Here is a 228,419-nt window from a genome sequence, read left to right on the forward strand (position 1 = left end):
AAGATCAAGATCAAGATCAAGATCAAGATCAAGATCAAGATCAAGATCAAGATCAAGATCAAGATCAAGATCAAGATCAAGATCAAGATCAAGATCAAGATCAAGATCAAGATCAAGATCAAGATCAAGATCAATATCAAGATCAAGATCAAGATCAAGATCAAGATCAAGATCAAGATCAAGATCAAGATCAAGATCAAGATCAAGATCAAGATCAAGATCAAGATCAAGATCAAGATCAAGATCAAGATCAAGATCAAGATCAAGATCAAGATCAAGATCAAGATCAAGATCAAGATCAAAAGATCGCAGGCTTCGCCAGCTCCTACAGAACCCAGCGGGAGCAAGCTCCCTCGCCACAGGTGCTTTATTAACCCAGGTCCCCCGTCCAGCAGGGGACCTTGTTTATCCCGATGTAGGAACGTTCGGGTTCGGGCTACGTTGTCTTGCGCCGTTACCTACAACTACGCCAGAATCCGCCGGCTTGTGCGCCTGGAGGTCGGGCTCTATCGTTTCCCCGTCGCTGATAAATCAGCGATCGGGTTTAGCGATCCGACTCAACACAGACGCAACAATGCCCAGTCTCGATTGCAGTCTTTACGTCTGCAACTCGCTTTATGGTGGCTGTGCGTGGGAGACCTTCTGGTCTACCCGGGGTTTCTGTGACCCGGATCGCTAACCTGCGTACAGCCGCCACCTTTACTTGTTTAGCGATAGGTCGTGGTGGCTCAACCAATCACGGAGATTCACCATGTTCAAAGTAACGCCGAACCCACCGGACACCGATCCATCCAATTCAAAAGCGTTCGACAAAGCCGCCGACCGCATCCTCGATTCCTACCTCAAGCCCAAACCCAGCAAACCCGAAGCCGATCCCGGCCAGCTGTTCACCGTTGCCCCTGGCATCGACACCGAAACCCTGCTTGCAAACTTCAGCGAAAACCTCGCCTCGGCCAATGCCATGGTCAGTGACCTGGCCTACGACCTGAAAGGCTCAAGACGCCACATTGCCCTGGGTATCCAGCAATTGATCGAACTGAGCGCAATGCTGGCGAACCGCGCGCTGGATAACGTCGAAGCACGCCCGTCGACATAGCGCATCCCCCTTGCCCCACTGAACCGTGCCTGTTGGAGCTGTGTAGGAGCTGTGTAGGAGCTGTCGAGTGCAACGAGGCTGCGATCTTGTCCCAGACAATTGAGTCGAAGAACGAAAGATCAAGATCAAAAGATCGCAGCCTTCGGCAGCTCCTACAGAACCCAGCGGGAGCAAGCTCCCTCGCCACAGGGGTTTGCCTGGCAATCGCTTAATAAATCCCCGCCTATACTTCTCTGCCAATCCCCCACGGGGCCTGCACTTCCAACAATAAAAAGCAGAGGTGGAACATGGTCTGGCAACAAGTCTACGATCCCTTCGGTAATGTGGTGCTGTCGACGCTCCTGGCGGCGGTTCCGGTGGTGGTGATGCTGGCGTCCCTGGCGTTCTTTCATGTCAAGGCGCACCTCGCGGCGTTGTACGCCCTGGCCTCGGCGTTGCTGATCGCGATTTTCGCCTTCGGCATGCCCGCCGACATGGCCGGTTCCGCAGCGTTGTATGGCGCGGCCAACGGGTTGCTGCCCATTGGCTGGATTGTCCTCAACATCATTTTCCTGCATCGGCTGACCACCGAGAACGGTTCGTTCAAGGTCCTGCAGGACTCCCTCGCGCGCATCACTGACGACCGCCGCTTGCAGTTGCTGTTGATCGCCTTTTGCTTCGGCGCGTTCTTCGAGGGCGCGGCGGGCTTCGGCACGCCGGTGGCGGTGACCGGGGCGATCCTGATCGGGCTGGGCTTTTCACCTCTGGCCGCCTCGGGCCTGGCACTGATCGCCAACACCGCACCCGTGGCCTTCGGCGCCCTTGGCACGCCCATCATCACCCTGGCCAAAGTCACCGGGCTGGACGAAATGGAGCTGTCGATGATGGTCGGTCGGCAGTTGCCGTTTTTCTCGGTGCTGGTGCCGTTCTGGTTGATCTGGGCCTTCGCCGGCTGGCGCAAGATGCTGGAGGTCTGGCCAGCGATCCTGGTGGCCGGCGTCAGCTTCGCCATCCCGCAGTTCCTGGTGTCCAACTACCACGGGCCGATGCTGGTGGATGTCATCGCTGCACTGATTTCCATGGCCTGCCTCACCGGTTTCCTGAAAGTCTGGAAACCGGCCACGGTGCATACGTCGGCGGCGTTGACGGGTCGGCACGATGACTCGAAGATCGAGGCGAGCGAGCAACAGCAACCCGTCACCACCGGCGCTTTCGGCAGCGACAACCGCCCCGCCGTGCTGCGTGCCTGGATGCCGTGGATCATCCTCACGGTATTCGTCTTCGCCTGGGGCACCCAAGGCTTCAAGAATCTGTTCGACACCCGTCCGGCACTGGACCCGCAAACCCAATCGGCCAGGCTCGACCCCCAAGGCAAGCCGATGCGCGAGGCCAACCCGATCTTCTCGCCACTGGTGACCTTCGGCACCATTCACCAGCAGATCGAAAAAGTCCCGCCCGTGGTGCCGCAGCCTAAAACCGAGGAAGCGGTCTACAAGTTCAACTGGTTCACTGCCACGGGCAGCGGCATCTTCCTGGCGGCGATTCTCGGCGGTTTGCTGATGGGCTATTCCATCCCGCAACTGGTGCGCCACTACTTGCGAACGCTGTGGGTGGTGCGCTACTCGCTGATCACCATCGTGGCGATGCTGGCATTGGGGTTCCTCACGCGCTATTCAGGCCTGGACGCGACCATGGGCCTGGCCTTCGCCGCCACGGGGATCTTCTATCCCATGTTCGGCACCCTGCTGGGCTGGCTCGGCGTGGCGCTGACCGGTTCGGACACGGCGTCCAACGTGTTGTTCGGCGGTTTGCAACGGGTGACGGCGGAGCAGTTGGGCATCAGCCCGGTGTTGATGGCCGCGGCCAACAGTTCTGGCGGGGTGATGGGCAAGATGGTCGACGCCCAGTCGATCGTGGTCGCCTCCACCGCAACCCGTTGGTACGGCCACGAAGGCGAAATCCTTCGCTACGTGTTTTTCCACTCGGTGGTGCTGGCGATTCTGGTGGGCGGGCTGGTGACGTTGCAGGCGTATGTGGCGCCGTTCACGCATATGGTCGTCGGCGGACATTGATAGATAGGGACGTGAGCACGTGCTTTTGTGGCGAGGGAGCTTGCTCCCGCTGGGGCGCGCAGCGGCCCCGTTTTTTGCGTCGCTGCGCAACCGAGCGGGAGCAAGCTCCCTCGCCACAGGTGAACGCCTTCAAAACAGATTGGCGCACCTACCTTGAAAGCACGTTTACTGAACGCTTTTCAGCTTGACCACATCACCGGACACCGAGGTGGTGTAGCCGGTCAGGACCCAGGCCCAGAACCAGTTTTCCTGGACTTGGGTGTTGATCATGGCGTCGCCGCCCTTGGCCTTGATCGCGGCGTCCTGGGCGCGCACGAAACGGTTGTTCTGGCGGATCGGGATCAGGCCGAACAGCAGCAGGCCGGTGGCCTTGGCTTCACTGTGGCCGACCACGGTGTATTGGCTGCTGTCGTATTGCTGGGTTTTCATCGGGGTGCCGGTGCAACCCGCCAGGGCCAGGCCGAACAGTGTGCAGGCGACAACTTTGCTGATGTGATTCATTTGACGCTCCATGGGAAGACGCCCGGGATCCGTCTCTCGGGCGGCGCGTACTCTACCCCAAGCAACAAATTGATACACCAAAATCCGCCCAATTCAGTGCCTGAGAGGCTTATCGCAGAGCCATCCGTCAGGTGCGCCTCCAGCGAAACAGACCCTCGTCGATAACATGAAAACTACGCCACGGAAGGCAATTTATTGCCATAACGGCCGATAGGTAACGGCCGGTCCCGTTGGAGGGTTTTATCATGATTGACGTAACTGTCTGGAGCATTACCCTGCCGGTGCAAACGCCGGCGCAGGTCGTGGCGACCAAAGCCATGCCGACCTTGAAGAACAAATATTTCGACAATAACGGCCAGAGGATCATCTTCTGGGCGCCCGTCACCGGTTCCCACACTGGCAATAGCGATTACCCGCGCTCCGAACTTCGCGAAACCAGCAGGGACGGGAAACACCGCAACTGGCGCTACAACAGCGGCACTAACACCCTCAAGGGCGAGCTGTCGGTGAACCAGGTGCCTTCCGAAGGCCGTGTGGTGGTGGCGCAGATTCACGCCAAGGAAGCGCCGACCCCCTTGTTGAAATTGGTGTACCGCTACGAAAAGGGCACCGGCAATATCGACGTGGAATACCGGGTCAAGCCCAAGGACAAGAGCAGTCCGGTAATCTACACGGTGCCCAAGGTTCCGCTGAACAAATCCTTCTCGTACACGCTGCAAATGAACAAGCAAGGCGAGCTCTCGGTGCTGATCGGCACCGGTGGCAAACAGGTGAAGCTGGACAAGTCCTGGCAAGGCTACGACTTCTACTTCAAGGCTGGCGTCTACACCTTGGACAACAAGGGCTATTCCAACGAAGGCGGGAAAGTGACCTACACCAAGCTGAGCGTCAGTCACAAATGACTGGCGCCCAGCCTTGTTTCAAGCCTTTGACGGCGCGACAAGCGCCTGCTGGCTGCGGAAGGTAAACAGGAAGCAGACCAACACCAGCAGCGCGAAACCGGCCGGGAACAGCCAGATGCTCTGCCAGTCATGCCCACCGGCCACGATAAAGTGATCGGTCACCTGCCCCGCCACCCAGAAGCCGATCAGCATCCCCACCCCATAGGTCGCCAGGGTAATCAGGCCCTGGGCCGAACTGCGAAAGCGCTCCGGTGCCTTCGCGTCGGTGTAGATCTGCCCCGAGACAAAAAAGAAGTCGTAGCAGATGCCGTGCAGGGCAATGCCGGTGAACAGCATGAACGCCAGGTCGCCGTTATTGCCGTAGGCGAACAACGCATAACGCAGTGCCCACGCCAACATCCCCACCAACAGCGCCAGCTTGATGCCGAAGCGTTGGATGAACAGCGGCAACAGCAGCATGAACAACACTTCCGAGACCTGCCCGATGGCCATTTTCGCCGTGGGGTTGGTCATGCCGGTTTCAGCCAGGAACGGGTTGGCATTCTGGTAATAGAACGCCAAGGGAATGCAGATCAGGATCGAGGCGATGAAGAACACCAGGTAGCTGCGGTCCTTCAACAGCCTCAACGCATCCAGCCCCAGCAGTTGCTTGACGCCGCCAGCGCTGGCCTCCTTGAGCGGTGCCGTGGCTGGCAGCGTGAAGCTGTAGAGCCCGAGGACCAGGGACGCGATGGCGGCCATCAGGAACGTATTGCGCAAGCCGCCGGCCGCGATCGCTTCGCGCGAATCCCAGGCGAACACGAAGCTGATCACCACGCCGGCGACGATCCAGCCAAGGGTGCCCCACACCCGGATGCGGGAGAACTCCAGCGCCGGGTCGCGCATCTGCCGGAACGCCACGGAATTGACCAGGGCCAGCGTTGGCATGTAGACCACCATGTACACCAGCACATACGGGTAGAACACGCTGAAATCCGCCGCCGAATACAGCTGATACAGCAGCACCGCGCCGAGCAGGTGCAGCACCGCCAGGATCCGTTCGGCGTTGAAGAAACGGTCGGCGATCAGGCCGATGACGAACGGCGCGATGATCGCCCCCCACGATTGTGTGGAGAACGCCATGCCGATCTGCCCACCGCTGGCGCCCAGGGTGCTGGAGAGAAAAGTCCCCAGGGTGACGAACCAGCCGCCCCAGATAAAGAATTGCAGGAACATCATCACGCTCAGGCGTGCATTCATCGTGGTCATGACCGTCACCGTTTTATTGTTGTTCTTGTAAAAATGAAAAACTTTGCGCCGCTTTTGTGACCTGCCTGCTTTTGTGGCGAGGGAGCTTGCTCCCGCTCGGCTGCGCCTGTAGGAGCTGTCGAGCGGAGCGAGGCTGCGATCTTTCCACTGACAATTCGGTCAAAAGCGAAAGATCAAGATCAAAAGATCGCAGGCTTCGCCAGCTCCTACAGAGCCCAGCGGGAGCAAGCTCCCTCGCCACAAGGGTTACGCTTTTGGTCTCGGGGGCAAACCCAACAACCGCCGATTGGAATCCTCATCCGCCGTGACGCTGGCGAAATCATCGAACGCCTTGCCGGTCTTGCTGATCATGTGCCGCTGGATGAACGCCGCACCTTCCTCGGCGCCCTGTTGCGAATCCTTCAGACAACATTCCCACTCCAGGACCGCCCAACCGCTGAAATCGTATTGGGTCAGCTTGCTGAAGATCGATTTGAAATCGATCTGGCCGTCACCCAATGAACGGAACCGCCCAGGGCGATCGACCCAACCCTGGTAGCCGCCATACACCCCGGAACGGGCATCGGGGCGGAACTCGGCGTCCTTGACGTGGAACATGCGGATGCGTGCGTGGTAGCGGTCGATGAAGCCCAGGTAGTCCATCTGTTGCAGCAGCAGATGGCTGGGGTCGTAGAGAATCGCCGCCCGTGGGTGATAATCCACCGCCTCCAGGAAGCGCTCGAACGAGGCCCCGTCGTGGAGGTCTTCGCCGGGGTGGATTTCGTAGCATAGGTCCACACCGGCCGCGTCGAAGCAATCGAGAATCGGCAACCAGCGCCGGGCCAGTTCGGCAAAACCCTGTTCCACCAAACCCGCCGGGCGTTGCGGCCACGGATAGACATACGGCCATAGCAGCGCGCCGGAAAACGTCGCATGAGCCTTCAGCCCGAGACGCTGGCTGGCGCGGGCGGCCAGCTTGAGTTGCTCGATCGCCCACTCGGTCCGCGCCTGGGGCTGGCCGCGCACATGGGCCGGGGCGAAGTCGTCGAACAGCGCGTCGAACGCCGGGTGCACCGCCACCAATTGGCCTTGCAGGTGCGTCGATAACTCGCTGATCTCGACACCGGCCTGGGCACAGGTGGCCTTGAGCTCGTCGCAATAGGCCTGGCTTTCGGCGGCCCGGGCCAGATCGATGTATTGCGTGCCCAAGGTCGGCAGTTGAATCGCCTTGTAGCCTTGTGAAGCGGCCCACTGGGCAATATTGGCCAGGGTGTCGAACGGGGCTTCGGCGGACATGAATTGCGCCAGGAAAATGCCTGGGCCGCGCAGGCCGCTCGGTGTTTGGTCGGGGGTATTCACAACAAGGATGCTCCAGTTTGCACGGCGGTCCATTTCGCCTCGCCACGGTGGTTGAGGATGGCGGCCTCGATGAACGCCATGCCCCGCAAGCCGGTCTCGATGCCGGGTACGCCGGGGGCGTCAGGGCCTTCGGCATGGCTGCGAATGGCCTGGGCGAAATCGCCGTAGAGGTTGGCCATGGCCTCCAGGTAGCCTTCCGGATGCCCGGCCGGCAGACGCATGCGCCGCGTGGCCGCCTCGCACAGCCACGGCTGGCCAACGCCGCTGCGCAGGGTGCGCAGGGGTTGGTCGAAGGCGCGATGGATCAGGCTCGCCGGTTCTTCCTGGCGCCACTCCAAGGCGCCCTTGTCACCGTAGACACGAATCTTCAGCGGGTTCTCTTCACCGGTGCAGACCTGGCTGGCGATCAACGCGCCGCTGGCACCGCCGGCCATCTTGAACAGCATCGCCGCGTCGTCATCCAATTGCCGGCCCGGGACATGGGTGCCCAACGCGGCGCACAGTTGCTCAATGGGTTGGTCAGCAACGAACTCGGCCAGGGAAAACGCATGGGTGCCAATGTCGCCGATGCAACCGCCCAACCCGGACTGGCCGGGATCGTCGCGCCACTCGGCCTGTTTGTTGCCTTGGGCGGCGACATCCTGGCTGAGCCAACCTTGTGGGTATTCGACCAGCACTTTGCGCACCGCGCCGATCACGCCCGAGCGCACCATATCCCGGGCCTGCCACACCATGGGATAGCCCAGGTAGGTGTGGGCCAGGCCGTAGAGGCAACGGCTGCCTTGCAGCACTTCCTTGAGGGCCAGCAACTCCTTGAGGTCCAGGGCGGCGGGCTTCTCGCTGAACACATGAAAACCGGCTTTCAAGGCCTGGCTGGCAATGGGTGCGTGAAGGTGATTGGGGGTGACGATCACCAGCAACTCCATGCGCTGATCGAGTGGCAGCAGCGCTTCGGTGTCGAGCATCTGCTGCCAGTCGTGATAGCACCGCGACGCCGTCAGGCCCAGGGCCGCACCGGTCTGCCGGGTGTTGTGAGGGTCGCGGCTGAACGCGCCGCACACCAGTTCGAAACCGCCATCCAGGCCCGCGGCCTGACGGTGGGCCTGGCCGATGAACGCGCCCTCTCCTCCGCCGACGAAGCCCATTCTTATTTTCGGTGCTACAGGATTCATCGCGATTCTCTTCTGGTCAGGATGATGATGTAACCGGTTACATCATGACGGAAATCTAGGCTCAGTTTTCCTCCGTGTCAAACCCAAAGGGTTCACGCCTGAACATTTGTCAGGCGCCCAACCTGCGGTAAGCTCCCTCACCGTACCCCCTTTTCCCCGAGGTGATTTTGTCCAACATTCGTGAAGTGGCCCGGCTGGCGGGTGTTTCGGTGGCCACGGTGTCCAGAACGCTGAAATCGCCCGAGCGGGTGCTTCCCGAGACCCGGGACAAGGTCAACGCGGCAGTGGAACAGGCCGGCTACCGGCCCAACCTGATGGCGGTGCAATTTCGCTCCCGCCGCACCGGCAACCTGGTGATCCTGGTGCCGGCCATCGCCAACACGTTTTTCGCCCGGGTCATCAGCGGCGCACAGCAGGCCGCGCAGGCGGCGGGTTACCGATTGCTGCTGTGCGACACCCAGGGCCGGGGGGAAATCGAGCGGGAATTCGCCGCCCTGGTCTACGCCCACCAGGCTGACGGGGTGATCCAATTGCGCGCCAGCGATCCTTTCGAATCGATACCCACAGGCGCCGACAGCCTGCCGCTGGTCAACGCCTGCGAAGTGGTCAAGCACGCCTCCTACCCGACCATCAGCCTCGACAACCGCGCCGCTGCCCAAGCCATGACCGAGCACCTGATCGGCCTCGGCCATCGCCGCATCGGCATCATCAAGGGCCCCCGCAGCAGCCCCCTGACCCTGGACCGCGTGGCCGGCTACCAGGACGCCCTGCGCCAGGCCGGCATCGCCGTCGACCCCAGCCTGATCTGCCATGGCGACTTCACCTTGAAGGCCGGTGACGACGGCGCCGGCGCGATGCTGGCGTTGGCCGACCGCCCCAGCGCACTGTTCTGTGAAAACGACGAGATGGCCATCGGCGCGCTCCGGCGCATCAAGCACATGGGTTTGCGGGTGCCGGAGGATATTTCCCTGGTGGGTTTTGACGACATTCCGTTCGCCGCCTACTGCGACCCACCCCTGACCACCATTTCCCAGCCTGCCGAAGCGTTTGGTCAAAAAGCGGTGGAGATGCTGATCGCCTTGATCGAGAAAAAGCCGATTGCCGAACGGCATGTGGTGTTGCCGTTTGAGTTGACGGTGCGTGGCAGTACGGCCCCTCTGGCATAACCAGGAACCTGTGGCGAGGGAGCTTGCTCCCGCTGGGGCGCGCCCTGTAGGAGCTGTGTAGGAGCTGACGAGTGCAACGAGGCTGCGATCTTTCCCAAGACACTTGAGTCTCAAGCGAAAGATCAACATCAAAAGATCGCAGGCTTCGCCAGCTCCTACAGAGCCCAGCGGGAGCAAGCTCCCTCGCCACAAAAAAGGCCTTTACGGTGTCTCGACTCGCCTGCGCCCCCGTTTGAACTACAGTGGAAGAACTCTGCATAAAGCCATAACAAGACGGAGAGGTCCCCATGCAAGTCAACAAGCGCTTCACCCTCCTGGCCGCCGCGGCAGCCTTGGCGGTCACGACCGCGGCCCAGGCAGCCCCGGTGTACATCAACATCCTGACGGGGGGCACCAGCGGTGTTTATTACCCGATCGGGGTCGGGCTTTCACAGATCTACAGCAACGGCATTCAGGACGCCAAGACCTCGGTGCAGGCCACCAAGGCCTCGGTGGAAAACCTGAACCTGCTGCAAGCCGGGCGCGGGGAGCTGGCCCTGGCTTTGGGCGATTCGGTGGCGGACGCCAAGAACGGCGTGGAAGACGCTGGTTTCAAGGCGCCGTTGACCAAGCTGCGCGCCATCGCCGGCGCCTACCCCAATTACATCCAGATCGTCGCCAGCCAGGAGTCCGGCATCAAGACCCTGGCCGACCTCAAGGGCAAGACCGTTTCCGTTGGCGCGGCGAAGTCCGGCACTGAACTCAATGCCCGGGCCATCTTCAAGGCTGCGGGGCTGACCTACCAGGACATGAAGGTCCAATACCTGCCGTTCGCCGAATCGGTGGACTTGATCAAGAACCGTCAACTGGACGCCACGCTTCAATCCTCGGGCCTGGGCATGGCAGCCATTCGCGACCTGGCCTCGACCATGGCGTTGAGCTACGTATCGGTGCCCACCGACGTGGTGGAGAAAATCGGCAACCCGGCGTACCAGAGCGCAATGATCCCGGCCAATACCTACGATGGCCAGACCGATGCCGTACCGACCGTGGCCATCACCAACATCCTGGTCACCCGTGAAGATGTCCCGGATGAGGTGGCCTACCAGATGACCAAGCTGCTGTTCGAAAACCTCACCCGCCTGGGCACCTCCCATTCAGCGGCCAAGGACATCAACCTGAAGAACGCCGCGAAGAACCTGCCCATCGCGCTCCACCCCGGTGCCGAGCGCTACTACAAGGAAGTGGGCGCGCTGTAGCCCGATACGGTCAACGGCGCTCGCCGTCGTTGACCGGCGTGTTTTCACCCCTTGGATGTGAACAGAAGGCAGGCACCTCATGAGTGAAGACCAGCACGGCATCGCCACGGACCCGCGGGACTGGCCCAAGACCCTGTTCTACGTGGCCTTGCTGTTTTCAATATTTCAGATCGTCACCGCGGCGTTTTCGCCGGTCTCCAGCATCGTGCTGCGGGCCGTGCATGTCGGCTTCCTGCTGTGGGTGGTGTTCCTCAGCTACCCGGCCTATGGCAAGCAGCGTCCCTGGCAACCCTTGGCCTGGGTCCTGGGCCTGGGGGGCATGGCGACAGCTGTCTATCAGTGGGTGTTCGAGGCCGACCTGATCCAGCGTTCTGGCGACCTGACCACCGCCGACATGGTTATCGGCGTGATCCTGATCGTGCTGGTCTTCGAAGCCGCGCGGCGGGTAATGGGCATCGCGTTGCCGATCATTTGCGGCGTGTTCCTGGCCTATGGCCTGTTCGGCGAATATCTGCCGGGCGACCTGGCCCATCGCGGCTATGGCGTCGATCAAATCATCAACCAATTGTCGTTCGGCACCGAAGGGCTCTACGGCACGCCCACCTACGTGTCGGCCACGTATATCTTCCTGTTCATCCTGTTCGGCGCCTTCCTGGAAAAGGCCGGCATGATCAAGCTGTTCACCGATTTCGCCATGGGCCTGTTCGGCCATAAACTCGGCGGCCCGGCGAAAGTGGCCGTGGTGTCATCGGCACTGATGGGCACCATCACCGGCTCGGGCATCGCCAACGTGGTCACCACTGGGCAATTCACCATCCCGCTGATGAAGCGCTTCGGCTACAGGGCCGCGTTTGCCGGCGGTGTGGAAGCCACCTCCAGCATGGGCAGCCAGATTATGCCGCCAGTGATGGGCGCGGTGGCGTTCATCATGGCCGAAACCATCAACGTGCCGTTCGTTGAAATCGCCAAGGCCGCATTGATACCCGCCTGCTTGTACTTCGGCTCGGTGTTCTGGATGGTTCACCTGGAGGCCAAGCGCTCCGACCTCAAGGGCCTGCCCAAGGACCAATGCCCCAGCGCATGGGGCGCAGTCAAGGAAAGCTGGTACCTGCTGATCCCGCTCGGGGTGTTGGTCTACCTGTTGTTTTCCGGACGCACGCCGCTGTTTTCCGGCATGGTCGGCCTGGCGCTGACGGCCATCGTGATTCTCGGCTCGGCGATCATTCTCAAGGTCTCGAACTACGCGTTGCGCTGTGCCTTCTGGATCGCGTTGGGGCTGCTCTGCGTGGGCTTTTTCCGGCTGGGCATCGGCGTCGTCTTTGCGGTGATCGGCGTGCTGGTGGTGGCCTGCTGGTTCATGCAAGGCACACGGGAAACCCTGGTCATCTGCCTGCATGCCCTGGTGGATGGTGCGCGTCATGCCGTGCCGGTGGGGATCGCCTGCGCCCTGGTGGGTAGCATCATCGCGGTGGTCTCGCTGACCGGCGTGGCGTCCACCTTTGCCGGCTATATTCTCGCCATCGGCCGGGACAACCTGTTGCTGTCGCTGATCCTCACTATGCTCACCTGCCTGGTGCTGGGCATGGGCATCCCGACCATTCCCAACTACATCATCACCAGTTCCATCGCCGCGCCCGCCCTGCTGGAACTGGGCGTGCCGCTGATCGTGTCGCACATGTTCGTGTTCTATTTCGGCATCCTCGCCGACCTGACACCCCCGGTGGCACTGGCGTGTTTCGCCGCCGCGCCCATTGCCCGGGAAAGTGGCCTGAAGATCAGCTTCTGGGCGGTGCGCATCGCCCTCGCCGGCTTCGTCATTCCGTTCATGACGGTCTATAACCCGGCCTTGATGCTCCAGGGCGACAACCTGTGGATGACCGCGTACATGCTGGTCAAGACGTTGCTGGCCGTCGGGCTCTGGGGGATGGCATCCACCGGTTACCTGCAACAGAAAATGCCGGTTTGGGAACGCCTGCTGTGCTTTGCCGCTGGCGCGTTGTTGGTGGTTGCCCTGCCCCTGACCGACGAGATTGGCTTCATGCTGGGTGGGCTGCTGATCTTCCAACACGTCTGGCGAGCGCGACGTCGCGGGCGGGCCTTGGCGTGATCGGCCTGTGCCTGGGCCTGTCCGGGGTGGTCTGGGCCCAGCTTGCCGTGGCCGATTTCACCTTGGCCTGGAACCACACCATCGAGAAGGTCCGCTGGGAGGAAGATTATCGAGTCAGCGAACAGGGCCTGGTCCTGGGCGAAGCCAGGGTCAAAGGCAATGGCGCGGGCATGGAGATCCCCGACCATGCCCGGCTGGAAAATGGCAGTTGGCACTATCAGCGCCAGGTGCCGCCCCTGCAACCGCTGAAACTGGCGCGCACGCCCCAGGCTGGCGACTATCAATTGTGTTTCGATGGCCGTTGTCGGGCGATGAGCTATTGGTTGGGGCCGCCTACGGCACGTCAACCGACGGTGGAGCTGTGGAGTTGCGGACTGTCCTGAGGCCATCAAAAAATACCGCAGACACAGTGAACATCTGTGGCGAGGGAGCTTGCTCCCGCTGGGCTGCGCCTGTAGGAGCTGTCGAGCGGAGCGAGGCTGCGATCTTTCCACTGACAATTAAATCAAAAGCGAAAGATCAAGATCAAAAGATCGCAGGCTTCGCCAGCTCCTACAGGGTCCAGCGGGAGCAAGCTCCCTCGCCACAAAAGCTATCCGTTACACCCGCATCAGGCAAACGTCGCCCCTCGGGTATTCACGAACAGCGAATACAACGAGTGGCTGCCGGCCATGAACAACCGATTGCCTTCCCGGCCGCCGAAGCAGACGTTGGGGCAGCGCTCCGGCAGGGAGATGTGCCCGATGGCCTTGCCTTCGGGATTGAACACCCGCACGCCATCGAGCTTTTCCAGGTCGGCCTTGGGGTCGCCATTGCCGCCCCAACCGCACCAGAGGTTGCCGCTCTCATCGCACTTGATGCCATCGATCGCCGCGTAATCCAGGCCTTCGATGTGCTTGCGCCGCTCGCCCAGAGTGCCGTCGTCCTTGACCGCGATGGCCCAGATCAGGCGGTTGGGCTTGGCCCGGCCTTCGACCACGTAGAGGGTTTTCTCGTCCGGGGAAAAACACAACCCGTTCGGCCCCGCCAGGTCGTCGATCACCCGGGTGACCTTGCCGGTTTCGCCGTCGATGCGGTACACCGCGTGGGGTTGGACGGGCGTGACTTTGTGCCCTTCGTAGTTGTTGCCGGTCTGGAAAGGTGGGTCGGTGAACCAGACGGAACCGTCCCGCTTGCAGACGATGTCGTTGGGCGAGTTGAAAGGCTTGCCCTCGAAACTGTCCGCCAGCACGGTGAGCGTGCCGTTGTGCTCGGTGCGGGTGATGCGCCGGCCTTCGCTGGCGGTGGTGGAGCCTTCGCACACCAACAGCCGACCCTGGCGATCGCGGCACATGCCGTTGGAGAAATTCGAGTTCTCGCGATACACCGACAGGCCGCCGGTGATTTCATCCCAGCGCACGATGCGGTTGTTGGGAATGTCACTGACCAGCAAGTAGCGCCCGTCCCCCACCCACACCGGCCCTTCCGCCCAGCGCAGGCCGCTGGCGAGCTTCTCCACGCTGGCGTTGAAGATGCGCAGGTCCATGAAACTGGGATCAAGGATGTTGACCAGCGGGTCCGGGTAACGCTGGCTCAAGGGCTCGGCCTGGGCGAGCCTTGGCAGGTTGCCGAGGGTGGCGGCGGCGGCCGAGACCACCAGGGATTTTTTCAGGAAGACCCGGCGGCCCTGATCGGCGGCGGTTGCAGCTTGCGAAGCATCCATCGTGCGTCTCCGTTAATTATTATTGGACGGGACGACAGTTTTACTCTGTGATAAGACATCGTACAAGCATGTGGGGCGGCTCATCCGGATAATCATCAGTCCGGGTGCAGCGGTATGCGAACGGTGAAGGTCGTGCCGACTCGCGCCTTCGAATGCACCTCGATGGTGCCCTGATGAGCCGATACGATTGCCGAGGCGATGTGCAGGCCCAGCCCGAGCCCGGCCGTGGAACCGTATTGCGCTTCACCGCTGCGCAGATTTCGGACCATCGGGTTGAAGATGTTGGCGATGGCCTCTTTCTCGATGGGCTTGCCCTGGTTGTTGATCGCGATCACTGCCATATCTCCTTCAGCGCTCAACGAAACGGTAATCGGCGTGCCCTCGGCGCCATGCTGGACGGCGTTGCCGATCAGGTTGGCGAAGACCTGCTCCATGCGGGCCGGATCAAACAGCCCCTCCAGGGGACCGGTCGTCTCAAAGAGGATTTGGCTTTCCGGGTGATAGGCCCGCGCCTCCTCCACCATGCCTTCGCAGGCGGCCACCAGATCGCCGTTGAAGCGCTGCACCGGAATGCCCGAGCCGAGTTGGGTACGGGTGAAATCCAGCAGATCGCCGACAATCTTGTTGGCCCGCTTGACGCTGGTGTAGATGCGCGACGTGATCTTGGTGGCTTTGGCGGGCAGGTCCCCGGCCCGTAGCAGCACTTCGGAGCTCAGCAGGATCGCGCCCAAGGGGCTGCGCAGGTCATGCCCGAGAATCCCCAGAAAGATGTTGCGCGACGCATCCACCGCCCCCGAATAACTGACGACGGACTCGGCCAAGGCTTGGTCCACGGCTTCGTTGAATCGAATCAGATCGTCCATGACCTGCTTGTGATCCAACTGCGTGTGCGGCATCCAGAGCATGAGCACGCTGGTTCGCAGGGCTCGGTATTCGGAGACCATCTGCTCCACGGTGAAACCCGAGGACTGGCGGATGACCGCATGGGTTTCGGCGGCGGTTTCGGCATCGGCCGGCGGGGCCTCACCGTGGGATTTGGCAATCGCCTCCCTGCGCGTTTGCGAGGTACGCAGGTCTGCGGCGATGGTACGCAGCATCTGCTCGGCATGATCGCGCAGGGCCGCGGAATCCATGCCAATGGACGCGGGGGTGATGGTTTTGGCGAAGTCTTCCCACGCCTGAAGAATCGGCTCGATGTTGTCGAGGATGAAATCAGCCAGGCGCATGAGGGGTTCCGCTTGAAGGGTAAGGCTGTGAACGACACAGGGGTCAGATTGTTGTACAGCAAAGCATTGGGCAATGTGCGGAATGCTGTTCACTTAAGTCGTTGCCGGGGATTTTGATATTCGTTCTGAAGTGTATTTTTTGTGGGGTGTATATCCGTTTCTTCGGTAACGGCTGCTGGCGGTTCCGCCCTTACGGCGGTCACTTTTGGAAGAGCCGGGAGCCGGACCAGCCAAAAGTAACCAAAAACGCTTTGCCCCACCACTCGGTGCCTCGCCTAGGCTCGGCATGCCCGAACGAAGGCATTGCTCCGTGGGCCCGCCGCGAAGGGCCATCCATGGCCCAGCGCGGCTATCCCGGCATCCGTGCGGGGATGCCCACTGCGCAATGCCTGCGTTCGGCCATCGTGGTTAACGGGGCGTCCAGATCAAGATCCAAAGCAAGAGCAAGAGCAGGACACATGCCGACATTTATTTAGCTGAACCACCGCTATCGCGAGCAAGCTCGCTCCCACAGGGGAAATGCGGTCTGCAACAGAGCGTACAGGCCTGCAGACCTTATCCCTTGCAACCCATGAGGCAGAAACCTTAAAGTTGTACGACAACCTATAACTAAAAATAGCTGATCCGGGGCCTTTTGCCTTGGCGGCCGCCTTTGAGACATCTGCCATGACCCGCTCCATTGCCACACCTGCTACCCCCGCGCCCTTACCCCGCCATCTTGCAGTGCTCGTCCTGCTGTGCATGGGTTGTGCCTTCGCCGGCAACCACGTCGCCGCCCGCGCAGCCTTTGACGACGGTGCCGGGGTGCTGCTGGCGATCCTGTTGCGTTCGGGCGGAACGCTGCTGGTGCTGGCGGCAATGGTGCTCTGGCAGCGCCAGAGCCTGCGCCTGCCACCCGGTGCGTGGCGTTGGCAATTGACCCTGGGGCTGCTGATCGGCGCCCAGAGCTTGTGCCTGTACTCCGCCGTGGCGCGAGTGCCGGTGGCGTTGGCGCTGTTGGTGGGCAACGTGTTTCCGATCCTGCTGGCCTTGCTCACCTGGGCCCTGGGCGGCCCCCGCCCGACGGCGCGCACCGCCGTATTGATGGGGATGATCCTGGTGGGGCTGGTGTTCGTGCTGGAAGTGCCGGCGCGGTTGTCGTCCGGGCAGGACGTCGGCCCGCAATGGCTGCTCGGGGTGGGCCTGGCCTTTTGCGCCGCGTGTGTGTTCGCCTGTGCGCTGTGGATCACCGACCACAAGTTGTCCCAGGTGCGCGGCTCGGTCCGCAGCCTGCTGACGATTTTCATCGTGTTCAGCAGCGTCAACCTCGCCGGCCTGACCGGTGCCCTGCCCGGCGGTTTCGACCTGCCAGCCAGCAGCACCGGCTGGTTCGCCCTGGCGACCCTGGTGGTGCTCTACGGCACCGGCTTCATCGTGCTGTTCATCTCCGTGCCCCGCCTGGACATGCCGCGCAACGCCCCGGTGATGAACATCGAACCGCTGGCGACGCTGCTGATCGGCTGGCTGGTGCTGGACCAGATGCTCAACCCGGGCCAGATATTGGGCGGTGCGATTGTGGTGACGGGCATCGTGTTGCTGACTTATCGCAAGGTTGAGCGGGTCAAGGTGCCTGTCGCTGGAACAGCTAATTGAACTGACTGAACACTCTTTTGTGGCGAGGGAGCTTGCTCCCGCTCGGCCGGGCTGGCGTTCCAGCGCGAAGCGGTCGCCAATGCCTTGGGCCTGCTTCGCAGGCCAGCGGGAGCAAGCTCCCTCGCCACAATGGTGTTCAGTCAGCGCTACAGCGTATGCCCGTCATGGGACCAGACAGCCCCACACGGACCTGAAGATTAAGTCTTCACCGTCCTGAAACTTGTTCCCAAACCCACAGTCCTACCCCAGCCGTGAAAACCTTGCCTACCTCCAGCACAGGTTTTCCAGCTGATCGGCGCCACGCCTGGCGCTAAAGCAACTCCCCCTTCTTGAGCCGTTCGCCCCATGCGCCACCCTGTTCGCTCTTGCCGTTTCGTTTCGCTGTGCCTGCTTGCCCTGTTTCCCTTATTCACCAGCCCCGCCCATGCCCGCGGCGAAAGGCAACTGGTGGAGGCCATCAACGACTTCCGTAGCCTGTCGCGCCGCTGTGAATGGCGCACCGTGCGGGCTACGCCGCCGCTGGTGCTGCGTTCGAGCCTGGGCTTGCCGATCGGCTTTCGCGGTGGCCTGCGGGATACCTTGAAAGACGCCGGCTATCAAGCCCAGGCCGTGCGCAGCATCCGCCTGACTGACGCGCGGGATGCCGAAGAGGCCTTCGAGATGCTGGCCGACGAACATTGCGCAGCGCTGCTGGACAACCAGTACGCCGACATCGGCGTCAATCGGGTCGGCGACGAATGGCGCGTGGTGCTGGCGCAGCCCATGGGCGGCACGCGGATGAGCGATGTGGGCTCGTCGGACAAGACGCTGCTGGCCCAGGTCAATGCCGCCAGGGCCAAGCCCCGGATGTGCGGGCGCCAGCGCTTCGCGGCGACTCGGCCGCTGAGCTGGAATGCCGCGCTGGGCACCGCCGCCCAAGGCCACAGCCGGTCGATGGCCAGGGAAAATTATTTCGCCCATCGCGACCCGGACGGACGCTCCACCTCAGACCGGGCCAAGAGCGCCGGCTTTCGCGGACGTAAATTGGGCGAGAACATCGCCGCCGGACAACGCTCACCGAGCCAGGCCCTGCACGACTGGCTCGCCAGCCCTGGGCACTGCGCCAACCTGATGAACCCGATGTTCACCCAGATGGGTGCAGCGTCCGCCAGCGATTCAAGCAGCGATGCGGGGGTGTACTGGACGATGGTGCTTGGCGCGCCGTGAAATACCATTCCCGGCGCTGAGTCACCCGCTGTCGTGGCGAGGGAGCTTGCTCCCGCTCGACCGGGCTGGCGCTCCAGCGCGAAGCGGTCGCCAATACCTGGGCCTGCTTCGCAGTCCAGCGGGAGCAAGCTCCCTCGCCACAAGGGCTACGGCGAATCTGCCAGCACTCACACCGGTCGACGCACCGCCCTCACCTTGCCACTGCCACCGCCGCCACAGAAGAACCGGTCGGCCCCGTCGGACTCCAACCCCGACACACCGATCCCAGGTGGCATCGTCACGCTTTCCAGCACTTGCGCCGTTTGCGGATCGATACGCCGCAAATCGCTCTCATCATTTTCCCAGGTGCCATGCCACAGCTCGCCATCGACCCAGGTCACGCCCGTGACGAAGCGGTTGGACTCGATGGTGCGCAGGACCCTGCCGTCGGCGGGGTCGATCTGCAGGATCTTGCGCGCTTTGTACTGACCGACCCAGAGCGAGCCTTCGGCCCACGCCAGGCCCGAATCGTCCCCGCTGTTGGGCGCCGGAATCGTTGCCAGGACCTGGCCGGTGCGCGGATCGATCTTGCGGATGCTGTCACCGGCGATCTGGAACAGATGCTCGCCGTCGAACGCCGTGCCCGCATTCGCCGGGACATCGAGCGCATGCACGGTCTGGCCGCTGGCGGGATCGAGGGCGTGCAGTTTGTCGCCCGAAGCGAACCAGACGCGCTCGCCGTCATGGCTGACGCCGTGCACGCAGTCGACGCCCGGGAATGGGCCGTATTCACGCAGGATCTGTGCTTCTGAACGTTTCATCTCACTCGCCTCATCGGTGGGGTGTGACGGCAGCCTAACCCTCGGATGGCAGCGCCGTGAGTAACAATACCGTCGCGAATCCGGGCATCGGCGGCGCCGTCCAGCGCCGGGCCCTGGCGCGCCCGAACGACTGCGCCTTGCCGGCGGCGGCCAGTATTTCCAAGGCTCGCTGCACGCTGCGCTGACTGGTGCCCAAGACCAACGCCAAGGCCGAACTGGACCAGGCTTCGCCGTCGGCCAGCAACGCCAGCACCGCCCCGTGAGGTTCCTCGACGGGGCGCGCGAGCAGCACGACCTCGTCGGCCTGCCGCGGCACCAGGGTAAAACCGCGCGAGGTGGCCTTCACCTCCGCCAACGGGCGAAGCATCGCTCGCAACCGACCCATCTCGACCCGCAGCCGGGCGCGATGGGACTCATCCGTCAGCTTCAAGCCAAAGGCCTCGCTCATGAGCGCTGCCCTCGACACATCGCCGGGCCAGGCTTGCGCCAACCCGCGCACCAGGGCAAACAACACCGGGCGTCGGGCCAGGTTGACCTGAATGCCAGCGCCACTGACCCCATAGCGGCACGCGTCCACCACCAATGCTGTCCCGGCCAACAGGGCTTGCACGTCTTCCAGCACGAGCAGCCGCGCTTCGCCTCGGGCGATCAGCCGCGCGGCGGGCCTGCGCAGCAGTTGCCAGGCGCTTTCGATTTCGGCACTCAGTGCACCGATTCCCGCTTGCCGTGCGGCGTGCCCGGCCCGTTCGAGGGCGGCGCGGGCGCTCTGTATTTGCAGGCGCCGCATGGCGATCCCCGCGGCCACTAACTCGCAGGCCGCACGTGATGCTGAGGGCAGACTGGAAAGGTCCAGCCCGACGAGTTTAAGCTCGGCCTCGTCGAGCCGACCGATCAACAGCAGGCGGCGGATGTCGATCGTGTCGGCATGTGCCACGTTCGCTCGATCGCCGTGGATTTCGAGCACCGCGCGCGCGGCGTCGAGGCGTTTCATCGGCCACGCCAGGTCACGGGACGCCAAGGCGATCTCACCTTCGGCGATCACACAGCGCGCCCGTGCCACGGCCTCCTCGGGCCCGAAGGCCGCGCCGGCCCGACGCATCAGGGCGCAGGCCTTGGCCAGATCGCCCAGTTGCGCCATGGCGATACCACGAAGCGCGAGGGCCGGGGCATCGTTGCGCAAGGCGACGCGATTGAGCGCGGCCACGGGATCCCCCGCTGCCAGCGCCTGCGCCGCTGTGGTGATCTCATAATCCATGAACGATGACCTTTGTGGCGAGGGAGCTTGCTCCCGCTGGGCTGCGCAGCGGCCCCAAGGCCAGGCGCCACGGTGTGTCAGGTTGATGTGGGCAGCGTCATGGGGGGGCGCTTCGCGACCCAGCGGGAGCAAGCTCCCTCGCCACAAATGCGTGCCTCACCCCAAACCTGCCGCAGCCCAAGCAATGAGTATCGGCTACAGACGGATGTCAGCAGCCGCCACCACATCGATCCGCGACACCGCACTGCTCAACCGCCCCAGCCGGTTGTTGTGATTGGCGATGATCTGCTCGGCCGTCATGCTGCCGTTGTCCACGGTTGAGTGGGCGTCGGCCGCCAGGACCACGTCATACCCCAGGGCATGGGCCTGGCGCACGGTGGCGTTGACGCAATAGTCGGTTTGCAGCCCGCAGATCACCAGGCGGTCGATGCCCCGAGCCTGCAACAACGGTTGCAGGTCGGTCTGGTAGAAAGCATCGGGCGTGGTCTTGCGTACCCTCAGGTCGTCCGCCGCGGTCAACAGATCGTCAGTCAATTGCCAGCCGGCGGCGCCATAGGTCAACGCTCCTTCCAGCTCTTCATGCTGGATCAGGATCACTGTCCGGCCGACAGCCCTGGTCCTGGCACCGAGGTCGTTGATGGTCTGGAGGATGCGCTGACGGTCGAAGCACGCTTCTTCGCCGCTGCACAGCGCCTCCTGGACATCGATGATCAGCAATGCGGTGTTCATATTGTCCTCTTCAAACGGTGTTGGAGTCGTGCAGCCCCTCAATAACCCAGCGACAACCCGGTGTTGCGACGAGGGTCGTTGGCGCCATAGAAACGGTTCTTGCCCACGGGCTTGCCGCCCAATGATGGCGCGCCGACCAGGATCGCCGCAATGTGGTTGGGGTCCTGCGGGCCGGCGAACTTGTGCCCCCAGCTCTCCAGCAGCTTCTGGGTATCCGGGCTGGCTGCAAAGGTCTCCAGGTTGGTTTCCTCCGGCATCCATTGTTGATGGAAACGCGGCGCATCGACCGCCTCCTGGAGGTTCATGCCGTAGTCGATCACGTTGAGGATCGTCAGCAACGTCGCGGTAATGATGCGGCTGCCACCCGGGGTGCCCACCACCATGACCGTCTTGCCATCCTTGGTGACGATGGTCGGGCTCATGGAGGACAACGGCGCCTTGCCCGGCGCGATGGCGTTCGCCTCGCCCTGCACCAGGCCGTACATGTTGGGAACACCGACCTTGGCGGTGAAGTCGTCCATCTCATCGTTGAGGATCACCCCGGTCTTGCTGGCCATGACACCGGCGCCGAACCAGTCGTTCAAAGTGTAGGTGACCGAAACGGCGTTGCCCCACTGATCGACGATGGAGTAATGGGTGGTGTTGCTGCCCTCATGGGGCGCTACGCCGGGCTTGATCTTCTGCGAGTCGCCGGCCTTTTGCGGCTCGATCGCGGCCCGCAGCTTGGCGGCGTAGTTTTTGTCCAGCAGATGGTCGATGGGGTTCTTCACAAAGTCCGGGTCACCCAGGTAACTGTTGCGGTCCACGTAGGCGTGGCGCATGGCTTCGATCTGGTAGTGCATGCCCTGGGCCGAATGGAACCCCAGTTCCTTCATCGGATAGCCGTCGAGGATGTTCATGATCTGGCACAACACCACCCCACCGGAACTGGGCGGCGGCGCCGAGATGATGTGGTAGCCGCGGTAGTCGCATTCCACCGGGGCCAACTCGCGGGTCTTGTATTTGTCCAGGTCGGCCTGGGTGATGATGCCTTTGTTGGCCTGGCTGGAGGTGACCAGGGCGTCGGCGACCCAGCCTTTGTAGAAGCCGTCGGCACCCTTGGCGGAGATTTCCCGCAGGGTCTTGGCGAGGTCTTTTTGCACCAGCTTCTGGCCGACCTGCATGGGCTCGCCGTTGTGCAGGAAAATCGCACCGGAGTCACGCATGTCTTTCTTGAATACATCGGTGGCGGTTTCCAGCAGATCGACATCGCCCTGCTCCAGGGTGAAGCCTTCCTCGGCGAACTTGATGGCCGGGGCGATCAGTTCCGCGCGGGGCTTGCTGCCGTACTTGCTCAACGCCAGTTCCATGCCGGACACGGTGCCGGGCACACCCACAGCGAGGTGGCCGCGGGTGCTGAGTTCGGGCACGACGTTGCCGTCCTTGTCCAGGTACATGTTGGCGGTGGCGGCCAAGGGGGCTTTTTCGCGGAAATCCAGGAACGTCTTGCGGCCATCGGCCAGTTGCAGGGTCATGAACCCACCCCCGCCCAGGTTGCCCGCCGCCGGATACACCACCGCGAGGGCATAGCCCACCGCCACCGCCGCATCCACGGCATTGCCGCCGTTCTTGAGCACATCGACGCCCACGTGGGTCGCCAGGTGCTGGGCGGTGACCACCATGCCGTTTTCGGCGGCCACTGGCGCCTGGGAGGCGGCCTGGGCATACAGGCAACTGAAGGTCAGTGTGGTGGCAACGAGGATCCGGGCAAAGGATTCGAACTTCATGAGTCGGCCTCTTCTTGTTTTAAAAAGTCGGGGATCGCATCAAGCAGCTAGCTAGTATGGCTTGGTTTGCGTAATGCGCCTGTTTCCAAGTCGACCCGTGACGTCAAGGCAGCCTTTGGGATAGGCTCCTGCGGTTCATCTTGACTGCATAAGGACATCGCCGATGACGCTACGAATCGAACGCACGGATACCCCTACCGACGAGGAACGCCAGGCCATCCTCGCTCCGCTGCGCGGCTATAACACGGCCCAGACCGGTGGAAGTGCACCTGAACTGGTGGCCTGGCTGGTGCGGGATGAACAGGGGGAAATTGTCGGAGGGCTGTATGGCCGAGTGTTTTTTCGCTGGCTGTACATCGAGCTGCTGGTGGTGCCGGAACAGGCCCGGGGCCAAGGCACCGGTTCGACCTTGATGCAGATGGCCGAAGAACTGGCCCGAGAGAAGAACTGCGTGGGCATCTGGCTGGACACCTTCGACTTCCAGGCGCCGGCGTTCTACCGCAAACACGGCTTCACGGAAATCGGCCAGATCGACGACTACCCACCGGGCCATCAGCGCTTCTTTTTCCAGAAGCGCCTGACCGCCGCTGACTGAAACCCAGCCCCTGTGGGGTTGCGGTAGATGGCAATCTTTCGGCCACCCCCGGACCAGTGTGGGAGCGAGCCTGCTCGCGATGGCAGGCACCTCGGTCTATCGGCTCAAAGACAAGTCGCCAACGCCGCCAACCGGCGCTTGGCCACGAAATCGTCTTGCTTGGCGTAATAACTCAACTCGGTGCCCGTCGCACCGGCGTGCAAATCGACAAACGATTCGGCGGAGCGAGTGTAGACCGTCGAGCCGCCCTTCTTGCCCGGTTGCAGATAGGCGCCGGCGTCGACACCGAATACCGCCTCGTCCTGCCAGGAAAACTGCACGCACTGGGCCACAACCTGTTCGGGTTTGTCCGAGGTCAGGGTCTTGTAAGGGGCCTGGGTCCGGGCCTCGTTCATCGCCGAACCCGCGCAGCCGGCCAGCAAGGTTGCGGCCAGGGCCACGGTCAACATTCGCATTGCGTTCACTCATCGAGAAAAAAACGGACTGTAGCACTGCGGCCTGCGCCTTCGTGCTGCTTTACTGAAATTTACACGGGACATCGGCCTGCGATTCGCGCACGCTGTCGCGCCATTGCCACCAGCCACGCGGACACCCCATGACCCCCAACGCCGAATTCTACAAACCCACCACCGAATACGCCGACAAACTGATCAGCCAGATCGGCCAGACACCGTCCTGGATCGCCAAGCGCATCGGCGTCACCGACAAACGAATTCGCTACATCCTCGACGGCGAACGTACCGTCAAGGGCGAAACCACGCCGATCCAGATGACCTACACCGAACAATTCGCCCTCGAATGCCTGGCGGCTGCGGCCAAGGCCAGCAAGAAGCAATCCTCATCCCCCAAGGAGTGACCATGGCGGCAACCGAACAGCAACACGAACGGGCCTTGGAACGGTTTCTCGATGAGCGCCCCGAACTGCGCCTCGAACTGGACAACCTCAACCCGCTGCTGGCCCAGGCCAAGGGCGAGACCGCCGCGCAGTACCGCGCCGAGCGCTTGCATGAAGCGTTCGAAGCCGAGGCCGAGCGCCTGGGCCTGTTTGCCTGGGAACTGACCTTGCAACTGACCGCCGCCTCGCCCGAGGACTACCAGGCCCAGCGCCTGGAGGTGCATAAGGAAGTGGCGGAGATGGCGGGAATGGAATGGGCGGAGTATTGCGAGTTGAATGGCCTAAAGGCCAAGCACTGACCCCCTGTGGCGAGGGAGCTTGCTCCCGCTGGCCTCTGTAGGAGCTGCCGAGCGAAGCGAGGCTGCGATCTTTTGATCTTTCGCTTGAGACTCAATTGAAGTCGGAAAGATCGCAGCCTCGCTTCGCTCGACAGCTCCTACAACGCAATCGAGCAGGAGCAATCTTTAAATGCCCTGGTCCAAACAGGTCTCGCCCTTTCCTGGCAATCGCCCCACCGCCCATAAAGCTTTATCATGGCCGCAGTTTTGCTGATCGGGTCTGTCATGAAGTTCGCCATCGCGCTGTTTTCCGCCGCCCATGCGCCCTCCTCGCGCCGTGCCTTGCTGTTTGCCCAGGCGGCGCTGGCAGGTGGGCATGAGATCGTGCGGCTGTTTTTCTATCAGGACGGCGTCTATAACGCCTGCGCCAGTGTCGTCACGCCCCAGGACGAACAGGACCTGCCCCAGCAATGGCGCGCCTTTGTCAGCGACAACCGGCTCGACGGCGTGGTCTGCATCGCCGCGGCGTTGCGTCGTGGCGTATTGAACGAAGAAGAGGCCCAGCGTTACCAGCGCTCGGCGGCCAGTGTCGAAGCGCCTTGGGCCTTGTCCGGGTTGGGCCAGTTGCACGATGCGATCCAGGACGCCGACCGCTTGATCTGTTTTGGAGGCGCGTGATGGCCAAGTCTTTATTGCTCATCAGCCGCCAGGCCCCCTGGTCCGGCCCCGCTGCCCGTGAAGCGCTGGACATCGTCCTCGCCGGGGGGGCGTTCGACCTGCCCATCGGCCTGCTGTTTCTCGATGACGGCGTGTTCCAGCTCAGCGCCGGCCAAAACGCCAAGGCAGTCCAGCAAAAGGACCTGAGCGCCAACCTACAGGCATTGCCGATGTTCGGCGTCGAAGAGCTGTACCTCTGCGCCGACAGCGCCGCCGAACGCGGCGTGGCCACCGATGCCCTGGCGCTGGGCGAGGTGAACGTACTGAGCGCGCCGGACATCGCCGCGCTCATCGACCGCTACGATCAGGTGATTACCCTCTGATGTCGACTTTGCATGTATTGTCTCAATCGCCCTTCGGCGATAACCGCCTCGCCAGTTGCCTGCGGGTACTGGGCAATCAGGATGCGCTGCTGCTGTGCGGCGACGCGACGTACGCGTTGCAGCCGGGCAGCCCACCGTTTGAAGTGCTGCAGGCCGCCGGCGTGAACCTGTTCGTGCTCGCCGAAGACCTCCAGGCCCGCGCCCTGGATACGCCAGACTGGGCCGAAGCCATCGACTACTCAGGTTTCGTCGAGCTGTCGATCGAGCACGACAAGGTCAACACCTGGCTATGAACACGCTGAACCTGGGCGACCGCGCCATCGCGCTGGACAAGGACGGCTACCTGGCCGACCTGGACGACTGGTCAGCCGAAGTCGCCACGGCCCTGGCCACCGCCGAAGGCATCGAGTTGAGCCCCGAACACTGGGAAATCCTCGAATTGCTGCGCGGTTTCTACGACGAATTCCAACTCTCCCCCGCGACCCGGCCGCTGATCAAGTACACGGCGCTGAAACTGGGGGCAGAGAAAGGCAACAGCCTGCACCTGAACCGATTGTTCAAAGGCACTCCCGCCAAACTCGCCGCCAAGCTGGCGGGCCTGCCCAAACCGACGAATTGCTTATGACCGACCTTCCAGCGTTGACCCTTGAAACTCCGGCCGAACACCCGTTCGCCCAATTCGTGCGCATCCTTGGCAAAGGCAAGCGCGGCGCCCGCAACCTGACCCGCGAAGAAGCCCGCGAAGCCATGGGCATGGTCCTCGACGAAAAAGTCGAGGACACCCAACTGGGCGCCTTCCTCATGCTGTTGCGGCACAAGGAAGAAAGCGCCGAGGAAATGGCCGGCTTCACCGAAGCCCTGCGTGAACGCCTGGTGGTGCCGGCGTTGACGGTGGACCTCGACTGGCCGACATACGCCGGCAAGAAGCGCCATTTGCCGTGGTACCTGCTGGCGGCCAAGTGCCTGGGGCAGAACGGTGTGCGGATTTTCATGCACGGCGGCGGCGCTCACACGGCCGGGCGGCTCTACAGCGAACAATTGCTGGGCGGGCTGCAGATCCCGCTGTGCCGGGATTGGCAACAGGTCGGCAGCGCGCTGGACAACGGCGGCCTGGCCTTCATGCCGCTGGTGGACTGGGCGCCGCAGATGCAGCGGATGATCGATCTGCGCAACACCCTGGGCCTGCGCTCGCCGATCCATTCCCTGGCGCGGATCCTCAACCCGCTGGCCGCCCGTTGCGGCTTGCAAAGCATCTTCCACCCGGGCTACCAGGCCGTGCATCGCGATGCCAGCAGCTTGCTCGGTGACACCGCCATCGTGATCAAGGGCGACGGCGGCGAGATCGAGATCAACCCGGACGCCGACAGTCACCTGTACGGCACCACCGGTGGCGCCAGTTGGGACGAAGAATGGCCGCGACTGGCCGAGCAGCGCCACGTCAAACCGGAGAGTCTCGACCCCGAGCACTTGAAGGCGATCTGGCGTGGTGACGTCGAGGACAGCTACCCGCAACTGGCGCTGATTGCGACCATGGCGTTGGCCCTGCGTGGCCTGGGCATGACTCGCGAAGCAGCGTTCGAAAAAGCCCAGCAATATTGGGATGCCCGGGACCGTTCGATTTAACCGATCATTAACGCCCAACCTTTGCGCTTTTACTTCGAACCTATCGGAATAGACTCGGCTCCAATATTTATGGGCCGAGGAGATTGAGATGGGTTTGTTGGTCGAGGGCCGCTGGCAGGACCAGTGGTATGAAAGCAAGGATGGCAGTTTCCAGCGCGAACAGGCGCAACGTCGTCACTGGGTCACCGCCGACGGCAGCGCCGGCCCTTCGGGCGAGAGCGGCTTTGCCGCCGAGGCCGGACGCTACCATTTGTATGTCTCCCTGGCCTGCCCTTGGGCTCACCGCACGCTGATCTTTCGCAAGCTCAAGGGCCTGGAAGAGCTGATCGACGTCTCGGTGGTCAGCTACTTGATGCTGGAAAACGGCTTGACCTTCGACAAGGCCCACGGCTCCACAGGCGACAAGCTCGACAACCTGAGCTTCCTGCACCAGCGCTACACCGCCGACACACCGGACTACACTGGTCGCGTCACTGTGCCGGCGCTGTGGGACAAACGCCAACAACGCATCGTCAACAACGAATCGGCGGAAATCATCCGCATGTTCAACAGCGCCTTCGACGACTTGACCGGCAACGACCTGGATCTGTACCCCGAACACCTGCGCCGCGAGATCGACGCATTGAACGAGCGCATCTACCCGGCGGTGAACAACGGCGTCTACCGCGCCGGATTCGCCACGACCCAAGCGGCGTACGAAGAAGCCTTCGACCGATTATTTGCCGAGTTGGATTGGCTGGAAACATTGCTGGCAAATCGTCGTTACCTGGCTGGCGAATACCTGACCGAAGCGGATATCCGTTTGTTCACGACGATGATCCGCTTCGACGCGGTGTACTTCGGCCATTTCAAATGCAACCTGCGGCGCATCGCCGATTACCCGAACCTGTCGAACTGGCTGCGGGAGCTGTACCAGTGGCCGGGGATTGCCGAAACCGTGGACTTCCCCCACATCCAGGGCCATTACTACGGCAGCCACAAGACCATCAACCCCAATGGGATCGTGCCCAAGGGGCCGCAGCAGGACTTTACCGTCGCCCATGATCGGGGAAGGTTGAGTGGGAAAGGGATTTGGCGGGGGGCTGGGAGCTGATCATGGATCTTTATTGCCTCTGAAGGCCAATCGCGAGCAGGCTCGCTCCCACATTTGATCGTTGTTCAACCATGGATCTGCGGTTGTACACGGTCCATTGTGGGAGCGAGCCTGCTCGCGATTGGGGTCGACGCGGTCTTCAGACCTGCCCCTGAGCCCCTTCAAACCACGCCAGCTTCTCGCGCAGTTGCACCACTTCCCCAACGATCACCAACGTCGGCGCATGCACCTCATGCTCGGCCACCAGCCGCGGCAAATCCGCCAAGGTGCCAGTAAAGACCCGCTGGTTGGACGTCGTGCCCTGCTGGATCAACGCCGCCGGCGTATCCGCCGCACGCCCGTGCTTGATCAGCTCGTTGCAGATCATCGGCAGGCCGACCAGGCCCATGTAGAACACCAGGGTCTGCGCCGGTGACACCAGGTCGGCCCACGGCAAGTCACTGGTGCCGTCCTTGAGATGGCCGGTGATGAACCGCACCGACTGGGCGTAGTCGCGATGGGTCAGCGGGATCCCGGCGTAGGCCGCGCAACCACTGGCGGCGGTGATGCCCGGAACGACCTGGAACGGAATGCCATGGGCCGCCAGCTCTTCGATTTCCTCGCCACCACGGCCGAAGATGAACGGATCGCCGCCCTTCAACCGCACCACACGCTTGCCCTGGCGGGCCAGATCGACCAATTGCTGGTTGATCTGGTCCTGGGGCACGGCATGGTCGGCGCGGCGCTTGCCGACATAGATGCGCTCGGCGTCGCGCCGGCACAGTTCCAGGATCGCCGGGGCCACCAAGCGGTCGTACAACACCACGTCCGCCTGCTGCATCAGGCGCAAGGCGCGGAACGTCAGCAGGTCCGGATCACCCGGCCCGGCCCCCACCAGGTAGACTTCCCCCGGCGCGTTCGGCGCCTGGCCGTCAATCTTTTCCCGCAGCAGACGCTCGGCTTCGCCGCCCTGCCCGGCCAACTGACGATCGGCGATGGGGCCTTGGAACACTTCTTCCCAGAACGCCCGGCGCTGTTGGACATCGGGGAACAAACCTTTGACCTGATTGCGGAAACGCGCCGCCAGACCCGCCAGTTGCCCGTAGGTCGACGGAATCCAGGTTTCCAGCTTGGCCCGGATCAGCCGCGCCAGCACCGGCGCATCGCCGCCACTGGACACTGCGATCACCAGGGGCGAACGGTCGACGATAGCCGGGAAAATCACGCTGCACAGGGCCGGCGCGTCCACCACGTTGACCGGCACGCAACGCTTGTGGGCATCGGCCGAGACCTGGGCATTGAGCGGTTCGTCGTCGGTGGCGGCAATGATCAACCCGCAACCGTCCAGATCCGTCTCCAGGTAACCGCGCTGGACGCACTCCCCGCCGCTGCCACTGACCAGCTCCCGCAACTGCGGTTCGATGTCGGGTGCGACCACCCGCAACAACGCGCCGGCATCGGCCAGCAGGCGGGACTTGCGCAAGGCAATCTCCCCGCCGCCAACCACCAGCACGCGGCTGCCGCGCAGGTTATGGAACAGTGGCAAATAGTCCATTTAGCCGATGACCTCGATGCCGCCCATGTAAGGCTTCAACACCTCAGGCACACGGATCGAACCGTCGGCCTGCTGGTAGTTTTCCAGCACTGCCACCAAGGTACGACCCACCGCCAGGCCGGAGCCATTGAGGGTGTGGACCAGTTCCGGCTTGCCGGTTTCCGGGTTGCGGAAGCGCGCCTGCATGCGGCGGGCCTGGAAGTCGCCGCAGTTGGAGCACGACGAAATCTCGCGGTACTTGTCCTGGCTCGGGATCCAGACTTCCAGGTCGTAGGTCTTGACCGCGCTGAAGCCCATGTCGCCGGTGCACAGCGCCAGGGTGCGATACGGCAGTTCCAGCAATTGCAGGACCTTCTCGGCGTTAGCAGTCAGGCTTTCCAGGGCCTCCATGGACTTCGACGGCTCGACGACCTGGACCATCTCGACCTTGTCGAACTGGTGCTGGCGGATCATGCCGCGGGTATCACGGCCCGACGCCCCGGCTTCACTGCGGAAGCATGGCGTATGGGCAACGAACTTGATCGGCAGTTGCTTGGCGTCGACGATCTCGCCGGCCACGATGTTGGTCAACGACACTTCGGCGGTCGGGATCAGGTACAGGTCGGCCTCGCCGTCGCGGCTGATCTTGAACAGGTCTTCCTCGAACTTCGGCAACTGGCCGGTGCCTTGCAGCGCCGGGGCCTGGACCAGGTACGGCGTGTAGGCTTCTTCGTAGCCGTGCTCGGTGACGTGCAGGTTGATCATGAACTGCGCCAGGGCCCGATGCAGGCGGGCAATTGGCCCACGTAGCAGGGCGAAACGAGCTCCCGACAGCTTGGCGGCGGTTTCGAAGTCGAGCCAGCCGAATTTCTCGCCCAGGGCCACGTGGTCCTGAACCGGGAAATCGAAGGTGGTCGGCGTGCCCCAACGGCGCACTTCGACGTTGCCGTCTTCGTCTTCACCGACCGGCACCGATTCGTGAGGCAGGTTTGGAATGCTCAGTAGGATCGAATCCAGCTCGGTCTGGATCGCGTCCAGCTCGACCTTGCCCGCGCTCAACTCGCCCGCCATGCGCTCGACATCGGCCATCAGCGGCGCGATGTCTTCGCCACGCTGCTTGGCCTGGCCGATGGACTTGGAGCGCGCGTTACGTTCAGCCTGCAGGGCTTCGGTGCGGGTCTGGACGGTCTTGCGCTGTTCTTCCAGCGCTTCGATGCGCGCGACGTCCAGGGCAAAGCCACGGGAAGCCAGGCGGTCCGCTACGTCCTGGAGGTTGCTACGTAACAGTTTGGAATCGAGCATGTCGGTCTCTCGTTATCAAAGTTTGGTCAGGGACAGGCCGGCCCACGTGGCGAGCAGCCCGCCGAATACGCTGATGGCCGCATAGCCCAGGGCCAGCGGCACCTGCCCGCTTTCCAGCAGGCGCACCGTATCCAGTGAAAAGGATGAAAAAGTCGTCAGGCCGCCGAGAAAGCCAACCATCAGCCCGGCCCGCACCTCGATGGGCACTTCCGGGCGAATCAAAAACAGACCGTATAGAACGCCGATCAGCAGACAGCCCACGATATTAACGGCCAGCGTCGCGGTATAGAAGTGCCGGGGCCAATTTGCGTTGATCCAGTTGCCCGTGGCGAAACGCAGCAAGGTGCCGGCGACGCCGCCGACGGAAACGGCAAGTATCAAAGGAATCAAGGTTTTCTCCGCTGCCGTGGACTCAAGCGGTCCAGTTGCGCCAAGTGGTTGAGCTTCTCGCCGATCTTCAGCTCAAGGCCCCGAGGCACCGGCTGGTAGAAGCGCTGGGGTTCGAGTTCATCGGGAAAATAGTCTTCGCCGGCGGCATAGGCGTCCGGCTCATCGTGGGCGTAACGGTATTCTTCGCCGTAGCCCAGCTGCTTCATGAGCTTGGTCGGCGCGTTGCGCAGGTGCAGCGGCACCTCGAGGGAGCCATGCTCGGTAGCGCTGCGCATCGCCGCCTTGAAGCCCATGTACACGGCGTTGCTTTTCGGCGCACAAGCCAGGTAGGTGATCGCCTGGGCCACGGCAAGCTCGCCTTCCGGGCTGCCGAGGCGCTCCTGCACGTCCCAGGCCGCCAGGCACAGGCTCAGCGCCCGTGGGTCGGCATTGCCGATGTCTTCGCTGGCCATGCGCACCACCCGCCGCGCCAGGTACAGCGGATCGCAGCCGCCGTCGATCATGCGCGCAAACCAGTACAAGGCCGCGTCGGGGTTGGAACCGCGGATGGATTTGTGCAGCGCAGAAATCTGGTCGTAGAACGCCTCGCCACCCTTGTCGAAGCGCCGCCGGGTATCGCCCAGCAGGCTTTGCAGCAGCTCGACGCCAATCTCGCTGTCGTCTTCGGCCAGGTCCGAGGCGTTTTCCAGCAGGTTCAGCAAGCGCCGGCCATCCCCATCGGCGGCTGAACACAGGATCTGGAAGCCTTCATCGCTGAGGCTCAAATGCCGCTTGCCCAGGCCACGTTCTTCGGTCAGTGCCCGCTGCACCAGCTTTCGCATCGCCGTTTCGTCGAGGCTCTTGAGCACGTAGACGCGAGCCCGGGACAGCAAGGCGTTGTTGAGTTCGAACGAAGGGTTTTCGGTGGTCGCGCCGATGAAAATCAGCGTGCCGTCTTCGACGTAGGGCAGGAACGCATCCTGCTGGGATTTGTTGAAGCGGTGCACTTCGTCGACGAACAGGATCGTGCGCTTGCCGTATTGCCCGGCCTGCTGCTTGGCGACTTCCACCGCCTGGCGGATTTCCTTGACCCCAGCCAGCACCGCCGACACCGTTTCGAAATGCGCGTCCGAGACCTCCGCCAGCAGCCGCGCCAGGGTGGTCTTGCCCACGCCCGGCGGGCCCCAGAAAATCATCGAGTGCAACGCACCCTGCTCCAAGGCCTCGCGCAGAGGCTTGCCGCGGGCGAGCACATGTTCCTGGCCGACGTACTCATCCAGGTTGGTCGCGCGCAAGCGGGCGGCCAATGGCTGGGCAATCGGGGCGCTTCGAAACAGGTCCATGATTACGACAAACCCTCCGCTGGGTCCTGTTGCCGATCCATTAATTGATTGAACACCACAATCCATTGTGGGAGCGAGCCTGCTCGCGAAAGCGGTGTGCCAGCCACGACAAATCCAACTGATCCGCCGCCTTCGCGAGCAGGCTCGCTCCCACAGGAGTTATCTCGGGTTATTCCTGGATCACATCCGCACCCTTGGGGATGTCGAACTTGAACTTGGATGCCGGGATCACCTCATTGGCCTTGACCCCGGTGAACAGAATATTGGTGCGCTGGCCGACACTGTCGATCAACTGCATGTCGTTGACCAGGCCATTGCGGAACGACAGGCGCAGGCTGTCGAACAGGCTGTCCTTGGTCTTGGGCTTGAGGGTGAAGTCAATCACGCCCCCGGCCTCCTTGGAGGTGATGTCGAAGCTCTGGCTGATCTCGGAAATGTCACCGGAGAGCAGCAGTGCCGGTGTCTGGGTCAGGCGCTGGTCGAGGGTCTTGATGGTCACCTGTTCCAGGTCCGGGTCCCACAGGGAGACTTTCTTGCCGTCGGAGACCATCAGTTGTTCAGCCGGCGCATCGGTGTGCCAGTAGAACAGGCCCGGACGCTGCAGGGCCATGTCGCCGGCGGTTTCCTGCAATTGGGTGCCGCTGCCGTCGAGGGTCAACTGGGAGAAACGTGCCGTCAGGGTCTTGGAGCCACCCAGCAACTGGGTCAGGCGAGCCACGTCCTTTTCGCCGGCGTGGGCCGAAAAAGTAGACAAGGCCAGTACGGGCAACAGCAACATGCGAATCAGGCGCATGGGAGTCCTCATGAAGTCGTGGGGGTTCGGACGGTGCTTCAGCAGGCCGCCCGGGTCATTAGTCGCGCATCGGGCCCGGCGCCAGTACTTCGCGCGAGCCGTTGGTGTTCATCGCCGTCACCACCCCGGCCATTTCCATGGCTTCGATCATGCGGGCGGCGCGGTTGTAGCCGATCTTCAGCTTGCGCTGTACGGCGGAAATCGAGGCCCGGCGGCTCTCCAGGACGAACTGCACCGCTTCGTCATAGAGCGCATCGGTTTCAGCATCGTCGTCACCGCCACCACTGCTGCCCTCGAAACCGCTGCCGGCTTCTTCGACACCGTTGAGGATGTCGTCGTTGTATTCAGGGGCGCCACGCAACTTCCAGGCTTCCACCACGCGGTGCACTTCGTCGTCGGAGACGAACGCGCCGTGCACCCGAATCGGCAGGCTGGTGCCCGGCGGCATGTAGAGCATGTCACCGTGGCCAAGCAGTTGCTCGGCGCCGCCCTGGTCGATGATGGTCCGCGAGTCGATCTTGCTCGACACCTGGAACGCCATGCGGGTCGGGATGTTGGCCTTGATCAGGCCGGTGATCACGTCCACCGACGGCCGCTGTGTGGCGAGGATCAGGTGGATACCGGCCGCACGGGCCTTCTGGGCGATACGGGCGATCAGCTCTTCGACCTTCTTGCCGACGATCATCATCATGTCGGCGAATTCGTCCACCACCACCACGATGGTCGGCAGCTTGTGCAGCAGCGGCGCTTCGTCGTGGATGCTTTCGCGGTGATACAACGGGTCGGTCAACGGTGTGCCGGCCTCTTCCGCTTCCTTGACCTTGGCGTTGAAGCCCGACAGGTTGCGCACGCCCATCTTCGCCATCAGCTTGTAGCGACGCTCCATCTCGGCGACGCTCCAGCGCAAGGCGTTGGCGGCGTCCTTCATGTCGGTGACCACCGGGCACAACAAGTGCGGAATGCCTTCGTAGATCGACAACTCGAGCATTTTCGGGTCGATCATGATCAGCTTGGCGTCTTCCGGGCCGGACTTGAACAGGATCGACAGGATCATCGCGTTCACGCCCACCGACTTACCGGAACCGGTGGTACCGGCCACCAGCAAGTGGGGCATCTTCGCCAGGTCGGTGATGACCGGCTTGCCGCCGATGTCGTGACCCAGGGCCAGGGTGACCGGCGACTTGTGGTTGTCGTACTCAGGCGTCGACAGTACTTCGGAGAAGCGCACGATCTGCCGGTCTTCGTTGGGAATCTCGATGCCCACGGTGGTCTTGCCGGGAATCACTTCCACTACCCGCACGCTGGTCACGGCCAGGGAACGCGCCAGGTCCTTCGCGAGGTTGGCGATGCGGCTGACCTTCACGCCAGCAGCCGGCTGGATTTCATAACGGGTAATCACCGGGCCCGGGTGGATCGAATCCACCGAGACCTCGACCCCGAATTCCTTGAGCTTGATCTCCAGCAAGTGGCCAACGGCCGCCAGGGATTCAGGGGAATAATTGAGCTGTTTCTTCTCGGCCGGGTCCAGGATCGAGATCGGCGGCAAGGTGCCTTCCACCGCGCTGTCGACGAACAGCGGCGCCTGCTTCTCTTTCTGCACGCGCTTGCTCTGCTCCGGCGGCTTGGCCGGGGCCATGGTGATGACCGGCGGCACCTGTTTCTCGCGCTCGGACATGTGCTTGCTCAATGCCTGCTCACGCTCGATCAGGCGCTCCTTGACCTTGGCCTGCTCGCGTTTGTCCGGTGTGCTCGGGGCCACCACGTCGTGGACGCGGTCGTCGACTTCACGCAGTTGCGCCACCAGTTGCTTGCGCTCGGTGCGCGCCGCCCACCAGCGGTTGACGGCGCCCTGGATCAGTTCGATCAGGTCGAGGGTGATCTTGCCGGTGACGTCCATGACCTTGAACCAGGACAGGTCGGTGAACACCGTCAGGCCGAACAGGAACAGGGCGATGAACAATAAGGTGCTGCCCTGGATGTTCAGGGCGTTCCTGGCCAGGTCGCCGAGGCTTTCCCCCAGCGCACCGCCGGCACCGGCCGGCAAGCCGGTGGGTGCATGGAAATGGATATGGGCCAGCGCGGCCCCCGACAACACCAGGAACACCAGGCCGATCAGGCGCCAGGAGAACAGCCAGCCGCTCCACTGCCAAGGCTCGTGGCGCTGGCGGAAGATCTGGTAGGCCTTGATCGCCAGCAGCAGCGGGAAGATATAGGCGAAATAGCCCAGCACCATGAACAGGATGTCGGCGCTGTAGGAACCGGCCGGACCGCCGAAATTCTGCACGTCGTCGATCTTGCTGTTATGGCTCCAGCCCGGATCGTCCTTGCCGTAGGTCAGCAGGGCCATCATCAGGAACAGGCACAGGGCACCGATGGCGATCAACGCACCTTCCTTGAGCCGGTAGTGCAATTGCTGGCGCCAGAGCGGAACGACTGGTTTGGGTGCTGCGGTGGATTTCTTCAAAACGCTTCTTTTCCTGCGCCAACGGCGCGTCCATCTGTTGAATGACTATAAAAAACTGCCCATGACGAGCAGGTAAAAAAGTGAATGTGCACAACCGGTACTACTTTTACCACTGTGAGGTGCATCCGGAAAACTGCCGGTGCGGCGGAAAATTTTGATCTTTAGGCCATCCTGCGTTCAAAACCCGTGCATTGTACGGGTTTGTCGACGCCAAGGCATTGGCCGCTCGCTGCGTAACAGCATAGCCGGATTCAAGGTGCACACGCGTCAATTGGACCATGCATTCTCTTTTGTGACAAAGGCTTATGAGGTGTTTTTTATGAGCGAAGTGAAGCATTCACGCCTGATCATTCTCGGTTCCGGCCCTGCGGGGTACAGCGCGGCAGTCTATGCCGCCCGCGCCAACCTCAAACCCGTAGTCATTACCGGGATACAGGCCGGTGGCCAGCTCACCACTACCGTGGAAGTCGATAACTGGCCCGGCGATGTCGAAGGCCTGACCGGTCCGGTATTGATGGAGCGCATGCAACGGCACGCCGAGCGCTTCGACACGCAGATCGTCTACGACCATGTCCACACCGCCAAGTTGCAGCAGCGCCCGTTCGAATTGATCGGCGACAGCGGCACCTACACCTGTGATGCGCTGATTATCGCCACGGGCGCCTCGGCCCAGTACCTGGGGCTGCCCTCGGAAGAAAGCTTCGCTGGCAAAGGGGTTTCCGCCTGTGCGACCTGCGATGGCTTTTTCTATCGCAACCAGGTAGTGGCGGTGGTTGGCGGCGGTAATACCGCGGTCGAGGAAGCCCTGTACCTGTCGAACATCGCCCGGGAAGTGCACCTGATCCACCGCCGCGACAAGCTGCGCGCCGAGAAAATCCTCCAGGACAAACTCTTCGAAAAGGCCAGCAGCGGCAATATCACCCTGCACTGGAACCAGAACCTGGATGAAGTCCTGGGCGACGCCAGCGGCGTGACCGGCGCACGCCTGCGGCACAGCGAGAGCGGCGAAACCAGCACCTTGTCCCTGGCCGGGGTGTTCATTGCCATCGGCCACAAACCCAACACCGACCTGTTCCAGGGCCAGTTGACGATGCACGACGGCTACCTGCTCGTGCGCGGCGGCAGTGAAGGCAACGCCACCGCGACCGATATCGAAGGCGTATTCGCCGCCGGCGACGTAGCCGACCACGTCTATCGCCAGGCGATTACCTCCGCCGGTGCCGGTTGCATGGCCGCACTCGATGCGGAGAAGTATCTCGATGACATCCCGGCCGTTTGACGGTTAACCTTCCAGGCGGGTGCTCGCTGACAGGCGAGACCCGCCACCTGCCGCCCTCCCCTTCTACAAGCCGGACACCCATGCTGACCTGGTTACAACGCAACAGCCTCGAATTTCCGCCTCTGGCAAAAGCCATGCGCGATCCCAACGGGTTATTGGCCGCCGGTGGCGATCTTTCCGCCGACCGGCTGATCCAGGCCTATCGCCACGGCTGTTTCCCCTGGTTTTCCGAGGGACAACCGATCCTGTGGTGGTCGCCGGACCCACGCACGGTGTTGTTTCCCGACGAACTGCACGTGTCCCGCAGCCTGGGCAAGCTGTTGCGCAAGCAGCGCTATACAGTGACGTTCGATCAGGATTTTGCCGCGGTCATCCAGGCCTGCGCCGCGCCGCGGGACTATGCCGAGGGCACCTGGATCACCGACGCCATGCAAACCGCTTATCTGCAACTGCACCGGCGCGGTTTTGCCCATTCGGTGGAAGTCTGGGACCAGGGCGTGCTGGTGGGCGGCCTGTATGGCTTGGCCATGGGCCAACTGTTCTTTGGTGAATCGATGTTCAGCCGGGCCGACAATGCGTCGAAATTCGGCTTCGCCATGCTGGTCCAACATCTCAAGGCCGCCGGTTTCGTGCTGATCGACTGTCAGATGCCCACCGAGCATCTGCACAGCCTGGGCGCTCGCTCGATCCCGCGCACGCGGTTCGCCGAGTATCTCGAGGCACACCTGGACCAACCCAACCACGCGACCTGGGTTTGCTGAGCGACATCCGCGCTCCTGGCTTACAATTAGATTTAAAGCTCATCCGAGGGTTGATTCATGACCGAGTTGGCGCGTTTGAAGTTCTATGCCACTCAGCCCCACTCTTGCAGTTACCTGCCGGAGGAGCAGGCCACGACGCTGTTCCTCGACCCTAGCCAGCCCATGGATGTGCATGTCTACGCAGACCTGTCGGAAATGGGCTTTCGTCGTAGCGGCGATCACCTCTACCGGCCGCATTGCCAGCATTGCAACGCCTGCGTCCCGGCGCGCATCCCCGTGGCGCAATTCTTGCCCAATCGCCAGCAGAAACGCATTTTCAAGCGCAACGCCGACCTTCAGGTCCGCCCGGCCAAGCCGCAATTCACCGAAGAATATTTCGACCTGTACCAACGCTACATCGAACAACGCCATGCCGATGGCGACATGTACCCGCCCAGCCGGGATCAGTTCTCGACCTTCCTGGTGCGTGACCTGCCGTTTTCCCGCTTCTATGAGTTCCGGCTGGAGGGGCGACTGGTCGCCATCGCCGTCACGGACCTGCTGCCCAACGGCCTTTCAGCGGTGTACACCTTCTATGAGCCGGAAGAAGAACGGCGCAGCCTCGGGCGCTTTGCCATCCTCTGGCAAATCAACGAAGCCCGGCGCCTGGGACTCGAAGCGGTGTACCTGGGCTACTGGATCAAGAACTGCAAGAAAATGAACTACAAGACCCAATATCGGCCTATCGAATTGCTGATTAACCAGCGGTGGGTTGTCCTGAGTTAGCACCCTTCGGCTTAAAAGCTAGAACCCCTTGGCTTGAACCCCCTTTTTCGGGCACAATGCACGCCGCTTTTGCCTGGCGCAGTTGCACCGGGCCATTCACTGGATACCGAGGGCTTTACTGCATGTCGAAAGAAGACAGCTTCGAAATGGAAGGCACTGTCGTCGACACCCTGCCCAACACCATGTTTCGTGTGGAGTTGGAAAATGGGCACGTCGTAACCGCGCATATCTCCGGCAAGATGCGCAAGAACTACATTCGTATTCTTACCGGTGACAAAGTGCGCGTCGAGCTGACGCCCTATGACTTGAGCAAAGGGCGCATCACTTACCGCGCTCGCTAACAAGTCAATACAAGACGCCCGGCTGATGCCGGGCGTTTTTGTTTGCCTGGAATTTGCCCCAATCTTCAGAAACACATAGCTCCCACAGGGATTGGCAGTGAAACCCAGTCTTGTGCCTTGCCCACAACAGGGCATGATGCGGGACTGGAACAGCAAAAAGGCGCCTTTCGGCGCCTTTTGCTTTATTGCAGCTAACGGTCAGGCCATTTCAGCCGTGGTTTCGAAGTCGAAGGTCAGCTCGCCGTCCTTGATGTCGATGTGAACCACACCGCCATGCTCGGCCAGCTCGCCAAAGAGGATCTCCTCCGCCAGCGGACGCTTGATCTTGTCCTGGATCAAGCGAGCCATCGGCCGCGCACCCATCGTCACATCATAACCACCTTCGGCCAGCCAACTGCGGGCCGCGTCGGTGACTTCCAGCAACACACGCTTGTCTTCGAGCTGGGCCTGAAGTTCGGTAAGGAACTTGTCCACCACGCTCTTGATGACTTCATGGCTGAGGCGACCGAACTGGATAATGGTGTCCAGGCGGTTGCGGAACTCAGGCGTGAAGCTCTTCTTGATCACTTCCATCGCATCGGACGAGTGGTCCTGATGGGTGAAACCGATCGACGCGCGCGCTGCGGTTTCGGCACCGGCGTTCGTGGTCATGATGACGATCACGTTGCGGAAGTCTGCCTTGCGCCCGTTGTTATCGGTCAGCGTGCCGTGGTCCATGACCTGCAGGAGCAGGTTGAAGACTTCCGGATGCGCCTTCTCGATCTCGTCGAGCAGCAATACGCAGTGCGGTTGCTTGGTGATGGCTTCGGTCAACAGGCCACCCTGGTCGAAACCGACATAGCCCGGAGGCGCACCGATCAGACGCGATACGGTATGACGCTCCATGTACTCGGACATGTCGAAGCGCACCAGCTCGATGCCCATCGCCTTGGCCAGTTGCCGCGCCGCCTCGGTCTTGCCGACACCGGTAGGACCGGCGAACAGGAACGAACCGACCGGCTTGTCCGGCGACTTGAGACCGGCGCGGGACAGCTTGATGGCGGTCGACAGCGAGTCGATGGCCGCATCCTGGCCGAACACCGTCAGCTTCAGGTCACGCTCCAGGTTACGCAGCAGTTCCTTGTCGGAACTGGTAACGTGCTTGGGCGGAATACGCGCGATTTTCGCGACGATGTCCTCGACCTGAGGCACTTCGATGCGCTTGACGCGTTTCTCCAAGGGTTGCAGGCGCTGGTAGGCACCCGCTTCGTCGATGACGTCGATGGCCTTGTCCGGCATGTGCCGGTCGTTGATGTAGCGCGAGGCCAGTTCAGCCGCCGCGCGCAGGGCTTCATCGCTGTATTCGATGTTATGGTGCAGCTCGAAACGCCCCTTCAGGCCGCGCAGGATGCCAATGGTGTCTTCCACCGAAGGCTCCGACACATCGACCTTCTGGAAACGCCGGGCCAGGGCGCGGTCTTTCTCGAAGATCCCGCGAAACTCCTGGAACGTGGTCGAGCCGATGCAACGGATATCACCCGAGGACAGCAGCGGCTTGAGCAGGTTCGACGCATCCATGACCCCGCCCGACGCCGCCCCGGCACCGATGATGGTGTGGATTTCGTCGATGAACAGGATCGCCTGCGGACGCTTTTTCAGTTCGCCGAGCAACGCCTTGAAGCGCTTCTCGAAATCACCGCGGTACTTGGTACCGGCCAGCAAGGCACCCAGGTCGAGGGAATACACCACGCTGTTGGCCAGCAGGTCCGGCACCTGGTTGTCGACGATGCGCTTGGCCAGGCCTTCGGCAATCGCGGTCTTGCCCACGCCCGCCTCGCCCACCAGCAAGGGGTTGTTCTTGCGGCGCCGGGCCAGGATCTGGGCCACGCGCTCGACTTCCGCCTCACGCCCGACCAGCGGATCGATACGGCCCTGGCGCGCCAGTTCGTTCAGGTTGCTGGCATAGGCGTCCAATGGGTTGCCTGAAGAAGAAGACTCACCGCCCTCGTCGTCCTGCATATCCTGTTCACCCTCGGAATGATCGCCATGCCCCGGTACCTTGGAGATACCATGGGCGATGTAGTTGACGACATCGATACGCGCGACGCTCTGCTGCTTGAGCAGGAACACCGCCTGGCTTTCCTGCTCGCTGAAGATCGCAACCAGCACGTTGGCGCCGGTGACTTCACGCTTGCCCGAGCTCTGTACATGAAAGACAGCACGTTGCAGGACACGCTGGAAGCCCAGGGTTGGCTGGGTTTCGCGATCCTCGTCATGCACGGGGATCAGTGGCGTGGTGGAGTCGATGAACTCCTGCAGATCATGCTTGAGTTTATCGAGGTTCGCGCCGCAGGCACGCAAAACGGTGGCGGCAGCCTCGTTATCCAATAGGGCCAACAGCAGGTGCTCGACGGTCATGAATTCATGACGCTTCGAACGAGCCTCCTTGAAGGCAAGATTGAGGGTGACTTCGAGCTCGCGGTTTAACATAGCTTCACCTCATACCCAAGTGGTCGGCGTTAACCGTCCTTCTCGATTTCACAGAGTAGCGGATGCTGGCTTTCCCGGGCGTACTGGTTGACCTGCATGGCCTTAGTCTCGGCGATGTCGCGGGTAAACACTCCACATACTGCCCGTCCCTCTGTATGGACGGCCAGCATGACCTTGGTCGCCAGCTCCCGATTCAGGTTAAAAAACACCTCGAGCACTTCGACGACGAAATCCATCGGTGTGTAGTCATCGTTGAACAAAACCACCTTGTACATCGGTGGCGCCTGTAATGCGGGCTTTGCTTCCTGAACAGCAATGCCTGCGGAATCGTCGTCGTGTAGATCCGGGCGATCCTGATTGAATGTTAGTCGAATCTGGCTGACTGCATGCATGGAAAGAAAGGTTCGTTTAGTTGGCGAATACAGTGATGGGGGCGCTTGTGGGCGATTTCAACCACGACCACCGGAGCCACCTTGACTATCGGGAAATCAGTGTTACAACCAATAGAGCCCATCGTGGGTTAAAAAGGTCCGTGGAATCTATCCTGCAAACAAGATTAGCCTGCGGATGGACTGGATGATACTCCAGTGATGGAGTGCGTTGCAGAGGGAAATGGGTTATGTCGGTCGTCAAGAAGAAGGGCAAGGTGAAATGGTTCAATAATGCCAAGGGTTACGGTTTCATTCTTGCGGACGGCGAGGATATCGGAGACCTGTTCGCCCATTATTCGGCCATCGAGATGGACGGCTACAAGACCCTGAAAGCCGGGCAACCTGTGATATTCAACGTTATCCAGGGCCCCAAGGGCCTACATGCCGTCAGCATCCAGCCAGCCCCTGTCGAAGACGCGCCCGCCCCTGTCAAGGTCAGGGTCACCGAGACGCACTGACCGGCAGTCACCTCCCCACCTGAATGAAAATGCCCGGTTCGATCACTCGAGCCGGGCATTCACGTTGAGCGCCGATTCGCTTACATGTGCGAGATCAGGGCATCACCGAAGCCCGAGGACGACACCAGCTTGGCGCCCTCCATCAGGCGCTCGAAGTCATAGGTCACGGTCTTGGCCGAAATCGCGCCGTTGGTGCCCTTGATGATCAGGTCGGCCGCTTCGGTCCACCCCATGTGGCGCAGCATCATTTCCGCCGACAGGATCAGCGAACCCGGGTTGACCTGGTCCTTGCCGGCATACTTCGGCGCGGTACCGTGGGTGGCTTCGAACATCGCCACGGTGTCGGACAGGTTGGCGCCCGGCGCAATGCCAATGCCGCCCACTTCCGCCGCCAGGGCATCGGAGAGGTAGTCACCGTTCAGGTTCAGGGTGGCGATCACGTCATATTCAGCCGGACGCAACAGGATCTGCTGCAGCATCGCGTCGGCGATGGCGTCCTTGACGATGACATTCTTGCCGGTGCGTGGGTTCTTGAACTGCATCCACGGCCCGCCGTCGAGCAGGGTCGCACCGAATTCCTCGGCCGCCACTTCATAGGCCCATTCCTTGAAGGCACCTTCGGTGAACTTCATGATGTTGCCTTTGTGCACGATGGTCAGCGAATCACGATCGTTGTCGACCACATATTGCAGGGCCTTGCGAGCCAGGCGCTTGGTGCCCTGCTTGGAAACCGGCTTGACGCCGATGCCGCAATCCTCGTCAAAGCGGATCTTGGTCACGCCCATTTCTTCTTTCAGGAACTTGATGACCTTGGTGGCCTCGGCCGAACCGGCCTTCCACTCGATGCCCGCATAGATGTCCTCGGAGTTCTCGCGGAAGATCGTCATGTCCACGTCGCCAGGCTTCTTGACCGGGCTTGGCACGCCTTCGAACCAACGCACCGGGCGCAGGCAGACATACAGGTCGAGCTGCTGGCGCAGCGCTACGTTCAACGAACGGATACCGCCACCGACCGGCGTGGTCAGCGGGCCCTTGATGGACACCACGTAGTCCTTGACTGCATCCAGGGTTTCCTGGGGCAACCAGGTGTCCTGGTCGTAGACCTGGGTCGCTTTCTCACCGGCATAGACTTCCATCCAGGAAATCTTGCGTTTGCCGCCATAGGCCTTCTGAACCGCAGCGTCCACAACCTTGATCATGACCGGACTGATATCGACGCCAATGCCGTCGCCTTCGATGAAGGGGATGATCGGGTTGTCGGGAACATTAAGAGAATGGTCTGCATTGACGGTGATTTTGTCACCGACGGCTGGAACCTGAATCTTTTGATACCCCATGCTGAACTCCATTGCTTGGATTGAACATCTGGCTGCGTTCGAGCGTACCCCAGTTGAATCGGCACGCAAACCCTACGTTAGGCCCATCCGCGGCAAAGCCTTGCACTTCGCCGTGTACAAGCCTGAAAACCAAGGGAAAAGCGCCAAACATGAGCATAGTCCGCCCCAGGGGTACTGCGACGTTTAGACCAATGGACGTGTACGGAAGTCTATGAACCATCGGCAGATCGCCAGCTACCTATGTATAATGCCGCCGCTGACCACAGGGTCACGACGGCTGACGGCTCTATTACGAGACTTTCCGCCATTTTGAAAGCCGGGCCGTTACCGCGGCCCGACCGCTTGACGCTCGACTGATGCACCCAACATCACCGCGAAGAAACCTCGACATTCGGCTCACGGATGACTTTGAACGAACGCGCTTACCCGGCGCCCCTCGAGTTTCTGCGCATGCTTTAGCAAAGAAGAGAGTTAATCCGAATATGCCCACCCGCTCGAAGATCATCTATACCTTCACCGACGAAGCGCCTGCCCTCGCCACCTATTCGCTGCTGCCGATCGTCGAAGCCTTTACCGCTTCGGCCGATATCGCCGTGGAAACCCGCGATATCTCCCTCGCAGGGCGCATCCTGGCCAGCTTCCCCGAGCAACTGGGTGACAAAGCCGTAGCCGACCACCTCGCCGAACTGGGCGACCTGGCCGTTACGCCTGAAGCCAACATCATCAAGCTGCCGAACATCAGCGCCTCGGTGCCGCAACTGCAGGCCGCGATCAAGGAATTGCAGGCCCAGGGCTACGCACTGCCGGACTACCCGGAAACCGTGACCAGCGACGCCGAGAAAGACGCGCGCGCCCGTTACGACAAGATCAAGGGCAGCGCCGTGAACCCGGTCCTGCGCGAAGGCAACTCCGACCGTCGCGCGCCGCTGTCGGTCAAGAACTACGCTCGCAAGCACCCGCACAAGATGGGCGCCTGGGCTGCGGACTCCAAGTCCCACGTTGCCCACATGAGCACCGGCGATTTCTACGGCAGCGAAAAAGCCGCCCTGATCGACGCCGCCGGCAGCGTGAAGATCGAGCTGATCGCGCAGGACGGCACTGCCACTGTCCTGAAGGAAAAAACCACCGTACAAGCCGGTGAGATCCTCGACTGCGCCGTGATGAGCAAAAACGCCCTGCGCGAATTCATCGCCGCGGAAATCGAAGACGCCAAGCAAAAAGGCGTGCTGCTGTCGGTTCACCTCAAGGCCACCATGATGAAGGTCTCCGACCCGATCATGTTCGGCCAGATCGTTGCCGAGTTCTATAAAGACGCCCTGGCCAAGCACGCTCAAGTGCTGGAGCAGATCGGCTTCAACCTGAACAACGGCATCGGCGACCTGTACGCCCGCATCAAGGCCCTGCCGGCCGAGCAGCAGGCGCAGATCGAAGCCGACATCCAGGCGGTCTACGCGGCACGCCCATCCCTGGCGATGGTCAACTCCGACAAAGGCATCACCAACCTGCACGTGCCGAGCGACGTGATCGTCGACGCCTCGATGCCGGCCATGATCCGTGACTCCGGCAAGATGTGGGGCACCGATGGCCAGTTGCACGACACCAAGGCCGTGATCCCGGATCGCTGCTACGCCACCATCTACCAGGCGGTGATCGAAGACTGCAAGCAACACGGCGCCTTCGACCCAACCACCATGGGCAGCGTGCCGAACGTCGGCCTGATGGCCAAGAAAGCCGAAGAGTACGGCTCCCACGACAAGACCTTCCAGATCAAGGCCAACGGCGTGGTGCGTGTTTCCGACAACAACGGTCGCACCCTGCTGGAGCAGAAGGTCGAGGCTGGCGATATCTTCCGCATGTGCCAGACCAAGGACGCGCCGATCCAGGACTGGGTCAAACTGGCCGTCAACCGTGCCCGCGCCAGCAGCACCCCGGCAATCTTCTGGTTGGACCCGATGCGCGCCCACGACGGCGTAGTCATCGAGAAAGTCCAGGCCTACCTGAAGGAACACGACACCAACGGCCTGGACATCCGCATCATGTCGCCTGTCGACGCGATGAAGTTCACCTTGGGCCGTACCCGCGAAGGCAAGGACACCATCTCGGTGACCGGCAACGTGCTGCGTGACTACCTGACCGACCTGTTCCCGATCATGGAACTGGGCACCAGCGCCAAGATGCTGTCGATCGTGCCGCTGATGAACGGCGGTGGCCTGTTCGAAACCGGCGCTGGCGGTTCGGCACCCAAGCACGTCCAGCAACTGCTGGAAGAAAACTTCCTGCGCTGGGATTCCCTGGGCGAGTTTCTGGCCCTGGCCGCGTCCCTGGAACATCTGGGTGTGACCTACAACAACCCGAAAGCCCTGGTGCTGGCCAAGACCCTGGACCAGGCTACCGGTGAGTTCCTGGACCGCAACAAATCGCCTTCGCGCAAGGTCGGCGGCATCGACAACCGCGGCAGCCACTTCTACCTGACCCTGTTCTGGGCCCAGGCACTGGCCGCCCAGGACGACGACGCAGCCCTCAAGGCCCAGTTCGCGACCCTGGCCAAGACATTGACCGACAACGAAGAAAAAATCGTTGCCGAACTCAATGCCGTGCAAGGCAAGCCCGTGGACATCGGCGGTTACTACTTCGCCAACCCGGAGCTGACCAGCAAGGCCATGCGCCCGAGCAACACCTTCAACGCGGCGATTGCTGCGCTGGTGTAAGGTTGTAGGCAGTACCACAAACCCCGGCCTTGTGCCGGGGTTTGTGTTTCTGGCATTTAGAACCCACCCCTGTGGGAGCGAGCTTGCTCGCGATTGCAATTCATCATTCAATTCAAATATTGACTGACCCACCGCCATCGCGAGCAAGCTCGCTCCCACAGTTGGATTGGAGTACAGCCACCAGAGACAGGTCGGCTGCCAGGCCGCCTTCGCGAGCAGGCTCGCTCCCACAGGAGAAACGCGACCTCACCAAGAACCAGGCCGGCTATCAAGCCGCCTCGCTTTTGATCTTGATCTTGATCTTGATCTGGGGCGCCCCGTTAACCACGATGGCCGAACGCAGGCATTGCGCAGTGGGCAACCCGGCATGGATGCCGGGTTAGCCGCGCTGGGCCATGGATGGCCCTTCGCGGCGGCCCACGGAGCAATGCCGGAGTGAGGGCATGCCGAGCCTAAGCGAGGCACCGAGTGGTGGGGCAGGAGCGCTTTGGTTACTTTCGCGCTTTTCGAAAGTGACCCGCCGTCAGGGCGGAACCCTAAGCGGCCGTTACCGCAAAAATGGATATGTACCCAGTCAACAAAACCTAGCCGTCTGCAAGCTCCATAATGGCCCATATTCGAATCTGAGCAATAAAGGAACCTTATGAACTGGCACCCCCACATCACCGTCGCCACCATCGTCGAAGACAACGGCCGCTTCCTGATGGTGGAAGAATCCAAAGGCGGACGCGCTGTACTCAACCAGCCCGCCGGCCACCTGGACCCCAACGAAACCCTGATCGAAGCCGCCGTGCGCGAAACCCTTGAAGAAACCGGCTGGGACGTCGAACCCACCAGCGTAACCGGCATCTATCTCTACACAGCCCCCAGCAACGGCGTGACCTACCAACGGGTCTGCTTCGCCGCCAAGGCCTTGAAACACCACCCGGAATATCAACTGGACGACGGCATCCTCGGCGCCAAATGGCTCACCCGCGACGAACTGCTCGCGCAACGCGAACACTGGCGCAGCGAGCTGATCATCCGCTGCATCGACGATTATCTGGCCGGCCATTGCCACAGCCTGGCGCTGATCCGTCCTTCTCTTTAGCCTTGCGCGCCCGGGCCTGATAGAATCGCGTCCTTTTTCAAGACACTCATTGAATTCCTATGCGTGATCCAGCCCCTTCTGACACATCCAAGCAGCGCGTCATTGTCGGCATGTCCGGCGGCGTGGACTCTTCCGTTTCCGCCCTTCTGCTGATCGAGCAGGGTTACGAGGTGGAAGGCCTGTTCATGAAGAACTGGGAAGAAGACGACGGAACCGAATACTGCACCGCCATGGATGACCTGGCGGACGCCCAGGCCGTGTGCGACAAGATCGGCATCAAGCTGCACACCGCCAACTTCGCCGCCGAGTACTGGGACAACGTGTTCGAGCACTTCCTGGCCGAATACAAGGCCGGTCGCACGCCGAACCCGGACATCCTCTGCAACCGCGAAATCAAGTTCAAGGCGTTCCTCGACTACGCCATGATGCTCGGCGCCGACCTGATCGCCACCGGCCATTACGTGCGCCGCCGCGACATCGACGGCCACACCGAACTGCTCAAGGGCCTGGACCCGAACAAGGACCAGAGCTATTTCCTGCATGCCGTCGGCGGCGAGCAGATCGCCAAGACCCTGTTCCCGGTCGGCGAACTGGAAAAGCCCGAAGTGCGCGCGATTGCAGAAAAACATGACCTGGCCACCGCCAAGAAGAAGGATTCCACCGGAATCTGCTTCATCGGCGAGCGCCGTTTCAGCGATTTCCTCAAGCAATACCTGCCGGCCCAGCCGGGCGAGATCAAGACGACCGAAGGCGACGTCATCGGTCGTCACCATGGCCTGATGTACCACACCATCGGCCAGCGCCAAGGCCTGGGCATCGGCGGGCTGAAAGACGCCGGCGAAGAGCCGTGGTACGTGCTGGTCAAGGACCTGGAGCACAACGAGCTGATCGTCGGCCAGGGCAACGACCACCCATGGCTGTTCTCCCGCGCCCTGCTCGCCTCCGACATCTATTGGGTCAACCCGATCGACCTCAGCGAGCCACGCCGCCTGACGGCCAAGGTTCGCTACCGCCAGAGCGACCAGCCTTGCACCCTGGAAAAAACCGCCACGGGCTACCGCGCCACCTTCGATGACCCGCAGCGGGCGGTCACACCCGGCCAATCCGTGGTGTTCTACGATGGCGACATCTGCCTGGGCGGCGGCGTGATCGAAGTCGCGGAACCCTGGAGCAGCCAGGCATGACCCCTATCCAGGAACAACTGACGGCATTGGGCGGCGTGTTTCTCGCCGCCGTGCTGGTGGACCGGATCGCCAAGACCGGCCAGGCCTCCGAAGCGGGCGTGGCCTGCATGCTGGGCAGCCTGCTGGTTCGCGACCCCAAGGACACCCTGGAGGTCTACGGTGGCGACGACCTGAACCTGCGTGAAGGTTACCGTGCGCTGATTGGCGCCCTGGAACGCGACCCCAGCGCCCTGCAACGCGAACCGCTGCGCTATGCCCTATCGATGCTGGGCCTCGAGCGCCAGTTGGCCAAGCGTGACGACCTGCTGGAAACCATCGGCAAACGCTTGCCGCAGATCCAGTCCCAGGTCGAGCACTTCGGCCCGGCTCACGAAAACGTCGTCGCGGCCTGCGGTTCGCTGTATCAGGACACCCTGAGTACGTTGCGCCAGCGTATCCAGGTGCATGGCGACATGCGCAACCTGCAGCAACCGAGCAATGCCTCGAAGATCCGTGCCCTGCTCCTGGCCGGTATCCGCTCGGCACGGCTGTGGCGGCAGTTGGGCGGCCATCGCTGGCAACTGGTGATCAGCCGACGCAAATTGCTGAAAGAGCTTTACCCGTTGATGCGCAACGAATAAGTCGCCTCGACCGTTTTTTTGTAGCAAGGGAGCTTGCCCCCTCTGAACCGCAGAAGTTGTGTAGGAGCTGTGTAGGAGCTGTGTAGGAGCTGTCGAGTGCAACGAGGCTGCGATCTTTCCCCAGACGCTTGAATCTCAAGCGAAAGATCAAAAGATCAAAAGATCAAAAGATCAAAAGATCAAAAGATCAAAAGATCGCAGCCTCGTTGCACTCGACAGCTCCTACAGGCCCAGCGGGAGCAAGCTCCCTCACCACAGGTAATAAAACAGCTTTATCTCGTTACGCGTAACACGCCGGTCAGTTGGCAACGGACCGGTGCTGGTTTTCATGTATGATACGCGCCCCATTTCGTTGCCCGACTGTCCGAGAACACCCCATGCAGCTCTCTTCGCTCACTGCGGTTTCCCCTGTTGACGGCCGCTACGCCGGCAAAACCCAGGCCCTGCGCCCGATTTTCAGCGAGTACGGCCTGATCCGTGCCCGCGTTCTGGTTGAAGTGCGCTGGCTCCAGCGCCTGGCCGCCCACCCTGCCATCGGCGAAGTCCCGGCGTTTTCCGCCGAAGCCAACGCGGTGTTGAACGCTCTGGCGGAAAACTTTGTGCTGGAGCACGCCGAGCGCGTCAAAGAGATCGAGCGCACCACCAACCACGACGTCAAGGCCATCGAATACCTGCTCAAGGAGCAGGCGGCCAAGCTGCCGGAGCTGGCCAATGTCAGCGAGTTCATCCACTTTGCCTGCACCAGCGAGGACATCAACAACCTGTCCCACGCCCTGATGCTGCGCGAAGGCCGTGATGAGGTGATGCTGCCCCTGATGCGCCAGACCGCCCAGGCCATCCGCGAGTTGGCGATCCGCTTCGCCGACGTGCCGATGCTGTCACGCACCCACGGTCAACCGGCTTCGCCGACCACCCTGGGCAAGGAACTGGCGAACGTGGTCTACCGCCTGGAGCGCCAGATCGCCCAGGTGGCCGCCGTGCCGCTGCTGGGCAAGATCAACGGCGCCGTGGGCAACTACAACGCCCACCTGTCGGCCTACCCGGACATCGACTGGGAAGCCAACGCCCGCGCCTTCATCGAAGACGAGCTGGGCCTGAGCTTCAACCCGTACACCACCCAGATCGAACCGCACGACTACATCGCCGAGCTGTTCGATGCGATTGCGCGCTTCAACACCATCCTGATCGACTTCGACCGTGACATCTGGGGCTACATCTCCCTGGGCTATTTCAAGCAGCGCACCATCGCTGGCGAAATCGGCTCCTCGACCATGCCACACAAGGTCAACCCGATCGACTTCGAAAACTCCGAAGGCAACCTGGGCATCGCCAACGCGCTGTTCCAGCACCTGGCGAGCAAACTGCCGATCTCCCGCTGGCAGCGCGACCTGACCGACTCCACCGTGCTGCGCAACCTGGGCGTGGGCTTTGCCCACAGCGTCATTGCCTATGAAGCCAGCCTCAAGGGCATCAGCAAGCTGGAACTGAACGAGCAGAAGATCGCCGCCGACCTCGACGCTTGCTGGGAAGTCCTCGCCGAGCCGATCCAGACCGTAATGCGTCGCTACAACATCGAAAACCCGTATGAAAAGCTGAAAGAACTGACCCGTGGCAAGGGCATCAGCCCTGAAGCACTGCAGACTTTCATCGATGGCCTGGACATGCCTGCCGAGGCCAAGGCCGAGCTGAAGAAGCTCACGCCGGCCAGCTACATCGGCAACGCGGCGGCACAAGCCAAGCGCATCTGATCCACGGCTTTACCTTTGAGACGCCCGGCCGCGCCGGGCGTTTTTATTCGCGTCTGAAAAGTATATTTTTTCAATAGGTTACACATGAATCCTGACATTCCACTGCAACTCCTGGGCGGCATCACGGCACGGGAGTTCCTGCGCGACTACTGGCAGAAAAAACCCCTGCTGATCCGTCAGGCGATTCCTGACTTCCAAAGCCCGATCGATGCCGACGAACTGGCCGGCCTGGCCCTGGAAGAAGAAGTCGAATCGCGCCTGGTGATCGAACACGGCGAGCGCCCTTGGGAACTGCGTCGCGGCCCGTTCGCCGAAGACGAATTCAGCAAGCTGCCGGAGCGCGAGTGGACCCTGCTGGTGCAGGCGGTGGATCAGTTCGTACCGGAAGTCAGCGAACTGCTGGAGAACTTCCGCTTCCTGCCGAGCTGGCGCATCGACGACGTGATGATCAGCTTCGCCGCCCCGGGTGGCAGCGTGGGTCCGCATTTCGATAACTATGATGTGTTCCTGTTGCAGGGCCATGGCCAGCGCAACTGGAAAATCGGCCAGATGTGCGACTCCGAAAGCCCGCTGCTGCAGCACGCCGACCTGCGCATCCTCGCCGACTTCGAAGCTACCGACGAGTGGATCCTGGAACCGGGCGACATGCTCTACCTGCCGCCGCGCCTGGCCCACTGCGGCGTGGCCGTGGACGACTGCATGACCTACTCGGTGGGTTTCCGCGCGCCGAGCGCCGCTGAAGTGCTGACCCACTTCACCGATTTCTTGAGCCAGTTCCTCCCGGACGAAGAACGCTACACCGACGCCGACGCACGCCCGGTGGCCGATCCGCACCAGATCCAGCACGACGCCCTCGACCGCCTCAAGGGCCTGCTGGCCGAGCACATGAGCGACGAGCGCCTGCTGCTGACCTGGTTCGGCCAGTTCATGACCGAGCCGCGCTACCCGGAACTGGTGGTGGGCCCGGAACTGGAAGAAGACGACCTGCTGGCCAGCCTGGAACAAGGCGCCGTGATCATCCGCAACCCAAGCGCGCGCCTGGCCTGGTCGGAAGTCGACGATGACCTGCTGCTGTTCGCCAGCGGCCAGAGTCGTTACCTGCCGGGCAAGCTGCGCGAACTGCTGAAGATGATCTGCGCCGCCGACGCCCTGCACATCGAAAACCTCGGCCCGTGGCTGGCCGACGAAGACGGTCGTGGCCTGGTCTGCGAGCTGGTCAAGCAAGGCAGCCTGGGGTTCGCCGATGAATAAAATCCACGTTCGTGTCGCAGACTGGCAAAAGGATAACGCCGAGATCCGGCGCATTCGTGAGACCGTGTTCATTGCCGAACAGTCCGTCCCGCCCGAACTGGAGTGGGACTCGGATGACCAGGACGCGGTGCATTTCCTCGCATTTGAAGGCGACTTCCCCATCGGCACCGCTCGCCTGCTGACCGATGGTCATATCGGCCGGGTCTCGGTCCTCAAGGACTGGCGCGGCCTGAAGGTGGGCGATGCATTGATGCACGCTGTGATTGCCGAAGCCGAGAAACGCGGGCTCAAGCAACAGATACTCAGCGCCCAGGTGCACGCCACGCCGTTCTATGAGCGGTTGGGGTTTGCAGTGGTCAGCGAGGAGTTCCTTGAAGCCGGGATTCCTCACGTAGACATGGTCCGGCGCTCGGCCTGAATACCGCTGGAAGCAGCAACACACCCTGTGGCGAGGGAGCTTGCTCCCGCTGGGTCGCGCAGCGGCCCCAAAAAAACGAGGGCCGCTGCGCAGCCCAGCGGGAGCAAGCTCCCTCGCCACAAAAGCATCATGCAACAACACCCTGCAACGCTCAAAACGCCCCGCCATCCACCGATGCCGGGGCGTTTTGCCGTCTACCATTCAACTTGCCCCACCCAAGGCCGACAAACTGGCAATATCAAGCCTTTGTCTCACGGAGAAATGGACATGCTTCTACGTACCCTGCTGACCCTTCTGCTGCTGGGTGGCAGCCTGTCAGTCATGGCCGACACGCAAGTCGTGCCGCTGAACTACCGCACCAGCGCCGACCTGTTGCCAGTCGCACAGAATTTCATCGGCAAGGACGGCCAGGTCAGCGCCTACGGCAACCAACTGATCGTCAACGCCGAGCCCGGCAAGATCGAAGAGCTCCGGCAATTCCTCGCCCAGCTGGACACCGCCCCCAAGCGCCTGCTGATCACGGTCGACACCAACGAAAACAACCTGCAGGGCGACCAGGGCTATTCGATCAACGGCGCCGCGCCCAGCCAGACTCGCATCATCAACCGCAGCACCGCCAGCCGTGACGGTGGCGTGCAACAGGTGCAAGCCAGCGAAGGCCAGCCGGCGCTGATCCAGGTAGGCCAGAGCGTGCCGTTCACCAGCAGCCAGAGCGACAACTACGGCCGCCTGCAAAGCCAGACCGAATACCGCAACGTCACCCAGGGTTTCTATGTCACCGCCAGCGTCACCGGCGATACCGTTCACCTGAGCATCAGCACCAACCGTGACCGCATGAGCCAGGAACGTCCCGATGTAGTGAACGTCCAGAGTACCGACACAACTGTCAGCGGACGCCTGGGCGAATGGATCACCCTGGCCGGGGTGAATCGCCAGACCCAGGCCGACAAACAAGGCCTGACCCGCAGCTACTCGACTCAGGGCCGCGATGACATGATTCTGCGGGTCAAGGTCGACACCCTGAACTGAAGCACCAAAAACTGACTGATGAGTCGTATTAGACCAAAGATGTAGTGCTACAAAAAAAGCACTACAAAACGTTTGACGAGCCAAAAAACCGAAGGCATGATGGCCTCGCTCCCGCTAATCAGGGGCCCTGGCAAGGGCCTTCGGGTCGACGCTTGCAACTACCCTGCGAGCCGATTCGTGTCTGTACCGCCCACAAGGTGTGTTTGACGAGGTTGCGACTGGAACGAAGTTGTCCCGAGGGACGGAAGCGTAACTAGGTAACCCGGCATCACTCTGAGTTCGTATGAAAGGCCCACGACGCCCGAATGCGCCCGCAGTTCGCCCCTACCTGCTCACTTTCCCCTCGAGCCCATCGTTCATCCCGTCGCCGCCCCGCCTGAACCGACTTGTACGCCAGCCCCCTGGTCGGCAGGAGCAGGAATTTTCCACCAAGACCTATGCGACGAGGTTTATCTCCATGGCACTGACACGCGAACAGCAAATTGCAGCCCTTGAAAAAGACTGGGCTGAAAACCCGCGCTGGAAAGGCGTGAAGCGCAATTATTCCGCTGCTGACGTCGTCCGTCTGCGTGGCTCGGTTCAACCTGAGCACACCTTTGCGAAACTGGGCGCCGAGAAGCTCTGGAACCTGGTGACCCAGGGCGCCAAGCCAGCCTTCCGTCCCGAGAAAGATTTCGTCAACTGCATGGGTGCCCTGACCGGCGGCCAGGCTGTGCAGCAAGTCAAGGCCGGCATCCAGGCGATCTACCTGTCGGGCTGGCAAGTGGCCGCGGACAACAACTCCGCCGAGTCGATGTACCCCGACCAGTCGCTGTACCCGGTGGATTCGGTTCCAACCGTGGTCAAGCGCATCAACAACTCGTTCCGTCGCGCCGACCAGATCCAGTGGAAAGCCGGCAAGAACCCGGGCGACGAAGGCTACATCGACTACTTCGCGCCGATCGTGGCTGACGCTGAAGCCGGTTTCGGCGGCGTCCTGAACGCCTACGAGCTGATGAAGAGCATGATCGAGGCAGGCGCCGCCGGCGTTCACTTCGAAGACCAACTGGCTTCGGTGAAGAAGTGCGGCCACATGGGTGGCAAGGTCCTGGTGCCAACCCAGGAAGCCGTGCAAAAGCTGACCGCTGCCCGCCTGGCGGCCGACGTTGCCGGTGTACCGACCATCATCCTGGCCCGTACCGACGCCAACGCCGCTGACCTGCTGACCTCCGACTGCGACCCTTACGACCAGCCGTTCGTGACCGGTACCCGCACCCAGGAAGGCTTCTACAAGGTACGCGCCGGCCTCGACCAGGCCATCGCCCGCGGCCTGGCCTACGCCCCGTACGCCGACCTGATCTGGTGCGAAACCGCCAAGCCGGACCTGGACGAAGCCCGTCGTTTCGCCGAAGCGATCAAGAAGGAATACCCGGACCAACTGCTGTCGTACAACTGCTCGCCTTCCTTCAACTGGAAGAAAAACCTGGACGACGCGACCATCGCCAAGTTCCAGCGCGAACTGTCCGCCATGGGCTACAAGCACCAGTTCATCACCCTGGCCGGCATTCACAACATGTGGCACAGCATGTTCAACCTGGCGCACGACTACGCCCGCAACGACATGACCGCCTACGTGAAGCTGCAAGAGCAGGAATTCGCCGACGCCGCCAAGGGCTACACCTTCGTGGCTCACCAGCAGGAAGTGGGCACCGGCTACTTCGACGACATGACCACCGTGATCCAGGGTGGCACGTCGTCGGTGACCGCACTGACCGGGTCCACCGAAGAAGAACAGTTCCACTGATCCTTGTGGTAAACGGCCCTTGCGGACCGAATAAAAGCTAACCGCAAAGCCGACGATCTGAAGCCCCGACTGGTTCGGGGCTTTTTTTTGCCTATGCTTTAGCAGCAATGCCGTCACATGAAATGATTCTGTGGCGAGGGAGCTTGCTCCCGCTGGGCTGTGGTAGGAGCTGCCGAAGGCTGCGATCTTTTGATCTTGATCTTGATCTTTCGCTTTCGACTCAATTGGCTGGGACAAGATCGCAGCCTCGTTGCACTCGTCAGCTCCTACAACGCAGCACGGCGGGAGCAAGCTCCCTCGCCACAAAGATTCAGATAAGCCTTAAGGAAGCGCTCCCACAGGAAAACGTGTGAACTGATGAAAAAATTGATCGAACGCAGTATCAGGCAGTCAGAAAAAGAGTAAAACGGCCGGCGCTGACAACTGCAGTTAACGAGCATGTAAGAAAAGTTCTCAGCCACTGCGCCGCACTATTGATCAAATGCCAGGCCAAACAATAATAATTATCATTTAGCTGGAGCTTTCCTTGTTACAACCTGCACGAAATATTATTGCTGAATAAACGGTCAATGCCCGCCCGGCCGGGGCTGCGGGGTCATGGGGGCGCGCTATGTCCTTATTCCAATAAATAATTTCGCTATAGGAATTTTACTTGCCCGGTGTTTAGCCATAAAATCACCGCGATTGATTGCTGCGACATATCGTCACTGCGTTATTTCATTCAAGCTCAGAGACCTTTGCTCTCTGTTAAGGATTTCCAGCATGTCCGAAGCGACAGGACTCATGGCCCACAACTGGGGCTTTGCCATTTTCCTTCTGGGCGTTGTTGGCCTGTGTGCTTTCATGCTCGGCGTGTCGAGCCTGCTTGGGTCAAAAGCCTGGGGCCGCAGCAAAAATGAACCGTTCGAGTCCGGCATGCTGCCTACCGGTGGCGCCCGCTTGCGGCTCTCAGCCAAATTCTATCTGGTCGCGATGCTGTTCGTGATCTTCGATATCGAAGCCCTCTTTCTCTTTGCATGGTCTGTGTCCGTCCGCGAAAGCGGCTGGACCGGATTCGTCGAAGCACTCGTTTTCATAGCAATTCTGTTGGCAGGTCTTGTCTACCTTTACCGGGTGGGGGCACTTGATTGGGCTCCGGAAGCTCGGCGTAAGCGGCAGGCGAAGCTGAAACAATGAGGCTTTGGCAATGCAATACAATCTCACCAGGATCGACCCCGATGCTCCTAACGAGCAGTATCCGATTGGCAAACGGGAAACCGTCGCCGATCCGTTAGAAGATCAAGTCCACAAGAACATCTTCATGGGCAAGCTCGAAGACGTGCTGAACAGCACGGTCAACTGGGGTCGCAAGAACTCCCTGTGGCCGTACAACTTCGGCCTTTCGTGCTGCTACGTGGAAATGACCACCGCCTTCACGGCGCCCCACGACATCGCGCGCTTTGGCGCCGAGGTGATCCGGGCATCGCCGCGCCAGGCGGATTTCATGGTTATCGCCGGTACCTGCTTCATCAAGATGGCGCCGATCATCCAGCGTCTCTACGAGCAAATGCTCGAACCCAAGTGGGTCATCTCCATGGGTTCGTGCGCCAACTCCGGTGGCATGTACGACATCTACTCCGTCGTTCAAGGGGTGGACAAGTTCCTGCCCGTGGACGTCTACGTGCCTGGCTGCCCACCTCGCCCTGAAGCGTTCCTGCAAGGCTTGATGCTGTTGCAGGAGTCGATTGGCCAGGAGCGTCGCCCACTGTCCTGGGTCGTTGGTGATCAAGGCGTCTATCGCGCCGAGATGCCGTCGCAAAAGGAACAGCGCCGCGAACAGCGTATCGCAGTCACCAACCTGCGCAGCCCCGACGAAGTCTGATCCAGCTCTGTTCCTCTACAAGAAACGAGAACCTGGCTTCATTCTTTACGTTGACCGAAAGCGATAAATAACCATGACTACAGGCAGTGCTCTGTACATCCCGCCTTACAAGGCAGACGACCAGGATGTGGTCGTCGAACTGAACAACCGTTTTGGCCCCGAGGCGTTCACCGCCCAGCCGACCCGCACCGGCATGCCGGTGCTTTGGGTTGCCCGCGCCAAACTCGTCGAAGTCCTGACCTTCCTGCGCAACCTGCCCAAGCCGTACGTCATGCTCTATGACCTGCACGGCGTGGACGAGCGCCTGCGCACCAAACGTCAAGGGCTGCCCGACGGCGTCGACTTCACCGTGTTCTATCACCTGATGTCGATCGAGCGTAATAGTGACGTAATGATCAAGGTCGCCTTGTCCGAGAGCGACCTCAGCGTGCCGACCGTGACCGGCATCTGGCCGAACGCCAACTGGTACGAGCGTGAAGTATGGGACATGTTCGGAATCGACTTCCCCGGCCACCCGCACCTGACCCGCATCATGATGCCGCCGACCTGGGAAGGTCACCCGCTGCGCAAGGACTTCCCGGCCCGCGCCACCGAGTTCGACCCGTTCAGCCTCTCCCTGGCCAAGCAACAGCTCGAGGAAGAAGCCGCGCGCTTCAAGCCTGAAGACTGGGGCATGAAGCGTTCGGGCGCCAACGAGGACTACATGTTCCTCAACCTGGGCCCGAACCACCCTTCGGCCCACGGTGCGTTCCGCATCATCCTGCAGCTGGACGGCGAAGAGATCGTCGACTGCGTGCCGGACATCGGCTACCACCACCGTGGCGCCGAGAAGATGGGCGAGCGCCAGTCCTGGCACAGCTACATTCCCTACACCGACCGCATCGATTACCTCGGTGGGGTGATGAACAACCTGCCGTACGTGCTGTCGGTCGAGAAACTGGCCGGGATCAAGGTCCCGGAGAAGGTCGACGTCATCCGCATCATGATGGCCGAGTTCTTCCGCATCACCAGCCACCTGCTGTTCCTGGGTACCTACATCCAGGACGTCGGCGCGATGACCCCGGTGTTCTTCACCTTCACCGACCGCCAGAAGGCCTATACGGTGATCGAAGCCATCACCGGTTTCCGCCTGCACCCGGCCTGGTACCGCATCGGTGGCGTGGCCCACGACCTGCCGCGCGGTTGGGAAAAGCTGGTCAAGGACTTCGTCGAGTGGATGCCCAAGCGCCTGGACGAATACACCAAGGCCGCCCTGCAAAACAGCATCCTCAAGGGTCGTACCATCGGCGTCGCTGCCTACAACACCAAGGAAGCCCTGGAATGGGGCGTCACCGGTGCCGGCCTGCGTTCCACCGGTTGCGACTTCGACCTGCGCAAGGCGCGTCCGTACTCCGGCTACGAGAACTTCGAGTTCGAAGTCCCGCTGGCGGCCAACGGTGACGCCTACGACCGCTGCATGGTTCGCGTCGAGGAAATGCGCCAGAGCATCAAGATCATCGACCAGTGCCTGCGCAACATGCCGGAAGGCCCGTACAAGGCGGATCACCCGCTGACCACGCCGCCGCCCAAGGAGCGCACCCTGCAGCACATCGAGACCCTGATCACGCACTTCCTGCAGGTTTCGTGGGGCCCGGTCATGCCGGCCAACGAATCCTTCCAGATGATCGAAGCGACCAAGGGCATCAACAGTTATTACCTGACGAGCGATGGCGGCACCATGAGCTACCGCACCCGGATTCGCACCCCAAGCTTCCCACATCTGCAGCAGATCCCTTCGGTGATCAAAGGCAGCATGGTCGCGGACATGATTGCGTACCTGGGTAGTATCGATTTCGTTATGGCCGACGTGGACCGCTAAGCATGAACAGCACGCTTATCCAGACTGACCGTTTCGCCCTGAGCGAAACCGAGCGCTCGGCCATCGAGCACGAGCTGCATCACTACGAAGACCCGCGCGCGGCGTCGATCGAAGCCCTGAAGATCGTCCAGAAGGAACGTGGCTGGGTGCCCGATGGCGCGCTCTACGCCATCGGCGAGATCCTCGGCATCCCGGCCAGCGACGTCGAAGGCGTGGCCACCTTCTATAGCCAGATTTTCCGCCAGCCAGTGGGCCGTCACATCATTCGTGTCTGCGACAGCATGGTCTGCTACATCGGCGGCCACGAATCGGTGGTCGGCGAACTCCAGAGCAAGCTGGGCATCGGCCTGGGCCAGACCACCGCCGACGGCCGCTTCACGCTGCTGCCGGTGTGCTGCCTGGGCAACTGCGACAAGGCACCGGCGCTGATGATCGATGACGACACCTTCGGTGACGTCCAGCCTGACGGCGTCGCCAAACTGCTGGAGGGCTACGTATGACCCTGACTTCCTTCGGGCCCGCCAACCGCATCCAGCGTTCGGCCGAAACCCATCCCCTGACCTGGCGTCTGCGTGACGACGGCGAAGCGGTGTGGCTGGACGAATACCAGGCCAAGAACGGCTATGCCGCCGCGCGCAAGGCATTCGCCGACATGGCCGGCGACGACATCGTCCAGACCGTGAAAGACGCCGGCCTCAAGGGCCGTGGCGGCGCGGGCTTCCCCACGGGGGTGAAGTGGGGCCTGATGCCCAAGGACGAATCCATCAACATCCGCTACCTGCTGTGCAACGCGGATGAAATGGAACCCAACACCTGGAAGGACCGCATGCTGATGGAGCAACTGCCCCATCTGCTGATCGAAGGCATGCTGATCAGCGCCCGTGCGCTGAAGACCTACCGTGGCTACATCTTCCTGCGCGGCGAGTACACCACCGCCGCCAAGCACCTGAACCGTGCCGTGGAAGAAGCCAAGGCCGCGGGCCTCCTGGGCAAGAACATCCTGGGCAGCGGCTTCGACTTCGAGCTGTTCGTCCACACCGGTGCCGGACGCTACATCTGCGGTGAAGAAACCGCGCTGATCAACTCCCTCGAAGGCCGCCGCGCCAACCCACGCTCCAAGCCGCCCTTCCCTGCCGCCGTCGGCGTGTGGGGCAAGCCGACCTGCGTGAACAACGTCGAGACGCTGTGCAACGTGCCGGCGATCATCGCCGACGGCGTGGACTGGTACAAATCCCTGGCCCGCGACGGCAGCGAAGACATGGGCACCAAGCTCATGGGCTTCTCCGGCAAGGTCAAGAACCCTGGCCTGTGGGAATTGCCGTTCGGCGTCACCGGTCGCGAGCTGTTCGAAGACTACGCCGGCGGCATGCGCGACGGCTACACGCTCAAGTGCTGGCAGCCTGGCGGCGCCGGCACCGGGTTCCTGTTGCCGGAACACCTGGACGCGCAAATGTACGCCGGCGGCATCGCCAAGGTCGGCACCCGGATGGGTACTGGCCTGGCCATGGCGGTGGACGACAGCGTCAACATGGTCTCGCTGCTGCGCAACATGGAGCAGTTCTTCGCTCGCGAATCCTGCGGTTTCTGCACCCCTTGCCGCGATGGCCTGCCCTGGAGCGTCAAGCTGCTGATGGCCATCGAGAACGGCGAAGGCCAGCCCGGCGACATCGAGACCCTGCTGGGTCTGGTGGGTTTCCTCGGCCCAGGCAAGACCTTCTGTGCTCACGCACCGGGTGCCGTGGAGCCGTTGGGCAGCGCGATCAAATACTTCCGCCCTGAATTCGAGGCCGGCATCGCGCCAACCCGCGCGGGCGACCTCAATCAGGTGGTCACGCCGACCATGGTCGGCGCGTAACGACGCTTTAACAGGCGCAGGGTCCGTGCCCTGCGCCTTTCGTCCGATGACGCCTTTTACCCAGGCTGTTTGGATTCGGACGAATGACAAGATTCCATTAGCCACGCCCGCTGACACCGGGCCAACGAAGAACTTTGAACCATGGCCACTATCCACGTAGACGGCAAAGAGCTCGAAGTCGATGGCGCAGACAACCTGTTACAGGCATGTCTGTCGCTGGGCCTCGACATTCCTTATTTCTGCTGGCACCCCGCCCTTGGCAGCGTTGGCGCTTGTCGCCAGTGCGCGGTCAAGCAGTACACCGATGAAAACGACAAGCGTGGTCGGATCGTCATGTCCTGCATGACCCCCGCCACCGACGGCAGCTGGATCTCCATCGACGACGAAGAAGCGAAAGTGTTTCGCGCCAGCGTCGTCGAATGGCTGATGACCAACCACCCTCACGACTGCCCGGTCTGTGAGGAAGGCGGCCACTGCCACCTGCAAGACATGACCGTGATGACCGGCCACAACGAGCGCCGTTATCGCTTCACCAAGCGCACCCACCAGAACCAGCAACTGGGCCCGTTCATCTCCCACGAGATGAACCGCTGCATCGCCTGCTACCGCTGCGTGCGCTTCTACAAGGACTACGCCGGCGGCACCGACCTGGGCGTGTTCGGCGCCCACGACAACGTGTACTTCGGTCGCGTTGAAGACGGCACCCTGGAAAGCGAGTTCTCCGGCAACCTCACCGAGGTCTGCCCGACCGGTGTGTTCACCGACAAGACGCACTCCGAGCGCTACAACCGCAAGTGGGACATGCAGTTCTCGCCGAGCATCTGCCATGGCTGCTCCAGCGGCTGCAACATTTCCCCGGGCGAGCGCTACGGCGAGCTGCGTCGCATCGAAAACCGCTTCAACGGTTCGGTCAACCAGTATTTCCTGTGTGACCGGGGCCGTTTCGGCTATGGCTACGTCAACCGCAAGGACCGCCCACGCCAGCCGCTGCTGGCAGGCGGCGCCACGCTGAGCCTGGACGAAGCGCTGGACAAGGCCGCCGAGCTGCTGCGCGGACGCAACATTGTCGGCATCGGCTCGCCACGGGCCAGCCTGGAAAGCAACTACGCCCTGCGTGAGCTGGTCGGCGCCGAACACTTCTACAGTGGCATCGAAGCCGGTGAGCTGGAACGCATCCGCCTGGTGCTGCAAGTGCTCAAGGACAGCCCGCTGCCCGTGCCGACGATGCGCGACATCGAAGACCACGACGCGGTGTTCGTCCTTGGCGAAGACCTGACCCAGACCGCCGCCCGCATGGCCCTGGCCCTGCGCCAATCGGTCAAGGGCAAGGCCGAGGACATGGCCGACGCCATGCGCGTGCAGCCATGGCTCGACGCCGCCGTGAAGAACATCGGCCAGGACGCGCTGAACCCGCTGTTCATCGCCAGCCTCGCTGAAACCAAGCTCGACGACGTGGCCGAAGAATGCGTCCACGCCGCCCCGGACGACCTGGCCCGCATCGGCTTCGCCGTGGCGCACGCCCTGGACGCCAGCGCCCCGGCCGTCGACGGCCTGGACAGCGAAGCCGCCGCCCTGGCCCAACGCATCGCCGACGCCCTGCTGGCGGCCAAGCGCCCCTTGATCATTGCCGGCACCTCCCTGGGTTCCAAGGCCTTGATCGAAGCCGCCGCCAACATCGCCAAGGCCTTGAAGCTGCGCGAGAAGAACGGTTCCATCAGCCTGATCGTGCCGGAAGCCAACAGCCTCGGCCTGGCCATGCTCGGTGGCGAATCGGTCGATGCAGCCCTGCAAGCCGTGATCGACGGCAACGCCGACGCCATCGTGGTGCTGGAGAACGATCTGTTCACCCGCACTGACAAGGCCAAGGTCGATGCTGCGTTGAACGCCGCCAAGGTGGTGATCGTCGCCGACCATCAGAAAACTGCCACCACCGACCGCGCCCACCTGGTGCTGCCGGCAGCGAGCTTCGCCGAAGGCGACGGTACGCTGGTCAGCCAGGAAGGTCGCGCCCAGCGCTTCTTCCAGGTGTTCGACCCGACTTACCTGGACGCCAGCATCCTGGTCCACGAAGGCTGGCGCTGGCTGCATGCCCTGCGCGCCACCCTGCTGGACCAACCGATCGACTGGACGCAACTGGACCACGTCACCGCCGCCGTCGCTTCGAGCAGCCCGCAACTGGCTCGCATCGTCGATGCCGCGCCATCGGCCGCGTTCCGCATCAAGGGCCTGAAGCTGGCCCGCGAACCGCTGCGCTACTCCGGTCGCACCGCGATGCGCGCCAACATCAGCGTCCACGAACCCCGGACCTCCCAGGACAAGGACACCGCGTTCTCGTTCTCCATGGAAGGTTACTCGGGCTCCGCCGAACCGCGCTCGCAAGTGCCGTTCGCCTGGTCGCCGGGCTGGAACTCGCCGCAAGCCTGGAACAAGTTCCAGGACGAAGTCGGTGGTCACCTGCGTGCCGGTGACCCGGGCACCCGCCTGATCGAAAGCCAGGGCGATGGCCTGGGCTGGTTCGCCAGCGTTCCGCGCGCCTTCAACCCGGCGCCGGGCACTTGGCAGGTCGTGCCGTTCCATCACCTGTTCGGCAGCGAAGAGAACTCTTCCAAGGCCGCACCGGTGCAGGAACGCATCCCGGCCGCCTACGTGTCGCTGGCCAAGTCCGAAGCCGACCGCCTGGGCGTCAACGACGGTGCCCTGCTGAGCCTGAACGTCGCCGGCCAGACCTTGCGTCTGCCGCTGCGCATCAATGAAGAACTGGGCGCCGGCCTGGTGGCCCTGCCGGCTGGCCTGGCGGGTATTCCACCGGCGATTTTCGGCAAGACTGTCGACGGTCTGCAGGAGGCAGCGCAATGAGCTGGTTCACCCCTGAAGTGATCGCTGTGATCCTGACGGTCCTCAAGGCCATCGTGATCCTGCTGGCCGTGGTGGTCTGCGGCGCGTTGCTGAGCTTCGTCGAACGTCGCCTGCTGGGCTGGTGGCAGGACCGCTACGGTCCGAACCGCGTCGGTCCGTTCGGCATGTTCCAGATCGCCGCCGACATGATCAAGATGTTCTTCAAGGAAGACTGGACACCACCGTTTGCCGACAAGGTGATCTTCACCCTGGCACCGATCGTGGCCATGAGCGCCTTGCTGATTGCCTTCGCGATCATCCCGATCACCCCGACCTGGGGCGTGGCGGACCTGAACATCGGCCTGCTGTTCTTCTTCGCCATGGCCGGCCTGTCGGTGTACGCGGTGCTGTTCGCCGGTTGGTCGAGCAACAACAAGTTCGCCCTGCTGGGCAGCCTGCGGGCCTCGGCCCAGACCGTGTCCTACGAAGTGTTCATGGGCCTGGCGCTCATGGGCATCGTGATCCAGGCCGGCTCGTTCAACATGCGCGACATCGTCGAGTACCAGGCCCAGAACCTGTGGTTCATCATTCCGCAGTTCTTCGGTTTCTGTACCTTCTTCATCGCTGGCGTGGCCGTGACTCACCGTCACCCCTTCGACCAGCCGGAAGCGGAGCAGGAACTGGCCGACGGTTACCACATTGAATATGCCGGCATGAAATGGGGCATGTTCTTCGTCGGTGAATACATCGGCATCATCCTGATCTCGGCGCTGCTGGTAACGCTGTTCTTCGGTGGCTGGCACGGTCCGTTCGGCATCCTGCCGCAACTGTCCTTCGTCTGGTTCGCGCTGAAGACCGCGTTCTTCATCATGCTGTTCGTCCTGCTGCGCGCCTCGATCCCGCGCCCACGCTACGACCAGGTGATGGACTTCAGCTGGAAATTCTGCCTGCCGCTGACCCTGATCAACATGCTGGTGACCGCTGCGATCGTTTTGATGAACGCGCCTGCGGCCGCGGTTCAGTGAGGATTTGACCCATGTTCAAATATATTGGCGACATCGTTAAGGGTACCGGTACCCAACTGCGAAGCCTGGTCATGATCTTCGGCCATGGCTTTCGCAAGCGCGACACCCTGCAATACCCGGAAGAGCCGGTCTACCTGGCGCCACGCTACCGTGGTCGCATCGTCCTGACCCGCGACCCCGACGGCGAGGAACGCTGCGTGGCCTGCAACCTGTGCGCCGTGGCGTGCCCGGTGGGTTGCATCTCGCTGCAGAAAGCTGAAACCGAAGACGGTCGCTGGTACCCGGACTTCTTCCGCATCAACTTCTCGCGCTGCATTTTCTGCGGCCTCTGCGAGGAAGCCTGCCCGACCACCGCGATCCAGCTCACGCCGGATTTCGAAATGGCCGAGTTCAAACGTCAGGACCTGGTGTACGAGAAAGAAGATCTGCTGATTTCCGGTCCCGGTAAAAACCCTGATTACAACTTCTATCGTGTTGCAGGTATGGCCATTGCCGGTAAGCCAAAAGGCGCCGCGCAGAACGAAGCCGAACCGATCAACGTGAAGAGCTTGCTGCCTTAAGGAAGAAAGATGGAATTCGCTTTCTATTTCGCATCGGGTATCGCGGTGGTGTCCACGCTTCGTGTGGTCACCAACACCAACCCCGTGCACGCCCTGCTCTACCTGATCATTTCGCTGATCGCCGTGGCCATGACCTTCTTCGCCCTCGGCGCGCCGTTCGCCGGTGCCCTGGAAGTGATCGCCTACGCTGGCGCCATCATGGTGCTGTTCGTGTTCGTGGTGATGATGCTCAACCTCGGCCCCGCCGCGGTCCAGCAGGAACGCACCTGGCTCAAGCCTGGCATCTGGGCTGGACCGGTGATCCTGTCCGCCCTGCTGCTGGGTGAACTGCTGTATGTGCTGTTCGCTCACCAGAGCGGCCAGGCCATCGGCCACACCACCGTAGACGCCAAGGCCGTGGGCATCAGCCTGTTCGGTCCGTACCTGTTGGTGGTCGAACTCGCCTCGATGCTGCTGCTTGCCGCAGCCGTCACGGCGTTCCATTTGGGCCGTAACGAGGCGAAGGAGTAATCACATGCCTGCTATCCCTCTCGAGCATGGTCTGGCGGTTGCCGGCATCCTGTTCTGCCTCGGTCTGGTCGGCCTGATGGTCCGCCGCAACATCCTGTTCGTGCTGATGAGCCTGGAGGTCATGATGAATGCCTCCGCCCTGGCCTTCATCGTCGCGGGCGCTCGCTGGGCGCAACCGGATGGACAGATCATGTTCATCCTGGTGATCAGCCTGGCAGCCGCCGAGGCCAGTATCGGCCTGGCGATCCTGTTGCAGCTGTATCGCCGCTTCCACACTCTCGATATTGACGCTGCCAGCGAGATGCGCGGATGAACCTTCTCTTCCTGACTTTCATATTTCCTCTTGTCGGTTTCCTGCTGCTGTCGTTCTCCCGTGGACGCTGGTCGGAAAACCTGTCGGCGCTGGTGGGCGTGGGTTCCATTGGCCTGTCTGCCATCGTCACCGCCTACGTGATCTGGCAATTCAACGTCGCCCCGCCGGAAGGTGGCCGATACGTGCAGGTGCTGTGGCAGTGGATGGCGGTGGAAGGCTTCACGCCGAACTTCGCCCTCTACCTGGACGGCCTGTCGGTGACCATGCTCGGCGTGGTGGTCGGCGTGGGTTTCCTGATCCACTTGTTCGCCTCCTGGTACATGCGCGGTGAAGCCGGTTACTCGCGCTTCTTCGCCTACACCAACCTGTTCATCGCCAGCATGCTGTTCCTGGTGCTCGGCGATAACCTGTTGTTCCTGTACTTCGGCTGGGAAGGCGTGGGCCTGTGCTCGTACCTGTTGATCGGTTTCTACTACAGCAACCGCAACAACGGGAACGCCGCACTCAAGGCGTTCATCGTGACCCGGATCGGCGACGTGTTCATGGCCATCGGCCTGTTCATCCTGTTCCAGCAACTGGGCACGCTGAATATCCAGGAACTGCTGGTCAAGGCACCCGAGCACTTCAAGGTCGGTGACTTCTGGATCGTCCTGGCGACCCTGATGCTGCTGGGCGGCGCCGTCGGTAAATCCGCGCAACTGCCGCTGCAAACCTGGTTGGCGGACGCGATGGCCGGCCCGACCCCGGTCTCGGCACTGATCCACGCCGCGACCATGGTGACCGCCGGTGTCTACCTGATCGCCCGTACCCACGGCCTGTTCGCCCTGGCGCCGGACATCCTGCACCTGGTCGGCATCGTTGGTGGCGTGACCCTGGTCCTGGCCGGTTTTGCCGCCCTGGTCCAGACCGACATCAAGCGCATCCTCGCCTACTCGACCATGAGCCAGATCGGCTACATGTTCCTGGCCCTGGGCGTCGGTGCCTGGGAAGGCGCGATCTTCCACCTGATGACCCACGCCTTCTTCAAGGCGCTGCTGTTCCTCGCGTCCGGTGCGGTGATCGTGGCCTGCCACCACGAGCAGAACATCTTCAAGATGGGCGGCCTGTGGAAGAAACTGCCACTGGCCTACGCCAGCTTCATCGTCGGCGGCGCGGCCCTGGCGGCCCTGCCTCTGGTGACCGCCGGTTTCTACTCCAAGGACGAAATCCTCTGGGAAGCGTTCGCCAGCGGTAACCAGGCACTGCTTTATGCCGGCCTGGTGGGTGCGTTCATGACTTCGCTGTACACCTTCCGCCTGATCTTCATCGCGTTCCACGGTGAAGCCAAGACCGAAGCCCACGCCGGCCACGGCATCGCCCACTGGCTGCCCCTGTCGGTGCTGATCGTGCTGTCGACCTTCGTCGGCGCCCTGATCACTCCACCGCTGGCCGATGTGCTGCCGCAAAGCGTCGGCCATGCCGGCGGCGAAGCCAAGCACAGCCTGGAAATCGCCTCGGGCGCCATCGCCCTGGCGGGCATCCTGCTGGCCGCCCTGCTGTTCCTCGGCAAGCGCCGCTTTGTCACGGCAGTCGCCAACAGCGGCATCGGGCGCTTCCTTTCGGCCTGGTGGTTCGCTGCCTGGGGCTTCGATTGGATCTACGACAAACTGTTCGTCAAGCCATACCTTGCGATCAGCCACATTCTGCGCAAAGACCCGCTCGACCAGACCATTGGCCTGATCCCGCGCATGGCCAAGGGCGGCCACACTGCCCTGAGCCGTACCGAGACCGGTCAACTGCGTTGGTATGCGGCTTCCATGGCGGCTGGCGCCGTGCTGGTTATCGGCGCCATCGTGCTGGTAGCGGTCTGATATGAACCTTGCGAACTTGCGAAAGGAAACGAGCCCGTCATGATTCTGCCCTGGCTAATCCTGATCCCCTTCATCGGCGGCCTGCTGTGCTGGATCGCGGAGCGCTCCAGCTCCACGCTCCCGCGCTGGATTGCGCTGCTGACCATGTCCCTGGAACTCGCGCTCGGCCTCTGGCTGTGGGCGACCGGCGACTATTCATTTGCACCGGCCCCTGGCGCAGATCCGACCTGGGCGCTTGAGTTCAAGCACGCCTGGATCGCGCGCTTCGGCATCAGCGTGCACCTGGCCCTCGACGGCCTGTCGCTGTTGATGATCCTGCTGACCGGCCTGCTGGGTATCCTCTCGGTACTCTGCTCCTGGAAAGAGATCCAGCGTCACGTCGGTTTCTTCCACCTGAACCTGATGTGGATCCTGGGCGGTGTCGTCGGCGTGTTCCTGGCGCTGGACCTGTTCATGTTCTTCTTCTTCTGGGAAATGATGCTGGTGCCGATGTACTTCCTCATCGCGCTCTGGGGTCACAGTTCTTCGGACGGCAAGAAAACCCGGATCTACGCGGCGACCAAGTTCTTCATCTTCACCCAGGCTTCCGGCCTGATCATGTTGGTGGCGATCCTTGGCCTGGTGCTGGTCAACTTCAACAACACCGGCGTGATCACCTTCAACTACGCCGACCTGTTGAAAGTGCAGATGTCCAAGACCACCGAGTACGTGCTGATGCTCGGCTTCTTCATCGCCTTCGCGGTGAAGCTGCCGGTGGTGCCGTTCCACTCCTGGCTGCCGGACGCCCACGCCCAGGCGCCGACCGCCGGTTCCGTGGACCTGGCGGGTATCTTGCTCAAGACCGCGGCCTACGGCCTGTTGCGCTTCGCCCTGCCGCTGTTCCCCAATGCCTCGGCCGAGTTCGCGCCGATTGCCATGACCCTGGGCCTGATCGGGATTTTCTACGGTGCGTTCCTGGCGTTCGCCCAGACCGACATCAAGCGCCTGATCGCCTTCTCCAGCGTTTCGCACATGGGCTTCGTGCTGATCGGGATCTACTCCGGCAGCCAACTGGCCCTGCAAGGCGCGGTGATCCAGATGCTCGCCCACGGCCTGTCGGCTGCGGCGCTGTTTATCCTCAGCGGTCAGCTGTACGAGCGCCTGCATACCCGGGACATGCGTGAAATGGGCGGCATCTGGTCGCGCATCGCCTACCTGCCGGCCATCAGCCTGTTCTTCGCAGCCGCTTCCCTGGGCTTGCCGGGCACCGGCAACTTCGTCGGCGAGTTCCTGATCCTGATCGGCTCGTTCGTCAGCGCGCCATGGATCACCGCGATCGCCACGTCCGGCCTGGTGTTCGGTTCGGTCTACTCGCTGATCATGATCCACCGTGCCTACTTCGGTCCGGCCAAGTCGGATGAAGTGTTGCGTGGCATGGACGGTCGCGAACTGATCATGGTGCTCGGCCTTGCGGTGCTGCTGGTTTACCTCGGCGTCTACCCGCAACCGTTCCTCGACACCTCTGCCGCCACGATGCATGGCGTGCAGCAGTGGCTCGGCACCGCCTTCTCTCAACTCGCTTCGGCCCGGTAAGAGCGCTATGGAATTCACGATTCAACACTTTATCGCGCTTGCGCCGCTGTTGATCACCAGCGCCACGATCATCGTGGTGATGCTGGCGATCGCCTGGCGGCGCAATCACTCACAGACCTTCCTGCTGTCGGTGGCGGGGCTGAATCTGGCCTTGCTGTCGATCTTGCCGGCCCTGAAAGTCGCGCCACTGGCGGTCACGCCGCTGATCCAGATCGACAGCTTCGCTTGCCTCTACATGGCGTTGATCCTGGTCGCCACCCTGGCCTGCGTCACCCTCGCCCACGCCTACCTCGGCGATGGCGGTTCGGGTTACCCGGGCAACCGCGAAGAACTGTACCTGCTGATCCTGATGGCTGCCGCCGGTGGCCTGGTGCTGGTCAGCTCGCAGCACCTGGCCAGCCTGTTCATCGGCCTGGAACTGCTGTCGGTGCCGGTCTACGGCCTGGTGGCCTACGCCTTCTTCAACAAGCGCTCCCTGGAAGCCGGCATCAAGTACATGGTGCTGTCGGCGGCCGGTTCCGCGTTCCTGTTGTTCGGCATGGCCCTGCTCTACGCCGAAGCCGGCACCCTGAGCTTCGTCGGCATCGGCCAGGCCCTGGCGGCCACCGGCCTGCCTAGCCCGATCGCGCAACTGGGCCTGGGCATGATGCTGATCGGCCTGGCGTTCAAACTGTCGCTGGTCCCGTTCCACCTCTGGACCCCGGACGTCTACGAAGGCGCCCCGGCGCCGGTGGCGGCGTTCCTGGCCACGGCTTCGAAAGTGGCGGTGTTCGCGGTCATGGTGCGGCTGTTCCAGATCTCGCCAGTGGCCAGCAGCGGCGTGCTGAGCAACGTGCTGACCATCATCGCCATCGCGTCGATCCTGTTCGGTAACCTGCTGGCACTGACCCAGAGCAACCTCAAGCGTCTGCTGGGTTACTCGTCCATCGCCCACTTCGGCTACCTGCTGATCGCCCTGATCGCCAGCAAGGGCCTGGCCGTGGAAGCCATTGGCGTGTACCTGGTCACCTACGTGATCACCAGCCTCGGCGCGTTCGGCGTGATCACCCTGATGTCCTCGCCGTACAACGGCCGCGACGCCGACGCCCTGTACGAATACCGCGGCCTGTTCTGGCGCCGTCCGTACCTGACCGCCGTGCTGACCGTGATGATGCTGTCCCTGGCCGGCATCCCGCTGACCGCCGGCTTCATCGGCAAGTTCTACATCATCGCCACCGGCGTCGAGGCCCACCAATGGTGGCTGGTCGGCTCCCTGGTGCTGGGCAGTGCCATCGGCGTGTTCTACTACCTGCGCGTCATGGTCACCCTGTATTTGATGGAACCGAACCTGCGTCGCCACGATGCCGAGTTGCACTGGGAACAGAAAGCAGGCGGCGTGATGCTGCTGGCCATCGCTGTGTTGGCGTTCTTCCTGGGCGTGTACCCGCAGCCATTGCTGACGTTGGTTCAGCAGGCTGGGTTGACGGGTTGATTGCCTGAGCGTCACCGAACAAAAATGCCCGTTTCGTGAGATGCGGGCATTTTTTTGAGCAGGATTCGAGTGATCAAAAACCGTGGCGAGGGAGCTTGCTCCCGCTAGGCTGCGCAGCAGCCTCGATCAGCTCAACACGGACCATCGGGTAAACGAACGTTACGACTGCTACGCAGCCGAGCGGGAGCAAGCTCCCTCGCCACGGGTTTGGTGTTTTTTCTGAAAGTGAGACGGTTTCTTATTACATCTGATAGTTTGCCGCAGCGAATATCGACAACAATCATCTACGATCATCCTTCAGAAGCGACTGCCTCAGAAAACAGGGCGTGTACCGCCAACTGCAATGGAGAAATCCGCCATGACAGCCACCACGAAAACCCGGTCGGTTACAGCTCACGTCCCGGTGCACCTGGCCGAAAAAGTCGACTTGATGGCCGAACGCCTCGGGCGCTCCAAGGATTGGATCGTTAAACAAGCGCTATCTGCCTGGATAAACCAGGAAGAGGAACGCAGTCTCCTGACTCATGAGGCCTTGGCCGATGTTGACACTGGCCGAGTGATTGACCACCAGGCAGTCCAGGCTTGGGCCGATAGTCTCAACGGGGATCGATAACTTCGGCTCGACCAACCTGACTGCCAAAGCGCAGTGGCCTTTCCATTTGGTGATCGGCTGAGATGCATGTCGATTCGAACGCGCCGTGGCAGGCCATCAGCGCAAACTGCAACGCGTTTTTTCCCCGGCTCATGCAGCTTGCACGACGCTGAAAATCAAGAACACTTCAACCCATTGTTTTTAAAGCGTTTTAAAACCCGTCTCGGCTGGCACAGCTCATGCAATTCAACGCTTACGCGGCGTCGGCGCTCGAAGCCTGCCCGCATCCGTGAATTGCCGAGGAGCTCCCCCATGAATGCCATCGATCTGTTGAAAGCCGACCATGAGCGCGTCAAAGCCATCTTGACTCAACTGAGCGAGTCGACCGAGCGCGCTGTGAAAAAACGCACCGACCTGTTGGCGAAACTGGAAATGGAAATTTCCATCCACACACGTCTGGAAGAAGAAATTCTTTATCCGGCGTTCAAGCAAGCCGGTGGCAAGGACGAGGCTGAAATGTATTACGAAGCCAAGGAAGAACACCGCACCGTCGACTCGTTGGTGCTGCCGGACCTGAAAACCACCGATCCAACTCAGCCGGAATTCGCCGGTCGGGTGAAAGTGGTCAAGGAACTGCTTGAGCACCACATCGAAGAAGAAGAAAAGGAAATGTTCCCCCACGCGAAAAAACTGCTGGGTAAGGCCAAGCTGGACGCCTTGGGCGCGGAAATGGAAACTATGAAAGCGCAGTACAAAAAAGAACTGAGCAGCGCCAACCTCGCCGCCTGATCAAAGCGCCAGATGCTTCAGCCGTCATGTGGCGGCTGAATGCGTTGCGCCGCTTTATTGCATTTGTTCGCGCAAGAATTCCACCAACGCCTGCACTGGGCGTGCACTTTGTCGATGCTGGGGATACACCGCCGATAGCGCCAATGGTTCGGTCTCGAAGCCTTCCAGGACCCTGATCAGCCGACCCTCCTTCAAGGCATCGCCGAGGATGAAAGCGGGCAGATAGGTGATGCCCATGCCGGCAATGGCCGCGTCCCTGAGCAAATCACCGTTATTGGCGCGCATGCGCCCCGTGACCTCCAGCGTCAACGGTTTGCCCGCCCCCGCGAAACGCCACTGCACCTGACGGCTGTGACCATAGGGCAGGCAGTCATGGTTGCGCAGGTCCTCAGGCCGCGCGGGTGTGCCTTTTTGCGTCAGGTAGGTGGGGCTGGCGCAATACACCCGCTCGATGGTCGCGATGCGCCGGGCAATCAGGGTCGAATCCTCCAGCACGCCGATGCGCAGCGCCAGGTCATAGCCCTCCCCCAGCAGATCCACCGAACGGTCGCTCAGGTCCACCTCGACGCTGACGCCCGGATAGCGTTGCAGGAACAGCGGCAACAGGCTGCCCAAGTGCGCCACGGCGAAGGACAGCGGTGCGCTGAGCCGAATCGTGCCACGGGGCTCGCTGGTCTGGCCGCTGATGCCCTGCTCCACCTGTTCGACGTCATTGAGCAGGCGCAACGCCGCTTCGTAATAGCGCTGGCCCAACGGGGTGACGTCCAGCCGGCGGGTCGAGCGATTGAGCAGGCGCACGCCCAGACGCTGCTCCAGTGCCATGAGCTTGCGGCTGACGAATTGCTTGGACAGCCCGAGCTTGTCCGCGGCGGCGGTGAAACTGCCTGACTCCATGACCTGGGCAAAGATGCGCATTTCTTCGAAGGGGTTCATTGTCATTTCGCAGGTGGACAGTCAGTAGATTCAGTGGGGCATTGTGGTCGTGGCAAGACAAATTGCATAGCGTCGATGCCGGCAACTTAGATTAATGACTGGACACAAAAACGCCCGCTCAGGGGGTAATGCTGTCCACTTAAGAGAAACGATGAACCTGTGGCGAGGGAGCTTGCTCCCGCTCGACTGCGCAGCAGTCGTGAACCGGCGGGTGCGGTGTGTCTGATGCTCCGCATTCGGCTGGTTTGGGGCCGCTTCGCGGCCCAGCGGGAGCAAGCTCCCTCGCCACGGGATTGTCGTTTGCCTTAAGTGAACAGCATTACCCACAAGGCGGGCGTCTTCCAGTAAAGACCGCTTACTTGGCCGTCAGCGCCGAGTAGCTGTTCATCAGGTTGCGGTAGTTCGGAATGCGCTGGGACAGCAGGTTGCCCAGTCCTTCGATGTCGTTGCGCCAGTCGCGGTGCAGCTCACAGGCCACCGAGAACCAGTTCATCATCTGCGCGCCAGCAGCGGTCATGCGCACCCAGGCGGCTTGTTGCACGGTTTCGTTGAAGGTACCCGAAGCGTCGGTGACGACGAACACGTCGAAGCCTTCAGCCAGCGCCGACAAGGTCGGGAATGCCACGCAGACGTCGGTGACCACGCCGGCGATGATCAGTTGCTTGCGGCCGGTGGCCTTGATTGCCTTGACGAAGTCTTCGTTGTCCCAGGCATTGATCTGGCCTGGACGTGGGATGTACGGCGCGTCCGGGAACATTTCCTTGAGTTCCGGCACGATCGGGCCGTTGGGGCCTTGTTCGAAGCTGGTGGTCAGGATGGTCGGCAGTTCAAAGAACTTCGCCAGGTCGGCCAAGGCCAACACGTTGTTCTTGAACTCGTTGGGCGAGAAGTCCTGGACCAGGGAAATCAGACCGGTCTGGTGATCGACCAGCAGGACGACCGCGTCGTCTTTGTTCAGACGGTTGTAGGCGGGAACGTTGCTCATGGGATGACTCCTTTGGGATGGATTGTGACAAAACCTTGTGGGAGCGGGCTTGCTCGCGATAGCGGAGCATCAGGCGGCGGCGATGTTGAATGTTCCGTCGCCATCGCGAGCAAGCTCGCTCCCACAGGGGATAGGTGTTTGTGCTCAGTCAAAAGGCAAAGCAGGAACAGCCAAACGCGCCCCAGAAGCCCTGGAAATCGCTGACCGGGACGTTTGACAGTCGCGCCCGTTCGTGGCTGTGGGAATGCACCGTGCACGGGCCGCTGCACTGGTGGACTTGCGCCTGCAATGGAGAGCTCGGGCGCCAGTGGCCCGGGACCTTCACCACTGGCGACCAGTCCGGCAGCACCGGGACGCTGGCCGGGCCGAGTTTTTCGAAATCGCCAGCGGCGTAGACCACCTTGCCGTCCACCACGGTCAGCACCGACTCGATCCACTTGATGGCTTCTTCCTCGACGCTGAAGAAGTCCGCGCTCAGGGCCGCCAGGTCCGCCAGTTGGCCGACCTTGATCTGGCCTTTCTTGCCCTGTTCCGACGAGAACCAGGCGCTGCCATGGGTAAACAGCTCCAACGCGGTCAAGCGCGGCAGGCCTTCTTCGTGCAACGACAGGCCACCGACGGTGCGGCCGCTGACCATCCAATACAACGAAGTCCACGGGTTGTAGCTCGACACGCGAGTGGCGTCGGTGCCAGCGCCCACCGGCACGCCTTCGGCGAGCATGCGCTTGATCGGCGGCGTGGCTTCGGCCGCCTTGGCACCGTAGCGGTCGACGAAGTATTCGCCCTGGAAAGCCATGCGGTCCTGGATTGCAATGCCGCCGCCCAGCGCCCGCACCCGTTCGATGTTCTTCGGGGTGATGGTTTCGGCGTGGTCGAAGAACCACGGCAGGCCGTTGAATGGAATGTCGCGGTTGACCTTCTCGAACACGTCGAGCATGCGGCTGATGGACTCGTCATAGGTGGCGTGCAGGCGGAATGGCCAGCGCTGCTCCACCAAGTGCCGGACCACCGGTTCCAGGTCCTGTTCCATGCCCGGCGGCAGGTCCGGACGCGGCTCCAGGAAGTCCTCGAAGTCCGCCGCCGAGAACACCAGCATTTCGCCGGCGCCGTTGTGCCGCAGGAAGTCGTCGCCCTGGTGCAGCTTGACGCTGCCGGTCCAGTTCTTGAAGTCGGTGAGTTCTTCCTTGGGCTTCTGGGTGAACAGGTTGTAGGCGATGCGCACCGTCAGCTGCTGCTCGCGGGCCAACTGCTCGATGACCTCGTAGTCGTCCGGGTAGTTCTGGTAGCCGCCGCCGGCGTCGATGGCGCTGGTCAGGCCCAGGCGATTGAGTTCGCGCATGAACTGGCGGGTGGAGTTGACTTGGTATTCCAGCGGCAACTTCGGCCCTTTCGCCAGCGTCGAGTACAGGATCATCGCGTTGGGCCGCGCCACCAGCATGCCGGTGGGCTCGCCCTTGCTGTCGCGTACGATCTCGCCACCCGGCGGGTTCGGCGTGTCGCGGGTGTAGCCGGCGACACGCAGCGCGGCGCGGTTAAGCAAGGCGCGGTCATACAGGTGCAACACGAACACGGGCGTATCGGGGGCGGCCTGGTTGAGCTCTTCCAGGGTCGGCATGCGCTTTTCGGCGAACTGGAATTCGTTCCAGCCACCCACCACGCGAACCCATTGCGGCGTTGGCGTGCGGTCGGCCTGGTCCTTGAGCATGCGCAAGGCATCGGCCAACGACGGCACGCCTTCCCAGCGCAGTTCCAGGTTGTAGTTCAAGCCACCCCGAATCAAGTGCAGGTGCGAGTCGTTGAGGCCGGGAATGACGGTGCGGCCCTTGAGGTCGATGACCTGGGTGCCGCTGCCGCGCAAGGCCATGGCCTCGGCGTCGGTGCCTACGGCGACGAAGCGGCCCTGGCTGATGGCGACCGCGCTGGCGCGAGGTTTCTCGCGGTCGACGGTGTGGAATTGGCCATTGAACAGAATCAGATCGGCGTTCATCGGTTTTTCCTTCAACAATGGATGTGCGGACTAATCCGTGGCGAGGGAGCTTGCTCCCGCTGGGCTGCGAAGCGGCTCCAAAAGAGCGGACGCTACGCGTCCAACGGGAGCAAGCTCCCTCGCCACAACAGTGCTTGTCACAAAAGTTCGGCGCTGGTTAAGGCTCCAAATGTTCGTGGGTTGAGGACGCTTCCAGCCACGGCGCGAACAGCCGGGTCGCCAGCGGCATGCACACGTACACCACCGAAAGCACGATGGTCACGGTGATCAGGAACGTGGCGACCACGTAGTTGGACAGAAAGGCGTTGAGTTGCAGCAACGGGCCCCAGAGCAACGGCACCAGCAAGGTGTGCGGCAGGATAACCAGCAGCGTCACCACCGATTGTTTCCAGCGCGGCGGTGGCATGGCGGCATCGGCCAACGGGGCGAACCAGAATTCCTTGTGCGAGGCGACTTCAGTCTGGTCGCCGTCGGCCAGCAGCGGCGTGGCCTCCTCCACCAGCTCGCGACGCTCGGGCGAATCCAGCCAGCGTTGCATGGCCTCGGTGGAGCAGAACCGCAGCACACAGGTGAACAGCGACAAACCGCCCTGCTTGCCCCGCACCACATCCACCCCCAGATGCCCCGGCCACTGGCCGGCCACACTGACGATGCGCCGCAACCAGGTTTCATAGGCACCGTCCTGGCCGGCTTTGATCCGGTGCTTGACCACCAGGGTGACGATTTCGTCGAAGCCGGGTTTCGCCGGACTCGCGGTTGATTCGAGGGTTTGGGACTCAGGCATGACGCAGCACTCCAGCAAAACGCGCGTTCAGCGCCAGGCGCCCAGGCCCGGCAATGAACACGCTGGTAAATACAATCAGCAGCAACCAACCGAACTGGCCTTCTTCCAGGCTCCATTGCGGGTGCACCACCAGCAGCGCCACCGCCAGCAAAAACAGGATCGGCAGGCACGCCAGGCGCACCAGCACACCGGCCATGATCAGTAGCGGACACAGCACCTCGGCGAAAATCGCCAGGATCAGGGTCGGTGCCGCGCCGAGGTGGAACGGGTCTTCGATGCGGGTCAGCTCGGCGCTGTAGTTCAACAGCTTCGGCAAGCCATGGACCCACAGCAGGAACAGCCCGCCGCTCAGGCGCAGGAACAACAAGCCCAGGTCCTGCCATGGGCGCTCATCCGTCATGTTCATCGGTGCGCTCCGTCCGCCGCGGCCGCGGCCGGCAGGGGTTGAGACATGTGGGTGGCGATGCGCGAGCGCAGCCAGCGCTCGGCGGGGTCGTTGTCATGCACGCCGCTCCAGACCATCGACAGCTCGGCGGCATTGATCTCGAACGGCGGGTCTTCGGCGCGCAACGCGCAGCCTTCCACCAGCGCGCAAGCGGCGTAGTCGGGCACGGTGGCGATCAGCTCGGTGCCCGCCAGCAAGGCCCGCAGGCCGCTGAATTGCGGCACCGCCAGCACCACTTTACGGGCCCGACCGATGCGCGCCAGATCCAGGTCGATGTTGCCGCTCAGGTCACCCGAGAACGAAACCATGGCATGGGGCCGCGAGCAGTACTCGTCCAGGGTCAGCGGTCCCGGGCGCTTGTCGCCACGCAAGACTTTGCAGGGGATATCCCGCAGTTTCTTGCGCTTGGCATTGGCCGGCAGATCGGTGGTGTAGCTGACGCCGACGCTGATCTCGCCGCTGGCCAGCAGCGAGGACATCAGCAGGAAATTGGCCCGGCGCACCACCACGATGATCCCCGGCGCTTCTTCGCGCAGTTGGCTCAACAGCGGCGGGAACAGGCCGAACTCGGCATCGTCGGACAGACCGATGCGAAACACGTCGCAACTGGTGGATGGATCGAATGCCTTGGCCCGGCTGACCGCGCCAGAAATCGTGTCCATGGCTGGCTGCAGTTCCTGCAGGATCGCCAGGGCTCGAGGCGTGGGCTCCATGCCTCGGCCATGGCGGATCAGCAACGGATCATCGAACAGATCCCGCAACCGCCCCAGCGCCGCGCTCACCGCCGGCTGGCCCATGAACAGCTTTTCGGCGACGCGGGTCAGGTTTTTCTCGAACATCAGCGCCTCGAAGATCACCAGCAGGTTCATGTCGAGACGGCGTAAATCGTTGCGGTTCATGGGGTGAGGTCCTGTTTAACTGTGGGAGCGAGCCTGCTCGCGATAGCGGTGGGTCAGCTTGCATTCATATCTACTGTCCTGACGCCTTCGCGAGCAGGCTCGCTCCCACAGGTCTTAGCTTGCTTGCGTCAGCCCTGGATGAACGCCAGCAGGTCCGCATTCAAGCGGTCCTTGTGGGTATCGGTCAGGCCATGGGGCGCGCCCGGGTAGACCAGCAACTGCGCGTGCTTGAGCAACTTGGCGGCGGCAATGCCGGCCGCTTCGATGGGGACCATCTGGTCGTCATCGCCATGCACCACCAGGGTCGGCACGTCGATGTTGCGCAGGTCGTCGGAAAGATCGGTCTCCGAAAACGCCTTGATGCAGTCGTAGGTGTTCTTGTGGCCGGCGAGCATGCCCTGCATCCAGAACCAGTCGATCATGCCTTGGGAGACTTTGGCGCCCGGACGGTTGGCGCCGAAAAACGCGCTGGCCACATCTTTGTATAGCTGAGAGCGGTCGACCAGGGAGGCCTGGCGGAAACCGTCGAAGACCTCGATGGGCAAGCCGCCGGGGTTGGCCGCGGTCCTGAGCATCAGCGGCGTGACGGCCGAGATCAGGCCGAGCTTGGCGACACGGGCAGCGCCATGGCGACCGATGTAGCGCGCCACTTCCCCACCGCCGGTGGAGAAACCGATCAGCACGGCGTCTTTCAAGTCCAGGCGCTCGATCAGCTCGGCCAGGTCATCGGCGTAGGTGTCCATGTCGTTGCCGTCCCAGGGCTGGCTGGAGCGCCCGTGCCCACGGCGGTCATGGGCGATCACCCGGTAGCCGTTGGACGCCAGGAACATCATCTGCCCCTCCCAACTGTCCGAGTTCAGCGGCCAGCCGTGGCTCAGGACCACCGGTTGACCACTGCCCCAGTCCTTGTAGTAAATCTCGGTGCCGTCGCGGGTGATGAAGGTGCTCATGACAGGTTCCTTGAGGTGGGTGGATCGCTTCATGGTCCGGTCAGAGGAGGCGTTTACGTGAGTTAAACGTTGTTAATTTTTTCGGAACGGCGGTGTTAAAAACCGCTTTTGTGGCGAGGGAGCTTGCTCCCGCTGGGCTGCGCAGCAGCCCCAGGACTGTCACCTCGGTGTGCCAGATTGATTGGGGATAGGGCCTTTGGGGCCGCTTCGCGACCCAGCGGGAGCAAGCTCCCTCGCCACAGGGTCCGACAGTTGGAAGGCTGAGGGTAGAAGCCTGCGCCGTTGCGCTTGACGCCAAACCTGAGGAATATGCTCGGGTAATGCCCAGGCACCAGGACCAGAACATTGAGAGCACCATGAGCCAATACCTCAGCCTGCCCGTCGAACAAACGGTGCATTTCGGCCCTTACCGGGTCCATCCGCGCCAGCGCCTGGTGCTGGAGGGTGGGCAGCCGTTGCGCCTGGGACGGCGGGCCGTGGAGATTTTGCTGGTGTTGCTCGAACACGCTGGCGAGGTGGTGAGCAAGCAGCAATTGATCGCCCGTGTCTGGCCCAAAAGCGTGGTGGAAGACACCAACCTGCGGGTGCACGTCGCGGCCCTGCGCAAGGCCCTTGGGGATGGCCAGGTCGGGCAGCGCTACATCGTCACTGTGGCACAGCGCGGCTACAGCTTTGTCGCGCCGCTGTCGTTCGAACCCCTCGCCCCGTTGGCGCGCATCCCCCATCCCTCCCTGGCGCGCAACCTGCCGCTGCAGCGCACGCGCCTGATCGGCCGCCAGGCCCTGGTGGAAAGCCTGGTGGCCCAGTTGCCACGAAAACGCTTCATTACCCTGGTCGGCACCGGTGGCATTGGCAAGACCACCGTTGCCCTGCGGGTCGCCGAACGGCTGATCGGCCACTACCGTGACGGCACCCACCTGCTGGACCTGGCGTCGCTCAATGACGCGACCATGATCGCCCCCAACCTCTGCGCATTGCTCGATCTGCCGCTGCAGGACGGCGACCCGCAAGACGCCATCGCCCGGCAGCTCAAAGAACGGCATCTGTTGCTGGTGATCGATAACTGCGAGCACTTGATCGACGCCATCGCCCAGCTCAGCGAAACCTTGCTGCGCGGCGCCCCCCACCTGCACATCCTGGCCACCAGCCGCGAAGGCCTGCGCGCCGAAGGCGAACACGTGCAGCGCCTGGACGCCCTGGCGTTCCCGCCCCGGGAAATGCCCATCGAAGGTTATCCCGCCCTGGAGTACCCGGCGCTGCAACTGTTTGCCGAGCGTGCAATGGCCAGCCGCGACGACTTCGAACTGACCGACCGCGAGGTGCCGTTGGTGATCGATATCTGCCAGCGGCTGGACGGCATTCCCCTGGCCATCGAGTTGGCCGCCGGGCAACTCGGCCGCTTCACCCTGGAAGCGCTTCACCGACAACTGCAAGACAGCGTCGCCCTGCTCCACAACGACATCGGCGCCGCACCGCGCCAGCAGACCCTGCGCGCCACGCTGGATTGGAGCTTCGCGCTGCTCACGGCCTGCGAGCAAACCTGCCTGCGGCGGCTGGCTGTGTTCATGGGCAGTTTCAACCTGGCCTCGGCCGCCGCGGTGATCGTCGGCCAGCACGTCGCGCCCGAACAGGTGCTGGTGTCGGTCAGCCAATTGGTCGCCAAATCGTTGCTCAACGTCGAGATCGGCGATGAAGAAGTGCGCTATCGCCTGCTAGACACCACTCGCCGCCATGCCTTGGAAAAACTGGCCGAAGCCGGGGAACTGGCCGCCAGCCAGGAACGCCACGCCGAGCGCTGCCTGGCGCTCATGGGGCAAGCGGAAAACGATTGGGAAAACACCCCCACCCGACTGTGGATCGCCCGCTACGCCGACTATCGCGACGACATCCGCGCGGCGCTCGACCGAGGCCTGGGTCCGCAGGGTTCACACGCCGTGGCGATCCGCCTGACCGCCCGCACCCTGCCCCTCTGGCAGGAACTGTCGCTGCTCAAGGAACACGGCCTCTACGTCAACAAGGCGCTGCAGTTGCTGCGAACCAGCCCCGCGCCCTGCCCGCGCTTGACCCTGGCCCTGGAGCTGGCCCACGCCAGTTTCAACTACCACACCGAGGGTGGCACGCCGACCACGGTCCAAGCCTTCGCCACCGCCCGGCACCTGGCCCGGCACTGCCAGGACCTGGCCGGAGAGCTGCGGGCCGTGTCCGGGCAGATGACCGTCGACCTCAGCTGCGGCAATTACCAACAGGCTTTGGAACACAGCCTGGATTTCGACCGGTTGGGTTTGCAGGGCGACCCGACCCTGTCCTTGAGCACCCAACGCCTGCGGGTGCTGGCGCTGCATTTCACTGGCGACCAGGGTGGGGCGCGGCGTGAGGCCGAGCAGGTGATCCAGCGCCTGGCCCAGAGCGGTCACCTCAGCCGCTTCAGCCACGGCTTCGGCGTGCAATACGACCAGAGCGTGGCCGCGCTGACCATTCTGGCGCGTATCCTCTGGCTGCAAGGTTTTGCCGAGAAAGCCCGGCGCACCGCCAACCTGGCGTTGCAGATCGCGCTCCAGATCAACCACGGCATTTCGATCTGCTACACCCTGGCGCTGACCGGTTGCGTGATCGCCCATTACAACGGTGATCATCCGACGGCCCGGGAAAGGCTCGAGCTGTTGAAGCAGCAGGCCAAGAAACATTCGGTGATGCTGTTCCATGACTGGGCCTGCCATTACGCCTGCGCATTCGATGGCCTGTCCCTGGAGACGAACCCGACAGACGGGCTGATCGAGGACATCGCCGTCACCCTGCGGGCTGACTTTGTCAGCCCGGCGCAACTTGAAAGGGCGCGCAGTGGTGCCGCGGGTTGGTGCTCGGCGGAAATCCTGCGGGCCGGCGCCGAAACCTTGCTGGCGCGCAATGACCCCTCCTTGGAGGAAGCCGCCGAAGCGCAACTGCTGGCCGCCCTGAACGTCGCCCGTCGTCACAACGCCCCGGCCTGGGAACTGCGCAGCGCCACGTCCCTGGCCCGCTTGTGGCAACGCCGGGGGCAGGCGCAGGCCGCGCAGGAACTGCTGGGGTCGGTCTATCGACGCTTTACCGAAGGGTTCGACACCCCCGACCTATTGGAAGCCGGCGCGTTGCTCCAGACGCTGGCTCGACGGTTGGGGCCTTGACAGCCGCGCGTCCCAAGCGTCTTGCAGCACGTAACGCCGATAAAACACCGGCCACTGCCCCCTGCGCCGCAATTTATCCATCGCATAGGCCCGAGTCGTCTGGAGCAGGCGCCAACGCTCGCCCTCGGCAAGCGGCTCGACCACCAGCAATGACACGCTCGCCAGCCGCGCCAGCAGCCCGGGCAATTGCCCGACGCTCAGTTCAGCACAACTGATCACGGCCAGCGCCGCCCTGAGGGTAAACGGGCCATCGAACACCGCCAGACGCAAGAACGTGGTTTGTTCGTCAGCGCTCAAACGTTCGAAACTCGAATCCAGCACAGCCTCCAGGCTTCGATGCCGGGGCACCGCCGTACGTCGCCCGTGGCTCAGGAGTGACAAACCGTAATCCAATTGTTCCAAGACGCCGGCCAGCCCCAAGACGTCGACTTGGGCCGCCGCCAGTTCCAGCGCCAGCGGCAAGCCGTCCAGGCGCTGGCAGATCTGCGCCAGGATCAGCCAGTCGCGGCCAACGGGCTGGAACCCCTGCAGCCGGGCGCTCACCCGCTCGGTCAGCAATTGCACCGCCGGGCACGCCACGACCTGGTGCTCGGGCTCCAGAGGCGATGCCACGGCCAGGCCCGGCAGCGGTACGATTTTTTCGTCCGGCAGCGCCAGAGGTTCGCGGCTGCTGCACAACAGTGCCACCCCCGGCGCCGCCGCAGTCAAGGCCTGGGCCAGGTCCCGACAGGCGTCGAGCTGGTGCTCGCAACCGTCGAGCACCAGCAACATGCGGCAAGACTCAAGACGCCGGCCCAACGCACCGTGCGGCAGGCCCAACGTGTCGGCCACCTGCGCCATCACCTGCGAGGGATCGCTAATGGTCGCCAGGTCAACGAACCAGGCCCCGTCGTCAAAGTGCTCGAGCAGCAGCTCCGCCACCCGCACCACCACGGTGGTCTTGCCGACCCCGCCCGGGCCGGTCACGGTGGTCAGCGCTTGTCGAGGCACTTGCGCCAACAACCGTCCCAGGACTTTGTCGCGACCGATCACCGGGCTCAAGCGCGTGGGCAGGTTGTGCCGCTCGGCCCTGGGACTGAAAGGCGATTCAACGCCGTCTTGCACCGGCAGGGACACCGCCAGGCAATAGCCTTGTCGCGGGTGGTTGAGGATGTAGCGAACGCCGTCTCGCCCGTCGCCAAAGGCCCGCCGCAGCGCCGCGATGTGCACCCGCAGGTTGATGGCCTCCACGACGCTGTCAGGCCAGACGTGGGCAATGAGGGTCTGCTTGCTGACGTAATGGCCGGCGTGCTCCACCAGCACCTGCAGAACATCCAGGGCCCGGCCACCCAGCGCGAGGGGCTGGCCGTCACGGGTGACCAGCCGCTGCTGCCGGTAGAAGGCAAACGGACCGAAGCCCACCGCCGGCTCGCTGTCGGGTTTGACGAAACTGTTCATGGGCGATCCAGCGCCGGAAAACCGGGGCGGGCGTCAGCGTGCGGATCACCGAACACGTCTGCCCTGGGCTCCTGCGCATCCTTTCCAAGGGGTTCGCCGTTATCTTGGCAGGCGCAGGCCTCAGGACAATGCTGGCACAGGGAGCACCACGGACATCACGGTGCCCTGGACGGACACCGACGGCTCAACTGAACTGCTGGCGATATTGCACCGGGGTCAGGCCAAGCTTTTCACCGAATAAAAAGCGCATGTGCCGCACACTGCCGAAGCCGCTGCGAAACGCCACGGTCTTGAGCGGCAGGTCGGTGGTTTCCAGCAAATGACGCGCCCGGTCGATGCGCGCACCCTGCAGGAATTCCATGGGCGTCATCTTCACTTCACGGGCGAAGACCCGGGCGAAATGCCGCGCGCTCATGACGGCCAAGGCGGCCATGCGTTCGATGGTGAAAGGTTCTTCCAGGTGCTCCATCACATGATTCTGCACCCGGGTAATGGCCGACTCCTGCGTCGACACCGCCGCCACCGAGGGGCTGAACTGTGCCTGCCCGCCCTGGCGCTTCATCACCACCAGCAACACCTTGGCCACGTCCAGCGCGACTTTGCGGCCATGGTCCTGGGCAACGATGGACAGGGCCAGGTCGATCCCGGCGGTGACGCCGCCCGAGGTGATCAGGCGGCGGTCCTGCAGGAAGATCTTGTCGGTTTCCACCAGGGCCTTGGGGAAACGTTGGATCAGCCGTTCGGTGTAATGCCAGTGGGTGGTGACGCGATAACCGTCGAGCAAACCCGCCTCACCGAGCACAAAGGCACCGGTGCAGATCGAGCCGTAGCGCGTCGCCCGTTGCGCCGCGGCCCGCAGCCAGGTGTGCAGCCCCGGATGGCGGTCGTTATAGGCCCCCGGCCCGCCCGGTACCAGCAACACGTCGTAGGCCGCCCATGCCTGGTCGATATGGATATCGGCCTGCACCATCACGCCGTTGGACGCTCGCAACGGCCCGCGCTCGGTCCCCAGGGTCAGCAGTTGATAACGCTGGTCCGTTTCGAGGTAACGATTGGCGATGGAAAACACCTCGAGCGGCCCGGCCATGTCGAGCAGCAAGAAATCCGGGAACAGCACCATTGCAACGGTCTTCATCAAGAGGGACGCCAAAATCCAGAACTTGTAAGTGAATGCCCCTGTGGGAGCGAGCCTGCTCGCGATAGCGGTATATCAGTGACATTGATGCTGGCTGATCCAACGCTATCGCGAGCAGGCTCGCTCCCACAGGTTTTTATGTGGCATCAGAACTCAGCATTATGTCGAAGCGAAGCACCTGCCGGTAGGCATTCTCGATTGTCCACTCAAAGCGGACAGTCTTTCGTTTTCCACCTGCTTATTGAATATCCTGGCAACCATTAACCTTCTTCTGAACCCGGCGAGCGGCCCCAGCCGCCGCCCACAGACATCAGGAGAATTGATCATGCTGACCCTTCGCAAAGCTTCGGACCGCGGCATTGCCCGCCACGGTTGGCTGACCTCGTTCCACACGTTCTCGTTCGCCAGCTACCGTGACCTCAATCAACAGGGCTTCTCCGACCTGCTGGTGATCAACGACGACCGGGTCGCCGCCGCCAAGGGTTTCGGCCAGCATCCCCACCGGGACATGGAGATCTTTTCCTATGTGCTCGAAGGGGCGCTGGAACACAAGGACACCCTGGGCACCGGCTCGGTCATTCGCCCCGGTGACGTGCAGTTGATGAGCGCCGGCAGCGGCGTGGCCCACAGCGAGTTCAACCACAGTGCCGAAGAGCCGGTGCACTTCCTGCAGATCTGGATCGTGCCCGACGTCAGCGGTGCCACGCCCCGCTACCAACAGGAGCACTTCAACCGCGAGCAGAAACAGGGACGCCTGCAATTGATCATCTCCCCGGACGGTGCCGACGGCTCGCTCCAGGTGCGCCAGGATGCGCGGGTCTACGCCGGGCTGTTCGATGGCGAGCAAAGCGCCACGCTGACCCTGGAAGCGAATCGCTATGCCTACGTGCACGTGGCCCGAGGCACTGTCGAGCTTAACGGTGTGCACTTACAGGAAGGTGATGGCGTGCGGGTGCGCGAGGAGCAAGTCCTGACCTTGAGCAATGGCCAGGACGCCGAGGTGCTGGTGTTCGATCTGCGGCCGCAGGAATTGCCACAGATGCCATGAAACACCCTTTACCCCTGTGGGAGCGAGCTTGCTCGCGATAGCGGAGTGTCAGCCCTATGAGAGCTGGCTGACCTGACGCCATCGCGAGCAAGCTCGCTCCCACACTGGATGGGTGGCGGATTCATTCATTCTCCAGCGCAAACACCTCGACAATCTCGTCGATCACCGCCCGCACCCGCGCGGTATGGCGCAGGTCCGCGTGGGTGACCAGCCAGACTTCGTAGGGCTGCGGGCGCGTGCGCTCCGGCCAGAGCCTCAGCAACCCGTCACGCTCCCCCATGTACAGCGGAATTTCCCCGACACCGATGCCTGCGGCGATCGACCGGCGTACCAACAGGCTCGAACTCAGGCTGGCGACGATCCGTCCGCGATTGATCGGCTCCGAAACCAGCGTGAAATCCTTGCTGCCCTGCAAGTACGGTTGATAAACCACCAGATCATGTCCTTCGAACTCACTGCCGGGCACCGGTACGCCATAGGCGTCGACATAGGCTTGGGACGCAAACAAGCCTACCGGCCAACGGGCGATCCGCCGGGCGATCAGGTCTGGATTGTCGGGCCGGGTGTTGCGCACGGCGATGTCCGTTTCGCGCTTGACCAGGCTGAGAATCTGCGTGGATGCGTCCAGTTGCACCCGCACGTCAGGGTGGCGCCCGTGCAGGCGGGCGATGGCCGGAATCAGGAAGTCGATCGCCAATGAGTCAGTGGTGGCAACCCGGACATTGCCGATCAGGCGGTCATCCAGGCCCTGTATCCGACGCTCCAGCTCCAACGCCGAATGTTCCATCTTCTCCACCGCCTTGAGCGCCGCCTCGCCGACGGCCGTCAGTGCGTAACCGTCGGAGGTACGCAAGAACAACGCGGCATCGAGGGACTTCTCCAGCGCCGTGACACGCCGCCCCACCGTCGCCTGATCCACCCCCAATGTCCGCGCGGCACCACGCAAGGTCGATGCCCGGCAGACCGCCAGGAACATCCGCGCATCATCCCAATTCATCCAGCCTCCAATGATGCATATCTGCATCGCAGTGTCGCTAAATCGCTGCACAAACGCAGCAACAATAGCCGATATGCTGGACGCCATAAACCTTTCACAGGATCTCCGTCATGACCCCTTCATCCACGGCGTTCGATTCACCCCCCACGGGTATCTGGCTGCCCATCTTCGCCGGCCTCTGTGCCAGCCTCGTCAGCATCGGCCTGGCGCGTTTCGCCTATACGCCACTGATCCCGGCATTGATCGAGGCCCGTTGGTTTTCTGCCAACGACGTGGTCTACCTGGGAGCGGCGAACCTGGTCGGTTACCTGATCGGCGCCCTGCTCGGCCGCCCCATGGCCCACCGACTGACCAACAGGAACGCGTTGCGGCTGATGATGCTGCTCGTGACCGGCGCGTTTTTCGCCTGTGCGTTCCCGGTGTCGGTCACCTGGTACTTCGCCTGGCGGTTGCTGTCGGGGATCGCCGGCGGTGCGATCATGGTGCTGGTGGCGGCGACCGTACTGCCCCATGTACCAGCGGCGCGCAAAGGCTTGGCCAGCGGTGCGATTTTCCTCGGCATCGGCCTTGGCATCGCCGGTTCCGGAACGATTGTGCCGCCGCTGCTGGGCCTGGGCCTGCCGGCCACCTGGCTGGGGCTTGGTGCGCTGTCGTTGGTACTGACCGGGCTGAGCTGGTTTGGCTGGCCCCGGGATACCGCGCATGTAACCATCAGTGCGACGCCCGACGAGCCAATGCCCCCGGCGGTGTTCCAACTGTTCGCCCAGTATGCGTTCATGGCCGCCGGGCTCGTGCCGGCGATGGTCTTTCTGGTGGACTACGTGGCACGCGGTCTCGGTGCCGGGGCACAGGTGGGGGCAGTGGTCTGGGTGATGTATGGCCTCGGGGCGATTATCGGGCCGGTGAGCTATGGTTTTCTCGCCGATCACCTCGGCGCACGCAGGAGTATTCGGCTGGTATTGGCCGTGCAAGCGATTGCCCTCGGCATGCTCGCGATGTCACACACCTTCATCGCACTGGCGCTGCTGGCCGTGGTCATCGGTTCGTTTCCGCCGGGCATCGTGCCCTTGGCCCTGGCCCGGGTGCATGAACTGGTGCCCGATCATCATCGCCAACAACTGGCCTGGAGCCGTGCCACTGTTTCGTTCGCCACCTTCCAAGCGGTGGCCGGGTTTGCCTACTCGGCGCTGTTCAATGCCAGCGGTGGCCGCCATGCGTTGCTTTTCCTGATTTCCGCAGGGGCAGTTCTTTTTGCGCTACTGCTTGATTTCCTAAAACCCGGTTCGACCAGATGCACGGGCTAATCATCGACGGCTCAGAAGTCGACGAAGCGAGCAAGCCGCTCTGCAAGGAACCTATCCCTGATCAGGCAGCGGCTTTATCGCAAGGTTTGCTTGCGCTCCGATTTCGAACGGTAGCTGCCAGGCGGCACACCGAAGAAATCCCGAAAACGACGCTGGAAGTGCGGCGAACTGACGAAGCCTGTCGCCACGGCGATTTCGGTCACCGACCGATTGGTTTGCTGGATCAGTTGGCGCGCACGCGTCAGGCGCAGTTCCAGGTAATAACGTGTGGGGGTCGCGCCGAGAAAACTGCAGAACCGCCGCTCCAACTGGCGCTTGGAAATCTTCACGCACGCCGCCAGCTCATCGATGGTCAAGGGCTCCTCGACGTTCTGCCACATCAGCTCCAACGCCAACTTGAGGCTTTCCGGCAGCGTCGGGTCGGTCTCGACAAAAACCGGTGGCAAGTCCGTCGCATCCTCGCCTGACTCATCACAACGCAGAATTTCCTCGATGGCCCCCACCAGTGCCGCGCCGCCCGTCTGGCGAATCAACTGGAGCATCATGCGCAGCGAACTGTTGGCACCCGCGCAACTGACTCGCTCCCGATCAACCACATAGGCCCGGTTGGACACCTTCACGCGGGGGAACACCTCCGCCATCATGGCGCGGCTTTCCGGGTGGACAGCGCATTCGAAACCATCCAGCAGATTGGCATCAGCCACAAAGAAGGCGCCGTTCCACAGCCCACCCAGGATCGCTCCGGACGCCGCATTGGCGCGCAGCTTGCGTCGCAGCGCCGGGTGGCCTTGCAATTTCACGCGAAAGCCCCCGGCGACGATCAGCACATCCTGGTTTTCCGGTATCTGCGCCAGTTCGATGTCCGTCGAGATGACAATGCCCAGGTCGCTCGTCACCTGCGCACCTGATACCCCCACCGTCAGTACTTCGTAGAGGGGCATGTCGCTCATCAGGTTGGCGGTTACCAGCGCGTCCACCGCACCGGTGAAGGACATCATCGAGAAGTTATCCATCAATACAAACGCGACGCGGATCGGCGCCTGGCTGGCGGGCGCCGATCCGAGTGGCCGATAAGCCATGTTCTTGTTCTTGAGTACGCTCTCGAATGCGCTTGGCATAGGGCCTCGTTAATACATTGAAGACGATGAGGATTGGCTGCACGTGGGTGCCCTGAGCCGCGGGGCGAAGACGCAGGGCACGCCACGCTATCTTCCAGACTAGTCAAGCCGGCTGCATTCGCGCCTGCGCCGTCTACCGGTCGGCCCGCGCCAAAAAGGCAAGCCTCAAGTGCCTACGACTTTGGTCGATACACTGGCAGTAGGCATGGGTGCTTTTCCCTTCCAGAGACTCGCAACGCCAACCACTGCTGTTTCCGCCGTTCCAACACTTAAAATATTCCGCGGGAGAAGTCATGAATATCAAACAGAAGCTGACATGGGCGTTCGCGACCATCGCCTGCCTTCCCGTTATCCTGGTGGCGGTGCTTGTCGTGCTGAACCTGCGCGACGCCGCGAAGGCTAACTTCCTGGACAGTAGCGGCCGGGAAATCCGCCAGATCGACAACGGCATGAAGCAGTTCTTCGACGGCATCAGCCAGAACGTCGAATTCTTCGCCAAGGATCCGCGGGTCATCGCGGCCAAAGGGCTGAAAAGCTACGCCGGTGCCGACGCCGCACAACGGCCCTTCCCTGAGATCAACCAGCAGCTTCTGGACATCTTCGAAAGATTCGCCAAGAGCCATCCCACCACCGCCTACCTTTCCGTGGGCATGGAGGACGGCGGCTACGCCAGTTGGCCGGACGATCCCAAAATGACCAACTACGACCCACGCGTGCGTCCATGGTACAAGGCCGCGATGGCCGCACCGGGCACCAACGTGCGCACGGACGCCTATTACTGGGCGCCGGACGACGTGTCGCTGATCGGCACCGTACACACCGTCAGCGACGCCAGTGGCAAACCCATCGGCGTGGTCGGCCTGGACGTGTCGCTCAAGCAACTGACCGAACTGGTCAAGAACATCAAGCTGGGTGAGAGCGGCTACCTGATGCTGGTGGAAGCCAACGGCAACGTCCTGGTGGACCCTGCCGATGCCAAGCACAACTTCAAGCCGCTGGCCGACCTGGGCCCCAACTATGCCGAGCTGGCCAAGAGCAGCGATGGCGTGACCCAGATCGAAATCGACGGCGTGCCCTACATGGCCAACGTGGTCAGTTCCAAAGGGCTGGGCTGGCGCTTTATCGGCCTGATCAAACGCGATGAAGTGATGGCCGAGGCGTCGAGCCTGACTTGGCTGATCGCCGCCATTGCCGCCGTGCTGGCCGTGGTCTTCGCCGTGGTGGGCGCCAGTTTCGCCAGCGTGATCGTGCGGCCGATTCGCGGTGTTGCCAATGGCCTGCAGGAAATCGCCGAAGGTGAAGGCGACCTCACCCGCAAGCTCTCGGTGCAAGGCAAGGACGAAACGGCCACCCTGGCGGGCTGGTTCAACCAGTTCCTGGGCATGATCGCGCAATTGATGCAGCGCATCGGCAGCGCATCGTCCGACCTGCAAACCGCCGCAGCCGATACCAGCCACGTGGCCCAGAACATGAACGATGCTGCCGGGCGCCAGCGCCAGGCCGTGGAATTGGTGAGCACCGCGTTCAACGAGATGGTCGCCACCGCCAACGAAGTGGCCCGCTCGTGCAGCCAGGCCGCCTCCAGTGCGGACGAAGGCTATCGCGATGTACACGATGGCCAGCACCACATCGGCGAAGCCACGGGCAGCGTGCTGAAACTGAGCGAGGACCTGCAACAGTCGACCCAGACCATGCAGGCGCTGGAACAGGACAGCAAAAACATCAACACCATCCTCGACACCATTCGCTCCATCGCCGAGCAGACCAACCTGCTGGCCCTCAACGCCGCCATCGAGGCCGCCCGCGCCGGTGATCAGGGTCGCGGCTTTGCCGTGGTCGCCGATGAGGTACGAGCCCTGGCTCGCCGCACCGCCGACTCCACCGGCGAGATCGACAGCTTGCTGGGCAACCTTGCGCGGCGCACCCAGGAAGTGACCCAGCAGATGCAAAGCAGCCTGCAGGTGTCGCACACCAGCGTCGAGCGCATCCAGCAGGCCCGCGACAGCTTCGACAAGATCCGCAATTCGGTGGACTCGATTCGCGACCAGAACACGCAGATCGCCACGGCGGCAGAGGAACAGCACCAGGTCGCCGAAGACATCAACCGACACATCGCGCAGATCCATGCCGATGCCCAGTTGGTCGAAGAATTCGCTCACTCGGCGCAGACCGGCTCGGGGCGCTTGACCGATATTTCCGGACAGCTCAAGGGGTTGGTGGGACGCTTCAAATTCTAACTGGGCCTATGTCCCGCTGAAGACCCAATGTGGGAGCGAGCCTGCTCGCGAATGCGGTGTCACAGCCAAGTAGGATGCTGACTGTGCCGGCCTCTTCGCGAGCAGGCTCGCTCCCACAAGGGGCCTGCGGTTACCTGAGTTTTGTGTTCGCTGAAGATCAAAAATGTGGGGCTTGCTCGCGAAGGCGATGTCACAGCCACTGGGTGTTTGCCCGGCCACTACCCTTTCGCCTTGATCGCATACATCCCACCGGCAATCACCAGACACGCCCCCACCACCGTCCAGGTGTCGGGTAGCTCGCCGAATACCAACAGGCCAATCAGCGTGGCAAACACCAGCAGCGTGTAGTTGAACGGCTGGAGCGTGGCCGCCGTTGCATACTTCAGCGCCTGGAGGAATAACAGCTGGGCCACCACGCCTGTCGTGGACAGCACCGCAATCAGGCCCCATTGCATCGGGCTCGGCGCCACCCATCCGGGAAGGCCCAGCAACGTAACGGTGATCGCGCCGAAAAAGCCCATGTACAGCATGTTCGTGGCGAACGAATCATGCTGGCTGATCCGACGTGTGAGCACGCTGAAGATCGCGAACCCCAAGGCAGACGCCAGCGGAATCAGCGCTACAAGCTCGAACACACCGCTGCCAGGCCGAAGGATGACCAGCGTTCCCGCGAAACCTACGGCGGCGGCAACCCATCGACGCACGCCGATGAATTCACCCAGGAACACCCCAGCCAACGCCAGTGTCATCAAGGGAAACACCGCGTACAGGGCGTGCATTTCCGCCAGCCCCAGATAGCGCAGCCCCCATCCAAACAGCACGATTTCACCGACCCCGATCAATGCACGGATGATCTGCTGGTAAGGATGGCGGCTTCGGCACGCGGTCCGCAGGCTGCCCTGATAGACGCTATAACCGACAGCAAAAGCCAGGAATACCCAATAGCGCACCATCACCAACTGTGCGACGGGGAGGTCTTTGACCAGCACCTTGGTGATCCCGTCCTGGCTGGCAAACACCAGCATGGAGAGCAGGCACAGGAGAATGCCGAACTGGGGCCTGGGAACATCATAAGCTCGTGCAGCGCTGTCCAACTGATTGCTCATAGATCATTCCATTTGGAGGGGACTTGCTGCTGCGTGACGACAGGCATCATTCACGCCCGGCACACCATTCGCGTCATCGTAAGTCTGGGCCCCAGCGTCAGGCGAGGTCAGACTCGAGCGCGATCAAAGGCTCAAGGGCAACTTCAAGCGCGTCGACTTTACCGGCGGACAAACGCGCCAGGGGCCGACGTGGACTCCCCGCCCCATAGCCGGTGATCTCGGCACCGGCATAGACCGACTGCACATAATCACCCTGCCAGATCAACGACATCGCCGGCTCGATCGACCGCCAGATCTCCCGGGCACGGGCCCAGTCCTGTTTCATGGCGGCCTCCACCACGGCAACGCACGCGCGCGGGGCCATGTTCGCCCCGCCCCAGATCAGGCCCGCGGCACCGGCGAAGAGTGCGTAAGGCACCAGCGCGTCGGCGCCATTCATCGTCGGCAGGCCCGTACGGATCAGCGAGGCTTGGGCAGCAAGATCACCACTGCTGTCCTTGACCGACACGAAGTGGGGAACCTCGCTCAACCGGCGGAACAGCGCCGGGGTCACTTCTACGCCCACCGCCTGAGGCACGTTGTAGCCAATGATCGGCAACCCGGCTTCGGACACTGTGGAATAGAAATCGACGATGCCCTGGTCGTCGGTTGGGCCTTCGAAAAACGGTGGCAGCACCATGACGCCATCGGCACCACATTCAGCGGCATGACGGGTGCGCTGCAGCACTTCGTCCGCCAACAAGGCAGAGGTTTGCACGATGACGCGAGCACGCCCCTTGATGACCTTGGCGCCAAAGGCCACCAGTTGCCTGGACTCTTCCTGGCTCAGGTAGACATGCATGCCGGTCCCTGAGCTCAAGACAAAACCCTGTACGCCAGCAGCCAGATAGCGCTCGAGCAACGTTTCGAAGCGCGGATAGTCGATCTTGCCTTGGGCATCGAACGGCGTGATCACGGCCAGGTTGAGGCCGGAAAAAGCGAATGCGGACATTGAATCGAGCCCCTTCTTGTTCTTCTTGAGCCGACGTGCCAACAGCCCTTCCCGGGCTGTTGGCACGCACTGACAATCGAGCCCCTCGATGGCCAACGCAGAAAACGCCGGCCAGCGTTGCGGGGAAATCAATCCACCGATTTAAGTGGAATCTGGGCCTGGAGGCGCGTCAGCATGGTTTCGCAGTACCAGTCATCAAACTGGCATACACCATTTTCCGCAATGTCCGAAAAGGGTCCCGGCTCGTAAGTCGGCGAGGTCACACCGGCCTGCGTACCTTCTACCAAACGACGGTCTTGATCGTTGGTGGCAAGCCAGACCTTGGTCAGCCGGTCAATCTCATAGTCCACACCTTCAACGGCGGTATTGGGCACCAGCCATTTGGTCGTCACCAGCGTTTCGCCAGGTCCGATCGGGAGTACCCGGAAGCTCAATGCGTGATCGCCGAGAAAGTGGTTCCAGGTAGACGGGTAGTTGAAGTAGAGCAAGGCGCCAATATCCGGCTCGCCACTTTTATCCAGGCGTCCCGCCACCGCAGGTTTACCATCCATTGTGTAACTCACGGCGCCTGCGGAAAGTGGAATGCGCGTCATGCGAAAACGGCCATTCGGATCCATCACCAGCTTGCTTGGCATACCCGCGGTTTCGCAGCGATTCCAGTGTGCGGTCAGTTCGGGATCATCTTCGCCACCCACCCCGGCCACAGAAAGGTTCTCGACAAAAGAGTTCATCAACTCGGGATGCGTACCGTCACAGTGGAAACACTCGCGGTTGTTCTCGAACACGAGCTTCCAGTTACCCTTTTCCACGAGGTTGGACTCGAAAGCCACCTTGCAGTTATCGAGGAAATGGGGGGCGATGAAAGGACTTACAGAGTGCCTGAAACTTTCGAATTCCGGCGCCTGGTCAGCAACGCAGACATAAATGTAGGTATGAACAATTTCACAATGAACAGGTTTCAGGTTGTATTGAGACCTGTCGAAATCGGCCCCCATATTACCGGCAAACAAAAGACTGCCATCCAGTTCGAACGTCCACTTATGATAAGGACAAACCAGTTTCGCGACTTTGCCCTGGGCGTGCTCGCAAACTTTAGAACCACGATGGCGACAAGCATTGTGAAAAGCCCGGACCTGGCCACTTTTATCCCTGACGATCAAGACGGGATAGTCGCCGATCTGCATCGTCAAGTATTGCCCGGGTTTTTCAATCTCAAAAGTATGCCCGGCAAAAATCCAATCCTTGTGCCAGATCTGCTCAAGATCCTGACGGAAAACCTCAGGTTCAATATACAGTTCGCGGGGAAGCGCGTGGCGCGCCTTACGCTTTTTAATAAGGTCGATCACGGATGCCTTGATATTCATTATTATCCTCTACACATCAACCTGACGGTTAATGGCAAGTACGCCCAGAAAACGGTGTCATGGCCAACGGATCCTGCGCACTGAATCGTCCAACGCAGCCGCTGAATAAATATTTTCTAGCCATGTTTAACACGAAGGGTACGGTAGCCTGCCCAGTCGGCAAAACTACATTTTCGTCGTTCAACTGATAACTTAGCGTTATGACCCAGCGAATCCAGACAATACCCTCGCTACCGACCGAGAAGACTTCAAGGAAGCGGGGAATTTATACGCTCCACCTGGAAAATTTCGAAAGGATCCAGTCGCGCACTCTCCGACAGGCATCTTCGTATTCAGTCCTTTCATTGCAGGCCACGTAATGAAGACTGTTTCGAAGCGTCACCTGATGCTCGACGGGGCGGACGAGCTGCCCTCGCTCGACCATTGCCCCGACCAGCTGGTTCCAGCCCAGTGCGACGCCTTGATGGGTCAGGACCATGTTCATGATCAGGTTGTAATCATTGGCATGAAAAATAGGCGGACAGTCGGCAGGACGCTCATCGATATCAACGTTCAGAAAAGCCAGCCATACCCCCCAATCCACATGTTCAGCCACACCCGACCGTCCATAGGGACTTAGATTGAGCAGCGAAGAATCGCGCACCCCTTCCAGCGAGGTCAGTTCGGGATGCGCATCCAAAAATGCAGGAGAGCACACAGGATAAATAATATCGTGGCACAACTGATAACTTTTATATCCGTCACCGACCTTGCGAATTTTTGAAATGATGATGTCCGGCTCGACACCAGGCTCCATATTCACAAAGTTCTGAGTGGTAATCAGGTTGAACTCAATATCCGGGTTAGTCGCACGAAACTCCGGAAGATGCTCTGACAGCCATAGTGCAGAAAAGGCCGGTGAGCAACAAACCGTCAGGATATGTTTTTGCGTCGGTGCGGTACGAATCCTTTCAGCCGCCTGCGCGATATTAACGAAGGACAGTTGCGCCGCCTCAAAAAAAATCTTTCCCTCGGCGGTTAGTTCTACCGTGCGCCCGGCACGCATAAACAGTTGAGCGCCCAACGAATCCTCAAGCTCTCGTATTTGCCGACTGATCGCGGCTTGGGATACGCACAGCGCCTCCGCTGCCCGTGTGAAGCTTTCATATTTAGCGGCGGCGACAAATGCTCTGACAGCCCGAAGGGAAGGCATTCTAAGCAGCAATGTATCGGGGTCAACGTGTCTGCTGAGCATGGTAAGCCCTCATCCTCCTATCATCCGCGAAAGCGGCGGAGCGTAACCCAATAGCCTAGCCCAGGCCAAACCAAAGCGTCGTGATTGGACCAAGGCGGTCGTTTCGGCGGGTCTCGATAACGTTAGGTTATCCATAAAGCCCTGTAAATGTTGTTGGATTTAAAATCCGGATACTTATAGATTGAAAAAAAGCCCGAGCCCAAGGGCAAACAATAAAAAACAGGTACATGTCATGCGCCGATCTATCTTTTATTACTGCCCGCCTAAATTACCAACGCTCGAGCTCAATTCGATTTCGTGCGCTTGTAGCGTTACACGCAAAGGAGGGACACGATGACTAGTGCAGACGAAATCATTTCTGTTAAGAACGTTTTTAAAATATTTGGCGCCCAGCCTGAAACGGCAATGAAAATGCTCACCGCCGGAGCGAGCAAAAAAGAAGTCTTTGAAAAAACAGGCCAGGTTATTGGTGTTTTCGACGCCAGCTTCGCGGTCAAGCGTGGCGAAATATTTGTGATCATGGGGCTCTCAGGTTCTGGGAAGTCGACGATGGTTCGATTGTTCAACCGCCTTATCGAGCCGACTTCGGGCAGCATTTATCTGAACGGTCGCGAAATTACCGGGCTGGCTGACAAAGCCCTTCTGGATGTCCGCCGCAAAGAGATGGGCATGGTGTTCCAATCCTTTGCCTTGATGCCGCACATGAGCGTTCTGGAAAACACCGCCTTTGGGCTGGAAATTTCCGGCATCAGTGAAAAGGAACGGCATAGCCGCGCCAGGGAAGCCCTGGCCCAAGTTGGCCTGGCAGGCCAGGAGCACAGCTATCCGCATCAACTTTCCGGCGGCATGCAGCAACGCGTAGGCCTGGCCCGCGCGCTTGCCAACGACCCGACCATCCTGCTGATGGACGAAGCCTTTTCCGCCCTGGACCCGCTGATCCGCAGCGAGATGCAGGGCGAGCTCATTCGCCTGCAAGCCGAGCAGAAGCGGACCATCATTTTCATTTCCCACGACATCGAGGAAGCCGTTCGCATCGGTCACCGCATCGCGATCATGGAGGGCGGTCAGGTGGTCCAGATCGGCACTCCTCAAGAGCTGATCAGTCAACCGGCCAATGACTATGTCCGCACGTTCTTCAAAGGCTTCGACAGCTCACGGATCCTCAAGGCAGGCGACGTGGCCAGGCTCGATCCGGAATCGGTTCGCAAGCTGAACGGCCAAGCGCCACAGTTCAAGGCCGGCCTACCGTTCGGTTACTTGATCGATGAAGGCGGGCAACTGCTCGGGGTGGTGGATATCGATACCAGCGGCGCAGGTGGCAGCACGCATTACACCCAGCACCAACAGCATCCCGTATTTACCGATACCCCCCTGCACGAAGTACTGGAAATCGCAGCCAACCTGCCCTACCCGGTCCCTGTACTCGACCGTTCGGGCGCGCTCACCGGAACCCTGTCGAAGAGCCAGTTGCTGCAAACGCTGAGCCGACATTGAACAGCCGCGCTCTCTTTAACGGGTGCGCCCTGATGACCTGTAGTGCCTGCGGCTTCCATGACGCCGCTGCGGTGATGATGAAGAGGTAAGCCCCGATGTCCGAGTTCAGTTTTCTCGATCCGTTCCAAGTCGTCACTATTCCATTGGGTGATTGGGTGGAAAGCACCCTCAATTTTCTGGTGCACAACTTTCGCGATGTGTTCCGCGCCATCCGCTGGCCGATCGACCAAGTGCTGAACGGCGTCGAATACACGTTGCAGAGCATCCCACCCAGCATCGGGATCATTCTGTCTTCCTTGCTGGGATGGCAGCTAGCCGGTAAACGCATGGCTCTGCTGTGTTTTGTGACGCTCACACTGCTCGGTCTTATCGGTGTCTGGTCCGAGTCGATGACCACGCTGGCGCTGGTACTGACTTCAGTATTCTTTTGCGCCTTGCTGGGTATACCCCTGGGTATTCTCTGCGCCCGTAGCGACAACCTGGAAAGGATCTTGCGGCCCGTACTCGATGCCATGCAGACACTGCCGGCATTCGTTTATCTGGTCCCTGTCGTCATGCTGTTCGGCATCGGCAACGTGCCGGGCATCCTTGTCACCATTGTCTTCGCCCTTCCCCCTCTGGTGCGCCTGACGAACCTGGGCATCCGCCAGGTACCGGAAGACAAAATAGAAGCGGCCCGCGCTTTTGGCTGCACGCCTCGGCAAATGCTGACTCGCGTCCAGTTGCCCCTGGCGACCCCCACCATCATGGCTGGACTCAATCAGACCCTGATGCTCTCGCTGTCAATGGTGGTCATCGCTTCGATGATCTCGGTGGGCGGCCTTGGCCAAATGGTCCTGCGCGGCATCGGTCGCCTGGACATGGGCTTGGCTACGGTCGGCGGGACTGGCTTGGTGCTGCTTGCCATCTTCCTTGACCGACTGACCCAGGCCATGGGCGCTCGCACCGGGGCCGACCCGAGCCTGCGCTGGTATCACACAGGTCCTGTCGGCTTTGTTCTGCGCCTGTTCGGGGCGAAACAACCTGTGGGCCGGAGCAAGACAGCTTAACCCTCGTATTCGATCTGCCGCACACGAAGATAAAAACCAAAAAAAGGTACGCGAAGATGTCTGAATTCAAGCTTTCCCGTAGCATTCTCAACTGCGCTGCAGTCCTTTCCATTGCGGCTGCGTCCCTTTGCGCAAACGCCTCGGCCAACCAACCGGGCGACGGTGTAAAGGTTACCCCCATCTTCCCTTCTATCGCTGAGGAACGATTCCGCGGTGAAGTGGCGATGGAAGGTCTTCGGGAGCTGGGTTACAAGGTGCAGGAACCCAAGGAGACCGAGTACGGCGTCATGATGATGGCCCTGGGCAGTGGTGATGCGGACTTTACGGTGCACTTGTGGGACAAATTGCACGATAAGTTCTACCAGCAGGCCGGGGGCGACAAGACCATGGTCAAGGCGGGCGACATCATGCCCGGCGTGCTCCAAGGTTATCTGATCGACAAAAAGACCGCTGAAGCCCATGGCATCAAGTACATCACTGACCTGAAAAAGCCGGAAATCGCCAAACTGTTCGACACCGACGGCGACGGCAAGGCAGACATGACGGGATGCAACCCCGGCTGGGGCTGCGAGTTGATCATCTCCCATCACATGAAGGCCTATGGCCTGGAGAAAACGGTCACCGTCAACCAAGGCTCCTATTTCGCACTGATGGCCGACACCATTACGCGTTACAAGGAAGGGCAACCGATTCTCTACTTCACCTGGGTCCCACAGTGGATCGCCACTGTTTTGGTCGAAGACAAGGATGTGGTCTGGCTGGAAGTACCGAAGACCGACCTGCCTGATGGCAAGAATGATGTCGACACGATGTACAAGGGCAAGAATCTCGGCTTTGCAGTCGATAAGGTCGAGGCCGTGTTGAACAAAGACTTCGCCAATAAAAATCCAGCGGCGTTGAAGTTCCTTTCGATGATGCAAATTACCACCGCTGACGAAAGCGCCCAGAACTTGAAAATGCAACAGGGTGAGAAAAAGCCTGCGGATATCCGTCGTCACGCCAAGGAGTGGGTTGCCGCCCATCGGCAGCAATTTGATGCCTGGTTGCAAACGGCTCGCGCGGCGGCGACACAAGCCAGTAATTAATACGAACAAGAGGCGGGGAGTCGATGACTGCCCCGCTCCTTAATGACGTTCAGTTCTACGCAGAATTAACTATTGAAATCCAACCAAAAGGCCCCGCTTCGATTACTTATAACGAAGGGTTATCTTTTTTCTCTATTAAATGTTGTTGGATATCAAGCAATCACCAGAATAAATTTGGCGCCTGACCTACAGCCAATTAAAACTGCAAACACTTAACCGTTACGCCCGCTAAATACCAAGTTCACCTGAAGTTACCAAGCCCCCTTTTTTGCATGACGGGTGTCGGATCGGTTGAATGAACAGGATCTTGAAATGTTAAAAGTATCTTCGTTACCTGCCGATGATCAATCTTGCGGGTGGTACCACTTGAGCAGGGGGCGCCAGATCAAGCCCGCCCATCAAGGCCATAGCAGCGCCCGCTGGGTCATTGTCGGTGCCGGCTTCACCGGGCTTGCCGCCGCCCGTCAGCTCGCGACTCACTTCCCCGACGATCAGATCGTGTTGATCGACGCCCAGGAAGTCGGCTTTGGCACTTCCGGTCGTAATGCAGGGTTCGCCATCGACCTGCCGCATGACATCGCCGCAGAGGATTACATCGGCGATATCGCCACGGCGAAAACAACACTGAAACTTAATCTGAGTGGCCTGAGCTATCTAAAGGAATTGGTTGAACGCCACCAGATCGATTGCCAGATGAAGCACTGCGGTAAATATCAGGCCGCCGTTGAACCACGCGGCATCGCCGTCCTGGAGGCCTACCGCCGCGGACTCGATAAACTCGATCAGCCCTACCAGATGATCGAGGCCAGCGAACTGCCCGACCATATCGGCACGCATTTCTACCGCAAAGCATTATTTACGCCGGGGACTTCTTTGCTTCAGCCTTCAGCGCTGGTCAAAGGCTTGGCCGACAGCCTCCCCAGTAACGTGACGCTGTATGAAAACACCGCGATCACCCACGTGGAGTACGGCACGAAGACGGTGCTCAAGCACGCTACGGGTTCAATTACCGCCGACAAACTGATCCTGACCAATAATGCCTTTGGCATGAGCTTCGGCTTCCTCAAGGGACGAATGCTCCCGGTGTTCACCTATGCCAGCCTGACCCGTCCCATGACCGAACAAGAACAAGCTCGCCTCGGTGGCCGGCCTTATTGGGGTGTCATTCCTGCGGACCCATTCGGCACTACGGTACGTCGTACACCGGACAACCGTCTGCTGATCCGTAACAGTTTCAGCTTCAACCCGGACGGCCGCAGCGATTCAAAATACTTGAAACGCTTTGTCGCCAGGCATCAGGCCTCTTTCGAACAACGGTTTCCCATGTTGCCTGAGATGAAGTTCGACTATACGTGGGGCGGCGCATTGGCTCTTTCACGTAACCATATGGGTTATTTCGGCGAACTTTCGCCCAATGTCTATGGGGCACTGTGCTGCAATGGCCTGGGTGTTACTCGCGGGACAGCGACCGGAAAACTCTTGGCGGATTGGCTGGCTGGGGAACACTCCGAGCTTATTGATTTCGTCTTGAAATCCCCGGGACCTTGCCCTAACCCACCCGCCCCACTGGTTTCAGCAGGCGTCAATATAAGTTTGCGCTGGGGGCAGTACCGAGCCGGTAAAGAAAGTTGACCCGCACCCACCAACTTTAAGCAGTTGAAGTCCACTTGCTCGATCTTAAGCACGTGGTCTCCCTGGGTTGAACAATTGGCTGCGCTGACTCTATCGAGCTGGCGCCGCTTGATAGGCAGTGACATTAACTGGAGCGAGATTGATGAAATTTGAAGGCATTTACACACCGGCCGTTACGCCGCTGACCGCTGACGGCAGTATCGATAAGACCGCCTTCGCCGAAGTCCTGGAGTACCTGGTCGACTCCAAGGTGCACGGCATCATTATCGGCGGCTCAACCGGCGAATATTATGCCCACACCGCCCAGGAGCGTTTCGACCTGGCCGCCCAGGCCAAGGACGTGCTGCGCGGCCGTCTACCGCTGATCGTGGGGACCGGCGCCATCCGCACTGAAGACTCGGTCGCCTACGCCGAAGCGGCGAAGGCCATCAAGGCCGATGCACTGTTGGTGGGTTCGCCGCCCTATGCACTGCCGACGCAAAAAGAGATCGCCCTGCATGTCAAGGCGGTGGACCGCGCCGCAGGCCTTCCCATCATGCTCTACAACTATCCAGGCCGCATGGGCGTGAGCATGGGCGAGGAGTTCTTCGAGGAGGTTCGCGATGTGAAAAACATCGTCGCCATCAAGGAAAGCTCCGGCGACATGGCCCAGATGCACCGTTTGGCCTGCAAGTACCCGCACATCGCCCTGTCGTGCGGCTGGGACGATCAAGCCCTGGAGTTTTTCGCCTGGGGCGCCCGCAGTTGGGTGTGCGCCGGCTCCAACTTCATCCCCCGCGAGCACGTCGCGCTGTACGAAGCCTGCGTGGTCGAGAAGAACTTCGACAAAGGCCGCCGCATCATGGCAACGATGATGCCGCTGATGGACTTTCTGGAAGGCGGAAAATTTGTCCAGTCCATCAAGTACGGGTGTGAACTGAACGGCTTGAGCACCGGTGGCCTGCGCGCGCCCCTGCACGGCCTGGACCTTGAGGAAAAGCAGGCGCTGCAAGGCGTCGTCACCGAGCTCAAGCGCAACATCGCGCAGATCACTGGAGGTGCCTGAAATGGCTGATTTACTGAGCAAAGAACAGTACGCGGCCATCGCCGCCCAGTTGAAGTTTCCTACCCAGGCGTTCATCAACGGCGAGTTCCGTGATGCACTCTCTGGCAAAACCTTCATCACGACGAACCCTGCCACGGGTGAACAGCTTGCAGAGATCGCGGCGTGCGATAGCCGTGACGTCGATGTTGCCGTGGCTGCTGCCAAGCAAGCGTTCGAGGATGGTCGCTGGCACAAGCTGTCACCCGGCGCACGCAAACAGGTGCTCCTGCGTTTCGCCCAATTGCTGGAAGACAACGCCCACGAGCTCGCCGTGCTGGAAAGCCTGGACAGTGGCAAGCCGGTCAGCGAATGCCAGAACGTCGATGTGCCCGACACGATCCATACCCTGCGCTGGCACGCGGAGTTGATCGACAAGGTGTACGACAGCACCGCGCCGACCGGTCACGGTGCGGTCACCCTGGTGGTGCGCGAAGCGATCGGTGTCGTCGGCCTGGTCCTGCCGTGGAACTTCCCCTTGTTGATGCTGGCCTGGAAGATCGGCCCGTCCTTGGCTGCCGGCTGTTCCATCGTGGTCAAGCCGGCCAAGGAAACCACCCTGACTGCCCTGCGTGTTGCCGAGCTGGCCCATCAGGCCGGTATTCCGGCAGGCGTATTCAACATTACCCCGGGCGGCGGCCGGGAGGCTGGCGAGCCAATCGGTCGGCACATGGATGTGGCGATGGTCAGCTTCACCGGCTCTACCGACACGGGCCGGTTGTTTCTCAAGTACGCGTCCGAGTCGAACCTCAAGCGCGTGGTGCTGGAACTGGGGGGTAAAAACCCTGCCGTGGTGATGAACGACTGCGAAGACCTCGATCAGGTTGCCCAGTATGTGACGGCTGGCGCTTTCTGGAACATGGGCGAGAACTGCTCGGCTTCCTCGCGGCTGATCGTTCATGAAGACGTCAAGGATGAACTGCTGCAACTGATCGGCAAGCATCTGCGCGATTGGAAAATGGGTGACCCGCTGGATCCTGAAAATCGCCTCGGCGCCATGATCAGCAAAACCCATTTCGAGAAAGTCCGTTCGTATCTGGAATATGCAGCCGAGCAGAAACTCAATGTGATGCAAGGTGGCGAGACCGAGTCCGGTGTGTTCGTGCAGCCGACGATCATCGACGGCGTCGAGCGTGAAAGTCGCCTGTTTATCGAAGAGATCTTCGGGCCGGTATTGAGCGTCACCAGCTTCAGTACGATCGACGAAGCCATCGAGCTTGCCAACGACACGGTCTACGGCCTGGCGGCATCCGCCTATACCGGCAGCCTGCGTAACGCCTTGCGGCTGTCGCGGGAGATTCGCGCGGGCGTGGTCACGGTCAACTGCTTCGGTGAAGGCGACGCCTCCACGCCGTTCGGCGGCTACAAGGAGTCTGGCTTTGGAGGTCGCGACAAATCCGTCTGGGCCCATGACCAGTACACCGAGCTGAAAACCATTTGGATTGATGCTTCGTAACCTGATCGAGATCGCGATTTTGTGGCGGCTGTACTGGCCTCATCGCGAGCAAGCTCGCTCCCACAGGGTCATGTGTACGCCGGAGAAATGTGGGAGTGAGCTTGCTCCACAGGGTCATGTGTACGCCGCAAGAATGTGGGAGCGAGCTTGCTCGCGATGAGGCCGGCACAGCGGGCAATACTTCTAGCAGACTGAACACTGGACGCCACCATGACCCCTTCACCTTTTTCGATTCCAGCCAATGCTCGGCGCATCGACCCCGCCAGGCAGCGTGCAACCGCATTAAAAAAAGATGGCTCCGTCAATGACAACGACCGCGTCGAAATAGGCCCCACTCCCCTGGCTTTCGCGGAGTGGGAACGTTTGGGCCTGGAGCCGCCCCATTTACCCACCCTGCGTGCGTATCGATTGCAACGACTGGTTGATCAATTGGTTGCCCGTGACCTGGGCGGCATTCTGCTGTTCGATCCACTGAATATCCGCTACGCAACCGATACCACCAACATGCAACTGTGGACGACGCACAACCCTGCACGGGCCTGCTTCGTCGCCGCCAGTGGGCATGTCGTGCTGTGGGACTTCCATGGCTGCGATCACCTTTCCGCCCACTTGCCGCTGGTGACTGAACTGCGCAGCGGTGCGTCGTTTTTCTTTTTCGAGACCGGGGAGCACACGGATCGACACGCCAGGCATTTCGCCGCGCAAATCGACGAGTTGCTGCGCCAACACGCCGGAGCCAACCGCCGGTTGGCGGTGGATCGGATTGAGGTCGCCGGCGTGCGCGCGCTGGATGCCCTGGCTATCGAGATGTGCAGCGGCCAGGAAGTGACCGAATTCGCCCGCATGATCAAGGGCCCTGATGAAATCAAGGCGATGCGCTGTGCAGTGGCCGCGTGCGAAGCCTCAGTGGCCGAAATGCACCAGGCGATGCGCGCCGGCGTGACCGAAAACGATGTCTGGGCCGCGCTGCATGCCGGCAATATCCGCCGCGGCGGCGAATGGATCGAGACCCGAATCCTCAGTTCCGGCCCTCGCACCAACCCCTGGTTCCAGGAGTCGGGTCCACGGGTGTTGAGCGACGGCGACCTGCTGTCGTTCGACACGGATCTGATCGGCACCTACGGCATGTGCGTGGACATGTCCCGCAGCTGGATTTGCGGGGGGTTGGAGCCCACGACCGAACAGAAGCGCCTGTACCGGATTGCCCATGACCATATCGTTCATAACACCGAGTTGATCAAGCCGGGCGTGCGCTTCACGGAACTGACCGCCAAGGCGCATCGGCTGCCAGAGTCCTGCCGCGCCCAGCGGTATGGCGTGCTGTTTCATGGCGTCGGCCTGTGCGACGAGTACCCCAGTATCCGCTATCCAGAAGACTTGGAATCCTACGGATACGAGGGCGAGCTGCAAGCAGGCATGGCCCTTTGCGTCGAGGCGTACGTAGGCGAGGTGGGCGCACAGGATGGCATCAAGCTGGAGAACCAACTGCTGGTTACGCAGACCGGTTATGAATTGCTCACCCACTACCCTTTCGATGACAGTTTCCTGCGAGATACGAAGCACAACTCATGAACCAGATGATTGAGCCCCAGAAAACATCGAGCGTGGGATTCCTGTTGCTCGATAACTTCTCCCTGACGTGTTTCACCCAATGCCTGGACGTGGCGGTGACCGCCAACCTCATCCAGCCCGGGTCGATAAAAATCCATACATTCAGTCGAAACGACTCTGAAGTGATCAGCGACCTGGCAATCCCCATCAGACCCGACACACCGTTGACCGATATCAGGGTCGCGGCACTGGATTTGATGATTGTCTGCGGCGGGCTACGCACGCCCAGGGTACTCCCCGACGGCTTGGTAACGCTTTTGACCAAGCTTGCAAACATGCCCATTGCGCTCGGCGGGTTATGGAACGGCGCCTGGTTCCTGGGCAAGGCTGGATTGCTGGACGGTTACCGATGCGCCATTCATGCCGAACAACGAATGGCCCTGTCAGAGTGTGCACCGAAGACGACGGTGACGCTGGATACGGTGGTGTTCGACAGGGACCGATTCACGGCGTCAAACCCTGCCGGTGCTTTTCAAATCATGATGAAGTGGCTTTACGCCGCCCTCGACCAGAAAGTCGCGGATGTCGTGTTTGACCTGTTGGACCATGAATCTCGATTCCGTACCTCGGCAAAGATGCTGGATCGCAAAGTCAGTGCGTCCCTGCGAGAAGTCATTGCATTGATGGAGTGCAATCTTGAAGAACCATTAGGCCTGGATCTGCTCGCCCAATGTGTCCAACTTTCCAAGCGCCAGATCCAACGTCTGTTTCGAAAACAAATCAATATGTCTCCCCAACGGTACTATCTGGAACTGCGACTGACCGAAGCACGGCGCCTGCTACAGAACTCCAGGCTGACCGTCACGGATGTCGCCATTGCCTGCGGTTTCGTCTCCACCCCTCACTTCAGCAAGTGCTACAGCACGCTCTTCGGCTGTCCGCCTTCAAAGGAAAGTCGTTACGAAATATAGCGTCTGCTGACAAGGCACCGGGTATTTCCTGGAAACGTTTCTCCTGTCTCGCGCCCATCAAGACACACCGTTGCTACCGCAATCTTTGCAAAGCCGTCGTGCAATGCTGTGGCGTTTCGTGTCTTTGTCCAACAGTTCGACCGCTACAAACTCTTCGATCCCCGCCCCGGCCTCAACCTTCTCAATAAACGTCAGAATGGCCTTTTTCATGAACCAGTGGGAGGTGCGGTCCAATTTGGCGGACGCCGACTTCAGCCTCGCCCGCGTTTCTTCGTTCAACTTTACGCCTTGCGTGGTGACCTTCATCTTGCCTCCTCTGAATGGCGAGTTCATTGATTCTTTAACCAGGCACTAATGCATCAAGCCCCACAGTGCCAGAAGTGGAACATCCGTCGATTTCATCGCATGGACACAGGATGGCGGATTGAATACAAGGCCTCCTGCCCCGGGACTCCACCACCCCACATCCTCCCGATACCACTCGCCCGGCGACAGAACGAGGTAGAACTCGGCAGGCGGGTGCTGGTGATAGGGGTAGCAGGTCTCGGGCATCATGAGCGCCAACCCCAAGGTCAAGGTGGAGCATTCAAATAACCCCCCGGGGCCGGCGATCATCCCGTGGCGATGCCGTTCCACGAACGCGCTGTCCTGATCGGCCCGGGCCTGGCGGTTTATCCAGGTGACATGAGGCAAGAGCGTGCTCAACGCACCCAATATCGACGCCAGGTCCCCATGGGTTCTTGGCGCAGCGCCAAGTGCCGCGGATAAATGCCCTCCCAGGAAGCCCGGCAGCGCATTTGAAATCTGCGCAGTCTTCCTGATTTTCCATTGGGCCGTAGCAAGAGACGCGGCGTGTACTTGCGCCTCATCGCAACCGCTGCCCGACAGGACGTTGTGAAGCGAACGCCTGAGCACGTCGCCGTTGCTGATAATGTCCTGATCCCACGGTAGAACTTCAGTGCTGTTTGTCATCGCTTTCGATCCCATTTCCCGAGCAACGTATCGAACTGGTTTACAGACGGCTCAGTTGTTCCAGCAGGTCAACGGGAACACTGATCCCATCATTCTGTGCGTTGGCCGTTGCGTGTTGCCGTTCCCATCCCGGCCTGTGGACGCCCATTCGCGTCAGGCGGGTCATTTGGCTGGCAAGCCGTTGCTCGAATCCCTCTGAAAAGAACACCGGCGCCAGGAGCAGGATCAACAGGCCACAGCCGGGCGTCTGGTTTCCCTGGTTGAAATCCGACGCATCCAACGACCATTTGGCCCCCGTGAGCCCCGCCGCCAGGACCTCGACCATGAGCATCAGATTGGCCCCACGGTGACCACCAAAAGGTAGCAGCGCTCCCGCCAGCGCCGCCACGGCATTGCGCGTGCCGTTGCCGTGTTGGTCCACCGCCCAACCCTCGGGAATATCGCTGCCCGTCGAGGCGGCGTGGGCGATGTTCACAAATGCCGCGGCACTGCTGGCCTGGTCGAACAGCAGAGGAACGCCATCGGCCGAGGGCGCGGCAAATGAGAGCGGGTTGGTCGAGTAGGTCTTGCTCCTGGCGCCAGGAACCGCCACCAGCGCCGGCCCGTTTGCGACGGCCAAGGCAATCAGCCCGGCCTGGGCAAATCGCAGCGTGTAGTCGCCCAGTTCACCGCTGGTAAAACTGTTGCACTGGCTCAACGTAGCCATGCCATTGGCATGCGCGGCATGGCACAGCGAATCGAAACAGCGATCGACACCCAACTGGGCAATTCCGCCCTGGGCATCGGATTTGAAGATCATCGCGCCGGCGCGGGAGATACGTGGCTCGGCACGTGGATTGATGCGTCCGGAGGAAAAGCCCGGCAAGTAATCGGCAAGATGTCGGAACCCCACGGCCTGGTTGCCGCGCGCTTGCGCAGCCACGGTGGCGTGGGCCAATGAGTCGGCAACCGCAGGTGAGCAACCCTTTGATTCGCAGAGATGCTTCACCCAGCCAACTGCTTCATCCAGGGTAAAGCGACGATAGGCTGTGGTCTTCAAGGGGATCGCCTGAATGTTCGTTCGATGCGTCCGATGCCCCTCACAAAGGGCATCGGACGGCAACACAACTATCGGATGACAGCCATTACTGGGCCGGTGTCGCGGAAGCGGTCTGGCTGCCGAACATGGCTTCGAAGCGCGGCTTGTTGGCGGCGTAGTACTCGGCAACGACCTTGTCTGCCGAACTGTCGCGGGCGGTCGCCATCAACTTCTCGAGGTCGGCCTTGGGGATCTTGAAGTTGGCGAAGAACCGGGCGACATCGGGATGTTCAGCGCTGAAGCCTTTGCGGGCAACCGCGTGAATTTGCTCGGCGCCACCGAAAATCTGCTTCGGATCGTCCAGGTAGCGCAGCGGCCACTTGGCGAACATCCAGTGTGGACTCCAAGCGTTGACCAACGCCCATTTGTCACGCTTGAGGTTGCGATCCAGCTCGCTCAACATGCCAGACTCCGAAGAGGCGACCATCTTGTAGCCATCGAGCTTGTATTCCTTGATGGCCTTTTCCGTCAGTTTGTACTGACCGTTGCCCACTTCCGAGGTCAGGATCTTGCCGCCGAGTTTTTCCCGCACTTCAGGCTTGTTCAGGTCTTCGACACTGGCAATCTCGCTGGTGGGAATGGACGTCGGCACGGCCATGCCGATCCGACCTTCATACAGCACGCCGAGATCTTCGAGCTTGTCCTGGTATTTGTCGTAGAACGCCTTGTGAGTGCTCGGCAGCCAGACCATCGGGATCAGGTCGATATTGCCGTTGGCCAAGGCCTGGAACTGAATGCCAATGTCGGCGAGCACCAATTTGACCGGTTGCTTCAAGTGGTCGCGCAATGCGGTATCCGCCAGCTTTACGGCGATTTCCGTATCCGACCAATTCACCCATCCGATGCGGATAGGCGTGGGGTCTTCGGCGTGGGCCATCAGGCTGCTGGCGGCCATCGCCAGGCCGGCAAACCAGCCGATACACGTTTTACTGGACAACGTCATCATGGTGCATCTCCGCGTACTGTATGAATAGTTATTGGCAGGGCAGCAGAAGAATTAACGTTCCCTCATCAAAGCAGGGACTTAATGTTATGCATGGATAAGTTCTAGTTATGGGGAAACTCTTCATGTATTCCGGTTGCTCGGCCCTCCTCCACCCTTTGGCGGAATTTATAAATCCAAGTACTCACAATGCTTTTTCGAGCGCCGGCAAGGCCTCGAACAGATCCGCCACCCACATGTAATCCGCCACCTGGGCAATCGGTGCTTCAGCGTCCTGGTTGATCGCAACGATGACCTTCGAGCCACTCATGCCCGCCAAATGTTGAATGGCGCCACTGATGCCCGCCGCGATGTAAAGCTCTGGCGCGACGATTTTCCCGGTCTGCCCGACCTGCAAATCGTTGGCGGCAAAACCCGAATCCACCGCGGCACGCGAGGCCCCTACGGCACCGCCCAGCTTGTCCGCCAATCGCTCGATCAAGGCGAAATTCTCTTTGCTCTGCATCCCACGGCCACCGGACACGACGACGCGGGCGCTCGACAAATCGGGCCGTTCGCTGGCCGTCAGTTGTTCGCTCACGAAACGCACATTGCTTGCGATTTGCCCGTCGCCCTCCACCGCCACCACTTCGCAGCGCTGCGGCTGGGACAAGGCCTGGGCGAACGCCGAAGCGCGGACCGTGAGCAATTTGATCGGATCGAGGGACTGCACCGTGGCAATGGCATTGCCGGCATAAATGGGCCGCTGGAAGGTGTCCGTCGAAACGATGTGGGTGACGTCGGACAGCATGCCGACATCCAGGCTGGCCGCGACCCGTGGCAGCACATTGCGCCCCATGCTGCTGGCGTCGGCAACGACGTGCGTATACCCCTTGCGCACCAGTGAAGTGATCAGCGGCTGGGCATTTTCAGCCAGGACGTTTTCGAACATCGCACCTTGGGCGAGCAGCACCCGATCCAGGCCCTGGGTCAGCGCCGCTTGCTGCGCCACTGTCGACGCATCCGCCCCGCCCACCACCAGCAAATCCGTCTCGGCACCCAGGGCCAGGGCCGCGGTCACGGCACTCCACGTCCCTGCCGTCAGCTGGCCGACACTGTGCTCGGCGATCACCAATGTGCGCATCAAATCACCCCCGCAACGTTCTTCAATTTATCCACCAGCTCGGCCACCGAACCGACGGTGATCCCCGCTTTGCGCACCGCCGGCGGGACCACGCCTAATAATCGAGCGTGTTCCTTCACGCTCGCGCCCAAGGTGTCGGCAGCAATGATTTCAAGCGGTTTTTTCTTGGCTTTCATGATGTTCGGCAACGAGGCATAGCGCGGTTGGTTCAGGCGCAAGTCGCAGGTCACCACGGCGGGCATGGCGAGGGCGACCACCTGGCTGCCACCGTCGACCTCACGCTCGACGACCCATTGCCCGTCGACCTGATTGACAGCTGAGGCATAAGTGGCCTGACCGCTGCCGATCAACTGCGCGACCATTTGCCCGACCTGGTTGTTTTCCTGGTCGATCGCCTGTTTGCCGAACAGGATCAATCGCGGCTTTTCCTGATCGATCACTTTGCTCAGGTACTTGGCGACATTGAGCGGTTCGAGCATCGCGCTCGTCTCGACCAGCAGCGCCCGGTCCGCGCCGAGTGCCAAGGCCGTGCGCAGTTGTTCCTGCGCCGCCGAAGTGCCCACCGAGACCACCACCACTTCGGATGCCAGCCCCTTCTCCTTGAGGCGAATCGCCTCTTCCACCGCGATTTCGCAGAACGGGTTCAAGGCCATCTTCACGCCATTGAGTTCGACGTCTGAGCCGTCGGCTTTCACCCGGACTTTCACATTCGGGTCGATGGCGCGCTTTACCGCAACGAGCACTTTCATGGTTCTTCGCATAGCCCCCTAGCACTTTGGATCGATGCGGGATGGCCGGCCACACGCACCGGACCACCCCTGTTTCGACTGGATGGTAATCCTGGTTTTTCCGTCACGCAAGGAAAATGTACACCAGTGTCTCACTCGTTGACACTCATGAACATTCGACATACCGTTATGTCAAACCAAGCCTGATGTTCTGTTCCCGGAGCGCAACACCATGTCCAGCGATCCTCTGCTGCAGCCCTATAAGATCAAACACCTGACCCTCAAGAACCGGATCATGACCACCTCCCATGAGCCCGCTTATCCTGTCGACGGCATGCCGAAGGATCTGTACCGCGCCTATCACGTCGAACGCGCCAAGGCCGGCGTGGCGCTGACCATGACGGCGGGCTCCGCCGCCGTTTCCCGTGACAGCCCGCCGGTGTTCAACAACGTGCTGGCGTACAAGGACGAAGTGGTCAAATGGATGAAGGACCTGACCGACGAGTGCCACGAACACGGCGCGGCGGTGATGATCCAGCTGACTCACCTGGGGCGACGCACACGCTGGGACAAGGCGGACTGGCTGCCGGTCGTCTCGCCGTCCCATCGCCGCGAAGCGTCCCACCGGGCCTTTCCGAAAAAGATGGAAGAGTGGGACATCGACCGGATCATCAAGGACTACGTGGACGCCGCCGAACGCATGAAGGCCGCCGGCCTCGATGGCCTGGAGCTGCAGGCCTACGGGCACCTCATGGATCAGTTCTGGTCACCACTGACCAACGATCTCGACGGCCCCTATGGTGGTTCGCTGGAAAACCGGATGCGCTTCACCTTCGACATCCTGCGCGGGATCCGCCAGCGTTGTGGCGAGGACTTCCTGCTCGGGGTGCGCTACACCGGCGATGAAGACCTGCCCGGCGGCTTCGGTGCCAGCGACGGCCTGCAGATCTCCCATATGCTCAAGGACAGTGGGCTGGTGGACTTCCTCAACGTGGTGCGCGGGCACATCGATACCGATGCCGGCCTCACCGACGTGATTCCGATCCAGGGCATGCGCAACTCGCCGCACCTGGATTTTGCCGGCGAGATCCGCTCGGCCACTGGTTTCCCGACGTTCCACGCGGCCAAGATTCCGGACGTCGCCACGGCGCGGCACGCCATCGCTTCCGGCAAGGTGGACATGATCGGCATGACCCGGGCGCACATGACCGACCCGCACATCGTGCGCAAGATCATCGAGAAGCGCGAAGAGGAGATCCGCCCCTGCGTCGGCGCCAACTACTGCCTGGACCGCATCTATCAGGGCGGTGCCGCGTACTGCATCCACAACGCCGCCACCGGGCGCGAAACCACCATGCCCCACGAGATCGCGAAGGCGTCGGTCAAGCGCAAGGTGGTGGTGATCGGCACCGGCCCGGCGGGCCTGGAAGCGGCACGGGTGGCTGGCGAGCGCGGTCATGAGGTCACGGTGTTCGAAGTGGCGGATCAGCCAGGAGGGCAGATTCGCTTGACCGCCCAGAGCGAGCGGCGCCGGGAGATGATCAGCATCATCGATTGGCGCATGGCGCAATGCGAACGGCTGGGGGTGAAATTCCAGTTCAACACCTGGGCCGAAGCCGAGACCGTGATGGCCGAGGCGCCGGACGTGGTGATCGTCGCCACGGGTGGCTTGCCCCATACCGAGGTGCTCAAGCACGGCAATGAACTGGTGGTGTCGACCTGGGACATCATTTCCGGCGACGTGAAGCCCGGCCAGAACGTGCTGATCTTCGACGACGCCGGCGACCACGCGGCGTTACAGGCGGCCGAGGTCATCGCCAACAGTGGTGCGAAACTGGAGATCGTCACGCCGGACCGGTCATTTGCGCCGGAGGTGATGGCGATGAACCTGGTGCCTTACATGCGCAGCCTGCAAGACCTGAACGTCACCTTCACGGTCACCTATCGGGTCGATTCCGTGGAGAAGCGCGACGGTCAATTGGTCGCCCATTTCGGCAGCGATTACGGTCAGGTGCACAAACAGCGGGTGGTCGATCAGGTGGTGGTCAACCACGGCACCCTGCCCCTGGACGATTTGTACTTCGAACTGCGCCCGCATTCGAGCAACAACGGCGCGGTCGAACAGCACAACCTGATCGCCGGGAAAACCCAGAATATCGTGACCAACCCGGAGGGCCGTTTCCAGCTGTTCCGGATCGGCGACGCGGTGTCGGCGCGCAATACCCACGCGGCCATCTACGATGCGCTGCGGCTGGTGAAAGACATCTGAAATCATGTCCCTGATCGTAAGGGTCAGGGACTGATGTTGCATTTAAGGCGTTCGATAAACCCGTGGCGAGGGAGCTTGCTCCCGCTTGAGTGCGAAGCACTCACAGAATGGGTCTGCTGCGCAGCCCAGCGGGAGCAAGCTCCCTCGCCACAGGATCATCGTTTCTCAAGTGGATAGCGTTGCAACTAACACGAGGCTTTTCCATGTCAGCACAGACCCTGAAATCAAGGGCTGCGGTCGCATTCGCGCCCAATGAACCGTTGCGGTTGGTCACCATCGATGTGGCGCCACCCAAGGCTGGTGAAGTCCGGGTTCGCATCGTCGCCACCGGCGTTTGCCACACCGACGCCTTCACCCTGTCGGGCAGCGATCCCGAGGGCATTTTCCCCACAGTGCTCGGGCATGAAGGCGGTGGTGTGGTCGAGTCCATCGGCGAAGGCGTGACGTCGCTGCAAGTCGGCGACCACGTGATCCCGCTCTATACCGCGGAATGCCGGCAATGCAAATTCTGCCTCTCGGGCAAGACCAACCTTTGCCAGGCTGTCAGGGCCACCCAGGGCAAAGGCCTGATGCCCGACGGCACCTCGCGCTTCTCTTACGAAGGCCAGCCGCTGTTCCATTACATGGGCTGCTCGACCTTTTCCGAGTACACGGTGTTGCCGGAAATTTCCCTGGCGAAAATTTCCAACGAGGCGCCACTGGAGCAGGTTTGCCTGCTCGGCTGCGGGGTAACCACAGGGATCGGCGCGGTACTCAACACGGCAAAAGTCGAAGCCGGCGCCAGCGTGGCGATTTTCGGGTTGGGCGGTATTGGCCTGGCCGCGATCATCGGCGCGAAGATGGCCAATGCCGGACGCATCCTGGCCATCGACATCAACCCGGCCAAGCGCGACGTCGCCCTGTCGTTGGGCGCGACGGATTTCATCAATCCCAAGGACGATGACCGGCCCATCCAGGACGTCATCGTCGAACTCACCGACGGTGGCGTGGATTATTCCTTCGAATGCGTCGGCAATGTGCAACTGATGCGCGCGGCGCTGGAGTGCTGCCACAAGGGTTGGGGCGAGTCGATCATCATCGGTGTGGCCGGCGCCGGCCAGGAAATCAGCACCCGCCCCTTCCAGCTCGTCACCGGTCGCGTGTGGCGCGGCAGTGCCTTCGGCGGCGTGAAGGGCCGCACCGAGCTACCCAGTTATGTGGAAAAGGCCAGCCGTGGGGAAATTCCGCTGGAAACCTTCATCACCCACAACATGCCCCTGGAAGCGATCAACGAAGCCTTCGAATTGATGCACACCGGGCAGAGCATTCGCACCGTCATTCATTTCTGAAACCCGCTCGAAAATCCAATGATCCATAGAAAGGAAACCAAGATGTCCGTTTTTACCCATGTCACCGTCGGCACCAACAACCTGGCAAAAGCACGTGCGTTTTATGACGCCACTTTGAAAGAGATTGGCCTCAAGCGTGTTGCCGATCTCAACGAGGCCGGCTCCATCTGGGGCGTCGACAAGCCGTCGTTTTTTGTCCTCAACCCGGCCAATGGCAACCCGGCGTCCATCGGCAATGGCGTCACGGTGAGCTTCGAAGCGCCGAACCGCGCGGCGGTCCAGGCCTTCCATACGGCCGCCTTGGCCAACGGCGGCGTCTGCGAAGGCCTGCCAGGCCCGCGTGGCTGGGCGGACAATGCCTTTGCCGCGTATGCCCGCGACCTGGATGGGAACAAGCTGGCTGTGTATTGCTTCAAGGCTGAATAAAGCAGGCTGACCCACCGCTATCGCGAGCAGGCTCGCTCTCACCATGATGCGGTGTGGTACATCCTTCCTTGTCTAGCCCCCGTCGGTATCGATATCGGCATCAGTGCTGTCACCGGATTTCGGCCGGTCCGGGTCAGGCTTGAAGCCGGGACTGAAGGTGTTGTCGTTGTCCTGGTGATGCTGCTTCTGATCGACCTCAGTGGCGGCGCTGTCAGCCTGGTCCGCCCCGGCAGGACTGGCTGGCTCGGCGCCCGACGGTTTGCCCGGAACCTGGGGATCGATGGCCGGATCGTTACGCGGGGACGGTGTCTGCGCCTGGCCTTGTGGCTGGGTGTTTGCGGGATCGTCGTTCATAGGCACCTCGTTCATGGCAGGGCCGGATGGATGACCGGTCTTGAACATTCGAAGGTGACGCAACGGCTTCGGTTCCATTTGTTTAAAGCGCGGCGATCAACCGCCCAGCACGCTCCTCACCATCCGGGCCAGTGCGTCCGGACCATACGGTTTGCTCAGCAAATGGGTGTCGGGGCTCAATTGATGGTTGCGGGAGATGATGTCCCGGGTATGCCCCGAGGTGAACAGCACCGGCACCGGCGGGCTCTGCACCTTGGCCCACGCGGCCAGGTCGGAACTCTTGATCAGGCCGGGCATGACCACGTCAGTGAAGATCAGGTCGACCGCGGTGCCGTCCAGCAGCAGCTTCATCGCCTCATCGCCGTTGGCGGCCGTGAGGGTCCGATAACCGGACTGCTCCAGCAGTTCCACCGACGCGCTGCGCACGTCGTCGTTGTCTTCCACCACCAGGATTGTCTCTTGCTGGCCGGACTGAAGCGCGTCGTGTTGTTCGGTTTCTCCCACTTCGGGCGCCAGGCTTCGAGGGAAGTACATCCGCACCCGCGTGCCTTCACCCACGTCACTGGAGATGTCGATATGACCGCCACTCTGCTTGACGAACCCGAACACCATGCTCAATCCAAGCCCGGTGCCCTGGCCATCGGTCTTGGTGGTGAAAAACGGTTCGAACACCTGCTGCAGGACATCGGGCGGCATGCCCGCACCGCAATCGATCACCGACAACCGGACATAGTCGCCGGCCGGGATCCCCTTGCCGGCGCAGAATGCTTCATCGAGCACGATGTTCTCGCCGATCATGCGGATCGTGCCCTCGCCGCCCATGGCATCGCGGGCATTGATCGCCAGGTTCAACAGGGCGTTTTCCAGTTGATTGCGATCGACGTGGATGCACCAGGGCGCATGGGGCAGGCTCACTTCAATCTGGATGGTTTCGCCCAAGGCCCGTTGCAGCAGTTCCCCCATGCCCTCGTAGATGCGCCGCGGGTTATAGACCGCCGGTGACAACGGCTGGCGCCGGGCAAAAGCCAGCAACTGCGATGACAACTTGGCCCCCCGTTCCACGGCTTCGATGGAGGCGCTGACCCGCCGTTGCACATTGGCGTTGTCCCGCTCGTGGCGAGCCAGCAAATGCAGGTTGCCGGCGATCACCTGCAGCAAATTGTTGAAGTCATGGGCCACGCCACCGGTGAGGCCGCCAATGGCCTCGAGCTTCTGCGACTGGCGCAACTGCTCTTCCGCGGCCAACCGCGCCTGCACCTCGTTGGCGACGCGCTGCTCCAGGTCACGAGTGAACTTGAGCAGCGACGCTTCGGCCGTCTTGCGCTCATCGATATCAATCAGCACCCCCGGAAAACGCAGGGGCTTGCCCGCCCCGTCGAACTCGCATCGACCGCTGGCCAGTACCCACCGGTAAGTACCGTCCAGGCGACGAACCCGATATTCGGCGCTGTAAGGCGCGCCCGTGCGCACGGTCAGCTCGACCCGCTGGTTGACCTCATCGAGGTCGTCCGGGTGGATGCCCTCGCGGGCGATCTCGACTGGCAGTGCGTCCAGCGAACAGTCGGGTGGGTAGTTGAAGGTACGGGCGAAGCGCTCATCGCCCGACAGCGTGTCGGCCTGGATGTCCCAGACGAACGACCCCAGCAATGGCCCGGCCGAGAGCGCCAGTTGAATACGCTCATTGACCGCGCGGTAACTGCGTTCGGCCGCTTGTCGGGCGCGCTCGGTCAATACGTGCTCGGTGGTTTCCACCACAATCGCCAGCACGCCCGCCGGGGACTGGTCGTCATCGGGCACCGGGCTGTAATAGAGATCCATCCAGACCTCTTCAGGCTTGCCATCGCGCAACAGGACCAGCTCTTTGCTGCGGTAGGACAAGGTGCCACCGGCCAGGCAGACGTCCAGTACATGGCGGTTGAATTCGGCGACCTCCGGCCAACCCAACTCCACCGCACACCCCAGCAGGTAGGGATGGCGGCCGCCAGCGAACTCGGCATAGGCATCGTTGTAGATCATGAAGCCCTGGCGGCCCCACAACATCACCATCGGCAGGGGCGAAGCCAGCAACAGTTGGACAGCGCTGCGCAAGCTGGCGGACCAGTGCTCGATGGCGCCCAACTCGGTTCGACTCCAATCGAACGCCCGGATACGCCCGGCCATCTCACCGCCCCATCCAGGGCACCCGTGATTCTGGGATAGAAACTGCATGGTCGACTCTGAACCTCAAAATACCTGCAGGGAATCGGCACACAAATCCCTTGCGATCAGAGCTTCGAGCACCGGGTTGGCGTTTGGTTTCATGCTGATCGGTTTGCGCACGTTCCCTGTGGTCAAAGATTGCTCCTGCTTGGCTCTGTAGGAGCTGGCGAAGCCTGCGATCTTTTGATCTTGATCTTGATCTTGATCTTGATCTTGATCTTGATCTTGATCTTGATCTTGATCTTGATCTTGATCTTGATCTTGATCTTTCGCTTGCGACTCAATTGTTTGGGACAAGATCGCAGCCTCGTTGCACTCGACAGCTCCTACACAGCTCCTACACAGCTCCTACACAGTTCCTTCACCACGGCGGTAGTGTTCTCTAGCGGAAATCACGGCTCTGTACCCGGATACCCGCCAGCAGTTCAGTCAGGTCGCTCAAACGCCCGGCGATCAAGTGGCGGACCTCGCCGACGCTTTCCCAGCGCCCATCGACCCTGAGCAATTGCGAGCCCACCAGGGTCTTGCGCTGGCGCTCGGCCAGGTCACGCCAGACCACCACGTTGAGGTTGCCGAATTCATCTTCGAGGGTGACGAAGGTCACGCCGCTGGCTGTGCCCGGGCGTTGGCGGCCGGTGACCAGCCCGGCGACGCTGACGTTGCGGCCATGCTCCACATCCTGCAATTCCCGGGAACTGCGGCAGCGCCGGGCGCGCAGTTCAGGGCGCAGCAGGGCCAGCGGATGAGGGCCGAGCGTCGTGCCCAGCGTGGCGTAATCGGCAAACAGGTTTTCTCCCAGCGTGGGTTTGGGCAGGGCCACGGGCGGTTCTTCCTGGCTGGGCAAACCGGCGAACAGACCCAGTTGTTTCTGCACCCCGGCCACTTCCCAGCGGGCCCGATGGCGATCCCCGGCCAAGCCCTGCAAGGCACCGGCGTCGGCCAGTTGCGCCTGGGCCCGGGCATCGAGTTGCGCGCGTTCGCCCAGGTCGGCCACATCGCTGAAGGGCCGCTGCCGGCGGGCCGCTTCGATGCGGCGGGCATCCTCTTCGCGAAAGCCCTTGACCAGGCGCAGCCCCATGCGGATCGCCGGTTGCCGGCCGTCCATGGGTTCGAGGCTGCAATCCCAATCGCTGGCGCGCACGTCCACCGGGCGGATCGACAGTTGATGCCGACGGGCATCCTGGAGAATCTGGTCCGGGCTATAGAACCCCATCGGCCAGCTGTTGATCAGGGCACAGGCGAACGCCGCCGGTTCGTGGCATTTGAGCCAACTACTGGCGTAGGTCAGCAAGGCGAAACTGGCGGCGTGGGATTCGGGAAAGCCGTAATTGCCGAAGCCTTTGATCTGTTCGAAGATTTGCGCGGCGAACTCAGCGGTGTAGCCGTTTTTCTTCATCCCCTCGGCCAGGCGTTCCCGATGGGGCTCCAACCCACCGTGACGTTTCCAGGCGGCCATGGAGCGCCGCAATTGGTCGGCTTCACCCGGGGTGTAGTCGGCCGCGACGATGGCGATCTGCATGACTTGCTCTTGAAACAAGGGAACACCCAAGGTGCGCTTGAGCACTTCTTTCAATGCTGCAGAGGGATAAGTCACCGCCTCTTCCTTGTTTCGGCGCCGCAGGTACGGGTGCACCATCCCCCCCTGGATCGGCCCGGGCCGCACGATCGCCACCTCGATCACCAGGTCGTAGTAATCCTTGGGCTTGAGCCGAGGCAACATCGACATCTGTGCCCGGGACTCGATCTGGAATACACCGATGGTGTCGGCGCGGCTGATCATTTCAAACGTGTCTCGATCCTCCTTGGGCAACGACGCCAAGGTATAACGCTGCCCCCGGTACTGCTCGATCAGGTCGAAACAGCGCCGAATCGCGCTGAGCATGCCCAGGGCCAGGATGTCCACCTTGAGCAGCCCGACCGCGTCCAGGTCGTCCTTGTCCCACTGGATGATGGTGCGCTCGGCCATGGCGGCGTTTTCCACCGGCACCAGAGTGTCCAGGGGCTGTTCGGAAATCACGAAGCCGCCAGGGTGCTGGGACAAGTGCCGGGGAAAACCGATCAATTGCTGGGTCAAGCCCAGGACCCGACGCAACACCGGGCTGTCCGGGTCGAAACCGCCTTCGCGCAAGCGCTCCACCGGCGGCGCTTCGTCGCTCCAACGACCACAGCAATCGGCCAAGGCGTTGACCTGATCCGGCGGCAAGCCCAGGGCCTTGGCCACATCGCGCACCGCTCCGGCACCGTGGTAACTGCTGACCACCGCCGTCAAGGCCGCACGATGGCGACCGTAGCGCTGGAACACGTATTGCAGCACTTCCTCGCGCCGGTCGTGTTCGAAGTCGACATCGATGTCCGGTGGTTCATTGCGCTCCCGGGACAGGAAGCGTTCGAACAACATGTCCGTATGGCTCGGGTCGATTTCGGTGATGCCCAAGGCGTAGCACACCGCCGAGTTGGCCGCCGAACCGCGCCCCTGGCAAAGGATATGGCGGCTGCGGGCAAAGCTGACGATGTCCTGCACGGTGAGGAAATAGCTGTCATAGCCCAACTCGGCGATCAGGCTCAGTTCCTTGTCGATCTGCGCCCGTACCTTGTCTGTCACGCCGTCCTTCCACCGCTCGCGCATGCCACGCTCGGTCAGTTCCCGCAGCCAGGACGCTGGATCATGTCCCTCGGGCACCAGCTCGCGTGGATACTCATAACGCAACTGGCCCAGGTCGAAGGTACAACGACGGGCGATGGCCAGGGTTTCGTCGAGCAAGGCCTGCGGGTAGAGCTCGGCCAGATCCTTGCGACTGCGCAAATGGCGCTCGCCGTTGGGGTACAGGCGCTGGCCGGCCTCCGCCACCGTTACGTGGTGGCGGATGGCGGTCATGGTGTCCTGCAAGGCCCGACGACCGCGCACGTGCATGTGCACATCGCCACTGGCCACGGCCGGAAGAGCCAAGCGCCCGGCCAGCGCCAGGCAGTCCGCCAGCCGCTGGCGGTCGTCCTGACCGCAATGCAACTGGACCGTCAGCCACAGGCGCCCGGCAAAAATCGCCTGGAGCCAACGCCCGTGTTCCTCGGCGTCCTTGCCCTCGGCGATCCACAACGCCAGCAGCCCCGGCAAGGGCTGGTCGAAGTCCTCTCGCACGATGCGATAGTGGCCCTTCTCGCTGCGACGCCGGGCCTGGGTGATCAACCGGCACAGGGCCTGATAGCCGTCCAGGTTTTCCACCAGCAGCACCAGTTTCGGACCGTTCTCGACCTGGATTTCGCTGCCGACGATCAGTTGCAACTCCAATTCCTTGGCCGCCTGCCAGGCCCGGACGATCCCGGCCAGGGTGCATTCGTCAGTGACCGCCAGGGCCTGATAACCCTGCTGCTTGGCGCGGCGGCACAACTCCAGGGCAGTGGAGGCGCCGCGCTGGAAGCTGAAGTTCGACAGGCAATGCAGCTCGGCATACTCAACGCTCATGCGAACCAGCCCTGCAGCCACAGCGGCCCGCCCTCGCCCACCGGTCGATAGGCCCAGCCCCGTTGTCCGCTACGGGTTTCGATCAGGTAATAGTCGCGGCGCACATCCGCGCCGTCCCACCAACCGGTCTCGATACGTTCGGGGCCCATGAGGATCTGTGCCTGGCCTTGCGGCAATGCCTGGGGTTCGTCCAGTAGCCAGCCGGGACGCTGCACGCCATCGCGCACCGGACAAGCCTGGGATCGGGGCTGCGAGGTCATCTGCCAGGCGCACTCAGGCCGGTGGTCGTCGCGAAACCCCAGGCCTTGCACGGCGTCATCCCCCAGGCGGGCCCGCAGCCGTTCCCGCAATTGCTCCCAGGGCAACGACTGTTGCGGACGCTCGTCGAACAGCTCCAGGCGCTGGGGCACGAAACTCGGCAGGTCTTCGGCACACAAGCGAAAGCCCCGCACCGGGGCCTCGACCTGGATCTGTTCCAAGCGACCGCGGGCCAGTTCGAAGAGCATCGCCGGGGCCCGTTCGGCGCTGAGCAGGCCGACCTTGATCACGGTATCCGGCAACCCGGCGTGCTCCAGGTGCAAGTCGAAGCGCTGCACGCCGCTGTCGCGTCCGCACAGGAAGGCCGACAGGTCACCGGTCAGGCGGCGCAACGGGAACAGCAGCGCCTGATGGGATTGCACGTCATAGTTGAGTTCGATGCGCACATCGAAACGGTCGGGCGGCAGGTAGAACGACAGCGCCAGGGTGCGGCTGCCCGTCAACGCGTCGAGGTGCTTGAGCACCTGGGCCTCGAAGCGCCGTGCCAGGGTCTGCCGGGGCAAGGCCTGGACCTGGCTCAGGCGGCGCAGGCCCATGCGCGACAGCGCCATGGCGACGTCGGGCTCCAGGCCGATGCGCTCCACGGGCATGTGCCCCAGGTACTGCTGCAAGGTTTCGGCATCGGGCACCACCAAGGCGTCGTAGGCATTGGCCAACACCCGTGCCGCCACCGGGTTGGGGGCGGCGACGATGCGATGACGAAAGCCCAGCTCGGTCAACTCGGCCCGCAAGCGCGCCTCGAACACCGGCCAGGGTCCGAACAGGCCCAGGCTCGACTCGATCTCGAACAGCAGCGTACGTGGATAATGCACGCTGACCTGGGAGCTGAAACGATAGGCCCAGGCCGCCAGGAACTGTTGCCAATGTTCGATCTGCGCCGCGTCGTATTCGGCGGTGGCAAAGCCTTTGCTCAAGGCCTGGGCGGCGGTCATGGTCTGGCCGGGGCGCAAGCCCAGCGCCCGTGCCGGGGCATTCACCGCCTGCAGCACCCGGCGTTGGGCCGGGCCGGTCAGCAAGGCCAGGGGCTGGTCGGGATCGGGGCGCTGACGCAGCGCGGCGTCCAGCGCCAATTGTGGGAAAAGAATACAGACCCAGCGCATCGCAACCTCAATGCCCTGTGTGCGTGGAGAACGCAATCGGCGCCGAACGGGCCAGCCCGCCCCGGCACTTGAGCACGCGCAATTGCGCCGGCCGGGTATCGATGGCGATGCGCAGGGCCGCCGGCGACGGGTTGATGGCCTCCTGGATCGGGCGCCAGGCGAATGCCAGGGTCTGGCCGGTTTCCGCCGCTACTTGCAAGCGGCGCAAGGCCCGGTCGTCCGCTTGGCGGGGCCAGCACAGCACCGCGCCACAACTGCCCGAACGCAGGCATTGTTCGGTGGCCCACAGGGCCTCACGCTCATCGGCACGGATGATGGACAACTGGCGCAAATCGATGCCCGCGTTCTGCCAGGCCTGGGGATAAGGCACGAACGGCGGCGCCACCAACACAATCCGCTCCCCCGCCGCCGACAGCCGCGCCAGGGTCGGCCAGACCAATTGCAACTCGCCCACGCCCGGCGCGGCGATGAGCAGCTCCGTCAACGCCGCCTCCGGCCAGCCGCCACTGGGCAACGCCGCGTCCAGTGCATCATGGCCGGTGGGTTGCGGGCTGGCAGCCGGCGGCGCAGGCCGGCCCTTCCAGACCTGGCCGCCATTGAACAGCGTATCCAGCGCAACGACAGCGCCCATCAGCCTTGCCTCACCAAACCACAGAACACGCCTTCTATCGCCAGGTCCTGGTCGGCCTCGACGATGATCGGTTGGTAGGCCGGGTTGCGCGGCAGCAAACGCACCCGCTCGCCGATGCGCTCGAAACGCTTGATGGTGACTTCACCGTCCAGGCGCGCCACGACGATCTGGCCGTTGGAAGCCTGGGGCGTACGCTGCACGCCCACCAGATCGCCGTCGAGAATGCCGTCCTCGATCATCGAATCGCCCTGGACCCGCAGCAGGTAATCCGGCGCCTTGGTGAAAATTGCCGGGTCCAGTATCAGGCGGCTGTGGACCTCGGCATCGGCACCAATCGGCAGCCCGGCAGCCACTCGCCCCAACACCGGCACGTCGAGCAACTCGGGCCGTGGCGGCTGGTTCAGCAAGCGAATGCCCCGGGCCTGGTGCGGATTGACCTCGATGAAACCGGCTTCGGTCAACGCCAGCACGTGCTTGCGCGCTACGCTGCGAGAGGCAAAACCGAATGCCTCGCTGATTTCAGCGAGGCTGGGAGGCTGACCCTGATCGGCGATGCGTTCGCGGATGAAAGTCAGGATGGCGGTGCGGCGGGGAGTGAGAGTCGTCATGGAGTACATTTGTACTCTTCCAGGATTTTTCTGACAAGCGCCGCCAGTCAGTTCACCGCTTGGGGCTGCTGCGCAGCCCGGCGGGAGCAATCTCTGGCCACAGGTATCAACACTTTACTTAAGTGAACAGCAATATCCTGTGGGAGCGAGCTTGCTCGCGAAAGCATCAGCACATTCGACATCCATGCAAGCTGACCCACCGCCATCGCGAGCAAGCTCGCTCCCACAATTGGATTGGAGTACGACCGCAGAGCCAGGTCGGCTGTAAGGCCGCCTTCGCGAGCAAGCCCCCACAAGGGGATCTGCGGAAAAGCTACAACCCCGCCAGATAAGCCCAAGGAAAAATCCCCCGCTCATGCCCATCACTGAATACCAGTTGCACCCCATACCCCTGGGCATTGACCCCCACCACCCGAACCCGCGGATCGACCTGAACCGTCAACCCTTGCAGACGAAACGCCCGACACTGCGAACAGGGACATTGCCGGCGTAATTGGGCATGATCCAGGCGCTGTTCACGACCACCGGGCCATTCAAGCCTCAACTCCCCTTTGTCCCGGGAATTACCAATCGCCAACGGGCTCATTGCAACTGCCCCAAGGCGATGCGCACGGCTTTGCGCACTTCCGGGTCACCATCGTCCCGGGCCGCCTGCAAGGCTGGAATGGCACCGTGATCGTTCAGTTCTCCCAAGGCCAGGGCCGCCTCCTTGCGCAGGTTGCTGATCCGATGGCCCAGGGTCTCGATCAAGGCCGCCAGTGCCGGGACATAGCGCAAGCGCCCCAGGCTGCGGGTCGCCCGCAAGCGCACTTGCCAATAATCATCGGCCAGCGCCTCGACCAGGGCCGGGCCGGCATCGGCGTGACCGACCTTGCCCAGGGTGGTGGCGGCTTCTTCGCGCACCGCCCAGGCCGGATCCCGGAGGGCCTGGCGCAGCGCCGGCAAGACCTGCACGTCCGAAGCCAAACCCAGGGCGCCGGTGGCGGCACGGCGCACATCGGTGTCTGGGTCATCACTGGCCAGCCGGGCCAGGGCCGGCAAGGCGTCGAGGTGCTTGAGCCAGCCCAGCACGCCGACCGCCTCGCGGCGCACGCTGGCATCGTCGTCAGCCAGGGCGGCGATGGCTGCCGGTGCACCGTCGGCCAGGCGCAGTTCACGCAAGGCCCTGAAGGCCGCGACGCGCACACCGGCCTCGGCGTGTGCCGCCCAGGGCAGAATCACCCTTCCTGCCGCCTCGCTCTTGAGCAGGCTCAAACTCTGGGCGGCAGCGGCCTGCACGCTCGGCGACGGATCGGTCAGGGCCTCGCACAAGGCCGCCACCACCGGCGCATCCTCCCAGGCTTCAAGCAATCGCGCGGCTTCGGCCCGCACGTCGGCACTGGCGTCCCCGGCCAGGCGATCCACCAGCCACAGCAGGCCTTCGGGTTCCTCAAGGTCAGCCAGTTCGATCAGGGCGATACGGCGCACGCCCGGGTCCTCATCAGTCAGGCGCGGTTGCAGGGCGAGGATGTCGTCGTTGTCGGTGTTTTCGAATAGAGAGGTCATAAGGCAAATCGCGGCAAGGAGGTTTCAGGGGGAAGTCCAAGGGGGTTGAGGCGCGGCAATTGCCGGCCGTCTTCATGGCGCAGCAAGTCGAGGCAGTGGCGCTTCAAGCGCGAGAATTCAGGGCGGGTCACCAGTTCGGTCGTGCGTGGCCGTGGAAAATCCAGGCGCAGGTCCTCGATGATCCGCCCGGGTCGTGGGCTCATCACCAGCAAACGATCGGCCAGGAACAAGGCCTCGTCGATGTCATGGGTGACGAACACCACGGTGGTGCGAATGCGGGTCCAGATGTCCAGCAGCAGCGCCTGCATGTTCAACCGGGTCAGGGCATCCAGCGCGCCGAAGGGTTCGTCCATCAGCAGCAATCGTGGACGGTTGACCAACACCCGGGCGATCTCCACCCGTTGCTGCATGCCCCCGGAGAGCTGGTCCGGCCAGTGCCCGGCGAAGCCTTCCAGGCCCACCAGTGCGAGGATTTCATCAGCGGCCCGGTGCCGTTCAGCCTTGCCCAGGCCACGCATCTTCAGGCCGAAGGCGACGTTGTCGCGCACCGTGCGCCAGGGGAACAGCGTGTGTTGCTGGAACACCATGCCACGTTGGGGCGACGGGCCGGAAACGCTCAAACCGTCGACGCTCAAAGTGCCGGTGCGCGGTTGGAGATGCCCGGCCAAGGCCCCGAGCAAGGTGGATTTACCGCAACCGGATGGCCCGAGGACACAGACGAACTGGCCCGCCTCGACCTGGCAATCGAGCCCTTGCACCGCTTCGAAGGCCTGGCTCCCCTGGCCCAGGACAATGGACAACTGACGGATATCGATCCGCCCTTCGGGTGTTTGCATCACGCTCATCAGGCTTTTCCTCGTGGTCGATGCCAAGGCGTGAACAGCCCGCCCAGGCGTTTGATCAACAGGCTGCTGCCCATGCCCAGCACACCGATCAGCAACATGCCGACCACGATGTCGGCGTAGTTCTGCACCGTGTAGGAGGCCCAGGTGTAGTAGCCGATGCCGTACTGGCCGGCGATCATTTCCGCCGTCACCAGGCAGAACCAGGACGTGCCCATGCCGATGGCCAGGCCGGTGATGATGCTGGGTGCGGCACCCGGCAGAATCACTTCCAGCAGGATCGCCCGGCGTCCGGCCCCGAGGCTTTTCGCCGATGCGATCAGCCGCCGATCCACCCCTTCGACGCCGTGCACGGTATTGAGCAGGATCGGGAACAGCGCGCCGGTGAACGTGATGAACACCATCGACAGTTCCGACGAGGGGAACATCAGGATCGCCAGGGGAATCCAGGCCACCGCCGGGATCGGCCGCAGCACTTCCAGCGGCGGCAGCAACAGGTCTTCGGCCCATTTCGAACGACCGATGGCCAGGCCCAGCGCCACGCCGATCGACAACGCCGCGCCATAACCGGCAAAGACCCGGCCCAGGCTGCTGCCCAGGTGCCGGGCGAGATTGCCCGAATCCCCCAGACCAAGCGCCGCCTGGACCACCGCCAGTGGCGTCGGGACGTTGGCGAAGGTCACCAGCCCGAGATCCCAATGGCCGTTGGCGGCGAACTGCCAGAACAACAGGCAGAGCAGCAGGGAAGCGGCTCGCAGGAGCCAGCGTGAAAATGATCGAGACATACATAGATCCCACTGAAACACCGCACCCTGTAGGAGCTGCCGAGTGCAACGAGGCTGCGATCTTTCACCAGCCGATTGAGTCTTGAGCGAAAGATCGAAAGATCAAAAGATCGCAGCCTCGTTGCACTCGTCAGCTCCTACACAGCTCCTACAGGGGTCGGTGTTAGGTTTATCGGGCAGCGACCGCCTGGGTGGTGGCTTCGCTGAAGTCGAACACCTTGCCGCCCTGGGCCGTGGCAAATTGCTGGGCCTGGCCCTTGAGCAGGAACGCGCTGAGCTGGCCCTTGGCATCGCTGGCGAACCACGCCTGCTCGGCCAGCAGCTTGATCCCGCTGTCGCTGGCCTGGGCATAGACGGCGCGGATGCCCTTGCCTTCCTGCTTGAGGCTCGCCAGCGCGGCGAAGGCCGTTTGCGCCGAGGCGTAATGGCGCACTTTCGCCTCGCCGCGTACCCAGATCTCGGCCACGTGGCGCGCATCGGTGATCGCCTGGCCGGTCGAGGCATCGCCGGTGCCCAGTGGGGTCTGGGCGTAGTCAGCCAGTTGCGCGGTGTAATCCAGGTTCGACGCCTTGAACGCGGCGCGGATGTACTGGTCATCGATGAAAGTGTTGAGGTCCAGGCCACGATCGGCCTTTTTCAGCAGCTTGAGGGTGTCGATGGCAGTGCCGACGGCCTGACGGTATTCCGGTTTCCAGGTCAGGTCGCGGGTCTGCACCCCCAGAGGTCCGTGGAAGAGGTAATTGACCTCGGCATCCACGCCCGTGACTTTGGCGATCAGCTCGCTGTACTTCTCCGGCTCGGCGGCCAGCAGTTGGTTGGCCTCGATGCTTGCGCGCAGGTAGGCGACGACGATTTCCGGGTATTGCTTGGCATAGGCCTGGTCCACCAACGCGCCATGGAACGTCGGCGTTTTCGCCTGGGCACCGTCGTAGATCTTGCGAGCGAAGCCCCGGCTGGGGAACAGTTCGGCGAACGGCACGAAGTCGGCGTGCGCGTCGATCTTGCCGGCTTGCAACGCGGAGCCGGCCACCTCCGGCGGCTGGGCAATGATGTTGACGTCCTTGAGCGGGTCCCAGCCCTGGGCCGCGACGGCGCGCAGCAACATGCCGTGGGCGGTGGAGGCGAACGGCACCGAAATCGTCTTGCCCTTGAGCTCGGCCAGCGATTGCACGCCCGACGCGCTCGGTACGACGATGCCATTGCCGCTGCCCTGGGTGCTGCCCGACAACACGCTGATGAACAAGCTGTGCTTGCCGGCGGTTTCGAACGCCACGCCGTTGAACGCGCCGGGGAAATCGGCCATGGCGCCGAAGTCGAGTTTGCCGGCGACCATCTCGTTGGTCAGCGGCGCGCCGCTGGTGAAGTTCTTCCACTGGATATCGTATCGGGCGTCCTTGTAGGCGCCATCGTGGGGCAGGTATTTATCCAGCAGTCCCAGCTCCCGGATCAACAACCCGCCGGCGGCGCAGTTGATGGTGGTGTCCTGGGTGCCGATGGCGATACGGATGGTTTCTGCCTGGGCAGGCAAGGTCAATGAAGCCAGTACCAGACCGGCGAGTGCTGCACGCAATAGCATGGGTGTGTCCCCTCGAATCATTTATTGGATGTTCGTCTCCGCCGCGATCAGGGCGCGGTGGGAAACGAGGGGTGTTCTGAATCTGGCGTCCGGGGGTGGCCGGATGGCTTTTGTGGTGTCTGGACTGGCCTCATCGCGAGCAGGCTCGCTCCCACAGGGTTTTATCGGTGTACACAACTATCGCGACTGGCTTCAATCCACTGTGGGAGCGAACCTGCTCGCGAAGGGGTCATCGCAGTCAACGCAGCAAGTACGGGATTTCCACCTTCACCGCCCCGGTCGGGCAGTCCTTTTCACAAGGCATGCAGTACCAGCATTCGTCGAACGCCATGTAGGCCTTCTGCGTCGCCGGGTTGATCGCCAGCAGGTCCATGGGGCAGACATCGACGCAGACGGTGCAGCCCTTGTGGGCGATGCACTTGTCCTCGTCCACGGTGACGGGGGCATTGGAGCGGAAGAAGATTTCCTGGGATTGATAGGCCATGGGCGTTCTCTTTGGGTGAAAGGTTCACGCCGCGTCGGCACCGACCCGCAGCCGGTCGTAGGCCTGCAGTTCGTCGGCATCGAGGGCGATGATGTAGGGTTCGACGGCTTTCTTGAATGAGGTCATCGCGCCGTCGTCGCCCTTCTTCAAATGGCAATGGCAAAACCAGTCGCTGTCGTTGCGTTGCGGATGATCGACCCGATAGTGGTACAGGCCCCAACGGCTTTCGGCGCGAAACAGCGAGGCGCGGGCGGCCATTTCGGCGCAGTCGCGGATCATGCTGACTTCCATGGCGCGCATCAGTTCGTGGGCGTTGTGGGCCTTGATCTGGTCCAGGTCGCGCTGGATATCGCTGAAGCGTTGCAAGCCGATCTGCATTTTCTTGGTGACCTTCGGCGGTTGCAGGTAATCGTTGACGAAGCGGCGCAGCTTGTATTCCACCTGGGCCGGCGGCAAACCGTGCTCGCGGTCCAAGGGCGCGTAGACACGTGCCTTCTCCCGTTCGATCTGCCCGGCATCCAGCGCCGAAAAATCCTTCCCCGCCACAAAGTCCGCGGCGTTGTGGCCGGCAAACCAGCCATAGGTGAACGCACCGAGCATGTAATTGTGCGGCACTGCCGCCATGTCGCCGGCCGAGTACAAGCCCTTGACCGAGGTCTCGGCCCGCTCGTTGACCCATACGCCCGACGCCGAGTGGCCGCTGCAAAAACCGATTTCGGAAATGTGCATCTCGACCATCTGCGTGCGGTAGTCGGTGCCGCGATTGGCATGGAACTGACCGCGACTGGGTCGTTCATTGCTGTGCAGGATCTCTTCGATGTTCTGGATGGTTTCCTCGGCCAAGTGATCGAGCTTGAGGAATACCGGACCGTTGCCGCCTTCGAGTTCCTGGTGGAACTCCCACATCATCTGCCCGCTCCAGTAGTCGCACTCGATGAAGCGCTCGCCCTTGTTGTTGGCGGTATAGCCGCCCAGGGGACCGGTGACATAGGCGCACGCCGGGCCGTTGTAATCCTTGATCAACGGGTTGATCTGGAAGCATTCCAGATTCGCCAGTTCGGCACCGGCGTGATAAGCCATCGCATAACCATCGCCGGCATTGGTCGGGTTCTCATAAGTGCCCATCAGGTAGCCGGAGGCCGGCAACCCCAGGCGCCCCGCCGCGCCGCAGCAGAGGATGACCGCCTTGGCCTTGATCACATGGAAGTCGGCGGTGCGGCAATCGAAGCCCATCACCCCGTTTACAGCGCCCTCCTCGTCGGTCAGCAACCGCGTGCAGACCAGCCGATTGGTGATGCTCACCCGCGCCCGTTTCAACTGGCGATAAAGCACCTTCTTGATGTCGTGCCCTTCCGGCATCGGCAGCACGTAGGCGCCCATGTGGTGGACCTTCTTCACCGCATAGTCGCCGGTTTCGTCCTTCTCGAACTTCACGCCCCAGCGGTCCAGTTGCTCGATCGTTTCGAAGCTGTGGGTCGCGTAGGCGTACACCGCCGCCTGGTTGACGATGCCGTCGTTGGCGATGGTGATTTCCTTGGTGTACTGCTCGGGCGTGGAATGACCGGGAATGATCGCGTTGTTCAAGCCGTCCATGCCCATGCTGATGGCGCCGCTGCGCTTGACGTTGGCCTTGTCCACCAGCAGCACGCGCAAATCACGGTTGCGCTCCTTGGCCTTGATCGCCGCCATGGGGCCAGCCGTGCCGCCGCCGATGACGACGATGTCGTATTCCTGTTCCAGGGTGCTCCGAGTCATGCCTGCGTTCCTTTTTGCCGGTCGATCCGCAAGCGGTACTGGAAAGCATCGCCACGGTAGTAGAGGTGTTCGAAGTCCAGGGGCTGGCCGCTGGCGTCATGGGTCAGGCGCTCGATGCGCATGATCGGCGAGCCTGGTTCGACCTCCAGCGCCTGGGTCAGGTCGCTGTCGGCCAGCACCGCATCGATGGCCAGGTCGGCATGGCCCAAGGTCAAGGCACAGTCGTTTTCCAGAATCAGGAAAATGTCCCGGGTGACCAGGTCGGCCTTTTCCAGGCGTTCGCCGAGGGCCCTGGGCAGGTAGGTAATCTCCAGGGAAACCGGCTCGCGATTGATCAAGCGCACCCGTTTGATTTGGGCCACCACTTCCCCTTCGGTCAACTTCAGGCGCTCGGCCACGAGTTTGTCGGCCGCGATGAACTTGAAACTGAGCAAGCGGTTGATCACCTCGAAGCCGCGTCCGGTCATGGACTCGGCCAAGCCTTGGAGGGTGCTGACGTTCTGGAAGGTCTTGGGCTTGGCCACGAACGTGCCCTTGCCGTGGATCTTGAAAATCAGGCCTTCCTTTTGCAGGTCGCCCAAGGCCTGGCGCACGGTGATGCGGCTGACGCGAAACAATGCGCCGAGCTCGCTTTCCGAGGGCATCTGGCCGCCTTGGGGGTATTCACCGTCGAGAATTCGCGCACGCAGCACATCTCGCAGTTGCGTGTGCAGCGGTACGCTGTTGAGAGAGAGAACGTTGTCGGACATGGCCCCTATCACTTGTCATAACGAGTTATGACGTGATCTTAGGAAAACCGTCCGACGCTTGGGAAATACTGTTTGGACATATCCTTAGAGCCGCGCGTCAGCGCTCTCATTGCGAAACGCGCTCGGGCTCATGCCGGTCCAGCGCCGGAACGCCCGGCGGAAACTACGCACATCGCTGTAGCCGACTTCTTCGGTGATGCGCTCGATGGACAGCTCGGGGTTGGCCAGCAGGTTCAAGGTGCGGCCGCGACGCACCTGTTCGAGCAGGGCCTCGAAGGTCAGGCTGTGTTCCGTCAGGCGCCGACGCAGGGTGCGGCTGCTCATGTTGAGGTCGCTGGCGATTTTCTCGATGTGGCTGCCCCGGGTCAGGTCCCGGGCAATCGCCCGTTCCACGGTCTGGATCAGGTCGATCTTCTGGTGGACCTCGGTAGCCTCTTGCTCAAGCAAGGCCAATGCCTGGCGCAGGGCCAGCGGATGATGATTGGGCAACCGCATGTCCAGCCAACGCACATCGATCAACATGCGATTGTGCCGGCAACCGAAGCGCACATCCGGCCCCAGGATCCGCTGATACTCATGGGCATAGGACGGCGCGGCATGCATGAATTCCACGGCCTGGGGCTTGAAATCGGGCCCCGCCAGTGCCCGGCCATAGACCATCAGGCTGGCGAAGAACTCCTCCACGGCAAACACCTGGATCTCGGCGAAAGGCAAGCGGCAAGTGGCCTCGACCATGATCCGGTCAGTGGCTTCTTCGACACGGGTCACGGCGATGCCGCCGGTGGTGTGCTGGTAACGAACCCCCAGGGCGAAGGCATCGCGCAGGGTTTCGCACAACGACAAGACGTGGCCCAGCAGGCCGAGGGTGCCGAGCACGTTGCGGTCTCCCACCCACAACCCCAGCCCCTGGTCGGGCAACAGCTTGAGTGCCCGTTGGATCATGATCACGGCCTGGCGATAGGAAATGCGCTGGGCAGGATCTTGCAGATCATCGAGGCCGAACCCCAGGCCGCGACACAGGCTGGCGGCATCGAAGCCCTTGTCCGCCACCACCTCGGCCAACGTTTGCAGCAGGAATGGCGATACCAGCGCCAATTCATAGGTGGGGTCGATGACTTTCATCTGCATGGGACGGGTTCCGGAGCACGTTAGGTGGCGTTTTTGTAACCGGTTATTTCATAAAGTTAGCATGGGCTGGCGGACAGAGGGGCATAAAAATCTGGCCGCCCAAGTCCCCTGTATGGCCTCCAATACCCTGCCCTGTCGGCGGTGAACGGCTTATTTGTATGACTCGGACCTCCGGTGCATTTCCAACAATAATAATGAGCCCCCACATGAACCCGATCCGCACGACATTCGCCTTGCAATTGACCCTCGGCCTGGCCTGCGGCGGAGCCCTGTCCGCCCTGGCCACCGAATCGGGGGTCGACAACATCGGCCCAGGCACCGATGGCTTTTTTGTCTTGCCGCTGGAGGTCGACAGCCTTCCCGACCACATGGTCGCGTTCAACCTCTACTACAACCATTACAAGGCGCGGAAATTCAACATCAGTTCGTTGGGCGGCGAACTGCCGGACGTCGAAATCGAATCCACGGCAGTGGTCCCGCGTATCGATTACCTGAGCCCGTTGCGGGTGGCCGGTGGGCGCGCGGGGATCTACATCGCCCAGCCCTGGATCAAGCAGGAAGTCTCGGTGTTCGGTCTGCATGACACCCGCGAGGGTATGGGCGACACCACCATTTCGCCCATCGTGCTCTGGGACATGGGCAAACACCTGACCCTGGCCGCGGCGGTGGAAATCACCGTGCCGACCGGCGAATACAGCACCGATCGACTGGCCAACACCAGCAACAACTTCTACACCTACAAGCCGCTGTTTTCCTTCACCTGGCTGCCCACGGAAGACACCGAGGTGTCGATGAAGACCACCTACAGCTTCAACCGCAAGAACAAGGACACCGACTACCGTTCGGGGCAGATTTTCCACTTCGATTATTCCGCCAGCTACCGCGTGACCGACAACCTGCGGCTGGGGCTCAACGGCTACTACCTCAAGCAGACCACCGACGACAAACAGTACGGCCGCACCGTGCAATTCGCCGGACAGGACGTGGACGACGGCGTCCGCGGCCAGGTCTTCGCCATCGGCCCGGCACTGCACTTGACCTTCCTCAAGTACGCCAGCGCCGAGATCCGCTGGGCCAAGGAGTTTGAAGTGGAGAACCGCACCGAAGGCGAAATGCTCTGGGCCAAGATCAGTATTCCGTTTGCGTTCTAGGGAACCTTTGTGGCTCTTGTGGCGAGGGAGCTTGCTCCCGCTCGGCGGCGTAGCCGTCGTAAGCCGGCTGAGGTGGTCTATCTGGAAAAATGGGTTATCCGATTTGGGGCTGCTGCGAAGCCCAGCGGGAGCAAGCTCCCTCGCCACAAGGGTTGTGCCTGGCAGGACAGAATCAGCCAACCAGCTAACCAGCTAACCAGCTAACCGACCATTTGAAGCCTCAGCTCAAACCCAGAATCGAAGAAAGATGCCCATTGAGGAACTTGCCGCCGGGGTCAAGCGCCTGGCGCACCTGGGTGAATTCGGTCCAGCGCGGGTACAGCGCCTGGAGTGCCTTGGCGTTCAGCGAGTGCAATTTCCCCCAATGCGGACGGCCCTGGTATTTCCAGAAGATCGGCTCGATGGCGGCAAAGAAATTGTGGTGGTCCATCTGGTAATGCTGGTGCACGGAGATCGAGCAACTGTCCCGGCCTTCGAACATGCTCAAGGCTATGTCATCGGCCTTCACGTAGCGGTATTCGATGGGAAACCAGGTGCGCAGGTCCTTGTCGCGGATCAGCGCGAGGATCTCCCGCAGGCACGCCGGGCCGTGTTCGGCGGGCACCGAGTACTCCATCTCGTTGAAGCGCACCGTGCGGGCGTTGGCGTAGATGTCATGGGAATCACCGACGCGGTCATCGAAATCGGCCACCAGCCTCAGGCTGTTGAGCAGCGCGCGCCGGGCCGCTGGAAAATCGCTGCCGTACTTGTCGAGGTTTTCGATCAGGGAAACGAATTCATTACCGCCCTCCTCCTCAGGGCTGATCGGCGGCGTGGCCGGATCGCTGGTTTCGTTCAGGGTGATCGACAACGCATAGTCGGAATGGGTGACGACCTGCATTTCCCAGTGCTGGTTGTCCCGGGTATTGGTGTCCACGTCCTCGAGCAATTCCTCGGTCTTCGCCACCCACTGATGCTCGCGCAAGCGATAGGCTGCGCGGTTCTGCAGGCGCACGCGGGTCACCAGCCCCAACGCGCCCAGGGACACCCGGCCGGCCTGGAACACCTCGGGATGACGCTGGGCATCGCAATCGAGCACCTCGCCGCTGGCCGTTACCAGTTGCAGGCCAACCACTTGGGAGGCGTACGAGCCGAAGGCCTTGCCGGTGCCGTGGGTCGAGGTGGCGATGGCTCCAGCCAGGGTCTGGTAATCCACGTCGGCCATGTTCGGCAGTGCCTGGTCGATGGCCTTGAGCGCCGGTCCCATGCGGGACATGGGCGTGCCGCCGCCGAACTCGGCTTGCAAACTGGCGCCGTCGTGATCCAGCAGGCCACTGAAGAAACTCAGCGACAACAAGGTGCCATCGGTGGGCACCAGGGCACTGAAGGAATGCCCGGAACCCACCGGGCGAATCCGCCCTTCGGCACGGCGCACCACCTGCACCAGCTCGTCGAGGTCCTTGGGGGCCAGGCGCGCCGCCGGCAGGCAACTCTGCGCACCGGACCAGTTGCGCCACGGGATCAACCGAGGCGCGCGCATCAGCTCGGCCAGGGCGCCTTGGCTGCCCAGTGCGGTAAAGGCGGCGACCACGCCGGCCTGTTGCAGCAACCGACGCCGTGAATAGTCCATCGTCATGCCGAAAGTACCCGTGTTTATTATTGGAAGTGTTGACCGGACATGAAGGCGATCAGGGCCAGGAACTGCTCTTCGGAACAGTGCATGCACAGGCCCATCGGCGGCATGCCGTTGTAGCCGTTGATCGCGTGGTCCAGCAGGGTGTCGGCGCCCTGGGCGACCCGCGGGGCCCAGGCGTTCGTGTCGCCGGTCAACGGTGCGCCGGCGCCGGGGTTGGCGTGGCAGAGCTTGCAGCTGCGGTCATAGACCTGGGCCAATGCCGCATCACTGGGCATGGCCGTGAACACCGTGGGCGCGGGCGGCTTGGCCTCTTCGCCGCAGCCTGCGAGCAGGGTGCCGAGCAGGAGGATGACGGCTGGGTTGAGCCAGGTGGAAGGTGTCGTTGCCGGCATGGGGCCCTCTTGGCTGCGCCTTTCTTGTTGTAGAGCAACACTAAGTCACGCCAGCGCGTCGACTTGAGGTCATTGGGGGCCATAAAAGGGGGCTTGGGCGGCCAGCCCATTCGCTACGCCCCCCTGTGGCGAGGGAGCTTGCTCCCGCTGGGGTGCGCCCGTAGGAGCTGACGAGTGCAACGAGGCTGCGATCTTTCCACTGACAATTGAGTCGAGAGCGAAAGATCAAGATCAAAAGATCGCAGGCTTCGCCAGCTCCTACAGAGCCCAGCGGGAGCAAGCTCCCTCGCCACGGTTTTTTTCAGCCCCAGACAAAGGGTGTTTGCTCAGGGCAACAACAACCCCTGCTCCCGCTCGCACAACTGCACCACGTAATCCCACAGCACCCGCAGGCGGACGGATTTGTGCAGTTCGCGGCGGGTGCTGATCCAGTAGCTGCGGCGGATGGTTTCGTCCGGCAGCAACGGTACCAGCGTCGGGTCGCCGCTGGCCATGTAGCACGGCAGCACAGCGATCCCCAGGCCCGAGCGCGCGGCCTGTTGCTGGGCGATGACGCTGGTGCTGTGGAACACCACCCGCGGGTTGCGACAAAAGCTGTTGAGGAACATCAATTCCTGGCTGAACAGCAGGTCGTCGACATAACCAATCCAGGCGTGACGGGCCAGGTCCTCGCGGCTGCGCAACGCTGGCGAGCGGTCCAGGTAGGCCTGGCTGGCGTACAGCGCCAGGCTGTAGTCGGTGAGTTTGCGGGTCACCAGCAGGTCGGCCGCCGGACGTTCGAGGTGGATGCTGATTTCCGCCTCTCGGTTGAGGATGCTGACGAACCGCGGCACCGCCACCAACTCCACCTCCAGCCCCGGATAACGCTGGAACAGCCCGTCCATGCGACTGGCGAGGAACATGATGCCCAGGCCTTCGGTCACCCCCAGGCGGATCTTGCCCAAGGGCGCACTGGACTGGGTGATGTCCTCCTGGGCCAGCAACGCCACGTTCTCCATGGCTTCGGCGTGCTTGAGCAATGTCTCGCCAGCCGGGGTCAGTTCATAACCCTGGGCATGCTGGACGAACAGCGCAGTGCCGAGGCTTTTCTCGATGGCCTCGATGTGCCGGGCCACCGTGGCGTGGGTGGTGTTCAGCCGTCGTGCAGCCGTCAACAAACGCCCGCTGCGTTGCAGTTCCAGGAAATAGCGCAGGTCATTCCAGTCGAACATGGGGCGATCCTTGAACGGGCCTGAAGGCAGGACTGTTTATAAACGCACAGCGGCTGCGCAAAAACTAACATTCTTTTGACGAAAACTAACAACTAGGATGGGTCCCACAACAACAAGAATGAGGTCGCGGATGCAACCCGTCATCGATGAATACGATTACGTGATCGTGGGCGCCGGCCCTGCCGGGTGCTTGCTGGCCAATCGGCTTTCGGCCAACCCGCAACACCGGGTGCTGCTGCTCGAGGCCGGGGGGCGCGACAACTATCCATGGATTCACATTCCGGTCGGCTACCTGTTCTGCATCGGCAACCCGCGCACCGACTGGTGCTTCAAGACCGAAGCGCAAGCGGGCCTGCAAGGGCGCGCCCTGAGCTACCCACGCGGCAAGGTCCTGGGCGGTTGCTCCTCCATCAACGGCATGATCTACATGCGCGGCCAGGCTGCCGATTACGACGGCTGGGCCGCCGAGGGCAATCCCGGCTGGGCCTGGAAGGACGTGCTGCCGCTGTTCCGCCAGAGCGAAAATCACTTTGCCGGCGCGTCAGAATTCCACGGTGCCGGCGGCGAGTGGCGGGTCGAACGCCAGCGCCTGTCATGGCCGATTCTCGATGCCTTCCGCAGCGCCGCCGAGCAGAGCGGCATCCCCAACGTCGACGATTTCAACAGCGGCGACAATGAAGGCTGTGGCTACTTCCAAGTCAACCAGAAAGCCGGGGTGCGCTGGAACGCGGCCAAGGCGTTCCTCAAGCCGATTCGCCAACGCGCCAACCTCACGGTGTTGACCGACGTCGAGGTCGACCGCGTGTTGCTGCGTGACGACCGCGCCCACGCCGTCAGCGCGCGCTGGCAAGGCAAGGGCATCACCTTCAAGGCCCGCAAGGAAATCGTCCTGTGCGCCGGCGCCGTGGGTTCGCCGGGGATCCTGCAACGCTCCGGGATCGGCCCGCGCAGCCTGCTGCAACGCCTGGGCATCGGCGTGACTCATGAGCTGCCCGGTGTCGGCGGCAACTTGCAGGACCACCTGCAACTGCGGCTGATCTACCAGTTGGAAAACGCCCGCACCCTGAACCAGATCGCCGGCAGCCTGTGGGGCAAGATGGGCATGGGTTTGCGCTACCTGTATGACCGCAGCGGCCCGCTGTCCATGGCCCCCAGCCAACTCGGCGCGTTCGCCCGCTCGGGCCCGGAGCAGGCCTCGGCCAACCTCGAATACCACGTGCAGCCGTTGTCCCTGGAACGCTTCGGCGAACCGCTGCACAGCTTCCCGGCGTTCACCGCGTCGGTCTGCGACCTGCGTCCGCAAAGCCGTGGCCGGGTGGACATACGTTCGGCCACCCCACACGAAGCGCCGCTGATCCAGCCCAATTACCTGAGCCACCCCGAAGACTTGCGGGTCGCCGCCGACGCCATCCGCCTGACCCGGCGCATCGTCGCGGCCCCGGCCCTGAGCGCGTTCAAACCGGTGGAGTACCTGCCGGGCCCCAGCCTGCAGACCGAAGAGGAACTGCACCAGGCCGCCGCCCGCATCGGCACGACGATTTTCCACCCGGTCGGTACGTGCCGCATGGGCCAGGACCACGACGCCGTGGTGGATGCGCAACTGCGCGTGCACGGCATCAAGGGCCTGCGCATCGCCGACGCCTCGATCATGCCGCGCATCACCTCGGGCAACACCTGCTCGCCGACGCTGATGATTGCCGAGAAAGCGGCGCAGATGATGCTTGAGGCGGACACAAGAATCACCACGCCCCAAAAGGAGCCCGCCACGGTCTGAAGAGCAACCAAATCCCCTTGTGGGAGCGAGCCTGCTCGCGATAGCGGTCTATCAGTCACATATATATTGAATGTGCTGCCGTCATCGCGAGCAGGCTCGCTCCCACAAGGGAACGTGCGTAGGCAATAAGGAAGTGTGTCAAATCAGGAGACGCCACCCCGGCGTCGCAGTGGAACAACAAAAACAATCACTGTGAGGGATACCGCTATGTCCGAACATGTTCAGCCCCTGGAAGCCACGCGCAGCGCCGGCACCAGCCAGGAAACCCAGAAAGTCATCTTCGCCTCGTCCCTGGGGACGGTGTTCGAGTGGTATGACTTTTTCCTCTACGGCGCCCTGGCGGCGGTGATCAGCAAGCAGTTCTTTGCCGGGGTCAACGACACCACCGCGTTCATCTTCGCCCTGATGGCGTTCGCCGCCGGTTTCATCGTGCGGCCGTTCGGGGCGCTGGTGTTCGGTCGGTTGGGGGACATGATCGGGCGCAAGTACACGTTCCTCGCCACCATCGTGCTCATGGGCCTGGCGACGTTCTGCGTCGGCCTGCTGCCCAACTACGCCAGCATCGGCATCGCCGCGCCGATCATCCTGGTGGTGTTGCGCATGCTTCAGGGCCTGGCCTTGGGCGGTGAGTACGGTGGTGCGGCGACTTATGTGGCCGAGCACGCACCAATGGGCAAGCGCGGTTTTCATACCAGCTGGATTCAGTCCACGGCCACCCTCGGGCTGCTGCTGTCGCTGCTGGTGGTCCTGGGCTGTCGCTACTTCACCGGCGATCAGTTCGAAGTCTGGGGCTGGCGCATTCCGTTCCTGCTGTCGATCCTGCTGCTGGGCATCTCCACCTGGATTCGCCTGAGCCTGCATGAGTCACCGGCCTTCCTGAAAATGAAAGAGGAAGGCAAGTGCTGCAAGGCGCCGATCCGCGAATCCTTCGGCAAATGGGAAAACCTCAAGGTGGTGCTGATCGCCCTGTTCAGCATCAACGCCGGCCAAGCGGTGACCTTCTATGCCGCACAGTTCTACGTGCTGTTTTTCCTCACCCAATTCCTCAAGATGGACCCTGCCCTCGCCAACAGCCTGCTGATTGTCAGCGTGGTGATCGGCGCACCGTTCTTTATCTTTTTTGGCTGGCTATCGGACAAGGTCGGGCGCAAACCGGTGTTGATGATCGGCCTGCTGCTGGCGACGGCCCTGTATTTTCCGATCTTCAAGACCTTGGCCCACTATGCCAACCCGGCCATCGACCTGGCGAGCCGCCAGGCGCCGATCACCGTGGTCGCCGACCCGGCCACCTGCACCTTCCAGTTCGACCCGGTGGGCAAGGCGCGTTTCGACAGCCCCTGCGACAAGGCCAAGACTTTCCTGGTCAAGCAAGGCCTGCCCTACAGCAGCGTCGCGGCCCCGGCTGGCAGCACCGTGCAGATCAGCGTCGGCGACGTGAAACTCGAAGGCTACGACGAGGCCGCCCTGCGCGGTGCCGTGACCCTGGCCGGCTACCCGCAAAAGGCCGATGCGCAGCAAATCAACCGGCCAATGATCGTGGCCTTGATCGTGGCGCTGATCATCATCTCGGCGATGTGCTACGGACCGCTGGCGGCGTTGATGGTCGAACTGTTCCCGACCCGGATCCGCTACACCTCCATGTCCCTGCCCTACCACATCGGCAACGGTTGGTTCGGCGGTTTCCTGCCCACCGTGTCGTTCGCCCTGGTGGTCTACACCGGGGATATTTTCTACGGGCTGTGGTACCCGGTGGTGATCACCGGGGTGAGCCTGGTGGTGGGCATGATCTGCCTGCGGGAAACCAAGAACGTGGACCTGGATACCAACTGAGGGCAGAACCGTGGCGAGGGCACTGGCGCCCTCGCCACCGCCTCAGAAGCGCGCCTTCATCGTCATGGTGAAGTTGCGCGGCTCACCGTAATAGTTACCGAAGCCCTCGGTCCCGATGGTGGTGTAGTAGCGCTTGTCGAACAGGTTGTTGCCATTGAGGGCCACCGACCAGGTGTCATCGATGCGGTAGCCAACGCGGCCGTTCCACACCGCATAACCGGCCTGGGTGATCTTCTCCCCCGTCGCCGGCGATACGCGGAAATTGTCGCTTTGGGCATTGACCCCAGCGCCGACACTGAACCGTTCCAACGCCCCGCCGAGGGCATAGTCACCCCACAGGCGCAGCACATGGCGCGGCACGTAGCTGTTGAACGAGCCGCCGTTGAGGCTGGCATCAATGTCGTCGAGGGTCTTGGTCTGGGTGTAGGTGTAGCCGGCCAGCAGTTGCAAGCGCTCGATGACTTCACCGCTGATCTCGGCTTCGAAACCCTGGGCGCGCACCTTGCCGGCGTTCTCGTAGCAGTAGCCATCCGAGGACGCACAGCTGGAGTTGTAGTCAGTCTGGGCCTGGTCTTTCTGCACCGTGCGGAACAGGTTGAAGGCACTGTTCAGGCGTCCCTCGAACCACTCGCCCTTGATCCCCAGCTCGTAACTCTCGCCCACCAGGGGCTTGAGTGCCGAGCCGCTTTCGGAGCGATAGTTGCCCTGGGGCGTGAAGATGTCCGAATAGCTGGCATAGGCCGTCAGGTGTTCATTGAGGTCCAGCAAGACGGCGGCAAACGGCGTGACTTGGCCCGTCTCTGTGCTCTTGGCGTGCTCCGAACCGCCGGTGAGGAACTCCGAGTCGGTCTTGGAGCTGTACCAGCTCACCCGGCTGCCGACGACAAACGTCAACGGGTCCGCCAGTTTCAGCCGCAGCGTCGAATACATGCCTTGCTGCTCGGTCACGGTCTTGACCGGTCCACCGCGCGTCGAGTTTTCGATGAAGTAACTGTCGTCCGGCTCGGGAATATGCCGATCCGGATCGAACACATTCTGCTTCTGTGGCAGCAGTGCCACCGAGAAGAAGTCATCCTTGTCCGAGCGGCTGGCGTTGAAACCGACGATCAATTCATGTTGCTGCCCCAAGGCGTCGAACTTGCCGTCCAGGTAGGCGTCGAGTCCGTAATCGACCTGGTCGTAGTCATACATGCTGCCCAGCATATTGGTGGTCGAGGTGCCGGGCGCCACCGAGCCCGATGCAAACGCGTATTTGATGTCCTGGGTGTTTTTCGTATAGACCCCGGCGACCTTCACGGCCCAGTCGTCATTGATGTGATGGGCGATATCACCGAACAGCGTGGTGCGCTGGCTGCGCCAGGTGTTCCACGACGGGTCCAGGCAGGTGGAGCGGCTGAGTTTCAGATCGCTGCCGTCCCGGTTGCGCGGCAGCCCGCCCCAGCAGGGACTTGCATCGACGTCTTCATAGGCAATGCCCAGGCCGAGCGTCGTGTCGGGCGACAAATCGAAGTCCAGGGCGCCGTAGTAGATCTGGTCCTTGCGCCGGGCATCGTCGTAGAAATAATGCCGGCTCTGCTCGGCGATCACCGCCCTGCCCCGCACGGTGCCGGCATCATTCAACGGGCCACCGGTGTCGACCTGTCCGCGATAGTTGTCCCAGGTGCCACCGGACAGGCTGAGTTCGGTCTGCGCCGTGGCCTGGCCGCGTTTACGCACGAAATTGACGCCGCCGGATGTGCCGCCCGCTCCCTTCATCATCCCCGCGGCGCCGCGCAGCACTTCGACACGGTCGTAATAGGCCATGTCGCTGCTGAAACTGTCGGCCTGGACATAGCTGTTGCCCATGTCCAGCGGAACGCCGTCGTATTGATACTGGCCGGACATGCGGAACCCGCGGGAATAGAAATACTTGCCGCCCATGGTCGAGTCGTAGACGGTGATGCCGGGGGTCTTTTCCATGACCTGTTCGATGGTATTGAGGTTCTGGTCATCGAGCATCTTGCGGGTGATCACCGTCACCGACTGCGGCGTTTCGCGCAGGGAGTGCTCGCCCTTGCTGATGGTGACCGCCCCCGTCGTGTAGGAATTGCTCTGCTCGGTGGTCGCCCCGAGACGCTGTGCCTCGATACGGGTGGCGCCCAGCTCCATGACCGAACCGTTGACAGGTAGCCGGCGCAGCACGTACGTGCCGTTGGCCTGGGGCTCGGCTTGCAGGCCATTACCACCAAGAATGCGGGCAAAGCCGTCGCCGACGCCGAAAGAACCTTTCAGACCGGGCGATCGCAAACCTTCGAGTTGCCGGGCATCAAACGAAATGGCAACGCCGGCGGCGCTGGCGAAACGGGTCAGCACCTCCACCAGGCGTCCGGCACCGATATCGTAGGCCTGCACCGCGCGCTGCTGCGCCGCAGCCTCTGGAACCGGGTCGGCATACACGGCTGTGGCACCAGCGGTCGTGACCGCCAGCAAACCGATTTTCACTGCAAACACCAGACGGCCTGGCGCGCTCACCCACGTCATATTTCCCCTCCCCCAAACGGTCGATAAAAACTCACTGAGGAAGAGCCGAACGATGAGGATGAAAAGTGCAGGGGTTGGTTTTTTTATTGCGCAGCATCAACGCCGATCGCCACCGGCGACCTGGACCCAGAATCGGCTGTAGCGGGTCACCCGCAATGAGAAACCGCTTTCCAGCGCGGCCAGGGCGAGATCGGTGTTATCGACGGGAAACACACCGGACACCTGCAAGTCGCCAATCGCCGGATCCCAACGCAGCACACCGGGACGGTAGCGCGACAGTTCATCCAGCAGCGCCGCCAGGGGGCGGTCAATGGCGATGATGCTCCCCTTCTGCCATGCACCGACCGACACATCGTTGCCGCGCAGCGCCCCCAACGACCGCTCGTTGAAATCCAGGCGCTGGCCGGCTTCGACCCGCCTCCTTGCTCCAGTGGCTGGCAGGCTCACCTCGACCGCTTTCTCCAGCACCGCCACTTCGCCGCCCCGCGCCTGGCTACGGACAATGAAACGCGTGCCCAGGGCAAGCACCTCGGCCGGCCCCGTGACCACCTTGAACGGACGTCGCAGGGGATCGACCGCCGTCGTCACGAGCACTTCACCCCGCAACAGCTCCAGGCGCCGCTGCTGCCCATCGAAACGAATGTTGATCGAGGTATCGGTATTGAGCGTGAGCGTGCTGCCATCGGCCAATTGGAACTCGCGACGCTCGCCCACGGCGGTGCGGTAATCGCAAAACAGGTTCTGCGTAGCCTGGCTGCGCCAGCCCAGCCAGCCCAGGCCGCCAGCGGACGTCAGCAGCAAGGCGCTGCGCAACACCTGGCGCCGGGAGCGCTGGTGGGTGTCGCTCAAGGTCGGTGATGCCAGGCTGCCCGGCACACTCGCCATCTGCTCGGCCACCGCGGCCATGCGCTGCCAGGCCTGACTGTGCAATGGATCGGCGGCCAGCCAGGCGCGCCAATCGGCCCGGTCCGCGTCGGTCGTAATCCCGGAATTAAGCCGGGCGTACCACCGTGCCGCAACACGGATGGCTTTCAACTCCTCGGACGGCAGGTTCATGAAAGCTGCAATTGAATTTGCATCAGGCAGCAATGTTCCATGGCCTTGGCCATGTGGTTGTTGACCGTGCGGACGCTGACGCCCAGGCGCTCGGCAATTTGCGGGTAGGTCAGGCCATCGAACTGCGACAGGATGAACGCTTGCCGGACGCGCGGCCCCAACCCCAGGAGCAGACGGTCGATCTCCATCAGCGCCTGGAGCAGGATTGCCTGCTCTTCCAGCGATGGATGCTGCTCTTGCGGCATGGCGGCCAGGGCTTCGAGGTAGGATTGTTCCAGCGAGCGGCGGCGAAACAGGTCGATCAACAACCCTTTGGCGATCATCGACAGGTACGGTCGCGGCTCGCGGATATCCAGCGCGGTGCGCGCCTTGATGACCCGCACGAACGTATCCTGGGTCAGGTCGGCGGCATCGAACGTGTTGCCCAAGCGCTTGCGCAACCAGCCCTGGAGCCAACTGTGATGATCACTGTACAGAACGTCGACAGCACTGCGTAGGGACAGATCGTTGGCGGGCATGGCAATGGAATAATTCGCGACTGATAATGACTCGCATTGTCATGGAGCCCATCGCCGCTTGCAACCCAAACGTGCCCGGCCGCCTCCCCCCTCTGGCATCACTCAGTGGATGGCGTGATTTTTCACCGTGCTCTCCACCAGATCCAGCATCTGTCCCAGCGCCCAAGGTTTGGCGATGAACGCAGCGTGGTGCTTGATCCCGGCGCTTTCCGGCGTCTCGAAGCCGGACATGATCAACAGCGGAATCTGCGGCCAGCGATCTCCGGTCAGGTTGGCCAGCTCCGCTCCGTCGATCTTGCCGGGCATGGTGATGTCGGTGAGCAACAGGTCGACGTAGTGGGCGCTCTCTTCGAGGAATGTCAGCGCCGCATCGGCGCTCTCCCGAGGCTCCACGACGAACCCTTCTTCCTCAAGGATTTCACAGAGAAATTCCAGGATAGTTGGATCGTCTTCCACCACGAGAATCAAACGTGTAGTCGCCTGGCCGTTGCCATTTGGCATCGAATTCATGAAAGTGACTCTCCTTGACCTCATAAACCTTCTTTACGGTTTCAACCGCCTTGAAGTTATGAGCCATACCCCTGCGAGAAATTCATTCTGCGTGCCGACAGGCCGCCGAATGTCACGCCAGACACCCCTTGGCAACGCAGCGCAACGCTTTTATCTGTATATCCATACAGATAAAACTTGCCCTGGCGCCCATCCATGACCATGCTACAGCCCAAGAAATCTGCTCAGGAAAAGGGCGCTATGCAGCTGTACCTGTGTGAAAAGCCGTCCCAGGCCAAGGACATCGCCGCCGTGCTCGGTGCCACGCGCCGTGGCGACGGTTGCTGGCTGGGCCCTGGCGTCACGGTCACCTGGTGCATCGGCCACCTGCTGGAAACCGCCCCACCCGACGCCTACGACGCGCGCTACAAGCGCTGGGTCCTGGCCGACCTGCCTATCGTGCCGGCGCAATGGAAAATGACCGTCAAGCCGAAAACCGCCAGCCAGTACAAGGCGGTCAAACGCCTGTTGGGTGAAGCGAAGGAATTGGTGATCGCCACCGACGCCGACCGTGAAGGCGAAATGATCGCCCGGGAGCTGGTGGAACATTGCCGGTATCGCGGACCGATCCGGCGGCTATGGCTGTCGGCCCTGGACGAAGCGTCGATCCGCAAGGCCCTGGCCGCCCTCAAGCCGGGCGTCGAAACCTTCAACCTGTATCACTCGGCCCTGGGCCGCTCCCGGGCCGACTGGCTGATCGGCATGAACATGAGTCGCCTGTTCACCTTGCTGGGGCGCCAGTCCGGCTACCAGGGCGTGTTGCCGGTCGGTCGCGTGCAGACACCGACGCTGCGACTGGTGGTGGACCGCGACCGCAGCATCGCCAACTTCGTACCGGTCGCCTATTGGGCCATCGACGTGCAGCTCAGCCATGAAGGCACGGCGTTCACCGCCCAGTGGCGCGCCGACCCGGATGCCTGCGACGACCAGGAACGCTGCCTCAACCAGGCCCTGGCCCGGGACGCCGCCCAGGCCATGAGCAACGCCGCCACCGCCCGGACACTGAAGGTGCGTACCGAGCGCCTGCGCGAAGCGGCGCCGTTGCCCTTCGACCTGGGCACCCTGCAGGAAGTCTGCTCGAAGAAACTCGGCCTCGGCGCCCAGGAAACCCTGGACATTGCCCAGTCGCTCTACGAGACCTACAAGCTCATCACCTACCCGCGCAGCGATTGCGGTTTCCTGCCCTTGAGCCAGCACAGCGAAGCCCCGGCGATCCTGGCCGCCCTCGCCCAGGCCGACCCCAGCCTCGCGCCGCTGCGCGAGCATTTGCAGGCGCAGCGCAAGTCCCGGGCCTGGAACGACGCCAAGGTCAGCGCCCACCACGGCATCATTCCCACCGCCGCCAGGAACCTCGACAAACTCGCCGGCAAGCAGCGCGCGGTCTACACGCTGATTCGCGCACGCTACCTCGCGCAGTTCCTGCCCAACCACGAATACGACCGGACCCAGGCCGACTTCGACTGTGCTGGCCAGGCGTTGCGTGCCGTGGGCAAGCAGATCGTCGAACCCGGCTGGAAACGCGCCCTGCCCGAGGCACTGGCACCGGCCAGGGGCCGTGAAGCACCGGCGCCGCAGGTCCTGCCGGCACTGGCCGAAGGTCGCGATTGCGCAGTGGATGAGGTGAAACCCAAGGACCTCTGGACCCAGCCGCCCAAGCCCTTCACCGAAGGCGACCTGATCAAGGCGATGAAGAACGTCGCCAAGCTGGTGGAAGATCCGTTGCTCAAGCAGAAGCTCAAGGACACCACCGGCATCGGCACCGAAGCGACCCGGGCCTCGATCATCCAGGGGCTGCTCGACCGCGGTTACCTGGTGAAAAACGGCAAGGCCCTGTCCGCCACCCCGGCGGCCTTCAGCCTCATCGACGCCGTGCCCCGGGCCATCGCCGACCCGGGCACCACTGCCATCTGGGAACAGGCCCTGGACATGGTGCAGAGCGGGGAAATGAGCCTGGAAGAATTCGTCACCCGGCAAGCCGCCTGGATGAGCAAGCACGTCGCCCGCTGCCAGGGCATGAGCCTGACCATCAGCGGCCCGGCCAGCCCCGCCGGGCGCGGCGCCACGCCATGGAAGAACAAACGCAAGCCGACCAAGCGCAAGGCTGGTGGTGCACCACGCAAGGCGAGCAAGGCCAAGGCCACTTGAACAACGCCGATTCCAAGCGCTGCCTTTGTGGCGAGGGAGCTTGCTCCCGCTGGGTTGCGTAGCAACCCCAATGCAGGCGACTCGGTCAATTTGACTCATGCACCGCCAGGTTTTTAGGGCTGCTACGCAGCCCAGCGGGAGCAAGCTCCCTCGCCACGAGTGATCACTCGCAGCCGTTTTTCATACCCAAACCATTTTGTCCGACAATATGTAGTGAACAAAAATAATCACTACAAAACCGTTGACGCCTCCGATTTGCCCTTGCATGATGCAGACGTCTCCCCGATCGGGAGTACAGGCAACTGTTTGAGCAAGCTCGTCTGACCGCCGAGCTGTTTTTTGGATAAGGGACTGCCCACAAGGCAGATTGAAGGTGCTGACCTGGCATGACCGTCCGGTAACGAGGACGAGAAACGCTAGCGATCGATCCTCATGACGCGCGTGGTCGACCCTCGAAAGTTGACACTGCCTGAGATTCTTCGCTGTTTCTCTTCGTTGTAGCGCATTTGCGTAGCAGCCCTTCGATAACACTACACAACCGATGCACGACCCCGTCGAAGTCAGGCGGACGAACGCTGACGGCCTGGTTTCGGTAGCAGGCAGGCACTTACCGAGTAGCGAAGTTTTTTGCGAACCACCAGACAGATCAACCAAATGGTCAAGGGGCTTACACATGAATCTGAATAATCAACCATCTATTGATGAGCTGGCTCGCATGTTCGCGGCACACAAGGACACACTCGACAGCCATATCCTGTGGATCAGCAAGACTGGCCAGGTGCATATGGACTGCCTGTCGCCCTACACCCACGAAGACGAGTTCGAAAAGAACACGCAAGAGTTGTGCGCCCGGCTGAAGATGTACCGTCGCGGCCAGGGCTACGTGGGCAAGAAGGCGGCGGCTGACAAAGACTTCATGGGCCGCGTGCTGCAAACGCTGACCCAGGCCTGGCAGTCGCTGCAGAACACGTCCGAGGTCCGGGTCATCGACCGCCTCTGCTGAAATCCCCTAACAAAAGGGCCCGCGCCTGAATCAGGCGCGGGCCCTTTTTTGTGAGACGGGAAACTAGAACACCGACCAGCCGATCCGCTGGCTCATCATTTCCAGCGCCGCCATGCCAGCCAGGGAGTTGCCGGCGACGTTGAGTTCCGGCGACCAGACGCACACCGTGAACCGGCCCGGCACCACGGCGACAATCCCGCCCCCGACACCGCTCTTGCCCGGCAGGCCAACGCGATAAGCGAAGTTGCCGGCCTCGTCGTACAGGCCGCTGGTGGCCATGATGGAGTTGACCTGTTGGGTCTGCCGGGCACTGAGGATCTGTTCGCCGCTGTGTTTGCAGAACCCGTCGTTGGCCAGGAAGCAGAACGCCCGCGCCAGGTCGATGCAGCTCATCCGCAAGGCACAGTGGCTGAAATAACTGCGCAGCACCGCTTCCACGTCGTTGTGGAAGTTGCCGAACGATTGCATCAGGTACGCCATCGCCGCGTTGCGGGCACGGTGCTGGTATTCCGACTCGGCGACCTTGCCGTCCACCATCACCTGCGGGTTACCCGACAGACGGCGCACGAAATCACGCATCGACAGCGCCGGCGCGGCGAAACGCGACTGGTTGATATCGCAGATGACCAACGCACCGGCATTGATGAACGGGTTGCGTGGCCGACCGCGTTCGAATTCCAGTTGCACCAGGGAATTGAAAGGCTGGCCGGACGGCTCATGGCCCAGGCGCTCCCAGATCGCTTCGCCGGAATGCCCGATGGCCTGCACCAGGCTGAACACCTTGGAAATACTCTGCACCGAAAACGCGGTATCGGCGTCGCCAGCGCAATACAACTCGCCGTCATTGCCGTACACGGCAATGCCCAACTGGTTGGGCGCCACAGTGCCCAGGGCAGGAATGTAGTCGGCGACCTTGCCCTGACCGATCAGGGGGCGAACCGCATCGAGGATCTCGTTCAACAGTGCTTGCATATGCGCAGGGTCCAGTCATTCCCCGTTCGAGTGCGGGGATACAGACGCTAGACGCTGGTGGACGGGGTCAGAGCACACTGAGTTGCGAGGAAAAACCGTGGCGAGGGAGCTTGCTCCCGCAGGGCTGTGGTAGGAGCTGCCGAAGGCTGCGATCTTTTGATCTTGATCTTTCGCTTGAGATTCAAGTGTCTGGGAAAAGATCGCAGCCTCGTTGCACTCGTCAGCTCCTACACAGCTCCTACAACGCGCCCCAGCGGGAGCAAGCTCCCTCGCCACAACAGCCGTGTTCGCCGCAATGAATGCAAGCGTTTTCATGGGCGCTGGTCGCCAAATCGAGCGGTCTATAGTTCAAAGGATCAATCGGCAGGAGTAGACGATGCGTCAGATCATGCAAAAAGAACCCTGGTGGGCCTCGCCGCCCCAGCCCGGGCAGGATGAAAGCGAGCTGGAATGGGGCTGGCTGGTGATCTACAGCGAAGGCGAGCCGCGCTTCGAGTTCATCAAGGAACGCCCATCGGACGAGCAGATCCGCCATCGCAAGGGTTGTCGCGTCACCCTCGGGTCAGAATGAACCGGCCTGTCAAGGCTTGATGTCCGGCAGTGCCACCGCGCGATTGGCCAGGTCCGCTTCCACCAGGTTGCCTTTTATTTCGTCGTCCAGGTAATACACCGGCGCCATCACCCCGCTGAGGGGATGCTTGAGCGATTTGAACCACGCCTCGTCGAAGGCGGCGCTCAGGCTTTTGCGGATCTGCGCCTCCATTTCCGGCCGCTCGCCCTCGTGGATAATCGCGCGAATGCCCGCCACGCCCACCGAGATCAGCGCCCCGGCCGCCTTCCCGGCCACGGCCGCCGCCGCACCGGTCGCCCCACGCGTGGCGAATTGGGCCTCGATTTTTTCGCTGGTGCGTTGCGCCACCGTGGCGATCACCGCCTCCGATGGCCCCGCCCCCGTGGTTGCAGCCTTATTGACGTAGTCGATCAGGGCCGCATAGGCCGGCAGCGTGTTCAGCGGTTCGGTGTGAACGATCTCGTACAGCGAAGCGTCACGCGCCGCCGGCGGGCCCAGGCGGATGGCCGGGATGCCGTGCAGGCGTCGATTCATCAGTTCGTTCGGGATTCCATGTCGCTGGGCGATGACCTTGACCTGCTGGTCGAGCAGGCGCAGGTAATGACCCGTCGCGTTGGCCCTGATCGCCTCGGGATCGATTTCCACCGACACCGGCTCCAGCACCTGCTCGCGATATTGTTCTTGCAGGTAGACCGCCAGGCGCTTGGCCGAGGAGTCCGCCTCGCCCTCGGCACTGGCGGCATACCAGCTGACCTTCACCGCCAGCCATTCCTGGGTCCAATAGCTGCTGAACCAAGGGATGAATTCAGCCTCGGTGCGTTCATAGACCAACACGCGCCAATGCTCCATCGACCCGCGGGCATAGACTGCCGCCTGTTCAAGAGCGTTTTTTGACGCTGCGATGATCTGCTGGTCCGCCTGCCGCCAAGTCTCCTGGGCGATCACCACCGTGGCGACCGGTTGCCCGCGCTGTGGCGTGGCGCACCCCGCCAGAACGAGCACAACGGCCAATATCAGCGAACGCAGCACAGTCGCGCCACCCCGGATTCCTGCCATCCATGGGGTTGAGTATAGGTCGCCTAGCTCCCGCAGTTTTCGCGGGTGTTCAAGCAATCGGCATCCACCCCAGATACGCTGTCTCAAGCAATCGGTATGTCACCACCAATCCCTGTGGGAGCGAGCTTGCTCGCTCCCACAGGGATTTCGGGTCTCTCAGAACCGGGTGAAATGCTCGAATTGCCAATCATCGGCCGCTGCGTCCCCTGAAGCGTTGTGAAGAGCCCCCGTCGGTGTCCAATCGGTGCGTTTGCCCACCAACGTCCCCAGGTAAGGTCGGGCGACGTCCAGCACACGTTCGTAATCCATTTGTTCCGGCTCGACGATGCCACGATCCGGATGTTCGATGGCCCAGACGATTCCCGCCATGACGCCCGCCGCCACTTGCAGGCTGGTGGCATTATTGAAGGGCACCAGGGCCCTCGCCTCGTCAATGCTCAGCACCGAGCCGAACCAGTAGGCGTTCATGTCATGGCCCATCAGCAACACCCCCAGTGCATCCACCCCGCCGGGGTCGATTTCGCCGTTGAGAATCCGCTGCCGGGCCTGGGGTTTCCAGCCGCGGCCGATCAGTTCATGGACTGACAGCCAGGCATCGTTGCAGGGGTGATAGGCGTAATGCAGGGTGGGTCGGTAAACCAACTTGCGCTGCTCCTTCACGGTCAGCAAATCGGCGGTCGAAGCGGTTTCGTGGTGAGTGATCATCAGCCCCAGGCATGGCCCGCCCACGGGCGTCCAGGTCTTGATCAAGACACTGGCGCTCGGGCGTTCCAGATAGATCGCGTTGCGGCTACCGAAACGATGGCGCCGCGCAGCGGATGGCCAAGTCCGTTCATGGGTACCCCAACCCAACTTGGCCGGCTGGCTGCCTTCGCTGATGAGCCCCTCCACCGACCAGGTGTTGACGAACTCATCGTCTTCCTTGGGACGCTGGGAGCGTTGGCTGTCACGTTCGGCGAAATGAATGACCTTGATCCTCATGTCCATGCATAGCCTGGCCCAGTCGACCCCGCCCCGCTGTTGTGGCAGCGGCTGCTTCAATTGCATCGCCAACTCAACCAATCCGGCTTTGAGCAAATGGGTGATCAAACCGGGATTCGCGCCATGGGCCACCACCGCCGTAGGGCCTTTACCCAACCTTTTTTGCAGGTCCAGCACCTGATAGCGCAAGGCGTAATTGGTGCGATGGGAAAGGTCCAGGTGCGGATCGTCGTAGCCTCCGGCCCACGGCTCGACGCAGGTATCGAGGTACAGCGCGCCTTTCTCGAAAGCGTACGCCATAAGCTCCAGGGAGCTGACCTCGACGGACAGGTTGACGATGAAATCACCACGTTTGACGACGCGATCCAGGGTTTGTGCATAGGTTTGTCGGGTCAAGGCTTTGCGAACGAAGCGGATCCCTCGCTCCTTGAACCAGATGTTCTGGTCGATCACCGGTGCGATGACGGTGATCTGCTTGACCACAACGTGATCCTGCCTCAGCAACAAGGGCAACGTGGCCCGGGCGATGGAGCCGAAGCCGATGAAGACCAGATGGCCGGTGAACGGGACCTGACGTTCCATGTGCCACCTCCTTGGGAAGGGTGTACTGCGCATGAAATAACCGAACGGCGACCGAGGCTACTGTCGATGTTGACAGGTGCGGCGCAAGTCGCCCTGCGCCGCCCCTGGGTCCACCTACGAAGTGCCCAGCCCGCCGGACAGATCCGTGCCGGAATGAGCCCGTCCGTTGGCTGGCGTGACGCTTGGCTCGTCACGATGCTCAGTGGTCTTGCTCACCGTATCACGCACCGTTTCATAGCCCTCCCGCGCCGTGCGCTTGACCTTGTCGGTCAGGTCGGCGCTGGTCTTGCCCATCACTCGCTGTTCGCTGGAGGACGTGGGTAACGCCGCACCCAGCATGGCCCCCAGGGCGATGCCAGCGGCGGCCATCATCAACGGTTGCTCCTTGAACAAACGGCTGAACTCATCGCCCAGATGCTGCGACCCCTGGGTCACGCGCTCGCCCGCCTGGTGAGCGCTGTGCCGGGCATGCCGGGCGCTGGCGCCCACGTCGTCCGCCAGGTGCGCGGCTTTGTCCTTGAGGTGGTGAAAGCCTTCGCGCAACGAATCGCTGCTGCTGTGCAGATGCTCCCGGGCGCTGTCCAGGCCGCCGGCAAGCCCTTCGCTCCAGCCGCTGGAATCCTGGTCCGGACCGACGCGATAACCGACCCGCGGCGGATGGTTCTGGCCGAGCATCAGCCAGCACAGGCCGACCGTGGTCAGCACGGTCGGCACCGGGTTGTTGCGCACGGTGGTGCCCAGGTTGGTGAAGAACGCCGAACCGTTTCCCTTGGCAAGGCTCAAGGCTTGGTCGAGCATCTGCCCCGGTGTGAACTTGCTGCCCAAGGCATCGACGATATGGCTGATGTGCGCCCTTTGCTCATCGATCTCGCGCTCGATGGCTTCCGGGCTCTTTTCGGATTCAGTCTTGAATTCATCCTTCATGGGGCATTCCTCCGCAGGGCTTGCTGGTCTTTGTTCAGCGCATCGAGCGTTCGGTCAGGCTTGAAGTGAGACGGTTCGAACTGTTTCTTGCCCGACTGCACCATGACGAATCCGATGATCATGACCACGACGCCGACGATCAACGCGGCCAACCAGGGCGCCATCATCGTACTCAGGCCATACACCACCGCCATCAGCAGGATGATGAAGCCGGCCATCAGCACCATGGCGCCACCGGCCACCCCGGCGATACCCGCCTTGAGGGTGTTGAGGCTGGCCTGGAACTCAGCCTTGGCCAACGCCAGCTCCTTGGTAAACAGCGAGGGGACTTCGTGGGTCAACTGCTTCAACAACCCCACCACGGAGGCGTCATTATCGGACGCCGAGGCGCCGGCGGTACGCTGGATATCGGGGTCTGGTCGGTTCATCACAACTCTCCTCTGATATTGGCCGAGCCGGGCAGCGAGCCCGTGGCGGCGTCACTGGGATGATCCTGCGCGCTGGGCGAGGTTGGGGTGATACCTGTAGCCATGCCGCTGGCAGCCCCGGCACCGGGACCGATGGGATCGGGCACTTGGTCGAAGGGACGGTGCGCGGCAAAGCCACCGGCCGGCGGGTGGGAATGGCCGGCTGCCGGATCCTCGGTTTCGCTGGCGATGGATGAACTGCCAGCCTTCAAGAAGCGTGAAAGGCCAAAGCCCACCGCGACGCTGCCGGCCATGAACAGCCCTGGGTTATCCCGGGCCAGCCGGGCACCGTCGTGCAGCAACTGTTCGGCGCTCATGTGGCGTAATTTGTTGGCAAGGCCGGTCATCGAATCCGCCATGTCCGCCATGTAATGGGACAGGCCAAGGGGGTCGCTGGCTTCAAGCTCCGAGCCGGCCGACTTGGCCCCTCGCGCCAGCGCATCGATCTGGTCGGCGGCGGTATCGCGGTATTGGCCGAAATGTGCATCGGCCTGTTCGCGAGCGCTGCCGATGGCATCGTTCATTCGCGCCTTGATGTCATCGGGTCGGGTATCGCGTGATTGATCGGGGTTGTTGTCCGGGATAGTCATGTCTGTCCATCGCCTCCGTGATGAAAAACTCAACGACAGGCATCGCTGAAGCGACGCCTGGATCAGTACCTCTCAGAACAAGTGACGGAGCGTGCTGCGGGCTAGTTCCAACGAGTTGGCGTCTCGGACGCTGTGTGGTCGTCGGGGGCCGCTTGATGGTTTTTTACGGCAAAAAAATGGGCACTGGTGTCAACACCAATGCCCGATACACAAGGAACCCGTGGCGAGGGAGCTTGCTCCCGCTGGGGTGCGAAGCAGCCCCAATAATTTCTGTGTTCAAACCAAAAAACCGGGACTGCTGCGCAGTCCAGCGGGAGCAAGCTCCCTCGCCACAAAAACACTCTGTTCACCTCAAAAGTCCATCAACACACTGCTTAGGTCAGGACTCCATCGTCGCCGCCTGGTTGCCACCCTGCTCGGCAATCTTCGAGAGTTTCTCGTCGGTGGCTTTTTCTTCCTTGAGGGTTGCCAGCAGCAGGCCGACCACTTCATCGCCCAGGTTCAAGTGCTTGGCCATGGCGATCAAGGTGCCGTAACTGGCGATTTCGTAGTGCTCGACTTTCTGTGCCGCGCCGATCAGCCCCGCATCGAGCACCGCGCCTTTTTCGATTTCCTCGATCAGTTCCTTGGACTCTTCTACCAGCCCTTCCATGGCGATGCACTTCATGCGCTTGAGCTTGATACCCGCCACTTCGACGAGCGTGTCGATGCGTTCGATCTGCCCCTGGGTTTCTTCCAGGTGATCATTGAAGGCTTGTGCGAGCAAGGGGTTGGTGGTGGCCCGGGCCATGCGCGGCAGGGCACGGGTGATCTGTTTTTCAGCGCTGTACACGTCGGACAGTTCGTGAATGAACAGGTCTGTTACGGTTTTTCTGGCCATCTCAATCATCCTCTGGTCAAAAAAGCCACGCCGCTTGGCGAGCCTCGAAAGGTTGATGGGGTGAAGCCGCAGAGGCGGCTTCACCTGTCATCAACACTGACCCAGGGAAAATTTCGGATGTTCCAGAAATTTGCCGAAACGTTGACAGAGGGTATCGGGGAGTCCCTCAACCCAACGCCGTGTCGAGAAACATCATCACCGCAAACCCCATCATCAAGCCGAGGGTGGCCGGGGTTTCATGACCGTTGCGATGGGTCTCGGGGATCACCTCGTGGGAGACCACGAAGATCATCGCCCCCGCCGCCAGCCCCAGGCTGATGGGGTACGCGACGGCCACGCCCGACGACATGCCCAGGCCGATCACCGACCCCAGGGGCTCCATCAGCCCCGAACCGACCGCGATGAGCGCGGCACGCAAAGTGCTGATGCCAGTGACGCGCAGCGCCATGGCAATGGCCAGGCCCTCGGGGATGTCCTGGATGGCAATGGCGGTGGTCAGGGGCAAACCGACCTTGAAATCGCCGTCGGCAAAACTGACGCCGATGGCCATGCCTTCCGGCAAGTTGTGCAAGGTGATGGCAAGCACGAACAACCAGACGCGATTGATACGCTCGGCCTGGGGACCACGCCGGCCGCTGAGCTCGTGTTCGTGTGGCACGAAGCGGTCCAGGCCGATCATCAGGGCGACGCCCAGGCCCAAGCCGATCACGACGACAACCGCGGCGAGCAACTGGTTGCCACAGATAATCTGTGCCGCTTCGATGCCCGGCAGGATCAACGAGAAGGAACTGGCGGCGAGCATCATGCCGGCGGCAAACCCCAACATGATGTCCTGGGTACGCGAGGAGATATCCCGCAGCACCACCGCCATCAACGCCCCCAGGGCGGTGGCGGCAAAACCCGATGTACCGCCCAACACCGCGTAACCGAGGTTTTGACGATTGGCGCCCACCAAGGCGTTGTAGCCACTGTAGAGCAACAACGCGGCCACCAACGCCAGCCCGAGCCAGAACGTCAGACCCAGCAGCAGATTCTCTTGCACGGGGTTCAGCCAGGTGCGCCAGGGCGATCGAATCCGGGAGGTGGGCTGGTCCATCGAATGTCCTTACGGGTCTTGGCCGTGGCGTGGCTCGGAATAACAGGCGAGGGAGTCGCCTCCCTCGCCATTTCTTTACAGTTTGTCACCTTGCATCCCCGAACCCAAGTCGGCGCCTGTGGTGGGGTTGCTTTCAGGGTTGGACATCGTCCGTGCCTTCATGTCCATCAACAGTGCTTCATCTTTTTCGCTCAATTGCACACTGGCCAGGCCATCGCCACCGTCGACCGCAGGCGTTGGGTTTTCGACGAACTCCCAATCGTCGCCCTGGTTCCATGGGCCACGCACGGTAGGTTCACCTTGGGACATGTTGAAGTACACATTGGTGAACTCCGGCATGCCGGGTAATTTACCTTGTGGGAAGTTGGGCTGGATGGCATGCAAGGCTTTTTCGAACGACAACTGATGCGCGATTTCACGGGTCATCAAAAAGCCCAGCGCTTCCTTTACCCCCGGGTCGTCAGTGACATTCATCAATCGCTCATAGACAATTTTGGCCCGGGCTTCGGCGGCGATGTTGGAACGCATGTCCGCCGTCGGCTCGCCGATCGTGTCTACATAAGCGGCAGTCCACGGCACCCCGGCGGAGTTGGTCAATGGCGACCCGGCACCGTACAGGAGGCTGGTGATGTGAGAGTCGTTACCGGCACCGTTGATGTCGCGGTACAGTTGGCCCTCTTTTTCCACCCCTTCGGCCATCTTGCCCTTGGCGCCCTTGTTCAACATCACGATGATCGAGCCGATTACTTCCAGATGGCTGAGCTCTTCGGTGGCGATGTCCATCAGCAAATCCTTGCGGCCTGGATCGTCCTCGGACAAGGCTTGGGTGAAATAACGTGACGCCGCCGCCAACTCCCCCTGGGCCCCGCCGAACTGCTCCAGCAGCAGGTTGGCGAGACCAGGATTAGGCTCAGCGACACGCACGGTGTATTGCAGTCGTTTGTTATGTAGAAACATGATTGAACTCCTCGTTCAGGACACACTTCATGAGCACGCTGCCGACGGCAGGCCCATGAAAATCTGAAGAAGTTAAACGAATAAAATTTAGTTTTTATTCAAGACAGAAGACGAGTGGTTAATTGCAACTCAGGCATACTTGCTTATTTATTCAATCGTCAATACCGCAGCGAAGCCGGGTATGACTTTCAATATCAAGGCCGGAACAGGTCCCATGCCAACGGCACGGGACCTGCGAGACCACGGGACATTACGATTTACGACCGCCACCGTGGCTGTTTTCACCGCCTTTACGGCCAGCTTCGGAGGCCTTCTCCCGATCGTTGGCAAAGTTGCCACCCGACGCCTGGCCACCTTTGCGGCCGGCTTCCGAAGCCCGCTCAGGGTCGTTGGCAAAATTACCACCCGAGGCTTGCCCGCCTTTGCGGCCGGCCTCTGCGGCGCGTTCCGGGTCGTTGGCAAAGTTGCCGCCCGATACATGCCCCCCCTTGCGACCAGCCTCCGCTGCACGCTCTGGATCGTTGGCAAAATTGCCGCCCGACGCCTGGCCGCCTTTCTTGCCGGCTTCCGAAGCTTTCTCACGATCGTTAGCGAAATTGCCAGGGTTGTTATTACCTGTGTTAGCCATTTCATTCACCTCGTTAGTTGATGTCAACGAACCTGTTGGCTCGTCTTATTCGGAAAATTTAACGCCGCCAAGGTTTTAAAAAAGAGCTGCAGACGGCGACGAACGGTCAACAGCTTTATTTATATCCCACTGCCCGGCATTTATTGCGCCAGCCTATTAAAAAGGCGGCGATTGATTAACAGCGTTAAATACTGGAACTTCGCCCAGCGAAAAAACCTGTGGGAGCGAGCTTGCTGGCGATGACGGTGTTTCAGTCATATCAATGCAGGCTGATCCGACGCCATCGCGAGCAAGCTCGCTCCCACAATTACGCCGCTTCAACATTAAAAACAGTGCGTGTCTTTCCACGCCGTCCGCCAAAGGCCGGGTAGCGCCGGCACCCCAATGCACCGGTCTCGTCACCCTGGCCTCGCGCCGTTCCAGGAAGCCAAAACTCGCGGGCTGCCGGTGTTGTCTTGCACCACCGCACTGACCGGCTTGCGGTGTCCGGGTACCCTGTCGCCGATACCCGGATTCAAGAATGCTCAGGGTGAAATCGGGTCGCTGGCTGGGAAGGTTTCTTCCAGCGCTTCATCCAGTTGGTTATTGGTAATGTCCCTCTCGCCGACCTTGCCACTGCGTTCGCAATGACAATCCGCCGCCGGACACGGCTCGCCATCAGGGTGTTGTTCCGCGCAGGCCTGGCTGCAATAGGCCTCGCCGTCATGATTGAACACCCGCTCGGGATCTACCTCGCAATGGCAGCCGGGGCAGCCACATCGCAGTTCGCTCATGTTCCTCCTCCTGGGTCCGGGGTCATCAGGATCCCAATTGAACCTCCAGGTTGGCCGCCGCGACGCCGTGCTTCGCTACATACACTTCGTCGGCCCAACCTTTGGTCAGGTTGCGATAAATCTGCGTGCCAAGAGCCGTTGCGCTGTCCCATCCCATGACATCGCCGATGTCCACGTCATTGGCGGGGCCCAGTTCAAGCACTGTGTGGCCCTCCTCTTCCGACACGTAGACGCCCACCCTGGCACTCTGTCGATTGATGACTCTTACCTCACCGGTGGTCTGGGTCATACCGGTCCTCTTTCTTTTGACGGCAGGTTTGGCGCGACTGGGCCGCGCCTCACAGGTCACCTCAGCGCTTGGCTTCGGTATGTGGGTTGGCCGAACGCTCCAGGAACGCTGCGGTAATCTGCGGCAAGTGGTCGCGCAACCAATCAGCCATGGCGATTTCCTGTGGCAGGATCTGTTCGCAGGCCTGTTGTGTCTCCACATCACCGGCCACTTTCGCCGCCTCGATCAAGACGGTGTAAGACGCGATTTCGAGGTTTTCGAAGACATAGCCGCTCATGGCGCCCTTGACCACTTCGTCGCTCATTGCCATCCCGCCCATCGCTTGACCGAAGGCCATCAGCTTGCCGGCCATGTCCTTGAGCATCGACGGGCTACCGCCCAGGCGCCGGATGCATTGTTCCACCAGCTTCTGCTGGCCGAGTGTTTCCTCCAGATGCTGTTCGATCCGGGTCTTGAGCACTGGGTAATGCTCAAGGCGTTCGGCCTGGGCCTTGAGCATTTTTTCCGCTTGCTGTTCCATGGCATGGGCATCGTTGAGCCAGTCCAGCAGGTTCTCTTTAGGGGTTGCCATTTCCTTCTCCTTAGCCGTGGTCGCTACTGCAGCGCAGCGCGACGGTTCTGAAGTACCGCACATAAAAGTGGATATCGCGGCACTGGGGAAAGTTTGAACAAACCCGCCCCCAGGGCGACGAAAGGCGTCGGCTCGAGCCGAGTGCTAATCTCAACGGTCCAAGGCCAGCGCAGACACCTCCCATGCCCGAAGACTTTCACCAAGAACCCATCGATCAGTTGCTGGCGCACATGGCCGGGCGCCGTTTCCTGGTGCTCACCGGTGCCGGCATCAGCACCCCTTCGGGCATCCCCGATTACCGCGACAGCGACGGGGTGCGGCGGGGTCGGCAACCGATGATGTACCAGGAATTCCTCGCCCAGGCCGAGGCACGACGGCGCTATTGGGCCAGGGCAATGCTGGGCTGGCCACGGGTGCGACAGGCCAGGCCGAACGCAGCTCATGAAGCCTTGGCCGAGTTGCAGGCGCGGCAAGGCATCAGCGGCCTGATTACCCAGAATGTCGATACCCTGCATGACCAGGCGGGCAGCCAGGATGTCATCGAATTGCACGGCAGCCTGCACCGCGTGCTGTGCCTGGATTGCGGCCAGCGCAGCGAGCGACAGCGGATTCAACAATTGATGGAAGCTGAAAACCCTTACCTGGCCGGTGTCGATGCGGTGCAGGCACCCGATGGCGACACCTTGCTGGATCCGGCGTTCGAGGCGCGCTTCCAGGTGCCCCGTTGCCCCCACTGCGACGGCGAGCGATTGAAGCCCGACGTGGTATTTTTCGGCGAGAACGTCGCCCCCCTCACCGCGACTCGCGCCCTTCAAGCCGTCGAGCAAGCGGACGGCCTGCTGGTGGTGGGCTCGTCGCTGATGGCGTATTCGGCGTTTCGCCTGTGCCGGGCCATCAAGGACCAGGGCAAGCCGCTGCTGGCGATCAACCGAGGCAAGACCCGGGCCGATGAGTTGCTGGACCTCAAGCTGGAAGAGCCGTGTGAACAGCTGTTGCCACTGCTGGCACAACACCCGCTATAGCCACACCACCACTCTCCCACAGGGGGGATGGGTGGTTAGCGTACGGCCAGATCCTGATCCCTCAGCGTATCGAACAACGCCTGCGCCGCCGCCGACAGCTCATGCCCCGGCTTGGTCAGCACACCGATAGCCCGTTCGATCACCGGGTCGCTCAAGGTGATGCAGCGGGCGCCCAGCTCATGCATCTGCCCGACGCACAGCGCCGGCACGGCACTCACGCCCAGGCCGCTGGCAACCATCCGTCCGACGGTCGCCAACTGGTGGCTCTCGAACTCCACGGGCAGTCTCATGCCACGGGCCTGCAGATGCTCTTCCAGCATGACCCGCACGGTGGAGGGTCGTTGCAGGGTGATGAACGGTTGCTCCAGCAACGCCTGCCAACCGATTTCGCCGAGCTGGGCCAAGGGCGAATCCAACGGCACCACCGCGACGAAGCGATCGAGATACAAGGGGGTGAACGCCAATGACGAACCCTGCATCGGCTCGAACGCCACACCCAGTTCGACATGACGGTCACGGACCATTTCCAGCACCTGTTCATTGATCACGTCGTTGACCGTGACGTTGACATTCGGATAGCGGGCGCGGAAGGTCTTGAGGATTGGCGGCAACAGGTTGCCGGCAAACGACGGCATCGCTGCCAGCGTCACGCGACCGCGCTGCAAGGTGAAACGCTGGCGCATTTCGTCCTCGGCGTTGTCCCAGTCGGCCACCAGCCGGCGGGCCAATGGCAGCAAGGATTCGCCTTCGGGGGTCAGCGCCACGTTCCGGGTATTGCGGCTGAACAGGCGGCCACCGAGGCCTTCTTCCAGGGCCTTGATGGTCAGGCTAAGGGCCGACTGGGACAGGTGCAGCCGCTCGCCGGCCACGGCGAAGCTCAGGCTCTGGGCCACCGCGAGAAAGGCGCGGATTTGCTTGAGGGTCATGGGCGTTTGGTGTCCGGTTGCGTAGGAGCTGCCGAAGGCTGCGATCTTTTGATCTTTCGCTTGAGACTCAAGCGTCTTTGGAAAGATCGCAGCCTCGTTGCACTCGACAGCTCCTACAGAGGAGTCAATTATTGAGCTTTATCAATTAATCAAACCTAAAAATCAACTTAACAAATATATGACTTGGCGCAACACTGCATTCCATTGCGACTCCATCAAGAATAAAAGAGGTGTCTATGGCAGGTTTCGACAAACGCGTGAGCTCGTATGAGGAAGCGCTGGAAGGCTTGAAGGACGGCATGACCGTCATCGCCGGCGGCTTCGGGCTGTGCGGTATCCCGGAAAACCTGATCGCCGAGATCAAGCGCAAGGGCATCCGCGACCTCACCGTGGTCTCCAACAACTGCGGCGTCGACGGTTTCGGCCTCGGCGTGCTGCTGGAAGACCGGCAGATTCGCAAGGTGGTCGCCTCCTATGTGGGCGAAAATGCCCTCTTCGAGAAGCAACTGCTGAGCGGTGAAATCGAAGTCGTGCTCACCCCCCAAGGCACCCTCGCCGAAAAAATGCGCGCCGGTGGCGCAGGCATCCCGGCATTCTTCACCGCCACCGGCGTCGGCACGCCCGTGGCCGAAGGCAAGGAAGTGCGTGAGTTCCATGGCCGCCAGTACCTGATGGAAGAATCCATCACCGGCGACTTCGCCATCGTCAAAGGCTGGAAGGCCGACCATTTCGGCAACGTGGTCTATCGCCACACCGCCCAGAACTTCAACCCGCTGGCCGCCACGGCCGGCAAGATCACCGTGGTGGAAGTCGAAGAAATCGTCGAACCCGGCGAGCTGGACCCGACGCAGATCCACACCCCTGGCATCTACGTCGACCGGGTCATTTGCGGCACGTTCGAAAAACGCATCGAACAGCGCACCGTGCGCAAGTGATCCCCTGCCCCCGGCCCGAATGAAGGAATAACACCATGGCACTTTCCCGCGAACAAATGGCTCAACGCGTCGCCCGCGAAATGCAGGACGGCTACTACGTGAACCTCGGCATCGGCATTCCGACCCTGGTCGCCAACTACATTCCCGAAGGCATGGAAGTCATGCTGCAATCGGAAAACGGCCTGCTCGGCATGGGCGCGTTTCCCACCGAAGCGGAAGTCGACGCCGACATGATCAACGCCGGCAAGCAGACGGTCACCGCGCGCATTGGCGCCTCGATCTTCTCTTCCGCCGAATCGTTTGCCATGATCCGTGGCGGCCACATCGACCTGACCGTGCTCGGCGCGTTCGAGGTGGATGTCGAAGGCAACATCGCCTCGTGGATGATCCCCGGCAAGCTGGTCAAGGGCATGGGTGGCGCGATGGACCTGGTGGCCGGCGCCGAGAACATCATTGTCACGATGACCCATGCGTCCAAGGACGGCGAGTCGAAACTGCTGCCCCGTTGCAGCCTGCCGCTGACCGGCGCCGGTTGCATCAAGCGTGTGCTGACCGACCTGGCCTACCTGGAAATCCAGGACGGCGCCTTTATTCTCAAGGAACGTGCCCCGGGCGTCAGCGTCGAGGAAATCGTCGCCAAGACCGCCGGCAAGCTGATCGTGCCGGACCACGTGCCTGAAATGCAGTTCGCTGCCCAGTGAGGAGAGATTCGATGCAAGAAGTCGTGATTGTCGCCGCTACCCGTACCGCCATCGGCAGCTTCCAGGGTTCGCTGGCTGCCATTCCCGCACCGGAACTCGGTGCCGCGGTGATTCGCCGCCTGCTGGAGCAGACCGGTTTGTCCGGCGAACAGGTTGATGAAGTGATTCTTGGCCAGGTGCTGACCGCGGGTTCCGGACAGAACCCGGCGCGCCAGGCGTCGATCCTCGCCGGCCTGCCCCACGCGGTGCCGGCGCTGACCCTGAACAAGGTCTGCGGCTCGGGCCTCAAGGCGCTGCACCTGGGCGCCCAGGCGATCCGCTGTGGCGACGCCGAGGTCATCATCGCCGGCGGCATGGAAAACATGAGCCTGGCCCCCTATGTGCTGCCGGCCGCCCGCACCGGCCTGCGCATGGGCCATGCGAAGATGATCGACAGCATGATCACCGACGGTTTGTGGGATGCCTTCAACGATTACCACATGGGCATCACCGCCGAGAACCTGGTGGACAAGTACGGCATCAGCCGCGAGGAACAGGACGCCTTCGCCGCCGCGTCCCAGCAGAAGGCCGTCGCCGCCATCGAGGGCGGGCGGTTCGCCGATGAGATCACGCCGATCCTGATTCCCCAGCGCAAAGGCGATCCCGTGGCGTTCGCCACGGATGAACAACCGCGCGCCGGCACCACCGCCGAATCCCTGGGCAAGCTCAAGCCTGCCTTCAAGAAGGACGGCAGCGTTACGGCGGGCAACGCGTCCTCGCTCAACGATGGCGCCGCCGCGGTGATCCTGATGAGCGCGGAAAAAGCCAAGGCCCTGGGCCTGCCGGTGCTGGCGAAAATCAGTGCCTACGCCAATGCCGGCGTCGACCCGGCCATCATGGGCATTGGCCCGGTCTCGGCCACCCGTCGCTGCCTGGACAAGGCCGGCTGGTCGCTGGAGCAACTGGACCTGATCGAAGCCAATGAAGCCTTCGCTGCCCAGTCGCTGGCCGTGGCCCGGGAACTGAAGTGGGACCTGGAGAAGGTCAACGTCAACGGCGGCGCCATCGCCCTGGGCCACCCTATCGGCGCCTCGGGTTGCCGGGTCCTGGTGTCGCTGCTGCATGAAATGATCAAGCGCGACGCCAAGAAAGGCCTCGCGACCCTGTGCATCGGCGGCGGCCAAGGCGTCGCCCTGGCGCTGGAACGGGCGTAACCGACGCGGGTTCAACGGTGGTTGTGCGGACCCACGAATATCCGCGCAGCCACTGGCACCACCCCCGGCGCGACTTAGGTTGCGCCGGTTTTTTTTTGCCTGCTGGTTTATGTGGATGGCTTGCCGGCCTCATCGCGAGCAAGCTCGCTCCCACAGGTATGCTGCTCACTTAAGGATTGTCTGAATCCAAGGCCTGTATGAATCTAAAGGCTTGCCTGAATCCAAGGCCTGTCTGAATCATTGTGGCGAGGGAGCTTGCTCCCGCTGGGCTGCGTAGCAGCCCCCTTTTTGTGAGCGCTTCGCACTCAATCGGGAGCAAGCTCCCTCGCCACAGGTTCCTCGTTTTTTAGTAAGCCACATTGGGGTGTACGCAATATCTATGTGCGCCACCACCTCCTGTGGGAGCCGAGCTTGCTCGCGATGGCGGTATGTCTGTCTGTTGCGGTAAGCGCAGGCGAAAAAAAACGGCACCTTTCGGTGCCGTTTTCATGCTCACAGCAGGGGCTTACTTGCGGGCCGCCTCCCATGATTTCAACAGCTCGGTGTAGCTCACGGTTTCGCCTTTAGGTTTCTCGTTCGCCAGTTTCGGCTTCGGTGCGCCCGGCTGGTCGAACCAGTATTGCGCGTCGCGCTCAGGGTTCATCTTAGGTGCGCAGGTGGCTTGGGCCTTGGAGCGTTCCAGGCGCGTCATGATCGCGTCCTGATCCTTGGCCAAGCCGTCGAGGGCCTGCTGTGGGGTTTTCTCGCCACTGGCCGCTTCGGCGATGTGGCTCCACCACAGTTGCGCCAGGCGTGGGTAGTCCGGCACGTTGGTCCCGGTCGGGGTCCATTGCACGCGGGCCGGGCTGCGGTAGAACTCCACCAGGCCACCGAGCTTCGGCGCCAGGTCGGTCAGCGCCTGGGAGTTGATGTCCGACTCACGAATCGGCGTCAGGCCAACGATGGTCTTCTTCAGCGATACCGTCTTGGACGTCACGAACTGCGCATAGAGCCAGGCCGCGAGTTTCTGTTTCTCAGGCGTGGACTTCATGAACGTCCAGGAACCCACGTCCTGATACCCCAGCTTCATGCCCTCTTCCCAATACGGACCGCGCGGCGAAGGTGCCATGCGCCATTTCGGCGTGCCGTCGGCGTTCATCACCGGCAGGCCCGGCTTGGTCATGTCGGCGGTAAACGCGGTGTACCAGAAGATCTGCTGAGCGATGTTGCCCTGGGACGGTACCGGACCGGATTCGGAGAAGGTCATGCCCGCCGCTTCCGGTGGCGCGTACTTCTTCATCCAGTCCACGTATTTGGTGGTGGCGAACACGGCAGCCGGGCCGTTGGTGTCGCCACCACGGGTCACGCTGGAACCGACCGGATGGCAATCTTCGACGCGAATGCCCCACTCGTCCACCGGCAAGCCGTTGGGCAGGCCCTTGTCGCCGCCACCGGCCATGGAGAACCAGGCATCGGTGAAGCGCCAGCCCAGGGACGGGTCTTTCTTGCCGTAGTCCATGTGCCCGTAGACACGCTTGCCGTCGATCTCCTTGACGTCTTCGGAGAAGAACTTGGCGATGTCTTCATAGGCTGACCAGTTCACCGGCACGCCCAGCTCGTAGCCGTATTTCTCCTTGAACTTGGCCTTCAGGTCCGCACGCTCGAACCAGTCGGCGCGGAACCAGTACAGGTTGGCGAATTGCTGGTCGGGCAGTTGATAGATCTTGCCGTCCGGCGCGGTGGTGAAGGAAATGCCGATGAAGTCCTTGATGTCCAGGGTCGGCGAGGTGAAATCCTTGCCTTCGTTGGCCATCAGGTCGGTGATCGATTCAGTCTTGCCGTAGCGGAAGTGTGTGCCGATCAGGTCCGAGTCGTTGACCCAGCCGTCATAGATATTCTTGTCCGATTGCATCTGGGTTTGCAGCTTCTCCACCACGTCGCCTTCCTGCAGCAGGTCGTGGGTCAGCTGGATCCCGGTGATTTCGGTAAAGGCCTTGGCCAGCACCTTGGATTCATATTCGTGGGTGGCGATGGTTTCCGACACCACGTTGATTTTCATCCCGCGAAACGGCTGGGCGGCCTTGATGAACCACTTCAGTTCTTCGAGCTGCTGCTCGGCTGTCAGGGTCGACGGCTTGAATTCACTGCCGATCCATTTTTTAGCGGCGTCTTCATAGGCGTCGGCCCAGGCCGTAGCGCTCAGCCCGCTGAGTGCCAGCATGGCTGCCAATGAAACGCTATGTCGCAGCTTATTGTTTTTATCGAACATAGAGACCTCCTGTTTGGGTTTAAGAGCCTGATCGCGAACCGACTAGCCCCACCGCATCACTGCCAACAGCCACACCCAGGACAACGCGAACGCTATCCAGATGCTCCAGTCGGTGGCGCCGATCACCAGCAAGTGCAGGTAGGCGCTACCGAGAAGACCGATAAACAACCGATCGCCACGGGTGGTGGCAATCGGCAGGAAACCACGCCGAGGGATGCTCGGCGAACGCAGTTCCCACGTGGTCATGCCTGCCAGCAGCAAGGCGATGACCCCAAAAAAAGCCGCCGTCGGGCCGGTCCAATTCATCCATTCCATCATCGACTCCTCAGACCCGGCCCAGGGCGAAGCCCTTGGCCACGTGGTTGCGAACGAACCAGATCACCAGCATGCCCGGCAGGATGGTCAACACCCCCGCCGCCGCCAGCACCCCCCAGTCAATACCCGACGCCGATACCGTACGGGTCATGACCGCCGCGATCGGCTTGGCATTCACCGAGGTGAGCGTGCGGGCCAGCAACAGTTCGACCCAGGAAAACATGAAGCAGAAAAATGCCGTGACACCGATGCCTGAACCGATCAATGGAATGAAGATCTTGGCGAAGAACTTGGGGAAACTGTAGCCGTCAATGTAGGCGGTCTCGTCAATTTCTTTCGGCACCCCGGACATGAAGCCCTCGAGGATCCACACCGCCAGCGGCACGTTGAACAGACAGTGGGCCAGGGCGACGGCGATATGCGTGTCGAACAACCCAATCGACGAATACAGCTGGAAGAACGGCAACAGGAACACCGCCGGTGGTGCCATGCGGTTGGTCAGCAGCCAGAAGAACAGGTGCTTGTCCCCCAGGAACCGATAGCGGGAAAACGCATAGGCTGCCGGCAGCGCGACCGCCAGGGAAATCACCGTGTTCAGACTCACGTAGTACAGCGAGTTGAGGTAACCGGTGTACCAGCTCGGATCGGTGAAGATCACCTTGTAGTTGTGGAAGGTGAAATCGTGCGGCCACAGGGTCAGGCCGCCGAGGATCTCGGTGTTGCTCTTGAACGACATGTTCAGCAGCCAGTAGATGGGCACCAGCAGGAACAGGATGTAAATCAACAGCGGAATCAGCTTTCTCTTGCTCATGGTGCGGGCCTCAACGGTTGGCGTCGGAGTGCGTCATGGCGGTGTAGAACAGCCAGGACACCAACAGAATGATCAGGAAATACACCAGGGAAAACGCCGCTGCCGGGCCCAGGTCGAATTGGCCGATGGCCATCTGCGTCAGGGTCTGGCTGAGGAACGTGGTGGCGTTGCCCGGCCCGCCGCCGGTGAGCACGAACGGCTCGGTGTAGATCATGAAGCTGTCCATGAAGCGCAGCATCACGGCGATCAGCAGCACGCTCTTCATCTTCGGCAACTGGATGTGGCGGAACACGGCCCAGTTCGACGCCCGGTCGATCCGCGCGGCCTGGTAGTACACGTCGGGAATCGCTCGCAGCCCCGAATAGCACAGCAGCGCCACCAACGACGTCCAGTGCCAGACGTCCATTACCAACACGGTGACCCAAGCGTCCATGGTGTTGGCCGCGTAGTTGTAGTTGATGCCCAGGCCGTTGAGGGTCGAGCCCAGCAAACCGATGTCGGCGCGGCCGAAGATCTGCCAGATGGTGCCCACCACGTTCCAGGGAATCAGCAGCGGAATCGCCAGGATGATCAGCACCAGGGACGACCATTTGCCCTTGGTCGGCATGGTCAGGGCGATGGCGATGCCCAGGGGAATTTCAATCAGCAGCACACACGCCGAGTAGATGAACTGGCGCAGCAGCGAATCGTGCAGCCGTGGATCGAGCAGCACCTGCTTGTACCAATCGGCGCCGACGAAGTAGCGGCTGGACTGGTCGAAGATGTCCTGCACCGAATAGTTGACCACGGTCATCATCGGGATCACGGCACTGAAGGCCACCAGCAGGAACACCGGCAACACCAGCCACCAGGCCTTGTTGTTCTGCACCTTGTTCATGGCTGCACCTCGCTCAACGGTTCCAGCAAATACTCATCGGCATAGACCATCAGCCATTGGGCCGGGAAACTGATGTACGCCGTGCCTTCCGGTACGGGCTTGTCTTCGGCCAGGCGGACCTTCAGCGGTGCGCCATCGAGGCTGAGGGTCAGGATCTTGTAGGTGCCCAGGTCTTCGACATGCACCACGTCAGCCCGCATCGCGTCGTCGTACGGGCCGTCCCAGACATGCACGAACTCGGGGCGGATACCCACCTTCAGGCTTTTGCCTTCGGCTTCGGCGACACGCTGTTGCAAGGTTTCCGACAGCGGTAAGTGGGTCGAGGCGAAGCCGACGCCACCGGGCTGCGCCGTGACCTCGATCAGGTTCATTCCCGGGCTGCCGATGAAGTAGCCGACAAAGGTGTGGCTCGGGCGCTCGAACAAATCCCGAGGGGTGCCGAATTGCACGATCTGGCCGCCGTACATCACCGCGATCTTGTCAGCGAAGGTCGAGGCTTCCAACTGGTCGTGGGTGACGTAGACCATGGTGATGTTGAACTGCTCGTGGATCTGCTTGAGCTTGCGCCGCAGTTTCCATTTCAGGTGCGGGTCGATCACCGTCAGCGGCTCGTCGAACAGGATCGCCGACACATCGTCGCGCACCAGCCCACGGCCCATGGAGACTTTCTGCTTTTCATCGGCGGTGAGGTTGCGGGCCTTCTTGCCCAGCAGGTTCTGCAGGTCGAGAACCTCGGCGATTTCCTGCACCTTGGTGTGGATTCGCGCTTCGGCCATGCCCTGGTTGCGCAGCGGGAACGCCAGGTTGTCGAACACCGTCATGGTGTCGTACACCACCGGGAACTGGAACACCTGGGCGATGTTGCGGCGCTCCGGGGTCAGGTCGTTGACGACTTTGCTGTCGAACATTACCTGCCCTTCGGAAGGACTGAGCAAGCCGGAGATGATGTTGAGCAACGTGGACTTGCCGCAGCCCGAAGGCCCGAGCAGCGCATAGGCGCCGCCCTGCTCCCAGATGTGGTTCATCTCGCGGATCGCGTAATCCTCGGGTCCCGCCGGGGTGCTGGTGTAGCTGTGGGCGAGGTTCTGCAAACGAATTTCAGCCATCAGGCAACCCTCGCAATACGCAGGCCCGGGGCCTGGACCAGCTTGCCTTGGGCATCGAAGACAAACAGTTTATGGGTCGGAATGTAGATGCGGATCGGCGCATCCACGTCGTACTCATGCACCCCTGGCAAGTGCAGCACCAGCAGGAAATGTTCGTTGCGCACGTGCAGGAACGTCTCCGAGCCGCTGATCTCGGCCACCTCGACGGTCACCGCCAGTTCCAGGTCGTCATCGTTGCTCGGCACCAGGGAAATATGGCTGGGGCGCACGCCGAAACGGAACTCACCCTCGCCCACCGGGCGCAGGTCGACGTTCAACGGGAAGTGGACGAAATTGGCGAAGCTGACTTCGTTGCCGGCGATACGCCCCGGCATGAGGTTGATCGGTGGTTCGGAAAACAATTCGGCGGCCAGGACGGTTTGCGGCTGGTGATAGACCGAAGATGACTTGCCACTCTGAATCACCCGGCCCTCGTGCAGGATCGTGGTGGTGCCGCCCAAGGCCAGCGCCTCGTTAGGCTCGGTGGTGGCGTAGACGGCGATGGTGTGGCGGGCCTGGAACAGCTCGCGCATTTCCTGGCGCAGCTCTTCGCGCAGTTTGTAGTCCAGGTTCACCAAGGGCTCGTCGAACAGGATCAGCTCGGCGTCCTTGACCAACGCCCGAGCCATGGCCGTGCGTTGCTGCTGACCGCCGGACAATTCCAGTGGATGGCGCTTGAGGAACTTCTCGATCCGCAACATTTTTGCGGTTTCCAGGACCTTGCCCTGGATGACTTCTTCGGACACACCGGCCTGGCGCAACGGCGAGGCGATGTTTTCGAAAACGGTCATGGTCGGGTAGTTGATGAACTGCTGGTAAACCATCGACACGTTGCGCAACCGCACCGGACGGTTGGTGACGTCGACGCCGTTCATCAGGATGCGACCGCTGTCGGGTTTGTCCAGCCCGGCCATCAAGCGCATGAGGCTGGTCTTGCCGGACAGCGTGCGGCCCAGCAGGACGTTGAAGGATCCGGGTTCGAAACTCAGATTGGCATCGTCGATCCAGGTCTGGCCTTCGACGGTGCGACAGATGTGCTCAAGCTTTAATGACATGGCTCGGCCTTTTTATTATTTGGAGTCAAGCGACCCGAATGCAAAAGCGAAAGCCGTGCCAGAATTCACAACCAATTGATTTTGTTTATATTTACGTTGACTCGCAAAAAAAAGACGTTCGTTGATGAACACAAGTGAACAATCAGGAATGAACAACTGAGCAACGAGTGGGTTGACAATGAACAATTTTGAACAACAATGAATGGAGCCTGCGCATATTAAGTAGTGCCTGGATCTGCCCCAGCACAAGGAGTCTGTGCGAGACTTGCCACAACAATAAAAACAGCTCCTGCGAGAGTGCCCCATGGCCGCACCTGCTCCTGCCTTGTCCCACGAGGCCATCATCCAGGCTTCCTGGTCCCGTTGCCGCGCCTTCGGCCTGAACCATCAGAGCGTGCCGGCCTTCGATCAATTGCCCGCCCAAGGCATCGCCCAGTTGCTGGAGAGCCAGCATTCGTTGGTGCAGACCACCCACCAGGAGGTCTTGCCCTATTACGAGAACATCCTCAGCAATTCCAACTGCCTGATCATGCTCGCCGACAACCAGGGCCAAGTGCTGACCTCCTGGGGCACCCAGCGCTTCATCGAGCCGAAACTGGCCCATGGCTTCAGCGCCGGGGCGAGCTGGATGGAGCGCTGCACTGGCACCAACGCCATCGGCACCGCGCTGGCCTGCGAGCAGGCGGTGCACATCGAGCACGATGAACACTTCCTCAAGGCCAACCGCTTCATGACCGGCTCCGCCGCGCCGATCTTCGATGCCGAGCGCAAGGTCATTGCCGTGCTGGACGTCTCCAGCGACAGCTACCTGCCGCCATCCCACACCCTGGGCATGGTCAAGATGATGAGCCAGACCGTGGAGAACCGGCTGATCCTCAATCTGTTTCGCGGTGAACACTTCCAACTGACCTTCAACACAGGCTTGAACAACCTCGACAGCCAGTGGGCCGGACTGCTGATCTTCGACGAGAGCGGCCAGGTGCTGTCCGCCAATCGACGGGCCGATAACCTGCTGGGCCTGAGCCTGTCACGGGTCAGTATCGAAAGCCTGTTCAAGGTTTCGCTGATGGAATTGCTGAACCAACCCGACGGCCTGCCATTCGCCCTGCAAGCATCCGGCAGCAATCGCTTCCAGTGTTTGCTCAGGCGCCCGAGCCAGGTGTCGATCAGGGCGCGCATCTTCACCGAGGCCACGCCTGCACCGGCCCCCGCCAGCAACGCTATCAGCCTCAACACCCTGCACTTCGGTGACAGCCGCGTGGAGAAAGCCGTGCGCCAGGCCGAGCGCTTGCTGGAAAAGGACATTCCACTGCTGATCCATGGCGAGACCGGTGTCGGCAAGGAAGTGTTCGTCAAAGCCCTGCACCAGGCCAGTTCGCGCTGCAAGCAGCCGTTCATCGCGGTCAATTGCGCGGCGATTCCCGCCGAGTTGGTGGAGTCGGAACTGTTCGGATATGAAAAAGGCGCCTTCACCGGCGCCAATCAAAAGGGCAGCATCGGCCTGATCCGCAAGGCCGACCGCGGCACGCTGTTCCTCGACGAGATTGGCGACATGCCCCTGCCGACCCAGGCCCGGCTGCTGCGGGTCTTGCAGGAACGTTGCGTACAACCGGTGGGCAGCGCCGAGCTGTTCCCGGTGGACATCCGCATCATCTCCGCCACCAACCGTTCGCTGCGCGAACAGGTGCAACTGGGGCGGTTTCGCGAAGACTTGTACTACCGCATCGGCGGCCTGACCCTGGAACTGCCGCCCCTGCGCGAACGCAGCGACAAGCAGGCTCTGTTCAAACGCCTGTGGGAACACCACCGCGAACCGACCCAATGGGCCGGCCTGAGCCGTGAGGTATTGGATCTGTTCGAACGCCATCCGTGGCCGGGCAATCTGCGGCAGGTCAGCAGCGTGCTGCAAGTGGCCCTGGCGATGGCCGAGGAACAGCCGATCCGCCCTGAGCACCTGCCCGATGATTTTTTTGTCGACCTGGAAATGGAACCGGTGGAGACACCCGAACCGCTGGCGGTGGACCTGAACGATGCCGAGGACTTGAACCGCCAACTGCAAGCCGTGGGCGGCAACATTTCGCACCTGGCGCGGCGGCTGGGGGTCAGCCGCAACACCTTGTACAAACGCCTGCGACAACTTGAAAGCTGACACAAAACCTGTGGGAGCGAGCTTGCTCGCGATAGCGTCAGTTCAGCCGATGATGAAGTGACTGACACAACGCCTTCGCGAGCAAGCTCGCTCCCACAGGAGGTTCGTTTCAGGGACGGGCATCACTCCGAAGAGGCTGCCATCTAGTCGAAGCACCCGGTCAGTCGAACGCACCATTGAGTACTTCATAGATGATGCCGGTGGCGATCGCCACCAGGATCAAGTCCGTGCCGACCTGTTGCCACTCATAACCGTCATAGTGCGGCAACCGCCCCAGCAACCGGCCGTCGAGCTTCTTGGCGATGCCGGGTGGCAGCGGTTTACCTCGGGCCAGGTTTTTCTGGATGCCTGGCGGCAGTGCCGGGCCGGGGCTCCAATAATCGCGATAACCGCCAATCACACCCAGGATCCCACCGCGGTCGATGCTCGGGCCGTTGTGCCAATCGCCGCCGCCACTTTGGTATCCCTTGCCACCTTGATTGCCCTTGCCGCCCTGATTGCCCTGGCCACCCTTGTTACCGGGATTTCCTTGCCCCCCCTTGTTGCCCTGCCCGCCCTTGCCTCCCTGCCCTTGACCGGGACCTTGATCGAATTGAGCGTTTCCCTTGCCGTTTCCCGGGTCCGCGACAACAATGCCAGGGCCCGCCGCCAGGGCGAAACAGGTAACAGCAGCAATCAACGAGCGCGATTTGAACATGGCAGTTCTCTCAAAAAGGGGATGCCCCCTGTAAAGATATAGAGACTAACGGTGATATTAGTTCCATATCACGCTGCGCGTCGCTTGCCTGGACCGGATACACCAGAACACAGCAATCAAGGAGTTTCATGCGCAAGGATTACCTGGCATTTTTCGCCTCGATGTTCCTCTCCCGGTTGGCCGACCAGATTTTACTGTTCATCGTCCCGCTGATCGTTTTCCAGACCACCAACAGCGTCGCCTGGGCGGGCCTGGCCTTCTTCGCCGAATCCTTGCCGCGCTACCTGGCGTTCCCGATCTGCGGCGCGTTGTGCGACAAGTTCCCGCCGATTCGCATCCTGCACATCAGCCAGGTCTATCGCGCCGTGGCCTGCGGCGTGGCGGTCGTGCTGTATGGCGTCTTCGGCGGCATCTATTGGATCGTCGCACTCTCGGCCCTTTGCGGCGTGTTGACCACCCAGGGCATCATGGCCCGCGAAGTGGTGATGCCTTACATCTTCCAGCACTACACCTACACCAAGACCCTGTCCTACTCGCAAATCGCCGACCAGACCGGCCTGGTGCTGGGCCCGCTGATCGCTGCGCTGCTGCTTGAGGTATGGGCATGGCACTGGGCGGTGCTGGCAATCGCGGGGCTGTTCCTGCTGGCGGACCTGGCCATGGGGTACTGGCAGCGCACCAGCTCGGTCATCCTGGAAACCTTCGAGCAACATCACGACCTCTGGCTGAACCCACTGCGCGTTGCCTTCGGCCACATTCGCGACCTGGCGGAGTTGAAAAAGATCATTAGCCTGGCGGTGGGCGTCAACCTGATCATCGGCGTCACCCTCGCCACCTCAGCGGCCATGGTCATCGGCCAGTACGGCGCCGGCAAGGATGACTACGCCGGGTTGCAGGCGGCCGGAGCGGTGACCACCATCGTCATCCTGTTCTTCCTGGCCCGAGTGACCTTGCCCTTGAAACTCCTCGGTGCCCTCTCCTACACGCTGATTGCCATCGGCGCCTTCAGCACCGCCCTCAGCCCGAACATTTGGGGCTACGTCGTCGGTTTCCTGCTGATCGTCGGTTTCGACAAAATGTTCAACGTCTACTTCCGCACCCTGCGCCAACAAGTCATTCCGCCTCAGGACTTCGGCAAGACCGTCGGCGTCATTACGCTGCTCAACAACCTGTCGCAACCGCTCGCGGGCTTGCTGGTCGCGGTGCTGGCCGCGCCGATTGGAACGCAGGAGGTGATTCTGCTGCTGGCGGTGGTCACCAGCCTGATCGGCGCCGCGGTGGTCGTGGTGGTCAGACATTCGATACACCGCTCAAACATCTACAGTGCCGATACCGACTGAACTCACCGGGGTGTCGGTTTGTATTATCAGTGACTTATTGTTGAGGCATGGTTGTAACGTTGCCGGCGTCGATGCACCTCTGAACCGCCATTCGTCACCTGTTAGATGTCGGGACTAACGGGCGGCCACGTCTGGCTCAGGGTTTGCACTGGCCTGTCTCAGCAGCCAAGAACGACGTAATTCTGACGCGGCGGCAAATTAATCAATGCTTGGTCAGCAAACGGAGATGTACCGTGTCAACTCTCAACGAAATCGCAGCGAACCACGCGAGAATGGCAAAGTTAAAGGAAGAAGAGTCGATGCGGCTGAGTGCGCTTCAGGGTCAGGTGGTGGGGAGTTTTGAAATTCCACCCATCGAGGCGCCACAGGAAATGTCGCTGCACTTCATGACAGGTGTACAGGATCACTTGTTCGGGGAAGCGGCGGCGCTGAGTTTTTGACCTGGGCGTTGATGAGGCTCCGTCGCCCGTCTATAAGCGGGCGACTCGGCCGTTCAGAATTGTCTGGCTAAAGCCGCTGCAAGTATCCCGGCCGCAATCGCCGGCAGCGGTTTTTTAAGGATCAACATGACGATTGCCGTGATCAGCAGAGCCCATCGCGCGCCGTTATCACCTTTAACGGCCAGCGGAGCCAGCACCGCCACCAACACCGAACCCGACATGGCCGTGATGAACTGCTGCACCCGATAATTGATCGGCACGAACGACATCACGAAAATACCGCCCCACCGAGTTGCCAATGTCACCGCGGCCATTATCAAGATGACCAGCGAGGTGCCATAATCCGCCGTTTCGATGTTCATTGTTGTTTCTCCATCCACAGTGCGCCCAGAACGCCTCCCGCCAAAGCCCCCACCACGACATGACTGTTAGCCGGCAAATACCAATAGGCCAACAGCGATGAGCAGGCAGCCACCGTCCAGATGATGAACATGCGCAGGTTCTTTTTTCCGCCCGCGACCATCGCCAACAAGAAACAACCCATCACCATATCGAGCCCGAAACTGACCGGATTCTCGATGGCGCTGCCAAAATGAAGCCCCAGCCAACTGCCCAGGATCCAGGTGACCCAGAGTGCAATGCCGCCGCCGAATAAAATCCCCAGCCCCGGCTTGCCCCGACTGAACGCCTGCATCGCCATGGCCCAGTTGGCGTCCGACACAACCAGCATCACACCGTAGCGTTTGGCAACGGATAGCTCCCGCAGCCATGGGTAAAGCGTCGCGCCCATCAACAAGTGCCGGGCGTTGATGGCGAAGACAGTGATCATCAGCGGAACGACCGGCACTTGCTGTCCCCACAGATCCAGCGCGGCAAATTGAGAAGCACCGGCAAAAACCAGCGTGCTCATAAGCACGGCTGACGTACCACTCAAGCCCGTTTGCGCAGCGGCCAGGCCGAAAGCAACGCCGAACACGACGACAAAAAGAGAGATGGGAATCAGTTGCTTGAAACCATCGTAAATCTGCTTCAGCTTTAGCTCGTGCAAGTGGGGTTCAACGTTCGACAAGACATGGCCTCTTCTAAATATTCGCGACGTAAAAGCAGGCAGTACGTGGGACTTGCCTCAGAATCCAATCCCTTGAAGTTAATTAATGAGTTCACTGAACCACTTCCGGCACATTTTTCAGTGCCCACTCGTGGAAAATATTCGAGATCACGACACTGCCATACTCGGATATATGACTGTACACGTCCCGTAACAAAGGCATGCCATCACGAATCATAGAACACTCACTCGCCGAGCAGAACAAGCTGTTTTGGTCGAAAAAGGCAACATTCGGGTTGGACTTCGAAAGTGATATCACCAAAGGCGTGAGCTTTTCCACCATTTTATCCCGCTCCTCCATACTGACCTTACAATCATTCGATGGCTTCTTGAAAGGTCTGGAAAAGCAGCTCTTAATATCGTAACCAATTGTAATGTGCGGTGTAAAAACAATAACCTTCACGTTATTTTTTTCGAGAAAATCAATTCGCTTTTTCAAACGAGCAATGTAGTCTTCATCAATAACTTTAGCCAAGCCATCAATGATTGCAAACTTCAGACTGCCCGACTCAATCACACTATTAATGAGTTTTTGTTGATCCGCATGGCGAAAGCCAGCACAGGGGTGGTATTCGTAACCCGGGATAGCCTGCACGCTTTTGGTTTCGTCTATCCACGCAGGATCACAAGTACCTATTGATAAAATACTGTGGCGACTGAAGCTCGGGTTTAGCGAAAGACCTGCATAAAGTTCATTCGCATGGCTGTTTCCCAAAAGTAGAAGCGTGGGTGCTTGATCTTTGCTTAGCATGCAGAACCACCATCCGTATTTCTCGGAACCTTTGAGTGGATACCTTTGCATACAGGCTTCATTTTTCGTAAACCGCCACAATGGACCTACAAACTCTCCACTGACTCGATTCATGCTTTTTATATTTTCGCGAAACGTCAACCCGTCCCGCGAATAGCTGTAGTAGCCTACATAGCCCATAGCAACCATCAGCACGAGCAAAACGCCTACCTTAACCGACTCACCTTTGCCGTTGCGCATAGGTTTTTCAATGAACTCATAGGTCAACCAGGCTAAGACAATGGCCAATCCAACAGCCATAATCCTCAGTTCGCGCGATGGTGTGTACCCTTCAATAATTCGAAGATAGGAGAGTATCGGCCAATGCCAGAGATACAACGGGAAACTAATCAATCCGAACCAAACCAGCAGCCGGTTCGACAACACAACCCGATTCAACCATGCCATCGGCCCAGCCGAAATTATAAGTACTGCTCCAGCCACAGGTAACAGCGCCCACCACCCAGGAAATGCTTGCTCTTTAGTGATGAGCAACACACCCACTGCAATGAAAATCATGCCCAAGACGGATTGGAAATTGCACAATGTCCTGCCATCAGCATCGGGTGCCTCCGTGTTGATCAATGATCCGAGCCAACCATCGACTTTCAATCGCCCCCTCATAACCGCCTGCGACTTATAAAGCGTAATATAAGCCATGACCGAACCCGCCAGCAGCTCCCAAAAGCGGGTCTGCGGCAAGTAGAACGCAGCGACAACATCAGCCTGCGTCTTACTAATATTCAGATAAAACGAAATCAATACAACCAACGCAGTGATAGATAACAGATTAAGTTTTTTCTTCCACGCGGCCCACAATAAAAAAGGCCAGGCGATGTAGAACTGCTCCTCAACGCCCAGAGACCAGAGATGCAGCAAGGGTTTGGTTTCTGCCGCGCCATCAAAGTAACCATTCTCACTCCACAAAACGATGTTAGCTACGAAGCCAGCCCCGCCTGCCATGTGCTTACCCAACTGCTTGAATTCGTCCGCCAGCAAAGCGAACCACCCAAACACAAAACTGCTAATCAACACTAACAATAGCGCCGGAAAAATCCGTTTAATTCGACGATTGTAAAAATCGATAAACTTATACCCCCCCGAATCCAACCCATTGAAAATAATCGTTGAGATCAGAAAACCAGAGATCACAAAAAAAACATCGACCCCAACAAACCCACCTTTAACCCAATAAGGAAACGCGTGAAACCCAACAACAAGGAGCACTGCTATTGCTCTCAGCCCATCAATATCAGGACGATAACCAGGATAACTCAAGTTTGTCGTCCTTGTTGCCAGCGCTTCTATCCGTTCTATGTCCATATAATCCAGATACTGGAATCCTTGATATTTATGCATCTATTAACTATTAATAGACGTCTTGTGGCGTGTCATGTGCAAGGGGTTTACCCAGCCGCGTAATCATCACCTACTCAAAGCTCATAGTCCACCAGCATGACACCGTGGCGTTTGGCAATGGGTAACTTCCGCAGCCACGGGTAAAGCGTCGCGCCCATCAACAGATCCCGGGCGTTAATAGCGAAAACAGTGATCATCAGCCGAACGACCGGGACGTGTTGTTCCCAAAGGTCCAGCGCGGCAATCGATAAGCGCCAGCATCAACCAGTGTGCTCATGAACACGACTGATATATCACTCAAGCCCGTTTGCACAGTAGCCAAATTCGGCGGGGCTGCTTCCCCGCCGAGCCTTAGGTAAGCGAGTGGGCATGCCGTAGTGCTGGGCAAGCGCGAGCACATCCCAATCATTGAGGGAGGACAGTTGATGATAGGCGTGGCGCTCGGCGTTGAATTTCCTGAAAGCCTTAGTGGCCCTGGAGATCAAAATCCCCTGATCTGGTTTTGGGGCTCCGGGCCAGAGACGTCATTAATCCCCAGTTCGCGTTGCCTTGGCCTCGATAAACCGAGCCGTGGACCGTATCGGATTCTTTATTGAGCTTCTTAACTGCGTCGATGTACTCAGTCAGACTCGACACAACAACAAATAGTAAAGCCTGCGTCAAACGCGTACCTTGCCTCATTTCCCCAGGCAAAACGACGTCAGTCAACCCGGAACAGCAGCAAATTGCCACCACGCTACAGGTGATGTCATGAGCACCCTTGAAAAAGCCATATCGATTTCCGCGCTGGCCCATGAAGGGCAAGTGGATAAGGGCGGCGCCCCTTACATTCTGCACCCACTGAAGGTCATGCTGCGCCTGGCCCATGACGAAGAGCGCATCGTGGCGGTGCTGCATGACGTGGTCGAAGACACCACGACAACCCTCGCCGACCTGCGCAATGAAGGCTTCAGCGAAGCGGTCCTGGGCGCAATCGACGCGCTCACCAAATGCGAAGGCGAGACTTACCAGGCCTTTATCGAGCGGGCTGCACGCGACCCGTTAGCGCGTCGAGTGAAGCTGGCGGACCTTGCGGAAAACAGCGATTTGTCTCGCATGAACAAGCCAAGCCAGAAAGACTTGGATCGAATGGAAAAGTACCGCAAGGCGACTGACTACCTGACGGCCTTGCAGCAGTAGGCCCCCTTGAAACAAATAGAGTGAAGCGCGTCACAGACCAAGCGACCGCTCAAGCTGCCAATGCGGAATGTTCCACATCAACGCTCATAAAGCGGCAAAATAAACGCCCCAGACAACTCGCTCGAATCTTCGACTAAACCAAAGCAACCAATGCTCTAAAACCAGAGCGCAGGATTTCTTGGAAGAAAGACAACTTTTTATGGAAAACAGGAGCCTTGAAAATGAGCACGACTGAACAAGTACAAAGCACTGGCAAATACAGCGCCAAATGGCAGGAACGCTTCGACTTCTTTGACACCTACGGTGCGCCAAACGACCCGCGCTACAAGGAAGCCTTCAAGAAGCTGCCTGGCTTCAAGAAGAAAATCCTCATCAACGCCAATGTGATCGCGTTTTTCTTCGGTCCTATCTACCTGTTTGTTTTGGGTCTCTGGAAGAAGAACCTGGCCCTGCTGGGTATCTTCGTGGCGATCAACATCGCCTTGAGCGTGATTTTCGCCATCATCGGTATGGAGTTTCCGCGGCCGTTGAGCACGGGCCTGAGCATCGCCATGTCGATGATGTACACGCTGATGGCCAACTACGCGTACTACCTCAAGGAAGTGAAAGGCGAACAAGGCTGGAATCCGTTCAAAGGTATGCGTCTCTGATTGCAGGCTTGGGTCATCAAGAGCCCGCACCTCGTCATGATGAGTGTGCGGGCTCGTTGTTTCCGAGTCGTGGGGATTTGGATAGCCCAGTCTGCAGGCCTGCGAAGTCTCCCCCGGTCCGACTAATCCCGAGTCGGTTCTTTAGCAAACAAGGTATACGGCAGAAATAGCGTATCGGCGACCAAGCTGAACGGCAGGTCAATCAATGCCAATGGCACCAAGGCACGAAACACCCCGGCATTTTCGTCCGTTGCGGCCTTGATCACTTCAATGTCGGTGGAGGACCCGCAATACGGATGAGGACCACAACGTGGGCGATCATCGAAGGTTTCAGAGAGCGTCGAACAACCTGCCAGTAGAACAACGGCCAACATACTTAAGAACGGTTTCATGCAGTCACTCACGAATACGGGCCGGAAGAAGAGCCATCCGCACTCTACTCCAAGCCCTGTGACACGGGCGACTAAGTTATACGTTTTGCGTCAGTGCGCCGTACTCCCGTCAGAAACAACGACCCGGACGTCGGCCACTGCCCGATAGCGCCAGACCTTCATAGAGGCGCTGTCACCCGGCGTCATGCGACCGATGATGGCCGTAACCTCGGAAGGGTTGTTCACCGCCGCGCCGGCGATCTCCAAAATAATATCCCCCGCCAAAAGCCCCATTTTCGTGGCATCGGCGCCTGGTTCCGGACCAAACACCAGCACCCCTTTCGCGGAAGGCAAACCGAAGCTCTTTACAACAGCAGGCGTGACTGCGCCGAGATGCGCCCCTAGGTGTCCAGCCGCAACAGGCATGGGAGCGGCATTGCTTTGGGCAGGTATCGGGGCTGGCGCTGCTGTCGTAGAGGGAACAGGACTGGCGACAACGCTTGGCTGCGTTGCGCTATGACGAGAACAGTCTCGCTGAGCGACCACTTGATGAATCACTTGCCTGATTCTTTCTGTCCGAGGCGTGGGGTACTGGTCATAGCTGTCCCGAGTAATCAACAACGTATTGCAGTCCATGGCCTCATAGGTCGCAGGAGACTCGGTAGTCCGATGATATTCGGCGTACTTCGCCTTTTCCTCTGCGCCCATGGGCAGAAAGATACAACCCACGAGCAACGGGGAAGCGGTTGCCATTAGCGAAACGAGTCTGAATGACATAGCCATCCCTGATGGTGGAGTTTTTGAGTTGGGGGTTGAACGCTACTGTTTTGCCATGCGTCTGTCCAATACTTATCGTGCTCTTGGGCAAGAGGATCAGACCCACCGATAAATTCCATGGCGACTTACGCCGACACCTTCCCAAGCCCAGCCAAGTGTTAAGTAGGCGATACATATCTGTCAGCATTTTAAACACTCGTACCTATAACTCCTTAATCTCTTGAAAAGAATGGCAGAATACACAGGCGCGACTACTCTGAGCCCTAGCGATATCCAAAAAAACAATGCAAGGGAGCAGCAGATGAAAACACTACCATTGATAATGGCTGCATTACTCTTAAGTGGCTGCAATGCAAACTGGAACAGCATCTATAGAACCCATGACTTCCAGCTTCCTCAAATAGCCAAAGAAAGGCAAAAGTCCGTATTTATAGATATTAACCAGAGAGCAATTATAAGCGGCAACGACACCATTTGTGCGGAACCGAGCCCTGATGCAATGCAAGCCTATGCAGCTCAACTCGCTGCCTCCGGCGCTCTGAGCGATAGAGCCAAGGCGGAATTGGCAGCCGCGGTACAAACTTCGGCAGCCTACATTGGCGTCAGATCAAAGAACATTCAGCTCTTCAGAGACGAATTTTATCGACTTTGCGAAGCTCGCATGAACGACACGCTTGATGATGCACAATATAATTTTTTCCTGGCAAGACTCCAGCGTTACTCGGTGGCATTAGCAGCCGTGGAAGAACTGAACCAGGGAGCAATTGCTCCGGCTGTGTATCTAGCGTCCTCCGGCAGCGCATCAGTCGCAGGGTTGGCAGCCCAGCGGCAAGAGTTGACCGCCGTTCAGAGCGAGCTGGCGACTGCAAAAAAAGCGGTGACCGATACACCTTCTGACGCAGCCAAGACGAAGGTAGCTGAATTAACCGGAAAAGAAGCAGAGCTCAAGAAGATTATCGATGAAAACAAAAACAATTCAGTCAGTGGTACAACTTCAGGGGGGATTGGAACACCAGTAAATGGTACATCTCAAATAACGGCAGACGCCACTCAAAAAATCATTACAGCCGTCCTGACAACTAATGACCTCCCCTACATGTGCCTTGAACGCTTGAATGAATATGCCAAACGAAACATGAACTTGGGCGAAAGCGACTCATGGTCTCAACTGCCTGACGGACGTATCATTTCCAAAGGCGGACGTCCGCTGAATGAAGCCGACAGGGTCATCGTTTCATATTGCAAATCCATACTTCAAGCAGCTGGGTCTAATGCACAATTCTGAATATTTGAGAAAAAGGGATCGAATGCAAGAGCATCGGGGGCTTGTTCCGCCCCCGCTTTTCGTTAATTGTTTTTGACTCGCTTATAACGACAGATCAGTTCTGTCCAGTCATAGCCTTGGCCGCCTTCTCCAGATTAGCAGCCTGGCGCCCGACGGCTTCAAAGCATTTATCCTGCTCCGCCATCTGGAGTTTCAGGCAGCTGAACGCGTTTTGCTGCACTTGTTGGTTAGCGGAGTAGAATTTGTAGCAGAATCCCGCTACTGCGATTAAAACGATTACGTACAACAGCTTACCCATGACAGCTCCTTTTTTGAGCGCATCAAAATACCCCATACGCCGACCAAAATGAAGGCAAAAGAGTGGCACCACCCTCAAAATGGGAAAAAGCGACAGCGAACAGTGCATCAAGATGCGCCCAAGCTTCTGAGCAACTGATTCAAGGCGCGTCGACGTCAGACACCGAGCGTCTGATCAGCCTGCGCCGAAAGCGGCACATCAAATACTCGATCAAACCCCCATTGAAAAACCAGCGCGTAGAAAAAGAAAAACACAAACAACCCCAGGTTCGTCACCAGCGCCAGCCACAGGCTGATGCCCAACCACGCACCAATCACCGGCGTGAGGATCAGCGTCAAGCCGCCTTCAAATCCCAAGGAATGGAGCAACCGTCGCTGCCAGTTGCGATGGCGGCTGGGTTGGCGGCGCTCCCACCATTCGAACAGGCCGTTGAAAAGCATGTTCCAGGCCAGCGCGACGGCAGAAATCACCAGGGACAGCAGGGTTGAATAGCCCATCCCTTGTTCGTAGGTCAGCGCCAGCGCCGGTGCCACGAACAGCACACCACCGGCTTCATAGAGGATGGCCTGGAGGATTTTACGGGGTGTGCCTTGCATCGCTGGGCTCCTTGGCTGGGTTGGAAGACCACAGCCTGGCAAGTTGAGCCCCTGCGCACAATTGAGCTAAATTGAGCCACGCTCAACCTGAGTAACCCACCCGCATGTTCGCCAAACTGCCCCTCACCGCCTTGCGCGGCTTCGAGTCCGCCGCACGGCTGGGCAGCTTCAAGGCCGCGGCCCAGGAACTGAATGTCAGCCCGGCGGCGATCTCCCATCAGGTTAAAAGCCTTGAAGCCTTCCTGGGTGTGCGCCTGTTCGAACGCTCCAGTCAAAACGTGCGCCTGAGCGCCGACGGCGAGCGCCTTCACCCTTACATGCACCGCGCCCTGCTCGATATCCAACAGGGCCTGCAAATACTGTCGCCCTTGTGTGCCGCCCAGTCGCTGGTGGTGAGCACTACGCCGGCGTTCGCCAGCCTGTGGCTGATCCCTCGGCTCGGGGATTTCCATCGATTGCACCCGGAGATCGACGTCAGCCTGCACAGCAGCAACGACGTAGTGGACCTGCGACGTGACGCCAGCATCGACCTGGCGATCCGCGCCCTGTTCACGCCGGATCCACAGCTGTTCGAACAGCCTTTGCTGGACGAGTATTTCGGTGTGTATCGCCGCCCCGGCTGGCAACCACCCGCAGCGGGCTCGCCTGTTGAACTGATCGACGTGCCATGGCTGAGCAGCGCCAAGGTGGCGGTCGACTGGCCGGCATGGTGCGCCAAGGCCGGCACCCTGGGCTGGCTGGAAAATGCGCGTTTTCGGCGTTATGACGAGGAACAGCACGCCCTGCAAGCGGCGATCGCCGGGCATGGGCTGGTGCTCGCCAGCAATGTGCTGGTTGCCGACGCGGTTGCGCGGGAGGAGTTGATTGATTACCGGCCTGAGGTTCGTTTGGCGGGCGCGCGATATACGGTGGTGTGCGTGCCGGGGCGGGAGCGGCAGGTGGAAGTGCGGGCTTTTAGTGAGTGGTTGTTGGGGTGGAGTATTGGTTGAATTGGATCAGCATGAAAGATCGTTTGCTGTCCGATTAAAGAGCGGCTTTTTGGATCCCTGCATAGGAAGCCGCATCAGAGCGTAGGGTATGGACAGATTTGTTCCTTTAGAAAAAGGCAGAAATGAAAATCTCGTCTCTGGTCCAAGCCTTGGTGGATTTGTACTGATAGGATCCTGCTATCTTTTTTTGATAGCATGAGCGAAATGAAGAACAGGCACCGGAAAATCCTAGAAGCGATCTACCGCACGCCAACCAGCGCGGCAGTAGTGTTTGCTGACATTGAGGCCTTAGTCGTTCATTTGGGCGGCCAGATACTGGAGCGCCAAGGATCGCGGGTCAAGCTCGTGTTACGAGAGACCCAGTGGCGCTGCCATCGGCCGCATCCTGGAAAGGAAGCCAAGAAGTATCAGGTAGAAGAAGCTCGAGAATTTCTCCAGCGGGCAGGAGTTGAACTATGAACAGCATGACCTATAAGGGCTACACAGCCCGTGTTGAGTTTGATGAGCGTGACGACATCTTCGTCGGTCGAGTTCTGGGAGTACGTGACATCATCAGCTTTCACGCCGCCTCAGTGACAGAACTGCGCGCCGAACTTGCTAGTGCTATCGAGGATTATTTGGCGGACTGTGTCGAACAAGGGGTAAGCCCCGAGAAGCCTGCCTCTGGAAAGGTGATGCTGCGCATTCGTCCTGAAGTGCATGCTGCCGCGACCATTGCCGCCCAAGCTGCTGGCAAGAGCCTGAACCAATGGGCCGACGAGGTGTTTGAGCGCGCAGCACACGCCTGACGATAAACCGGATGTTCCTGCCAGCCCACCCCAGGCCAAGAAGGAAAATCCATCCTCTGAATCTGTGGCCGTCCGAGCACAACGGATCCCTGTAGCGCCTTCAGCGCAGTAGAACAGCGGAGCGCGACTCGCGCCCCTTCTTTCCTCGCCCTCAAGGAAGAGGCGGACTCGCCGCGAAATCCGTAGGGATATTGAGAAAGGAATGCCAGGCGTCTACAGCGTCATGATGCCGTTGGGCGGCATCTTCCCAAAAAGGACCGGATACCTCTTTCGCAGAAACCAACATCATCATCTTAATCGTCGCGGCATCCAGCTCTTTGAGAAGCTCATGGGATGTGGCCCTGAATTCTTCGAACGACGTCATTCCATTTGCCTCGGGCGGTGTTCACCGCCATTGAGGAATACATATTCCTCGATGAATGGAGTCCCCCCGGCGGCGGTAATTCCAAACGGTCGGACCGCCGGTCAATTCATTTCGAAGCCAACCTTCTACCGGTCCCAATCCTACTCCGTGGACAGAAATCGCTTGATGATCATCGAGATCGCCTGCGCCGCAGAGGCCATGGCTGTGTCTATGCAAAACGGAGCTTCGTCCCATGGCTCATATTCATGATCCAGTACAGACTGCCAGGTGGGTGGCGTCAGCCCGGGAATGTCACCTTCCCTCGTTTCTACCCGGCGCTGATGTTCATGTTTATCGGAGCAAATCACTTGGATATTTACCAACCGACTACCCGCCCGTGAGGCAACTTCGCTCCACGCGGTTCGGCTGTCGAGGACTGGATTGACACAATCAACGACAACCGTGTGCCCCAAACGAAGATTACTCAGGGCCAGCTCATTGGCGACCATGTAGCCACTGCGCCCGACATCTTGCGCAAGCGCGCCAGAGTTCCGAATCGCCTGTTCAATCGTATCGATCCGCACGTACACGGCACCTGTCGTAGCGGCGAGGTCATTAGCGATAGTCGTTTTTCCGGTGCCGGGCAGGCCGCTGAAAACAATGAGCATTCCAGTTCCTTGAATGAATGAGTTAATCCAGTGTAGGCAGCAGCCCGTCATACGGCAGTAGAAAGCAAAAACCGCAAGAACGATCAAATGTTCTCCCCATGCATTTGATAACGTCGCTTTCAGCATTCATGGAGACCGTCATGCTGAATATCGAGAGGGCCCTGTGGTACATCGAGTTGGAGCTGGGATCCCAACTCGATCTGGGACGTGTCGCGCGCCATTGCAACCTGTCTCCCTTTGCCTTGGCCCGTTTGTTTGCGCTGTCGACGGGCTGGTCGGTGATGCGGTACATCCGTGCTCGGCGGTTGAGCCAAGCAGCACTGGCCTTGCGTCGAGGCGCGCCGGACATTCTGCAAGTAGCGCTGGATGCCGGCTACGGCTCCCATGAAGCGTTTACGCGCGCCTTCTGCGATCTGTTTGGAGTCACACCGAAGCAAGTGCGTGGGCACGAGGATGAACATCTCTCGCTAGTGGAGCCTTTACGTATGAAAGAAAGGAAGCTCATAACACTCTCCGAACCTCGCTTTGAAACCAGGGCAGCGTTTTTCATCGCGGGTATGGGAGATCGTTTTACCTTCGATAAGAACGAAGGCATCGTCGGTTTGTGGCAAGCGTTTTCCCACTACCTGGGACGGGTCCCCGATCAGGTCAACAACTGGAGCTATGGCCTGTGCTGTAATCCTGGACTGGACGGTAGTTTTGAATACATTGCCGGCACAGAAGTGTCCTGCGTAGAAAGTCTTCCTCCGGCTTTTCGTTATTTCAGGGTGCCGCAGCAAAACTATGGTGTGTTTCGACACCAAGGCCATATCTCGACGATCCATCAGACGTTCTTCACCATTTTCAATCACTGGTTGCCTGAGTCTGAATATGAGATAGCCGACGCGCCTGAGTTCGAGCAGTACAGCGCGGATTTCGAACCCTCCCGAGGGAAGGGTTACGTGGACGTGTGGATACCGCTTGCAAGACGTCAAGCATCCGGTGTCATGGATTTATAGGTCTGACCATCCAGTACGGAGCCCGCCCCATGAGTTTTAATTGGCACAGTGATCAGCTCACAAGAGATACGCCAGTTTGCAAGGATTATCGAAACACACAGAACGTCCGCCGATTCATGGTGGAGCACTGCGGCGACAACTTTAAATTTGACCGAGACTTCATGGCCTGGATACGTGATGGCGCCCCTAAAACGCTCGGAGACGCCGTCGATGAGTGGCTGCTGCGCAATCGCGATGACCGTTGATGAGCGGGCATCTCGTAAGCACTCTGATGCTCAATGAAGAACCCTGCGACTCTCCCCAATCCGGATCCTGTCGAGCGCCCTGTTTAAAGCATCCAAGGCATCGAGCAGGGCTTTCGCCTCAGCTTCCCGACCGTCGCCCCAGAGGCGCTCTGCCATTTTGTTCAGTGCCTGGATGGAGCGCTCAATGTCAGCAGCCGTCGCTGCTTTGCTTTCCTGAAGTTTCTTTGGCATTGATTAGTCGTCCTCGGGCGCGTTGTTTCATCAGCTTCGACGCGAATACATCGCGCGGCAGAACGCTAGGCTGGAGTTCCACACCTTTCACCGCCGATGCCCCGGTTAACCAACACTGGCAAACCCAGGATCGCACTACTTGGCTTTTGCGCTCTTGATGTCACTTATGATTTTCTGAGAAATAGCCTGAACCTGCTCTTGGGTCATGGCCGACATGACGCCTTCCCAAGCAGACGACGAGGTGTCATAGGTGCGAGTTCCAATCAGGCGACCCGATTTCAAGTCCGAGTAATCTGCACTGGAATTGACCCACGCATTCCCCACCATGACCCCTGCTCCGTAACGAGCGCCTGGGGTCAGGTAACGAAAATTGGTCACGTTGATCTTGATACCAACACCGTCCTTGCTTGCCTGGCTTGATGCCTGAGCCTCTGTAAGCCTGTAACCGGCGCGAGTCGCTTCGACTTGCAGAGCGTCATTCCACTCCCGCTTCAAGCGAGGCCAGTCCTCGTTTTGTTGAACCTTGCTATTCCCCTCAAAGTTTACGATCAGGTTCTGCTTGGCTGACTCCTGAATGACGAGCGTTTCAGTCCCGCCGCTTTTTACAGAGGCAGCGCATCCGCTCAACATCAAAACTGCAACAGCACAGGACAGCGCAATCGAAAGCTTAGGTGTGTTCATTGAATTTCCATATCCACAAAATCGGTTGAGAGAGGCGTTAAATATCCCCGCCGAGCCAGATGGGCCCACACGCTGGACGCGCAGAATTTAGCACCATTGCTTCGCTGCTACGAGCCAAGGGCGGGAATCAGAACAACTGGGACAGCCCTCGATATTGCGTACATTATCTGCGGCCAAAATACCTTTTCATTTAAGTCCCAATCAATTGGCAAGTGTCCGGGCAAAACGCTGAGTATAGATTGACTGGATGTTTTCCCAGCGCAAGTTACGACGAGGACCTCCTGCAAGTGCCGCTATAGAACCCACCGCAATCGGCGGAAACCAGAAGGCTGAGGACAGACCGCGATTTGAGTTCACGTGTAATCGGACCGCCTCATAATCGTGGTCTGCCCGCGCTTTCCTTGCGTCCGCAGCCCACAAAACCATTGTCGCGAGTGACGATGAGGAGATGGGGACAGACTCCGATTTGAACTCATGAGCACTTTCCAACCCACTGTAACGCCACCCTGCTGATGTTCGCTCCCTACGGGCTCGGCTCGTCAAGAAGGCACGAAAACGGCGGAAAAAATTTAAATTGGACCAGGCCATATCCAAGCGTGCCTGCACCATTTCATTTTTCGCCTGGACGATCTGCCCTGCCAAACTTAACGCCCTTTTTTTGAATTCCCTGTGAAGCGCCTCCTCCTCGGTCTCGTTTCCCTGTGGCTTAACCGTCATCTCGGAAAATGTGAAAAGAACTTTGTCGCCGAGCACATAAAACGTGCCGCTACATTTTTGTATACCGCCTTGAAAGATAAAATCGACCGAACTGAACGCATGTTCGTCCGTGTTTACGTAATACAGCGGCTCACCCTGAAGATTTCGAACTATTCCGTCCTGATGAAGCCGCCCCAAGGGCGCCCCATCGCTGCCCCGGCCTTTGAAGACCAAGTACCGGCCGTTCGTGTAGTTGTACGGCATTATCGGTCCTCATCCCGAATAGACATCGAAACACATGGCTTGCCCATTCGCAGCTCATTCCTGGCCTTTTCCCACAACGCTATCAGGTCAGGCACCCCCCTGCTCATTTCTTCTCACGACCTGGACCGCCACGGTGAAAGAACCCCTTCGAAAAGCGAAAAGGCTCGATGCACGAAACGGTTGAAACGAGCGGCATCACGCCGCAGCCCTGCCTGTTGCCCCCCAATCAAGCACAAGTGGGCCACCTGCCCCATCACTTCTGCTTCGCCTGGCCTATGGGCCAAGCGACGACACGTCCGTATCGCGAAGTCCAATCGTCGTGTGTCAACACGCTGCTGAAACTCGCCTACCAACGGATCGTGCAGCGACCAGGCTCGGATGGAAACTTCTCGCCCAGGTTGTTTCTCAGCGGCAACACTCAAGTAGCGTTTCAAGATTTCGCCCGCGCTACGACCCTGGGCCGCAAAAGCGAGCATGCGCTCCGTGTAGTCTTCTTCCCAAGCGGCCAGCAAGGTGCGAACAAAGTCTTCGCGATTGCGGAAATGGTGATAGAACGATCCGCGGGTCACATTCAATCGGCGCGATAGACTCTCGGCTGACACGCCAATATGCCCTGTCTGGTCGAGGGCCTCGAAACCAGCCGCGATCCAATGGTGACGCGTTAGTTTTTCCATCCGTTATTTCGCTCCTTATTTATTGCCATACAGGCTGTGTATGGCGCGCAACCGATCGATACCCTGCGAACACCAGCAAAGATGGCCGTTGCGTTTTGCACGCCAGCACTTTTCATGGAGCTCGCCTTGAAGAAAATCGTCCTGGTTGCTTTCGACCAATTCACCGATATCGACCTATTCCTGATGTGGGACATCTTAGGCCGCAACACCGAGGACTGGCACGTCCGAATATTGGGTTCCAGCCCTGTCGTACGATCGGCGCATGGCCTGCCTGTTTCGGTGCACGGTCCGCTTTCCGAGGCCAATAGTGCCGACGCGGTATTGTTCGCCAGCGGCAAGGAAGGAATACCCGCCGCACTGGCCTCCCCGGATTTCCTGCCGTCGTTTGAACTTGACCCCAAACGCCAGCGAATCGGCTCCATCTGCGCCGGCGCTTTCATTCTCCAACGGCTTGGGCTGCTCAGCGGCCGAGCAACGACACACCCGGATGCACGATCGGGCTTGCAAGCCCTGGGACTTGAGCCCGTGGATCAACCTCTTGTATGCCAGGGCAACGTTGCAACTGCTGGCGGATGCCTTTCGGCGCTCTATCTGGTGGGATGGTTGGTTGAATCCTGGTTCGATGCCGACAAGCGCCGTGCGACATTGCTTCCTGTTCTGCCTGCCGGGCAGCAAGCGTTCTATGATGTATTGATCGGGCTCAGTATCCGACAAGGAGAAGTGGGCGCGCCCCAACAAGAAATGCGACATGGCATGTCATCTAATTGGTAGTTAGAACTCAGGAAGAGATCCCCGATGCCCCGAGAATGTGAGCTCATTATGTCCGTGCCGGTCCCCTCGAGGTCCGGCGTCATCCACCTTTACAAGTCGACGAACCTGGCGGACGCCTTTGCGATTCAGCTCCCTGCGGGCACATCCAGCGATCCAGAGGTGCTAGCTCGATTCGTCCTTTCCCACCAGCCATCCTGGATCGGATGGCTCATGAAAATCCGGGACACTGTCGTTGCCTGTTTTGGGCTCAAGACAGCCAGGCATCTGGCAACACTTGCTCATCGGATTCAAATCTTCAAGGTTTACAGCACGAACCAGACTGAAATCGTGTTGGGAGAGGACGACAAGCACCTCGACTTCCGCATATCGATCCTGTGTTCTGAAGAGGCAGAGCAAGAAGGCAGTCGCCAACTGGTTTTTTCAACCGTGGTCCAGTGCCACAACCGACTGGGGCGGGCCTACATTTTCGTTATTGCCCCGTTTCATCGTTTGGTTGTTAAGGCGAGCCTGCGCCGTGCAGCGCGTATTGGTTGGCCTCTGGCTGCCTGAGCCGCGACGCCGCAAACCCCGTGGCGAGGGAGCTTGCTCCCGCTGGGTGGCGAAGCCGCCCCAAAAAAAGGGATGGCGCGGTTATACAGACAAACCGCATCAACCCGTTTACGACGGCTGCGCCGCCGAGGACAAACCATGGACCGTCTCATACCGTAGTCTGCCCCCGTTCTCCTCTTATGGAACGAGCGGCTTATAAGTCGCCCGTTTTCATTACTCCGCCGCCTGCTCCCGCAATCGTCTTCCAATCACATCCATGACATCACAACCATCGCGTAACGATGTGGTCAGCAATTTACAAAAATCAGTGAGCACCACGGTGTCTGAACTGATGTCCGAGCGAAACGCGATATTTTCCAAGACTTGGGTCACCGTGCGGATACGGTAATCGGCGGTTTCGAAAAGGACATCTAGAGGCGCTTCGGTGTCGATGAGCAGGGTTGCGGGGATGCAGTCGATGCCGGTGATGGGCATGTATCGGGTCATGAGCAGTACCTCTTCAATTGATAAGGAGCAGGAGCTTCTGCGCTTCATTCAATCGAGTCGCCAAACCCGAATCGCCATCCGGGCGATATAGAGGCAATAAGTTGCCTATCCAGATGCTGCAATGCGCTGGCTTCCGAGGTTTGTGTAGGAGTTTGCGTCAATGCCTTTCGCGGCGCTCGTTTGAGCCCTCATAAGCCGCAGCGGCAAAAAAGTCCCTCCCCTTTTCCCTTTTTCCCGCCCCCCTTTTTCCCGAAACAAAAACGTCCGGCGCAGCCAAGCTCCCTCCAACCTTTGAACGAGGGATTGGAACGCTGAACGCTTGCCTACACAGCACCAAAAGACCAGAATAACGACCTAAATCGGAGTCTTATCTATGCAAAATATCCTGGCCGATGTGGCCGTCAGCGTATCCGAACTCAAGAAGAACCCCTCTGCCGTCCTGAGCGGCGCCAACGGCTTGCCCGTGGCGGTGCTGAATCACAACCGCGTTATGGGCTACATGGTCCCTGCCAACGTGTACGAGGCGATGGTTGAGCGCCTGGACGAACTGGAACTGGTTCACTTGGTCAAGGCACGGCTCGATGCCAACGAAACACCCGTTCGAGTATCTCTCGACGATCTCATCGGCGAGGCCGAGGCAGATATCGCCAATGGCCGTTGAGTACGGAGTCGAGTGGGATCCGAAAGCGCTGAAGGAACTGCGCAAGCTCGACGGCACCATCCGCCTCCAGTTCTTGCGAAAGCTCCAAGAACGGCAGGCCGGGCCACGAGTGCCAGGAGATGCGCTTCACGGCATGAAGGATTGCTACAAGATCAAATTGCGCGGCGCCGGCTACCGACTCGTGTACCGCGTTGAGGATGGACGGATTGTCATCCTGGTGCTGGCCGTCGGCAAGCGGGAACGAAGCAGCGTTTACGATTCGGCCAAGAATCGGTAGGCAGATAAAAGAAGCCCGGCGCTGAGTGAATTAGGGGCAGACCACGATTAGAGTTCACCTGTACTCAACCTCCCCATAGTTGTGGTCTGTCCCTGAGGGATCCCCGAATTTTCTTACAGGAAATCAAGAAGTTGGAATATTGAAGAGACCTGCATGAGTCGGCAACTTGGTTTGCACCACACAAAAACAAGATCCCGAACCCATGCAGGCCATCCGATTTTTACACAGAGCGCTCGCTCAAGCACTTCCCTCTGTCCATTCCCGTCGTCTGACTACGTTGATGAGTTGTGTCAGTTCGTTACTGCAAGGCCGTCGTCTGACGCTGACAGGTCTAGGACGGTCTATGCCAGGCCGGGCTTACCCCAAACATGCCATCAAGCGAGTAGATCGATTGCTGGGTAATCAGCACCTCAGAGCAGAGCGTCCACTGTTCTACTGGGTGATGTTACGAGCATTGCTGGGCTCTCTAAAACATCCATTGATTTTGGTCGACTGGTCTCGAATTGACGCCCCAGGGGACGCGTTCTTGTTGAGAGCGGCGATCCCGTTGGCGGGACGCTCATTTCCCATTTATGAAAGTGTGCATGAGCGTGAGAGTTGCCCGACATACCAAAAACGATTGCTCAACACACTGGCCGAACTACTGCCTGACGGCTGTATTCCCATCTTGGTAACTGACGCAGGTTTTCGGCGTCCATGGATGAAGGCAGTGGCAGCGCAGGGCTGGTATTACGTGGCTCGCATAAGAAATCGTGAGCTTTATCGCAGTGGTGGCGCTGACTGGCAACCAGTGAAAAGCCTATATGCTCTGGCCACTTCATCACCCAAATCGTTGGGCCGTGTCGAGATGACCCGTAGCGCTCCCCATTTCATCGACTTGTATTGTGTCCGTCACTCGGCCAAAGGCCGAAAGCATCAACGAGTCACCGGTTCAATCGCCAAAAATAAGCTCAGTCGTCAGTCTGCCAGACGTGAACGTGAACCCTGGTTGCTGGCGAGCAACCTGGAGCACAGTGAGTGGAATCCGGCGAAAATCGTCGTGATTTATAAAAGGCGCATGCAGATCGAAGAAGGCTTCCGGGATGTAAAAAGTGAGCACTTGGGGTTGGGGCTGAACCTGCATAGAAGTCATTGCCCTCGGCGCATTGAGGCGCTGCTGTTGATTGCGGCTCTGGCCAACTACCTCATCTTCCTGACAGGGCTACAGGCACGTGAAAGCAAATTGGAACAGCGTTATCAAAGCAACAGCCTTAAAGATAGGCGGGTGCTTTCGTTGTGGCGCTTAGGGCTGGAGTATTGGCGTTGCTGCACGGACTTTGGCGGACGAGAGCATTTAGAAAAGCTCGAGCAGGCCCTGCGTGACGAGGTGCATTATCAGGCGCAGAGCCTGGAGTAGATTTGTGGGGATCCCTCAGGGTCTGTCCTCGCTTCTTCGATTGTTGACCGTCAAAAGCTGGCACAGCGTAATTACACCGAGTTGAGTGGAACTGCGAGAGCGGATATAGACAATAGGAGTCGACTTCAACTTCAGGTGTCGACTATGTCCAAGCTGTCCCGCTTCATTTTTCGCTTCATCCTGCTCCTCACACTGCTGTGCTTCTTACGATCGGACTCGACACCACCTCGCGGTGATGCGGAACCAACTGAAGGTTCCCGGAAGGAAGCTAACGCCGTTAATGCTCTTGGGCTCGGGGGAACCGAGGGGACAGACCACAATTTTGATCCGTCTATAATCGGCCAGTCTCATAATCGGTCTGTCCCCCGCTTTCCTGGGTTCAGCACTTGAAAAGCACATTGCACCGAGTGCACCACCTTTCAGCTGCGCTCCGATTCATTGGAAAACGGAGGGGAGGATGACTTGGATCGGCAACCGTCAAAACCAGTGAGAATCCTATGAATCTACGTCGAATCTCGTCGGCTGGAACGCTCATGCCTGCCCCTTCGACTATTTGAAGAACGCCGCCCGATACCTTGCTGTCAATCTGTTGCCACTCAAACTGCCAGCCCGTTACCCACGTGAAGTCTCGAACTTGATAATCGCCGGTGGCGCTTTGGCATTGAGCGAGTTTTTTGTTGGAAGGGTCAAAGGCAAAAAATATGGGGCTTGGAAAGGCGAGCAGCTGAGTCTCGTCAAGGCTCAGGCCTTCTTTTAGGTTGATGGATGCTACAAGCGCTTTTGCTCGTCTCTTGCGCCGTATCAAGTGCCATATAGCGAGGCAAAAAATAGAAACAGAAGCCAGGAAGAGCTGACGTCCTTCGACGGTAAGCTTACCGGACGAAAACTCTATCATGCCCCACACGAATCCTATCGTCGCAAGCCCCGATAACCAAGCGGCGGGGATCACTATACTGTTAGCGAGGCGAGCTCCGAGCGTCCTCAAACAGCTTTTCATCATAATTCAGTTTTCGTCTCGAAATTGTTTAGCCAGCACCCCAAACCTAGTCATCACGGCATTGACCTTCGCCTTGTCGTGCGCATACGGCGCGAAGAATGCCAGGATCATGTATCGGTCTTCGTAAAGCTCGCCCTGTACGTAGACTAAAGCGGCATCTAGCTGCGGCCGCTTTATGTCGCATTTTCTGTAGGCTTGCCGATCGGAAGCCCTGAACTTTTGGGGTGGTAGAGCGATATGAATATGGCGAAGTTGGCCGGATCGAGCCGCTGCCGGCTCGTGATATGGCTGATCACACCCCATGTAACTGGGAAGTGTCTGACCTTTGCTATCCATGCAGACGGTAAAATCTTTAATTATCTGGTCTAGTGCAAAAGGATGGGCTGCGAGTGCCAACTCGATATCAGCCCGCAATTCAGGATGGATTTCGACTCGAATAACCACTATCCGACTTGATCGATCAGACGCTGCGTGTTGCGGGTCGTCAGGGTCTTCAGCCCTTCCAAGTCGATATCGCTCTCGATGACATTCGGGACGATTGTGCGTTGACGTATCAGGGAATCATTCATCGCCGCGACCGAGCGCGCCTTCGCTACAGCTCGAAGCAGCGTATTGAACTCTTTTTCGCGCCCGACCGGAGTACCTGCTTCACGGAGCCTCTTCTCTACAAACCTCAGGTTGTCTGCGATCAAGCCAAAAGGATGGTCTTCCAGATGGCGTTCTGGAACGTCTGCCTCGCACAAAATCCTGGTGTATTTACCCATGTCGGTTTCGAGCCTGCGCAGTTCGCCAACAACACTTTTCACAAGATCCTGCACATTCGCCTGGGTCCGCTTCGCTGCTGCAGTTGACTGTTTGGCTGGCGCTACTTCCGTATGCGCCATTTGATCAGTCATGACCAAGCATGCCGCAACCATAGTCATGGCGATGGTCGGCCCCGACCAAGAGCCTTTGCTTTGAGCTGCTACTGTCATAACGTCACCAAATCTATCGAATTGCTCAAATACTATACAGTGAAATCAAGGCTCGATGCATGGCAGCGAGCAGCGGGTAGTAAAGCCAGCGATACGCCTATCCACCGGTTTACCAAACCCTTTTTTACTGAAAACATCCAGAGCGTAACGCGATAGAAAACCTCCGGCGAGGGCTCAGGGCTTGATTAGCGCCTTTGAAGACATTTTCAGAAACCTCCTACGTCGTAGTTTTGCAAATCCCAGACAACAAAAAAGGGCCCACCTTTCGGTGAGCCCTTCTAGACCGCCCAGCAGAGCGGATTTTGTTTGGTAGGCGCGATTGGACTCGAACCAACGACCCCCACCATGTCAAGGTGGTGCTCTAACCAACTGAGCTACGTGCCTGCTGTGAGGCGGCATTCTACGGAATTCCGGAGGGGTGTCAACACCTTTTTTTCACCTAACCCTATGAATATGCAAAATATTTAATTTCCCCGCCGCAACGAAGAATCGGGGGTGGCTGGCGGCCGATTTTTATCTCGGGTAGGATCGTCGCATTCGTAAAAAATATAAAACAGAGGTTCCAGAATGACGAACACATCCTACCCAGCGTCCTATTACGCCGCATCGGCCAACCCGGTTCCGGCGCGCCCTGCCCTGCAGGACGACGTCGAGACTGATGTGTGCGTGATCGGTGCCGGCTACACCGGGCTGTCTTCTGCGCTGTTTTTGCTGGAGAACGGTTTCAAGGTCACCGTGCTTGAGGCGGCAAAGGTCGGCTTTGGGGCTTCGGGTCGCAACGGCGGGCAGATCGTTAACAGTTACAGCCGCGACATCGATGTGATCGAGCGCAGCGTTGGTCCGCAGCAGGCGCAGTTGCTGGGCAATATGGCGTTCGAGGGTGGGCGGATCATTCGCGAGCGGGTGGCGAAGTACCAGATTCAGTGTGATTTGAAGGACGGCGGTGTATTCGCCGCCCTCACCGCTAAACAGATGGGCCATCTGGAGTCGCAGAAGCGTTTATGGGAGCGTTTTGGTCACACCCAGTTGGAACTCCTGGATCAACGGCGTATTCGCGAGGTGGTGGCTTGCGATGAGTATGTGGGCGGCATGCTGGACATGAGCGGCGGGCATATTCATCCGCTCAACCTGGCGCTGGGCGAAGCGGCGGCGGTGGAGTCGCTGGGTGGGGTGATTTATGAGCAATCGCCCGCGGTGCGCATCGAGCGTGGCGCCAGTCCGGTTGTGCATACGCCGAAGGGCAAGGTCAGGGCCAAGTTCATTATCGTGGCGGGCAATGCCTACCTGGGCAATCTGGTGCCGGAGTTGGCGGCCAAATCGATGCCTTGCGGTACGCAGGTGATTGCCACCGAGCCGCTGAGCGATGAGTTGGCTCATAGCCTGCTGCCGCAGGATTATTGCGTGGAAGACTGTAACTACTTGCTCGACTACTACCGGCTGACGGGCGACAAGCGCCTGATCTTCGGTGGCGGCGTGGTATATGGCGCGAGGGATCCGGCGAACATCGAGGCGATCATTCGGCCGAAGATGCTCAAGGCGTTCCCGCAGCTCAAGGATGTGAAGATCGATTACGCCTGGACCGGAAATTTCCTGCTGACGCTGTCGCGTCTTCCGCAGGTCGGGCGGCTGGGGGATAACATTTATTATTCCCAGGGCTGCAGCGGCCATGGCGTGACGTATACGCACTTGGCGGGCAAGGTCCTGGCCGAGGCGCTGCGGGGTCAGGCTGAGCGTTTTGATGCGTTTGCCGACCTGCCCCACTACCCTTTCCCTGGTGGTCAGTTGTTGGGCACGCCGTTTGCGGCGATGGGGGCTTGGTATTACGGGTTGCGGGATAAATTGGGGTTCTGAGGCCACCTACAACAAGGGCTGCTACGCAGCCCTGCGGGAGCAAGCTCCCTCGCCACGGGGCTTGTTCCAATCTTTCAAATCCCGAAAACAAAAAACCCCGGTCTTTCGACCAGGGTCTTTGCTATCGACTAGAAGGAGCTTTGCAGCTTTCTTCTTAGCTTCAAGGCGTTCAATGGGCCTCGAAGCAGATATGGCGCAGCGGACGGGACTCGAACCCGCGACCCCCGGCGTGACAGGCCGGTATTCTAACCGACTGAACTACCGCTGCGTATCGCTATGGACTTGCGTCCAGTTAACTCGTCTGATCAACACCCTTGGGCCTTGATCTCGAACCAGGCGAACCTGCTTCGGAAAATATGGCGCAGCGGACGGGACTCGAACCCGCGACCCCCGGCGTGACAGGCCGGTATTCTAACCGACTGAACTACCGCTGCGCGTCGGTGGAGGCTTTTGACAGCTTCCGTCTTGCTTTCGCAAAACTCTCGTAAAACATGGTGGGTGATGACGGGATCGAACCGCCGACATTCTGCTTGTAAGGCAGACGCTCTCCCAGCTGAGCTAATCACCCTTTGCTTCGTTGAGGCCGCGAAATTTACGCAGGTACCGAAGCTAAGTCAATAGCAGGGTTGAAGTTTTTTCAAAACAGTTTCAAACGGCACCCGCAATCGCCCTCACTCATAAATCATTTTCTTGGTCATGCCGCCGTCCACCACGAACTCCTGCCCCGTGACAAAACCGGCATTGCGCGACAACAGCCACGCCACCATCGCCGCCACGTCCTCTACCGTCCCTACCCTGCCCGCAGGATGCTGGGCGTGATCGGCATCGGTCAGCGGCTGCGCGCGACGCTGGGACGGATCGCGCGCGTCGATCCAGCCGGGGCTGACGGCGTTGACCCGGATCTCTGGCCCGAGGCTGATTGCCAGGGCATGGGTCAGGGCCAGCAGGCCGCCCTTGCTCGCCGCATAGGCTTCGGTGTCGGGTTCCGATTGCGCGGCGCGGGTCGAGGCCAGGTTGACGATGGCGCCGTTGTGGGCGCGCAGATACGGTGCGCAATGCTTGGCCAGCAGCATCGGCCCACCCAGGTTTACCGCCAGGACCCGATTCCAATAAGCCAGGTCCAGGCTTTCCAGGGTGATGTTGTGCGGGTCAGCGATGGCCGCGTTGCACACCAGCGCGTCGAGCCGCCCGAACTGCCCGAGCACCTCGGCGATACCGGTGGCGACCTGCGCCTCGTCCGCCACGTCCATGGCGATGAACCAGGCATTGTCGCCCAGGCTCTTCGCCACCTTGGAACCACGCTCGCGGTCCAGGTCGGTCAGCACCACCTGCCAGCCTTCACAGATCAACCAAGCGGCAATGCCCAGGCCGATGCCCCGTGCGGCGCCCGTAACCAGTGCAACCCGGCCATGAGTGCCGCTCGGCGGCGTCGCCAGCTCGATCACAAGGCCGCCAACCCGCGGGCCAGGTCGGCTTGCAGGTCCGCGACATCTTCCAGGCCGACCGCGACGCGGATCAGGCTGTCACGAATACCCGCCGATTCACGCTCCTGGGGCGACAGACGACCGTGGGACGTGGTGCTCGGGTGAGTGATGGTGGTCTTGCTGTCGCCCAGGTTGGCGGTGATGGAAATCAATCGGGTCGCGTCGATGAAGCGCCAGGCGCCCTCCTTGCCCCCTTTGACCTCAAAGCTCACCACCGCACCGAAACCGCGTTGCTGACGCAAGGCCAATTCATGTTGTGGATGGCTCTTGAGGCCGGCGTAATGCACTTTCTCGATGCCGTCCTGCTGCTCCAGCCACTCGGCCAGGGCCTGGGCATTGGCGCAATGGGCTTTCATCCGCAGGCCGAGGGTTTCCAGGCCTTTGAGGAAGACCCAGGCGTTGAACGGGCTGAGGGTGGGACCTGCGGTACGCAGGAAACCCACCACTTCTTTCATCTGCTCGCCACGACCGGCCACGACGCCGCCCATGCAACGGCCCTGGCCGTCGATGAACTTGGTCGCCGAATGCACCACCATATCCGCACCCAGCTTCAGCGGTTGTTGCAGCGCCGGGGTGCAGAAGCAGTTGTCGACCACCAGCATGGCACCCTTGGCGTGGGCAATTTCCGCCAGTGCGGCGATGTCCACCAGTTCGGCCAGGGGGTTGGAAGGCGACTCGACGAACAGCAGCTTGGTATTGGCCTTGATCGCCGCATCCCAAGCGGACAGGTCCGCCAGAGGCACGTAATCGACTTCCACGCCGAAACGCTTGAAGTACTTTTCGAACAGACTGATGGTCGAACCGAAGACACTGCGTGACACCAGCACATGATCGCCGGCACTGCAAAAGCTCATCACCACAGCCATGATCGCGGCCATGCCGGTGGCAGTCGCCACGGCTTGCTCGGCACCTTCCAGGGCGGCGATGCGCTCCTCGAACGCGCGCACGGTCGGGTTGGTGTAGCGCGAGTAGACGTTGCCCGGCACCTCGCCAGCAAACCGCGCCGCCGCGTCGGCGGCCGTGCGGAACACGTAGCTGGAGGTAAAGAACATCGGCTCGCCATGTTCGGCTTCCGGTGTGCGGTGATGACCCGCGCGAACCGCCAGGGTATCGAACGCTACGCCTTCAAGGTCGCTGTCCAGCCGACCGGCATCCCAATCCTGACTCATGCTGCCACTCCTTAATCGGTTAAACGCAAACCGGCCCCTCGGGGCCGGTTGGTGACTCAGTTGTTGTACAGATCGATGATTGCACTGACCGCCTGGGTCTTGGCCTTGGAGGCATCGTTACGCGCGTTCTCGATCTTGTTCAAGTACGCGTCGTCGATGTCGCCGGTGACGTACTTGCCGTCGAATACCGCGCAATCGAACTGCTCGATCTTGATCTTGCCGCCGCCCACCGCTTCGATGAGGTCTGGCAGGTCCTGGTAGATCAACCAGTCGGCGCCGATCAGGTCGGCCACGTCCTGGGTGGTGCGGTTATGAGCGATCAGCTCATGGGCACTCGGCATGTCGATGCCGTAGACGTTCGGGTAGCGCACGGCCGGGGCCGCGGAACAGAAATACACGTTTTTGGCGCCAGCTTCACGGGCCATCTGGATGATCTGCTTGCAGGTGGTGCCACGAACGATGGAGTCATCCACCAGCATCACGTTCTTGCCGCGGAATTCCAGTTCGATGGCGTTGAGCTTCTGGCGTACGGATTTTTTCCGTGCGGCCTGGCCCGGCATGATGAAGGTCCGGCCGATGTAGCGGTTCTTCACGAAGCCTTCGCGGAACTTGACGCCCAGGTGGTTCGCCAGCTCCAGGGCCGCAGTGCGGCTGGTGTCCGGGATCGGGATGACCACGTCGATGTCGTGTTCCGGACGCTCGCGCAGGATCTTGTCGGCCAGCTTCTCGCCCATGCGCAGGCGCGCCTTGTAGACCGAGATACCGTCGATGATCGAGTCCGGACGCGCCAGGTAGACGTGTTCGAAGATGCACGGGGTCAGGGACGGGTTGGTGGCACACTGACGGGTGTGCAGCTTGCCGTCTTCAGTGATGTAGACCGCTTCGCCCGGGGCCAGGTCGCGAATCAGGGTGAAACCCAGCACGTCCAGGGACACGCTTTCCGAGGCGATCATGTATTCGACGCCTTCGTCGGTGTGACGCTGGCCGAACACGATCGGGCGGATGCCGTGGGGATCGCGGAAACCGACGATGCCGTAGCCGGTGATCATTGCCACCACCGCGTAGCCGCCGACGCAACGGTTGTGCACGTCGGTCACGGCGGCGAACACGTCTTCTTCGGTCGGCTGCAGCTTGCCGCGCTGGGCCAGCTCATGGGCGAACACGTTGAGCATCACTTCCGAGTCGGAACTGGTGTTGACGTGGCGCAAGTCAGATTCGTAGATCTCCTTGGCCAGTTGCTCGACGTTGGTCAGGTTGCCGTTGTGCGCCAGGGTGATGCCGTAAGGCGAGTTGACGTAGAACGGCTGGGCTTCAGCCGACGTCGAGCTGCCCGCGGTCGGGTAACGCACGTGGCCGATACCCATGTGACCGACCAGGCGCTGCATATGACGCTGGTGGAACACGTCACGCACCAGGCCGTTGTCCTTGCGCAGGAATAACCGGCCGTCATGGCTGGTCACGATACCGGCAGCGTCCTGGCCGCGGTGCTGGAGCACGGTTAGCGCGTCATACAGCGCCTGATTGACGTTCGACTTACCGACGATACCGACGATGCCACACATGCGACGCAACCCCTACTTAATGGATCTGAACTGAACACACTTACTGCGGCGTTTTGGCCGTCGGCAAGAGGTGTTCCTTGAACGGTATTTCAGCGGGTACGCTGATACCGCTGGCAAGCCACTGACTGCTCCAACCCAGGATCAGGTTTTTGGACCAGTCTGCGACCAATAGAAATTGTGGCACGAGCCGAGACTCCTGCCACCACGTATCCTGCTGTACTGGCCCCAGGCTCAAGAGCCCGACGGCCACGACCACCAGCAACGCGCCACGCGCCGCGCCGAAGGCCATGCCCAGGAACCGGTCCGTCCCGGAAAGCCCGGTGACGCGAATCAGTTCGCCAATCAGATAATTGATCATTGCGCCCACCAGCAAGGTGGCGATAAACAAGATGGCGCAGCCCGCGATCACGCGGGCCGAGGGAGTTTCGATGTATCCGGCGAGGTACTGGGACAGCGAACCACCAAACATCCAGGCTACGACCCCCGCGATGATCCAAGTCAGCAGCGAGAGGGCTTCCTTGACGAAGCCGCGGCTCAGACTGATCAATGCGGAGATGGCGACGATCGCAACGATCGCCCAGTCAACCCAGGTAAATGGCACGGTGCAGCCTACAGACGGATAAGGCGGCGCATTTTAGCAGAGCGCAGGGCTGTCGGTAAGCTGCGTGATTCAAATCAGCTAAATCGCCGTTAACCGCGCTCTGGCTGGAAGCGCACCACGAAACCCTTGAGGTTCTGCTGACGGCTGAGCAGGTCACGCAGGCGGTCGGCCTCGGCCCGCTCGATCAGCGGCCCGACAAACACCCGGTTCTTGCCATCGGCGGAACGGATATAGGCGTTGTAGCCCTGGCTGCGCAGGGTTTTCTGCAAGTTCTCGGCACTTTCGCGACTGGTCAGGCTGGCCAGTTGCACCGACCAGCTGACCGACAGGCCATTGGCATCCACACGACTCTGGGTAGTGTCCGGTTTGGCTGAAGCAGCGGTGATCGGCTGGCTCGGGGCCGGTTTGACCGCCGGTGCCGCCGGAACAGGCACGGGTGCGACAGCCGGTTTGCTCGGCGCGGCGGGAGCCGGCGTGGCAGGTGCAGGTGCAATTGGCGTGGAAGGCGCAGCAGGTTGCTCAGCCAGTTCCTCATCGCTGGGCACCGGTTCCTGAGGCAACGCCTGGGGCTCGGGCACAACCACCGGCTCGACCTGAACGGGCGGCACCGAAGGCGCCTGGGGCGCGGCCGGCGCGTCGACCGTGACCTGGCGTTGCTCGTCCTGACGGGAAAACAGCATCGGCAGGAAAACCACCGCCAGGGCCACCAACACCAGGGCCCCGACCATGCGCTGCTTGTACGCCTTATCCAGCAATGCCATCTGCAGCTTCCTCCGTGGAGCGCCGGGCCAGCCATTGAAGGGCCTCGGCAACACAAAAAAATGATCCGAACAGCAGGATTTCGTCATCGGCTGTCGCCAGCGCGCACTGCCCTTCCAGGGCAGCGGCCACACTCGCGTAGGCTTGCACTGAAGCACCATGACGCTGCAACGCATCCTGCAACCCAGCCGCCGTACGCGAGCGCGGCGAATCCAGCGGCGTCACCGCCCAATGCTGGACACTAGCACCCAACGCCTCGACAACGCCATCCAGATCCTTGTCGCCCAGCAGCCCGAACACCGCCAGGCGCTGCCCGACCACGGGCCGCCGAGCCAGACGTTCGGCCAGGTACTGCGCCGCATGGGGGTTATGGCCGACATCCAACAACAGGTTCAGGCGCTTGCCCTGCCAATCGAACTGACGGCGATCAAGGCGCCCGACCACGCGGGTCGCCTGCAACGCCTGGACGATTGGGCCGGCCTCCCAGGGCAAGCCCAGCAACAGGTAGGCCTGGAGCGCCAGTGCGGCGTTTTCCATCGGCAGGTCCAGCAGTGGCAGGTCGCGCAACTCCACCGGATTGCCCTGCAGGTCGCTGCCGCGCCATTGCCAATGCTGCTCGGTCATCGCCAGGTCGAAATCCCGCCCACGCAGGAAGAACGGGCAACTCAGCTCGCGCACCTTGTCCAGCAGTGGCTGGGGAGGATTGAGATCGCCACAGAGCGCAGGCGCGCCCTGGCGGAAGATGCCAGCCTTCTCGAAGGCCACGGATTCACGGGTATCGCCCAGGTAATCGGCATGGTCCACGCCAATGCTGGTGACCAGCGCAATGTCCGCGTCCACCAGATTGACCGTATCCAGCCGCCCGCCCAAGCCGACTTCCAGCACCACCGCGTCGAGACCGGCACGGGCAAACAACCAGAACGCCGCCAGGGTGCCCATCTCGAAGTACGTGAGGGTTGTATCGCCACGCCCGGCTTCCACTGCGGCAAAGGCTTCGCACAGCTGGGCGTCAGTCGCTTCGACGCCGTTCACCTGCACCCGCTCGTTGTAGCGCAGCAGGTGCGGCGAGCTGTAGACACCGACGCTCAGCCCTTGGGCCCGCAGCAGCGAGGCCACGAAGGCGCAGGTCGAACCCTTGCCATTGGTGCCGGTGACGGTGATGACCCGGGGCGCCGGCTTGGCCAGTCCCAAGCGGGACGCTACCGTTTGCGAGCGCTCCAGCCCCATGTCGATGGCCGATGGATGCAACTGCTCGAGGTAGGCAAGCCAGTCGCCCAGGGTGCGCTGGGTCATAGCCCGGCAGGCACTGGCGGAACCACGATCGGCTCGATCGGTGCGGCGACGAATTTAGGCGTCGGCAGACCCATCAGTTGCGCCAGCAGGTTGCCCAGGCGCGGACGCAGTTCCTGACGATGGATGATCATGTCGATGGCGCCGTGTTCCAGCAGGAACTCACTGCGCTGGAAGCCTTCCGGCAGTTTTTCACGCACGGTCTGCTCGATCACACGCGGACCGGCAAAACCGATCAGGGCTTTCGGCTCGCCGACAATCACGTCGCCCAGCATGGCCAGACTGGCGGAAACACCGCCGTAGACCGGGTCGGTCAGCACCGAGATGAACGGAATGCCTTCTTCACGCAGACGCGCCAGCACCGCGGAGGTCTTGGCCATTTGCATCAGGGAGATCAGTGCTTCCTGCATCCGCGCACCACCGGAAGCGGCGAAGCAGATCATCGGGCAACGGTTTTCCAGGGCATGGTTGGCGGCGCGAACGAAACGCTCGCCGACGATGGCGCCCATGGAGCCGCCCATGAAGGAGAATTCGAAAGCCGAGACCACCACCGGCATGCCCAGCAAGGTGCCGCTCATGGACACCAGGGCGTCTTTTTCACCGGTCTGCTTCTGGGCAGCGGTCAGGCGATCCTTGTATTTCTTGCCGTCGCGAAATTTCAGGCGATCCACGGGCTCCAGGTCGGCGCCCAGTTCCACGCGGCCTTCCGCGTCCAGGAAAATATCGATACGGGCACGCGCACCGATGCGCATGTGGTGGTTGCACTTGGGGCAAACATCCAGGGTCTTTTCCAGCTCCGGACGGTACAGCACCGCCTCGCAGGATGGACATTTGTGCCACAGACCTTCAGGCACCGAGCTTTTCTTCACCTCGGAACGCATGATCGAAGGGATCAGTTTGTCTACCAACCAGTTGCTCATGCTTTCTTTCTCCAGTACCGGCGGCCCGAACGCTCTGGTTCGCGGCCCCGCGTATGCCCTTGAGCTAAATTCATTGTGCGGCGAGGATCGAACGGCCACCACGGTCAGCGCGAAACATGACCTGCGTGCAGCCCAACCACCTCAGCCATCCCGGCAACCGCTGCACTGCGGTTGCCACTACGCTATCGGCCCACCCGGAGGCGGTGCCTGCCTGCTTTGTACAGTGCAGGTATGGACGGCGGCAGTCTGCCAGCCGTCACATTGACTACTGGCTGTTGCGAACAGCAGCCATGAACGCACGAATCTTTGCCGGGTCCTTGATGCCCTTGCCCTGCTCCACCCCGCCACTCACGTCCACCGCATAAGGGCGAACCTGGCGAATGGCTGCGGCGACGTTATCCGCCGTCAGACCACCGGCCAGGATGATCGGCTTGCTCAGGCCTTGTGGCACCAGCGCCCAATCGAACGCTTCGCCGGTACCGCCGGGCACGCCCTCCACATAGGTGTCCAGCAAGATGCCACTGGCACTGGCGAAGGCTTCGCAACCGGCGGCGATGTCGTCACCGGCCTTGACCCGCAACGCCTTGATGTACGGACGATGCCAGCCTTCGCAATCGGCCGGGGCTTCATCGCCATGGAACTGCAACAGGCCCAGTGGCACCGCATCGAGGATCTCGCCCAGTTCGCAACGGCTGGCATTGACGAACAACCCCACCGGGGTCACGAACGGCGGCAAGGCCTGGATGATCGCTCGCGCCTGCTGCACCGTCACCGCCCGTGGGCTCTTGGCGTAGAACACCAACCCGATGGCATCGGCCCCGGCCTCTACCGCCGCCAACGCGTCCTCGACGCGGGTGATTCCGCAAATCTTGCTGCGAACGACCGGCATGGTGGCTAAAACCTCAGGCAAATCCGTGAAAGTCCCGGATGGTAACAAATGCTGCGGAGGGCGTCAGCCGTCGAGTTCCGAGAAGCCAGTAAGGAAATGTGGCCCGATGTAACGCTCCGGCAGCTCGAATTCATCGCGATATTCGACCTGCACCAGGTACAAGCCAAACGGGTGCGCCGTGACGCCACCGGAACGGCGGATACGACTTTCCAGCACTTCCTTGATCCACTCCACCGGCCGCTCCCCGGCACCGATGGTCATCAGCACGCCGGCAATGTTGCGCACCATGTGATGCAGGAAGGCGCTGGCACGGATGTCGAGCACGATCATCTTGCCGTGACGGGTCACGCGCAGGTGATGCAGTTCCTTGATCGGCGACTTGGCCTGGCACTGGCCGGCACGGAAAGCGCTGAAATCGTGGACGCCGACCAGGTATTGCGCGGCCTCGGCCATGCGCTCGACATCCAGCGGACGGTGATTCCAGGTAATTTCTTCGTTCAGGTGCGCCGGACGGATCTGATCGTTGTAGATCACGTAGCGGTAACGCCGGGCGATGGCCTTGAAGCGCGCGTGGAAATGAGCGGGCATTACCTTGGCCCAGCTGACGCTGACGTCGTGGGGCAAGTTGATGTTGCCGCCCATGACCCAGGCCTTCATCGAACGCTCGACCTGGGTGTCGAAATGCACCACCTGGCCGCAGGCATGCACGCCGGCATCGGTACGGCCGGCGCAATGCAGCGACACGGGCGAGTCGGCGACTTTGGACAGCGCGTTTTCGAGGGTTTCCTGCACCGTCAATACACCGGACGCCTGGCGCTGCCAACCACGGTAGCGCGAGCCTTTGTATTCAACGCCCAAAGCGATCCGGAAAAAGCCGTCGGCCGCCATTTCGGCGGCCGGGTTGTCTATGTTTGCCAAGAAATTACAGCCTGCTGAAGTACGCAAAGGCGGGCATTATAAGGCCGGCGGGGCGGGATGCCAGTGCAACCGGTGGCCCTGTGGTGGAACGACTGGCCTCATCGCGAGCAAGCTCAGCTCCACAGGGGATCTCGGGTGCTCATGAATCCTGCGCCCACCGCATACCCTCTGTGGAAGCCGAGCTTGCTCGCGATGGCGACGGGCCGGCTTGCATGGATGTTGAATGTAGTCCCCACAAGCTCTTTCAGGCCAAGACAGCCGTTGTGGCGAGGGAGCTTGCTCCCGCTCGAGTGCGCAGCGCTCGCAAAGGTAGCCGGCACACCACAGGAGGTCTGCTTCTCAGCCCAGCGGGAGCAAGCTCCCTCGCCACAAGGGCAGCATGAATGACTTGCAAACAAAAACGGCAGCCTCACCGGCTGCCGTCGTTGTTTATCCAATCACCTCACGCCAAGCGCGACAACATTTCCTGCGCTTCGCTCTTCTGGGTGGCGTCGCCTTCGCTGAGGACTTCGCCGAGGATGTCGCGGGCGCCGTCGTTGTCGCCCATGTCGATGTAGGCCTGGGCCAAATCGAGCTTGGTCGCCACTTCATCGGTGCCGCTAAGGAAGTCGAAGTCCGGCTCGTCTTCAGCGCCCACCAGGGCATCTTCGGCGGTGAACGTCGGCTGGCCCAGGCTGTCGGACAAGCGATCCAGCTCGGCGTTGACATCGTCCAGTTCGGACTCGAAGGCGTCCTTGGGCTGGTCGGGGGCATCCATCTCGTCGGCGAGAGACAGATCGAAATCCGCTGGCAGCTCGAGATCATCCGCCGGCGTATCGTCCAAGGCCGGCGTTTGAGCCGCAGGCAACTCCAGGCCCTTGAGGTCGTCGTCCAGATCCAGCAGGAAGTCTTCATCGTCGAGCGCAGGGATCGGGGTCGGCGCATCGGCGCCCAGGTCCAGATCGAATTCCGACAAGTCGTCGAGGCTTTCGTTGGCCTCAGTCTGCTGCTTGAGCACCGACTCGAAACTCAGGTCGTCGTCTTCCGGGAACGCGTCCAGCTCGGCGACAGGCTCAGGGGCCGGTGCGACCGGGGTTTCCATATCATCCAGACTCAGGTCGAAGGCGCTGTCCAGCTCCTCGTCGGTCGGCGACTTGTCTTCCAGCAGGTCCTTGACGTACTGCGCGTCCAGCTCAGCAGCGACCGTCGCGGCGGCCAGGCCAGCGGTGGTGGCGACGACCATGGCCGGGAAACGGCTTTTCAGCTGTTCGACCTGGGCGAAGTTGTCACCATTGGCCACCAACTGGCGCTCCTGGGCGACAAAGGCGTCACGGTCGCCTTGCTGACCGTAGACTTCCATCAGCTTCAGGCGCAGGTCGCTGCGCTGGGGTTCGGCCTTGATGCCCTGCTCGAGCAGGTCGGCAGCCTGGTTCAAGCGGCCGCGGTCCATATGGGACTGGGCCTGGGGCAGCACGTCGTCGGAGCGCTCGGCGGCCGGCGCCACCAATGGCGCGGCGATAGGCGGCGTGACCACCACAGGCGCGACCACCGGGGCCGGCTTGGGGGCTGGCGCAGGAGCCGGCGCAGGTTTTGGCTCGAGTTTTACGCTAGGCGGTGGAACCTCAATGCCCTCGAAGCTGCTCGGGGGCAGATCGAGCTCCGGGGAGAAGTCAGCCTCCTCCTCGAGGGCTCGGGCCATGCGCAGGTGTTTTTCCGCTTCCTGCTGGGCCTTGCGGCGACGGGCGAGCAACAACAGCAGCAACAGCAGGAGCAGCGCGCCGCCGCCAATCAAGCCCAGCAGGATCGGATTGGTCAGCAGGTCATTGTACTTTTGCTCGTTGGACGCGGCAGGCGTCGGCTCGACCGGTGCGGCAGGCGGAGTCGCTTCCGGGGCCGGCACGGGCGCAGCCGTCGGGGCCTGCGCCGCTGGCGCAGGCGTCAGCTCGGCGGACATCGCCGGAGGCGCCTCGCCCACAGGCGGAACGGCGGCACCTTCGGCCTGCATCTTGGCCAGTTGATTGTTCTTCAGCTCGATCAGGCGCTGCAGTTTGTCCAGTTGGCTCTGCAGATCCGCCATGCGGCTTTTCAGTTCTTCGTTATCCCGGCGCGCCGAATCGAGGCTTTCCTGGGTGACTGCAAGCTTGTTGGAGAGCGCCTGGGCATCGCCGGCAGCGCCCTTGCCGCCCGCCTTCGCCGCATCGGCCGACACCAGGCTCAAGTTGTCGCGACCGGCCGCCTGGGCCGGCGCGCCTTCACCACGGCCACGCTTGGTGGCATCCAACTGCTGCTTGCCGGCACCCGCCACGCCACGCCGTCCCGAACGCCAGGCGGCGTTCTGCGCCGCCACTTCGGCGATGGCCTGGGGTTGCGGCAATGCCGTGCTTTGCACCGGATCCGGCAGGCGCAGCACCTGGCCGGTCTTGAGCAGGTTGATGTTGCCGTTGATGAACGCGTTCGGGTTCAACGCCTGGATCGCCAGCATGGTTTGCTGGACCGACCCACCGTTGCGAACCTTGGCGGCGATTTCCCACAGGGTATCGCGCGGCGTGGTGGTGTACTGGGAAGGCTTGGTGGCCCCGGTAACCGGCGTGGACACGACCTGGGGCGGTTTTGCCCGGGCGGCATCGGCGGCCTGTGGCGAAAATTTGGAAGGATCAAGCAACACGCTATAGTCGCGCAGCAGGCGGCCGTTGGGCCACATTACCTGCACCAGGAACTTGACCATGGGTTCGGACAGCGGCCGGCTGGACGTGACCCGCAGGACACTCTTGCCGTTGGCGTTGATCACCGGGGTGAAGCTCAGGTCATTGAGAAAGGCCTGGCGATCGACCCCGGCCTTGGCGAAATCGTCGGGCGAGGCCAGGCTCGGCACGACTTCGGCGGCGGTCAGTTGCTGGACGTCGAGCAGCTCGATCTCGGCGACCAGGGGCTGGTTCGGCGTCGACTTCAGGGTCAATTCCCCCAGCCCGAGCGCTTGCGCCATACCGGAGGACAGCGCCGAGGCGGCCGCTATTGCTAACACCAGTTTGCGAACTTGAACCATAGCCTCTTCCTTTGTATGAACATTCCTCGGCCAGCGAGAAGGTATTGATGCCGCTGCCGTAAGGCATTGCGCGCAGCCCCCAAGGACGGTGTGCGCGATCATTTCACTCATGCCCCGGGAAAGTCCCCCAGAGGGATGTTCGCCTTCAGCATTCCGACCAAGCATAGCGCCCAGCTAGAATCATTCGACAAATTGACGCCAAGTATCTTTTACAGCAAGTCTTTTATCAACAACTCAGCCACCTGCACCGCATTGAGCGCCGCGCCCTTGCGCACGTTATCTGACGTCAGCCACATATTTAGTTCAGCCGGATCGTCGATCCCACCGCGTACCCGACCAACGTAGACCACATCCTGCCCCACTGCATCACCCACCGCAGTCGGGTAATCGCCCGCCTCCACCAGCTCGATACCGGGCGCCGCTTCCAGGGCCGCGTTGACCTTGGCCAGGTCGACGGCATTGGCAGACTGCACGGTCACGCTAAAGCTATCGCCAAAAAACACCGGGGCTTGAATGCAAGTGACGGAAATCTTTAACAAAGGTTGATCCAGCACCTGGCGCAACTCACGGACCAGGCGCTTTTCCAGGGACGTATGGCCCTGCTCGTCCGGGGCGCCGACCTGGGCCAGCAGATTGAACGCCATCTGCCGGTCAAAGAACTTCGGCTCCAGTGGACGGGCGTTGAGTAGCTCGGCGGTCTGGCGCGCCAGCTCGCTCACGGCCACGCGGCCCTGGGCCGATACCGCAAGGCTGGCGGTCAGGCTGATGCGCTGCAGATCCAGGCATTCACGCAGCGGTGCGAGCACGACCGCCAAGGCCGTGGCCGATGCGCTGGGGCTGCTGACCTGCAACGGTTTGCCCAGGCCAACCAGGACCTGGGCGTTGGCTTCCGGCACGATCTGCGGCGCCTGCTCGGGCGGCAAGGCGCCGGACAAGTCGATCAACGCACAGCCGGCCGCCGTGGCCCGCGGGGCGAAACTCAGGGTCACCGCCGGGCCGGCGGCGAAGAACACCAGTTGGACTTTGCTGAAATCGAATTCGTCGACCTCACGCACCCGCACGTTTTTGCTGCGAAACATCACCGAGCTGCCTGCCGATTCGCTGCTGGCCAGCAGGTGCAGGTTGCCGACCGGGAAGTCCCGCTCTTCGAGAATCTGGACGAGGGTTTCGCCGACAGTGCCGGTGGCGCCGATCACGGCAATATCAAAGGACTGGCTCATGGGTCTACCTCAGGTAAAACGTGGGGAGCGGCACTTTACCGGGTGGTTGGCGGGCAAGCAATTGAACACAGGAGAACCTGTGGCGAGGGAGCTTGCTCCCGCTCGGTTACGCAGCAACCGCTAGCGCTTTGGGGCCGCTTCGCAGCCCAGCGGGAGCAAGCTCCCTCGCCACGGAAAACTCACCAAACCGACATAAAAAAACCCGCACCTCTCACAAGGCACGGGTTCTTTCACAGCCGCAATCGATCAACGCTCGAGCAGGATCCGCAGCATGCGGCGCAGCGGTTCGGCCGCGCCCCACAGCAGTTGGTCGCCGACGGTGAAGGCACCGACGAATTGCGAACCCATGTTCAGTTTGCGCAGACGGCCCACCGGTACATTCAGGGTGCCGGTGACCTTGGTCGGACTCAGCTCCTGCATACTGGTTTCGCGGTTGTTTGGCACCAGCTTGACCCAAGGGTTGTGCTGGCTGATCAGGCCTTCGATGTCGGCGATCGGCACGTCTTTGTTCAGCTTGATGGTCAGCGCCTGGCTGTGGCAACGCATGGCGCCGATGCGCACGCAGATGCCGTCCACCGGGATCGGGCTCTTGAAGCGACCCAGGATCTTGTTGGTTTCGGCCTGGGCTTTCCACTCTTCACGGCTCTGGCCGTTGGGCAGTTCCTTGTCGATCCAAGGGATCAGGCTGCCGGCCAGCGGCACGCCGAAATTCTCGGTCGGGTAGGCATCGCTGCGCATCGCTTCGGCGACCTTGCGGTCGATGTCCAGAATGGCACTGGCCGGGTTCGCCAGTTCATCGGCCACGGCGCCGTGGGTCACGCCCATTTGCTTGATCAGCTCGCGCATGTGCTGCGCGCCACCGCCGGAAGCCGCCTGGTAGGTCATCGCGCTCATCCACTCCACCAGACCGGCTTCGAACAGGCCGCCCAGGCCCATCAGCATCAGGCTGACGGTGCAGTTGCCGCCGATGTAGTTCTTGGTGCCCGCATCCAGCTGCTGGTCGATGACCTTGCGGTTGACCGGGTCGAGGATGATCACCGCATCGTCCTGCATGCGCAGGCTGGAAGCGGCGTCGATCCAGTAACCCTGCCAGCCGGCTTCACGCAGCTTGGGGAACACTTCGCTGGTGTAGTCGCCGCCCTGGCAGGTCAGGATCACGTCGAGGGTCTTGAGCTCTTCGATGCTGTAGGCATCCTTGAGCACACCGGTGTCCTTGCCCACGGACGGGCCCTGGCCACCAACGTTGGAGGTGGTGAAAAACACCGGCTCAATGAGATCGAAATCCTGCTCTTCCAGCATTCGCTGCATGAGCACGGAACCGACCATGCCGCGCCAACCGATCAGACCTACACGTTTCATCGCAACTACACCTATACAAAAGTGGGCCACCGTCGAAGCGGTGGGCCCGAAAGATTACAGATTCCGCAGCGCCGCGACTACTGCATCGCCCATTTGCTGCGTACCGACTTTGGTACAACCTTGCGACCAGATATCACCGGTGCGCAAGCCTTGGTCCAAGACCACGCTGACGGCTTTTTCGATCGCGTCGGCGGCATCGTTCAAGTTGAAGCTGTAACGCAGCATCATCGACACCGACAGGATGGTCGCCAATGGGTTGGCAATGCCCTGCCCGGCGATGTCCGGCGCCGAACCGTGGCACGGCTCGTACATGCCCTTGTTGTTGGCGTCCAGGGAGGCCGACGGCAGCATGCCGATGGAACCGGTGAGCATCGACGCTTCGTCGGACAGGATGTCGCCGAACATGTTGTCGGTGACGATCACGTCGAACTGCTTCGGCGCGCGTACCAGTTGCATGGCGGCGTTGTCGACGTACATGTGGCTCAGCTCGACGTCCGGATAATCCTTGGCCACCTGCTCGACCACTTCACGCCACAGTTGGCTGGAGGCCAGCACGTTGGCCTTGTCCACCGAGCACAGCTTCTTGCCACGCACGCGGGCCATGTCGAAGCCAACCCGGGCGATACGGCGGATTTCGCTTTCGCTGTACGGCAGGGTGTCATAGGCCTGGCGCTCGCCATTCTCCAGCTCACGGGTGCCACGCGGGGCGCCGAAGTAGATGCCGCCGGTCAGCTCACGCACGATGAGGATGTCCAGGCCCGAGACGATTTCCGGCTTCAGGCTCGACGCATCGGCCAGTTGCGGGTAAAGGATCGCCGGACGCAGGTTGCCGAACAGGCCCAGTTGCGCGCGAATCTTCAGCAGGCCGCGCTCAGGGCGGATGTCGCGTTCGATCTTGTCCCATTTCGGCCCGCCGACGGCGCCCAGCAGCACGGCATCGGCTGCGCGGGCACGGTCCAGGGTTTCATCGGCCAGAGGCACGCCGTGCTTGTCGATGGCCGCGCCGCCGATCACGTCGTGGCTGAGTTCGAAACCCAGGCCGTACTTGTCGTTCGCCAGTTCCAGGACCTTGACCGCTTCGGCCATGATTTCCGGGCCAATGCCATCACCTGGGAGAATCAGAATCTGCTTGCTCATGCTTTCCTCGTTTGCTCTGTCGACACGGGCCCGGGCTTCGTACCCAAGGCCGGGCCGGGAAAAATGCTATCGCTCGGCCCACAGCACCAGTACATCTGTACTGAACGAACCATCGGCCTCAATCTCAAAATATTCACGCACTTCGTCGCCCATCGATCGCTGTAGCTGGAGAATCGCCGCACGCATCACCTCGGGCGTGCGCATGCGTTCGACCCAGGAGCGGTACTCCAGGCGCAGGCGCTGACGCGAGGTGCTGCGGGTGTGCAGCCCCGCTTCGCTGACCTGGCGCAACCATTCATCGGCCGAATAATCGCGCACATGGCTGGTGTCGCGCAGCACTTCGATGCTTTGCAGGTAGGTGTCCAGCAACGGCATGCCCGGCGACAGGATGTCGATGAACGCCATCACCCCGCCCGGCTTGAGCACCCGCCGTACTTCCCGCAGCGCCAGGCCGAGGTCGCTCCAATGATGCGCCGAATAACGGCTGAACACGAAGTCGAACTCAGCGTCGGCGAACGGCAGGCGCTCGGCGGCGCCACGGACCGTGCTGATATTGCCCAGGCCACGCTCGGCCGCTGCTGCGGTCACAACATCCAACATCTGTTGGGACAGATCGTAGGCCACCACTTCACCGGCCAGTGGCGCCACATGGAAACTCACATGGCCAGCGCCGCAACCCAGGTCCAGCACACGGGCATCGCCACGACCGGCCAACGCCGCCTGTAGCAGCGCGAACTCGGCGCCCTGGGCGTGCACGGCACTGCTCAGGTAGGCCGAGGCCTGTTCACCGAATTGCTTTTGTACGACTTGGCTGTGGGCGGTGCTGGTCATGGGGACTTCCTTTTTGGGTCTAGCTTTGTATTGCCAGTGCCGCCGTCTTCGCGAGCAAGCCCGCTCCCACACTGGATTAGCGGCGTTCACAAAACCCCTTGTGGGAGCGGGCTTGCTCGCGAAGAGGCCAGCACTGACTGCATCAATTTCCGGTCAATCAAGCATCGCGAAACAACCAAGGCTGGCTCGCCCGATGCTTGGCCTCGAACGCGGCAATCGCCTCGCCGTCCTGCAAGGTCAGGCCGATGTCATCCAGGCCATTGAGCAGGCAATGCTTGCGGAACGCGTCGATCTCGAAACCCAGCACCTTGCCGTCGGGACGGGTCACGGTCTGGGCCGCCAGGTCGATCTGCAATTGATAGCCCGGGTTGGCCTCGACCTGCTGGAACAACTCATCCACATCTGCATCGCTGAGGATGATCGGCAGCAAGCCGTTCTTGAAGCTGTTGTTGAAGAAGATGTCGGCGTAGCTCGGCGCGATGATGCTGCGGAAACCGTATTCCTCCAGCGCCCATGGCGCGTGCTCGCGACTCGAACCGCAGCCGAAATTCTCCCGGGCCAGCAACACGCTGGCGCCCTGGTAACGCTCGGCATTGAGCACGAAATCCTTGTTCAACGGCCGCTTGGAGTTGTCCTGGTACGGCTGGCCGACATCCAGGTAGCGCCATTCGTCGAACAGGTTCGGGCCGAAACCGGTGCGCTTGATGGACTTCAAGAACTGCTTGGGAATGATCTGGTCGGTGTCGACGTTGGCACGATCCAAAGGCGCGACAAGACCGGTGTGCTGGGTAAAAGCTTTCATGCTGCGCTCCTTCAGATCAATTCGCGGACGTCGACGAAACGGCCGTTGACAGCCGCGGCCGCGGCCATGGCCGGGCTCACCAGGTGCGTACGGCCACCGGCGCCCTGACGGCCTTCGAAGTTACGGTTGGAGGTGGAGGCACAATGCTCGCCCGACTCCAAGCGGTCCGGGTTCATCGCCAGGCACATCGAGCACCCTGGCTCACGCCATTCGAAACCGGCTTCGAGGAAAATCTTGTCCAGCCCTTCCGCTTCCGCCTGGGCCTTCACCAGGCCCGAGCCCGGCACCACGATGGCCTGCTTGATGGTCGAAGCAACCTTGCGACCCTTGGCGATCACTGCAGCGGCGCGCAGGTCTTCGATCCGCGAGTTGGTGCAAGAGCCGATGAACACGCGGTCGAGCTGAATGTCGGTGATCGCCTGGTTGGCGCTCAAGCCCATGTACTTCAAGGCGCGGACGATGGAGTCGCGCTTGACCAGGTCCATTTCCTTGGCCGGATCCGGCACGTTCTGGTCCACCGCCAAAACCATTTCCGGCGAAGTGCCCCAGCTCACTTGCGGCTTGATCTGCGTCGCGTCGAGCTCGACCACGGTGTCGAATTTGGCATCGGCATCGGAAACCAGGTCTTTCCAGGCTTCGACCGCCATGTCCCATTCCGCGCCTTTTGGCGAGAACGGACGGCCCTTGACGTATTCCACGGTTTTTTCATCGGCGGCCACCAGGCCAACGCGGGCACCGGCCTCGATGGACATGTTGCAAATGGTCATGCGGCCTTCGACGGACAAGTCGCGGATCGCACTGCCGGCGAACTCGATGGCATGGCCGTTACCGCCGGCGGTGCCGATCTTGCCGATCACGGCCAGGACGATGTCCTTGGCGGTCACGCCGAACGGCAACTTGCCTTCGACGCGCACCAGCATGTTTTTCATTTTCTTGGCGACCAGGCACTGGGTGGCGAGCACATGCTCCACCTCGGACGTGCCGATGCCATGGGCCAGGGCGCCGAAAGCACCGTGGGTCGAGGTGTGCGAGTCGCCGCAGACCACGGTCATGCCCGGCAAGGTCGCGCCCTGCTCCGGGCCAATGACATGGACGATGCCCTGGCGCACATCATTCATCTTGAATTCGACGATGCCGTATTCGTCACAGTTATCGTCGAGGGTCTGGACCTGCAGGCGCGAAACCTGGTCGGCAATCGCCTCGATGCCGCCCTTGCGCTCCGGCGTGGTCGGTACGTTGTGGTCCGGGGTCGCGATGTTGGCATCGATGCGCCACGGCTTGCGCCCGGCCAGGCGCAGGCCTTCGAAGGCTTGCGGCGACGTCACTTCGTGAATGATGTGACGGTCGATGTAGATCAGCGCCGAGCCATCGTCGCGCTGCTTGACCAAATGCGAATCCCAGAGCTTGTCGTAGAGCGTTTTGCCGGCCATCAGACGGTTTCCTCATCAGCTTGTTTCTATGCCCCGGGCCTTGAACGAATCAATAACCCCTTGGCTTGTGAGGCTGATCCTATGGGGTTACATTAAATAACTCAAATTCATATTTTTCATGCTTTGCATAACCAACTGGAATCCAACTGGAACCGCCATGGACCTCGCCAACCTCAATGCTTTTATTGCCATCGCCGAGACGGGCAGTTTCTCCGGCGCCGGCGAACGCCTGCACCTGACCCAGCCGGCCATCAGCAAGCGCATTGCCGGTCTCGAGCAGCAACTCAAGGTGCGCCTGTTCGACCGCCTGGGCCGTGAAGTGGGCCTGACCGAGGCCGGCCGGGCCCTGTTGCCGCGGGCTTATCAGATCCTCAACGTACTCGACGACACCCGCCGCGCCCTGACCAACCTGACCGGCGAAGTAACCGGGCGCCTGACCCTCGCCACCAGCCACCACATCGGCCTGCACCGCCTGCCACCTTTATTGAGGGAGTTCACCCGGCGCTATCCCCAGGTGGCGCTGGATATCCAGTTCCTGGATTCGGAAGTGGCCTACGAAGAAATCCTCCATGGCCGGGCGGAACTGGCCGTCATCACCCTCGCCCCCGAACCCCACGCGCTGGTACGGGCCACGCCGGTGTGGGACGACCCCCTGGATTTCGTGGTGGCCCCGGAGCATGCCTTGCTGGAAAACAGCGCAGTGAGCCTGGCGGACATTGCCCTGCATCCGGCGGTGTTCCCGGGGGGCAACACCTTTACCCATCACATCGTGCAACGGCTGTTCGAGGCCCAGGGCCTGACGCCGAACATCGCCATGAGCACGAATTATCTGGAAACCATAAAGATGATGGTCTCCATCGGCCTGGCCTGGAGCGTTCTGCCGCGCACCATGCTCGATGAACAGGTCGCGCGCATTCCTTTGCCGGGCATACAGCTCAGTCGCCAGCTAGGCTATATCTTGCACACCGAACGGACGCTATCGAACGCCGCACGGGCTTTCATGGCCTTACTGGACGCACAAATCGATTTGCCAGGGACAATGGCATAGGTTGTGCCGCGCCTGTAGGGCCTTGGATGCTTGTGCTTTATGCCCACACCCGCTCAAGGCTCGCTAGAAAAATGCCCAAACCCGCTGACCATCTCCCGCCCTTGCCGCGCATCCAGGCGCTCGACCCGAAGCGGTCCGAGCAAAGCTGGGACAGCGCGCCACAGTTGCTGGCCGCCCTGAACGGTGCGCGGCTGGGCGCCTGGTCGTGGGACATCGACAGCGGCCAGATCAGTTGGTCCCGCGGCACCCAGGCGCTGTTCGGCTTCGACCCGCGCCAGCCGTTGCCGGCGGACGTGGACTACCTCGACCTGCTTCTGCCCGAAGACCGGGCCAGGGCCGTGCGCGCCTTTCACGCGGCAGTGGCCGGGGCACCGCTGGAACAGGCCATGCACCACCGCATCGTCTGGCCCGACGGCAGCCTGCATTGGCTGGAAATCAGTGGCAGCGTACTGCCCGACAAACACGGCCGGCCGCGCATGATCGGAGTGATTCGCGAAATCACCCATCAGCGCGAGCGGGAACAGGCCCTGCGCAGCTCGGAAAAACGCTTCGCCACGCTTTTTCATCTGTGCCCGAACATGGTGCTGCTGACCCGCCAGGAAGACGGCCTGATCAGCGAGGCCAACCAGTACTTCGAAAGCCTGTTCGGCTGGCCGGTGCATGACGTGATCGGCCGCACCACCCTGGAGCTGGGCTTGTGGGTTGACCCCAGGCAACGGGCGAAACTGGTGGAGGCGACCAAGGCCAAGGGCGAACTGATCAGCATGGAGGTGGAATTCCGGGCCAGCAACGGCCAGATCCATAACGGCATTCTCAGTGCGCAGAAAGTCGAACTCGAAGGCCAGCCGTACCTGCTGAGCACGTTCCTCGACACCACCGAACGCAAACTCGCCGAACAGGCCCTCAAGGACAGCCAGGAACGCCTGGACCTGGCCCTCGACTCGGCGCAACTGGGCACCTGGGACTGGCACATCCCCAGCGGCATGCTCTACGGCTCGGCCCGGGCCGCGCAGCTCCATGGCCTGGAACCCAAGCCGTTCCATGAATCGTTCGATGCGTTTTTCGAAGGGGTGCCCACAGAAGAACGCAACAACATGCGCAACGCGTATCGCAGCCTGCGGGAAGGTCCGGCGGGCAACTACCAGTTGACCTACCGCGTGCAACTGCCGGACGGCAGCTCGCGCTACCTGGAAAGCCGCGCCCGGCTCTACCGCAACGACGACGGCAGCCCCTTGCGCATGGCCGGGACCTTGCTGGACATCACCGACCAGGTGGAGCGCGAACAGAGCCTGGCCGCCTCGGAGGAAAAATTCGCCACGCTGTTCCAGGTCAGTCCCGACCCGATCTGCGTCACCCACCAGGACAGCGGCCGGTTCCTCGAGATCAACTCCAGCTTCACCCAGACCTTCGGCTGGACGGCCAGCGACGTGATCGGCCTCAGTGCCGACGAAATCGGCCTCTGGGATGCCTCGGGCAGCAGCTTGCAACGCATCGAACGGGTGATCCGCGAACAATCGCTGAACAATGTCGCCATCGTCGTTCACCACAAGAATGGGCAGCCGCTGACCTGTGTGATCTCCAGCCGGCAAATCAACGTCGGCAACCAGCCTTGCATCGTCACCACCTTGCGCGACATCACCCAGCAACAACGCTCGGAAGCCGCCCTCAAGGCCAGCGAAGAGAAATTCGCCAAGGCCTTTCATTCCAGCCCCGACGCCATCACCATCACCGAGCTCGAAAGCGGTCGCTACCTGGAAGTCAACGATGGCTTCTGTCGGTTGACCGGCTACCGCGCCGACGAAGTGATCGGGCACACGGTCTACGAAGTGGGCATCTGGGCCGAAGAAAAACAGCGCGCCGCCCTGTTGGCCGAACTGCAGCTCAAGGGCCGCGTCGTCCACCAGGAAATGCTCGGGCGCAATAAACGCGGGGAAATCCTCACGGTAGAGGTCTCGGTCGAACCCATCACCCTCAATGAAACCGCGTGCCTGCTGCTGACCGCCCGGGATGTGAGCCTGCTGCGCAATGCCGAAGCCCAGATCCGCCACCTGGCCTATCACGATTCGCTGACCAATCTGCCCAACCGGGCCTTACTGATGGACCGGTTGAGCCAGCAGATCGCCCTGCTCAAGCGCCACAACTTGCGTGGCGCCCTGCTGTTTCTCGACCTGGACCACTTCAAGCACATCAACGACTCCCTCGGTCACCCAGTGGGCGACACCGTGCTGAAAATCATCACCGCGCGCCTGGAAGCCAGCGTGCGTCTGGAAGACACCGTCGCGCGCCTGGGCGGCGACGAGTTCGTGGTGCTGCTCAGTGGCCTGGAAGGCTCGCGCAACGAAGTCAGCAAGCAAGTGCAGAGCCTGGCCGACACCTTGCGTGAACTGCTCTCTGAACCGATGTTTCTCGATGGTCAACGCTTGCAAGTCACGCCGAGCATCGGCATCGCGTTGATCCCCGACCATGGCTCCACGCCCACCGATTTGCTCAAGCGCGCCGACATCGCGCTGTACCGCGCCAAGGACTCGGGACGCAACACCTCGCAGATGTTTCACACCACCATGCAAAAAGCCGCCAGCGAACGGCTGCGCATGGAAACCGACCTGCGCCAGGCCCTGGCCCGTGGCGAGTTCAGCGTGCACTTCCAGCCTCAGGTCGATGCCCGGGACAATCGCATCATCGGCGCCGAAGCCCTGGTGCGCTGGCACCACCCGGACCTCGGCGCCCAATCGCCCAACGAATTCATCAAAGTGCTGGAAGACAGTGGCCTGATCCTCGAAGTCGGGACCTGGATCCTCGATGAGGCCTGCGACGGCTTCAAGCAACTGATCGCCAAGGGCAAGATCGACCCACAGCGGTTCAGCCTGTGCGTGAACATCAGCCCACGGCAATTCCGCCAGAGCGACTTCGTCGAACGCATCGAAAACAGCCTGGCCACCCACGGCCTGCCTTGCTCGCTGCTGAAACTGGAGATCACCGAGGGCATCGTGATCCAGAACCTGGACGACACCATCGCCAAGATGCGCCGGCTCAAGAAACTGGGGGTCAGTTTCGCCATGGACGATTTCGGCACCGGTTATTCGTCACTGACCTACCTCAAGCGCCTGCCGGTGGACACACTGAAAATCGACCAGTCATTCGTGCGCGACGCCACCAGCGACCCCAACGACGCCGAAATCATCCGCGCCATCGTCGCCATGGCCCGCAGCCTCAACCTGGTGATGATTGCCGAAGGGGTGGAGACCCTGGAGCAATTGCAGTTCCTGCAAGGGCTCGATTGCCATTTGTACCAGGGTTACCTGCACAGCCGGCCGTTGCCCCTGGAGGCGTTTGAGCGGTTGTTGCCCTAGCCTGTGCAGCCAGGCAGGCAGGAGGCTTTTGTGGCGAGGGAGCTTGCTCCCGCTGGGCCGCGCAGCGGCCCCCAAAAGAGAAGATTCTCCTCAGACCAGCATGACACACCGAGTTGACTGGTTTCAGGGCCGCTTCGCGCCCAGCGGGAGCAAGCTCCCTCGCCACATTTGGTCTTCCACGCCCCCCTCCAAAAAACGAAGAAGGGCGCCATTGGGCGCCCTTCTTCAGTTGCGATGCATCAGTTTTGCAGGGCGGGTTGCTGCTGCGCACCGTTGATCGGGATGCGCTTAGCTTTCGCCTCTTCCGGAACCACTCGCAACAGGTCGATGCTCAACAGACCGTTGCGCAGGCCAGCGGACTTGATCTCGATATGGTCCGCCAACCGGAAGGACAGCTTGAACGCACGCTGGGCAATGCCCTGGTGCAGGAAGGTGACGCTGTCGTTGCTGGCTTCACGCTTGCCGCCACTGATGGTCAGCACACCTTTTTCCACTTGCAGGTCCAGGTCTTCTTCCTGGAACCCGGCGGCGGCGACCACGATGCGGTATTCGTCATCACCATGTTTTTCCACGTTGTAGGGTGGATAACTGCTGCCTGGTTCGTTGCGCAGGGCGGTTTCGAACAAATCGTTGAAACGGTCGAAGCCTACCGAGGAACGGAACAGAGGGGCCAGCGAAAATGCAGTACTCATGATTCAAATCTCCTGAAAAAATCAGCAAGGTTTTTTGTCTCCGCGACCCGAATTCGGCATCGCGTAACCCCTATCTAGGGTTCGCCAAAAACTTTTCAAGAGGTTTTTTTGAAATTTTTTTCAGGCCGCTTCAGTGCGCTGAACACCCAGTAAATGACCCACCGCGTCCAGATCGGTTTCCCGGCGCAGCGCGGTAAACAGCGCCACCGCTTCGGGGTAATTGCGGGTCAACATCGCCAGCCATTGCTTCAACCGACCCGGGGCCTGGCGCGGTGTCAGTTGCTCGACCACTTGCGCCCAGAAGTCGTGGAGCATCGGCTGCAGCTCGGCCCAAGACATCTCGACCACCTCTTCGCCAGCCCGGGCAGCGGCGATCTGCCGGGCCAGGTCCGGGCGGGAAACCAGGCCGCGACCGAGCATGATGTCTTCCACGCCGCTGATTTCGCGGCAGCGGCGCCAGTCTTCAACGCTCCAGATGTCGCCGTTGGCGAACACCGGCACCTTGACCACTTCCTGCACCCTGGGGATCCACTCCCAATGGGCCGGAGGCTTGTATCCGTCGACCTTGGTCCGCGCATGCACCACGATGTGCGCCGCGCCGCCTTCGGCCAGCGCCGTGGCACAGACCAGCGCGCCGTCCGGGCTATCGAAGCCCAGGCGCATCTTGGCGGTGACGGGGATGTGTTTCGGCACCGCGCGACGCACGTGTTCGACGATTTCGTTGAGCAGTTCCGGTTCCTTGAGCAACACCGCCCCGCCCCGGGATTTGTTCACGGTCTTGGCCGGGCAACCGAAGTTCAGGTCGATCACCTCCGAACCCAATTCGCACGCCAACGCCGCGTTTTCCGCCAGGCACACCGGATCGGAACCGAGCAACTGCACTCGCAACGGCACGCCGGCGGCGGTCTGGGCACCGGTCAACAGCTCAGGGGCAAGCTTGTGGAAATAAGCCGGCGTGAGCAGACGGTCGTTGACGCGGATGAACTCGGTGACACACCAGTCGATACCGCCAACACGGGTCAGGACGTCCCGCAGGATGTTGTCGACCAACCCCTCCATGGGCGCCAGGGCAATTTGCATGGAAACACACACTCGAACGAAAAAACGTGCGACAGTTTACCGGATTTTGCCCACATATCCGGCATTCACCACAAATCCCTTGTGGGAGCGAGCTTGCTCGCGATAGCGGTGGATCAGCTTGCATCGATGTTGAATTTGCTGCCGTCATCGCGAGCAAGCTCGCTCCCACACGGGTTCCAAAGCGTTCACGAAACCGGAATCCACCGCCAAACCCTGTGGGAGCGAGCCTGCTCGCGATGGCGGTGGGTCAGTCTATGAGGATGCCGGACGGTTCCAGGGCCGGGCCATAACCCTCAATGAACTCCGGCGGCATGCGCTTGGGTCGGCCGGTGGACAGTTCGATGCAGACGAAGGTAGTCTGGGCCCGTAGCAACGTGGTGTTGTCGCTGGGACGAACCAGTTGGAAATGCCGGTTCATTTTCAGGCGCTGGTCCCAATCGACGATCCAGGTCGCCAATTGCAGCTCGTCGCCTTCATAGGCAGCCGCCAGGTAATCGATTTCATGCCGCACCACCGCCATGGCCCGGTCCAGGCGTCGGTATTCCACCAGATCCAAGCCCAGGCGCTGGGAATGGCGCCAGGCACAGCGCTCGAGCCAGGTGACATACACCGCGTTATTGGCGTGGCCCAGCCCATCGATGTCTTCGTCATTGACCTGAAGATCAATGACGAATGGCGTTGCCCGATCCCAGCCCATGCCCCTCTCCCGGTCGAATTTGGATCGGGGCAGTGTACCGGATGCTCAAGCCGATTGCCGCGCTTGCAGGCTGCGACCGGCCAGCAGTGATAACACGCCATCAATGACACGAGGATCGGCCAGCACCCGCTGATGCCCGCCCTGTGGCAATCGCAGCAGCCGACTGTCGAACCAGGCCTCATGAATCAACTGCGACTCCTTGACCGAAACCGACGTGTCGTCTTCGGCATGGACGATCAACCCGGGCACGTCCAGTTGGTAATGCGCGACATCCATCTTCGAGGCCGGCATTCCCACATCGTTTTCCACCTGGCGAATAAAGGCCGAACGCGCCTTGGGTGGCAGCCCCATCATCCGGGAGAAACCGCGCAGCACCCCAAGAATGCGCGCAGGCGCGGCGATGCTGACCAGCGTCTCGGTGCGCAACCCCAACTGGACGGCCAACATGGCACTGGCGCCGCCCATGGAATGCCCGATCACGGCCTGCAACGGCGGCAATTCAGCAGCGGCTTCGAGCATGGCCCTGGCGAACAACAGCACATTCGCCTCGCGACCCGGCGAGCGACCATGGGCCGGACCGTCCAGCGCCACCACGGTGTAACCGGCGTTTACCAGGGCCGTGATCAGCGCCGCGAACTGGGTCGGCCGCCCTTCCCAGCCATGCATCAGCAAGACCGCCGGGCCTTTGCCCCAGCGCAAGGCCGAGAGACCGAAGCGCAAGGTGACTCGCTCGGAGGTTGCCAGCAGTGGCAGCTCCCAATCCCGTGGCGGCAAATTTCGAGGGCGCATGAACAACGAACGCATCTGCTTCGCCACCAGGCGCGGAGCCACCCAGCCAAGCGTGCCATTGACGCTACGAATCCAGCTCAACTTGTCCATCGCTCATCTCCAGGGCCTGCACCTCAGTTCAACGCACCGCCGACTTGGCGGCGCGCAGCAAACGATCCGATAACTCTCCCGGGCCCAATGCCCGCGCCAGGGCCAAGCCACCGACCATCAAGGCGATGTCGGCCAAGGCCTTGTCGGCGTCTTCCGGACTGGCCGCCAATTGGGCGACCATCAGCTCGATATGCTCATTGAGCACCTCGCGAAACGCATCCGGCAGCCGTCCGAGTTCGCCGACCGACGCCGGGATCGGACAGGCTTGCTCGGTGGAATCACGGTGCTTTCGCGACAGATAGAAGGCTGCGACCAGGGCGCGTCGCTCTTCGCCTGTCAGCTCGTTGTCCATATCGGCGATCAAGCCGCGGCGGCGATTGAGCAGTTGCTTGAAGGCCTCCAGCATCAAGGCATCCTTGCTTTCGAAGTGGGCATAGAAACCGCCCACCGTCAGCCCGGCCGCGCCCATCACCTCGCCCACGCTCGGCTCTGCCGGCCCACGCTGGATCAGTGCATCGCTGGCGGCCTTGAGAATGCGTTCACGGGTTTGTGCCTTTTTATCGCTCATCGTCGCCTCCGAATATTACGATTGAAATATTATCCATATAATAATTTTCCACAAGCGGAAATTTCGACCGCTGGTCAGAAGTGTTTTCAAGGATAGGAAATTGGCCGAACGCCAGACAAACAAAAGGGCCATTCAAGAATTGAATGACCCTTATAAAATCCCGCAGAGCGGGTAATCGTGGCGTCCCCTAGGGGACTCGAACCCCTGTTACCGCCGTGAAAGGGCGGTGTCCTAGGCCACTAGACGAAGGGGACACAAACCTTCTAACGTGATCAGCGCTGAGAACTGATCGCTTCAAGGCCGGTGTGGCCAGACCTTGAAGTGTAAATTGGTGGAGCTAGACGGGATCGAACCGTCGACCTCTTGCATGCCATGCAAGCGCTCTCCCAGCTGAGCTATAGCCCCGGATTTTTCGCCTCGCGGCGGAGCGACATCTTGCAACATCGCTTCTGTAAAACTGGCGTCCCCTAGGGGACTCGAACCCCTGTTACCGCCGTGAAAGGGCGGTGTCCTAGGCCACTAGACGAAGGGGACGCAAACCCTTCTATACAACTGATCAACGCTGAGTGTTGATCGCTTCAAGGCCGGTGTGGCCAGGCCTTGAAGTGTAAATTGGTGGAGCTAGACGGGATCGAACCGTCGACCTCTTGCATGCCATGCAAGCGCTCTCCCAGCTGAGCTATAGCCCCTCATCGCTGAGGACGGGGCGAATCTTAAGGGCGTATCGGAGGGCTGTCAAATTTATTTTCAACAAATTTGAAAGT

Annotated in this window: 216 protein-coding genes, 8 tRNA genes and 2 pseudogenes; 93 read left to right on the forward strand and 133 right to left on the reverse strand. The window is 61.0% G+C overall.

All coding sequences use genetic code 11. The annotated features are described in order from the left end of the window. The 3 genes from AD659_RS29995 to AD659_RS16340 all read left to right on the forward strand — a co-directional run. Window positions 1–374 (forward strand): hypothetical protein (locus AD659_RS29995; RefSeq protein ID WP_211269635.1); only part of this gene is annotated, 374 nt, incomplete at its 5' end. Window positions 375–751: 377 nt separating this feature from the next. After that, window positions 752–1,096: a DUF6124 family protein gene (locus AD659_RS16335; protein ID WP_053123101.1), complete on the forward strand. Its 345-nt coding sequence runs from the start codon at window positions 752–754 to the stop codon at window positions 1,094–1,096. A 287-nt stretch (window positions 1,097–1,383) separates the two neighbouring features. Further along, window positions 1,384–3,147, forward strand: a complete 1,764-nt coding sequence (locus AD659_RS16340; protein WP_053123103.1) for an L-lactate permease — start codon at window positions 1,384–1,386, stop codon at window positions 3,145–3,147. 165 nt (window positions 3,148–3,312) lie between these two features. Here the strand turns inward: AD659_RS16340 and AD659_RS16345 are convergent, their stop codons facing one another. Continuing rightward, window positions 3,313–3,648, reverse strand: a complete 336-nt coding sequence (locus tag AD659_RS16345; RefSeq protein WP_053123104.1) for a hypothetical protein — start codon at window positions 3,646–3,648, stop codon at window positions 3,313–3,315. 245 nt (window positions 3,649–3,893) lie between these two features. Here AD659_RS16345 and AD659_RS16350 point away from each other — a divergent pair, with 245 nt between their 5' ends. Next, window positions 3,894–4,550, forward strand: a complete 657-nt coding sequence (locus AD659_RS16350; RefSeq protein WP_053123106.1) for a polysaccharide lyase family 7 protein — start codon at window positions 3,894–3,896, stop codon at window positions 4,548–4,550. An 18-nt stretch (window positions 4,551–4,568) separates the two neighbouring features. Here the strand turns inward: AD659_RS16350 and AD659_RS16355 are convergent, their stop codons facing one another. The 3 genes from AD659_RS16355 to AD659_RS16365 form a co-directional block, all read right to left on the reverse strand. After that, window positions 4,569–5,798: a nucleoside permease gene (locus tag AD659_RS16355; protein WP_053123109.1), complete on the reverse strand. Its 1,230-nt coding sequence runs from the start codon at window positions 5,796–5,798 to the stop codon at window positions 4,569–4,571. A gap of 246 nt (window positions 5,799–6,044) precedes the next feature. Continuing rightward, a complete protein-coding gene (locus AD659_RS16360) occupies window positions 6,045–7,136 on the reverse strand; it encodes a sugar phosphate isomerase/epimerase family protein (protein ID WP_053123111.1) in 1,092 nt (363 codons plus the stop codon). Then, complete coding sequence (locus tag AD659_RS16365) at window positions 7,133–8,308, reverse strand: Gfo/Idh/MocA family protein (protein WP_053123113.1); 1,176 nt, start codon at window positions 8,306–8,308, stop codon at window positions 7,133–7,135. Before AD659_RS16365 ends, AD659_RS16360 begins: the two co-directional genes overlap by 4 nt. Before the next feature lie 167 nt (window positions 8,309–8,475). On the opposite strand from AD659_RS16365, the gene AD659_RS16370 reads away from it, so the two are divergent. The 4 genes from AD659_RS16370 to AD659_RS16385 all read left to right on the forward strand — a co-directional run bounded on the left by AD659_RS16370 (window position 8,476) and on the right by AD659_RS16385 (window position 13,202). Continuing rightward, a complete protein-coding gene (locus AD659_RS16370) occupies window positions 8,476–9,474 on the forward strand; it encodes a LacI family DNA-binding transcriptional regulator (RefSeq protein WP_053123115.1) in 999 nt (332 codons plus the stop codon). 287 nt (window positions 9,475–9,761) lie between these two features. Next, entirely contained in the window at window positions 9,762–10,712 is a 951-nt protein-coding gene (locus AD659_RS16375) for a TAXI family TRAP transporter solute-binding subunit (protein WP_053123117.1), read from the forward strand. A gap of 79 nt (window positions 10,713–10,791) precedes the next feature. Next, entirely contained in the window at window positions 10,792–12,819 is a 2,028-nt protein-coding gene (locus AD659_RS16380; protein ID WP_053123119.1) for a TRAP transporter permease, read from the forward strand. Further along, window positions 12,816–13,202, forward strand: a complete 387-nt coding sequence (locus AD659_RS16385; protein ID WP_053123121.1) for a DUF1850 domain-containing protein — start codon at window positions 12,816–12,818, stop codon at window positions 13,200–13,202. The genes AD659_RS16380 and AD659_RS16385 overlap by 4 nt, the downstream gene beginning before the upstream one ends. 227 nt (window positions 13,203–13,429) lie before the next feature. Here the strand turns inward: AD659_RS16385 and AD659_RS16390 are convergent, their stop codons facing one another. Further along, window positions 13,430–14,521 (reverse strand): SMP-30/gluconolactonase/LRE family protein, encoded by a 1,092-nt coding sequence (locus AD659_RS16390; RefSeq protein ID WP_053123123.1) that lies wholly within the window; start codon window positions 14,519–14,521, stop codon window positions 13,430–13,432. A gap of 95 nt (window positions 14,522–14,616) precedes the next feature. Beyond that, window positions 14,617–15,747 carry a sensor histidine kinase gene (locus tag AD659_RS16395; protein ID WP_053123125.1) on the reverse strand — a complete coding sequence of 377 codons (1,131 nt, stop codon included), beginning with the start codon at window positions 15,745–15,747 and terminating at the stop codon, window positions 14,617–14,619. A gap of 666 nt (window positions 15,748–16,413) precedes the next feature. Between AD659_RS16395 and AD659_RS16400 the strand changes: the two genes are divergently transcribed. After that, the gene (locus tag AD659_RS16400; RefSeq protein ID WP_053123126.1) at window positions 16,414–17,379 is read left to right on the forward strand and encodes an EamA family transporter; all 966 of its coding nucleotides are present in this window, start codon (window positions 16,414–16,416) and stop codon (window positions 17,377–17,379) included. 345 nt (window positions 17,380–17,724) lie between these two features. Next, window positions 17,725–18,585 carry a CAP domain-containing protein gene (locus AD659_RS16405; RefSeq protein ID WP_053123128.1) on the forward strand — a complete coding sequence of 287 codons (861 nt, stop codon included), beginning with the start codon at window positions 17,725–17,727 and terminating at the stop codon, window positions 18,583–18,585. 167 nt (window positions 18,586–18,752) lie between these two features. Here the strand turns inward: AD659_RS16405 and AD659_RS16410 are convergent, their stop codons facing one another. The 4 genes from AD659_RS16410 to ggt all read right to left on the reverse strand — a co-directional run bounded on the left by AD659_RS16410 (window position 18,753) and on the right by ggt (window position 23,135). Continuing rightward, window positions 18,753–19,385, reverse strand: a complete 633-nt coding sequence (locus AD659_RS16410; RefSeq protein ID WP_053123130.1) for a Vgb family protein — start codon at window positions 19,383–19,385, stop codon at window positions 18,753–18,755. Between the two features lie 34 nt (window positions 19,386–19,419). Beyond that, on the reverse strand, window positions 19,420–20,640 hold the full coding sequence (locus AD659_RS16415; protein ID WP_053123132.1) for a hypothetical protein: 1,221 nt from the start codon (window positions 20,638–20,640) through the stop codon (window positions 19,420–19,422). 195 nt (window positions 20,641–20,835) lie between these two features. Beyond that, window positions 20,836–21,369 (reverse strand): cysteine hydrolase family protein, encoded by a 534-nt coding sequence (locus AD659_RS16420; RefSeq protein ID WP_053123135.1) that lies wholly within the window; start codon window positions 21,367–21,369, stop codon window positions 20,836–20,838. 38 nt (window positions 21,370–21,407) lie between these two features. Next, window positions 21,408–23,135, reverse strand: coding sequence for a gamma-glutamyltransferase (gene ggt, locus AD659_RS16425; protein ID WP_053123137.1), 1,728 nt, complete (start codon window positions 23,133–23,135; stop codon window positions 21,408–21,410). 163 nt (window positions 23,136–23,298) lie between these two features. On the opposite strand from ggt, the gene AD659_RS16430 reads away from it, so the two are divergent. Then, a complete protein-coding gene (locus tag AD659_RS16430; protein ID WP_053123139.1) occupies window positions 23,299–23,730 on the forward strand; it encodes a GNAT family N-acetyltransferase in 432 nt (143 codons plus the stop codon). Between the two features lie 104 nt (window positions 23,731–23,834). On the opposite strand, the gene AD659_RS16435 is transcribed toward AD659_RS16430, so the two are convergent. After that, window positions 23,835–24,185, reverse strand: a complete 351-nt coding sequence (locus AD659_RS16435) for a hypothetical protein (protein WP_053123142.1) — start codon at window positions 24,183–24,185, stop codon at window positions 23,835–23,837. A gap of 140 nt (window positions 24,186–24,325) precedes the next feature. On the opposite strand from AD659_RS16435, the gene AD659_RS16440 reads away from it, so the two are divergent. The 8 genes from AD659_RS16440 to AD659_RS16475 all read left to right on the forward strand — a co-directional run bounded on the left by AD659_RS16440 (window position 24,326) and on the right by AD659_RS16475 (window position 28,659). After that, window positions 24,326–24,586 carry a hypothetical protein gene (locus tag AD659_RS16440; protein WP_053123144.1) on the forward strand — a complete coding sequence of 87 codons (261 nt, stop codon included), beginning with the start codon at window positions 24,326–24,328 and terminating at the stop codon, window positions 24,584–24,586. A 2-nt stretch (window positions 24,587–24,588) separates the two neighbouring features. Further along, window positions 24,589–24,924: a DUF6388 family protein gene (locus AD659_RS16445; RefSeq protein ID WP_053123146.1), complete on the forward strand. Its 336-nt coding sequence runs from the start codon at window positions 24,589–24,591 to the stop codon at window positions 24,922–24,924. 264 nt (window positions 24,925–25,188) lie between these two features. Then, window positions 25,189–25,581 (forward strand): sulfurtransferase complex subunit TusD, encoded by a 393-nt coding sequence (tusD, locus tag AD659_RS16450; protein ID WP_053123601.1) that lies wholly within the window; start codon window positions 25,189–25,191, stop codon window positions 25,579–25,581. Continuing rightward, the gene (tusC, locus tag AD659_RS16455) at window positions 25,581–25,943 is read left to right on the forward strand and encodes a sulfurtransferase complex subunit TusC (protein WP_053123148.1); all 363 of its coding nucleotides are present in this window, start codon (window positions 25,581–25,583) and stop codon (window positions 25,941–25,943) included. Before tusD ends, tusC begins: the two co-directional genes overlap by 1 nt. After that, window positions 25,943–26,236: a sulfurtransferase complex subunit TusB gene (tusB, locus tag AD659_RS16460; protein ID WP_053123150.1), complete on the forward strand. Its 294-nt coding sequence runs from the start codon at window positions 25,943–25,945 to the stop codon at window positions 26,234–26,236. The genes tusC and tusB overlap by 1 nt, the downstream gene beginning before the upstream one ends. Continuing rightward, the gene (locus AD659_RS16465) at window positions 26,233–26,568 is read left to right on the forward strand and encodes a TusE/DsrC/DsvC family sulfur relay protein (RefSeq protein ID WP_053123152.1); all 336 of its coding nucleotides are present in this window, start codon (window positions 26,233–26,235) and stop codon (window positions 26,566–26,568) included. The genes tusB and AD659_RS16465 overlap by 4 nt, the downstream gene beginning before the upstream one ends. Next, window positions 26,565–27,566, forward strand: coding sequence for a glycosyl transferase family protein (locus tag AD659_RS16470; RefSeq protein WP_053123155.1), 1,002 nt, complete (start codon window positions 26,565–26,567; stop codon window positions 27,564–27,566). The genes AD659_RS16465 and AD659_RS16470 overlap by 4 nt, the downstream gene beginning before the upstream one ends. Before the next feature lie 88 nt (window positions 27,567–27,654). Continuing rightward, window positions 27,655–28,659 carry a glutathione S-transferase family protein gene (locus AD659_RS16475; protein ID WP_053123157.1) on the forward strand — a complete coding sequence of 335 codons (1,005 nt, stop codon included), beginning with the start codon at window positions 27,655–27,657 and terminating at the stop codon, window positions 28,657–28,659. Between the two features lie 139 nt (window positions 28,660–28,798). Here AD659_RS16475 and cysG read toward each other — a convergent pair whose 3' ends face one another. From cysG to AD659_RS16505, 6 genes are all read right to left on the reverse strand, one after another. Next, on the reverse strand, window positions 28,799–30,193 hold the full coding sequence (gene cysG / locus AD659_RS16480; protein ID WP_053123159.1) for a siroheme synthase CysG: 1,395 nt from the start codon (window positions 30,191–30,193) through the stop codon (window positions 28,799–28,801). Next, on the reverse strand, window positions 30,194–31,474 hold the full coding sequence (gene serS, locus AD659_RS16485; RefSeq protein WP_053123161.1) for a serine--tRNA ligase: 1,281 nt from the start codon (window positions 31,472–31,474) through the stop codon (window positions 30,194–30,196). A 15-nt stretch (window positions 31,475–31,489) separates the two neighbouring features. Then, the gene (gene crcB / locus AD659_RS16490; protein WP_053123163.1) at window positions 31,490–31,864 is read right to left on the reverse strand and encodes a fluoride efflux transporter CrcB; all 375 of its coding nucleotides are present in this window, start codon (window positions 31,862–31,864) and stop codon (window positions 31,490–31,492) included. Beyond that, the gene (locus AD659_RS16495) at window positions 31,861–33,186 is read right to left on the reverse strand and encodes a replication-associated recombination protein A (RefSeq protein WP_053123165.1); all 1,326 of its coding nucleotides are present in this window, start codon (window positions 33,184–33,186) and stop codon (window positions 31,861–31,863) included. Before AD659_RS16495 ends, crcB begins: the two co-directional genes overlap by 4 nt. A gap of 169 nt (window positions 33,187–33,355) precedes the next feature. Continuing rightward, window positions 33,356–33,979: an outer membrane lipoprotein periplasmic chaperone LolA gene (lolA, locus tag AD659_RS16500; RefSeq protein WP_053123167.1), complete on the reverse strand. Its 624-nt coding sequence runs from the start codon at window positions 33,977–33,979 to the stop codon at window positions 33,356–33,358. Window positions 33,980–34,037: 58 nt separating this feature from the next. Next, the gene (locus AD659_RS16505) at window positions 34,038–36,443 is read right to left on the reverse strand and encodes a DNA translocase FtsK (RefSeq protein WP_053123170.1); all 2,406 of its coding nucleotides are present in this window, start codon (window positions 36,441–36,443) and stop codon (window positions 34,038–34,040) included. Between the two features lie 319 nt (window positions 36,444–36,762). Between AD659_RS16505 and trxB the strand changes: the two genes are divergently transcribed. The 4 genes from trxB (at window position 36,763) to infA (ending at window position 39,589) form a co-directional block, all read left to right on the forward strand. Next, entirely contained in the window at window positions 36,763–37,722 is a 960-nt protein-coding gene (gene trxB, locus AD659_RS16510) for a thioredoxin-disulfide reductase (RefSeq protein ID WP_053123172.1), read from the forward strand. Window positions 37,723–37,802: 80 nt separating this feature from the next. Next, window positions 37,803–38,483: a leucyl/phenylalanyl-tRNA--protein transferase gene (gene aat, locus AD659_RS16515; protein ID WP_053123174.1), complete on the forward strand. Its 681-nt coding sequence runs from the start codon at window positions 37,803–37,805 to the stop codon at window positions 38,481–38,483. A gap of 57 nt (window positions 38,484–38,540) precedes the next feature. Beyond that, entirely contained in the window at window positions 38,541–39,248 is a 708-nt protein-coding gene (locus tag AD659_RS16520; protein WP_053123176.1) for an arginyltransferase, read from the forward strand. Window positions 39,249–39,370: 122 nt separating this feature from the next. Then, complete coding sequence (infA, locus tag AD659_RS16525; RefSeq protein WP_002553999.1) at window positions 39,371–39,589, forward strand: translation initiation factor IF-1; 219 nt, start codon at window positions 39,371–39,373, stop codon at window positions 39,587–39,589. Window positions 39,590–39,787: 198 nt separating this feature from the next. Here infA and clpA read toward each other — a convergent pair whose 3' ends face one another. Together clpA and clpS are read right to left on the reverse strand one after the other, a co-directional pair. Beyond that, entirely contained in the window at window positions 39,788–42,058 is a 2,271-nt protein-coding gene (clpA, locus tag AD659_RS16530; protein ID WP_053123178.1) for an ATP-dependent Clp protease ATP-binding subunit ClpA, read from the reverse strand. A 29-nt stretch (window positions 42,059–42,087) separates the two neighbouring features. Continuing rightward, window positions 42,088–42,450, reverse strand: a complete 363-nt coding sequence (gene clpS / locus AD659_RS16535) for an ATP-dependent Clp protease adapter ClpS (protein ID WP_003180089.1) — start codon at window positions 42,448–42,450, stop codon at window positions 42,088–42,090. A 227-nt stretch (window positions 42,451–42,677) separates the two neighbouring features. On the opposite strand from clpS, the gene cspD reads away from it, so the two are divergent. Further along, entirely contained in the window at window positions 42,678–42,947 is a 270-nt protein-coding gene (cspD, locus tag AD659_RS16540; RefSeq protein WP_053123181.1) for a cold shock domain-containing protein CspD, read from the forward strand. Window positions 42,948–43,027: 80 nt separating this feature from the next. Here cspD and icd read toward each other — a convergent pair whose 3' ends face one another. Beyond that, window positions 43,028–44,284: an NADP-dependent isocitrate dehydrogenase gene (icd, locus tag AD659_RS16545; RefSeq protein WP_053123183.1), complete on the reverse strand. Its 1,257-nt coding sequence runs from the start codon at window positions 44,282–44,284 to the stop codon at window positions 43,028–43,030. A 482-nt stretch (window positions 44,285–44,766) separates the two neighbouring features. Between icd and AD659_RS16550 the strand changes: the two genes are divergently transcribed. From AD659_RS16550 to AD659_RS16670, 24 genes are all read left to right on the forward strand, one after another. Next, the gene (locus AD659_RS16550) at window positions 44,767–46,992 is read left to right on the forward strand and encodes an NADP-dependent isocitrate dehydrogenase (protein ID WP_053123185.1); all 2,226 of its coding nucleotides are present in this window, start codon (window positions 44,767–44,769) and stop codon (window positions 46,990–46,992) included. Between the two features lie 643 nt (window positions 46,993–47,635). Next, on the forward strand, window positions 47,636–48,082 hold the full coding sequence (locus AD659_RS16560) for an NUDIX hydrolase (protein ID WP_053123187.1): 447 nt from the start codon (window positions 47,636–47,638) through the stop codon (window positions 48,080–48,082). Window positions 48,083–48,141: 59 nt separating this feature from the next. Continuing rightward, window positions 48,142–49,266 carry a tRNA 2-thiouridine(34) synthase MnmA gene (gene mnmA, locus AD659_RS16565; RefSeq protein WP_053123189.1) on the forward strand — a complete coding sequence of 375 codons (1,125 nt, stop codon included), beginning with the start codon at window positions 48,142–48,144 and terminating at the stop codon, window positions 49,264–49,266. Beyond that, a complete protein-coding gene (gene hflD, locus AD659_RS16570) occupies window positions 49,263–49,886 on the forward strand; it encodes a high frequency lysogenization protein HflD (RefSeq protein WP_053123192.1) in 624 nt (207 codons plus the stop codon). The genes mnmA and hflD overlap by 4 nt, the downstream gene beginning before the upstream one ends. 377 nt (window positions 49,887–50,263) lie before the next feature. Next, a complete protein-coding gene (purB, locus tag AD659_RS16575; RefSeq protein ID WP_053123194.1) occupies window positions 50,264–51,634 on the forward strand; it encodes an adenylosuccinate lyase in 1,371 nt (456 codons plus the stop codon). A gap of 84 nt (window positions 51,635–51,718) precedes the next feature. After that, window positions 51,719–52,885, forward strand: a complete 1,167-nt coding sequence (locus AD659_RS16580; protein ID WP_053123196.1) for a ribosomal protein uL16 3-hydroxylase — start codon at window positions 51,719–51,721, stop codon at window positions 52,883–52,885. Continuing rightward, window positions 52,878–53,303, forward strand: a complete 426-nt coding sequence (locus tag AD659_RS16585; RefSeq protein WP_053123198.1) for a GNAT family N-acetyltransferase — start codon at window positions 52,878–52,880, stop codon at window positions 53,301–53,303. The genes AD659_RS16580 and AD659_RS16585 overlap by 8 nt, the downstream gene beginning before the upstream one ends. A 267-nt stretch (window positions 53,304–53,570) precedes the next feature. Beyond that, the gene (locus tag AD659_RS16590; RefSeq protein ID WP_053123200.1) at window positions 53,571–54,332 is read left to right on the forward strand and encodes a secretin N-terminal domain-containing protein; all 762 of its coding nucleotides are present in this window, start codon (window positions 53,571–53,573) and stop codon (window positions 54,330–54,332) included. A gap of 457 nt (window positions 54,333–54,789) precedes the next feature. Next, window positions 54,790–56,115 (forward strand): isocitrate lyase, encoded by a 1,326-nt coding sequence (aceA, locus tag AD659_RS16595; RefSeq protein ID WP_053123202.1) that lies wholly within the window; start codon window positions 54,790–54,792, stop codon window positions 56,113–56,115. Between the two features lie 762 nt (window positions 56,116–56,877). Beyond that, the gene (locus AD659_RS16600; protein ID WP_003203367.1) at window positions 56,878–57,291 is read left to right on the forward strand and encodes an NADH-quinone oxidoreductase subunit A; all 414 of its coding nucleotides are present in this window, start codon (window positions 56,878–56,880) and stop codon (window positions 57,289–57,291) included. 10 nt (window positions 57,292–57,301) lie between these two features. After that, window positions 57,302–57,976 carry a NuoB/complex I 20 kDa subunit family protein gene (locus AD659_RS16605; RefSeq protein ID WP_030141322.1) on the forward strand — a complete coding sequence of 225 codons (675 nt, stop codon included), beginning with the start codon at window positions 57,302–57,304 and terminating at the stop codon, window positions 57,974–57,976. Between the two features lie 73 nt (window positions 57,977–58,049). Continuing rightward, window positions 58,050–59,834, forward strand: a complete 1,785-nt coding sequence (gene nuoC / locus AD659_RS16610) for an NADH-quinone oxidoreductase subunit C/D (RefSeq protein WP_053123204.1) — start codon at window positions 58,050–58,052, stop codon at window positions 59,832–59,834. A gap of 2 nt (window positions 59,835–59,836) precedes the next feature. Further along, a complete protein-coding gene (gene nuoE / locus AD659_RS16615) occupies window positions 59,837–60,334 on the forward strand; it encodes an NADH-quinone oxidoreductase subunit NuoE (RefSeq protein WP_053123206.1) in 498 nt (165 codons plus the stop codon). Further along, complete coding sequence (gene nuoF, locus AD659_RS16620; RefSeq protein WP_053123209.1) at window positions 60,331–61,689, forward strand: NADH-quinone oxidoreductase subunit NuoF; 1,359 nt, start codon at window positions 60,331–60,333, stop codon at window positions 61,687–61,689. Before nuoE ends, nuoF begins: the two co-directional genes overlap by 4 nt. 141 nt (window positions 61,690–61,830) lie before the next feature. Then, a complete protein-coding gene (gene nuoG, locus AD659_RS16625; RefSeq protein WP_053123211.1) occupies window positions 61,831–64,545 on the forward strand; it encodes an NADH-quinone oxidoreductase subunit NuoG in 2,715 nt (904 codons plus the stop codon). Continuing rightward, window positions 64,542–65,549 carry an NADH-quinone oxidoreductase subunit NuoH gene (gene nuoH, locus AD659_RS16630; RefSeq protein WP_053123213.1) on the forward strand — a complete coding sequence of 336 codons (1,008 nt, stop codon included), beginning with the start codon at window positions 64,542–64,544 and terminating at the stop codon, window positions 65,547–65,549. The genes nuoG and nuoH overlap by 4 nt, the downstream gene beginning before the upstream one ends. 11 nt (window positions 65,550–65,560) lie before the next feature. Next, on the forward strand, window positions 65,561–66,109 hold the full coding sequence (gene nuoI / locus AD659_RS16635) for an NADH-quinone oxidoreductase subunit NuoI (RefSeq protein WP_003180051.1): 549 nt from the start codon (window positions 65,561–65,563) through the stop codon (window positions 66,107–66,109). A 9-nt stretch (window positions 66,110–66,118) separates the two neighbouring features. Further along, window positions 66,119–66,619 carry an NADH-quinone oxidoreductase subunit J gene (nuoJ, locus tag AD659_RS16640; protein ID WP_053123215.1) on the forward strand — a complete coding sequence of 167 codons (501 nt, stop codon included), beginning with the start codon at window positions 66,119–66,121 and terminating at the stop codon, window positions 66,617–66,619. A gap of 4 nt (window positions 66,620–66,623) precedes the next feature. Further along, window positions 66,624–66,932, forward strand: coding sequence for an NADH-quinone oxidoreductase subunit NuoK (nuoK, locus tag AD659_RS16645; protein WP_003180046.1), 309 nt, complete (start codon window positions 66,624–66,626; stop codon window positions 66,930–66,932). Then, a complete protein-coding gene (nuoL, locus tag AD659_RS16650) occupies window positions 66,929–68,782 on the forward strand; it encodes an NADH-quinone oxidoreductase subunit L (protein ID WP_053123217.1) in 1,854 nt (617 codons plus the stop codon). The genes nuoK and nuoL overlap by 4 nt, the downstream gene beginning before the upstream one ends. A gap of 39 nt (window positions 68,783–68,821) precedes the next feature. Further along, complete coding sequence (gene nuoM / locus AD659_RS16655; protein WP_053123219.1) at window positions 68,822–70,354, forward strand: NADH-quinone oxidoreductase subunit M; 1,533 nt, start codon at window positions 68,822–68,824, stop codon at window positions 70,352–70,354. Window positions 70,355–70,361: 7 nt separating this feature from the next. Beyond that, window positions 70,362–71,825, forward strand: coding sequence for an NADH-quinone oxidoreductase subunit NuoN (gene nuoN / locus AD659_RS16660; RefSeq protein WP_053123222.1), 1,464 nt, complete (start codon window positions 70,362–70,364; stop codon window positions 71,823–71,825). Between the two features lie 358 nt (window positions 71,826–72,183). Continuing rightward, entirely contained in the window at window positions 72,184–72,438 is a 255-nt protein-coding gene (locus AD659_RS16665; RefSeq protein ID WP_053123223.1) for a CopG family ribbon-helix-helix protein, read from the forward strand. A gap of 291 nt (window positions 72,439–72,729) precedes the next feature. Next, window positions 72,730–73,206, forward strand: coding sequence for a PA2171 family ribosome-binding persister protein (locus tag AD659_RS16670; RefSeq protein ID WP_053123224.1), 477 nt, complete (start codon window positions 72,730–72,732; stop codon window positions 73,204–73,206). Between the two features lie 54 nt (window positions 73,207–73,260). Here AD659_RS16670 and AD659_RS16675 read toward each other — a convergent pair whose 3' ends face one another. The 7 genes from AD659_RS16675 to AD659_RS16705 all read right to left on the reverse strand — a co-directional run bounded on the left by AD659_RS16675 (window position 73,261) and on the right by AD659_RS16705 (window position 80,189). Then, window positions 73,261–74,139, reverse strand: a complete 879-nt coding sequence (locus AD659_RS16675; protein WP_053123226.1) for a LysR family transcriptional regulator — start codon at window positions 74,137–74,139, stop codon at window positions 73,261–73,263. A 355-nt stretch (window positions 74,140–74,494) separates the two neighbouring features. After that, on the reverse strand, window positions 74,495–75,124 hold the full coding sequence (gene ycaC, locus AD659_RS16680) for an isochorismate family cysteine hydrolase YcaC (protein WP_014337664.1): 630 nt from the start codon (window positions 75,122–75,124) through the stop codon (window positions 74,495–74,497). Window positions 75,125–75,272: 148 nt separating this feature from the next. After that, window positions 75,273–77,111 (reverse strand): amidohydrolase, encoded by a 1,839-nt coding sequence (locus AD659_RS16685; RefSeq protein ID WP_053123228.1) that lies wholly within the window; start codon window positions 77,109–77,111, stop codon window positions 75,273–75,275. Between the two features lie 157 nt (window positions 77,112–77,268). Then, a complete protein-coding gene (locus tag AD659_RS16690) occupies window positions 77,269–77,895 on the reverse strand; it encodes an antibiotic biosynthesis monooxygenase (protein WP_053123230.1) in 627 nt (208 codons plus the stop codon). After that, a complete protein-coding gene (locus AD659_RS16695; RefSeq protein ID WP_053123233.1) occupies window positions 77,888–78,301 on the reverse strand; it encodes a DoxX family protein in 414 nt (137 codons plus the stop codon). Before AD659_RS16695 ends, AD659_RS16690 begins: the two co-directional genes overlap by 8 nt. Next, window positions 78,298–79,239 (reverse strand): LysR family transcriptional regulator, encoded by a 942-nt coding sequence (locus AD659_RS16700; protein WP_053123235.1) that lies wholly within the window; start codon window positions 79,237–79,239, stop codon window positions 78,298–78,300. Before AD659_RS16700 ends, AD659_RS16695 begins: the two co-directional genes overlap by 4 nt. Window positions 79,240–79,367: 128 nt before the next feature. After that, window positions 79,368–80,189 carry an alpha/beta fold hydrolase gene (locus AD659_RS16705; RefSeq protein ID WP_053123237.1) on the reverse strand — a complete coding sequence of 274 codons (822 nt, stop codon included), beginning with the start codon at window positions 80,187–80,189 and terminating at the stop codon, window positions 79,368–79,370. Window positions 80,190–80,545: 356 nt separating this feature from the next. On the opposite strand from AD659_RS16705, the gene AD659_RS16710 reads away from it, so the two are divergent. Continuing rightward, on the forward strand, window positions 80,546–83,350 hold the full coding sequence (locus tag AD659_RS16710; RefSeq protein WP_053123239.1) for an ATP-binding protein: 2,805 nt from the start codon (window positions 80,546–80,548) through the stop codon (window positions 83,348–83,350). On the opposite strand, the gene AD659_RS16715 is transcribed toward AD659_RS16710, so the two are convergent. Then, on the reverse strand, window positions 83,297–84,787 hold the full coding sequence (locus AD659_RS16715) for an ATP-binding protein (protein ID WP_053123241.1): 1,491 nt from the start codon (window positions 84,785–84,787) through the stop codon (window positions 83,297–83,299). The genes AD659_RS16710 and AD659_RS16715 overlap by 54 nt on opposite strands. A gap of 184 nt (window positions 84,788–84,971) precedes the next feature. Further along, window positions 84,972–85,922, reverse strand: a complete 951-nt coding sequence (locus AD659_RS16720) for a GlxA family transcriptional regulator (RefSeq protein ID WP_053123243.1) — start codon at window positions 85,920–85,922, stop codon at window positions 84,972–84,974. A gap of 325 nt (window positions 85,923–86,247) precedes the next feature. Here AD659_RS16720 and AD659_RS16725 point away from each other — a divergent pair, with 325 nt between their 5' ends. Then, on the forward strand, window positions 86,248–86,970 hold the full coding sequence (locus tag AD659_RS16725; RefSeq protein WP_053123245.1) for a pirin family protein: 723 nt from the start codon (window positions 86,248–86,250) through the stop codon (window positions 86,968–86,970). A 121-nt stretch (window positions 86,971–87,091) separates the two neighbouring features. Here AD659_RS16725 and AD659_RS16730 read toward each other — a convergent pair whose 3' ends face one another. Next, window positions 87,092–87,967, reverse strand: coding sequence for a LysR family transcriptional regulator (locus tag AD659_RS16730; RefSeq protein ID WP_053123247.1), 876 nt, complete (start codon window positions 87,965–87,967; stop codon window positions 87,092–87,094). Window positions 87,968–88,077: 110 nt separating this feature from the next. Here AD659_RS16730 and AD659_RS16735 point away from each other — a divergent pair, with 110 nt between their 5' ends. Next, window positions 88,078–89,271: a YbfB/YjiJ family MFS transporter gene (locus tag AD659_RS16735; RefSeq protein ID WP_053123249.1), complete on the forward strand. Its 1,194-nt coding sequence runs from the start codon at window positions 88,078–88,080 to the stop codon at window positions 89,269–89,271. Between the two features lie 74 nt (window positions 89,272–89,345). Here the strand turns inward: AD659_RS16735 and AD659_RS16740 are convergent, their stop codons facing one another. Continuing rightward, a complete protein-coding gene (locus tag AD659_RS16740; protein ID WP_053123252.1) occupies window positions 89,346–90,389 on the reverse strand; it encodes a GlxA family transcriptional regulator in 1,044 nt (347 codons plus the stop codon). Window positions 90,390–90,682: 293 nt separating this feature from the next. Between AD659_RS16740 and AD659_RS30550 the strand changes: the two are divergent. Further along, window positions 90,683–91,765: pseudogene (locus AD659_RS30550) on the forward strand (HAMP domain-containing protein); the annotation flags it as partial. A 93-nt stretch (window positions 91,766–91,858) separates the two neighbouring features. Next, a complete protein-coding gene (locus AD659_RS30555; protein ID WP_371914226.1) occupies window positions 91,859–92,626 on the forward strand; it encodes a methyl-accepting chemotaxis protein in 768 nt (255 codons plus the stop codon). Between the two features lie 218 nt (window positions 92,627–92,844). On the opposite strand, the gene AD659_RS16750 is transcribed toward AD659_RS30555, so the two are convergent. The 4 genes from AD659_RS16750 to AD659_RS16765 form a co-directional block, all read right to left on the reverse strand. Next, the gene (locus AD659_RS16750; protein ID WP_053123256.1) at window positions 92,845–93,732 is read right to left on the reverse strand and encodes a DMT family transporter; all 888 of its coding nucleotides are present in this window, start codon (window positions 93,730–93,732) and stop codon (window positions 92,845–92,847) included. A 97-nt stretch (window positions 93,733–93,829) separates the two neighbouring features. Next, a complete protein-coding gene (locus tag AD659_RS16755) occupies window positions 93,830–94,723 on the reverse strand; it encodes a dihydrodipicolinate synthase family protein (RefSeq protein ID WP_053123258.1) in 894 nt (297 codons plus the stop codon). Between the two features lie 128 nt (window positions 94,724–94,851). Continuing rightward, window positions 94,852–96,087 carry an aromatic ring-hydroxylating oxygenase subunit alpha gene (locus AD659_RS16760; RefSeq protein WP_053123260.1) on the reverse strand — a complete coding sequence of 412 codons (1,236 nt, stop codon included), beginning with the start codon at window positions 96,085–96,087 and terminating at the stop codon, window positions 94,852–94,854. A gap of 265 nt (window positions 96,088–96,352) precedes the next feature. After that, a complete protein-coding gene (locus AD659_RS16765) occupies window positions 96,353–97,321 on the reverse strand; it encodes a LysR family transcriptional regulator (RefSeq protein ID WP_053123262.1) in 969 nt (322 codons plus the stop codon). Window positions 97,322–97,654: 333 nt separating this feature from the next. Here AD659_RS16765 and proV point away from each other — a divergent pair, with 333 nt between their 5' ends. The 8 genes from proV (at window position 97,655) to AD659_RS16805 (ending at window position 107,640) form a co-directional block, all read left to right on the forward strand. Then, a complete protein-coding gene (gene proV, locus AD659_RS16770; RefSeq protein WP_053123264.1) occupies window positions 97,655–98,815 on the forward strand; it encodes a glycine betaine/L-proline ABC transporter ATP-binding protein ProV in 1,161 nt (386 codons plus the stop codon). 95 nt (window positions 98,816–98,910) lie between these two features. Further along, window positions 98,911–99,864 carry a glycine betaine/L-proline ABC transporter permease ProW gene (gene proW / locus AD659_RS16775; RefSeq protein WP_053123266.1) on the forward strand — a complete coding sequence of 318 codons (954 nt, stop codon included), beginning with the start codon at window positions 98,911–98,913 and terminating at the stop codon, window positions 99,862–99,864. 56 nt (window positions 99,865–99,920) lie between these two features. Next, window positions 99,921–100,949, forward strand: a complete 1,029-nt coding sequence (gene proX, locus AD659_RS16780; protein WP_082341971.1) for a glycine betaine/L-proline ABC transporter substrate-binding protein ProX — start codon at window positions 99,921–99,923, stop codon at window positions 100,947–100,949. Window positions 100,950–101,261: 312 nt separating this feature from the next. Next, window positions 101,262–102,581, forward strand: coding sequence for an NAD(P)/FAD-dependent oxidoreductase (locus tag AD659_RS16785; protein ID WP_053123270.1), 1,320 nt, complete (start codon window positions 101,262–101,264; stop codon window positions 102,579–102,581). 142 nt (window positions 102,582–102,723) lie between these two features. Beyond that, window positions 102,724–103,626, forward strand: a complete 903-nt coding sequence (locus AD659_RS16790; RefSeq protein WP_053123272.1) for a dihydrodipicolinate synthase family protein — start codon at window positions 102,724–102,726, stop codon at window positions 103,624–103,626. A 1-nt stretch (window position 103,627) separates the two neighbouring features. Further along, entirely contained in the window at window positions 103,628–105,118 is a 1,491-nt protein-coding gene (locus tag AD659_RS16795) for an aldehyde dehydrogenase (RefSeq protein ID WP_053123274.1), read from the forward strand. Between the two features lie 210 nt (window positions 105,119–105,328). Then, entirely contained in the window at window positions 105,329–106,690 is a 1,362-nt protein-coding gene (dddP, locus tag AD659_RS16800) for a dimethylsulfonioproprionate lyase DddP (RefSeq protein ID WP_053123276.1), read from the forward strand. Then, window positions 106,687–107,640, forward strand: coding sequence for a GlxA family transcriptional regulator (locus tag AD659_RS16805; protein ID WP_082341972.1), 954 nt, complete (start codon window positions 106,687–106,689; stop codon window positions 107,638–107,640). Before dddP ends, AD659_RS16805 begins: the two co-directional genes overlap by 4 nt. A gap of 57 nt (window positions 107,641–107,697) precedes the next feature. Here the strand turns inward: AD659_RS16805 and AD659_RS16810 are convergent, their stop codons facing one another. The 6 genes from AD659_RS16810 to AD659_RS16835 all read right to left on the reverse strand — a co-directional run bounded on the left by AD659_RS16810 (window position 107,698) and on the right by AD659_RS16835 (window position 112,505). After that, window positions 107,698–107,946, reverse strand: a complete 249-nt coding sequence (locus tag AD659_RS16810) for a hypothetical protein (protein WP_053123278.1) — start codon at window positions 107,944–107,946, stop codon at window positions 107,698–107,700. Between the two features lie 45 nt (window positions 107,947–107,991). Next, on the reverse strand, window positions 107,992–108,612 hold the full coding sequence (locus AD659_RS16815; protein WP_231987666.1) for a dimethylsulfonioproprionate lyase family protein: 621 nt from the start codon (window positions 108,610–108,612) through the stop codon (window positions 107,992–107,994). A gap of 40 nt (window positions 108,613–108,652) precedes the next feature. After that, complete coding sequence (locus AD659_RS16820; RefSeq protein WP_053123282.1) at window positions 108,653–109,651, reverse strand: Ldh family oxidoreductase; 999 nt, start codon at window positions 109,649–109,651, stop codon at window positions 108,653–108,655. Between the two features lie 85 nt (window positions 109,652–109,736). Next, a complete protein-coding gene (locus AD659_RS16825) occupies window positions 109,737–110,636 on the reverse strand; it encodes a glycine betaine ABC transporter substrate-binding protein (RefSeq protein WP_053123284.1) in 900 nt (299 codons plus the stop codon). Window positions 110,637–110,817: 181 nt separating this feature from the next. Further along, the gene (locus AD659_RS16830; RefSeq protein WP_053123286.1) at window positions 110,818–111,756 is read right to left on the reverse strand and encodes an electron transfer flavoprotein subunit alpha/FixB family protein; all 939 of its coding nucleotides are present in this window, start codon (window positions 111,754–111,756) and stop codon (window positions 110,818–110,820) included. Beyond that, window positions 111,756–112,505 (reverse strand): electron transfer flavoprotein subunit beta/FixA family protein, encoded by a 750-nt coding sequence (locus tag AD659_RS16835; RefSeq protein ID WP_053123288.1) that lies wholly within the window; start codon window positions 112,503–112,505, stop codon window positions 111,756–111,758. Before AD659_RS16835 ends, AD659_RS16830 begins: the two co-directional genes overlap by 1 nt. A gap of 211 nt (window positions 112,506–112,716) precedes the next feature. Here AD659_RS16835 and AD659_RS16840 point away from each other — a divergent pair, with 211 nt between their 5' ends. The 3 genes from AD659_RS16840 to AD659_RS16850 all read left to right on the forward strand — a co-directional run bounded on the left by AD659_RS16840 (window position 112,717) and on the right by AD659_RS16850 (window position 116,507). After that, window positions 112,717–114,753, forward strand: a complete 2,037-nt coding sequence (locus AD659_RS16840) for an NADH:flavin oxidoreductase (protein WP_053123290.1) — start codon at window positions 112,717–112,719, stop codon at window positions 114,751–114,753. A gap of 203 nt (window positions 114,754–114,956) precedes the next feature. Continuing rightward, entirely contained in the window at window positions 114,957–116,081 is a 1,125-nt protein-coding gene (locus AD659_RS16845) for an S-(hydroxymethyl)glutathione dehydrogenase/class III alcohol dehydrogenase (RefSeq protein WP_053123292.1), read from the forward strand. A gap of 42 nt (window positions 116,082–116,123) precedes the next feature. Next, complete coding sequence (locus AD659_RS16850) at window positions 116,124–116,507, forward strand: VOC family protein (protein ID WP_053123294.1); 384 nt, start codon at window positions 116,124–116,126, stop codon at window positions 116,505–116,507. 72 nt (window positions 116,508–116,579) lie between these two features. On the opposite strand, the gene AD659_RS16855 is transcribed toward AD659_RS16850, so the two are convergent. The 16 genes from AD659_RS16855 to AD659_RS16920 form a co-directional block, all read right to left on the reverse strand. Beyond that, window positions 116,580–116,861 carry a hypothetical protein gene (locus AD659_RS16855; RefSeq protein ID WP_053123605.1) on the reverse strand — a complete coding sequence of 94 codons (282 nt, stop codon included), beginning with the start codon at window positions 116,859–116,861 and terminating at the stop codon, window positions 116,580–116,582. Window positions 116,862–116,957: 96 nt separating this feature from the next. Beyond that, window positions 116,958–119,069 (reverse strand): hybrid sensor histidine kinase/response regulator, encoded by a 2,112-nt coding sequence (locus AD659_RS16860; protein ID WP_082343575.1) that lies wholly within the window; start codon window positions 119,067–119,069, stop codon window positions 116,958–116,960. A 15-nt stretch (window positions 119,070–119,084) separates the two neighbouring features. Continuing rightward, entirely contained in the window at window positions 119,085–119,357 is a 273-nt protein-coding gene (locus tag AD659_RS30075; protein ID WP_082343576.1) for a hypothetical protein, read from the reverse strand. An 85-nt stretch (window positions 119,358–119,442) separates the two neighbouring features. Continuing rightward, entirely contained in the window at window positions 119,443–122,520 is a 3,078-nt protein-coding gene (locus tag AD659_RS16865; protein ID WP_053123298.1) for an error-prone DNA polymerase, read from the reverse strand. Beyond that, on the reverse strand, window positions 122,517–123,938 hold the full coding sequence (locus tag AD659_RS16870) for a Y-family DNA polymerase (RefSeq protein WP_053123300.1): 1,422 nt from the start codon (window positions 123,936–123,938) through the stop codon (window positions 122,517–122,519). The genes AD659_RS16865 and AD659_RS16870 overlap by 4 nt, the downstream gene beginning before the upstream one ends. Before the next feature lie 7 nt (window positions 123,939–123,945). After that, on the reverse strand, window positions 123,946–124,569 hold the full coding sequence (imuA, locus tag AD659_RS16875; protein ID WP_053123302.1) for a translesion DNA synthesis-associated protein ImuA: 624 nt from the start codon (window positions 124,567–124,569) through the stop codon (window positions 123,946–123,948). After that, entirely contained in the window at window positions 124,569–125,186 is a 618-nt protein-coding gene (gene lexA / locus AD659_RS16880) for a transcriptional repressor LexA (protein WP_053123304.1), read from the reverse strand. Before lexA ends, imuA begins: the two co-directional genes overlap by 1 nt. 304 nt (window positions 125,187–125,490) lie before the next feature. Beyond that, complete coding sequence (locus AD659_RS29370) at window positions 125,491–125,763, reverse strand: DUF971 domain-containing protein (protein ID WP_082343577.1); 273 nt, start codon at window positions 125,761–125,763, stop codon at window positions 125,491–125,493. Continuing rightward, window positions 125,760–126,722 carry a HEAT repeat domain-containing protein gene (locus AD659_RS16885; protein WP_053123307.1) on the reverse strand — a complete coding sequence of 321 codons (963 nt, stop codon included), beginning with the start codon at window positions 126,720–126,722 and terminating at the stop codon, window positions 125,760–125,762. Before AD659_RS16885 ends, AD659_RS29370 begins: the two co-directional genes overlap by 4 nt. Continuing rightward, a complete protein-coding gene (locus tag AD659_RS16890; protein ID WP_053123309.1) occupies window positions 126,719–127,567 on the reverse strand; it encodes an ABC transporter ATP-binding protein in 849 nt (282 codons plus the stop codon). Before AD659_RS16890 ends, AD659_RS16885 begins: the two co-directional genes overlap by 4 nt. Further along, window positions 127,567–128,349 carry an ABC transporter permease gene (locus tag AD659_RS16895; RefSeq protein ID WP_053123311.1) on the reverse strand — a complete coding sequence of 261 codons (783 nt, stop codon included), beginning with the start codon at window positions 128,347–128,349 and terminating at the stop codon, window positions 127,567–127,569. The genes AD659_RS16890 and AD659_RS16895 overlap by 1 nt, the downstream gene beginning before the upstream one ends. Window positions 128,350–128,518: 169 nt before the next feature. Beyond that, a complete protein-coding gene (locus tag AD659_RS16900) occupies window positions 128,519–129,925 on the reverse strand; it encodes an ABC transporter substrate-binding protein (RefSeq protein ID WP_053123313.1) in 1,407 nt (468 codons plus the stop codon). A gap of 238 nt (window positions 129,926–130,163) precedes the next feature. Beyond that, window positions 130,164–130,409 (reverse strand): 4Fe-4S dicluster domain-containing protein, encoded by a 246-nt coding sequence (locus tag AD659_RS16905; RefSeq protein WP_053123314.1) that lies wholly within the window; start codon window positions 130,407–130,409, stop codon window positions 130,164–130,166. Window positions 130,410–130,433: 24 nt separating this feature from the next. Continuing rightward, window positions 130,434–132,164 carry a fumarate reductase/succinate dehydrogenase flavoprotein subunit gene (locus AD659_RS16910; protein ID WP_053123316.1) on the reverse strand — a complete coding sequence of 577 codons (1,731 nt, stop codon included), beginning with the start codon at window positions 132,162–132,164 and terminating at the stop codon, window positions 130,434–130,436. Beyond that, a complete protein-coding gene (locus AD659_RS16915) occupies window positions 132,161–132,913 on the reverse strand; it encodes a GntR family transcriptional regulator (protein WP_053123319.1) in 753 nt (250 codons plus the stop codon). The genes AD659_RS16910 and AD659_RS16915 overlap by 4 nt, the downstream gene beginning before the upstream one ends. Before the next feature lie 84 nt (window positions 132,914–132,997). Continuing rightward, the gene (locus tag AD659_RS16920) at window positions 132,998–134,041 is read right to left on the reverse strand and encodes an AraC family transcriptional regulator (protein WP_053123321.1); all 1,044 of its coding nucleotides are present in this window, start codon (window positions 134,039–134,041) and stop codon (window positions 132,998–133,000) included. 206 nt (window positions 134,042–134,247) lie between these two features. Between AD659_RS16920 and AD659_RS16925 the strand changes: the two genes are divergently transcribed. Then, a complete protein-coding gene (locus tag AD659_RS16925; RefSeq protein ID WP_053123323.1) occupies window positions 134,248–135,192 on the forward strand; it encodes a SphA family protein in 945 nt (314 codons plus the stop codon). A gap of 220 nt (window positions 135,193–135,412) precedes the next feature. Here AD659_RS16925 and AD659_RS16930 read toward each other — a convergent pair whose 3' ends face one another. The 3 genes from AD659_RS16930 to AD659_RS16940 form a co-directional block, all read right to left on the reverse strand. Beyond that, complete coding sequence (locus tag AD659_RS16930) at window positions 135,413–136,711, reverse strand: D-arabinono-1,4-lactone oxidase (RefSeq protein WP_162277315.1); 1,299 nt, start codon at window positions 136,709–136,711, stop codon at window positions 135,413–135,415. A 116-nt stretch (window positions 136,712–136,827) separates the two neighbouring features. Beyond that, window positions 136,828–137,199, reverse strand: a complete 372-nt coding sequence (locus AD659_RS16935; protein WP_053123326.1) for a c-type cytochrome — start codon at window positions 137,197–137,199, stop codon at window positions 136,828–136,830. 326 nt (window positions 137,200–137,525) lie between these two features. Beyond that, on the reverse strand, window positions 137,526–138,410 hold the full coding sequence (locus AD659_RS16940; RefSeq protein ID WP_053123328.1) for a LysR family transcriptional regulator: 885 nt from the start codon (window positions 138,408–138,410) through the stop codon (window positions 137,526–137,528). A gap of 130 nt (window positions 138,411–138,540) precedes the next feature. On the opposite strand from AD659_RS16940, the gene AD659_RS16945 reads away from it, so the two are divergent. Both AD659_RS16945 and AD659_RS16950 read left to right on the forward strand, forming a co-directional pair. Continuing rightward, the gene (locus tag AD659_RS16945; protein ID WP_053123330.1) at window positions 138,541–140,184 is read left to right on the forward strand and encodes a GMC family oxidoreductase; all 1,644 of its coding nucleotides are present in this window, start codon (window positions 138,541–138,543) and stop codon (window positions 140,182–140,184) included. A 207-nt stretch (window positions 140,185–140,391) separates the two neighbouring features. Further along, window positions 140,392–142,014: an MFS transporter gene (locus AD659_RS16950; protein WP_053123332.1), complete on the forward strand. Its 1,623-nt coding sequence runs from the start codon at window positions 140,392–140,394 to the stop codon at window positions 142,012–142,014. A 42-nt stretch (window positions 142,015–142,056) separates the two neighbouring features. Here AD659_RS16950 and AD659_RS16955 read toward each other — a convergent pair whose 3' ends face one another. From AD659_RS16955 to AD659_RS16970, 4 genes are all read right to left on the reverse strand, one after another. Continuing rightward, entirely contained in the window at window positions 142,057–144,534 is a 2,478-nt protein-coding gene (locus AD659_RS16955) for a TonB-dependent siderophore receptor (RefSeq protein WP_053123334.1), read from the reverse strand. Window positions 144,535–144,630: 96 nt separating this feature from the next. After that, on the reverse strand, window positions 144,631–145,590 hold the full coding sequence (locus tag AD659_RS16960) for a FecR domain-containing protein (protein WP_053123336.1): 960 nt from the start codon (window positions 145,588–145,590) through the stop codon (window positions 144,631–144,633). Further along, window positions 145,587–146,108: a sigma-70 family RNA polymerase sigma factor gene (locus AD659_RS16965; RefSeq protein ID WP_053123338.1), complete on the reverse strand. Its 522-nt coding sequence runs from the start codon at window positions 146,106–146,108 to the stop codon at window positions 145,587–145,589. The genes AD659_RS16960 and AD659_RS16965 overlap by 4 nt, the downstream gene beginning before the upstream one ends. 102 nt (window positions 146,109–146,210) lie before the next feature. Further along, window positions 146,211–146,618, reverse strand: coding sequence for a response regulator (locus tag AD659_RS16970; RefSeq protein WP_053123340.1), 408 nt, complete (start codon window positions 146,616–146,618; stop codon window positions 146,211–146,213). A 240-nt stretch (window positions 146,619–146,858) separates the two neighbouring features. Between AD659_RS16970 and AD659_RS16975 the strand changes: the two genes are divergently transcribed. After that, window positions 146,859–148,802 (forward strand): DNA topoisomerase III, encoded by a 1,944-nt coding sequence (locus AD659_RS16975; RefSeq protein WP_053123342.1) that lies wholly within the window; start codon window positions 146,859–146,861, stop codon window positions 148,800–148,802. A gap of 673 nt (window positions 148,803–149,475) precedes the next feature. Beyond that, window positions 149,476–149,805 carry a hypothetical protein gene (locus tag AD659_RS16980; protein ID WP_053123344.1) on the forward strand — a complete coding sequence of 110 codons (330 nt, stop codon included), beginning with the start codon at window positions 149,476–149,478 and terminating at the stop codon, window positions 149,803–149,805. A 63-nt stretch (window positions 149,806–149,868) separates the two neighbouring features. Here the strand turns inward: AD659_RS16980 and glsB are convergent, their stop codons facing one another. Further along, a complete protein-coding gene (gene glsB / locus AD659_RS16985; RefSeq protein WP_053123346.1) occupies window positions 149,869–150,777 on the reverse strand; it encodes a glutaminase B in 909 nt (302 codons plus the stop codon). A gap of 376 nt (window positions 150,778–151,153) precedes the next feature. On the opposite strand from glsB, the gene AD659_RS16990 reads away from it, so the two are divergent. Further along, the gene (locus tag AD659_RS16990) at window positions 151,154–151,348 is read left to right on the forward strand and encodes a hypothetical protein (protein WP_053123348.1); all 195 of its coding nucleotides are present in this window, start codon (window positions 151,154–151,156) and stop codon (window positions 151,346–151,348) included. Between the two features lie 9 nt (window positions 151,349–151,357). Here AD659_RS16990 and AD659_RS16995 read toward each other — a convergent pair whose 3' ends face one another. The 12 genes from AD659_RS16995 to AD659_RS17050 all read right to left on the reverse strand — a co-directional run bounded on the left by AD659_RS16995 (window position 151,358) and on the right by AD659_RS17050 (window position 161,142). Continuing rightward, the gene (locus AD659_RS16995) at window positions 151,358–152,377 is read right to left on the reverse strand and encodes a hypothetical protein (protein WP_053123350.1); all 1,020 of its coding nucleotides are present in this window, start codon (window positions 152,375–152,377) and stop codon (window positions 151,358–151,360) included. A gap of 183 nt (window positions 152,378–152,560) precedes the next feature. Then, on the reverse strand, window positions 152,561–153,967 hold the full coding sequence (locus tag AD659_RS17000) for a saccharopine dehydrogenase NADP-binding domain-containing protein (protein ID WP_053123352.1): 1,407 nt from the start codon (window positions 153,965–153,967) through the stop codon (window positions 152,561–152,563). A 114-nt stretch (window positions 153,968–154,081) separates the two neighbouring features. Next, window positions 154,082–154,891 (reverse strand): DUF3618 domain-containing protein, encoded by an 810-nt coding sequence (locus AD659_RS17005; protein ID WP_053123354.1) that lies wholly within the window; start codon window positions 154,889–154,891, stop codon window positions 154,082–154,084. Then, window positions 154,888–155,319, reverse strand: coding sequence for a phage holin family protein (locus AD659_RS17010; RefSeq protein WP_053123355.1), 432 nt, complete (start codon window positions 155,317–155,319; stop codon window positions 154,888–154,890). The genes AD659_RS17005 and AD659_RS17010 overlap by 4 nt, the downstream gene beginning before the upstream one ends. Then, window positions 155,319–155,948, reverse strand: a complete 630-nt coding sequence (locus AD659_RS17015) for a hypothetical protein (RefSeq protein WP_053123357.1) — start codon at window positions 155,946–155,948, stop codon at window positions 155,319–155,321. Before AD659_RS17015 ends, AD659_RS17010 begins: the two co-directional genes overlap by 1 nt. A 379-nt stretch (window positions 155,949–156,327) precedes the next feature. Continuing rightward, window positions 156,328–156,828: a YciE/YciF ferroxidase family protein gene (locus AD659_RS17020; RefSeq protein WP_053123359.1), complete on the reverse strand. Its 501-nt coding sequence runs from the start codon at window positions 156,826–156,828 to the stop codon at window positions 156,328–156,330. 166 nt (window positions 156,829–156,994) lie between these two features. After that, window positions 156,995–157,924 carry a ZIP family metal transporter gene (locus AD659_RS17025; RefSeq protein WP_053123361.1) on the reverse strand — a complete coding sequence of 310 codons (930 nt, stop codon included), beginning with the start codon at window positions 157,922–157,924 and terminating at the stop codon, window positions 156,995–156,997. 75 nt (window positions 157,925–157,999) lie between these two features. Beyond that, entirely contained in the window at window positions 158,000–158,881 is an 882-nt protein-coding gene (locus AD659_RS17030) for a manganese catalase family protein (protein ID WP_053123363.1), read from the reverse strand. A gap of 250 nt (window positions 158,882–159,131) precedes the next feature. Further along, the gene (locus tag AD659_RS17035) at window positions 159,132–159,509 is read right to left on the reverse strand and encodes a con-10 family general stress protein (RefSeq protein ID WP_053123365.1); all 378 of its coding nucleotides are present in this window, start codon (window positions 159,507–159,509) and stop codon (window positions 159,132–159,134) included. 524 nt (window positions 159,510–160,033) lie between these two features. Next, window positions 160,034–160,282 carry a metallothionein gene (locus AD659_RS17040; protein WP_053123367.1) on the reverse strand — a complete coding sequence of 83 codons (249 nt, stop codon included), beginning with the start codon at window positions 160,280–160,282 and terminating at the stop codon, window positions 160,034–160,036. Between the two features lie 25 nt (window positions 160,283–160,307). Then, window positions 160,308–160,571, reverse strand: coding sequence for a hypothetical protein (locus AD659_RS17045; protein WP_053123369.1), 264 nt, complete (start codon window positions 160,569–160,571; stop codon window positions 160,308–160,310). Between the two features lie 61 nt (window positions 160,572–160,632). Continuing rightward, window positions 160,633–161,142: a ferritin-like domain-containing protein gene (locus AD659_RS17050; RefSeq protein WP_053123371.1), complete on the reverse strand. Its 510-nt coding sequence runs from the start codon at window positions 161,140–161,142 to the stop codon at window positions 160,633–160,635. Between the two features lie 182 nt (window positions 161,143–161,324). Between AD659_RS17050 and AD659_RS17055 the strand changes: the two genes are divergently transcribed. Then, complete coding sequence (locus tag AD659_RS17055; protein WP_053123373.1) at window positions 161,325–162,164, forward strand: NAD-dependent protein deacetylase; 840 nt, start codon at window positions 161,325–161,327, stop codon at window positions 162,162–162,164. Between the two features lie 35 nt (window positions 162,165–162,199). Here AD659_RS17055 and AD659_RS17060 read toward each other — a convergent pair whose 3' ends face one another. Further along, window positions 162,200–163,090, reverse strand: a complete 891-nt coding sequence (locus AD659_RS17060; protein ID WP_053123375.1) for a LysR family transcriptional regulator — start codon at window positions 163,088–163,090, stop codon at window positions 162,200–162,202. 236 nt (window positions 163,091–163,326) lie between these two features. On the opposite strand from AD659_RS17060, the gene AD659_RS17065 reads away from it, so the two are divergent. From AD659_RS17065 to AD659_RS17075, 3 genes are read left to right on the forward strand one after another with little or no spacing between them, the layout of a single operon-like run. Further along, entirely contained in the window at window positions 163,327–164,025 is a 699-nt protein-coding gene (locus AD659_RS17065) for a CoA transferase subunit A (RefSeq protein ID WP_003180356.1), read from the forward strand. Between the two features lie 35 nt (window positions 164,026–164,060). Then, window positions 164,061–164,726: a CoA transferase subunit B gene (locus AD659_RS17070; RefSeq protein WP_003180355.1), complete on the forward strand. Its 666-nt coding sequence runs from the start codon at window positions 164,061–164,063 to the stop codon at window positions 164,724–164,726. 11 nt (window positions 164,727–164,737) lie between these two features. Then, window positions 164,738–165,919 carry an acetyl-CoA C-acetyltransferase gene (locus AD659_RS17075; RefSeq protein WP_053123378.1) on the forward strand — a complete coding sequence of 394 codons (1,182 nt, stop codon included), beginning with the start codon at window positions 164,738–164,740 and terminating at the stop codon, window positions 165,917–165,919. Window positions 165,920–166,424: 505 nt separating this feature from the next. Here the strand turns inward: AD659_RS17075 and AD659_RS17080 are convergent. The 6 genes from AD659_RS17080 to AD659_RS17105 are packed head-to-tail and all read right to left on the reverse strand — an operon-like array spanning window position 166,425 to window position 172,370. After that, the gene (locus AD659_RS17080) at window positions 166,425–168,167 is read right to left on the reverse strand and encodes an ABC transporter substrate-binding protein (protein WP_053123380.1); all 1,743 of its coding nucleotides are present in this window, start codon (window positions 168,165–168,167) and stop codon (window positions 166,425–166,427) included. Between the two features lie 42 nt (window positions 168,168–168,209). Continuing rightward, window positions 168,210–168,482: a DUF2160 domain-containing protein gene (locus AD659_RS17085; RefSeq protein WP_053123382.1), complete on the reverse strand. Its 273-nt coding sequence runs from the start codon at window positions 168,480–168,482 to the stop codon at window positions 168,210–168,212. 10 nt (window positions 168,483–168,492) lie between these two features. Next, window positions 168,493–169,293, reverse strand: coding sequence for a carbohydrate ABC transporter permease (locus tag AD659_RS17090; RefSeq protein WP_030142070.1), 801 nt, complete (start codon window positions 169,291–169,293; stop codon window positions 168,493–168,495). Window positions 169,294–169,303: 10 nt separating this feature from the next. Further along, window positions 169,304–170,170 (reverse strand): carbohydrate ABC transporter permease, encoded by an 867-nt coding sequence (locus tag AD659_RS17095; RefSeq protein ID WP_030142069.1) that lies wholly within the window; start codon window positions 170,168–170,170, stop codon window positions 169,304–169,306. Further along, complete coding sequence (locus AD659_RS17100; protein ID WP_053123384.1) at window positions 170,167–171,276, reverse strand: ABC transporter ATP-binding protein; 1,110 nt, start codon at window positions 171,274–171,276, stop codon at window positions 170,167–170,169. The genes AD659_RS17095 and AD659_RS17100 overlap by 4 nt, the downstream gene beginning before the upstream one ends. Next, window positions 171,276–172,370, reverse strand: a complete 1,095-nt coding sequence (locus AD659_RS17105; RefSeq protein ID WP_053123386.1) for an ABC transporter ATP-binding protein — start codon at window positions 172,368–172,370, stop codon at window positions 171,276–171,278. The genes AD659_RS17100 and AD659_RS17105 overlap by 1 nt, the downstream gene beginning before the upstream one ends. Before the next feature lie 304 nt (window positions 172,371–172,674). On the opposite strand from AD659_RS17105, the gene AD659_RS17110 reads away from it, so the two are divergent. Beyond that, on the forward strand, window positions 172,675–174,519 hold the full coding sequence (locus AD659_RS17110) for a sigma-54-dependent Fis family transcriptional regulator (protein ID WP_053123388.1): 1,845 nt from the start codon (window positions 172,675–172,677) through the stop codon (window positions 174,517–174,519). 160 nt (window positions 174,520–174,679) lie between these two features. On the opposite strand, the gene AD659_RS17115 is transcribed toward AD659_RS17110, so the two are convergent. After that, a complete protein-coding gene (locus AD659_RS17115) occupies window positions 174,680–175,216 on the reverse strand; it encodes an anti-virulence regulator CigR family protein (RefSeq protein WP_053123389.1) in 537 nt (178 codons plus the stop codon). A 128-nt stretch (window positions 175,217–175,344) separates the two neighbouring features. Here AD659_RS17115 and AD659_RS17120 point away from each other — a divergent pair, with 128 nt between their 5' ends. Both AD659_RS17120 and AD659_RS17125 read left to right on the forward strand, forming a co-directional pair. Further along, entirely contained in the window at window positions 175,345–176,556 is a 1,212-nt protein-coding gene (locus tag AD659_RS17120) for an MFS transporter (protein WP_053123390.1), read from the forward strand. A 233-nt stretch (window positions 176,557–176,789) separates the two neighbouring features. Then, on the forward strand, window positions 176,790–176,996 hold the full coding sequence (locus AD659_RS17125; RefSeq protein WP_053123392.1) for a hypothetical protein: 207 nt from the start codon (window positions 176,790–176,792) through the stop codon (window positions 176,994–176,996). 53 nt (window positions 176,997–177,049) lie between these two features. On the opposite strand, the gene AD659_RS17130 is transcribed toward AD659_RS17125, so the two are convergent. The 5 genes and pseudogenes from AD659_RS17130 to AD659_RS29820 all read right to left on the reverse strand — a co-directional run bounded on the left by AD659_RS17130 (window position 177,050) and on the right by AD659_RS29820 (window position 180,738). Continuing rightward, on the reverse strand, window positions 177,050–177,358 hold the full coding sequence (locus tag AD659_RS17130; RefSeq protein ID WP_053123394.1) for an AzlD family protein: 309 nt from the start codon (window positions 177,356–177,358) through the stop codon (window positions 177,050–177,052). Beyond that, a complete protein-coding gene (locus AD659_RS17135; protein ID WP_053123396.1) occupies window positions 177,355–178,065 on the reverse strand; it encodes an AzlC family ABC transporter permease in 711 nt (236 codons plus the stop codon). Before AD659_RS17135 ends, AD659_RS17130 begins: the two co-directional genes overlap by 4 nt. A gap of 91 nt (window positions 178,066–178,156) precedes the next feature. Then, window positions 178,157–180,253 carry an acyltransferase family protein gene (locus AD659_RS17140; protein WP_231987665.1) on the reverse strand — a complete coding sequence of 699 codons (2,097 nt, stop codon included), beginning with the start codon at window positions 180,251–180,253 and terminating at the stop codon, window positions 178,157–178,159. Window positions 180,254–180,342: 89 nt separating this feature from the next. Next, window positions 180,343–180,575 (reverse strand): annotated as a pseudogene (locus tag AD659_RS29375) (AzlC family ABC transporter permease); the annotation flags it as partial. Beyond that, complete coding sequence (locus tag AD659_RS29820; RefSeq protein WP_231987664.1) at window positions 180,547–180,738, reverse strand: FRG domain-containing protein; 192 nt, start codon at window positions 180,736–180,738, stop codon at window positions 180,547–180,549. The pseudogene AD659_RS29375 and the gene AD659_RS29820, both read right to left, overlap by 29 nt. A gap of 265 nt (window positions 180,739–181,003) precedes the next feature. On the opposite strand from AD659_RS29820, the gene AD659_RS17145 reads away from it, so the two are divergent. Together AD659_RS17145 and AD659_RS17150 are read left to right on the forward strand one after the other, a co-directional pair. Beyond that, window positions 181,004–181,432 (forward strand): HD domain-containing protein, encoded by a 429-nt coding sequence (locus AD659_RS17145; RefSeq protein ID WP_053123398.1) that lies wholly within the window; start codon window positions 181,004–181,006, stop codon window positions 181,430–181,432. Window positions 181,433–181,653: 221 nt separating this feature from the next. Further along, window positions 181,654–182,082, forward strand: coding sequence for a DUF2628 domain-containing protein (locus AD659_RS17150; RefSeq protein ID WP_053123400.1), 429 nt, complete (start codon window positions 181,654–181,656; stop codon window positions 182,080–182,082). Window positions 182,083–182,204: 122 nt separating this feature from the next. Here AD659_RS17150 and AD659_RS17155 read toward each other — a convergent pair whose 3' ends face one another. Beyond that, window positions 182,205–182,474 carry a YceK/YidQ family lipoprotein gene (locus AD659_RS17155; protein ID WP_053123403.1) on the reverse strand — a complete coding sequence of 90 codons (270 nt, stop codon included), beginning with the start codon at window positions 182,472–182,474 and terminating at the stop codon, window positions 182,205–182,207. A gap of 90 nt (window positions 182,475–182,564) precedes the next feature. Then, on the reverse strand, window positions 182,565–183,230 hold the full coding sequence (locus AD659_RS17160; protein WP_082343579.1) for a PDZ domain-containing protein: 666 nt from the start codon (window positions 183,228–183,230) through the stop codon (window positions 182,565–182,567). A 301-nt stretch (window positions 183,231–183,531) separates the two neighbouring features. Here AD659_RS17160 and AD659_RS17165 point away from each other — a divergent pair, with 301 nt between their 5' ends. After that, a complete protein-coding gene (locus AD659_RS17165) occupies window positions 183,532–184,515 on the forward strand; it encodes a hypothetical protein (protein ID WP_153043884.1) in 984 nt (327 codons plus the stop codon). A gap of 94 nt (window positions 184,516–184,609) precedes the next feature. Here the strand turns inward: AD659_RS17165 and AD659_RS17170 are convergent, their stop codons facing one another. Together AD659_RS17170 and AD659_RS17175 are read right to left on the reverse strand one after the other, a co-directional pair. Continuing rightward, the gene (locus AD659_RS17170; RefSeq protein WP_053123409.1) at window positions 184,610–184,813 is read right to left on the reverse strand and encodes a hypothetical protein; all 204 of its coding nucleotides are present in this window, start codon (window positions 184,811–184,813) and stop codon (window positions 184,610–184,612) included. Window positions 184,814–184,968: 155 nt separating this feature from the next. After that, window positions 184,969–185,409: a PACE efflux transporter gene (locus AD659_RS17175; RefSeq protein ID WP_053123411.1), complete on the reverse strand. Its 441-nt coding sequence runs from the start codon at window positions 185,407–185,409 to the stop codon at window positions 184,969–184,971. A gap of 104 nt (window positions 185,410–185,513) precedes the next feature. Here AD659_RS17175 and AD659_RS17180 point away from each other — a divergent pair, with 104 nt between their 5' ends. The 3 genes from AD659_RS17180 to AD659_RS17190 all read left to right on the forward strand — a co-directional run bounded on the left by AD659_RS17180 (window position 185,514) and on the right by AD659_RS17190 (window position 187,186). Beyond that, window positions 185,514–186,398 carry a LysR substrate-binding domain-containing protein gene (locus AD659_RS17180; RefSeq protein WP_053123413.1) on the forward strand — a complete coding sequence of 295 codons (885 nt, stop codon included), beginning with the start codon at window positions 185,514–185,516 and terminating at the stop codon, window positions 186,396–186,398. 204 nt (window positions 186,399–186,602) lie between these two features. Next, window positions 186,603–186,857, forward strand: coding sequence for a type II toxin-antitoxin system HicA family toxin (locus tag AD659_RS17185; RefSeq protein ID WP_053123415.1), 255 nt, complete (start codon window positions 186,603–186,605; stop codon window positions 186,855–186,857). Next, complete coding sequence (locus AD659_RS17190) at window positions 186,854–187,186, forward strand: type II toxin-antitoxin system HicB family antitoxin (protein ID WP_053123417.1); 333 nt, start codon at window positions 186,854–186,856, stop codon at window positions 187,184–187,186. Before AD659_RS17185 ends, AD659_RS17190 begins: the two co-directional genes overlap by 4 nt. 151 nt (window positions 187,187–187,337) lie before the next feature. Here the strand turns inward: AD659_RS17190 and AD659_RS17195 are convergent, their stop codons facing one another. Both AD659_RS17195 and AD659_RS17200 read right to left on the reverse strand, forming a co-directional pair. Next, on the reverse strand, window positions 187,338–187,550 hold the full coding sequence (locus AD659_RS17195) for a hypothetical protein (protein WP_053123419.1): 213 nt from the start codon (window positions 187,548–187,550) through the stop codon (window positions 187,338–187,340). Window positions 187,551–187,690: 140 nt separating this feature from the next. Continuing rightward, a complete protein-coding gene (locus tag AD659_RS17200) occupies window positions 187,691–188,197 on the reverse strand; it encodes a P-loop nucleotide/nucleoside kinase family protein (RefSeq protein WP_053123420.1) in 507 nt (168 codons plus the stop codon). A 140-nt stretch (window positions 188,198–188,337) separates the two neighbouring features. Between AD659_RS17200 and AD659_RS17205 the strand changes: the two genes are divergently transcribed. Both AD659_RS17205 and AD659_RS17210 read left to right on the forward strand, forming a co-directional pair. After that, window positions 188,338–189,195, forward strand: coding sequence for an AraC family transcriptional regulator (locus tag AD659_RS17205; RefSeq protein WP_053123422.1), 858 nt, complete (start codon window positions 188,338–188,340; stop codon window positions 189,193–189,195). 29 nt (window positions 189,196–189,224) lie between these two features. After that, window positions 189,225–189,440, forward strand: a complete 216-nt coding sequence (locus AD659_RS17210; protein WP_053123424.1) for a DUF6434 domain-containing protein — start codon at window positions 189,225–189,227, stop codon at window positions 189,438–189,440. A gap of 30 nt (window positions 189,441–189,470) precedes the next feature. On the opposite strand, the gene AD659_RS17215 is transcribed toward AD659_RS17210, so the two are convergent. From AD659_RS17215 to AD659_RS17230, 4 genes are all read right to left on the reverse strand, one after another. After that, window positions 189,471–189,671, reverse strand: a complete 201-nt coding sequence (locus AD659_RS17215; RefSeq protein WP_013693816.1) for a hypothetical protein — start codon at window positions 189,669–189,671, stop codon at window positions 189,471–189,473. 135 nt (window positions 189,672–189,806) lie between these two features. Then, window positions 189,807–190,352: a DUF4410 domain-containing protein gene (locus tag AD659_RS17220; RefSeq protein WP_053123426.1), complete on the reverse strand. Its 546-nt coding sequence runs from the start codon at window positions 190,350–190,352 to the stop codon at window positions 189,807–189,809. A 201-nt stretch (window positions 190,353–190,553) separates the two neighbouring features. Beyond that, complete coding sequence (locus AD659_RS17225; protein ID WP_053123428.1) at window positions 190,554–191,312, reverse strand: hypothetical protein; 759 nt, start codon at window positions 191,310–191,312, stop codon at window positions 190,554–190,556. A 113-nt stretch (window positions 191,313–191,425) separates the two neighbouring features. Next, window positions 191,426–191,986: a TetR/AcrR family transcriptional regulator gene (locus tag AD659_RS17230; RefSeq protein WP_053123430.1), complete on the reverse strand. Its 561-nt coding sequence runs from the start codon at window positions 191,984–191,986 to the stop codon at window positions 191,426–191,428. A gap of 126 nt (window positions 191,987–192,112) precedes the next feature. On the opposite strand from AD659_RS17230, the gene AD659_RS17235 reads away from it, so the two are divergent. Then, window positions 192,113–192,757, forward strand: coding sequence for a DJ-1/PfpI family protein (locus AD659_RS17235; RefSeq protein WP_053123609.1), 645 nt, complete (start codon window positions 192,113–192,115; stop codon window positions 192,755–192,757). Between the two features lie 24 nt (window positions 192,758–192,781). Next, window positions 192,782–193,306: a DUF2867 domain-containing protein gene (locus AD659_RS17240; protein ID WP_053123432.1), complete on the forward strand. Its 525-nt coding sequence runs from the start codon at window positions 192,782–192,784 to the stop codon at window positions 193,304–193,306. Between the two features lie 213 nt (window positions 193,307–193,519). Here AD659_RS17240 and AD659_RS17245 read toward each other — a convergent pair whose 3' ends face one another. Next, window positions 193,520–193,792, reverse strand: a complete 273-nt coding sequence (locus tag AD659_RS17245) for a hypothetical protein (RefSeq protein ID WP_053123434.1) — start codon at window positions 193,790–193,792, stop codon at window positions 193,520–193,522. 373 nt (window positions 193,793–194,165) lie between these two features. Between AD659_RS17245 and AD659_RS17250 the strand changes: the two genes are divergently transcribed. The 3 genes from AD659_RS17250 (at window position 194,166) to AD659_RS17260 (ending at window position 196,126) form a co-directional block, all read left to right on the forward strand. Further along, entirely contained in the window at window positions 194,166–194,453 is a 288-nt protein-coding gene (locus AD659_RS17250) for a type II toxin-antitoxin system Phd/YefM family antitoxin (protein ID WP_053123436.1), read from the forward strand. Further along, the gene (locus AD659_RS17255) at window positions 194,443–194,730 is read left to right on the forward strand and encodes a type II toxin-antitoxin system RelE family toxin (RefSeq protein ID WP_053123438.1); all 288 of its coding nucleotides are present in this window, start codon (window positions 194,443–194,445) and stop codon (window positions 194,728–194,730) included. Before AD659_RS17250 ends, AD659_RS17255 begins: the two co-directional genes overlap by 11 nt. A gap of 202 nt (window positions 194,731–194,932) precedes the next feature. Continuing rightward, entirely contained in the window at window positions 194,933–196,126 is a 1,194-nt protein-coding gene (locus tag AD659_RS17260) for an IS4 family transposase (RefSeq protein WP_053123440.1), read from the forward strand. A 379-nt stretch (window positions 196,127–196,505) separates the two neighbouring features. On the opposite strand, the gene AD659_RS17265 is transcribed toward AD659_RS17260, so the two are convergent. The 4 genes from AD659_RS17265 to AD659_RS17280 all read right to left on the reverse strand — a co-directional run bounded on the left by AD659_RS17265 (window position 196,506) and on the right by AD659_RS17280 (window position 198,481). Continuing rightward, on the reverse strand, window positions 196,506–197,021 hold the full coding sequence (locus AD659_RS17265; RefSeq protein WP_231987663.1) for a hypothetical protein: 516 nt from the start codon (window positions 197,019–197,021) through the stop codon (window positions 196,506–196,508). Between the two features lie 108 nt (window positions 197,022–197,129). Beyond that, a complete protein-coding gene (locus tag AD659_RS17270) occupies window positions 197,130–197,567 on the reverse strand; it encodes a type II toxin-antitoxin system YafO family toxin (protein WP_053123441.1) in 438 nt (145 codons plus the stop codon). After that, complete coding sequence (locus tag AD659_RS17275; protein WP_153043885.1) at window positions 197,567–198,019, reverse strand: hypothetical protein; 453 nt, start codon at window positions 198,017–198,019, stop codon at window positions 197,567–197,569. Before AD659_RS17275 ends, AD659_RS17270 begins: the two co-directional genes overlap by 1 nt. A gap of 385 nt (window positions 198,020–198,404) precedes the next feature. Then, window positions 198,405–198,481 (reverse strand) — tRNA-Val (locus tag AD659_RS17280). A gap of 183 nt (window positions 198,482–198,664) precedes the next feature. Here AD659_RS17280 and AD659_RS17285 point away from each other — a divergent pair. After that, window positions 198,665–199,948 (forward strand): NAD(P)/FAD-dependent oxidoreductase, encoded by a 1,284-nt coding sequence (locus AD659_RS17285; protein ID WP_053123446.1) that lies wholly within the window; start codon window positions 198,665–198,667, stop codon window positions 199,946–199,948. A 191-nt stretch (window positions 199,949–200,139) separates the two neighbouring features. Here AD659_RS17285 and AD659_RS17290 read toward each other — a convergent pair. From AD659_RS17290 to leuC, 19 genes are all read right to left on the reverse strand, one after another. Beyond that, a tRNA-Asp gene (locus tag AD659_RS17290) sits at window positions 200,140–200,216 on the reverse strand. Between the two features lie 89 nt (window positions 200,217–200,305). Continuing rightward, window positions 200,306–200,382, reverse strand: a tRNA-Asp gene (locus tag AD659_RS17295). 58 nt (window positions 200,383–200,440) lie between these two features. Next, window positions 200,441–200,516: transfer RNA gene (locus AD659_RS17300), tRNA-Val, on the reverse strand. A 103-nt stretch (window positions 200,517–200,619) separates the two neighbouring features. Further along, entirely contained in the window at window positions 200,620–201,393 is a 774-nt protein-coding gene (locus tag AD659_RS17305) for an SDR family oxidoreductase (RefSeq protein WP_053123448.1), read from the reverse strand. Next, the gene (locus AD659_RS17310; protein WP_053123450.1) at window positions 201,390–202,601 is read right to left on the reverse strand and encodes an O-succinylhomoserine sulfhydrylase; all 1,212 of its coding nucleotides are present in this window, start codon (window positions 202,599–202,601) and stop codon (window positions 201,390–201,392) included. The genes AD659_RS17305 and AD659_RS17310 overlap by 4 nt, the downstream gene beginning before the upstream one ends. A 56-nt stretch (window positions 202,602–202,657) precedes the next feature. Beyond that, entirely contained in the window at window positions 202,658–204,163 is a 1,506-nt protein-coding gene (gene purF, locus AD659_RS17315) for an amidophosphoribosyltransferase (protein ID WP_053123453.1), read from the reverse strand. Between the two features lie 40 nt (window positions 204,164–204,203). Continuing rightward, the gene (locus AD659_RS17320) at window positions 204,204–204,764 is read right to left on the reverse strand and encodes a CvpA family protein (protein WP_030142022.1); all 561 of its coding nucleotides are present in this window, start codon (window positions 204,762–204,764) and stop codon (window positions 204,204–204,206) included. Window positions 204,765–204,853: 89 nt separating this feature from the next. Beyond that, entirely contained in the window at window positions 204,854–205,525 is a 672-nt protein-coding gene (locus AD659_RS17325) for an SPOR domain-containing protein (RefSeq protein WP_053123455.1), read from the reverse strand. Beyond that, entirely contained in the window at window positions 205,509–206,816 is a 1,308-nt protein-coding gene (gene folC, locus AD659_RS17330; RefSeq protein WP_053123457.1) for a bifunctional tetrahydrofolate synthase/dihydrofolate synthase, read from the reverse strand. The genes AD659_RS17325 and folC overlap by 17 nt, the downstream gene beginning before the upstream one ends. Further along, window positions 206,813–207,733, reverse strand: a complete 921-nt coding sequence (gene accD, locus AD659_RS17335) for an acetyl-CoA carboxylase, carboxyltransferase subunit beta (RefSeq protein ID WP_003179765.1) — start codon at window positions 207,731–207,733, stop codon at window positions 206,813–206,815. The genes folC and accD overlap by 4 nt, the downstream gene beginning before the upstream one ends. Window positions 207,734–207,998: 265 nt before the next feature. Next, a complete protein-coding gene (locus AD659_RS17340) occupies window positions 207,999–208,622 on the reverse strand; it encodes a phosphoribosylanthranilate isomerase (protein WP_053123459.1) in 624 nt (207 codons plus the stop codon). 63 nt (window positions 208,623–208,685) lie between these two features. Next, window positions 208,686–209,510 (reverse strand): tRNA pseudouridine(38-40) synthase TruA, encoded by an 825-nt coding sequence (gene truA, locus AD659_RS17345; RefSeq protein ID WP_053123613.1) that lies wholly within the window; start codon window positions 209,508–209,510, stop codon window positions 208,686–208,688. A gap of 472 nt (window positions 209,511–209,982) precedes the next feature. Beyond that, window positions 209,983–212,562, reverse strand: a complete 2,580-nt coding sequence (locus AD659_RS17350; protein ID WP_053123461.1) for a FimV/HubP family polar landmark protein — start codon at window positions 212,560–212,562, stop codon at window positions 209,983–209,985. 209 nt (window positions 212,563–212,771) lie between these two features. Next, window positions 212,772–213,782 (reverse strand): aspartate-semialdehyde dehydrogenase, encoded by a 1,011-nt coding sequence (locus tag AD659_RS17355; protein WP_053123463.1) that lies wholly within the window; start codon window positions 213,780–213,782, stop codon window positions 212,772–212,774. 246 nt (window positions 213,783–214,028) lie between these two features. Then, the gene (gene asd / locus AD659_RS17360; protein WP_053123466.1) at window positions 214,029–215,141 is read right to left on the reverse strand and encodes an aspartate-semialdehyde dehydrogenase; all 1,113 of its coding nucleotides are present in this window, start codon (window positions 215,139–215,141) and stop codon (window positions 214,029–214,031) included. Between the two features lie 54 nt (window positions 215,142–215,195). Continuing rightward, window positions 215,196–216,278: a 3-isopropylmalate dehydrogenase gene (gene leuB, locus AD659_RS17365; protein ID WP_053123468.1), complete on the reverse strand. Its 1,083-nt coding sequence runs from the start codon at window positions 216,276–216,278 to the stop codon at window positions 215,196–215,198. 66 nt (window positions 216,279–216,344) lie between these two features. Next, entirely contained in the window at window positions 216,345–217,109 is a 765-nt protein-coding gene (locus AD659_RS17370; RefSeq protein ID WP_053123470.1) for a class I SAM-dependent methyltransferase, read from the reverse strand. A gap of 157 nt (window positions 217,110–217,266) precedes the next feature. Beyond that, window positions 217,267–217,911: a 3-isopropylmalate dehydratase small subunit gene (gene leuD / locus AD659_RS17375; RefSeq protein ID WP_003203864.1), complete on the reverse strand. Its 645-nt coding sequence runs from the start codon at window positions 217,909–217,911 to the stop codon at window positions 217,267–217,269. An 11-nt stretch (window positions 217,912–217,922) separates the two neighbouring features. Then, window positions 217,923–219,341: a 3-isopropylmalate dehydratase large subunit gene (leuC, locus tag AD659_RS17380; protein WP_003203866.1), complete on the reverse strand. Its 1,419-nt coding sequence runs from the start codon at window positions 219,339–219,341 to the stop codon at window positions 217,923–217,925. A gap of 157 nt (window positions 219,342–219,498) precedes the next feature. On the opposite strand from leuC, the gene AD659_RS17385 reads away from it, so the two are divergent. Both AD659_RS17385 and AD659_RS17390 read left to right on the forward strand, forming a co-directional pair. Next, a complete protein-coding gene (locus AD659_RS17385) occupies window positions 219,499–220,389 on the forward strand; it encodes a LysR family transcriptional regulator (RefSeq protein WP_053123472.1) in 891 nt (296 codons plus the stop codon). Between the two features lie 71 nt (window positions 220,390–220,460). Then, window positions 220,461–223,739, forward strand: coding sequence for a PAS domain S-box protein (locus tag AD659_RS17390; protein ID WP_053123474.1), 3,279 nt, complete (start codon window positions 220,461–220,463; stop codon window positions 223,737–223,739). Between the two features lie 239 nt (window positions 223,740–223,978). Here AD659_RS17390 and AD659_RS17395 read toward each other — a convergent pair whose 3' ends face one another. From AD659_RS17395 to AD659_RS17435, 9 genes are all read right to left on the reverse strand, one after another. Next, complete coding sequence (locus AD659_RS17395; RefSeq protein WP_053123476.1) at window positions 223,979–224,431, reverse strand: Hsp20 family protein; 453 nt, start codon at window positions 224,429–224,431, stop codon at window positions 223,979–223,981. A gap of 120 nt (window positions 224,432–224,551) precedes the next feature. Next, window positions 224,552–225,511, reverse strand: coding sequence for a tRNA dihydrouridine synthase (locus AD659_RS17400; protein ID WP_053123479.1), 960 nt, complete (start codon window positions 225,509–225,511; stop codon window positions 224,552–224,554). A gap of 247 nt (window positions 225,512–225,758) precedes the next feature. Further along, window positions 225,759–226,208, reverse strand: coding sequence for an acyl-CoA thioesterase (locus AD659_RS17405; protein ID WP_053123481.1), 450 nt, complete (start codon window positions 226,206–226,208; stop codon window positions 225,759–225,761). Between the two features lie 45 nt (window positions 226,209–226,253). Next, window positions 226,254–227,087, reverse strand: coding sequence for an alpha/beta fold hydrolase (locus tag AD659_RS17410; RefSeq protein ID WP_053123483.1), 834 nt, complete (start codon window positions 227,085–227,087; stop codon window positions 226,254–226,256). 28 nt (window positions 227,088–227,115) lie between these two features. Then, window positions 227,116–227,655 carry a TetR/AcrR family transcriptional regulator gene (locus AD659_RS17415; RefSeq protein ID WP_053123484.1) on the reverse strand — a complete coding sequence of 180 codons (540 nt, stop codon included), beginning with the start codon at window positions 227,653–227,655 and terminating at the stop codon, window positions 227,116–227,118. 178 nt (window positions 227,656–227,833) lie between these two features. Beyond that, window positions 227,834–227,909: transfer RNA gene (locus AD659_RS17420), tRNA-Glu, on the reverse strand. Window positions 227,910–227,984: 75 nt separating this feature from the next. Next, a tRNA-Ala gene (locus tag AD659_RS17425) sits at window positions 227,985–228,060 on the reverse strand. Between the two features lie 53 nt (window positions 228,061–228,113). Further along, a tRNA-Glu gene (locus tag AD659_RS17430) sits at window positions 228,114–228,189 on the reverse strand. A gap of 79 nt (window positions 228,190–228,268) precedes the next feature. Next, a tRNA-Ala gene (locus AD659_RS17435) sits at window positions 228,269–228,344 on the reverse strand. Between the last annotated feature and the right edge of the window lie 75 nt (window positions 228,345–228,419).

Source organism: Pseudomonas thivervalensis (genome assembly GCF_001269655.1).
Classification (GTDB): domain Bacteria; phylum Pseudomonadota; class Gammaproteobacteria; order Pseudomonadales; family Pseudomonadaceae; genus Aquipseudomonas; species Aquipseudomonas thivervalensis.

Bases quoted from the DNA above. Each gene is read 5' to 3' on its own strand.
- nuoC (WP_053123204.1), top strand. From the start codon at position 58,050: ATGACTACAGGCAGTGCTCTGTACATCCCGCCTTACAAGGCAGACGAC.
- nuoF (WP_053123209.1), top strand. From the start codon at position 60,331: ATGACCCTGACTTCCTTCGGGCCCGCCAACCGCATCCAGCGTTCGGCC.
- AD659_RS16580 (WP_053123196.1), top strand. From the start codon at position 51,719: ATGAATCCTGACATTCCACTGCAACTCCTGGGCGGCATCACGGCACGG.
- AD659_RS17285 (WP_053123446.1), top strand. From the start codon at position 198,665: ATGACGAACACATCCTACCCAGCGTCCTATTACGCCGCATCGGCCAAC.
- AD659_RS16435 (WP_053123142.1), bottom strand. From the start codon at position 24,185: ATGCGAATGTTGACCGTGGCCCTGGCCGCAACCTTGCTGGCCGGCTGC.
- AD659_RS16740 (WP_053123252.1), bottom strand. From the start codon at position 90,389: ATGCCAAGCGCATTCGAGAGCGTACTCAAGAACAAGAACATGGCTTAT.
- AD659_RS17210 (WP_053123424.1), top strand. From the start codon at position 189,225: ATGAGTTTTAATTGGCACAGTGATCAGCTCACAAGAGATACGCCAGTT.
- AD659_RS17370 (WP_053123470.1), bottom strand. From the start codon at position 217,109: ATGACCAGCACCGCCCACAGCCAAGTCGTACAAAAGCAATTCGGTGAA.
- AD659_RS17385 (WP_053123472.1), top strand. From the start codon at position 219,499: ATGGACCTCGCCAACCTCAATGCTTTTATTGCCATCGCCGAGACGGGC.
- AD659_RS17130 (WP_053123394.1), bottom strand. From the start codon at position 177,358: ATGAACATCGAAACGGCGGATTATGGCACCTCGCTGGTCATCTTGATA.
- AD659_RS16345 (WP_053123104.1), bottom strand. From the start codon at position 3,648: ATGAATCACATCAGCAAAGTTGTCGCCTGCACACTGTTCGGCCTGGCC.
- AD659_RS16925 (WP_053123323.1), top strand. From the start codon at position 134,248: ATGAACCCGATCCGCACGACATTCGCCTTGCAATTGACCCTCGGCCTG.
- AD659_RS16725 (WP_053123245.1), top strand. From the start codon at position 86,248: ATGCTGACCCTTCGCAAAGCTTCGGACCGCGGCATTGCCCGCCACGGT.
- nuoN (WP_053123222.1), top strand. From the start codon at position 70,362: ATGGAATTCACGATTCAACACTTTATCGCGCTTGCGCCGCTGTTGATC.
- clpS (WP_003180089.1), bottom strand. From the start codon at position 42,450: ATGCATGCAGTCAGCCAGATTCGACTAACATTCAATCAGGATCGCCCG.
- AD659_RS17155 (WP_053123403.1), bottom strand. From the start codon at position 182,474: ATGAAACCGTTCTTAAGTATGTTGGCCGTTGTTCTACTGGCAGGTTGT.
- AD659_RS16840 (WP_053123290.1), top strand. From the start codon at position 112,717: ATGTCCAGCGATCCTCTGCTGCAGCCCTATAAGATCAAACACCTGACC.
- trxB (WP_053123172.1), top strand. From the start codon at position 36,763: ATGAGCGAAGTGAAGCATTCACGCCTGATCATTCTCGGTTCCGGCCCT.
- AD659_RS16810 (WP_053123278.1), bottom strand. From the start codon at position 107,946: ATGAAGGTCACCACGCAAGGCGTAAAGTTGAACGAAGAAACGCGGGCG.
- AD659_RS17115 (WP_053123389.1), bottom strand. From the start codon at position 175,216: ATGTTCAAATCGCGCTCGTTGATTGCTGCTGTTACCTGTTTCGCCCTG.
- AD659_RS17170 (WP_053123409.1), bottom strand. From the start codon at position 184,813: ATGGGTAAGCTGTTGTACGTAATCGTTTTAATCGCAGTAGCGGGATTC.
- AD659_RS17075 (WP_053123378.1), top strand. From the start codon at position 164,738: ATGCAAGAAGTCGTGATTGTCGCCGCTACCCGTACCGCCATCGGCAGC.
- AD659_RS16390 (WP_053123123.1), bottom strand. From the start codon at position 14,521: ATGGATGCTTCGCAAGCTGCAACCGCCGCCGATCAGGGCCGCCGGGTC.
- AD659_RS17390 (WP_053123474.1), top strand. From the start codon at position 220,461: ATGCCCAAACCCGCTGACCATCTCCCGCCCTTGCCGCGCATCCAGGCG.
- AD659_RS17025 (WP_053123361.1), bottom strand. From the start codon at position 157,924: ATGGACCAGCCCACCTCCCGGATTCGATCGCCCTGGCGCACCTGGCTG.
- nuoM (WP_053123219.1), top strand. From the start codon at position 68,822: ATGATTCTGCCCTGGCTAATCCTGATCCCCTTCATCGGCGGCCTGCTG.
- AD659_RS16805 (WP_082341972.1), top strand. From the start codon at position 106,687: ATGAACCAGATGATTGAGCCCCAGAAAACATCGAGCGTGGGATTCCTG.
- proW (WP_053123266.1), top strand. From the start codon at position 98,911: ATGTCCGAGTTCAGTTTTCTCGATCCGTTCCAAGTCGTCACTATTCCA.
- AD659_RS16975 (WP_053123342.1), top strand. From the start codon at position 146,859: ATGCAGCTGTACCTGTGTGAAAAGCCGTCCCAGGCCAAGGACATCGCC.
- imuA (WP_053123302.1), bottom strand. From the start codon at position 124,569: ATGGGCGCTGTCGTTGCGCTGGATACGCTGTTCAATGGCGGCCAGGTC.
- AD659_RS16600 (WP_003203367.1), top strand. From the start codon at position 56,878: ATGTCCGAAGCGACAGGACTCATGGCCCACAACTGGGGCTTTGCCATT.
- AD659_RS17205 (WP_053123422.1), top strand. From the start codon at position 188,338: ATGCTGAATATCGAGAGGGCCCTGTGGTACATCGAGTTGGAGCTGGGA.
- AD659_RS16495 (WP_053123165.1), bottom strand. From the start codon at position 33,186: ATGGACCTGTTTCGAAGCGCCCCGATTGCCCAGCCATTGGCCGCCCGC.
- AD659_RS16690 (WP_053123230.1), bottom strand. From the start codon at position 77,895: ATGCCTGAGTCCCAAACCCTCGAATCAACCGCGAGTCCGGCGAAACCC.
- folC (WP_053123457.1), bottom strand. From the start codon at position 206,816: ATGACCCAGCGCACCCTGGGCGACTGGCTTGCCTACCTCGAGCAGTTG.
- AD659_RS16365 (WP_053123113.1), bottom strand. From the start codon at position 8,308: ATGAATCCTGTAGCACCGAAAATAAGAATGGGCTTCGTCGGCGGAGGA.
- AD659_RS17030 (WP_053123363.1), bottom strand. From the start codon at position 158,881: ATGTTTCTACATAACAAACGACTGCAATACACCGTGCGTGTCGCTGAG.
- AD659_RS16475 (WP_053123157.1), top strand. From the start codon at position 27,655: ATGGGTTTGTTGGTCGAGGGCCGCTGGCAGGACCAGTGGTATGAAAGC.
- AD659_RS16470 (WP_053123155.1), top strand. From the start codon at position 26,565: ATGACCGACCTTCCAGCGTTGACCCTTGAAACTCCGGCCGAACACCCG.
- AD659_RS16590 (WP_053123200.1), top strand. From the start codon at position 53,571: ATGCTTCTACGTACCCTGCTGACCCTTCTGCTGCTGGGTGGCAGCCTG.
- tusD (WP_053123601.1), top strand. From the start codon at position 25,189: ATGAAGTTCGCCATCGCGCTGTTTTCCGCCGCCCATGCGCCCTCCTCG.
- AD659_RS16950 (WP_053123332.1), top strand. From the start codon at position 140,392: ATGTCCGAACATGTTCAGCCCCTGGAAGCCACGCGCAGCGCCGGCACC.
- AD659_RS16850 (WP_053123294.1), top strand. From the start codon at position 116,124: ATGTCCGTTTTTACCCATGTCACCGTCGGCACCAACAACCTGGCAAAA.
- glsB (WP_053123346.1), bottom strand. From the start codon at position 150,777: ATGCAAGCACTGTTGAACGAGATCCTCGATGCGGTTCGCCCCCTGATC.
- nuoJ (WP_053123215.1), top strand. From the start codon at position 66,119: ATGGAATTCGCTTTCTATTTCGCATCGGGTATCGCGGTGGTGTCCACG.
- AD659_RS16990 (WP_053123348.1), top strand. From the start codon at position 151,154: ATGCGTCAGATCATGCAAAAAGAACCCTGGTGGGCCTCGCCGCCCCAG.
- AD659_RS16945 (WP_053123330.1), top strand. From the start codon at position 138,541: ATGCAACCCGTCATCGATGAATACGATTACGTGATCGTGGGCGCCGGC.
- AD659_RS17265 (WP_231987663.1), bottom strand. From the start codon at position 197,021: ATGATAGAGTTTTCGTCCGGTAAGCTTACCGTCGAAGGACGTCAGCTC.
- AD659_RS17255 (WP_053123438.1), top strand. From the start codon at position 194,443: ATGGCCGTTGAGTACGGAGTCGAGTGGGATCCGAAAGCGCTGAAGGAA.
- AD659_RS16705 (WP_053123237.1), bottom strand. From the start codon at position 80,189: ATGAGCACCTTCATCACCCGCGACGGCACCGAGATTTACTACAAGGAC.
- AD659_RS16930 (WP_162277315.1), bottom strand. From the start codon at position 136,711: ATGCGCGCGCCTCGGTTGATCCCGTGGCGCAACTGGTCCGGTGCGCAG.
- cysG (WP_053123159.1), bottom strand. From the start codon at position 30,193: ATGGACTATTTGCCACTGTTCCATAACCTGCGCGGCAGCCGCGTGCTG.
- AD659_RS16520 (WP_053123176.1), top strand. From the start codon at position 38,541: ATGACCGAGTTGGCGCGTTTGAAGTTCTATGCCACTCAGCCCCACTCT.
- AD659_RS16865 (WP_053123298.1), bottom strand. From the start codon at position 122,520: ATGAGCGTTGAGTATGCCGAGCTGCATTGCCTGTCGAACTTCAGCTTC.
- nuoL (WP_053123217.1), top strand. From the start codon at position 66,929: ATGAACCTTCTCTTCCTGACTTTCATATTTCCTCTTGTCGGTTTCCTG.
- AD659_RS16905 (WP_053123314.1), bottom strand. From the start codon at position 130,409: ATGGCCTATCAATCCCAGGAAATCTTCTTCCGCTCCAATGCCCCCGTC.
- AD659_RS16955 (WP_053123334.1), bottom strand. From the start codon at position 144,534: ATGACGTGGGTGAGCGCGCCAGGCCGTCTGGTGTTTGCAGTGAAAATC.
- AD659_RS16765 (WP_053123262.1), bottom strand. From the start codon at position 97,321: ATGCTCAGCAGACACGTTGACCCCGATACATTGCTGCTTAGAATGCCT.
- AD659_RS30555 (WP_371914226.1), top strand. From the start codon at position 91,859: ATGAACGATGCTGCCGGGCGCCAGCGCCAGGCCGTGGAATTGGTGAGC.
- asd (WP_053123466.1), bottom strand. From the start codon at position 215,141: ATGAAACGTGTAGGTCTGATCGGTTGGCGCGGCATGGTCGGTTCCGTG.
- AD659_RS16855 (WP_053123605.1), bottom strand. From the start codon at position 116,861: ATGAACGACGATCCCGCAAACACCCAGCCACAAGGCCAGGCGCAGACA.
- AD659_RS16895 (WP_053123311.1), bottom strand. From the start codon at position 128,349: ATGTCTCGATCATTTTCACGCTGGCTCCTGCGAGCCGCTTCCCTGCTG.
- AD659_RS16860 (WP_082343575.1), bottom strand. From the start codon at position 119,069: ATGCAGTTTCTATCCCAGAATCACGGGTGCCCTGGATGGGGCGGTGAG.
- AD659_RS16940 (WP_053123328.1), bottom strand. From the start codon at position 138,410: ATGTTCGACTGGAATGACCTGCGCTATTTCCTGGAACTGCAACGCAGC.
- tusC (WP_053123148.1), top strand. From the start codon at position 25,581: ATGGCCAAGTCTTTATTGCTCATCAGCCGCCAGGCCCCCTGGTCCGGC.
- aceA (WP_053123202.1), top strand. From the start codon at position 54,790: ATGGCACTGACACGCGAACAGCAAATTGCAGCCCTTGAAAAAGACTGG.
- AD659_RS16350 (WP_053123106.1), top strand. From the start codon at position 3,894: ATGATTGACGTAACTGTCTGGAGCATTACCCTGCCGGTGCAAACGCCG.
- AD659_RS16935 (WP_053123326.1), bottom strand. From the start codon at position 137,199: ATGCCGGCAACGACACCTTCCACCTGGCTCAACCCAGCCGTCATCCTC.
- AD659_RS16700 (WP_053123235.1), bottom strand. From the start codon at position 79,239: ATGAACCGCAACGATTTACGCCGTCTCGACATGAACCTGCTGGTGATC.
- AD659_RS16415 (WP_053123132.1), bottom strand. From the start codon at position 20,640: ATGGATTATGAGATCACCACAGCGGCGCAGGCGCTGGCAGCGGGGGAT.
- proV (WP_053123264.1), top strand. From the start codon at position 97,655: ATGACTAGTGCAGACGAAATCATTTCTGTTAAGAACGTTTTTAAAATA.
- ycaC (WP_014337664.1), bottom strand. From the start codon at position 75,124: ATGAGCAACGTTCCCGCCTACAACCGTCTGAACAAAGACGACGCGGTC.
- AD659_RS16670 (WP_053123224.1), top strand. From the start codon at position 72,730: ATGAATGCCATCGATCTGTTGAAAGCCGACCATGAGCGCGTCAAAGCC.
- AD659_RS17200 (WP_053123420.1), bottom strand. From the start codon at position 188,197: ATGCTCATTGTTTTCAGCGGCCTGCCCGGCACCGGAAAAACGACTATC.
- AD659_RS17230 (WP_053123430.1), bottom strand. From the start codon at position 191,986: ATGGAAAAACTAACGCGTCACCATTGGATCGCGGCTGGTTTCGAGGCC.
- AD659_RS16920 (WP_053123321.1), bottom strand. From the start codon at position 134,041: ATGCAGATGAAAGTCATCGACCCCACCTATGAATTGGCGCTGGTATCG.
- AD659_RS16715 (WP_053123241.1), bottom strand. From the start codon at position 84,787: ATGAACAGTTTCGTCAAACCCGACAGCGAGCCGGCGGTGGGCTTCGGT.
- serS (WP_053123161.1), bottom strand. From the start codon at position 31,474: ATGCTCGATTCCAAACTGTTACGTAGCAACCTCCAGGACGTAGCGGAC.
- AD659_RS16695 (WP_053123233.1), bottom strand. From the start codon at position 78,301: ATGAACATGACGGATGAGCGCCCATGGCAGGACCTGGGCTTGTTGTTC.
- AD659_RS16825 (WP_053123284.1), bottom strand. From the start codon at position 110,636: ATGATGACGTTGTCCAGTAAAACGTGTATCGGCTGGTTTGCCGGCCTG.
- lolA (WP_053123167.1), bottom strand. From the start codon at position 33,979: ATGCGCCTGATTCGCATGTTGCTGTTGCCCGTACTGGCCTTGTCTACT.
- hflD (WP_053123192.1), top strand. From the start codon at position 49,263: ATGACCCCTATCCAGGAACAACTGACGGCATTGGGCGGCGTGTTTCTC.
- AD659_RS17105 (WP_053123386.1), bottom strand. From the start codon at position 172,370: ATGTCATTAAAGCTTGAGCACATCTGTCGCACCGTCGAAGGCCAGACC.
- AD659_RS16730 (WP_053123247.1), bottom strand. From the start codon at position 87,967: ATGAATTGGGATGATGCGCGGATGTTCCTGGCGGTCTGCCGGGCATCG.
- AD659_RS16430 (WP_053123139.1), top strand. From the start codon at position 23,299: ATGACGCTACGAATCGAACGCACGGATACCCCTACCGACGAGGAACGC.
- AD659_RS17120 (WP_053123390.1), top strand. From the start codon at position 175,345: ATGCGCAAGGATTACCTGGCATTTTTCGCCTCGATGTTCCTCTCCCGG.
- purF (WP_053123453.1), bottom strand. From the start codon at position 204,163: ATGTGTGGCATCGTCGGTATCGTCGGTAAGTCGAACGTCAATCAGGCG.
- AD659_RS17090 (WP_030142070.1), bottom strand. From the start codon at position 169,293: ATGAGCAAGAGAAAGCTGATTCCGCTGTTGATTTACATCCTGTTCCTG.
- AD659_RS16605 (WP_030141322.1), top strand. From the start codon at position 57,302: ATGCAATACAATCTCACCAGGATCGACCCCGATGCTCCTAACGAGCAG.
- AD659_RS17225 (WP_053123428.1), bottom strand. From the start codon at position 191,312: ATGCCGTACAACTACACGAACGGCCGGTACTTGGTCTTCAAAGGCCGG.
- accD (WP_003179765.1), bottom strand. From the start codon at position 207,733: ATGAGCAACTGGTTGGTAGACAAACTGATCCCTTCGATCATGCGTTCC.
- AD659_RS16335 (WP_053123101.1), top strand. From the start codon at position 752: ATGTTCAAAGTAACGCCGAACCCACCGGACACCGATCCATCCAATTCA.
- AD659_RS17020 (WP_053123359.1), bottom strand. From the start codon at position 156,828: ATGGCCAGAAAAACCGTAACAGACCTGTTCATTCACGAACTGTCCGAC.
- AD659_RS17250 (WP_053123436.1), top strand. From the start codon at position 194,166: ATGCAAAATATCCTGGCCGATGTGGCCGTCAGCGTATCCGAACTCAAG.
- AD659_RS17175 (WP_053123411.1), bottom strand. From the start codon at position 185,409: ATGCAAGGCACACCCCGTAAAATCCTCCAGGCCATCCTCTATGAAGCC.
- AD659_RS17055 (WP_053123373.1), top strand. From the start codon at position 161,325: ATGCCCGAAGACTTTCACCAAGAACCCATCGATCAGTTGCTGGCGCAC.
- AD659_RS16395 (WP_053123125.1), bottom strand. From the start codon at position 15,747: ATGCGCCTGGCTGATTTCATCCTCGACAACATCGAGCCGATTCTTCAG.
- AD659_RS17110 (WP_053123388.1), top strand. From the start codon at position 172,675: ATGGCCGCACCTGCTCCTGCCTTGTCCCACGAGGCCATCATCCAGGCT.
- AD659_RS17410 (WP_053123483.1), bottom strand. From the start codon at position 227,087: ATGGACAAGTTGAGCTGGATTCGTAGCGTCAATGGCACGCTTGGCTGG.
- AD659_RS16815 (WP_231987666.1), bottom strand. From the start codon at position 108,612: ATGACAAACAGCACTGAAGTTCTACCGTGGGATCAGGACATTATCAGC.
- AD659_RS17350 (WP_053123461.1), bottom strand. From the start codon at position 212,562: ATGGTTCAAGTTCGCAAACTGGTGTTAGCAATAGCGGCCGCCTCGGCG.
- AD659_RS17050 (WP_053123371.1), bottom strand. From the start codon at position 161,142: ATGGCAACCCCTAAAGAGAACCTGCTGGACTGGCTCAACGATGCCCAT.
- AD659_RS17150 (WP_053123400.1), top strand. From the start codon at position 181,654: ATGAGCACGACTGAACAAGTACAAAGCACTGGCAAATACAGCGCCAAA.
- AD659_RS16400 (WP_053123126.1), top strand. From the start codon at position 16,414: ATGACCCGCTCCATTGCCACACCTGCTACCCCCGCGCCCTTACCCCGC.
- AD659_RS17220 (WP_053123426.1), bottom strand. From the start codon at position 190,352: ATGAACACACCTAAGCTTTCGATTGCGCTGTCCTGTGCTGTTGCAGTT.
- AD659_RS17340 (WP_053123459.1), bottom strand. From the start codon at position 208,622: ATGCCGGTCGTTCGCAGCAAGATTTGCGGAATCACCCGCGTCGAGGAC.
- AD659_RS17005 (WP_053123354.1), bottom strand. From the start codon at position 154,891: ATGAAGGATGAATTCAAGACTGAATCCGAAAAGAGCCCGGAAGCCATC.
- AD659_RS17275 (WP_153043885.1), bottom strand. From the start codon at position 198,019: ATGACTGATCAAATGGCGCATACGGAAGTAGCGCCAGCCAAACAGTCA.
- AD659_RS16445 (WP_053123146.1), top strand. From the start codon at position 24,589: ATGGCGGCAACCGAACAGCAACACGAACGGGCCTTGGAACGGTTTCTC.
- AD659_RS16405 (WP_053123128.1), top strand. From the start codon at position 17,725: ATGCGCCACCCTGTTCGCTCTTGCCGTTTCGTTTCGCTGTGCCTGCTT.
- AD659_RS16760 (WP_053123260.1), bottom strand. From the start codon at position 96,087: ATGAATATCAAGGCATCCGTGATCGACCTTATTAAAAAGCGTAAGGCG.
- AD659_RS17310 (WP_053123450.1), bottom strand. From the start codon at position 202,601: ATGAGTCAGGATTGGGATGCCGGTCGGCTGGACAGCGACCTTGAAGGC.
- AD659_RS17040 (WP_053123367.1), bottom strand. From the start codon at position 160,282: ATGAGCGAACTGCGATGTGGCTGCCCCGGCTGCCATTGCGAGGTAGAT.
- AD659_RS17185 (WP_053123415.1), top strand. From the start codon at position 186,603: ATGAAGAACAGGCACCGGAAAATCCTAGAAGCGATCTACCGCACGCCA.
- AD659_RS16750 (WP_053123256.1), bottom strand. From the start codon at position 93,732: ATGAGCAATCAGTTGGACAGCGCTGCACGAGCTTATGATGTTCCCAGG.
- AD659_RS16785 (WP_053123270.1), top strand. From the start codon at position 101,262: ATGTTAAAAGTATCTTCGTTACCTGCCGATGATCAATCTTGCGGGTGG.
- AD659_RS16685 (WP_053123228.1), bottom strand. From the start codon at position 77,111: ATGAACGCCGATCTGATTCTGTTCAATGGCCAATTCCACACCGTCGAC.
- AD659_RS16845 (WP_053123292.1), top strand. From the start codon at position 114,957: ATGTCAGCACAGACCCTGAAATCAAGGGCTGCGGTCGCATTCGCGCCC.
- AD659_RS17195 (WP_053123419.1), bottom strand. From the start codon at position 187,550: ATGACGTCGTTCGAAGAATTCAGGGCCACATCCCATGAGCTTCTCAAA.
- nuoI (WP_003180051.1), top strand. From the start codon at position 65,561: ATGTTCAAATATATTGGCGACATCGTTAAGGGTACCGGTACCCAACTG.
- leuC (WP_003203866.1), bottom strand. From the start codon at position 219,341: ATGGCCGGCAAAACGCTCTACGACAAGCTCTGGGATTCGCATTTGGTC.
- AD659_RS16465 (WP_053123152.1), top strand. From the start codon at position 26,233: ATGAACACGCTGAACCTGGGCGACCGCGCCATCGCGCTGGACAAGGAC.
- leuD (WP_003203864.1), bottom strand. From the start codon at position 217,911: ATGAAAGCTTTTACCCAGCACACCGGTCTTGTCGCGCCTTTGGATCGT.
- AD659_RS16710 (WP_053123239.1), top strand. From the start codon at position 80,546: ATGAGCCAATACCTCAGCCTGCCCGTCGAACAAACGGTGCATTTCGGC.
- AD659_RS17000 (WP_053123352.1), bottom strand. From the start codon at position 153,967: ATGGAACGTCAGGTCCCGTTCACCGGCCATCTGGTCTTCATCGGCTTC.
- AD659_RS16960 (WP_053123336.1), bottom strand. From the start codon at position 145,590: ATGAACCTGCCGTCCGAGGAGTTGAAAGCCATCCGTGTTGCGGCACGG.
- aat (WP_053123174.1), top strand. From the start codon at position 37,803: ATGCTGACCTGGTTACAACGCAACAGCCTCGAATTTCCGCCTCTGGCA.
- AD659_RS16720 (WP_053123243.1), bottom strand. From the start codon at position 85,922: ATGAAGACCGTTGCAATGGTGCTGTTCCCGGATTTCTTGCTGCTCGAC.
- AD659_RS16375 (WP_053123117.1), top strand. From the start codon at position 9,762: ATGCAAGTCAACAAGCGCTTCACCCTCCTGGCCGCCGCGGCAGCCTTG.
- leuB (WP_053123468.1), bottom strand. From the start codon at position 216,278: ATGAGCAAGCAGATTCTGATTCTCCCAGGTGATGGCATTGGCCCGGAA.
- AD659_RS17010 (WP_053123355.1), bottom strand. From the start codon at position 155,319: ATGAACCGACCAGACCCCGATATCCAGCGTACCGCCGGCGCCTCGGCG.
- AD659_RS16550 (WP_053123185.1), top strand. From the start codon at position 44,767: ATGCCCACCCGCTCGAAGATCATCTATACCTTCACCGACGAAGCGCCT.
- AD659_RS16440 (WP_053123144.1), top strand. From the start codon at position 24,326: ATGACCCCCAACGCCGAATTCTACAAACCCACCACCGAATACGCCGAC.
- AD659_RS17165 (WP_153043884.1), top strand. From the start codon at position 183,532: ATGAAAACACTACCATTGATAATGGCTGCATTACTCTTAAGTGGCTGC.
- AD659_RS17015 (WP_053123357.1), bottom strand. From the start codon at position 155,948: ATGACTATCCCGGACAACAACCCCGATCAATCACGCGATACCCGACCC.
- AD659_RS17070 (WP_003180355.1), top strand. From the start codon at position 164,061: ATGGCACTTTCCCGCGAACAAATGGCTCAACGCGTCGCCCGCGAAATG.
- AD659_RS16420 (WP_053123135.1), bottom strand. From the start codon at position 21,369: ATGAACACCGCATTGCTGATCATCGATGTCCAGGAGGCGCTGTGCAGC.
- AD659_RS16890 (WP_053123309.1), bottom strand. From the start codon at position 127,567: ATGAGCGTGATGCAAACACCCGAAGGGCGGATCGATATCCGTCAGTTG.
- AD659_RS16980 (WP_053123344.1), top strand. From the start codon at position 149,476: ATGAATCTGAATAATCAACCATCTATTGATGAGCTGGCTCGCATGTTC.
- nuoG (WP_053123211.1), top strand. From the start codon at position 61,831: ATGGCCACTATCCACGTAGACGGCAAAGAGCTCGAAGTCGATGGCGCA.
- AD659_RS17140 (WP_231987665.1), bottom strand. From the start codon at position 180,253: ATGCATAAATATCAAGGATTCCAGTATCTGGATTATATGGACATAGAA.
- cspD (WP_053123181.1), top strand. From the start codon at position 42,678: ATGTCGGTCGTCAAGAAGAAGGGCAAGGTGAAATGGTTCAATAATGCC.
- AD659_RS17085 (WP_053123382.1), bottom strand. From the start codon at position 168,482: ATGGAATGGATGAATTGGACCGGCCCGACGGCGGCTTTTTTTGGGGTC.
- AD659_RS16790 (WP_053123272.1), top strand. From the start codon at position 102,724: ATGAAATTTGAAGGCATTTACACACCGGCCGTTACGCCGCTGACCGCT.
- AD659_RS16915 (WP_053123319.1), bottom strand. From the start codon at position 132,913: ATGTCCGACAACGTTCTCTCTCTCAACAGCGTACCGCTGCACACGCAA.
- nuoH (WP_053123213.1), top strand. From the start codon at position 64,542: ATGAGCTGGTTCACCCCTGAAGTGATCGCTGTGATCCTGACGGTCCTC.
- AD659_RS17415 (WP_053123484.1), bottom strand. From the start codon at position 227,655: ATGAGCGATAAAAAGGCACAAACCCGTGAACGCATTCTCAAGGCCGCC.
- AD659_RS17260 (WP_053123440.1), top strand. From the start codon at position 194,933: ATGCAGGCCATCCGATTTTTACACAGAGCGCTCGCTCAAGCACTTCCC.
- AD659_RS17325 (WP_053123455.1), bottom strand. From the start codon at position 205,525: ATGGCATTGCTGGATAAGGCGTACAAGCAGCGCATGGTCGGGGCCCTG.
- AD659_RS16900 (WP_053123313.1), bottom strand. From the start codon at position 129,925: ATGCTATTGCGTGCAGCACTCGCCGGTCTGGTACTGGCTTCATTGACC.
- proX (WP_082341971.1), top strand. From the start codon at position 99,921: ATGTCTGAATTCAAGCTTTCCCGTAGCATTCTCAACTGCGCTGCAGTC.
- AD659_RS16355 (WP_053123109.1), bottom strand. From the start codon at position 5,798: ATGACCACGATGAATGCACGCCTGAGCGTGATGATGTTCCTGCAATTC.
- AD659_RS16885 (WP_053123307.1), bottom strand. From the start codon at position 126,722: ATGACCTCTCTATTCGAAAACACCGACAACGACGACATCCTCGCCCTG.
- AD659_RS16410 (WP_053123130.1), bottom strand. From the start codon at position 19,385: ATGAAACGTTCAGAAGCACAGATCCTGCGTGAATACGGCCCATTCCCG.
- lexA (WP_053123304.1), bottom strand. From the start codon at position 125,186: ATGTACTCCATGACGACTCTCACTCCCCGCCGCACCGCCATCCTGACT.
- AD659_RS16835 (WP_053123288.1), bottom strand. From the start codon at position 112,505: ATGAAAGTGCTCGTTGCGGTAAAGCGCGCCATCGACCCGAATGTGAAA.
- AD659_RS17395 (WP_053123476.1), bottom strand. From the start codon at position 224,431: ATGAGTACTGCATTTTCGCTGGCCCCTCTGTTCCGTTCCTCGGTAGGC.
- AD659_RS17045 (WP_053123369.1), bottom strand. From the start codon at position 160,571: ATGACCCAGACCACCGGTGAGGTAAGAGTCATCAATCGACAGAGTGCC.
- AD659_RS17080 (WP_053123380.1), bottom strand. From the start codon at position 168,167: ATGTTCGATAAAAACAATAAGCTGCGACATAGCGTTTCATTGGCAGCC.
- AD659_RS16965 (WP_053123338.1), bottom strand. From the start codon at position 146,108: ATGCCCGCCAACGATCTGTCCCTACGCAGTGCTGTCGACGTTCTGTAC.
- dddP (WP_053123276.1), top strand. From the start codon at position 105,329: ATGACCCCTTCACCTTTTTCGATTCCAGCCAATGCTCGGCGCATCGAC.
- AD659_RS16870 (WP_053123300.1), bottom strand. From the start codon at position 123,938: ATGCGCTGGGTCTGTATTCTTTTCCCACAATTGGCGCTGGACGCCGCG.
- AD659_RS17190 (WP_053123417.1), top strand. From the start codon at position 186,854: ATGAACAGCATGACCTATAAGGGCTACACAGCCCGTGTTGAGTTTGAT.
- nuoK (WP_003180046.1), top strand. From the start codon at position 66,624: ATGCCTGCTATCCCTCTCGAGCATGGTCTGGCGGTTGCCGGCATCCTG.
- AD659_RS16970 (WP_053123340.1), bottom strand. From the start codon at position 146,618: ATGAATTCGATGCCAAATGGCAACGGCCAGGCGACTACACGTTTGATT.
- truA (WP_053123613.1), bottom strand. From the start codon at position 209,510: ATGGCGGCCGACGGCTTTTTCCGGATCGCTTTGGGCGTTGAATACAAA.
- AD659_RS16910 (WP_053123316.1), bottom strand. From the start codon at position 132,164: ATGACTCGGAGCACCCTGGAACAGGAATACGACATCGTCGTCATCGGC.
- AD659_RS17405 (WP_053123481.1), bottom strand. From the start codon at position 226,208: ATGGGCTGGGATCGGGCAACGCCATTCGTCATTGATCTTCAGGTCAAT.
- AD659_RS16795 (WP_053123274.1), top strand. From the start codon at position 103,628: ATGGCTGATTTACTGAGCAAAGAACAGTACGCGGCCATCGCCGCCCAG.
- clpA (WP_053123178.1), bottom strand. From the start codon at position 42,058: ATGTTAAACCGCGAGCTCGAAGTCACCCTCAATCTTGCCTTCAAGGAG.
- tusB (WP_053123150.1), top strand. From the start codon at position 25,943: ATGTCGACTTTGCATGTATTGTCTCAATCGCCCTTCGGCGATAACCGC.
- AD659_RS16755 (WP_053123258.1), bottom strand. From the start codon at position 94,723: ATGTCCGCATTCGCTTTTTCCGGCCTCAACCTGGCCGTGATCACGCCG.
- purB (WP_053123194.1), top strand. From the start codon at position 50,264: ATGCAGCTCTCTTCGCTCACTGCGGTTTCCCCTGTTGACGGCCGCTAC.
- mnmA (WP_053123189.1), top strand. From the start codon at position 48,142: ATGCGTGATCCAGCCCCTTCTGACACATCCAAGCAGCGCGTCATTGTC.
- AD659_RS17215 (WP_013693816.1), bottom strand. From the start codon at position 189,671: ATGCCAAAGAAACTTCAGGAAAGCAAAGCAGCGACGGCTGCTGACATT.
- AD659_RS16380 (WP_053123119.1), top strand. From the start codon at position 10,792: ATGAGTGAAGACCAGCACGGCATCGCCACGGACCCGCGGGACTGGCCC.
- AD659_RS16340 (WP_053123103.1), top strand. From the start codon at position 1,384: ATGGTCTGGCAACAAGTCTACGATCCCTTCGGTAATGTGGTGCTGTCG.
- AD659_RS17400 (WP_053123479.1), bottom strand. From the start codon at position 225,511: ATGCAAATTGCCCTGGCGCCCATGGAGGGGTTGGTCGACAACATCCTG.
- infA (WP_002553999.1), top strand. From the start codon at position 39,371: ATGTCGAAAGAAGACAGCTTCGAAATGGAAGGCACTGTCGTCGACACC.
- AD659_RS29370 (WP_082343577.1), bottom strand. From the start codon at position 125,763: ATGAGCCCGTTGGCGATTGGTAATTCCCGGGACAAAGGGGAGTTGAGG.
- AD659_RS16830 (WP_053123286.1), bottom strand. From the start codon at position 111,756: ATGCGCACATTGGTGATCGCCGAGCACAGTGTCGGCCAGCTGACGGCA.
- AD659_RS16560 (WP_053123187.1), top strand. From the start codon at position 47,636: ATGAACTGGCACCCCCACATCACCGTCGCCACCATCGTCGAAGACAAC.
- AD659_RS16665 (WP_053123223.1), top strand. From the start codon at position 72,184: ATGACAGCCACCACGAAAACCCGGTCGGTTACAGCTCACGTCCCGGTG.
- AD659_RS17060 (WP_053123375.1), bottom strand. From the start codon at position 163,090: ATGACCCTCAAGCAAATCCGCGCCTTTCTCGCGGTGGCCCAGAGCCTG.
- AD659_RS16675 (WP_053123226.1), bottom strand. From the start codon at position 74,139: ATGAACCCCTTCGAAGAAATGCGCATCTTTGCCCAGGTCATGGAGTCA.
- AD659_RS17035 (WP_053123365.1), bottom strand. From the start codon at position 159,509: ATGGCTAACACAGGTAATAACAACCCTGGCAATTTCGCTAACGATCGT.
- icd (WP_053123183.1), bottom strand. From the start codon at position 44,284: ATGGGGTATCAAAAGATTCAGGTTCCAGCCGTCGGTGACAAAATCACC.
- AD659_RS17095 (WP_030142069.1), bottom strand. From the start codon at position 170,170: ATGAACAAGGTGCAGAACAACAAGGCCTGGTGGCTGGTGTTGCCGGTG.
- AD659_RS16735 (WP_053123249.1), top strand. From the start codon at position 88,078: ATGACCCCTTCATCCACGGCGTTCGATTCACCCCCCACGGGTATCTGG.
- AD659_RS17240 (WP_053123432.1), top strand. From the start codon at position 192,782: ATGCCCCGAGAATGTGAGCTCATTATGTCCGTGCCGGTCCCCTCGAGG.
- nuoE (WP_053123206.1), top strand. From the start codon at position 59,837: ATGAACAGCACGCTTATCCAGACTGACCGTTTCGCCCTGAGCGAAACC.
- AD659_RS17145 (WP_053123398.1), top strand. From the start codon at position 181,004: ATGAGCACCCTTGAAAAAGCCATATCGATTTCCGCGCTGGCCCATGAA.
- ggt (WP_053123137.1), bottom strand. From the start codon at position 23,135: ATGAAGTTCGAATCCTTTGCCCGGATCCTCGTTGCCACCACACTGACC.
- AD659_RS17180 (WP_053123413.1), top strand. From the start codon at position 185,514: ATGTTCGCCAAACTGCCCCTCACCGCCTTGCGCGGCTTCGAGTCCGCC.
- AD659_RS17160 (WP_082343579.1), bottom strand. From the start codon at position 183,230: ATGTCATTCAGACTCGTTTCGCTAATGGCAACCGCTTCCCCGTTGCTC.
- AD659_RS16585 (WP_053123198.1), top strand. From the start codon at position 52,878: ATGAATAAAATCCACGTTCGTGTCGCAGACTGGCAAAAGGATAACGCC.
- AD659_RS17245 (WP_053123434.1), bottom strand. From the start codon at position 193,792: ATGACCCGATACATGCCCATCACCGGCATCGACTGCATCCCCGCAACC.
- AD659_RS17100 (WP_053123384.1), bottom strand. From the start codon at position 171,276: ATGGCTGAAATTCGTTTGCAGAACCTCGCCCACAGCTACACCAGCACC.
- AD659_RS17355 (WP_053123463.1), bottom strand. From the start codon at position 213,782: ATGAGCCAGTCCTTTGATATTGCCGTGATCGGCGCCACCGGCACTGTC.
- AD659_RS17065 (WP_003180356.1), top strand. From the start codon at position 163,327: ATGGCAGGTTTCGACAAACGCGTGAGCTCGTATGAGGAAGCGCTGGAA.